Source organism: Pseudarthrobacter cremeus, from assembly GCF_051857465.1.
GTDB lineage: Bacteria > Actinomycetota > Actinomycetes > Actinomycetales > Micrococcaceae > Arthrobacter.
The window spans coordinates 228,126-392,478 of record NZ_JBPZHC010000004.1 but is presented as its reverse complement, the minus strand read 5'-3'; the positions used below and the strand labels follow the sequence as shown (position 1 = coordinate 392,478).

General features: G+C 64.4%; 157 protein-coding genes and 3 tRNA genes (1 of these 160 running past the window's edge). 100 read left to right on the top strand and 60 right to left on the bottom strand.

Annotated elements, in window-relative coordinates:
- Positions 1 to 170: 170 nt before the first annotated feature.
- The 3 genes from ACS5PJ_RS10375 to ACS5PJ_RS10365 all read right to left on the bottom strand — a co-directional run bounded on the left by ACS5PJ_RS10375 (position 171) and on the right by ACS5PJ_RS10365 (position 3,094).
- Positions 171 to 977, bottom strand: coding sequence for an ABC transporter permease (locus ACS5PJ_RS10375; protein ID WP_439434788.1), 807 nt, complete (start codon positions 975 to 977; stop codon positions 171 to 173).
- Positions 977 to 1,945 carry an ATP-binding cassette domain-containing protein gene (locus ACS5PJ_RS10370; protein WP_439434787.1) on the bottom strand — a complete coding sequence of 323 codons (969 nt, stop codon included), beginning with the start codon at positions 1,943 to 1,945 and terminating at the stop codon, positions 977 to 979. The genes ACS5PJ_RS10375 and ACS5PJ_RS10370 overlap by 1 nt, the downstream gene beginning before the upstream one ends.
- 96 nt (positions 1,946 to 2,041) lie before the next feature.
- Positions 2,042 to 3,094 (bottom strand): DNA-3-methyladenine glycosylase family protein, encoded by a 1,053-nt coding sequence (locus tag ACS5PJ_RS10365; RefSeq protein ID WP_439434786.1) that lies wholly within the window; start codon positions 3,092 to 3,094, stop codon positions 2,042 to 2,044.
- Between the two features lie 154 nt (positions 3,095 to 3,248).
- Here ACS5PJ_RS10365 and ACS5PJ_RS10360 point away from each other — a divergent pair, with 154 nt between their 5' ends.
- Genes ACS5PJ_RS10360 through ACS5PJ_RS10340 form a run of 5 tightly spaced genes read left to right on the top strand, consistent with a single transcriptional unit; the run spans position 3,249 to position 8,176 of the window.
- Positions 3,249 to 3,638 (top strand): VOC family protein, encoded by a 390-nt coding sequence (locus ACS5PJ_RS10360; protein WP_439434785.1) that lies wholly within the window; start codon positions 3,249 to 3,251, stop codon positions 3,636 to 3,638.
- A 36-nt stretch (positions 3,639 to 3,674) separates the two neighbouring features.
- Positions 3,675 to 5,060, top strand: coding sequence for a cystathionine beta-synthase (locus ACS5PJ_RS10355; protein WP_439434784.1), 1,386 nt, complete (start codon positions 3,675 to 3,677; stop codon positions 5,058 to 5,060).
- A 47-nt stretch (positions 5,061 to 5,107) separates the two neighbouring features.
- Positions 5,108 to 6,268, top strand: a complete 1,161-nt coding sequence (locus ACS5PJ_RS10350; RefSeq protein ID WP_439434783.1) for a cystathionine gamma-synthase — start codon at positions 5,108 to 5,110, stop codon at positions 6,266 to 6,268.
- A 52-nt stretch (positions 6,269 to 6,320) separates the two neighbouring features.
- Entirely contained in the window at positions 6,321 to 6,848 is a 528-nt protein-coding gene (locus tag ACS5PJ_RS10345; protein WP_439434782.1) for a winged helix-turn-helix transcriptional regulator, read from the top strand.
- The gene (locus ACS5PJ_RS10340) at positions 6,845 to 8,176 is read left to right on the top strand and encodes an MFS transporter (RefSeq protein WP_439434781.1); all 1,332 of its coding nucleotides are present in this window, start codon (positions 6,845 to 6,847) and stop codon (positions 8,174 to 8,176) included. The genes ACS5PJ_RS10345 and ACS5PJ_RS10340 overlap by 4 nt, the downstream gene beginning before the upstream one ends.
- 24 nt (positions 8,177 to 8,200) lie before the next feature.
- On the opposite strand, the gene ACS5PJ_RS10335 is transcribed toward ACS5PJ_RS10340, so the two are convergent.
- On the bottom strand, positions 8,201 to 11,344 hold the full coding sequence (locus tag ACS5PJ_RS10335) for a glycoside hydrolase family 2 TIM barrel-domain containing protein (protein WP_439434780.1): 3,144 nt from the start codon (positions 11,342 to 11,344) through the stop codon (positions 8,201 to 8,203).
- Positions 11,345 to 11,496: 152 nt separating this feature from the next.
- Here ACS5PJ_RS10335 and ACS5PJ_RS10330 point away from each other — a divergent pair, with 152 nt between their 5' ends.
- Both ACS5PJ_RS10330 and ACS5PJ_RS10325 read left to right on the top strand, forming a co-directional pair.
- Complete coding sequence (locus tag ACS5PJ_RS10330; RefSeq protein WP_439434779.1) at positions 11,497 to 12,108, top strand: TetR/AcrR family transcriptional regulator; 612 nt, start codon at positions 11,497 to 11,499, stop codon at positions 12,106 to 12,108.
- 73 nt (positions 12,109 to 12,181) lie between these two features.
- Positions 12,182 to 12,955, top strand: coding sequence for an SDR family oxidoreductase (locus ACS5PJ_RS10325; protein ID WP_439434778.1), 774 nt, complete (start codon positions 12,182 to 12,184; stop codon positions 12,953 to 12,955).
- Positions 12,956 to 12,977: 22 nt separating this feature from the next.
- Here the strand turns inward: ACS5PJ_RS10325 and ACS5PJ_RS10320 are convergent, their stop codons facing one another.
- From ACS5PJ_RS10320 to ACS5PJ_RS10305, 4 genes are read right to left on the bottom strand one after another with little or no spacing between them, the layout of a single operon-like run.
- On the bottom strand, positions 12,978 to 14,177 hold the full coding sequence (locus ACS5PJ_RS10320) for an acyl-CoA dehydrogenase family protein (protein ID WP_439434777.1): 1,200 nt from the start codon (positions 14,175 to 14,177) through the stop codon (positions 12,978 to 12,980).
- A 9-nt stretch (positions 14,178 to 14,186) separates the two neighbouring features.
- On the bottom strand, positions 14,187 to 15,701 hold the full coding sequence (locus ACS5PJ_RS10315) for an APC family permease (protein ID WP_439434776.1): 1,515 nt from the start codon (positions 15,699 to 15,701) through the stop codon (positions 14,187 to 14,189).
- Positions 15,698 to 16,909 carry a glutathionylspermidine synthase family protein gene (locus ACS5PJ_RS10310; protein ID WP_439434775.1) on the bottom strand — a complete coding sequence of 404 codons (1,212 nt, stop codon included), beginning with the start codon at positions 16,907 to 16,909 and terminating at the stop codon, positions 15,698 to 15,700. Before ACS5PJ_RS10310 ends, ACS5PJ_RS10315 begins: the two co-directional genes overlap by 4 nt.
- A 2-nt stretch (positions 16,910 to 16,911) precedes the next feature.
- Positions 16,912 to 17,511, bottom strand: a complete 600-nt coding sequence (locus ACS5PJ_RS10305; protein WP_439434774.1) for a Tat pathway signal protein — start codon at positions 17,509 to 17,511, stop codon at positions 16,912 to 16,914.
- Between the two features lie 172 nt (positions 17,512 to 17,683).
- On the opposite strand from ACS5PJ_RS10305, the gene ACS5PJ_RS10300 reads away from it, so the two are divergent.
- The 7 genes from ACS5PJ_RS10300 (at position 17,684) to ACS5PJ_RS10270 (ending at position 23,553) form a co-directional block, all read left to right on the top strand.
- On the top strand, positions 17,684 to 18,340 hold the full coding sequence (locus ACS5PJ_RS10300; protein WP_439434773.1) for an MOSC domain-containing protein: 657 nt from the start codon (positions 17,684 to 17,686) through the stop codon (positions 18,338 to 18,340).
- 417 nt (positions 18,341 to 18,757) lie between these two features.
- A complete protein-coding gene (locus tag ACS5PJ_RS10295; RefSeq protein ID WP_439434772.1) occupies positions 18,758 to 20,962 on the top strand; it encodes a DEAD/DEAH box helicase in 2,205 nt (734 codons plus the stop codon).
- A gap of 199 nt (positions 20,963 to 21,161) precedes the next feature.
- Positions 21,162 to 21,695, top strand: coding sequence for a LysM peptidoglycan-binding domain-containing protein (locus ACS5PJ_RS10290; protein ID WP_439434771.1), 534 nt, complete (start codon positions 21,162 to 21,164; stop codon positions 21,693 to 21,695).
- 117 nt (positions 21,696 to 21,812) lie between these two features.
- A tRNA-Thr gene (locus ACS5PJ_RS10285) sits at positions 21,813 to 21,884 on the top strand.
- 61 nt (positions 21,885 to 21,945) lie between these two features.
- Positions 21,946 to 22,019: transfer RNA gene (locus ACS5PJ_RS10280), tRNA-Met, on the top strand.
- A gap of 255 nt (positions 22,020 to 22,274) precedes the next feature.
- On the top strand, positions 22,275 to 22,832 hold the full coding sequence (locus ACS5PJ_RS10275; protein WP_439434770.1) for a dihydrofolate reductase family protein: 558 nt from the start codon (positions 22,275 to 22,277) through the stop codon (positions 22,830 to 22,832).
- 70 nt (positions 22,833 to 22,902) lie between these two features.
- Positions 22,903 to 23,553 carry an SDR family oxidoreductase gene (locus ACS5PJ_RS10270; RefSeq protein ID WP_439434769.1) on the top strand — a complete coding sequence of 217 codons (651 nt, stop codon included), beginning with the start codon at positions 22,903 to 22,905 and terminating at the stop codon, positions 23,551 to 23,553.
- Between the two features lie 48 nt (positions 23,554 to 23,601).
- Here the strand turns inward: ACS5PJ_RS10270 and ACS5PJ_RS10265 are convergent, their stop codons facing one another.
- On the bottom strand, positions 23,602 to 24,768 hold the full coding sequence (locus tag ACS5PJ_RS10265) for an ROK family protein (RefSeq protein WP_439434768.1): 1,167 nt from the start codon (positions 24,766 to 24,768) through the stop codon (positions 23,602 to 23,604).
- A 139-nt stretch (positions 24,769 to 24,907) separates the two neighbouring features.
- Here ACS5PJ_RS10265 and ACS5PJ_RS10260 point away from each other — a divergent pair, with 139 nt between their 5' ends.
- The 4 genes from ACS5PJ_RS10260 (at position 24,908) to ACS5PJ_RS10245 (ending at position 29,008) form a co-directional block, all read left to right on the top strand.
- A complete protein-coding gene (locus ACS5PJ_RS10260) occupies positions 24,908 to 26,626 on the top strand; it encodes a glycoside hydrolase family 13 protein (RefSeq protein ID WP_439434767.1) in 1,719 nt (572 codons plus the stop codon).
- 86 nt (positions 26,627 to 26,712) lie between these two features.
- A complete protein-coding gene (locus ACS5PJ_RS10255; protein ID WP_439434766.1) occupies positions 26,713 to 27,681 on the top strand; it encodes an aldo/keto reductase in 969 nt (322 codons plus the stop codon).
- 93 nt (positions 27,682 to 27,774) lie between these two features.
- Positions 27,775 to 28,638 carry an HpcH/HpaI aldolase/citrate lyase family protein gene (locus ACS5PJ_RS10250; RefSeq protein ID WP_439434765.1) on the top strand — a complete coding sequence of 288 codons (864 nt, stop codon included), beginning with the start codon at positions 27,775 to 27,777 and terminating at the stop codon, positions 28,636 to 28,638.
- A gap of 145 nt (positions 28,639 to 28,783) precedes the next feature.
- Positions 28,784 to 29,008, top strand: coding sequence for a DUF3188 domain-containing protein (locus ACS5PJ_RS10245; RefSeq protein ID WP_439434764.1), 225 nt, complete (start codon positions 28,784 to 28,786; stop codon positions 29,006 to 29,008).
- On the opposite strand, the gene ACS5PJ_RS10240 is transcribed toward ACS5PJ_RS10245, so the two are convergent.
- A complete protein-coding gene (locus tag ACS5PJ_RS10240; protein ID WP_439434763.1) occupies positions 28,998 to 30,674 on the bottom strand; it encodes a SulP family inorganic anion transporter in 1,677 nt (558 codons plus the stop codon). The two genes, ACS5PJ_RS10245 and ACS5PJ_RS10240, sit on opposite strands and share 11 nt — an antisense overlap.
- On the bottom strand, positions 30,671 to 31,051 hold the full coding sequence (locus tag ACS5PJ_RS10235) for an ArsR/SmtB family transcription factor (protein ID WP_439434762.1): 381 nt from the start codon (positions 31,049 to 31,051) through the stop codon (positions 30,671 to 30,673). The genes ACS5PJ_RS10240 and ACS5PJ_RS10235 overlap by 4 nt, the downstream gene beginning before the upstream one ends.
- Before the next feature lie 113 nt (positions 31,052 to 31,164).
- Here ACS5PJ_RS10235 and ACS5PJ_RS10230 point away from each other — a divergent pair, with 113 nt between their 5' ends.
- The 5 genes from ACS5PJ_RS10230 to ACS5PJ_RS10210 all read left to right on the top strand — a co-directional run bounded on the left by ACS5PJ_RS10230 (position 31,165) and on the right by ACS5PJ_RS10210 (position 35,689).
- Positions 31,165 to 31,647: an FAS1-like dehydratase domain-containing protein gene (locus ACS5PJ_RS10230; protein WP_439434761.1), complete on the top strand. Its 483-nt coding sequence runs from the start codon at positions 31,165 to 31,167 to the stop codon at positions 31,645 to 31,647.
- A 2-nt stretch (positions 31,648 to 31,649) separates the two neighbouring features.
- Positions 31,650 to 32,087 carry a MaoC family dehydratase gene (locus tag ACS5PJ_RS10225; RefSeq protein ID WP_439434760.1) on the top strand — a complete coding sequence of 146 codons (438 nt, stop codon included), beginning with the start codon at positions 31,650 to 31,652 and terminating at the stop codon, positions 32,085 to 32,087.
- Complete coding sequence (locus tag ACS5PJ_RS10220; RefSeq protein ID WP_439434803.1) at positions 32,084 to 33,451, top strand: MFS transporter; 1,368 nt, start codon at positions 32,084 to 32,086, stop codon at positions 33,449 to 33,451. Before ACS5PJ_RS10225 ends, ACS5PJ_RS10220 begins: the two co-directional genes overlap by 4 nt.
- Positions 33,452 to 33,460: 9 nt before the next feature.
- Positions 33,461 to 34,528, top strand: coding sequence for a UDP-N-acetylmuramate dehydrogenase (locus ACS5PJ_RS10215; RefSeq protein WP_439434759.1), 1,068 nt, complete (start codon positions 33,461 to 33,463; stop codon positions 34,526 to 34,528).
- A 63-nt stretch (positions 34,529 to 34,591) separates the two neighbouring features.
- Positions 34,592 to 35,689 (top strand): winged helix DNA-binding domain-containing protein, encoded by a 1,098-nt coding sequence (locus ACS5PJ_RS10210; protein ID WP_439434758.1) that lies wholly within the window; start codon positions 34,592 to 34,594, stop codon positions 35,687 to 35,689.
- 112 nt (positions 35,690 to 35,801) lie between these two features.
- Here ACS5PJ_RS10210 and asd read toward each other — a convergent pair whose 3' ends face one another.
- From asd to ACS5PJ_RS10170, 8 genes are all read right to left on the bottom strand, one after another.
- On the bottom strand, positions 35,802 to 36,932 hold the full coding sequence (gene asd, locus ACS5PJ_RS10205) for an aspartate-semialdehyde dehydrogenase (RefSeq protein WP_439434757.1): 1,131 nt from the start codon (positions 36,930 to 36,932) through the stop codon (positions 35,802 to 35,804).
- Positions 36,933 to 37,035: 103 nt separating this feature from the next.
- Positions 37,036 to 37,254, bottom strand: coding sequence for an NF038396 family protein (locus ACS5PJ_RS10200; protein WP_439434756.1), 219 nt, complete (start codon positions 37,252 to 37,254; stop codon positions 37,036 to 37,038).
- 1 nt (position 37,255) lies between these two features.
- Positions 37,256 to 37,840: a dihydrofolate reductase gene (locus ACS5PJ_RS10195; RefSeq protein WP_439434755.1), complete on the bottom strand. Its 585-nt coding sequence runs from the start codon at positions 37,838 to 37,840 to the stop codon at positions 37,256 to 37,258.
- Positions 37,837 to 38,640 carry a thymidylate synthase gene (locus ACS5PJ_RS10190; protein ID WP_439434754.1) on the bottom strand — a complete coding sequence of 268 codons (804 nt, stop codon included), beginning with the start codon at positions 38,638 to 38,640 and terminating at the stop codon, positions 37,837 to 37,839. The genes ACS5PJ_RS10195 and ACS5PJ_RS10190 overlap by 4 nt, the downstream gene beginning before the upstream one ends.
- A gap of 20 nt (positions 38,641 to 38,660) precedes the next feature.
- A complete protein-coding gene (locus ACS5PJ_RS10185) occupies positions 38,661 to 39,629 on the bottom strand; it encodes an NUDIX hydrolase (protein ID WP_439434753.1) in 969 nt (322 codons plus the stop codon).
- 9 nt (positions 39,630 to 39,638) lie between these two features.
- The gene (locus ACS5PJ_RS10180; protein WP_439434752.1) at positions 39,639 to 41,888 is read right to left on the bottom strand and encodes an RNA degradosome polyphosphate kinase; all 2,250 of its coding nucleotides are present in this window, start codon (positions 41,886 to 41,888) and stop codon (positions 39,639 to 39,641) included.
- Positions 41,889 to 42,071: 183 nt separating this feature from the next.
- Positions 42,072 to 43,043 carry a mycothiol synthase gene (gene mshD, locus ACS5PJ_RS10175; RefSeq protein ID WP_439434751.1) on the bottom strand — a complete coding sequence of 324 codons (972 nt, stop codon included), beginning with the start codon at positions 43,041 to 43,043 and terminating at the stop codon, positions 42,072 to 42,074.
- Between the two features lie 203 nt (positions 43,044 to 43,246).
- Positions 43,247 to 43,945 carry a winged helix-turn-helix transcriptional regulator gene (locus tag ACS5PJ_RS10170; RefSeq protein ID WP_056344481.1) on the bottom strand — a complete coding sequence of 233 codons (699 nt, stop codon included), beginning with the start codon at positions 43,943 to 43,945 and terminating at the stop codon, positions 43,247 to 43,249.
- Between the two features lie 345 nt (positions 43,946 to 44,290).
- Here ACS5PJ_RS10170 and ACS5PJ_RS10165 point away from each other — a divergent pair, with 345 nt between their 5' ends.
- The 6 genes from ACS5PJ_RS10165 to ACS5PJ_RS10140 all read left to right on the top strand — a co-directional run bounded on the left by ACS5PJ_RS10165 (position 44,291) and on the right by ACS5PJ_RS10140 (position 49,746).
- Positions 44,291 to 45,058 (top strand): permease, encoded by a 768-nt coding sequence (locus ACS5PJ_RS10165; protein WP_439434750.1) that lies wholly within the window; start codon positions 44,291 to 44,293, stop codon positions 45,056 to 45,058.
- 169 nt (positions 45,059 to 45,227) lie between these two features.
- The gene (locus ACS5PJ_RS10160; protein ID WP_439434749.1) at positions 45,228 to 45,836 is read left to right on the top strand and encodes a nitrobindin family protein; all 609 of its coding nucleotides are present in this window, start codon (positions 45,228 to 45,230) and stop codon (positions 45,834 to 45,836) included.
- A 14-nt stretch (positions 45,837 to 45,850) separates the two neighbouring features.
- Entirely contained in the window at positions 45,851 to 46,573 is a 723-nt protein-coding gene (locus tag ACS5PJ_RS10155) for a flavodoxin family protein (RefSeq protein WP_439434748.1), read from the top strand.
- A gap of 69 nt (positions 46,574 to 46,642) precedes the next feature.
- Entirely contained in the window at positions 46,643 to 47,725 is a 1,083-nt protein-coding gene (gene ygfZ / locus ACS5PJ_RS10150; RefSeq protein ID WP_439434747.1) for a CAF17-like 4Fe-4S cluster assembly/insertion protein YgfZ, read from the top strand.
- Positions 47,725 to 48,150 carry an ankyrin repeat domain-containing protein gene (locus ACS5PJ_RS10145; RefSeq protein ID WP_439434746.1) on the top strand — a complete coding sequence of 142 codons (426 nt, stop codon included), beginning with the start codon at positions 47,725 to 47,727 and terminating at the stop codon, positions 48,148 to 48,150. The genes ygfZ and ACS5PJ_RS10145 overlap by 1 nt, the downstream gene beginning before the upstream one ends.
- Before the next feature lie 84 nt (positions 48,151 to 48,234).
- A complete protein-coding gene (locus ACS5PJ_RS10140) occupies positions 48,235 to 49,746 on the top strand; it encodes a DHA2 family efflux MFS transporter permease subunit (protein WP_439434745.1) in 1,512 nt (503 codons plus the stop codon).
- On the opposite strand, the gene ACS5PJ_RS10135 is transcribed toward ACS5PJ_RS10140, so the two are convergent.
- The 5 genes from ACS5PJ_RS10135 to ACS5PJ_RS10115 all read right to left on the bottom strand — a co-directional run bounded on the left by ACS5PJ_RS10135 (position 49,747) and on the right by ACS5PJ_RS10115 (position 53,803).
- Complete coding sequence (locus ACS5PJ_RS10135; protein WP_439434744.1) at positions 49,747 to 50,478, bottom strand: GNAT family N-acetyltransferase; 732 nt, start codon at positions 50,476 to 50,478, stop codon at positions 49,747 to 49,749. It lies immediately after the preceding gene.
- Positions 50,479 to 50,505: 27 nt separating this feature from the next.
- The gene (locus ACS5PJ_RS10130) at positions 50,506 to 51,531 is read right to left on the bottom strand and encodes an ATP-dependent 6-phosphofructokinase (protein ID WP_108599746.1); all 1,026 of its coding nucleotides are present in this window, start codon (positions 51,529 to 51,531) and stop codon (positions 50,506 to 50,508) included.
- Positions 51,532 to 51,714: 183 nt separating this feature from the next.
- Entirely contained in the window at positions 51,715 to 51,972 is a 258-nt protein-coding gene (locus ACS5PJ_RS10125) for a PspC domain-containing protein (protein WP_439434743.1), read from the bottom strand.
- Positions 51,973 to 51,975: 3 nt separating this feature from the next.
- The gene (locus ACS5PJ_RS10120; RefSeq protein WP_439434742.1) at positions 51,976 to 52,224 is read right to left on the bottom strand and encodes a hypothetical protein; all 249 of its coding nucleotides are present in this window, start codon (positions 52,222 to 52,224) and stop codon (positions 51,976 to 51,978) included.
- Between the two features lies 1 nt (position 52,225).
- The gene (locus ACS5PJ_RS10115) at positions 52,226 to 53,803 is read right to left on the bottom strand and encodes a PspC domain-containing protein (protein ID WP_439434741.1); all 1,578 of its coding nucleotides are present in this window, start codon (positions 53,801 to 53,803) and stop codon (positions 52,226 to 52,228) included.
- 124 nt (positions 53,804 to 53,927) lie between these two features.
- Here ACS5PJ_RS10115 and ACS5PJ_RS10110 point away from each other — a divergent pair, with 124 nt between their 5' ends.
- Entirely contained in the window at positions 53,928 to 55,427 is a 1,500-nt protein-coding gene (locus tag ACS5PJ_RS10110; RefSeq protein WP_439434740.1) for an ATP-binding protein, read from the top strand.
- Entirely contained in the window at positions 55,424 to 56,134 is a 711-nt protein-coding gene (locus ACS5PJ_RS10105) for a LuxR C-terminal-related transcriptional regulator (protein WP_439434739.1), read from the top strand. The genes ACS5PJ_RS10110 and ACS5PJ_RS10105 overlap by 4 nt, the downstream gene beginning before the upstream one ends.
- A gap of 158 nt (positions 56,135 to 56,292) precedes the next feature.
- Here the strand turns inward: ACS5PJ_RS10105 and ACS5PJ_RS10100 are convergent, their stop codons facing one another.
- Positions 56,293 to 57,510 (bottom strand): pyridoxal phosphate-dependent aminotransferase, encoded by a 1,218-nt coding sequence (locus tag ACS5PJ_RS10100; RefSeq protein WP_354146227.1) that lies wholly within the window; start codon positions 57,508 to 57,510, stop codon positions 56,293 to 56,295.
- A gap of 275 nt (positions 57,511 to 57,785) precedes the next feature.
- Between ACS5PJ_RS10100 and ACS5PJ_RS10095 the strand changes: the two genes are divergently transcribed.
- The 9 genes from ACS5PJ_RS10095 (at position 57,786) to rplL (ending at position 64,433) form a co-directional block, all read left to right on the top strand.
- Positions 57,786 to 57,858: transfer RNA gene (locus tag ACS5PJ_RS10095), tRNA-Trp, on the top strand.
- 81 nt (positions 57,859 to 57,939) lie between these two features.
- Positions 57,940 to 58,224, top strand: coding sequence for a preprotein translocase subunit SecE (secE, locus tag ACS5PJ_RS10090; RefSeq protein ID WP_439434738.1), 285 nt, complete (start codon positions 57,940 to 57,942; stop codon positions 58,222 to 58,224).
- A 119-nt stretch (positions 58,225 to 58,343) separates the two neighbouring features.
- A complete protein-coding gene (gene nusG / locus ACS5PJ_RS10085; RefSeq protein ID WP_439434737.1) occupies positions 58,344 to 59,225 on the top strand; it encodes a transcription termination/antitermination protein NusG in 882 nt (293 codons plus the stop codon).
- A gap of 130 nt (positions 59,226 to 59,355) precedes the next feature.
- Positions 59,356 to 59,787, top strand: coding sequence for a 50S ribosomal protein L11 (gene rplK, locus ACS5PJ_RS10080; protein ID WP_024365990.1), 432 nt, complete (start codon positions 59,356 to 59,358; stop codon positions 59,785 to 59,787).
- A 136-nt stretch (positions 59,788 to 59,923) separates the two neighbouring features.
- A complete protein-coding gene (rplA, locus tag ACS5PJ_RS10075) occupies positions 59,924 to 60,631 on the top strand; it encodes a 50S ribosomal protein L1 (protein WP_131682900.1) in 708 nt (235 codons plus the stop codon).
- 154 nt (positions 60,632 to 60,785) lie between these two features.
- Complete coding sequence (locus ACS5PJ_RS10070) at positions 60,786 to 61,946, top strand: GNAT family N-acetyltransferase (RefSeq protein WP_439434736.1); 1,161 nt, start codon at positions 60,786 to 60,788, stop codon at positions 61,944 to 61,946.
- Between the two features lie 8 nt (positions 61,947 to 61,954).
- Positions 61,955 to 63,073, top strand: coding sequence for a GNAT family N-acetyltransferase (locus tag ACS5PJ_RS10065; protein ID WP_439434735.1), 1,119 nt, complete (start codon positions 61,955 to 61,957; stop codon positions 63,071 to 63,073).
- Between the two features lie 293 nt (positions 63,074 to 63,366).
- A complete protein-coding gene (rplJ, locus tag ACS5PJ_RS10060) occupies positions 63,367 to 63,978 on the top strand; it encodes a 50S ribosomal protein L10 (RefSeq protein WP_439434734.1) in 612 nt (203 codons plus the stop codon).
- A gap of 77 nt (positions 63,979 to 64,055) precedes the next feature.
- Complete coding sequence (rplL, locus tag ACS5PJ_RS10055; protein ID WP_439434733.1) at positions 64,056 to 64,433, top strand: 50S ribosomal protein L7/L12; 378 nt, start codon at positions 64,056 to 64,058, stop codon at positions 64,431 to 64,433.
- Between the two features lie 123 nt (positions 64,434 to 64,556).
- Here the strand turns inward: rplL and ACS5PJ_RS10050 are convergent, their stop codons facing one another.
- Positions 64,557 to 65,054, bottom strand: a complete 498-nt coding sequence (locus tag ACS5PJ_RS10050) for an aminoacyl-tRNA deacylase (RefSeq protein WP_439434732.1) — start codon at positions 65,052 to 65,054, stop codon at positions 64,557 to 64,559.
- Positions 65,054 to 66,253: an acetyl-CoA C-acetyltransferase gene (locus ACS5PJ_RS10045; protein WP_439434731.1), complete on the bottom strand. Its 1,200-nt coding sequence runs from the start codon at positions 66,251 to 66,253 to the stop codon at positions 65,054 to 65,056. Before ACS5PJ_RS10045 ends, ACS5PJ_RS10050 begins: the two co-directional genes overlap by 1 nt.
- A 268-nt stretch (positions 66,254 to 66,521) precedes the next feature.
- Between ACS5PJ_RS10045 and ACS5PJ_RS10040 the strand changes: the two genes are divergently transcribed.
- The 9 genes from ACS5PJ_RS10040 (at position 66,522) to ACS5PJ_RS10000 (ending at position 84,326) form a co-directional block, all read left to right on the top strand.
- Positions 66,522 to 67,007 (top strand): hypothetical protein, encoded by a 486-nt coding sequence (locus ACS5PJ_RS10040; RefSeq protein ID WP_439434730.1) that lies wholly within the window; start codon positions 66,522 to 66,524, stop codon positions 67,005 to 67,007.
- A 319-nt stretch (positions 67,008 to 67,326) separates the two neighbouring features.
- A complete protein-coding gene (gene rpoB, locus ACS5PJ_RS10035) occupies positions 67,327 to 70,845 on the top strand; it encodes a DNA-directed RNA polymerase subunit beta (protein ID WP_439434729.1) in 3,519 nt (1,172 codons plus the stop codon).
- A gap of 119 nt (positions 70,846 to 70,964) precedes the next feature.
- Positions 70,965 to 74,864, top strand: coding sequence for a DNA-directed RNA polymerase subunit beta' (locus tag ACS5PJ_RS10030; RefSeq protein WP_439434728.1), 3,900 nt, complete (start codon positions 70,965 to 70,967; stop codon positions 74,862 to 74,864).
- A gap of 400 nt (positions 74,865 to 75,264) precedes the next feature.
- Positions 75,265 to 75,639 carry a 30S ribosomal protein S12 gene (rpsL, locus tag ACS5PJ_RS10025; RefSeq protein ID WP_011692814.1) on the top strand — a complete coding sequence of 125 codons (375 nt, stop codon included), beginning with the start codon at positions 75,265 to 75,267 and terminating at the stop codon, positions 75,637 to 75,639.
- 1 nt (position 75,640) lies between these two features.
- Positions 75,641 to 76,111: a 30S ribosomal protein S7 gene (gene rpsG / locus ACS5PJ_RS10020; protein WP_011692813.1), complete on the top strand. Its 471-nt coding sequence runs from the start codon at positions 75,641 to 75,643 to the stop codon at positions 76,109 to 76,111.
- A 69-nt stretch (positions 76,112 to 76,180) separates the two neighbouring features.
- A complete protein-coding gene (gene fusA, locus ACS5PJ_RS10015; RefSeq protein WP_439434727.1) occupies positions 76,181 to 78,295 on the top strand; it encodes an elongation factor G in 2,115 nt (704 codons plus the stop codon).
- 260 nt (positions 78,296 to 78,555) lie between these two features.
- Positions 78,556 to 79,746: an elongation factor Tu gene (tuf, locus tag ACS5PJ_RS10010; RefSeq protein WP_108600234.1), complete on the top strand. Its 1,191-nt coding sequence runs from the start codon at positions 78,556 to 78,558 to the stop codon at positions 79,744 to 79,746.
- Between the two features lie 176 nt (positions 79,747 to 79,922).
- On the top strand, positions 79,923 to 84,170 hold the full coding sequence (locus ACS5PJ_RS10005) for a hypothetical protein (RefSeq protein ID WP_439434726.1): 4,248 nt from the start codon (positions 79,923 to 79,925) through the stop codon (positions 84,168 to 84,170).
- Positions 84,171 to 84,200: 30 nt separating this feature from the next.
- Positions 84,201 to 84,326, top strand: a complete 126-nt coding sequence (locus ACS5PJ_RS10000) for a hypothetical protein (protein WP_439434725.1) — start codon at positions 84,201 to 84,203, stop codon at positions 84,324 to 84,326.
- Between the two features lie 29 nt (positions 84,327 to 84,355).
- On the opposite strand, the gene ACS5PJ_RS09995 is transcribed toward ACS5PJ_RS10000, so the two are convergent.
- Positions 84,356 to 85,792: a GH1 family beta-glucosidase gene (locus tag ACS5PJ_RS09995; protein WP_439434724.1), complete on the bottom strand. Its 1,437-nt coding sequence runs from the start codon at positions 85,790 to 85,792 to the stop codon at positions 84,356 to 84,358.
- Here ACS5PJ_RS09995 and ACS5PJ_RS09990 point away from each other — a divergent pair.
- The 24 genes from ACS5PJ_RS09990 (at position 85,778) to map (ending at position 99,522) form a co-directional block, all read left to right on the top strand.
- Positions 85,778 to 85,936 carry a hypothetical protein gene (locus ACS5PJ_RS09990; RefSeq protein ID WP_439434723.1) on the top strand — a complete coding sequence of 53 codons (159 nt, stop codon included), beginning with the start codon at positions 85,778 to 85,780 and terminating at the stop codon, positions 85,934 to 85,936. The two genes, ACS5PJ_RS09995 and ACS5PJ_RS09990, sit on opposite strands and share 15 nt — an antisense overlap.
- 340 nt (positions 85,937 to 86,276) lie before the next feature.
- Positions 86,277 to 86,585 carry a 30S ribosomal protein S10 gene (rpsJ, locus tag ACS5PJ_RS09985; protein ID WP_038464699.1) on the top strand — a complete coding sequence of 103 codons (309 nt, stop codon included), beginning with the start codon at positions 86,277 to 86,279 and terminating at the stop codon, positions 86,583 to 86,585.
- Between the two features lie 17 nt (positions 86,586 to 86,602).
- On the top strand, positions 86,603 to 87,253 hold the full coding sequence (gene rplC, locus ACS5PJ_RS09980; RefSeq protein ID WP_108599010.1) for a 50S ribosomal protein L3: 651 nt from the start codon (positions 86,603 to 86,605) through the stop codon (positions 87,251 to 87,253).
- 4 nt (positions 87,254 to 87,257) lie between these two features.
- A complete protein-coding gene (gene rplD / locus ACS5PJ_RS09975; RefSeq protein WP_108599009.1) occupies positions 87,258 to 87,881 on the top strand; it encodes a 50S ribosomal protein L4 in 624 nt (207 codons plus the stop codon).
- Positions 87,878 to 88,183: a 50S ribosomal protein L23 gene (gene rplW / locus ACS5PJ_RS09970; RefSeq protein WP_018773664.1), complete on the top strand. Its 306-nt coding sequence runs from the start codon at positions 87,878 to 87,880 to the stop codon at positions 88,181 to 88,183. Before rplD ends, rplW begins: the two co-directional genes overlap by 4 nt.
- 29 nt (positions 88,184 to 88,212) lie before the next feature.
- Positions 88,213 to 89,052 carry a 50S ribosomal protein L2 gene (gene rplB / locus ACS5PJ_RS09965; RefSeq protein WP_056344386.1) on the top strand — a complete coding sequence of 280 codons (840 nt, stop codon included), beginning with the start codon at positions 88,213 to 88,215 and terminating at the stop codon, positions 89,050 to 89,052.
- A 12-nt stretch (positions 89,053 to 89,064) separates the two neighbouring features.
- Positions 89,065 to 89,346, top strand: coding sequence for a 30S ribosomal protein S19 (rpsS, locus tag ACS5PJ_RS09960; RefSeq protein ID WP_011692805.1), 282 nt, complete (start codon positions 89,065 to 89,067; stop codon positions 89,344 to 89,346).
- A 38-nt stretch (positions 89,347 to 89,384) separates the two neighbouring features.
- On the top strand, positions 89,385 to 89,750 hold the full coding sequence (rplV, locus tag ACS5PJ_RS09955; RefSeq protein WP_003803798.1) for a 50S ribosomal protein L22: 366 nt from the start codon (positions 89,385 to 89,387) through the stop codon (positions 89,748 to 89,750).
- Positions 89,751 to 90,584, top strand: coding sequence for a 30S ribosomal protein S3 (rpsC, locus tag ACS5PJ_RS09950; protein WP_354146212.1), 834 nt, complete (start codon positions 89,751 to 89,753; stop codon positions 90,582 to 90,584). It begins immediately after the preceding gene.
- Complete coding sequence (gene rplP / locus ACS5PJ_RS09945; protein WP_108599007.1) at positions 90,585 to 91,001, top strand: 50S ribosomal protein L16; 417 nt, start codon at positions 90,585 to 90,587, stop codon at positions 90,999 to 91,001.
- A 2-nt stretch (positions 91,002 to 91,003) separates the two neighbouring features.
- Positions 91,004 to 91,333 (top strand): 50S ribosomal protein L29, encoded by a 330-nt coding sequence (gene rpmC / locus ACS5PJ_RS09940; RefSeq protein ID WP_066293285.1) that lies wholly within the window; start codon positions 91,004 to 91,006, stop codon positions 91,331 to 91,333.
- Positions 91,330 to 91,638 carry a 30S ribosomal protein S17 gene (gene rpsQ / locus ACS5PJ_RS09935; RefSeq protein WP_108599005.1) on the top strand — a complete coding sequence of 103 codons (309 nt, stop codon included), beginning with the start codon at positions 91,330 to 91,332 and terminating at the stop codon, positions 91,636 to 91,638. Before rpmC ends, rpsQ begins: the two co-directional genes overlap by 4 nt.
- 706 nt (positions 91,639 to 92,344) lie before the next feature.
- Positions 92,345 to 92,713, top strand: a complete 369-nt coding sequence (rplN, locus tag ACS5PJ_RS09930; protein ID WP_024366126.1) for a 50S ribosomal protein L14 — start codon at positions 92,345 to 92,347, stop codon at positions 92,711 to 92,713.
- Positions 92,714 to 92,716: 3 nt separating this feature from the next.
- Complete coding sequence (gene rplX, locus ACS5PJ_RS09925; protein WP_108599820.1) at positions 92,717 to 93,076, top strand: 50S ribosomal protein L24; 360 nt, start codon at positions 92,717 to 92,719, stop codon at positions 93,074 to 93,076.
- Positions 93,076 to 93,657: a 50S ribosomal protein L5 gene (gene rplE, locus ACS5PJ_RS09920; RefSeq protein ID WP_056344366.1), complete on the top strand. Its 582-nt coding sequence runs from the start codon at positions 93,076 to 93,078 to the stop codon at positions 93,655 to 93,657. Before rplX ends, rplE begins: the two co-directional genes overlap by 1 nt.
- A 96-nt stretch (positions 93,658 to 93,753) precedes the next feature.
- Positions 93,754 to 94,152 (top strand): 30S ribosomal protein S8, encoded by a 399-nt coding sequence (rpsH, locus tag ACS5PJ_RS09915; RefSeq protein ID WP_056425243.1) that lies wholly within the window; start codon positions 93,754 to 93,756, stop codon positions 94,150 to 94,152.
- Between the two features lie 18 nt (positions 94,153 to 94,170).
- The gene (gene rplF, locus ACS5PJ_RS09910) at positions 94,171 to 94,707 is read left to right on the top strand and encodes a 50S ribosomal protein L6 (protein ID WP_108599822.1); all 537 of its coding nucleotides are present in this window, start codon (positions 94,171 to 94,173) and stop codon (positions 94,705 to 94,707) included.
- A gap of 2 nt (positions 94,708 to 94,709) precedes the next feature.
- Positions 94,710 to 95,093: a 50S ribosomal protein L18 gene (gene rplR / locus ACS5PJ_RS09905; protein ID WP_108599823.1), complete on the top strand. Its 384-nt coding sequence runs from the start codon at positions 94,710 to 94,712 to the stop codon at positions 95,091 to 95,093.
- Entirely contained in the window at positions 95,090 to 95,818 is a 729-nt protein-coding gene (gene rpsE, locus ACS5PJ_RS09900; protein ID WP_066293261.1) for a 30S ribosomal protein S5, read from the top strand. The genes rplR and rpsE overlap by 4 nt, the downstream gene beginning before the upstream one ends.
- 3 nt (positions 95,819 to 95,821) lie before the next feature.
- Positions 95,822 to 96,028 (top strand): 50S ribosomal protein L30, encoded by a 207-nt coding sequence (rpmD, locus tag ACS5PJ_RS09895; protein ID WP_108599824.1) that lies wholly within the window; start codon positions 95,822 to 95,824, stop codon positions 96,026 to 96,028.
- Positions 96,029 to 96,514: a 50S ribosomal protein L15 gene (rplO, locus tag ACS5PJ_RS09890; protein ID WP_439434722.1), complete on the top strand. Its 486-nt coding sequence runs from the start codon at positions 96,029 to 96,031 to the stop codon at positions 96,512 to 96,514. It abuts the gene before it with no gap.
- A gap of 221 nt (positions 96,515 to 96,735) precedes the next feature.
- On the top strand, positions 96,736 to 98,046 hold the full coding sequence (gene secY / locus ACS5PJ_RS09885) for a preprotein translocase subunit SecY (RefSeq protein WP_439434721.1): 1,311 nt from the start codon (positions 96,736 to 96,738) through the stop codon (positions 98,044 to 98,046).
- A gap of 5 nt (positions 98,047 to 98,051) precedes the next feature.
- Positions 98,052 to 98,621, top strand: coding sequence for an adenylate kinase (locus tag ACS5PJ_RS09880; RefSeq protein ID WP_439434802.1), 570 nt, complete (start codon positions 98,052 to 98,054; stop codon positions 98,619 to 98,621).
- 73 nt (positions 98,622 to 98,694) lie between these two features.
- A complete protein-coding gene (gene map, locus ACS5PJ_RS09875; RefSeq protein WP_439434720.1) occupies positions 98,695 to 99,522 on the top strand; it encodes a type I methionyl aminopeptidase in 828 nt (275 codons plus the stop codon).
- Between the two features lie 104 nt (positions 99,523 to 99,626).
- On the opposite strand, the gene ACS5PJ_RS09870 is transcribed toward map, so the two are convergent.
- The 3 genes from ACS5PJ_RS09870 to ACS5PJ_RS09860 all read right to left on the bottom strand — a co-directional run bounded on the left by ACS5PJ_RS09870 (position 99,627) and on the right by ACS5PJ_RS09860 (position 102,924).
- A complete protein-coding gene (locus ACS5PJ_RS09870) occupies positions 99,627 to 100,970 on the bottom strand; it encodes an ABC transporter substrate-binding protein (RefSeq protein ID WP_439434801.1) in 1,344 nt (447 codons plus the stop codon).
- A 68-nt stretch (positions 100,971 to 101,038) separates the two neighbouring features.
- Complete coding sequence (locus ACS5PJ_RS09865; RefSeq protein ID WP_439434800.1) at positions 101,039 to 101,893, bottom strand: carbohydrate ABC transporter permease; 855 nt, start codon at positions 101,891 to 101,893, stop codon at positions 101,039 to 101,041.
- A gap of 62 nt (positions 101,894 to 101,955) precedes the next feature.
- Positions 101,956 to 102,924, bottom strand: coding sequence for a carbohydrate ABC transporter permease (locus ACS5PJ_RS09860; protein WP_439434719.1), 969 nt, complete (start codon positions 102,922 to 102,924; stop codon positions 101,956 to 101,958).
- 219 nt (positions 102,925 to 103,143) lie between these two features.
- Between ACS5PJ_RS09860 and ACS5PJ_RS09855 the strand changes: the two genes are divergently transcribed.
- From ACS5PJ_RS09855 to ACS5PJ_RS09820, 8 genes are all read left to right on the top strand, one after another.
- Positions 103,144 to 104,196 carry a P1 family peptidase gene (locus ACS5PJ_RS09855; RefSeq protein WP_439434718.1) on the top strand — a complete coding sequence of 351 codons (1,053 nt, stop codon included), beginning with the start codon at positions 103,144 to 103,146 and terminating at the stop codon, positions 104,194 to 104,196.
- A 167-nt stretch (positions 104,197 to 104,363) separates the two neighbouring features.
- On the top strand, positions 104,364 to 104,585 hold the full coding sequence (gene infA, locus ACS5PJ_RS09850) for a translation initiation factor IF-1 (RefSeq protein WP_009358723.1): 222 nt from the start codon (positions 104,364 to 104,366) through the stop codon (positions 104,583 to 104,585).
- A gap of 69 nt (positions 104,586 to 104,654) precedes the next feature.
- Positions 104,655 to 104,768, top strand: coding sequence for a 50S ribosomal protein L36 (gene rpmJ, locus ACS5PJ_RS09845; RefSeq protein ID WP_009358722.1), 114 nt, complete (start codon positions 104,655 to 104,657; stop codon positions 104,766 to 104,768).
- Positions 104,769 to 104,946: 178 nt separating this feature from the next.
- The gene (rpsM, locus tag ACS5PJ_RS09840; protein ID WP_104062624.1) at positions 104,947 to 105,321 is read left to right on the top strand and encodes a 30S ribosomal protein S13; all 375 of its coding nucleotides are present in this window, start codon (positions 104,947 to 104,949) and stop codon (positions 105,319 to 105,321) included.
- Positions 105,322 to 105,369: 48 nt separating this feature from the next.
- Positions 105,370 to 105,771 carry a 30S ribosomal protein S11 gene (rpsK, locus tag ACS5PJ_RS09835; RefSeq protein ID WP_018769149.1) on the top strand — a complete coding sequence of 134 codons (402 nt, stop codon included), beginning with the start codon at positions 105,370 to 105,372 and terminating at the stop codon, positions 105,769 to 105,771.
- Between the two features lie 133 nt (positions 105,772 to 105,904).
- Positions 105,905 to 106,915, top strand: a complete 1,011-nt coding sequence (locus tag ACS5PJ_RS09830; RefSeq protein WP_108600151.1) for a DNA-directed RNA polymerase subunit alpha — start codon at positions 105,905 to 105,907, stop codon at positions 106,913 to 106,915.
- Between the two features lie 66 nt (positions 106,916 to 106,981).
- Entirely contained in the window at positions 106,982 to 107,713 is a 732-nt protein-coding gene (gene rplQ, locus ACS5PJ_RS09825; RefSeq protein WP_439434717.1) for a 50S ribosomal protein L17, sunset domain variant, read from the top strand.
- Positions 107,714 to 107,744: 31 nt separating this feature from the next.
- Positions 107,745 to 108,638, top strand: a complete 894-nt coding sequence (locus ACS5PJ_RS09820; protein WP_439434716.1) for a tRNA pseudouridine synthase A — start codon at positions 107,745 to 107,747, stop codon at positions 108,636 to 108,638.
- Between the two features lie 295 nt (positions 108,639 to 108,933).
- On the opposite strand, the gene ACS5PJ_RS09815 is transcribed toward ACS5PJ_RS09820, so the two are convergent.
- Entirely contained in the window at positions 108,934 to 110,337 is a 1,404-nt protein-coding gene (locus tag ACS5PJ_RS09815) for a sensor histidine kinase (RefSeq protein WP_439434715.1), read from the bottom strand.
- Positions 110,338 to 110,858: 521 nt separating this feature from the next.
- Between ACS5PJ_RS09815 and ACS5PJ_RS09810 the strand changes: the two genes are divergently transcribed.
- Entirely contained in the window at positions 110,859 to 111,644 is a 786-nt protein-coding gene (locus tag ACS5PJ_RS09810; protein WP_439434714.1) for a response regulator transcription factor, read from the top strand.
- Positions 111,645 to 111,670: 26 nt separating this feature from the next.
- Here ACS5PJ_RS09810 and ACS5PJ_RS09805 read toward each other — a convergent pair whose 3' ends face one another.
- The 18 genes from ACS5PJ_RS09805 to ACS5PJ_RS09720 form a co-directional block, all read right to left on the bottom strand.
- Positions 111,671 to 112,132, bottom strand: a complete 462-nt coding sequence (locus tag ACS5PJ_RS09805; RefSeq protein WP_439434713.1) for an Hpt domain-containing protein — start codon at positions 112,130 to 112,132, stop codon at positions 111,671 to 111,673.
- Between the two features lie 95 nt (positions 112,133 to 112,227).
- The gene (locus ACS5PJ_RS09800) at positions 112,228 to 113,112 is read right to left on the bottom strand and encodes a type II secretion system F family protein (protein WP_439434712.1); all 885 of its coding nucleotides are present in this window, start codon (positions 113,110 to 113,112) and stop codon (positions 112,228 to 112,230) included.
- A 7-nt stretch (positions 113,113 to 113,119) separates the two neighbouring features.
- On the bottom strand, positions 113,120 to 114,052 hold the full coding sequence (locus ACS5PJ_RS09795) for a type II secretion system F family protein (protein ID WP_439434711.1): 933 nt from the start codon (positions 114,050 to 114,052) through the stop codon (positions 113,120 to 113,122).
- A 5-nt stretch (positions 114,053 to 114,057) separates the two neighbouring features.
- Positions 114,058 to 115,593 carry a TadA family conjugal transfer-associated ATPase gene (locus ACS5PJ_RS09790; RefSeq protein WP_439434710.1) on the bottom strand — a complete coding sequence of 512 codons (1,536 nt, stop codon included), beginning with the start codon at positions 115,591 to 115,593 and terminating at the stop codon, positions 114,058 to 114,060.
- A complete protein-coding gene (locus tag ACS5PJ_RS09785; protein ID WP_439434709.1) occupies positions 115,594 to 116,790 on the bottom strand; it encodes a CpaE/TadZ family protein in 1,197 nt (398 codons plus the stop codon). It lies immediately after the preceding gene.
- The gene (cpaB, locus tag ACS5PJ_RS09780) at positions 116,787 to 117,557 is read right to left on the bottom strand and encodes a Flp pilus assembly protein CpaB (protein WP_439434708.1); all 771 of its coding nucleotides are present in this window, start codon (positions 117,555 to 117,557) and stop codon (positions 116,787 to 116,789) included. The genes ACS5PJ_RS09785 and cpaB (ACS5PJ_RS09780) overlap by 4 nt, the downstream gene beginning before the upstream one ends.
- Before the next feature lie 25 nt (positions 117,558 to 117,582).
- A complete protein-coding gene (locus ACS5PJ_RS09775) occupies positions 117,583 to 118,578 on the bottom strand; it encodes a pilus assembly protein TadG-related protein (protein ID WP_439434707.1) in 996 nt (331 codons plus the stop codon).
- 38 nt (positions 118,579 to 118,616) lie between these two features.
- Positions 118,617 to 119,006: a TadE/TadG family type IV pilus assembly protein gene (locus ACS5PJ_RS09770; protein WP_439434706.1), complete on the bottom strand. Its 390-nt coding sequence runs from the start codon at positions 119,004 to 119,006 to the stop codon at positions 118,617 to 118,619.
- A 137-nt stretch (positions 119,007 to 119,143) separates the two neighbouring features.
- Positions 119,144 to 119,335, bottom strand: a complete 192-nt coding sequence (locus ACS5PJ_RS09765; protein WP_439434705.1) for a Flp family type IVb pilin — start codon at positions 119,333 to 119,335, stop codon at positions 119,144 to 119,146.
- 506 nt (positions 119,336 to 119,841) lie between these two features.
- Complete coding sequence (locus ACS5PJ_RS09760) at positions 119,842 to 120,729, bottom strand: type II secretion system F family protein (RefSeq protein WP_439434704.1); 888 nt, start codon at positions 120,727 to 120,729, stop codon at positions 119,842 to 119,844.
- 17 nt (positions 120,730 to 120,746) lie between these two features.
- Entirely contained in the window at positions 120,747 to 121,697 is a 951-nt protein-coding gene (locus tag ACS5PJ_RS09755) for a type II secretion system F family protein (RefSeq protein WP_439434703.1), read from the bottom strand.
- Between the two features lie 2 nt (positions 121,698 to 121,699).
- Positions 121,700 to 123,037, bottom strand: a complete 1,338-nt coding sequence (locus tag ACS5PJ_RS09750) for a TadA family conjugal transfer-associated ATPase (protein WP_439434799.1) — start codon at positions 123,035 to 123,037, stop codon at positions 121,700 to 121,702.
- Between the two features lie 161 nt (positions 123,038 to 123,198).
- Positions 123,199 to 124,404, bottom strand: a complete 1,206-nt coding sequence (locus ACS5PJ_RS09745; RefSeq protein WP_439434702.1) for a CpaE/TadZ family protein — start codon at positions 124,402 to 124,404, stop codon at positions 123,199 to 123,201.
- The gene (gene cpaB, locus ACS5PJ_RS09740) at positions 124,401 to 125,189 is read right to left on the bottom strand and encodes a Flp pilus assembly protein CpaB (protein ID WP_439434701.1); all 789 of its coding nucleotides are present in this window, start codon (positions 125,187 to 125,189) and stop codon (positions 124,401 to 124,403) included. The genes ACS5PJ_RS09745 and cpaB (ACS5PJ_RS09740) overlap by 4 nt, the downstream gene beginning before the upstream one ends.
- Positions 125,190 to 125,221: 32 nt before the next feature.
- The gene (locus tag ACS5PJ_RS09735) at positions 125,222 to 126,235 is read right to left on the bottom strand and encodes a pilus assembly protein TadG-related protein (protein ID WP_439434700.1); all 1,014 of its coding nucleotides are present in this window, start codon (positions 126,233 to 126,235) and stop codon (positions 125,222 to 125,224) included.
- On the bottom strand, positions 126,223 to 126,612 hold the full coding sequence (locus ACS5PJ_RS09730) for a TadE/TadG family type IV pilus assembly protein (protein WP_439434699.1): 390 nt from the start codon (positions 126,610 to 126,612) through the stop codon (positions 126,223 to 126,225). Before ACS5PJ_RS09730 ends, ACS5PJ_RS09735 begins: the two co-directional genes overlap by 13 nt.
- Before the next feature lie 105 nt (positions 126,613 to 126,717).
- On the bottom strand, positions 126,718 to 126,930 hold the full coding sequence (locus ACS5PJ_RS09725) for a Flp family type IVb pilin (RefSeq protein ID WP_439434698.1): 213 nt from the start codon (positions 126,928 to 126,930) through the stop codon (positions 126,718 to 126,720).
- 282 nt (positions 126,931 to 127,212) lie between these two features.
- Entirely contained in the window at positions 127,213 to 127,878 is a 666-nt protein-coding gene (locus ACS5PJ_RS09720) for a prepilin peptidase (RefSeq protein WP_439434697.1), read from the bottom strand.
- Positions 127,879 to 128,172: 294 nt separating this feature from the next.
- On the opposite strand from ACS5PJ_RS09720, the gene rplM reads away from it, so the two are divergent.
- Both rplM and rpsI read left to right on the top strand, forming a co-directional pair.
- Positions 128,173 to 128,616 carry a 50S ribosomal protein L13 gene (gene rplM / locus ACS5PJ_RS09715; RefSeq protein WP_015937805.1) on the top strand — a complete coding sequence of 148 codons (444 nt, stop codon included), beginning with the start codon at positions 128,173 to 128,175 and terminating at the stop codon, positions 128,614 to 128,616.
- Between the two features lie 38 nt (positions 128,617 to 128,654).
- Positions 128,655 to 129,161: a 30S ribosomal protein S9 gene (rpsI, locus tag ACS5PJ_RS09710; RefSeq protein WP_104136643.1), complete on the top strand. Its 507-nt coding sequence runs from the start codon at positions 128,655 to 128,657 to the stop codon at positions 129,159 to 129,161.
- Positions 129,162 to 129,224: 63 nt separating this feature from the next.
- On the opposite strand, the gene ACS5PJ_RS09705 is transcribed toward rpsI, so the two are convergent.
- On the bottom strand, positions 129,225 to 131,054 hold the full coding sequence (locus tag ACS5PJ_RS09705) for an ArnT family glycosyltransferase (RefSeq protein WP_439434696.1): 1,830 nt from the start codon (positions 131,052 to 131,054) through the stop codon (positions 129,225 to 129,227).
- Between the two features lie 163 nt (positions 131,055 to 131,217).
- On the opposite strand from ACS5PJ_RS09705, the gene glmM reads away from it, so the two are divergent.
- Positions 131,218 to 132,579: a phosphoglucosamine mutase gene (gene glmM, locus ACS5PJ_RS09700; RefSeq protein ID WP_439434695.1), complete on the top strand. Its 1,362-nt coding sequence runs from the start codon at positions 131,218 to 131,220 to the stop codon at positions 132,577 to 132,579.
- Here glmM and ACS5PJ_RS09695 read toward each other — a convergent pair.
- The 5 genes from ACS5PJ_RS09695 to coaA form a co-directional block, all read right to left on the bottom strand.
- Positions 132,576 to 133,742, bottom strand: a complete 1,167-nt coding sequence (locus ACS5PJ_RS09695; RefSeq protein ID WP_439434694.1) for a putative hexosyltransferase — start codon at positions 133,740 to 133,742, stop codon at positions 132,576 to 132,578. The two genes, glmM and ACS5PJ_RS09695, sit on opposite strands and share 4 nt — an antisense overlap.
- 109 nt (positions 133,743 to 133,851) lie before the next feature.
- Positions 133,852 to 134,241, bottom strand: a complete 390-nt coding sequence (mscL, locus tag ACS5PJ_RS09690) for a large conductance mechanosensitive channel protein MscL (protein ID WP_439434693.1) — start codon at positions 134,239 to 134,241, stop codon at positions 133,852 to 133,854.
- Between the two features lie 121 nt (positions 134,242 to 134,362).
- Complete coding sequence (locus ACS5PJ_RS09685; protein ID WP_439434692.1) at positions 134,363 to 135,688, bottom strand: glycosyltransferase family 87 protein; 1,326 nt, start codon at positions 135,686 to 135,688, stop codon at positions 134,363 to 134,365.
- 60 nt (positions 135,689 to 135,748) lie between these two features.
- Positions 135,749 to 136,630: a M15 family metallopeptidase gene (locus tag ACS5PJ_RS09680; protein WP_439434691.1), complete on the bottom strand. Its 882-nt coding sequence runs from the start codon at positions 136,628 to 136,630 to the stop codon at positions 135,749 to 135,751.
- Positions 136,631 to 136,635: 5 nt separating this feature from the next.
- Positions 136,636 to 137,601, bottom strand: coding sequence for a type I pantothenate kinase (gene coaA / locus ACS5PJ_RS09675; RefSeq protein ID WP_439434690.1), 966 nt, complete (start codon positions 137,599 to 137,601; stop codon positions 136,636 to 136,638).
- Between the two features lie 88 nt (positions 137,602 to 137,689).
- On the opposite strand from coaA, the gene glmS reads away from it, so the two are divergent.
- The 9 genes from glmS to ACS5PJ_RS09630 all read left to right on the top strand — a co-directional run bounded on the left by glmS (position 137,690) and on the right by ACS5PJ_RS09630 (position 153,367).
- The gene (glmS, locus tag ACS5PJ_RS09670; RefSeq protein ID WP_439434689.1) at positions 137,690 to 139,582 is read left to right on the top strand and encodes a glutamine--fructose-6-phosphate transaminase (isomerizing); all 1,893 of its coding nucleotides are present in this window, start codon (positions 137,690 to 137,692) and stop codon (positions 139,580 to 139,582) included.
- 257 nt (positions 139,583 to 139,839) lie between these two features.
- Positions 139,840 to 140,202 (top strand): holo-ACP synthase, encoded by a 363-nt coding sequence (locus ACS5PJ_RS09665; RefSeq protein ID WP_439434688.1) that lies wholly within the window; start codon positions 139,840 to 139,842, stop codon positions 140,200 to 140,202.
- 30 nt (positions 140,203 to 140,232) lie between these two features.
- A complete protein-coding gene (locus ACS5PJ_RS09660) occupies positions 140,233 to 141,846 on the top strand; it encodes an NAD(P)H-hydrate epimerase (RefSeq protein WP_439434687.1) in 1,614 nt (537 codons plus the stop codon).
- A 70-nt stretch (positions 141,847 to 141,916) separates the two neighbouring features.
- Entirely contained in the window at positions 141,917 to 144,178 is a 2,262-nt protein-coding gene (glgX, locus tag ACS5PJ_RS09655) for a glycogen debranching protein GlgX (RefSeq protein WP_439434686.1), read from the top strand.
- Positions 144,175 to 146,505, top strand: coding sequence for a malto-oligosyltrehalose synthase (treY, locus tag ACS5PJ_RS09650; protein ID WP_439434685.1), 2,331 nt, complete (start codon positions 144,175 to 144,177; stop codon positions 146,503 to 146,505). The genes glgX and treY overlap by 4 nt, the downstream gene beginning before the upstream one ends.
- Before the next feature lie 2 nt (positions 146,506 to 146,507).
- On the top strand, positions 146,508 to 148,277 hold the full coding sequence (gene treZ / locus ACS5PJ_RS09645; RefSeq protein ID WP_439434798.1) for a malto-oligosyltrehalose trehalohydrolase: 1,770 nt from the start codon (positions 146,508 to 146,510) through the stop codon (positions 148,275 to 148,277).
- A 68-nt stretch (positions 148,278 to 148,345) separates the two neighbouring features.
- Positions 148,346 to 151,030, top strand: coding sequence for a hypothetical protein (locus ACS5PJ_RS09640; protein ID WP_439434684.1), 2,685 nt, complete (start codon positions 148,346 to 148,348; stop codon positions 151,028 to 151,030).
- A 52-nt stretch (positions 151,031 to 151,082) separates the two neighbouring features.
- A complete protein-coding gene (mgrA, locus tag ACS5PJ_RS09635) occupies positions 151,083 to 152,120 on the top strand; it encodes an L-glyceraldehyde 3-phosphate reductase (protein WP_439434683.1) in 1,038 nt (345 codons plus the stop codon).
- Between the two features lie 161 nt (positions 152,121 to 152,281).
- Positions 152,282 to 153,367: an inositol-3-phosphate synthase gene (locus ACS5PJ_RS09630; RefSeq protein WP_439434682.1), complete on the top strand. Its 1,086-nt coding sequence runs from the start codon at positions 152,282 to 152,284 to the stop codon at positions 153,365 to 153,367.
- Positions 153,368 to 153,450: 83 nt separating this feature from the next.
- Here the strand turns inward: ACS5PJ_RS09630 and ACS5PJ_RS09625 are convergent, their stop codons facing one another.
- The 4 genes from ACS5PJ_RS09625 to ACS5PJ_RS09610 form a co-directional block, all read right to left on the bottom strand.
- On the bottom strand, positions 153,451 to 154,008 hold the full coding sequence (locus ACS5PJ_RS09625) for a DUF559 domain-containing protein (RefSeq protein ID WP_439434681.1): 558 nt from the start codon (positions 154,006 to 154,008) through the stop codon (positions 153,451 to 153,453).
- A 500-nt stretch (positions 154,009 to 154,508) separates the two neighbouring features.
- Entirely contained in the window at positions 154,509 to 156,191 is a 1,683-nt protein-coding gene (locus ACS5PJ_RS09620; protein ID WP_439434680.1) for a formate--tetrahydrofolate ligase, read from the bottom strand.
- A 34-nt stretch (positions 156,192 to 156,225) separates the two neighbouring features.
- Positions 156,226 to 157,518 carry a D-inositol-3-phosphate glycosyltransferase gene (gene mshA / locus ACS5PJ_RS09615; RefSeq protein WP_439434679.1) on the bottom strand — a complete coding sequence of 431 codons (1,293 nt, stop codon included), beginning with the start codon at positions 157,516 to 157,518 and terminating at the stop codon, positions 156,226 to 156,228.
- Positions 157,519 to 157,578: 60 nt separating this feature from the next.
- Complete coding sequence (locus ACS5PJ_RS09610) at positions 157,579 to 159,015, bottom strand: family 4 glycosyl hydrolase (RefSeq protein ID WP_439434678.1); 1,437 nt, start codon at positions 159,013 to 159,015, stop codon at positions 157,579 to 157,581.
- 70 nt (positions 159,016 to 159,085) lie between these two features.
- Here ACS5PJ_RS09610 and ACS5PJ_RS09605 point away from each other — a divergent pair, with 70 nt between their 5' ends.
- The 6 genes from ACS5PJ_RS09605 to tsaD all read left to right on the top strand — a co-directional run.
- Positions 159,086 to 160,177 carry a PfkB family carbohydrate kinase gene (locus ACS5PJ_RS09605; protein WP_439434677.1) on the top strand — a complete coding sequence of 364 codons (1,092 nt, stop codon included), beginning with the start codon at positions 159,086 to 159,088 and terminating at the stop codon, positions 160,175 to 160,177.
- A gap of 61 nt (positions 160,178 to 160,238) precedes the next feature.
- Complete coding sequence (gene alr / locus ACS5PJ_RS09600) at positions 160,239 to 161,462, top strand: alanine racemase (protein ID WP_439434676.1); 1,224 nt, start codon at positions 160,239 to 160,241, stop codon at positions 161,460 to 161,462.
- Complete coding sequence (tsaE, locus tag ACS5PJ_RS09595; RefSeq protein ID WP_439434675.1) at positions 161,459 to 162,082, top strand: tRNA (adenosine(37)-N6)-threonylcarbamoyltransferase complex ATPase subunit type 1 TsaE; 624 nt, start codon at positions 161,459 to 161,461, stop codon at positions 162,080 to 162,082. The genes alr and tsaE overlap by 4 nt, the downstream gene beginning before the upstream one ends.
- Positions 162,082 to 162,753: a tRNA (adenosine(37)-N6)-threonylcarbamoyltransferase complex dimerization subunit type 1 TsaB gene (gene tsaB / locus ACS5PJ_RS09590; RefSeq protein WP_439434674.1), complete on the top strand. Its 672-nt coding sequence runs from the start codon at positions 162,082 to 162,084 to the stop codon at positions 162,751 to 162,753. Before tsaE ends, tsaB begins: the two co-directional genes overlap by 1 nt.
- 59 nt (positions 162,754 to 162,812) lie before the next feature.
- On the top strand, positions 162,813 to 163,289 hold the full coding sequence (gene rimI / locus ACS5PJ_RS09585) for a ribosomal protein S18-alanine N-acetyltransferase (protein ID WP_439434797.1): 477 nt from the start codon (positions 162,813 to 162,815) through the stop codon (positions 163,287 to 163,289).
- A protein-coding gene (gene tsaD / locus ACS5PJ_RS09580) for a tRNA (adenosine(37)-N6)-threonylcarbamoyltransferase complex transferase subunit TsaD (RefSeq protein ID WP_439434673.1) crosses the window boundary here: on the top strand, positions 163,286 to 164,353 show its 5' portion. The gene runs 57 nt beyond the window's last position; only the first 1,068 of its 1,125 coding nucleotides appear in the window; the start codon lies at positions 163,286 to 163,288; its stop codon lies beyond the right edge, outside the window. The genes rimI and tsaD overlap by 4 nt, the downstream gene beginning before the upstream one ends.

The window sequence follows — 164,353 nt, the reverse complement described above, 5'->3', positions numbered from 1 at the left end:
TCACCGACACCCCCTGCCGCAGAAGCGAAAAGAACTCATCCTTCAGCGCATCGGGCGCCCGAAAACCACTCGGCATGGCAACCTCCAGAAATCAGATGTTGCAACGACCGTATGATTCTGCCGAGGTTTATCGGGCGTGGAGTGACCCCGCGTTGCCTTAAAAGGTGGGGCTAGCGGATGTTGCGGTTGATCGCCCGCACCCCTACCACCAGGCCGACGGCGGCTGTCACCGACGCTGCCAGAAGGCCCAGCAGGGTGTCGGTCCCGACGCTGCCGGCGAACAGCTCCCGCTCCGCGTTCACGAGGTACGTCAGGGGATTGAACAGGCTGGCAGTCTTCATCCAGTCCGGACCGGCCTCGATAGGAAGCATGATCCCGGAGAGGATCATCAGCGGGAAGAGCAGGGTCTGCTGGACACCCCAGAAGATCCATTCCTTGTTCTGTGACACCAGGGCGAGGGCGTAGGAGAGCGCCCCCAGCCCGATGCCGAAAATCCCCAGAATCACCAGGCCGGCCAGCACGTGCAAAGGATAGAAAACGAAGCCGAACGGGATGCAGACCAGGGCGATGACCAATCCCTGCACCACCAGGGGTGCCCACTCCTTCAGGGCCCGCCCGATCATCAGCGAGGACCGGGACAACGGCGTAGCCAGGATCCGTTCGTACGAGCCGGTCATGAGCTCATACTGCAGGTTGGAGCCGGTCATGGACGTGCCGAACAGGGCGATCATCACCACCACCCCGGGGAGGAACCACTGGAGAGTGGACTGGCCGCCGAACGCCGGGGCGCCCACAGCCGCGCCGAGTAAAGGCCCGAAGAGCCCCAGGAACACGAGCGGCTGCAGGAGCGAAAAGACCAGCGAGAACGGGTCCCGGAGCGGCAGCAGCATCTCCCGCCAGAACACGTATTTGGTGTCCCGGAGAACCTGGCCGAGGCCGGGTTTCGCCAGATCCTCTGCCGTACTCAAAACAGTCATCAGCGGTCTGCTCCTTCCCGCAGGTTGCGGCCGGTCAGTTCAAGGAAGACGTCGTCCAGCGTTGGTGGCTTCAGCTCCAGCGACTGGGCGGGAGCGCCGGCGTCGTTCATCTCCTTCAGCAGCGCAGGAGCCAGCCGTGCGCCTTCGGTGAGCCGGAGCCGGAAGCGGACCACGCCGTCGTACACGTTTTCGTTCACTTCGCCGCCCGCGGCGGCACGGCCCAACAGTCCGCGGACGCCGTTGGCCGCTTCCGCCGCTACCTCGACAGCCAGCAGGTCACCCGCGAGGTTTGCCTTCAGCCGGGCAGCCGTGTCGTCGGCGATGATTTCGCCGTGGTCGATCACGATCACCCGTTCGGACATCAGATCGGCCTCGTCCATATAGTGCGTGGTCAGCACGATGGTGGTGCCGTGCTCGGCCCGCATCCTCATGATGTGCTCCCACAGGTTGGCGCGGTTCTGCGGGTCCATGCCGGTGGAGGGCTCATCGAGGAACAGCAGCCCGGGGGAGTGCATCAGTCCCAGCGCAACGTCCATCCGGCGCCGCTGGCCGCCGGAGAGTTTGACGACGGTGCGCTTGGCGAGGTCGGTGAGGTCCAGGGATTTCAGCAGCTCCTGGGCCCGGGCGGCGGCATCGGCGCTGTTCATGCCGTAAAACCGCCCCTGCATGACCAGTTCGTCAATGACCCGGAAGCTGTGGCCGCCGCCGTTGCCCTGGCCGATGTACCCGATCCTGGCGCGCACGCCGGCCGGGTCCGTCAACACATCCGCCCCGGCCACCGTGGCTGTGCCGGAGGTGGGCCTGAGCAGGGTGGTCAGCATCCGGAGGGTGGTGGACTTGCCGGCGCCGTTCGGGCCAAGGAATGCCACAAGCTCGCCCGGCGCAACGTCGATGTTGACGCCCTTGACCGCCTCGACGGTTTCCTTCTTGACCACAAAGGTCCTGGTCAGTTTGTCAGTGTGGATCATGGCTGACTCCAGAGATTTCGCCAGTTCCGGGGCTCTGGTCCGGGCTCCATGGCGCCACGCTATACCCATCGGCCGCATGAGTCCACGGAAAATACGTCAGTGCCGGCGGTGATCCTGGATGGTGATCCGCGGACCGAACGTGGGTTTGCGGAAGCCGCTCAGGCCGATCATCCTGACCACGCGCTGGCGGTGCCCCTTCCACGGTTCCAGCAGGGCCAGCATTCCGGCGTCATCGGTACGCCGGCCCGTCAGTGCGGCCCCCACGTACGCCGCCAGGTGGTAATCGCCTACCGCGATGGAGTCCGGGCACCCGTGCGTCCGCTGCACCACCTCCGCCGCCGTCCACACGCCGATGCCGGGAATGACCTGCATCTTCGCTGCGGCCTCGGCGGACGTCAGTGCTGCCAGCCGTTCAAGCGCGACGGCGGAGCGCAGCGCGCGCATGACGGTCGCCGAACGCTGGGGGCCCACACCGGCCTGGTGCCACTCCCAGGAGGGAATACGGAGCCACTGGGCGGGGGTGGGCTGGACGAGGAGTCCTTCCGGCGCGGCGGTTCCGGCAGCCGGCGCGCGGGAGCCGAAGCGGTACATCAGGTACCGGTAGCCGCGGCGGGCTTCGATGACGGTGACCTTCTGCTCCAGGATGGTGGGCACCAGGCAATCGATCATCCGGCCGGTGGAGGGGAGCCGGACCGCAAGGTTCCGGCGCCGGGCCTCCCGGACCATCCGCGGGAGGGTGGCATGGAAGGCCGGCTCGTCAAAGGCCGACCAGTCGTCCGCGGAGCCCAACAGCCGGGGCACGCCTGCGATGCCGGCCTCAGCGCCGGGACCCCAGGCCTGGGCATCCACATGGGCTTCCCGCATAAACCCGCCGGCCGCCGCCCCGCCGGCCGCCGCCCCGCCGGAAACCGCGCTGCCGCCAGCAGCGGCGCCCCCGCCCGCAGTTAAGGTCAGGCGCAGCGTGACCGGACCGTCCGCCGTCGTAAAAGCGGTCCAGAACCCGTCCGGGCGGGACGAAAACGAAGGATCACCGGTGCCCCTGAGCAGGACACCGAGGGTCTGGTTCAGGCTGTGCGGACCGTCCGGATACCACCGCAGGGAGGCGTCCGCCGCGGCGGCCAGGCCGGCGGGGAGCTCTGCGATGGTCACTGAACCATGATCCCACGCGGGGCTGACACCGGCGCGTGGAAGCCGGCGGGACGGCGGGACCAAAGACCCTAACGGGCATTGCGTGCCGCACTAAAATCCCCAGTGTGGCGCGGCAAGCCACCGCGCCGTCCCTTCTAGCTGTCAGGTGAGCGCAATGGGTGCAGTGGTGCATTTTGAGATCCCCGCGGACGATCAGGAGCGGGCAAGGAATTTCTACAGCGAGGCCTTCGGGTGGAAGATCAGCCCCATGCCGGAGATGAACTACAACGCGGTCACCACGACGCCCACTGACGAGGCAACCAGCCTGCCCAAAGAGCCGGGAGCCATCAACGGCGGCCTGATGGGCAGGGAGGGCGACCTGGTCAACCCCATCATCACCGTTGATGTGCCGGACATCGATGCAACCTTGAAGACAGTCGAGGAGCTGGGAGGTTCGGTGGTGACGCCCAAGAACAGCATCCCGGACATGGGGTTCTTTGCCTACTTCCGGGACACCGAGGGAAACGTCATGGGACTGTGGGAGAACCTGCCGGCTGCGCCTTGAATCGGCCGGCGGTGAGGAGACGGTAACTTTGTACCTATGAAGTACGCCCAGTCCGTTCTGGACCTCATCGGCAATACCCCGCTCATCAAACTCAACCACGTGACCGACGGCGTCAAAGCCACCGTCCTGGTCAAGCTGGAGTACCTGAATCCCGGCGGGTCCATCAAAGACCGCATCGCGATCAAGATGATCGAGGATGCCGAACGCGACGGCAAGCTGCTTCCCGGCGGAACCATCGTGGAGCCCACGTCCGGCAACACCGGCGTGGGACTGGCCCTGGTGGCACAGCAAAAGGGCTACAAGTGCATTTTCGTGGTCCCGGACAAGGTGGGCGAGGACAAGCGCGCCGTCCTTGCCGCCTACGGTGCCGAAGTGGTGGTGACACCAACCTCCGTCGCCCCGGACAGCCCGCAAAGCTACTACAGCGTCTCGGACCGGCTGGTGACGGAAATCCCGGGGGCCTACAAGCCTGACCAGTTCTCCAACCCGGCCGCCCCGCGCAGCCACTACGAAACCACGGGCCCGGAAATCTGGCGGGATACCGACGGCCGGGTCACGCACTGCGTGATCGGCGCCGGCACCGGCGGCACCATCACCGGGACCGGACGCTACCTCAAGGAAGTTTCCGCGGACCGTCCGGAGTCCGACGGCGGCGTGGTCAGGATCATCGGTGCGGACCCCGAAGGCTCGGTGTACTCCGGCGGAACGGGACGCCCCTACTTCGTTGAGGGCGTCGGCGAGGACATGTGGCCGGCCAACTACGACAAAGCCGTCCCGGACCAGGTCCTGGCTGTCACCGATGCCGACTCCTTCGCCATGACCCGCAGGCTGGCCCGCGAGGAGGGGCTGCTGGTGGGCGGTTCGTCCGGCATGGCCGTGGTGGCTGCGCTGAAGGTTGCCCGCGACCTGCCCGACAGCGCCGTTGTGGTGGTCATCCTCCCGGATTCCGGCCGCGGCTACCTCGCCAAGATCTTCAACGACCAGTGGATGCGCTCCTACGGCTTCCTGTCCGGCGGCGAGGAAGCATCCGTGGGTGAGGTCATCAAGTCCAAGACCGGCGAGATGCCGGACCTGGTCCACATCCACCCGAACGAATCCGTCCGCGATGTCATCAACATCATGAACGAGTTCGGCGTCAGCCACATTCCGGTCCTCTCGCAGGAACCGCCCGTGGTGATGGGCGAGGTCCTCGGCGCCGTTGATGAACGGACCCTCACTTCCAAGCTGTTCCGGGGCGAGGCCAAGCTGACGGACAAGATCTCCGAGCACATGGGCCCCAAACTGCCGGTCATCGGTTCGCTGGAGACCATCTCGGCGGCCAGGGAGCTGCTCTCCGACGTGGACACCGTGATGGTGACTTTCGTCGGCGCACCGGTGGGGATCCTGACCCGCCACGACCTTCTCGCGTACCTCAGCAACTGATTACCTCAGCAACTAACTGCTTCAGCAACTAACTGCAAAGGAACTCCATGTCTGCAGAAAACCAGGGCTTCAACACCCGCGCCGTCCACGCCGGCCAGGCCTTCGAACCCCGCACCGGGGCCGTGGTCCCGCCGCTGCACTTCAGCTCCACCTACGCCCAGGACGGCATCGGCAACCTGCGCGGCGGCTATGAGTACGGCCGCGGCGGCAACCCCACCCGGGATGCGCTGCAGGAACAGCTCGCAGCCCTCGAGGGCGGCAGCGCGGCTTTCTCCTTCAGCTCCGGGCTCGCGGCGGAGGACTCCCTGATCCGGGCCCTCACCCGCCCGGGGGACCACATTGTGCTCGGCAACGACGCCTACGGCGGGACCTACCGCCTCATCAGCCGGATCCTGGGCGACTGGGGGATCGGGAACACGCCCGTGGACATGGCTGACCTGGACGCGGTCCGCGCCGCCGTGGCCGCGAACAAGACGCGGTTTGTCTGGGTGGAGACCCCCTCCAACCCGCTGATGAAGATCACCGATATCGCCGCGCTCGCAGGGATCGCGCACGACGCCGGGGCCCTCCTGGTGGTGGACAACACCTTTGCCTCGCCCTACCTGCAGACACCGCTCGCCCTGGGTGCCGACGTCGTGGTTCACTCCACCACCAAGTACATCGGCGGCCACTCCGATGTGGTGGGCGGCGCGGTGGTGGTCAATGACGCCAAGCTGGCCGAGAAGATCGGCTTCGTCCAGTTCGCCGTGGGCGCGGTGTCCGGACCCATGGACGCGTTCCTCACCACACGCGGCCTGAAGACCCTCGGCGTGCGCATGGACCGGCACAGCGAGAACGGCCAGGCCGTGGCCGAATGGCTGCTGCAGCGCCCCGAGGTTGAAGCGGTGCTGTACCCGGGCCTGCCTTCCCACCCGGGCCACGAGCTGGCCAAGAAGCAGATGAAGAAGTTCGGCGGCATGGTGTCCGTCCAGTTCAAAGGCGGTGAGGCAGCGGCCCGCACGGTGGCCGAAAACACCTCTGTGTTCACCTTGGCAGAATCACTCGGCGGCATCGAATCACTGATGAACTACCCGTCGGAAATGACCCACGCCTCGGTCAAGGGCACGGAACTGGCGGTGCCGGTGAACCTGCTCCGGCTCTCCTGCGGCATCGAGGACGTGGAGGACCTGATCGCGGACCTGGAGAAGGCCTTCACCTTCCTGAAGTAAGCCACGCCGGGAACCCTGGCTTTCTTAAAGAAAGTTAGCTAGGGTTTCCGGTATGCCTCTTCGTTCAGACTGGTCCCAGCGCACGTGCAGCATGGCCCGCGGCCTCGACATCCTGGGCGACCCCTGGTCCGTCCTGGTGCTCCGCGAGGTCTTCTTCGGCAACGGCCGCTTCGATGCCATGAAATCCCGGCTCGAGGTCGCGGACTCCGTGCTCACCAAGCGCCTCGCGGGCCTGGTGGAGGCGGGGCTGCTCAGCAAAAGAGCGTACGACGACGGCGGCCGCACCCGCCACGAGTACGTCCTCACGCCCAGCGGTGAGGACACCCTCCCGGTACTGAACGCCGTCGCGATCTGGTCCGAGAAGCATCTCCCCGCGCCGTCGGACACCGCCCATATGTTCGTGATCCACTCCGGCTGCGGCCAGCGCACCAGTTCCGCGGACACCTGCACCGAATGCGGCCAGCGCCTGACCGCGGCCAACACCAGCTGGCACAGCCTCACCCGGACGCCGGCCCCGGTTCCGTTGGCCACAGCAGCACTCCAGGCCACCCCAGCACTGCAGAACGGATCCGCAGCATGAGCTCTCCCGCCCCCACCAGGCAAGCAGCACCGAAGAAGAGGATCCACCCCGCGTGGATCGTTGCTGCCGTGGCGTTCCTCGCCCTGGTGGGAGCGGCCGGATTCCGCGCCGCGCCCGGTGTCCTGATGGTGCCGCTGCAGCAGGAATTCGGCTGGTCCACCACGGTGCTTTCCGCGGCCGTCAGCATCAACCTGGTCCTGTTCGGCCTCACCGCCCCGTTCGCCGCGGCCCTCATGGAACGCTTCGGCATCCGTGCCGTTACTGCCACCGCGCTGGTGCTGATCGGTGCGGGCAGCGCGCTCACCGTCCTGGTCAACCAGTCCTGGCAGATCCTGCTGACCTGGGGCCTGCTCATCGGGCTCGGGACAGGCTCCATGGCGCTCGTCTTCGCCGCCACCATCGCCAACACCTGGTTTTCCAAGAGCCGGGGACTGGTGATCGGCATCCTGACCGCCGGCAGCGCAGCCGGCCAGCTGGTGTTCCTGCCGTTCATCGCCATGCTGGCCCAGGATCCCGGCTGGCGGGAGGCCTCACTGCTGATCGCGGCCGGCGCCCTCGCCGTGGTCCCGCTGGTGCTGAAGTTCCTCAAGAACTCACCGGCCGACGTCGGCGCCCTGCCTTATGGGGAGACGGCGCCTGTGGGGGAGCCGGCTGTGCCGGTTCAGGCGGCTGCGTTGGACGCCGGGCGGAGCAGCAACGCGGCTGTCCGGGCCCTGCAGGTCCTCAAACGGGCCAGCAAGGTGCGGACGTTCTGGGCGCTGGTGGCAGGTTTCGCAATCTGCGGGGCCACCACCAACGGGCTGATCGGCACCCATTTCATCCCCTCCGCCCATGACCACGGCATGCAGCAGACCACTGCCGCCGGGCTGCTCGCCGTCGTCGGGATCTTCGACATCGTGGGGACCATCGCCTCAGGCTGGCTGACCGACCGCTACAACCCGCGGGTCCTTCTTGCCGTGTACTACCAGTTCCGGGGGATCGGCCTGCTGGTCCTGCCGTTGCTGCTGAGCGCCACGGTGGAGCCCAGCATGATCGTCTTTGTGGTGATCTACGGCCTGGACTGGGTGGCCACCGTGCCGCCCACCGCTGCGATCTGCCGCGAGACGTTCGGCGCTGACGGCAGCGTGGTGTTCGGCTGGGTGTTTGCCGCCCACCAGCTGGGTGCTGCCGCAGCTGCCCTGGGTGCCGGCGCCATCCGCGATGCCACCGGCCAGTACACCTACGCCTGGTTCGGTGCCGCCGCCATGTGCACCATTGCCGCCGTGATCAGCGCCACCATCCGCAAGGACAAGGCCGCCAAGGCGGCTGTCCCCGCCGGAGTCGCGTAGCGCGGAGCCAGCCGTCCCTTGGTGTTACTTGGCGGCCCCGATGCGCAGCGTCAGCGTGCGGGCCTCCGGACGGAGCGCGAAGTCCGGCCAGACATCAGGGCCGCAGGCCCGCGAACCCAGGCCGTGCTGGGCGGCATCGAGGTAGAGGTAGCTGTTCTCGCTTCGCGGCAGCTCGTGGGGATGGGCCGCGGAGCTGACCTCCTGTGCCGTGTGACGGGCCAGGGTGAAGCCGGGCCGGCGTCCACGGGAATCCGCGACGGCGTCGATCCGCAGCCAGGGCGCGCCTGCGTTGTTCAGCTCAAGTGAACGCAGGGCACTGCGGTGCCCGCTCTCCTGGGGCTTGGCATACGGCACAGTGAGTTCGTCGATTGCCGCGGAGTACCGGCCAACCAGCGCAGCACGCATGCTGTCCGGGTACGATTCCCGGGGCCCGGCACCGAACCAGGAGGCGCCGTCGACGGATGCGGGCAAATCGAACCGGACGCCGATGCGCGGCAACACCATGTCCCAGCCAGCGCTCGGAATGATCTCCAGGCGCAGCCACAGCTCGCCGTCCGCCTGCTGCCACTGCTCCTCAACAGTCACCGAGCCGGCTTTGTCGGCGGCGGCGTACCGCGTCCGGACCAAAACGCTTCCGGCCTCCGCTGAGACCTCCTCCACGCGGGCGGTCAGGCGGTCCAGGCCTGCCCTGCGCCAGACGTCGGCCGAGGACGGCGCCGGAACTCCGTTGCCGTTGTTCAACCACGGGTCGCCAAGGTCGTAGCTGCCGAAGCCGGCCCCGAAGTCGTTGTCCGTGGGGGCGCGCCACAGTTCGAGGCGGGGTCCGGCTGCAGGCAGACCGCCCAGCGATACGAGGCGGCCCTCGTCGAAGACCGCGGGCCCGAGAGCGGTTGTACCTGCCGGCAGGGATGCTGTCCTGCCGACCGAGGCCACCGGGCGCGGCGCCTGTACGGCAGGTTCGGGGACGGAAAGATCCAGCTGGGCGGCCGAAATCACGTGCCCGGCCGGTGCCCAGTCCGTGTCCTTGCGCAGAACCGCTTCAACCGTGAGCCAGTGCTCGCCGTGACCAGCGGCGGCAAACGCCGGCAGCGCCACCCGTACGGATTCACCGGCGGCGAGCGCAGCGCCGGCGGTTCCCGCCACGGCCAGTTCGCCGGACTCGCTGCGGACGCCGTCCACCTCGGTCCGCCACCGGAAGACGACGTCGGATGCATCCGCCGAGTGCCGCAGGTTGGCGACCGTGATGAACCGGCGGGGGCCGGCGTCGTGCCGTGTTTCCGGGGGAACCGTTCCGGAGGGCGCCTCGGTGCCGAAGCTGAGCCGGAGGGGCGCCACGATCTGCTTGTATTCAAACAGTCCCGGGCTCGGAGTCGAGTCGGAGAGGACCATGCCGTCCATGACGAAGTTGCCGTCGTGGACCACCTCGTTGAAGTCGCCGCCGTAGGCAAAGAACTCGGTTCCGTCCGCCGTGCGGGTGCGGATGCCGTGGTCGCGCCATTCCCAGACGAATCCGCCGTGCAGCCGGGGGTAGCGGTCCACGAGGTCCTCGTACTGGTCGATCGCGCCGGGGCCGTTGCCCATGGCATGGACGTACTCGCACAGGATGAAGGGCTTGGTCCGCTGGCGGGCCGATTCGGCAGCGGAACAGCCGAGGAGCAGCGAGCCGGAGTCGTCCCGGCCGATCGCCTCGGTTTCGGGTACGGAGGAGTACATCCGGGAGTAGACGTCGGTGTAGGCGCCGCTGTAATCGCCTTCGTAGTGGACGGGGCGTCCGGTGTCGCGGGCATGGGCCCACGCTGCCATTGCTGCGAGGTTCGCTCCCTTGCCTGCCTCGTTGCCGAGGGACCACATGATGATGGACGGGTGGTTCTTGTCGCGCTCGATGGTGCGTTCCATGCGGTCCACGTAGGCCTCGCGCCATGCCGGATCGCCGCTGGGGTTGCCGGCCCAGTCCTGGGCATGGAACCCGTGTGTTTCGAGGTCACACTCGAGCACCACCCAGAAGCCCATTTCGTCGGCCAGGTCCAGCAGGCGCGGGTGCGGCGGGTAGTGGCTGGTGCGGATCGCGTTGACGTTGAACTGCTTCATGAGGGCCAGATCGGCGCGGGCAAAGTCCTCGTCGAAGACGCGGCCCCGGTCAGGGTGGGTCTCATGCCGGTTCATGCCATGGAACACCACACGCCGGCCGTTCACCAGGAAACGGTCACCGATGATCTGCACCGTCCGGAACCCCAGGCGCAGCGAGATGGTCTCGCAGGCGCTGGCCACCGTGGCGTCGTACAGCCGCGGCAGTTCAGCAGACCACGGTTCCACTGCGTCTATCCCGATGGGGGCAACGTCCGCCGCAGAGTTCCAGGTCACGTCCACACCCAGCTCCGGCACCGAAAGCGTCACCGGGAAGGCATCATCAGGTGCCGTGATTTCAGGGTCGATCGCGCCGGCACCGGAATCACCGGAGCCGCTGAATGAGGTGCGCAGCCAGACGTCGTCGATGCCCCGGGCCGGCCGTGCCTGGAGCGTGACGTCACGGAAGATACCCGGCAGCCACCACTGGTCCTGGTCCTCGACGTAGCTCGACGCCGACCACTGGTGCACGCGCACCGCCAGGACGTTCGCGCCGGGGCGCACGGAATCGGTGACATCGAATTCCTGGGCGAGCCGGCTTCCGGTGCCCACGCCGATGGGCACCCCGTTGATCCAAACCTTGTAACGGGATTCGACGCCGTCAAACCGCAGGAGGATCCGGTCGGCCTCCGTCCATGACTCAGGCAGTTCGAAGGTGCGCCGGTAGTCGCCGGTGGGGTTCCCGTCGGGGACGTGGGGGGCGTCTGCGGGAAAGGGAAACTGGACGTTGGTGTAGATGGGACGCCCGTAGCCTCCGTCGCCTTCCAGGACCCAGTGGGCCGGCACGGCAATCTCGTCCCACGAGGAGTCATCGAGGGCCTCCTCGGCGATGCCCTCCACAGACTCGCCGGCGGGCAGTACGCCGCGGCCGCCCGGGGTTCCGGGGGCGCCGGGCAGCAGCCGGAAGCGCCAGTTGCCGTTCAAGGACTGGGTGGGAGCATCACTGTGCAGCCACGACCGGGCGGCAGTCCGTCGTCCCGAGCCGGGACCCGTGTCCGTGATGTAGGAAGCGTCGGCGCGCCAGGCTGCCGTGAAGTCCGTCATTTCTTTACTGCTCCTCGTGAAAGTCCAGCGCCGCACAAATGTGACCTCCGGCACATGGGGGGGTCCGGTCAGGAGAAACGCTAGCACAAAATTCGAGTAGTTACTCAAGTTTCGATTTCTGACGGGCGCCGGCGCCTGTACACTGGCTTGCCATGACCACAAAAGCGGCGGGCCAGCCCAGCCGGCGGGGACCCTACGCGAAGTCGACGGAACGCCGGCAGGCCATCCTGGCCGCGGCGCACGCCGTCTTCGCTGCCCACGGATACCGCGGGGGTTCGCTGCAGGATGTCGCCGACCGCGTGGGCATGAGCCAGACCAGCCTCCTGCATTACTTCCCGTCCAAAAGCGACCTGCTGCTTGCGGTGCTCGACTGGCGGGACTCCGTTACCGGGGATGGCACCACCCCTCCTGATCCGGACGAAAAGCTCGTGGACGCCGTGATCCGCCAGGCGCGTTTCAACGAGGAAATCCCCGGTGTCATTGAGCTGTACACCGTGTTGTGCGCGGAATCGGTCACGGACGCGCACCCGGGGCGGGAATACTTCACGGAGCGTTTTGACCGGCTCCGGCACAGCTACGCGCGGCGGTTCAGGCAGTTGGCCGCTGAAGGGCGGCTGCGGCCCGGCGTGGAGCCTGAAGCTGCCGCCGCAACGCTGATCGCCCTCTGGGACGGAATCCAGACGCAGTGGCTGCTCGCCCCCGAAAGTGTGGACATGGCCGGGTGCCTGCGCGGATATCTGGAACTGGTGCTGCTGCCGGAATGACTCCGGGGACTGCCCGCAGCGCCCATTGAGTGTCCCACCGCGCCGCCCCCGCGGCCACCACTAGGCTGGTTCAATGGCATCCACCCCACCTGACGTTATGGCCCGCAACACCGCACTGGTCACCGGGGCGGGAAGGCTGGCCGGCATCGGAGCGGGCATCGCCCGCCAGCTTGCGGCGGAAGGCTGGGACCTGGTCCTCACTTACTGGCAGGACTACGATGCCCGGATGCCTTGGGGGAGCCAGCCGGATGACGTCGTGCGCCTTACCGCCGAACTGGAAGCCATCGGCGCCCAAGTGCACGCGCTGGCAGCCGATCTGCAGGACCCGGAAGCAGCGGAGCGGCTTATTGCCGAGGCGACGGTGCTCGCCGGTCCGCTTCACGGCCTGGTGCTCAGCCACGCTGAGTCCGTGGACTCCGGGATCCTGGACACCACGCTGGAAGCGTTCGAGCGGCACTTCGCCGTGAACACGCGGGCCAGCTGGCAGCTGATCGCCGCGTTTGCGGGGCAGGCACCGCACGACGGCGGCGCCATTGTTGCGCTGACCAGTGACCACACAGCGTTCAACCTTCCGTACGGCGCGTCCAAGGGCGCCCTGGACCGGATTGTCATTGCCGCGGCGCGCGAGCTGGGGCCGCTGGGCATTTCGGCGAACGTGCTCAACCCCGGGCCCATCGACACCGGCTGGATGAGCCGCGAGGTCCGTGAAGAGCTCACCGCCCGGCAGCCGGGCGGCCGGCTGGGGACGCCGGCGGACATCGGCGCCACCGTGGCGTTCCTGCTGTCACCGGCGGGCCGCTGGGTGTCCGGCCAGCTGATCAAGGCCGACGGCGGCTTCTCGGCCTGAGGTCCTTAACCTCGGAGCCGCGCTACCGGAACGCGTTGAGGCCGGTGATGTGCTGCCCGAGGATCAGGGTATGGACTTCGTCGGTGCCCTCGTACGTGCGGACTGACTCAAGGTTGGCGGCGTGCCGCAGCGGCGGGTAATCCAGGGTGATCCCGTTGCCGCCCAGGATCGAACGCGCTTCCCGGGCGATGGCGATGGCCTCGCGCACGTTGTTCAGCTTCGCCAGGGAGATCTGCTCCGGCTTGAGCCTGCCCGCGTCCTTGAGCCGGCCCAGGTGGATGGCCAGCAGGGTTCCCTTTTGGATCTCCACGAGCATGTTGACCAGTTTCTCCTGGGTCAGCTGGTACCCGGCCAGCGGCTTTCCGAACTGCAGCCGGTCCAGGGAGTACTTCAGAGCGGCCTCGTAGGAATCCCGGGCTGCGCCCATGGCGCCCCAGGCGATCCCGTAGCGTGCCTCGTTCAGGCATGTGAAAGGGCCCCGCAAGCCAAGGGCCGCCGGCAGCATCGCCTCCGGTCCCAGCCGGACGCCGTCGAACACCACATCGCATTGGATGGAGGCGCGCATCGAGAGCTTCTGCGGGATGGGCGTGGCTGTGACCCCGCGCGTTCCGGCCGGCACCAGGAAGCCGCGGACGCCGTCGTCGGTCCTGGCCCAGACCACCATCACCCCGGCAACGGACGCCAGCCCGATCCAGCGCTTGGCACCGTCCAGCACCCAGCCGGCGTCGTCCCCGGTCCCGTCCCGGCGGGCAACCGTGGTCATGGAGGACGGGTCCGATCCGGCGGTGGGTTCGGTCAGGGCGAAGCACCCGATCACCTCGCCGGCGGCCATCCGGGGGAGCCACTCCTGCTTCTGGTCCTCGGAACCCCACTTGTGGATGGCCGTCATGGCCAGGGAACCCTGCACCGAGACGAAGGTCCGGATCCCGGAGTCGCCGGCCTCAAGTTCCATCGCGGCAAGACCGTATTCGACGGCGGTGCGGCCTGGACAGCCGTACCCCTCGAGATGCATGCCCAGGACGCCGAGTTCGCCCAGCTCGGGCGCAAGCTCCAGAGGGAAGACGGCGTCGTCGTACCAGCGCGCAATGCCGGGTTTGATCCGCTGGTCCGTGAAGTCGCGGACCTTCTGGCGGACTTCGAGCTCTTCCGGAGTCAGGAGGGAGTCCAGGGCCAGGACGTCGGAGGGGTCCGGTCCCAGGGGTGCGTCGGCGTCGTAGCTCATGGGAGCATCCTACGGGCCGGCCGTGACGCCCGGCCTGCCGGTGAAGTACTCCCGCGTCGAGGGAAGGAACCGGCAGACAACTGCCAGCACCACGCCAAGGGCCAGCAGCACCACGCCGCTGACGAATGCCCCGCCGATGCCGAAGATCTGGGTGTCACCGTAGGCCGGGTCCCACATCTGGACGGCGGAGATAAAGAACGCCGCCGTCAGGAGCAGGGCGCCGGCCAGCGGCAGGATGCCGCGGAACCAGAGATTGCGCGCTGAACTCCGGAGAGTGCCGCGGAAATACCGGACGCAGGAGAACCCGGTGAGTGCATAGTAGAACGCAATGAACAGGCTGATGGCGCTGATGGAATCGGAGAGCAGATTCTCGCTGAGGAAGCTCATGGCCACGTAGTACACGACGGCTGCGGCGCCCATCACCTGGGTGGAGAATCCTGGCGTCTGGTTGCGCGGATGGACTTCACCGAACTTCGGTGGCAGTGCCCCGTACACACCCATGGACAGTGTGCCGCGGGCCGTGGGAAGGATGGTGGTCTGGGTGGACGAAAGCACGGACGCAAGCACTGCCACGATGATCAGCCAGCCCCACGGGCCCAGGACCACGTCCTTCATGGCCAGGAAGACATCATCCTGGTTCGCTTCGTTGCCCAGCCCGATCCCCTCCGAGCCGACGGTGGCGTACATCATGACCAGCAGGGACACCGACACATAAATGGCCACCAGGACAAACGCCGAGATGACGGCGCCGCGGCCCGGAGTCTTGGACGGATTCTCGGTTTCCTCGTTCACCGCGAGGCAGGTGTCCCAACCCCAGTAGATGAAAAGTGCGAGCAGGGCACCGTGCACCACAGCACCCGGATCGGCAAATGCGCCGGCCGGATTGAACCACTCGACGTCGAAGGCCTGGCCCTCAGGGGCACCGCCGGCGATCCTGGCAATCAGCGCAATGGCGAAGATGCCCAACGAAACATACTGCACGTAGGTCAGGACCCGCTGGACATGCTCGCCCAGCCTGATGCCGCGGTAGTTCACCAGGGTCATGAAGACGATAAACAGCACCCCGGTGGCCGTAACCACCACTTTGTCGGCGGCCAGGGAACCGTCGCCGATCAGGAGCCACAGGTACTGTCCGGCCACCTGCGCCAGGTTGGCCAGCACCACGATTCCGGCCAGGGCCACGCCCCAGCCGCCCAGCCAGCCTGCCCACGGGCCAAACGCGCGGCGTGACCACGTGAAGGTGGTTCCGCAGTCCGGCATGGCACTGTTCAGCTCACGGAAGGCGTAGGCGATGAACAGGACCGGGATGAAGCCCAGGACCAGGATGAGGGGAGTGTAGTTTCCGTTCACGGCCACGATCAGGCCCAGCGTGGCTGCCAGCGAATACACGGGCGCCGTGGAGGCGAGCCCCAGCATGACCGAGTCGCCGAGGTCCAGGATTCCGGCGCGGAGGCCCTTGGCCGGGACGGCACCCCCGGACGGTCCTCCGGGACCGCCGCCCGCCGTCGTCGTCTCAGTGCTCATAGTGCGATACCTGCTTTGCTGGAGTGGGCCTGCACCGAAAGCGGAGCGGGGGCGTCAATGGTGTTGGGCACAAAACGGCAGAAGTAATCGGTGATGGGGCCATCGGATTCCCTGATCCCGCAGCCCACGGACTCTCCGTCCACCACCCACAGGCCGAGGACCGGATGGTTGCCGTCAAAGTCCGGGAGCGGGTGGTACTGCTGGTAGCACCAGCCTTCGCGCCCGTAGCCGCCCGGCTGTTCGAGGCTGATGCCGGCGGCGTGGATCCTGATGTTGTCGCCCTCGCGCCCGTGCAGCGGCTTGGCCACCCATTCCCTCAGTGGCCCGGGCTCGTTGAGGTAGGCGGGAAGCAGGTTGGGGTGGTCCGGGTAGAGGTGCCACAGTGCGGCGAGCAGCGCCTTGTTCGAGAGCAGCATCTTCCAGGCCGGCTCCACCCAGCGCGGATTGTGCGCGCGCTGCAGCAGCCGGTGACCGAACGGCTCCTTCATCATCAGTTCCCAGGGATACAGCTTGAACATGGTGCTGATCATGAAGTTGTCCAGGTCCACGAACCGGTTCAGGTTGGGGTCCCAGCCGATGTCGGACATGTTGATGCCGATGGTGGTCCAGCCCGCCTGGCTCGCGACATCGCGCATGTAGGCGGCAGTCATCCAGTCCTCACCGGACTCCTCGGCCTCGGAGTGGGCGATGTGGAGCGTGCTCATGCCGGTCCGGTACTGCAGCTTCTTCCACTGCCGGATCAGGGCTTCGTGGATGCCGTTCCACTGGTCCTTTTCAGGGAAGACGTCCTGCAGCCAGAACCACTGCGCCACGGCGGCCTCGATCAGGCCGGTGGGGGTGTCGGCGTTGTACTCCAGCATCTTGGCCGGGCCGCCCTGGCCGTCGTAGATGAAGTCGAACCGGCCGTACACGTCCATGTCACCCGCCTGCAGCGATTCGGCCGCCAGTTCCAAAGCCTGCGGGCCGATGCCGATGTTTCCCATGGCGCCGGTGGCCAGGAAGCGGGCCGCCTCCAGGCACATCTTGTGCATGTCCTCGGCTGTGACCTCGAGCGTTTCCACCTCGTCCATGGTGAATAGGTAGTACGCGGACTCGTTCCAGTACTCGATCTTCCGGCCGTCGGGCATGGTGGTGGTGGAGAAGACCAGGCCCTGCTCTTCGATCTTCTGCTTCCAGTCAGGCCTGGGCTCCGATAACAACCGCTTCACGCCTAGCCCCCCGTGCTTCCGCCCTTGGAGCTGCTGCCGAAGCCGCCCCGGCTGACCGTTCCGCCCTTGGTGCTGTACCCCGTGGACGCTTTGGCTCCGCTGGGAATGGTGCTGGTGTAGCTCGGGTATGAGGAACGGTTCTGGCCCACCGCGGGCACGCTGGCACCGCGGGAGTAGAAGTACCACGCAAACAACCCGCCGCCGCGACCGGCCGAACTGTTGCACTGGGTGTCCTCCACGCGCTCGCCGGTCTCGTCGTTGAAACACACCTGCGCGTACTCGGGCTCATCCTCGTTGCTGGCCACGATGGCAGTGATGGTGCCGGCCAGGAGCGCCGTGACGCCCAGGCCCACCACCACAGTCCGCCGCTGGGAGCGCTTCTTCCGCGCAGCCGCCTCATGGACCTGGCGCTCGCGGTCCTTCGCAAAGGGGTCCACCATCGGGGTTGGCTCATTCAGGAGTTCAGGGCGAAGTTCAGGCTTGGGCACCTGCCACGGCGGCGGCTTCGGCGCGCCCTTGGCGCCCTCCGGGTCGGGGCTTTTGCCTTGGTCCTTGTCCGGACCGTTGCCCTGGCCGTTGACCTGGCCCTTGTCCGGGTCCATGACTTCCCCCTTGGTAGTCCATGCTCAAATGTGGGCGCAACCCTGCGCCAGGAAAGCTCAATCCTGAAATCAGCCTAGCCGCTGCCCCGGGCTGCTGCGAGCAGAAACCGGGGGAGAACTTCCCACGCGGCATCACGGCCTGAACCTGCCTGTGGGAACCTACACTGGAGCCATGGAAACCGCATCCGTACTTGCCGTCTGCCGCGTCCACCAACTGCTTCCGGACGACTCAAACGTGGGCGTCACGGCCATCGACAAGCGGCCCGTTGAGGGCCCGGTCAAGGTCCACAAACTGGGGCTCCGCGGCGACATCCAGGCGAACCGGGTCCATCACGGCGGGGAGGACCAGGCCCTCTACGCGTACTCCCAGGAGGACGCCGACTACTGGGCCGAAGAGCTGCAGCGGGACCTTCCTCCGGGGTTTTTTGGCGAGAACCTTCGGGTGTCCGGCATCGAAACCACTGGGGCGGTGATCGGTGAACGCTGGAAGATCGGGCTGGAGGTGGAAGTCGAGGTCACCTCGCCGCGCACGCCTTGCGCCACCTTCCAGCGTCGGATGAAGGAGCCCCGGTTCGTCAAGCGGTTTACCGAGGTTGGACGGGTGGGAGCCTACCTGCGGGTGATCCGGACCGGCACCATCCAGGCCGGCGACCATATCCACCGGCTGTACGTCCCGAGGCACGGCGTCACCGTCGGCAAATGGTTCAGCGATCCGGACACTGATTCCATGGAAGCGTTGCGGGATGCCGAGGCCGACGGCGAGATCCGCCTCCAGCAGCCCGAATTCAACCAGAAGTTCGAGGCGCTGCTGCGGCAGTCGGCCGGGTAACCGCCGGCCGGATCCGGCTGCTCCGGCCGGTCACCGGACGCCGTGTGCGCAACGTCACCGCCGCCGTCGTACCTTCAATTACCTGTAAGGGGGATCCGTACCTTACACTTGAAATATCCCCCACTCCGGAAATCCCTTATTCCTGCCCAATTTTTGAGGCAGGACTGGCAAGTGTTGGGGCCCGCTAATGCGATGCGGGCATTTTCATAGGGAGAGCCGGCTAAAGAAAACGCTGTACAGACTGCTGGGATAGCAGCCAAGAGATGCAGCGGGAAGTCCTGCCACGGGATTGCGAAAGCGCCGGACTTCTATGTGACCGGCCGGTCAATGATTGCCCGGCACCCACGGCACATGTACTGCGGCTCCGCTCACCTCGGGTAGTGCCGCCTGGCCCCCTATGGATGAGGAAATTTCCCTATGCCCGAAAATCAAAACGACTCCGTCAACACTGAAAACACCGTGAACGACGTCGAGACCGCACCCGCTGCAGTCTTCATCGAAGCACCGATCGAAGCACCGCAGGCAGAAGCCGTAGAAGCCGAGGCCGTTGTGGCCGAAGCTCCCCAGGCTGAAGAATCACGCAGCGAAGCCCCCCGCGCCGAAGAAGCCCCCGTAGCCGACCCCACCAGCGGCGAGGCCGGCACCGAAGCTGACGGCATCCGCTTCGCCGATCTCGGCATTGACGGCCGCGTCCTCGCAGCACTGCAGGACGTCGGCTACGAAAAGCCTTCCCCCATCCAGGCCGCAACCATCCCGTTGCTGCTTGAAGGCCGCGACGTCGTGGGCCTCGCCCAGACGGGTACCGGTAAGACTGCAGCATTCGCAGTACCGGCGCTGTCCCGCCTGGCCGAGCTCCACGACCTCAACGGCCCCTCCCGCAAGACCCAGGCCCTGGTCCTTGCACCCACCCGCGAACTCGCGCTCCAGGTTGCCGAGGCCTTCACCTCCTACGCCAAGCACATCGATGACTTCACGGTCCTCCCCGTTTACGGCGGCTCCGCTTACGGCCCCCAGCTCGCGGGCCTGCGCCGCGGTGCCCAGGTTGTTGTCGGTACCCCCGGCCGTGTGATCGACCACATCTCCAAGGGTTCCCTGGACCTGTCCGAACTCCAGTACCTGGTACTGGATGAGGCCGACGAAATGCTGCGCATGGGCTTCGCCGAAGACGTGGAGCAGATCTTCCAGCAGACCCCGTCGGACCGCCAGGTTGCCCTGTTCTCGGCCACCATGCCGAGCCAGATCCGCCGCATGTCCAAGCAGTACCTGAACAACCCGGCCGAGATCTCGGTCAAGTCCAAGACCACCACCGGCGCCAACACCCGCCAGCGGTACCTGCAGGTCATGGGCCCGCACAAGCTGGACGCGCTGACCCGCATCCTCGAGGTTGAAGAGTTCGACGGCGTCATCGCCTTCGTGCGCACCAAAATGGCTACCGAGGACCTGGCTGACAAGCTGAAGGCGCGGGGCTTCCAGGCTGCCGCCATCAACGGCGACATCCCGCAGCAGCAGCGCGAGCGGACCGTTGAGGCGCTCAAGGAAGGCCGCATCGACATCCTGGTGGCCACCGACGTCGCAGCCCGCGGCCTTGACGTCGAGCGCATCAGCCACGTGATCAACTACGACATCCCCCACGACACCGAGTCCTACGTGCACCGCATCGGCCGCACCGGCCGTGCAGGCCGCAGTGGTGACGCAGTGCTGTTCATGACCCCGCGGGAGAAGTACCTGCTGCGTTCGATCGAGAAGGCAACCCGCCAGCCGGTGGAGCAGATGCACCTGCCCACCGCCGAGACGGTCAACACGCTGCGCCTGGGCAAGTTCGCCGAGCGCATCACGGAGACCCTCGAGTCCGAGGACGTTGCCGCGTTCCGCGACCTCATCTCCTCCTACGAGGAAGAGCACAACGTCCCGGCGTCGGAGATCGCTGCTGCGCTGGCCGTCATGGCACAGGGCGGACAGCCGCTGCTGGTCAAGGAACTGCCTGCAGCTCCTGAGTTCCAGAAGCGCGAACGGTCCAAGGACGGCTTCGGCTCACGCGGCCCCACCCGTACGCTCACCGAGGGCAACGCCACCTACCGGATCGCCGTCGGACGCCGCCAGCGCGTTATGCCGGGTTCCATCGTTGGCGCCATTGCCAACGAAGGCGGCATCTCCTCGGCCCAGATCGGCGGCATCGACATCCGCTCGGACCACTCCCTCGTGGAACTCCCGGCGGACCTGAGCCCCGAGCAGCTGCGCGCCCTGTCCCGCACCCGGATCGGCGGCGAGCTGATCAACCTCGAACTGGATAACGGCCGCAAGCCGTCCGGCGGAGGCGAGCGCGGAGGCTACCAGGGCAACCGTGGAGGGGACCGCGGCGGTTACTCCGGCGGAGACCGTGGCGGCAACTTCAAGGGCAACGGCGGGTTCAAGAAGGAATTCCGCAAGTCCGACGGCGAGCGCAGCTCCGCTGACCGCGGTGGCCGCTCCTACAGCGACCGTTCAGAGCGCTCCGTAGGCGCCGACAGCGGTGCAAACCGCGGCCAGGCCAGCGACTCCCGCTTCGGCGGCCACGGGGACGGCTCACGCAAGCCCCGCACCGAAGGCGGACAGGGCGGTTTCAACCGCAAGGGAAAGTGGTAACCGTCAGCTAGCCTGACACGTTTCGTCCCGAGGGGCCGGCTTTCGAGCCGGCCCCTCGGCGTTTAATGCCCGACGGCGGGCCGCCGCGGCGGGTGCGGTCCTTGGCAGCGGGTGCCTGCCCCCATACGATCGAGGGGCTACCGACGGCGTAGCTGCGGATCGACCCGGCCTGATGTGGGCCGTACGGCCGCAAAGCGCAATGAAAGGCATCACTGTGGGATTCCTGGACGATCTGAAGAAGAACCTCGGCTTCGGAGACAAGAACGAGGCGAAGGACGCACCCCAGGCCGGGGCGGGCGTGGATGCCGGAACGAACGGCACCACCACCCAGCCGGCTCCGGCGGAGGTAGCGCCGGAGGTAAACCAGGACGAGGCGGCAGCGCAGGCCGCGGCCGATCAGGCTGCTGCGGATCAGGCAGCAGCAGACCGCGCAGCAGTGGACCAGGCGGCGGCAGCCCAGGCCGCGGCCGACCAGGCAGCAGCCAACCAGGCCTCTGCAGACGCTGCAGCCGCGCAGCAGGCTGCCGATGCACAGGCTGCGGGTGCCGTTGCGGCACCGCCCGCTCCGGCCCAGCCGGCGGCGGTTTCGGAAGTTGTGGTTGAGGCCGGAGATACCCTCAGTGGCATCGCTGTGCAGTTCGGTGTGGGGCTGGACGCCCTGATCGCAGCCAACGCGGACACCGTCCCGAATCCGGACCTGATCTACCCCGGACAGGTACTCCGCCTGCCCTAGTTTCACTGCCGGATTGAGGCCACAAAAGGGCGCCGATGCAACTTGTTTCGGCGCCCTTGACCGGCCCCGATGCCGATTTGTTGGTGGCGAAATCTTCCGGTAGAGTATTTACTCGTTGCCCCCCTAGCTCAGTGGTAGAGCGCGTTCTTGGTAAGAACGAGGTCACCGGATCGATTCCGGTGGGGGGCTCTGGATGAGGGCCTGTGTCAAGGCGGTTTTTGACCGGCTTGCGCAGGTTTTTCTCATTCGTGGCGGTGTAGCTCAGTTGGTTAGAGCGCACGACTCATAATCGTGAGGTCGGGAGATCGAGCCTCCCCACCGCTACAGAGCAGGACCCCGAAGGCAACCGCCTCCGGGGTCCTTTTGCATTCCCGGTTCTGGTCGTCTCACCCGGACCTCGTCGCCGCGCCCGGATCTCGTCGCCGCGCCCGGATGTGGCGGCGTCGCCCGGATCGGGGGGCGACATCTCGGCGCTTAGGCCCCGCCAAGGCGCCGAGACCTCGCCAACCGATGGGCCGCCCGGGCGGATCCAGGGCCGACGCCTACCCAACCCAGCCCCGCGGAGGCACAATGGGGCGCATGGGTAAGCTCCTCTACCATTCCTCCGCTTCTCTGGACGGGTATGTCGCGGACCGGCAAGGCAAGTTCGACTTCAGTGCGCCGGACGAGGAAGTCCATGCCTTCGTCAACGACCTTCAACGCGACGTGGGCACCTATCTTTTTGGCCGGAACATGTACGAGGTCATGGCGGTCTGGGAAACGTGGGACACCGCGGCTGAGCCGGCCGTTGTGCAGGATTTTGCACGGATCTGGCAGGGAATCGACAAGGTTGTGTACTCCACGACGCTCCCCGCCGCCTCCACCGCCCGCACCAGGATCGAGCGGACATTCGATCCGGAAGCGGTCCGCGGGCTGAAGGCCGGAACCGGCATCGGCATCGGCATCGGCGGCCCCACCCTCGCGGCCGCGGCTTTCCGGGCGGGGCTGGTGGACGAATGCAGTCTCTTCGTCACCCCGTTCGTGGTGGGCGGCGGCAAGAAGTACCTTCCCGATGGCCTGAACCTGCGGCTTGAACTCCTTGAGGAACACACCTTCGGCAGCGGCACCGTGTACCTCCGCTACCGCGTGCTGCCCTGACCGCGGGCGGAGACCACGGCTTGCTCCGCCCGTCGAGGACGCTTTCCGGCCGGCAGGGCAGAATGGGGACATGACCCGCATCGCAATCATCGGCGGCCACGGCAAAGTGGCCCTCCATCTGTCCACCCTGCTCACCGAGGAAGGCCACAGCGTCACCTCGATCATCCGCAACCCGGACCACGCCGCCGATGTCGCGGCAACGGGGGCGACGCCGTCGGTCCTGGACGTTGAGAACTCGACGACGGCGGCAATCGCCGGGGCGCTCAGGGGACACGACGCCGTGGTCTGGTCGGCCGGTGCCGGCGGCGGGAACCCGGAGCGGACGTATGCGGTGGACCGCGATGCCGCGATCCGGTCAATGGACGCGGCGGCGGAGGCCGGCGTCGGACGTTATGTCATGGTGTCCTACCTCGGTGCCGGTCCGGACCATGGGGTGCCGGCCGGGAACAGCTTCTTCGCCTACGCCGAGGCCAAGGCGGCCGCGGACGAGTACCTGCGCGGTACTGGGCTGGCATGGACCATCCTGGGTCCGGGCGCGCTGACGGACCAGCCGGGGACCGGGCTGATCGAGGTGGAGGCCGCGCGCGAAGGCAACCGTGAAACCTCCCGCAGCAACACGGCAAGCGTGGCCGCGGCAGTGCTGGACCTGCCGGAGACGGCCGGCCGGACCATTGAGTTCCACGACGGTACCCTGCCCATCGCCGCGGCCCTGCAGGCGTAGGCCCTGCAGCCGTAGGCCCCGGAGCGGACGCCGGTGGGGCCTGGCGGCCTACGTCCCGGCCGTGAGGTCCAGCTCAAGCGCGTGCGTTTCGACGTAGTCCAGAGCATGCCTGACCGCGCCCACCGTCACGATCGCATCGCCGAGCGGGGATGCAGTGACCCGGGGGACTGTGGCGGTGAAGCGTGGCAGCAGTTCCATGATGCCCGGGAGCAGTGCGTGGGCTGACTCTGCCACGGCGCCGCCGATCACCACCTGCTCCGGGTTGACCATGATGGCCACTGAGGCGATCACCCGTGCCACGCGTTCCGCCAGCCTGTCCAGCACCGCGACGGCGGCAGGGTCCCCGGCGGCGGCGGCAGCGAAAACCGCGCGGGCCTCGACGGTAGGCGGCTCGCCGGGCCGCGCATACCATTCGCGGGCGAGGTAGGCGATGCCATCGGCGCTGCCCACTCCCTCGATCATGGTGAGGTAGCCCATCTCGCCCGCGGCCCCGCTGTGCCCGTGCAGCAGCCGCCCCGATTCGATGACGCCGGCGCCCATCCGCTCGCTGGCCAGGATGACCACCAGATCGTCCACACCGGTTCCGGACCCGCGCCACCGTTCCCCGAGAGCTGCAAGGTTGGCATCGTTCTCCAGCAGCACCGTCCAGCCGTGGCGGTCGGCGAGGGCTGTGCGGAGTCCGACGTCGAACTGCCGCCAAAACTGCTTGGTCACCAAAACGTTGCCTTGCCGGTCCACCGGAGCTGCCAGCCCGGCCGTCACCGCCAGGACCGTTGAGGGGCCGGTCCCTGCCTCAGCCAATGCCTCGCCGCACGCCTGGTTCACCACATCGATCCGCTCGCGGGCCGGAATCCCGGCGCTGCGGAACGTGCGGCTTGCCCTGCCCACAATGGCTCCCCGCAGGTCCGCCACTACCGCCGTGGTGGTGGCGGCGCCGATGTCGATACCCACAACGAAGCCGGCCCGGGGGTTCAGGACAAAGCGCCGGGCGGGGCGGCCCTTGACGGAGCCGGGCCCGCGGCCGGAGTCCAGTTCAGTAATCCATCCCCGGCGGAGGAGATCCTCACACACGGCAATCACCGAAGCGCGGGTGAGGCCCGTGGCGGCCATCAGATCCGTTCCGGTGGCCACCTCCGTCGTGCGCAGGAAGGCCAGGACGGCGTGGGCGTTGACCCGCCGCAGCATTTGCGGAGTGGCTGCGCCGGCTGCCTTCATGTGACCTTGACCTTCCCGGATACGGGGCTGATAATTGATGCGGCAATATATTTAGATTCTATCTAAAGGCCTGCCCTGCACCACCCAACCGCACCGAAGTGTCCAGAAACAGACCGGCCGAGACCTCCGAAGGATTCACTTGTCCACCACCGCCACGCTGGCAACCATGTCCGATCCTGACCGCATGAGCGATCCCAACTGGTGGCGCCAGGCTGCCGTGTACCAGATCTATCCGCGCAGCTTCTCCGACTCCAACGGCGACGGCCTCGGTGACATCAAGGGCATCACAGCCAGGGTTCCGTACCTGAAGGAACTGGGGATCGACGCCGTCTGGCTGAGCCCGTTCTACCCCTCGGCCCTCGCCGACGGCGGCTACGACGTGGACGACTACCGTGACGTGGACCCCAAGCTGGGTACACTGGCGGACTTCGACGAAATGGCCAAGGCCCTCCACGGCGCCGGCATCAAGCTCATCGCCGACATCGTCCCGAACCACTCCTCCAACCGCCACGAGTGGTTCAAGGAGGCCCTCGCTTCGCCGAAGGGTTCCGCTGCCCGCGACCGCTACATTTTCCGCGACGGCAAAGGCCCTGACGGGGAGTTCCCGCCGTCGGACTGGGATTCAGTCTTCGGCGGTCCGGCATGGGAGCGGATCACGGAACCTGACGGCACAGCCGGCCAGTGGTACCTCCATATCTTCGCCAAGGAGCAGCCGGACCTGAACTGGTCCAACCGCGAGGTCCGCGACGACTTCCTCAAGACCCTGCGCTTCTGGTCCGACCGCGGCGTGGACGGCTTCCGGGTGGACGTGGCCCACGCCCTCACCAAGGACCTCACCGAACCCCTGCTGTCCAAGCTGGAGCTCAGTGCCGCCAACACCGGGGTGGACGGGTTCGACGACGGCACGCACCCCTTCTGGGACCGCGACGAAGTGCACGAGATCTACACCGAATGGCGCGAGGTCTTCAACGAATACAACCCGCCGCGCACCGCCGTGGCCGAGGCATGGGTCCACGCCACCCGGCGCGCCCGCTATGCCAGCCCTGAAGGACTGGGGCAGGCATTCAACTTCGACCTCCTCCAGGCCGATTTCGATGCCGAGGAATTCCGCGAAATCATCACCCGAAACCTCGCCGAAGCGGCAGCCACCGGCGCTTCCTCCACCTGGGTCTTCTCAAACCACGACGTCGTCCGGCACGCCACGCGCTACGGCCTGCCCCAGTTCCCCAAGGACAAGACCAAGGCCCATGCCAAAGGCCAGGACGGCAAGGACTGGCTGCTGGCCGGCGGCCCGCAGGAGGAGCTGGATGCGGAGCTCGGTGAGCGCCGCGCCCGCGCCGCCAGCCTGTTGATGCTCGCGCTCCCCGGTTCCGCCTACCTTTACCAGGGAGAGGAGCTGGGCCTGCAGGAAGTGGCGGACATTCCCGACGCCGAGCGCCAGGATCCCACCTACTTCCGGAACAAGGGCGTTGAGGTGGGCCGGGACGGCTGCCGCGTCCCGCTGCCCTGGAACGTCGAAGGCACGTCCTTCGGCTTCGGCGACGGCGGCGCCCACCTGCCGCAGCCGGACTGGTTCGCCAAGTACGCCGTCGAGGCTGAGGACGGCACCGAAGGATCCACGCTTGAGCTGTACCGTCAGGCCCTGAAGCTGCGACGGGAACTTCAGGCCGATGAGGAACTGACCTGGATCCCCACGGGGAACTCTAAGGTCCTGCATTTCAGCCGTCCCGGTGGCTGGCAGTCAGTAACCAACTTCGGGGACCTCGCCGTCGACCTTCCGGCCGGGGCCGTGCTGGTCAGCAGCGCGCCGCTGGAAGACGGCAAGCTCGGCGCCAACAGCACCGCCTGGCTGCGCTGACATCAATGAATTAGACGCACAGGTGGCGGGACCGGGCCGGGTCCCGCCACCTGTCCGTCTGCCACAGCCCATGAAAGAGTGAAACAGTGACCGACCACACCGCCCCATCGTCCGCGCAGGAGCTCATCTACGGCTGCATGGGCCTGGGCGGCAGCTGGTCCGACGAGCCGTACGGCACCGACCACGTGGACGAGGCCGCGGCCGCCATCGAGGCCGCGCTGGAGATCGGCATCACCCTGTTTGACCACGCCGACATCTACCGCAAGGGCAAGTCCGAGGCCGTGTTCGGTGAGGTCCTTGCGGCCACGCCGGGCCTCCGCGACCGCCTCCGGCTGCAGACAAAATGCGGAATCCGGCTCGGCGAAGGGGGGATCCCGGGGCACTATGACCTGAGCAGGGACGCCATCCTGGAGCGGGTCGGCGGAAGCCTCTCGAGGCTGCAGACGGACTTCGTGGACGTGCTCCTGCTGCACCGCCCCGATCCACTGACCGACCTCGCGGAGGTGGCTGGCGCCGTCGGGCAGCTGATGGCCGAGGGCAAGGTACGCGCTCTGGGCGTGTCCAATATGTCCGGTGCGCAGATCCAGGCGCTGCAGGACCGGCTGGAAGTACCCGTCATTGCCAACCAGCTGGAGATGAGCCTGCTCAAACGGGCCTGGCTGGAGAGCCAGGTCCTGGTGAACCATCCCGAGTCGCTGGACTACAGTTTCCCGCACGGAACGCTCGAATACTGCGCCCGGAACGGCATCGCGCTGCAGGCCTACGGCGCGCTGGCCCGCGGACTGTACACCGGCGCTGCGCCGGAAGACCCGACGACGGCTGAGACTGCCGCTGCAACGCTGGTGGCGGAGCTGGCCGGGAAATACAGCACCTCCGGCGAATCAATACTGCTGGGCTGGCTGATGAAACACCCGGCCAGGATTGCGCCGGTCATCGGGACGGTCAATCCGGCCCGGATCAGGGCATGCGCGGACGCCGGCCGGGTAGCGGCGGCCCTGACCCGTGCCGAATGGTATGGGCTGTGGATCGCTGCCCGGGGGAGCAGCATCCCGTGATCGGCGGCGCGCCCGCCGCCGTATTGGTCGTATTGGTCACTCATCAGCGCCATCGCTTAGCGCTGGCGGTGCCCTGCCGGATACGGTAGATACATGACGTCAACCATCGCCACCGAGACCGTACGGCCCGAACGCAATATCCCAGCAGAAATCGCCCGTTCATGGCTCCTGGTGAACGCTATGAAAACCGAACTGTTTGACCAGTCCGCCGCCTCGCGCGCGGATTCGATCATCCTCGATATTGAAGACGCCGTGGACCCGTCACAGAAGGACCAGGCCCGCGGACACGTCATCGACTGGCTGGGCGCCGGCGGTAAAGCCTGGGTCCGCATCAACGACGCCACCAGCCCGTTCTGGGCCGACGACCTCGCCGGACTGCGCGGAACCCCCGGCCTGCTCGGCGTGATGCTCGCCAAGACCGAATCCGCCGACCAGGTCACCGAGAGCTTCCACCGGATGGACGGCAAGACGCCCGTTATCCCGCTGGTGGAATCCGCCGTCGGGATCGAGGAAGCCAACAACATCGCCAGGGCGCAGGGCGCGTTCCGGCTCGCCTTCGGTTCCGGTGACTTCCGCCGCGACACCGGAATGGCCGCCACCGCCGAGGCCATGGCCTACCCGCGCGCCAAGCTCGTGGTCGCCAGCCGGGTCGGCAACCTGCCGGGCCCCATCGACGGGCCCACAGTGGGCACCAACCACCCCATCCTGCGCGAGCAGACCGGCATCACCGTGATGATGGGCATGACCGGAAAGCTTTGCCTGGCCATCGACCAGACCCCGGTGATCAACGAAGTCATCAGCCCCACCCCGTCCGACGTCGCCTGGGCCACTGACTTCATGGCCGACTTCGAGGCCAACGGCCGCGTCATCCGCGACGGCTCGGACCTGCCGCGGCTGGGCCGTGCCGAGAAGATCATGAAGCTCGCCGTGGCCTTCGGCGTTCAGCCCGCCCTGTAAAGCCTCTCCAGCAACTGACGCCTCTCCAGCAACGCGGGGTCACTTAACGCCCGATAACGACGTCGGATCGGGCGTTAAGTGACCCCGCGTTGCTGTTGTGGGGCCGCGCAGTATCTGAGGCCGCGGCCCTCGGTAGACTGTCACGGTGCTCAAAGAATTCTGGGAATCTGCGCCCACCTCCTACAAAGTCCTGGTCTTCAGCGCCATGGGCCTCATCGGCGTCGGGCTCATCCTGAACATTGTGGGCAACACCGGCAACAACCGGGAGCTGGCGGTGGGATCGCTTGCGGTCATCGGGCTGGGCCTGGTCCTGCATATTGTCGGCCTGGTGGTCCGCGGCCAGGCGATCCGGAAGAACCTCAGGCGCTAGCGGCGGCTGCGTTCCTGCTCACGTGGCTGCGGGCGTGTTCCACGGCGGCAGGAAGGTCCTCGAACAGGTGCTTGTGGTGGCGGAGCGAGCGGATCACTCCAACGTTGGTCACCAGGGCCAGGTGATCGGGCCGCACTCCCTTCAGCAGGACCGTGATGCCGCGCAGTTCCAAGGCGGCTATGACCTCCACGAGTGCATGCGCTCCGGTGGCGTCCAGCATCCGCAACTGGGAGAGCCTGATGATGGCCACCTGGATGTCCCGCACCTGGCTGATCTCCTGGAGGATGCGTTCCGCGGCGCCGAAGAACATGGCACCGTCCAGCCGGAAGACAGCAATGTGCTCGTCACCTGCAGCGCGCGGCCCGGAAATCTCTTCCCGCTGCACGCTGCTCAGCGAAGCGAATTTCCGCAGCGTGAAGAGGGCCGCGGCGGCCAGCCCGATCTGGATCGCGACGATCAGGTCGAAAGCCACCGTGATGATTGCCGTGAGGATGAATACTGCCGCGTCCGATCGCGTTGAGCGCAGGATCGCCGCGACCGTCCGCCGGGACACCATGCGCGTCGCGGTCACCATCAGCACACCCCCCAGGGCGGCCAGAGGGATCTGACCCACCAGCCCGGCGGCCAGGTAGACGATGCCCAGGAGCACCACGGCATGCACCACCGCGGAGAGACGCGTCCTGGCGCCGGAGCGCACATTCACGGCCGTCCGGGCGATGGCGCCGGTGGCAGGCATTCCGCCAAACAAGCCCGCGGCTATCGAGGCCAGGCCCTGGCCGGTCAGCTCGCGGTCAGGGCTGTAGGCACCGCTGGGTCTTCCGTCCGGCCCCGCCATGCCGCCTGCCACGCGGGCCGACAGCAGCGATTCGATGGCCGCCAGGGCGGCGATGGCCACTGCAGGCATTGCCAGCGCGCCCATTGACGCCGGATCCATGGCGGGAAGGGAGGGTGACGGCAGGGAATGCGGCAACGCGCCGATCCGGGGCACGTCCAGCTGCAGAAGTCCAGCAGCCGTCGTCGCGAGGAGCACGGCGAGCAGGCTGGCCGGCAGTGCCCGGAAATACTTCTGGACCAGGACCATCACGACGGCGACTCCCGCCACAAGTGCCAGCGTCAGCAATACCGTGGGGGACTCCGCCCCGGAGGCCGACTCGATGGCCGCCAGCAGGGTGTTGTGGCCAGGCGTGCCTGCCGTGCCTGTGGCCAGCGGAACCTGCTGGAGGAAGATGATGGCGGCAATGCCCAGCGTGAAGCCTTCCACTACCGGCCAGGGTATGAAGGCCACCGCCTTGCCCAGTCCGCTGATGCCCAGGACGCAGACCATCAGCCCGGCCATCACCGAGACCAGGGCCACGCTGCCGGCTCCATGCACCGCCACCACGGGAGCCAGCACCACCACCATGGCGCCGGTGGGTCCCGATACCTGTACGTGCGAGCCGCCCATGACCGCAGCCACCAGCCCGGCCACGATCGCGGTGATGAGCCCGGCCTCGGCGCCCACTCCCGAGCTGACCCCGAATGCGAGAGCCAGCGGCAGCGCCACAATACCCACCGTGATCCCGGCCAGGAGGTCCGTCCGCCAGGATTGCCGGAGCCCGGTGTAGTCCGCCCGTGACGGCAGGAACCGGGTGAGCCGCCGGGAACCGGAACGCAGGGCCGTGCTCACGAGGCGGTCTCCGCGGGGAGGTGCCCGGCCGGCAGTTCCTGCGCGAGCCTGAGCTGTTCGTTGGAGTCAGCAAGGCTGTCGAGCAGGAACGTGCGCGCGATGGCCAGAAGCTCCGAAATCCCGGGGTGCGCCAGGCGGTAGGTCACAGCGTTCGCCGTCCGCACCGACGTCACCACTTTGTGCTTGCGCAGGGTAGCGAGGTGCTGGGAGAGGTGGGAGGCCTCGAGCCCGGTCTCGGTGAGCAGGTAGCTGACGGGGGCGGTGTTCTTAGGAGCCGCAGCCAGGAGCTCCAGGATCCTGATCCGGGCCGGGTGCGCCAGCGCCTTGAACAGGTTGGCCTTGATCTCGTACAGCGGAGCCTGGGCGGCGGACAACATTGGCGTGCGCTCCTTTGCGGCACCGGATCGGGCCACTTGATGGAATGATGAATCCATCATATCAAGCCGACACAAGACCCTTCGCTGGCAGCCCAAAGGATAGGCTTGGAGCCATGACTATCAATCCGGACCTGCAGGGCCGCAGCTACCCTGCCGCAGAGGTGTACGACGTCGGCCGCGAGAAAATCCGCGAGTTCGCCCGCGCGGTCAAGGCCACCCACCCCGCCCACTTCGACGTCGAAGCCGCCAAGGCCCTGGGCCACCGCGACCTCGTAGCACCCCCCACCTTCGCCATCATCATTGCCCAGCGTGCCGACGCCCAGCTGATCGAGGATCCGGAGTCAGGCATCGACTTCTCCCGCGTGGTCCACGCAGACCAGCGCTTCACCCACCACCGCCCCATCATCGCCGGCGACCGGCTCGTCGCCGAACTCCACGTCGACGGCGTCCGCGCCATGGGCGGCGGGGCCATGATCACCACCCGCTCCGAAATCTTCGCCGTATCCGACGGCGGCAACTCCGACGGCGGCAGCGAAGTCCGCGAACCGGTCACCACCACCACCTCATCCATCCTGGTCCGCGGAGAGGGACAGTAACCATGAGCCCCACTTTCAACGAACTCACGGCCGGCCAGGACATCGGCAGCCGCACCATCGAGGTCACCCGCACGGACCTGGTCAAGTACGCCGGTGCCTCCGGGGACTTCAACCCCATCCACTGGAACGAAGCCTTCGCCACCGGGGTGGGACTGCCCGGTGTCATCGCCCACGGAATGTTCACCATGGGTGCCGCCGTGCAGCTGGTGACCGACTGGGCAGGTGATCCGGCCGCCGTCGTCGATTTCCAGACCCGTTTCACCAAGCCCGTTCCGGTATCGGACACCACCGGCACTCCGGAACCCGGGGCCACCATCGAGGTCAGCGGCGCCATTGGAAAGCTCGACGCCGACGCCGGCACGGCCCGCGTTGACCTCACCGTCACCTCGGCGGGCCAGAAGGTCCTGATGAAGGCCCAGGCCGTCGTCAGGGTGTCCTGAACCGCCCGGAGTCCCTGACCACCCCGGCTGCTGCCGAGGTCACCCGCTGGCGCAACGCCGTCGTGGTGGCCTACGGTGCCAGCGGAGTGGCCTTCGCCTCCTGGGTTTCACGGCTCCCGGCCATCCGGGACGGCCTTGACCTGACCCCCGGCAACGTCGGGCTGCTCCTGCTCTGCATGACGCTGGGATCGTTCCTCTCGGTGTCCGCCTCCGGGCTGATCGTGCTGCGGCTGGGCTCCAGGCTGACCATCCGCACCGGCAGCATCATGGTGGGCGCCGGGCTGGCCATCACCGGATTCGGTACCTCGGTGCTGGCCAATCCTGTAGCAGTTGCCCTTGGCCTGGCAGTCATCGGCCTCGGCACCGCCAGTTGGAACACGGCGTCCAACGTCGAAGGGGCCGCCGTCGAACGGGCCGTGGGCCGGCACATCATGCCGCGCCTCCACGGGGCCTTCAGCCTGGGCACCGTGGCAGGCGCCGGGCTGGGCGCGTGGGCTGCGGCAGAGTCCCTGCCGGTGTTCTGGCACTTGGCCGCGGCGGGCGCCGTGGTTGCGGTTTCGGTGACGACGGCGGCAGCCTGGTTCCGCGCGGACACCACCCCGGTGGCCGGCGAACGCACCTACGTTCCGGATAACTTCGAAGATCCCTCGACGGGCCCCATTGCCATCATTGCCCCGGGCACCCGGCCGCTGGCAGGGTCGGATGTTCCGGCCGACACCACCGTTCCGGGTGACACCTCCGTTCCGCGTGACACCACGGTTCCGCGCGCTCCGCTGGACAACAAGCGCAAAATCGCCGAAGCCTGGCGGGACCGGCGCACGCTCCTTCTTGGGGTGATGGTGCTCGGACTTGCCCTGGCCGAGGGAGCCGCCGGCGACTGGGTTGCGCTGGCCCTTGCCGACGGGCACGGCCAGTCGGACGCCGCCGGAGCCGCCGGCTATGGATTGTTTGTGACCTTCATGACCATCGGCCGGTTCGCCGGGACGCTGGTGCTGGACCGCTTCGGCCGGGTCCCGGTGATGCGATGGTGCGCAGCCCTGGCCGTGTTGGGGCTCGGCCTGTTTGTGTTCGCCCCGGTTCCCTGGCTCGCGTACGTGGCCCTGGCCATCTGGGGGCTGGGCGCCTCCCTCGGTTTTCCGGTGGGCATGTCGGCCGCGGCGGACGATCCCGCCAGGGCAGCCGCCCGCGTGTCCGTGGTCTCCACGATCGGTTACGGAGCCTTCCTGTGCGGTCCGCCGCTGTTGGGCCTGCTGGCTGAACACGTGGGCATCCTGCACTCCCTGCTGTCCGTGATGGTGATGCTGGTGGTCAGCTTCCTGTTGTCGCCGGTGGCCCGCAAAAGCCTGCAGACGCCACTGCGTTAAGCTGGGACCGTGACCCAAACACTGCTCTCCCACCTGACCACGTCCGCCGTCGGAGGCCCTGCCGGCACATTCATCGAGGCCAAAACCGAGGCGGAGATCATCGACGCCGTCCGTTCCGCCGATGCCGCGGGCGAGCCGCTGCTGATCATCGGGGGCGGGTCAAACCTGCTGATTTCCGACGACGGGTTCCCCGGAACGGTGGTCAAAATCGCCTCGACGGGGTTCACCGTCAACGCGGAGGACTCCTGCGGCGGCGTGTCGGTCGTGGTGCAGGCCGGCCACAACTGGGATGCCATGGTGCAGCACGCGGTCCTGCATGCCTGGTCAGGCATCGAGGCCCTGTCCGGAATCCCCGGGCTGACCGGCGCAACGCCCGTCCAGAACGTGGGTGCCTACGGCGCCGAAGTCTCGCAGACCATCGCGGCCGTGCGCACCTGGGACCGGACGCGGAACGCCGTGCAGACCTTCACCAACTCGGAACTGAAGTTCGGGTACCGGGATTCCATCCTCAAGCAGACCACCGTCAACGGGTCGCCGCGCTACGTCGTACTGACCGTCGAGTTCCAGTTGCCGCTTGGCCGGATGAGTGCTCCCATCCGCTACGCCGAACTGGCCCGCTCCCTGGGCGTGGAGCAGGGCCAGCGCGCGTACGCCAACGATGTCCGCCGCGAAGTGCTCCGGCTGCGCACCTCCAAAGGGATGGTGTGGGACACGGCCGACCGGGACACGTACTCCACCGGCTCGTTCTTCACCAACCCGATAGTTCCCGCTGACGTGGCGGCACGCCTGCCGGAGTCCGCGCCCAAGTACCCCGCCGGCCAGGACGGGCTGGTGAAGCTTTCAGCCGCCTGGCTCATCGACCAGGCAGGGTTCGGCAAAGGCTACGGAATGGAGGAGTCCAGCGCCTCCGGAGGCCGGGCATCCTTGTCCACCAAGCACTCCCTGGCAATTACCAACCGCGGCTCAGCCAGCGCCAAGGACATCCTGGCGATCGCGCGCGAGGTGCGTGCCGGCGTCGTCGAGCGCTTTGGCATTGAGCTGCATCCGGAACCGCTGCTGATCGGCCTGGCGCTCTAGTCCTGGCGCTCCGGCAGCGGGCGGATATTGGTTCCATAGCGGGGGGATGAGGGAGTGAGTGGCATGGCGAGGACCCGGATCAGCCGCAAGGTCCTGGGGCGGCTGCGTCTCGCCTCCCAAGGATTGCTAGGCCCCGGGTTGGGCTCGGTTCCCGATGCTGTCCGCTGGATGACGGCCTCACAGGCGCAGGATCTGCAGGCGGCGCTGTGGGCGGTGGGCGTGCGGGTTCCGGGGTCGGGTCTGGGCGATGTCAGGGCCGCGCTGGACAGCGGCAGCGTGGTCCGCTCCTGGCCGATGCGGGGAACCCTTCACCTGGTGGCGCCCGAGGATCTGCGGTGGATGCTGGACCTCACCGCCGAACGCCTGACCCGAAGCATCGCCGGCAGGCACCGTGAACTGGAGATCGCCTGGGCGGACATCGAAAAGAGCCGCGACGCCGCCCTGGAGCATGTGGCGGGCGGCGGGGCTTTGAGCAGGGCGGAACTATTTGCCGTCTTTGAGGCGGCCGGGCAGCCCACCACCGGCCAGCGCGGGATCCACATCCTCGGGACCCTGTGCCGGCACGGCTGGCTGGTCCAGGGGCCCCTGGCCGGAAACCAGCAGCTGATGGTGGCCTTCGAGGATTGGATCCCGGTTTCGCGGAAGCTTGAGCGGCAGGAGGCGATGGCCGAGTTCACGCTGCGCTACCTCCGCAGCCACGGGCCGGCCACCCTCCGTGACTTCGCCTGGTGGACCCAGCTTCCGTTGACCGAAGTGCGGGCCGCGTTTGAGCAGGTGCGCGGACAGTTGGTGGAGCTGGAGTTCGAGGATACGAGCTTCTGGCTGTCACCGGAGACGGCAGCGCTGCTCGACGACGGCGTGCCAGGCCAGCGCTCTGTCCACCTGCTGCCGGGCTTCGATGAGTTCGTGCTTAGCTACACGGACCGGCGCCTCGTCCTGGCACCGGAGCACGCCAACAAGATCGTTCCGGGCGGCAACGGTGTGTTCAAGAAAACCGTGGTGGCCGGGGGAGAGGTGATCGGCACGTGGGCCCGGGAGGGCACCGGCCGGAGCGCCGCCGTCGTGCCTGAGCTTTTCGACGCAGCCAAACCCCTCGGCCCCGGTGCCCAGGCTGCCCTCAGCAAAGCCGCCGACCGCTACCTGGCTTTCCTCAACTCCTGACACGCTCCTCACCACCTGACAAAGCAACGCGGGGTCACTTAATGCCCTCCCGCGGGTGCGGAACGGGCGGTAAGTGACCCCGCGTTGGTAACTTGCTGGCTGGAGTTTGGAGTCAGAGGTTCCCGGTGGCGATGTTGAGCATGCGGCGCAGCGGCTCGGCGGCACCCCAGAGGAGTTGGTCGCCCACGGTGAAGGCGCTGATGTACTCCGGGCCCATCTCCATCTTGCGGATACGCCCCACCGGGATGTCCAGCGTGCCGGACGCGGCCACGGGGGTCAGGCCGGCCATGGAGGCTTCCTTGGTGTTCGGAACCACCTTGGCCCACTCGTTGTCCCCGGCCACCAGCTTCTCGATCTCGGCCACGGAGAGGTCCTCGCGGAGCTTCAACGTCAGCGCCTGCGAGTGGGAGCGCATGGCGCCGATCCGGATGCAGAGCCCGTCCATGATCACGTGGTTCTCGTCGGAAGTGCCCAGGATCTTGTTGGTCTCAACCCCGGCCTTCCACTCTTCCTTGGACTGTCCGTTGCCCAGGTCCGCGTCGATCCAGGGGATCAGGGAGCCGGCCAGCGGCACGCCGAACTGGCTGGCATCGATGTCGGTGCGCTGGTGGGCCAGGACCTTGCGGTCGATCTCCAGGATGGCCGACGCCGGGTCGTCCAGTTCCGAGCTGACCTCGGCGTTGAGCGTGCCGAACTGGCTGAGCAGTTCGCGCATGTGCCGGGCGCCGCCGCCGGAGGCCGCCTGGTAGGTCATGGAGGTGCCCCACTCGACGAGGCCGTTCTTGAACAGGCCGCCCAGGCCCATCAGCATGCAGGACACGGTGCAGTTGCCGCCGATGAAGTCCTTGGTGCCGTTGACCAGGCCCTTGTCGATGACATCGCGGTTGATCGGGTCCAGCACGATGATGGAGTCGTCATTCATGCGCAGCGTGGAGGCGGCATCGATCCAAAGGCCGTCCCAGCCGCGGCCGCGCAGCTCGGTGTGCACGCGCTTGGTGTAGTCCCCGCCCTGGGCGGTGACAATAATGGGCAGCTTCGCCAGGGTGTCGACGTCGAACGCGTCCTCGAGCTTGCCGGCGCCGTCAGCAAACGAGGGCGCGGCACCTCCGGCGTTGGACGTGGAGAAAAATACCGGGTTGATGTTGGCGAAGTCGCCCTCGTCCTGCATGCGCTGCATCAGGACGGAGCCGACCATGCCGCGCCATCCGACCAGGCCGACGGAGGGGGTAGCTGCTGTAGTCATTCGTACAGTTTAGACTTCGGAACCGGCAGGGCGCAGTCGGTTACGTCACGCCGGCGGCCGGGGATGGGCACGATGGGCCGTCCTGCCATGCGCCGGTGGCCGGCTACTTCCGGTTGGATTCCTCCAGCACGGCGGCTTTTCTGGCCCGCAGCGCGAAGAAGGCCCCGAAGGCGAATACCTGGGTCACTATCACCAGCACGATGGCCCCCGCAATCTTGTTGCCGCCCACGATCATGGTCAGTCCCACGATCGCGGACAGCAGCGCAAGCAGCGGCAGGAGCATGTAGCCCAGGACGAACAGTGTTTCCGGTTTCTTCAGCATCTCAGCCCTGCGTCCTGACCCATTTGGTGAACCTGTAGCGCGTTCCGTTGGCTGCGGTCAGCCAGCCGTCCGGTGGAACGGAGGCGGCCGCCTCCCAGGTCTCGTCGAGGTCCGGCGCGTAGGTGTCGCCGGTGGCTTCCACATCGATGGTGGTGACCACGGCAACATTGGCCAGATCGGTGGACTGGCGGAAGACCTCGCCGCCGCCCAGGATCCACACCGTCTCGCCGCCGTCGACGAACTGGGACTCCAGCAGCGCGTCGTCCAGGGAGGGGACCACGACGGCGCCCTCCGCCTCGGGCGTCCCGCCCCAGCCTTTCTGCCGGGTGATCACAATGTTTGTCCGGCCGGGGAGCGGACGGTACTTCTCCGGGAACGACAGCCAGGTCTTGCGCCCCATGATCACCGGACGCCCCATGGTGAGTTTGTTGAAGTGCTTCAGGTCTTCGGGGAGGTTCCACGGCATATCGCCGTCCTTGCCGATCACTCCGCCGGAAGTCTGTGCCCACACGAGGCCGACGCCGGTCACGGACGCGGCAAGCTCTTCCGTGAAGGACTGCGGGTCTGCGGCGTTCTCGGTGCTCATACGGCGATCGGAGCCTTAATCGTGGGGTGGTGCCGGTAGTTCAGCACTTCGAAGTCCTCAAGGGTGTAGTCGAAGATCGACTCCGGCTTCCGGGTGATTTTCAGTTGCGGGTAGTCATAGGGTTCGCGGTCCAGCTGCTTGAGGACCTGGTCCATATGGTTCTCGTAGATGTGGACGTCCCCGCCGGTCCAGACGAACTCGCCCGGCTCCAGGCCGACCTGCTGGGCGATCATGCACGTGAGCAGCGAATAGGACGCTATGTTGAACGGCACGCCCAGGAACATGTCGGCCGAGCGCTGGTACAGCTGGCAGGAGAGTTTGCCGTCGGCCACATAGAACTGGAAGAACGCATGGCAGGGCGGCAGGGCCATGTCCTGGAGTTCGGAGACGTTCCACGCGGACACGATGTGCCGGCGCGAATCGGGGTTGGACTTCAGGTTCTCCACCAGCTCGGCGATCTGGTCGATGTGGCCGCCGTCCGGAGTGGGCCAGCTGCGCCACTGGACACCATAAACAGGCCCGAGTTCGCCGTCCACGTCAGCCCATTCATTCCAGATGGTGACGCCCTGGTCCCGCATCCACTTCACGTTCGACTCGCCGCGCAGGAACCAGAGCAGCTCCACCGCGACGGACTTGAAGTGGACGCGTTTGGTGGTGATCAGCGGGAAGCTCTGGGCAAGGTCGAACCGGATCTGGCGGCCGAAAACGCTGGTGGTGCCTGTTCCCGTGCGGTCCGATTTGTGCGTTCCGTGGGTCAGGACGTCGCGGAGGAGGTCTTCATAGGGCGTCGGTATGCTCACGCCACAAGTCTACCGGGGCTCTAGTCGTCGAAGGGTTTGAACTGCTCCACCGCCACGATACGGTTTTTGCGGCCCGCGGCGACGTGGCACACCAGCAGCTCTCCGGGCGACAGGAACGGATCGGAGGAGGGCAGGAGGGCGCGCAGCCGCGGTGCCATGTGTTTGCCCAGCTGGCCGAGCACGGTGGGCAGGGCGGGCCGGTGCGTGCAGACGGCGACGGCCTGCTGCTTGTCCAGGAGTGCGGCGATCACGGCGGCCGTTTTCTTGGGGGTCCGGTTGTGGCGGTGTTCAGTCAACGCATCCACAAGCTTGACCTTTGCCCCCGTTGCCCTTGAGTAGGGAGCCACCGTTGCCACACAGCGCCGCCACGGGCTGGTGACAACGCGGGGCGGCCACCAGGCCTGGAGCAGCCGGCCCACCGCCTGCGCCTGCCTGGTGCCCGTTGCGGCCAGGGGCCGCTCACCTTCTGCCTTGGACCAGGACGAACGTGGTTTCGCCTTCGCATGCCGCACAAGAATGAACGGCCAGGTATTCAGTTCGTCCCGTACATGGGCGGCCTGGAGGTGCTCCAAAGGGACGACGTCGGAGGGGTTGGACAGCAGACCGGCGGCCTTGTCCGGGGAGCACCACATGATGCTGTCCACTTCGTTGCCATCGGGGACCAGCCGGGCGCCGTTGGCATGTACGGCCCAGTAGTGGACTACCTTGAGCCCGGATGCCACGCGGTAGTGGATGGGCGGCAACGGGATGCCAAGGGATGCGGAAAGACCGATCTCCTCCAGGACCTCACGCGCCGCGCACTCCGGAAGCGTCTCGCCGTCGTCGATCTTGCCTTTCGGCCAGGACCAGTCGTCGTACCGGGGACGGTGGATCAAGAGGACCTCGAGGCCGTTCGAGTTAACACGCCACGGAACGGCTCCCGCGGCGACGACCGCAACCGGTTCTCCGGCATGATCCGTCTGGTCTGGTACCAGGGTGTCGCTCACCAACGCGCAGCCCTACCGCCGGCTCAAGCTGCGCTGGCGGGTACGCGATTCCAACAGCCAGGACTGGATGTCGTCCAGGGCGGTGCCGTCGTCGGCGATGTGGTGGCGGGCCCAGAGGCCCTGGTTGTCCAGGTGCCAGCTGGCGGTCTCCGGGTCCATGTAGCGCCGCAGGAGATCCAGGACGTAGGTGATGTCGTCCGCATTGGACAGCTGGACCAGGGCTTCCACCCGGCGGTCCAGGTTCCGGTGCATCATGTCCGCCGAGCCGATGTACACCACGGGGTCTCCGCCGTTGGCAAAGGCGAACACGCGGGAGTGCTCGAGGAAGCGGCCCAGCACCGAGCGCACGGTGATGTTGTCGCTGAGGTCCGGAACGCCCGGGCGCAGCGAGCAGATGCCGCGGACGATGATGTCCACCTTCACACCGGCCTGGGACGCGCGGTAGAGGGAGTCGATTATGGCCTCGTCCACCATGGAGTTGACCTTGATCTGTACCCTCGCCCCCAGCCCGGCACGGGCATTGCGGATCTCCGTCTCGATGCGGTCGATCAGACCCGAACGGACCGAGCGGGGAGCCACCAGCAGGCGCTTGAACGTGGATTTCGGCGCGTAGCCCGAGAGCTGGTTGAAGAGCTTGGAAAGGTCCTCACCCACCTGCTCGTTTGCCGTCAGCAGGCCAAGGTCCTCGTAGTAGCGCGCCGTGCGGGGGTGGTAGTTGCCGGTGCCGATATGGCAGTAGCGGCGCAGGCCGTCCACCTCCTGGCGGACCACCAGCGAAAGCTTGCAGTGCGTCTTCAGGCCCACGATGCCGTACACCACGTGGACGCCGGCCTGTTCGAGCTTGCGTGCCCAGGAGATGTTCGCCTGTTCGTCGAACCGGGCTTTGATTTCCACCAGTGCCAGCACCTGCTTGCCGGCCTCGGCAGCATCGATCAGGGCGTCCACAATGGGGGAGTCGCCCGAAGTCCGGTACAGGGTCTGCTTGATGGCCTGGACCTTGGGGTCTGCGGCTGCCTGCTCCAGGAACGCCTGCACCGAGGTGGAGAAGGAGTCGTAGGGGTGGTGGAGCAGGATGTCGCGGCGGCGCATGGCCGAGAACACGTTGGCAGCCTTGGAGGTTTCGGACTCGTTAAGGAACCGGGACGTGTGCGGCATGTGCTTGGGGTAGTGCAGGTCAGCGCGGTCGATGCCGGCAATGACCGACAGCCCGCGGAGGTCCAGCGGAGCCGGGAGGGAGTACACCTCGGACTCTTCCACCCCGAGCTCGCGGATCAGCAGTGCCCGGATGTTGGGGTTGATGTCGTGCGTTACCTCGAGGCGGACGGGAGGCCCGAACCGGCGGCGAAGCAGCTCCTTCTCCAGAGCCTGGAGGAGGTTCTCGGCGTCGTCCTCTTCCACTTCGAGATCCTCGTTACGCGTGACGCGGAAGATGTGGTGTTCCAGGACCTCCATCCCGGCGAACAGCTTGTCCAGGTGGACGGCGATGACTTCCTCGAGGGCGATAAACCGTGCAACGCGCCCGGCCACGGCGCCGGCCCGGGGGCCGTCGATGGAAATCAGGCGGGGGAGCTGGTCCGGGACCTTGAGGCGGGCGAAGAGCTCTTTGTCACTTACCGGGTTGCGGACCACCACGGCGAGGTTCAGCGACAGGCCCGAGATGTAGGGGAAGGGGTGTGCCGGGTCCACGGCCAGCGGCGTCAGGATCGGGAAGACCTTTTCGGCAAACATGGCACTGAGCTGCTGCTTGGCGGTTTCGTCCAGTTCGTCCCAGTGCATCAGGTGGATGTGCTCGTACGCCAGGGCGGGGCGGATCTGCTCCGCGTAGACCTGGGCATGGCGCTGCTGGAGCCGGTGGGCTTCGTCGCCGATCTTTTCGAGGACTTCCACGGGGCTTAACCCGGCGGGGGAAGGAACGGCCAGTCCGGTGGCGATGCGCCGTTTCAGGCCGGCAACCCGGACCATAAAGAACTCGTCAAGGTTGGACGCGAAAATGGAGAGGAAAGCTACGCGCTCGAGCAGGTGGAGTGTCGGATCCTCAGCGAGTTCCAGGACACGGGAGTTGAAGGCAAGCCAGCTCAGTTCCCGGTCCAGGAACCGGTCAGGCCGGATATCACCCTCCGGCGCCGGGTTGGGCGCAAACTCGGGGATGTCGATGCGGTCCTGGGTTGCGCGCGACGCCGGGACCTCGGATGAACCGAAGCGTGCCCGCACCGGCACTGATGCGCCCTCGGACGTGACTGTTCCGGCGGGTTCCGGGTTCATGGTCTCTCCTTGTTGGCTGGCGCTTGTTACCTGGCGCTTGATGCTGGCCGACTGCCTGCGCGGTTCTTTACCAACCTTACAATCAATCCCCGGCCTGAAGCCTCGTATTTCTGCCCGGTCCAAGCCGTTCATCCGGCGAGTGGGCTAACTCAGGCAGCAACAGCCAGCAGGCACCGGTTGGTACTAGACGGCGGCGAGCGGCCCGTACATGACGTCCATGTCCCAGCGGGTGAAGCCCAGCCCGCGGTAGAGCGAGACGGCGGCGGCGTTGTCGGCGTCCGTGTAGAGCATGACCGCGTGCAGCCCGAGGTCCTGCAGGTACCTGATTCCGGCCACGGTGAGGGCCTTGCCCAGCCCCATGCCCTGGGCCACGGGCGTCACGCCCACCGCGTAGACCTCGCCGATCGCGGGGTGGTCGCCATGGCGTGGGTGCACCTTGGTCCAGTGGAATCCCAGCAGCCGGCCATCGGCGTCCACGGCAAGAAGGAATCCGGCAGGATCAAACCAGTCCTCTGCCATCCGGGCGTCCAGGTCCGCGCGGGTCATGGAGCCCTGTTCGGGATGGTGGGCAAAGGCAGCGCGGTTCGCAGCCAGCCAGCCTTCCTCGTCCTGGCCCGGCACAAACGCCCGGAGCGTCACGCCGTCCGGAAGCCCGGCGTCGGGAAGTTCCGCGGTGGCGGTCGTCAGCCGCATCTTCCACAGTTCACGCACCGGCCCGAAACCGTAGCGCGCGGCGAGGTCCGCCGCTGCCTCATGGTTGCCGTGGGACCACGCCTTCAGCCCGTCCAGGCCGCGATCGGCCTTCAACGCGCCCACCAGGCGGTCTGCCACGCCCTGGTTCCGGTAGCTCGGGTGGACGGCGATTTCCAGCACGCCGCTGCCATCCGGTTCCCCCACAACAACGGCGAATCCGGCCAGGTCCTGGCCGGATGACGGGTCCGAGTCCTCGTCGGGCGCGTAGAGGGCAAGGGTCAGAAGGGAGTGCCCCTCGGAGTCGCCGGCGCGGAGCATGATGACGGTTTGCTCGGACAAGGAGGGGTTGCCGTCGGATTCCTCGGCAGCGGCCAGGAGTGCACTGCAGTCCTTCAGCAACTGCTCATCCACACCGCCGTGGACAACGAGGACGGGCCATTTCTCCGGGTGCGCAGGACTCATGAGGCTAGGCTATACGCCCGGGCCGGGGGCCGCCCGATTTTGCCGCGGGCAGGATCCGCCCGTATAGTCGTTATCTCACCCGGCAGTACCGGCCGGGGGCGAGGGGGATCCACCAGTGGGGTGGCCTCGATACGTTCGACCCGTATGTCCTCCACCAACAACGCAACAGCCCCGGACCAGTGGTCCGGGGCTGTTGCGTTGTCTCAGGCTTCCGTCAGTTCGTCTTCCTGCTGCCGGACCAGGGTCAGGCGGTAGCCGACGTTGCGGACGGTGCTGATCAGGTTTTCGTGGTCGGCGCCCAGTTTGGCCCGCAGCCGCCGGACGTGGACGTCCACGGTCCGCGTGCCGCCGTAGTAGTCGTAGCCCCACACCTCGGTCAGCAGCTGCTGCCGGGTGAAAACGCGTCCGGGATGCTGGGCCAGGTACTTGAGGAGTTCGAATTCCTTGAATGTCAGGTTCAGGGGCGCGCCGTTGACCCGGGCAGTGTAGCTCGCTTCGTCGATGACGACGCCGGCCGCGCGGATTTCGGTGGGGGCGTCATCCTTGTCCGGAACGGCACGGGCAACCGAAAGCCGGATCCGGGCTTCAACCTCGGCAGGCCCGGCGGAATCAAGCACAATGTCGTCCACGGCCCAGGCCGAGGAGACAGCAGCCATGCCACCTTCGGTCAGGATCAGGACCAGGGGAGCGCTCAGGCCCGTGGCCTTCAGGAGCTGCGTCAGGGAGCGGGCGCCCACCAGGTCTTTGCGGGCGTCCAGGAGGACAATATCGCAAGGGTCTGTCTCGAGCAGGGCCGTCGGCTCGGCGGCGAGGATATGCACCCGGTGGTTCAGCAGTTCGAGCGCAGGCAGGATGTCCACCGATGAGCCGGTGCTGTTCGTCAAGAGCAGGATGTGCGACATTGTTCCTCCATGGGGCGTCCGCGCATCTTTGGGCGACTGAACCGGGTTTTCGCCGGCCTGAAACTGTCTCACTGCCGCGGCCTGGACCGGGTAAGGAGCTATCCGGCCGGCAACCGTAACAGGAAGCGTAGCTGAACTCTGAGTATACCCAAAGGCCCTTCCACAGCCATGGATCCGGCTCCTGCAGGCATTCGTTTTGCGACATATCAGGGTCACATAAGGCAGGATTGAGCCGTGGGGCACAGAGCCCCCTGCCACGCAGGGCGGAGCCGCCCGGTCCACAGCCAGGATGGGATGCATCAAAGTGAGTGCAGAGTCGAAGCCCCTTGTCGGTAGGGATACCGTATGACTGCGGAGGTGCGGGCCCCGGCGCGGTCAATGGGTTCCTGGGTCATCGGCCTGGCCGGCATCTCGGGCCTCGTGGCCATCATCGCCGGCCTGTATGTCTCCCGCGAGGCCCTGACCGCCGTCGCCGTCCTCATTGCCTTGGCAGTGGGTGTGGGCTGGCCCCACTTCCTGCGGATACCTGCCAAAAAAACCCTCGCCGCTGTCATTGGCCTCCCGGGGGCCGGTGCCGCCGCCGCAGCCGGTTTCGTCCCGGCGCCCGGCTTCCTGGACTGGACCCCTGCCTTCATCGCACTGGGCATGATGGCCGTCTTCGTGGTGCAGCTGATCCGCGGGACCGGGCAGGCGCAGAGACTGGAATCCACTCTGGGCTGCTGTGCAGGCGTCCTGCTCTCATGCCTTGGTGCGGGCTGGGTTGCCGGGGCCCGGTTCAACGGCGTCAAGGAGATGCTGCTGGTGGCTGCAATCAGCGCGGCGGTGGCGCTGCTCGCCGGACTCATCCGGTGGCCGGACAGCATCATCGCGCCGTTGGGCATCATTCTCGCGGGCCTTGCCGGTCCGCTCGCCGGCCTTGTGTTCTCTGACATTGCGGTCCTCCCGGCAGCGATCTTCGGCGTGGTGGTGGGGGCCGTGCTGGTCAGTTTCCGCCGGCTTGTCACACTTCGGGGCGGTCCGCTGAATCTTCTCGCGGCGCTTAGTATGGGCCTTGCGCCCGTCTCCGCGGTGGGTTCGTTGGCTTACTTCATAGACAAACTACTCATTTACTAAGCGTTAGGATGGCATCATGTCCGTACTTGCATTTGAAATCTTCTTCCTTGTCCTGCTCGGCATTGCCAGCCTTTCAATGGCCTGGTTCGCAGGCTTTGTGGTGTACCGCCTCTTCAAGGGCCAGAAGTAGATCCCCTATCGGAGCTAGCTGTTTTCAGAGGTAGTTGCTGTGCCGATTGAAATACCGACAGACCTGACCCCCGAACTCGTCCCGCTTTCCTGGCTCATTGGTGAGTGGGAAGGCCGCGGCCGGCTCGGCAGCGGAGACGAGGACTCGGAGCACTTCATGCAGCACGTGTCCTTCACGCACAACGGGTTGCCGTACCTGCAGTACCGCGCCGAGAGCTGGCTGACGGACGACGACGGCATGCGGCTTCGGCCGCTCACAGTCGAGACCGGGTTCTGGGCGCTTGAGCGCAAGCAGCTCGAAGGCGACGGCGGCCCCGGCCTGGTCCCGGGTGACATCGTGCCGGTCCTGAAGAGTGCCGACGACGTCGAGGAGCTCCGTAACCAGGACGGCGGATTCGATATCTCTGTCTCCATCGCCCACCCCGGCGGCATCTCGGAGCTGTATTACGGCCAGATCAAAGGCCCGCAGATCCAGCTCACCACCGACATGGTGATGCGGGGCAGCCACTCCAAGGACTACAGTGCTGCCACCCGGATCTTCGGCCTGGTGGACGGCAACCTGCTGTGGCGCTGGGACGTGGCCTCGGGTGCCCAGCCGGGCAAGGGCCTGGAGGCGCACGCATCAGCGGTCCTGAAAAAGGTTTCCTGACCAAGGAGCACACTGTGGATGAGACCCGGAACACCTCGGATTACAGCGACCTCAAGGCGGTGTTCTTCAACGGGACCCTGAAGAGATCGCCACAGACGTCCAACACGGATGGCCTGATCAACATCAGCAGGCTCATCATGGAAAAGCAGGGCGTCAGCACCAGGGTCATCCGCACCGTGGACCACGACATCGCCAGCGGCGTGTACCCGGACATGACGGACTACGGCTGGGCCACGGATGTGTGGCCGGACCTCTACCCGGCGGTCCAGGAAGCGGACATCGTGGTGGTGGCCGGACCGATCTGGCTCGGTGACAACTCCTCGCAGACCAAGAAGCTCATCGAGCGGCTCTACGCCCATTCGGGCCAGCTGAACAGCAAGGGCCAGTGGGCTTTCTACCCCAAAGTGGGCGGCTGCCTCATCACCGGGAATGAGGACGGCATCAAGCATTGCGCCATGAACGTCCTTTACAGCCTCCAGCACATCGGCTTCACCATTCCGCCCCAGGCGGATGCCGGTTGGATCGGGGCGGTCGGCCCGGGTCCGAGCTACCTCGACGAAGGCTCCGGCGGCCCGGAATCGGACTTCACCAACCGCAACACCACGTTCATGACCTGGAACCTGCTCCACCTCGCACGCCTCCTCAAAGACGCGGGGGGCATCCCGGCTTACGGCAACCTGCCCGAGGAATGGAAAGCCGGCACCCGCTTCGATTTCGAAAACCCCGAATACCGCTAACCCCCGCCAGGGATTTTTGAGTCCTGCGGGGACCGGAATACTTGCCGACAAAAGGACGTTGCCCCCAGTATGACTACTCACAGCCCTCTGTTGTCGCGCCCTGGTGCCGTTGAAGGAGCCGGCGCGGACGCCGGCGTCGCCTCCCACTACGGTGAGCCATTGCGGGAGCAGCGCGCACTGGCGGCCGGCACCGCCGTCGTCGATCTTTCCCACCGTGGAGTGGTGACGGTCACCGGCCCGGACCGGCTGAGCTGGCTCAATACCCTGTCCTCGCAGCAAGTCACCGCCCTTCAGCCCGGCGAGTCCAGCGAGCTGTTGCTCCTGAGCGTCCAGGGGCGAATTGAGTTTGATGCGAGGGTCATCGACGACGGCGGGACCACCTGGCTGATTGTCGAGGCTGCGGAGGCTGCGCCGCTGGCTGAGTGGCTGAACAAGATGAAATTCATGCTCCGTGTCGAGATCGAGGACGTCTCAGCCGGCTGGGCCGTCATCGGCTCCACCAAGGCTGTGCCCGAGTGGTCCGCCCTGCTTGTCTGGCAGGACCCGTGGCCGCACGTCGGAGCCGGCGGCTATTCCTACGCGGTAGTACCCGAGGACCGCCACCCCGGGCTGGAACGCCCGTGGTTCGAGTACCTTGTGCCAGCAGCCCGGCTGGAGCAGACCGTTGGGGATCGTCCCCTCGCCGGCACATTGGCCGCCGAAGCGCTGCGAATCGCGGCCTGGCGGCCCCGGCTTGGCGCGGAAACCGACGATAAAACCATCCCGCACGAACTGGACCTCCTCCGGACGGCCGTGCACCTGGCCAAGGGCTGCTACAAAGGCCAGGAAACCATCGCGCGGGTCCACAACCTCGGGCATCCGCCGCGGCGCCTGGTATTCCTCCAGCTGGACGGCTCCCAGCACACCATGCCCATGCCCGGCAACCCGGTGATGCTCGGTGAACGCAAGGTAGGTGTGGTGACCTCCGTGGCCCAGCATTACGAGATGGGCCCGGTGGCCCTTGCCGTCATTAAGCGGTCCGTGGCGCCTGATGAAATACTGACCGTCATGGACGGCGAGGAACCGTATACCGCCGTCCAGGAAGTGATCGTAGCTCCCGACGCCGGCCAGGTGGTGGGACGCCAGACAGGATTCCTCAGGGGGACACACTGATGAGTGAAAACGCCGCACCTGCTCCGGACGCGCCGGACGCTGCCGACGCTCCCGACGACGAGGCAGTGGCCCTCGCCCACCGGCTCTTCCAGGCAGCCCGCGACGGCGACACCGGCCTCCTGCGCAGCTACCTGGAAGCCGGGGCACCCGGCTCCATGACCAACGCGGCCGGCGATTCCCTGCTGATGCTGGCTGCATACCACGGCCATGCCGAGACGGTGCAGCTGATCCTCCGGCACGGGGGAGAGGCCAACACCGCCAATGACCGCGGGCAGACCCCGCTGGCCGGAGCCGCCTTCAAAGGCTACGCTGACGTGGCCCGCGTGCTGCTGGACGCGGGGGCCGACCCCGACGCCGGTGCCCCCTCCGCCCGGGCCGCCGCCCAGATGTTTGCCCGGACCGAGATTCTCGACCTCCTCGGATAGTCCGGACGCCGTCCGCGCGGCTCCCACGCCGTCGGACACTTTGACCGGGACCGCCCGGCAGTACACAACCCGCTAAGGAAACCCGTGGAAAACGTAGCAAGGCCGTGGCCTGCCCTCTGGTCCCTGGTGATCGGATTCTTCATGATCCTGATCGACACCACCATCGTCTCGGTGGCCAACCCCAGCATCATGGAAGGCCTGGGCACGGACATCAACGCGGTGATCTGGGTCACCAGCGCCTACCTCCTGGCCTATGCCGTGCCGCTCCTGATCACCGGACGCCTCGGTGACAGGTTCGGTCCCAAGAAGCTTTACCTTGCCGGGCTGGTGGTATTCACCCTTGCCTCGCTGTGGTGCGGGCTTGCCGGCGATATCCAGACCCTCATTGTGGCCCGGGTCCTCCAGGGCCTGGGCGCTGCCATCATGACGCCGCAGACCATGGCCGTGATCACCCGGATCTTCCCGCCGGACCGCCGCGGCGCGGCCATGGGCCTGTGGGGAGCGACTGCCGGCGTGGCAACGCTGGTTGGTCCCATCCTCGGTGGCGTGCTGGTGGACTCCCTGGGCTGGGAATGGATTTTCTTCATCAACGTGCCGGTGGGAATTGCGGGCTTCATCCTCGCCTGGCGCTTTGTCCCCTCCCTGACCACCCACCCGCACAAGTTCGACATCCCCGGCGTGGTGCTCAGCGCCGTCGGCCTCTTCCTCCTCGTGTTCGGCATCCAGGAGGGCGAGACCTACAACTGGGGCACCATCACCGGGCCCATCAGCGTGTGGGGCCTGATCATCGCCGGACTTGTGGTGCTGGCGTCGTTCATCCTCTGGCAGCGCTTCAACAAGGGCGAACCGCTCCTCCCGCTTGGCCTCTTCCGCGACCGCAATTTCTCGCTGGCAAACATCGGCATCACCACTGTGGGATTCACCGTCACGTCCTTCGGCCTGCCGCTGATCTTCTACTACCAGATGGTCCGCGGCATGACGCCCACGGAGTCAGCCCTCATGATGGTGCCCATGGCCCTCATCTCGGGCGGCCTCGCCCCGGTGGTGGGCAAAATCATCGACCGCGTCAACCCGAAGTACATTACGGCTCTTGGCCTGGTCCTGATGGCCGTGGCGCTGTTCTGGAACTCCGCCCTCATGCACCCGGACACGCCCATCCTGCTTTTCCTCCTGCCGAGTGCCGTCCTGGGCTTTGCCAACGCCGGCATCTGGGCTCCCCTGAGCTCAACTGCCACCCGCAACCTGCCGCCGCGCCAGGCAGGCGCCGGGTCCGGGGTCTACAACACCACCCGCCAGATCGGCGCGGTGCTTGGCAGCGCCGCGATAGCTGTGCTGATCCAGGCACGGCTCGCGGCCGAGCTTCCGGCCGCCGGCCCGGGCCCGGAGGGCACCGCCATGAGCGGGAGGCTGCCGGATGCCCTCCAGGAGGGATTTTCGACGGCGATGGGGCAGTCGATCCTGCTTCCCGGCTGTGTGATCCTGGTTGGCGCGGCCGTGGCATTGTTTTTCGCCAAGCCGCAGGCAGCCACATGGGGCAGGCCGGCCGTCCCTGCCTCCGCCGGTGCTGAAGCGGGCAGCGGCACCCGCCAGGGGTAGCTAGCCTTCAGCTCCCCGGCCCAGGTGGACGCTGGTCTGGATGCCGCCCGCCGCCATGCCGAGCTTCCGCCCCAACGCAAGGGCTCCGGTGTTGCTGACTTCAGCCCGCCACTGGATGGTGAGGCCTGCTGCCAGGGCCTCGTGGGCTGCGATGGAAGCAGCCAGGGATCCGAGCCCGCGCCGCCGCCACTCGGGGTCCACCAGGACTCCGAGGTGGCCCAGGAGGCCCTCCCATTCGGTGTAGGCGCCGCAGGCCACCGGAACCCGCCGGCCGTCCACTTCATGGATGATCGTGTACCGGTTTTCGAGGTCGGAGAGCCCTACTTCGTTGACGTCGTCCGGCGGACACAGCCCCTCCAGCTCGATCGCTTCCGGGTTGCCATGGGAGACGGTCAGCTCGTCCGAGGTCTGTTTCAGCGGCAGGTCATCGGCAAAGAAGAGGGCCGCCGCCCCCAGCCCGTGACCGCCATGGGAACGGGTCAGGGTCAGGAGGGTCACATGGTGGGCCATCTCTTCGTCCGGAATGCCGGCCGCTGCGTCGATGACCCACTGCGGGCCAACCAGTGCCGAGCTGCCAAACAGCCGGACGAATTCGACGGTCTTAACCGATTCATCCGCCCTGACCACCCGCTCACCGGTTGCCAGCGACGCACCGAAGGCGTCGTCGTCGAGCCCCAGGTGCCGGGCCCAGGCTAGCTGGATGATGGCGGCGGAACCGGGGTCGAGTGTCATGTGCCCAGCCTAGGGGGAGCAGGCTGCTCAGCCGAACAGGACGGCAGCTTCGTCGTACCGGTTCTGCGGCACGGTTTTCAGCTGGCCCAGGGCCTTCTCGAAGCCCACGTGCTCAATGTCGGTGCCCTTGAGCGCCACCATGGTGCCCCAGTAGCCTTCCACCACGGAGTCGATCGCGGCCATGCCAAGCCTGGTTGCCAGCACGCGGTCAAAGGCGGAAGGAACGCCGCCGCGCTGGATGTGGCCAAGGATGGTTGCCCGGGTCTCGATTCCGGTGCGGGCCTCGAGTTCGGGGGCGAGCTGGTCTGCGATGCCGCCCAGCCGGGGCCGGCCGAAAGTGTCCAGCCCGCGCTCGGAGTGGGGGGATTCCATGTGCTCGGGCACAAAGCCTTCGGCTACTACCACCAGGGGTGCGCGGCCACGGTCGTGGGCTTCCTGCACCCACTCTGTGATCTGCTCGATGCTGACCTTCTGCTCGGGGATCAGGATGGCGTGGGCGCCCGCTGCCATGCCGGCGTGCAGGGCGATCCAGCCCACGTGCCGGCCCATGACCTCGGCGATCATGCAGCGGTGGTGGGACTCGCCGGTGGTCCTGAGCCTGTCGATGGCCTCGGTGGCGATCTGGACGGCGGTATCGAAACCGAAGGTGTAATCGGTGGCGTCCAGATCGTTGTCCACGGTCTTGGGGACGCCCACGATCTTGAGCCCCACATCGGTGAGCCGCTTGGCGGCGGCGAGGGTCCCCTCGCCGCCGATGGCGATGATGGCGTCGATGCCCAGCCGGTCCATGTGGGCTTTGATGACCTCGGGACCGCCGCCGTTCTCGAACGGGTTGGTGCGGGAGGTGCCCAGGATGGTGCCGCCCTGTTTGGCGATGCCGCGGACCATGGTGCGGGGGATATCGATGATGTCCCCCTCCACCACACCGCGCCACCCATCGAGGAAACCTACGAATTCGTGGCCGTGGATGGCGATGCCCTTCAGGACGGCGCCGCGGATGACCGCGTTCAGTCCGGGGCAGTCGCCGCCGCTGGTGAGAATTCCAATTTTCATGTCTCGGCTCAAATCCTGGTTCAGTGGGTGTACAGGCAGAGCGCCACGCTGAGCTCACCTAGATTGTAGTGGCGGGTGTGGGGTACGACACAAACCGGTGACGGTCCGTGGACAGAGAAACGCAAAGGCCCCCGCCCCGGTGTGGAGTGGTCCACGGTAGGGCGGAGGCCTTGGGCGGTTCGGTCAGGGACCGTTCAGGGACCGGCGGTTCAGGAAACCCTCAAGGGGGATGGAGTTCCGCTGGTCCGGAAGGATGAGCCAGGCGGCCAGGTAAAAGACCACAGCAGGACCGGGGAGGAGGCAGAAGAGCAGGAAGGCGATCCGGACAAATGCCACATCCACATTGAGCTTGGCGGCGACGCCGCCGCAGACTCCGCCGAGCCAGCGCTCGGGCCCGCGTTTCAGGCCGAGGCCCCTGACGATGCTGAAGAATTTGTCCATGGTTCAAGACTTCCCTGTTGCTGTCCGGTTGTCACGTTTGCGGGCCGAGAGGAGTCCCCCCACCACCAGTGCCGCACCGGCACCGATCATCAGTCCGATCAGCACATATGTGCCGTTGAGGGTGATGATTCCCAGCTGGCCGATGATGATCAGTGCGGCGAGGGCCACCACGATCAGCCCCCAGACCACCGTGCCCACCCTGGCCGTTGGTTCCGTCTGGTTCTGAACCGGGTCCGGAATAATGCTGCTCATCTCAGTTGCCTTCCTGGATAGTGACGTTGCTGACGGTGCCGTCGATCCTGATGACCAGATGGCTGCCGGGCCTGTTGGTGTTGTAGCTGCTTTCGCGGGTGGTGGTGCCGCCCCGGCGGCTGTTTCCCTCATTCAGGTTGCCTAGGGTCATGTCCGCCTTGATGTCCACCGGAACGTTGTCCGGGATGACAACAGTGACGTTGCTGGCGGTGAAATTCAGCGGAACCACGACGTCGGAACCCAGCGGCGGATTCAGCTGCAGACTGGTGAGGTCCACCTTTCCATCGCCGGCGGTGATGTCGAGGCCCTTAGTCGCCTGCTCGATGCTCACGGGTGCCCAGTCAACGCGCTGGAAGCGGACCCTGTCGCCGTCGCCCACAACATTGAAGATTCCACCGGTGACCAGCGCCACTACGGCGAAGAAGCTGAGGATGCCGGCGGTGCGGCCCCGGATTCCGGAGAGGATGATGCCGAACCCGAGGACGGCGGCGGCGCTGGCCCAGACCACCGCGTTTGCCGAATCGCCCAGGTCGATCACGTTCCCGGCGTCGAGGGCCTTCAGGCCACCGCCGACCAGCAGGGCGGCACCTACGCTGATGGCCACCGCGGGTGTGCCGGGACCGGCGGGCCGGTCCCTGGGTTCGCGTGCCGGACCATAAGGAGGCTGACCTCCGCCGGTCGGTGTTCCGCCGTACGGAGCTCCGTACGGAGTGCCGCCGTAAGGGCCGGCAGGGTTGGCCGGAGAGTACGGCGGGGTGCCCGCCGTCGTCGTATCAGCCAAGGAATGGGAGGGGCCGTACGGGGTGTGCTGGAAGCCTGCCGAACCGGCAGCGCTGCTGCCGGTGCTGCCGGTGCTGCCCGGCTGGGGGAGGTTGGTGTTCATGGGAGTTCCATTCGTGGCGCTGTTGCGCTGGACCAGGTAGTAAATGAAGAGACCGACGGCGCCCACCCAGAAGAGCGTCCACAGGAAGGGGCCGAAGCCGCGGTCATTCCAGCCCCAGAAGCCGCCGCCAAGGCCGGTCAGCCCGAGGATGGTGGTTATCAGGGAGCCGGTCATGCCGCTGGACCACCGCCCGGCGCTGGCTTCCTGGACGTGGATGCGGCCGTCCGGCTCCGGGAGGAACGCCCAGGCCAGGCCGTACAGGAGGACGCCGATTCCGGCGAAGATGGTCAGGACGATGAAGATGCCGCGGACGATCAGCGGGTCCACGCCCATCCGGTAGGCGATGCCGCTGGACACGCCACCGATCCACCGGTCGCGTCCTCGCACGATGCCGTGACTGCGGATCCAGGGGAAGAAATCGGTCGGCTGGCCGGGTGCCTTCGCCCCGGCGTACTGGTTCGGGTAGGGGCCGGAATGCTGCCCGGCGGACGGGCCGGCGCTCTGGCCCGCGCTCTGGCTGGCGTACTGGCCGGGGGCGGCGGCCGGCGGGGTGTCGGGCCCGTCGCCCTGAGGCGTGGCTTCCGTGGAGTCCTGCGGCGCTGCAGGCGGGGGAGGCAAAAGCGGTTCGGTGGGACGGGGCGTGGGGACGGGCTCCGTGGGCTGGCCGTCGTCGGGGGTGGGGGTCTGCGAGTTCATACTTCGATCCTCCGCTCCGGGCACCTCCGGCTCTACTGGGGAACACCCTGATCCGCCCCTGAGATCCCCCCGGTTAGGGCGCGATCCGGGTCCGGGCAACCCTGATCCGTGCTTGGATTGATCCATGAACCCCGTCCTCACCCGCCCGCCCCTGGTGCGCAGCAGCGACCGCATCATCGCAGGCGTATGTGCTGGCCTGGCGGCCCATCTGGGCTGGCCGGTCAGGACGGTCCGGATCGCCATGGTGGTGGCGTCACTGGCCGGCGGTGCGGGCGTGGCGTTCTATGCCTGGCTCTGGATCATGGTGCCCACCGCCGATGAGAGCGCCCGGCGCAACGCCCGCCGCCCGGCGTCGGTCATTGCACCCGCCGTGAGCCAACCCCCAGGCGCCGCCAGCGGCCTGTGGATGGCTCCGACCCATGCGGCCGCTGCGCCTCTCCGGACCACGGCCGACGCCGGTGCTGGCGCCGGTTATCCCGGCAGCTTTGGTGCCGGGCCTGCTTCCGCACCGGCCGCTGGCTCTGCCGGGCCCGCCCCTGCCGGTCCTGCCGGCGGAACCTACGCGGCTGACGGTTCGATGGCCGCGGCGGGGTACCCAGGCGTTGTGCGTCAGCCATGGTTTGCGGACCGGGGGATGCGGTACGGCAAGGAGATCCTCCTTGGTGCCGGCCTGCTCCTGGTTGCCGGAATCCTGATTGCCCAGCTCCTGGGCGTCGATGTGCCGCTGGGAACCCTGATTCCCGCTGCTGCTGTGCTTGGCGGTGCCTCCATAGCGTGGATGCAGCTGGACGAGACGCGCCGGGCCGGGCTGGTGGACAAGACGAAGGCCGATCAGGCCGGTGGCTGGGGCCGGCTCGCCGCGGGACTGGCACTGGTGGTGGCCGGCGTCCTGGTGATGGTGTCCGGCTCGGGGTCGTGGGAACAGACCTGGCTTGCCCTGCTGGCCTCCGTTGCGGTGCTCGGCGGAGTGGTGCTGGTGCTGCTGCCCTGGGCCTTGAAGTTCTGGCGGGAGCTTGAAGCCGAGCGCGCCGGAAGGGTCCGTGAAACGGAGCGGGCAGAAATCGCGGCGCACCTGCACGACTCGGTGCTGCAGACCCTCGCCCTGATCCAGCGCCGGGCCGGAAACGAGCATGACGTTGTCCGCCTGGCCAGGGCTCAGGAACGCGAGCTCCGGGGCTGGCTCTTCCAGGATCCGGGCAAGGACGCGGGGCAGCTCTCGGACCGCATCAAGGCCGTGGCCGCAGAAGTGGAAGACTTCCTCGGCAACGCTGTTGAGGTGGTGAGCGTGGGTGACACGGCCATGACCGAAGCCCACGAAGCCCTCGTCCAGGCCAGCCGTGAGGCCATGCTCAACGCGTCCCGGCACGGCGGCGGGTCCGTCTCCGTGTACTTGGAGGTCTCCGGAGACGGCACTGAAGTTTTCATCAAGGACCGCGGCCCTGGATTCGATTTGCAGGACGTTCCCGAAGACAGGCTGGGCGTCAGGGAGTCCATCATCGGCCGGATGAGGCGGCACGGCGGCGCGGCCTCGATCACCAGCACTCCGGAAGGCACCGAAGTGAGGCTTCGCATGCCGGCGGGGTTGCCGGGGGCACAGTCCGACAAAGCGGAAGGGAAATCATGAGCAACATCCAAGGAGCCGGAGCCGGAGCAGGAGCAGGAGCAGGAGCAGGCCCGGTCCGGCCTGCCAAGTCAGTAAGGGTGGTGATCGTGGATGACCATGCCATCTTCCGCTCCGGGCTCAAGGCGGACCTCGACGAGAGCATCCACGTGGTCGGCGAGGCGGCAACCGTGGAGCAGGCCATCGCCGTTATCGCCCAGGAACGGCCCGAGGTGGTGCTCCTGGACGTGCACCTGCCGGGCGGACTCGGCGGCGGAGGGAGGGAAGTCATAGCGGGCTCCGCATCCTTGCTGGCCACCACCAAGTTCCTGGCGCTCAGCGTGTCGGATGCCGCTGAGGACGTGGTGGCGGTCATCCGCGCAGGCGCCCGCGGCTATGTCACCAAGACCATCTCCGGTGCCGAGATCACCGATGCCGTCTTCCGGGTGGCGGGCGGCGACGCCGTGTTTTCTCCGCGCCTTGCCGGGTTCGTGCTCGATGCCTTCGGAACCGCGCCGGCCGACATCGCCGACGAACTGGACAAGCTGTCCGCCCGCGAACTCGAAGTCATGCGCCTGATCGCCCGCGGCTACAGCTACAAAGAAGTGGCGAAGGAACTTTTCATCAGCATCAAGACGGTGGAAACCCACGTGTCGGCGGTGCTCCGCAAACTCCAGCTCTCCAGCCGGCACGAGCTCACAAAATGGGCCGCCGAGCGCCGTCTCCTCTAGCCCGCGCCCACCCCCACTGCCAGACGCTCTTTCATTTCCTGCCGCTTAAACGCGGACGCTCTCTCACTTGATGCCGCTTAAGCGCGGACGCTCTTCCACTCTCCTAAAGAAAGTGAAAGAGCGTCCGCGGTTTTCGTGCAGGAAGTGAGAGAGGGTGCCTACTTGGCCTTGCCCAGGAAGTCCTGGAGGCGGGCCACGCCGGTGGCGAGGTCATCGTCCCCCAGCGCGTAGGAGAGCCGGAGGTACCCGGAGGGGCCGAATGCCTCGCCCGGCACAACGGCCACCTCAACCTCGTCAAGGATCAGCGCAGCCAACTCAGCAGAGGTCGACGGCGTCGCGGTGCCTGCCGCCGTTGGGAATTCCTTCCCCAGCAGCCCGCGGACGTCCGCGTAGACATAGAAGGCACCCTTCGGCGTCGGGCATTCAACGCCTTCGATGGCGTTGAGTCCGGCGACGATCGCCTTGCGGCGGCGGTCGAAGGCGACCTTCATCTCGTCGACGGCGGTCAGCGGGCCGGAGACTGCAGCGAGGGCCGCGATCTGCATGATGTTGGAAACGTTGGAGGTCGCGTGGGACTGCAGGTTGGTCGCGGCCTTGATGACGTCTGCCGGGCCGATCATCCAGCCAACACGCCAGCCGGTCATCGCGTAGGTCTTGGCGACGCCGTTGAGCACCACCACTTTGTCACCCAGCTCGGGAGCCGCGGTGGCGATGGACGTGAAGGGCACGCCGTCGTACGTCAGGTGCTCGTAGATCTCGTCGGTGACCACCCACAGGCCCTTGGCGGCGGCCCACTTGCCGATCTCCGCAACCTGCCCGGGCGAGTAGACAGCACCGGTCGGGTTGGACGGCGACACGAACAGCAGGACCTTGGTCCGGTCGGTGACGGCAGCTTCCAACTGGTCCACCGTGACCAGGTATTCCTGCTCCGGGCCTGCGAACACCTCAACGGGGACACCGCCGGCGAGCCGGATGGCCTCCGGGTACGTGGTCCAGAACGGGGTGGGCATGATGACTTCGTCGCCCGGGTCCAGCAGAGTGGCGAACGTGTTGTAAACAGCCTGCTTGCCGCCGTTGGTCACCAGGACCTGGGACGGTTCCACGGCATAACCGGAGTCGCGCAGAGTCTTCTCGGCGATGGCCTTCTTCAGTTCAGGCAGGCCGCCGGCGGGGGAGTACCGGTGGTACTTGGGCTGGCCCGCGGCTTCGATGGCCGCCTTGACGATGTAGTCGGGGGTGGGGAAATCCGGCTCACCTGCACCAAAGCCAATGACCGGACGCCCAGCTGCCTTCAGCGCCTTGGCCTTGGCGTCAACGGCCAGGGTGGCGGATTCGGCAATTGCGGAAATGCGCTGGGAAACGCGGGCGGCAGACATGGCAGGGTCCGTTCTTCGCTTGCAGCCCGAAGGCTGAATGGTGGAATTCGACGTGACCTACTCTATGCTGTTCAGCGGATCGTTCGGATTGCCGGCGTGGATGTGACTGCAGGTCAGGACACCCCCGAAAGGCAGGAAGAGCGGCCCGGAACGAGGCTGGTTCGACGTACACGCAGTTGTTGCGTAGACTGGTTCTCCGGTGTTGAAAACACGGATGATGGCGTGCGCCCCAGTGAAAACTGGCGGATAACGCGGGATTCTGTTTTTTGATCCATAGGGTAGTGGCGCAATTGGTAGCGCAGCGGTCTCCAAAACCGCAGGTTGCAGGTTCGAGTCCTGTCTGCCCTGCGCAAGCTGCCCCGGCGTAAAGCCGGGGCAAGCGCAGCAACCATGGTTCTGATCAGAGCCGGGTAATCCAACATTGCAAAGATGAGTGAGGACCAGGTGACCGAAACAGCTGCCAGCAGCTCCAAGGGCCGCCCAGCTAAGAAGGCCGCCAAGGCAAACTTCTTCGCTCGCATTGCACTCTTCATCCGCCAGGTCATCGGCGAACTGAAGAAGGTTGTAGCACCAACCCGCAAGGAACTGATCAATTACACGCTCGTGGTGCTGGTGTTTGTGGCCATCATGATGGTCATCGTCAGCCTGCTGGACATCGGTTTTGGATCCGCTGTCGGTTGGGTCTTCGGCGGGATCGCTCCCGGGGACCGCTAGGGCGAATCGTCCGCAGGCCGCGTGCCCCCTTCCGGGTAACTGGAAAGGGAATCCACGCCGGTTTGCGGAATTGAGCCATTTAAATAGGCATGTTAGGCAATGAGGAAGCAGGAGACCAAGTGTCTGAGCAGGAGCTCGAGGTAACCGAGACTGGGCTGGAAGAGCCCACGGACAACACGGCGGCCGCCACGGCTGAAGCCAGTGAAGAGTCCGAGGTTGAGTCCGCTGCGCCCGAATCTGCCGACGCCGATTCCGACGACGATTCAGAGGCCGCTTCTGACGCTGCGGCGGATGCCGCTTCAGAAGACGACGACGATGAGGCTGACGACGCCGAAGCAGGCGCCGCTGAGGCCGACGCGTCTGAGGCCGACGCCCTGGCCGCCGCGGCCGCAAAGGCTGAGGTTGATCCGGCCGACGAATTCAAGGCCAAGCTGCGTCGCCAGGAAGGCGACTGGTACGTCATCCACTCCTACGCCGGTTACGAAAACCGCGTGAAGGCCAACCTTGAGACCCGCATCCAGACCCTGGACATGGAAGATTACATCTTCGAAATCCAGGTTCCCATGGAAGAGGTCGTTGAGATCAAAAACGCTCAGCGCAAGGTCATCAACCGCGTCCGCATCCCCGGCTATGTGCTGGTCCGCATGGACCTGACGGACGCCTCCTGGGGCGCCGTCCGCCACACCCCCGGCGTCACCGGCTTCGTGGGCAACGCCCACAACCCCGTGCCGCTGCGCCTTGACGAAGTCTTCTCCATGCTGGCCCCGGTCTTCGAAGAAGAGCAGGCCGAGAAGGGCAAGCCCGTCAAGCACGCTGCCGCTCCGGTTGATGTCGACTTCGAGATCGGCGAGTCCGTCATCGTCAAGGAAGGTCCGTTCGAGACCCTCCCCGCGACGATCTCCGAGATCAAGGTGGAATCCCAGACCCTGGTGGTCCTGGTGTCCATCTTCGAACGCGAAACCCCGGTTACCCTGGCGTTCAACCAGGTCAGCAAGATCTAGTAACCAGCACAGAATTCGTTCCGGACTGCCCGCTTAGCAGCCCCGGAACGGCCGGTCGCCTCGCCATGGCGGCCAACAACCTGAGGCACGCTCCTGTGCCCCAGGAAGATATTGAGAGAAGGACCTTACATTGGCTCCCAAGAAGAAGGTCACCGGCCTCATCAAGCTGCAGATCCAGGCAGGCGCCGCTAACCCGGCCCCGCCGATCGGTCCTGCGCTTGGCCAGCACGGTGTCAACATCATGGAATTCTGCAAGGCGTACAACGCTGCCACAGAAGCCCAGCGCGGAAACGTCATTCCCGTGGAAATCACGGTCTACGAAGACCGTTCCTTCACGTTCATCACCAAGACTCCGCCGGCCGCGGAGCTCATCAAGAAGGCTGCAGGCGTTGCCAAGGGTTCACCCACCCCGCACACCGTCAAGGTTGCCAAGCTGACCCAGGCCCAGGTCAATGAGATCGCCACCACCAAGATGGAAGACCTCAACGCCACCAGCCTCGAAGGCGCAGCGAAGATCATCGCCGGTACCGCCCGCTCCATGGGTATCACCGTCGAAGGCTAAAAAGCCTTCCCCGTCGGGAAACCGGCACCACTGAAACATTGAAATGTTGGCACCCGGATAAATCAGCCGGATGACCAACTTGTGGCAGGGCCCAGCGCGGTCCGCAGACCACAACTGCACAAGGAGAAACAGCAGCATGGCAAAGCGCAGCAAAGCATATGAGGCAGCAGCCGCCAAGATCGACGCGGAGAAGTTCTACGCGCCGTTCGAGGCAGTAACCCTCGCCAAGGACACCAACCCGTCCAAGTTCGACGCCACCGTTGAGGTCGCCTTCCGTCTCGGCGTTGACCCGCGTAAGGCTGACCAGATGGTCCGCGGCACCGTCCTGTTGCCGCACGGCACCGGCAAGGTCTCCCGCGTCCTCGTTTTCGCAACGGGCGACAAGGCTGAGGCAGCAATCGCTGCCGGCGCCGACTTCGTTGGTTCCGATGACCTGATCGAAAAGATCGCAGCCGGCTGGACCGACTTCGACGCCGCCGTCGCCACCCCTGACCTCATGGGCAAGGTTGGCCGCCTCGGTAAGGTCCTGGGCCCGCGTAACCTGATGCCGAACCCGAAGACCGGCACGGTTACCGCCGACGTCGCCAAGGCTGTCAACGACATCAAGGGTGGCAAGATCGACTTCCGCGTCGACAAGCACTCGAACCTGCACTTCATCATCGGCAAGGTTTCCTTCGATGCCCTGAAGCTGGCCGAGAACTACGCAGCAGCACTGGAAGAGGTCCTTCGCCTGAAGCCGTCCGCTTCCAAGGGCCGCTACATCCAGAAGGCCACCGTTGCCACCACGTTCGGCCCCGGCATCTCCGTGGACCCCAACGTCACCAAGGTTCTGACCGAGGTCTAATCCTCCACCAGTTCCCTGCCGGATCCGTCCGGCACAACCAAGGACCGCCCGGCATTCCGCCGGGCGGTCCTCCGGTTTAACAGGGGCTTCCTGGAAGTTGCTTTCCATGAGGCCGGACCCTCGACTAATCAGTGCGGGTGGCTAGGCTGGGGGAATGACGGGTCAGCAGCTGGAGATCACCGCCGTCGCAATTCCTTCAACGCCCGACGCCGGGACATACCAGGGTGCCCCCGGCGCCGGCGATGCAGCCCGCGTTGCCGGCCGCCAAGCGGAGATCGCGCGGGGGGTCAGCGGCCTCCCCGAATACCAGGCGCTGCGCGAAGCGCATGAACTGGAAAGGTGGGGCGACCTGGACCGCTGTCCCACCCTCAGCGAGAGCCTGGAATACTGGCGCGGCAGCGATTACGAGGAGAGGCAGCTTTTTATAGCACGGCTGGGCCAGGAAACGATTGGCGCCTGCACCGTCACGCTGCCCCTGCGTGAGAACACGAACACGGCGGGAATCTCAGTGGACGTGGCCGCGGCTCACCGGCGCCGGGGGTGGGGCCGCCGGCTTCTTGAGCACGCCGAGGCCGTTGCCGTGCGGCGGGGCAGGACTTCCCTTGATGCCTACTGCGAGGTACCGGCAGAGCCGGTGGACGATGCAGCCAGGTTGCTGCCCGCGAAGTCCGGGGCGGGCGGCCTGCCGGCTGATGACCCCGCGGTGGCTTTTGCCGCCAAAGCAGGCTACGAGCTTGAGCAGGTGGAAAGAGCCAGCCGCCTGGCCCTTCCCGTGGACCGGAACCACCTGGAATCCCTCGAAACGGAGGCGTCCTCCACGGCACGCGGTTACGTCGTGGCGGGCTGGGGAGACATTTGCCCTGGCGAACTTGTGGACCAGTATGCGGCGCTCAAAGTGCGGATGAGCTCCGACGTACCCATCGCCGGGCTGGACTGGGAGGCCGAGGTCTGGGATTCAGCCAGGGTGCGCCACGAGGAACAGGCGAACATCCGCAGCGGCCTGCAAAGCCAGGTCGCTGCGGCACTGCACCGGACAAGCGGCGAACTCGTTGCCTACACGGTTCTGAACTGGCGGCCGGGGGTACCCGGGTCCATCACCCAGCAGGACACGCTGGTGGTCGCCGAACACCGGGGGAACCGGCTGGGCCTCCTGATCAAGGCTGCGAACCTGCGGGCGGCCCGGCAACGCTGGCCGACGGCACGTTCGGTGCTGACGTGGAACGCGGTGGAAAACCGGCATATGCTGGCGATCAATACGTTGCTTGGCTTCAAACCTGCTGGTTATGAGGGCGAATGGCAGAAACGGCTGGGATGATGCCCCTTATGGCAAAAGATGTACGGATCGAGCAACTATGGATCCCGGACTCACTGGACGCGCCGGAGGCGTCGGATTTCCTGGCCGCCGTCGAGGTGGGCCGGAAGGTCAGGATGCAGACCTGGGGGAGCGATGACCTGGCGTACACGCCACTGGAGAAGCTCCTGGAGTTGGCGGATCCGTATGAGCGCCAGATTATTCTCGTTGCCAAGGTTGAAGGCCAGATCGTTGGGACCGTGGACATTGCCCTGCCGCTGACGGACAACCTGGACGTTGCCGAATTCACGCTGGACATCCTGCCCGAATTCCAGCGGCAGGGCGTGGGCCGCAAACTGCTGCACGAGGCCGAACACCTGGTTCGAAGCGAGGGCCGCACGTCCATCCTGGTTGACACCAACCACCCCGGGGCCTCCTTGCACGAGTTCGAGAAGGCCCAGCTGGTACCGGGTTCCGGTCAAGGGTTTGTGCCGCTGGAAAGCCGCGAGGTCGAATTCGCCCAACGGACCGGCTACACCCTGCAGCACATTGAGCAGTTCAGCTCCTGCGCCCTGCCCCTGGACACCAAGCTGGTGGCCGATCTCCAGGCGGAGGCCGATGAAGCCAACAACGGCCGCTACCGGCTCCACCACTGGACCGACCGCTGCCCCGCTGAGTGGCTCGAAGCCGTCGCCGTCCTCGAGAACCAGGCGGGCGCCGACGTCGACCCTGCCCTTGAGACTCCCGTCGAGCAGGACATGGTGTTCGACGGCGCCATCCTCCGCGAGGCGGAAGAGGTCACCATCGCCCAGGGACGGCGGACAGTGGTCACCGCCGTCGAGCACCTCGCCAGCGGTTCCTTGGTGGGCCTGACCACCATCAGCGTCCTGGCCCACCGCCCCGACGTGGTCTTCCAGGATGACACCCTGGTGCTGCAGGGGCACCGCGGTAACAAACTGGGCCTGCTGATCAAGCTGGCCAACATGGAGCGGCTCACCGAGCAGTTCCCTGATGCCCGCGTCATCTACACCTGGAACGCGCCGGAGAACAGGTACCTGCTGACGGTCAACCAGCAGCTCGGCTTCACCACGGCCGGTGTGACGGGGATCTGGCAGAAAGAGCTCCCGTCCCTGAAGTCAAGCGTCAGCTGAGGCCGATTTGGTTGGACGGCGGCACGTCCCGTAAGCTTGAACTACCAAAGACCGTCGGTTGTTGGAAATCCACTCCCTTGAGCAAGGCTCAATTCTGCAGTTCTGCGCGGGGGATTGAAGTGGCTTTCCGGACGAAGGACCCTCACGCAGGGCGGCCGGCGCAGGTGAACGAAGCAAAGCTCCACGGAATACCCGTGTTGAGCCAAGCCCCGTGCATCTGCGCGGGGCGTTTTTTTGTTTTAGCGATCCTGAGGGGACCGTCGAATACCGGCACTATCCCCGGAAGGAGGGTTATGGCAACGCCTACAAAGGTTTCAGCAGTAGCTGAGATCACTAACGATTTCAAGGAATCGAACGCCGCTGTCCTGACCGAATACCGTGGGCTCACCGTTGCACAGCTCAAGCAGCTGCGTGTTTCTCTCGGCCAGGACACCAAGTTCTCGGTCGTCAAGAACACCCTGACCGCCATTGCAGCCAAGGAAGCCGGTGTTGAAGCATTCAACGACCAGCTCTCCGGCCCCACTGCAATCGCGTTCATCAAGGGTGACGCAGTTGCCGCTGCCAAGAGCCTGACGGATTTTGCCAAGACCAACAAGCAGCTGGTTATCAAGACCGGTTACTTCGAGGGCAAGGCACTGAACGCAAGCGAAGTTGCTGCCCTGGCAGCACTCGAGTCCCGCGAGCTGCAGCTCGCCAAGGTTGCAGGCATCCTCAAGGCTCCTGCTGCCGCGGCCGTGCGCATCATTGACGCTCTGCGCCTCAAGCTTGAAGAAGAGAACGGTGCACCGGCAGCTGCCGAGGCTCCTGCCGCTGAAGAAGCTCCCGCTGACGAGGCTCCGGCCGAAGAGGCTCCCGCCGCAGAAGCTGAGGCTCCCGCCGAAGCTCCCGCTGCCGAAGAGAAGTAGTTTCTCTTTACCCACCAGACTCCGGTGTGAAAATGCGGCTGAGGCTGTTGAACACCACTATAGGAAGGACGCCAACCATGGCGAAGCTCACCAACGAAGAGCTCATTGAAGCTTTCAAGGAACTGACCATCATCGAGCTCTCCGAGTTCGTCAAGCTCTTCGAAGAGACCTTCGAAGTTACCGCTGCTGCGGTTGCTGTTGCAGGCCCCGCCGGTGGCGGCGCCGCAGAAGAGGCTGAAGAGCAGACGGAATTCGACGTCGTTCTCGAAGCTGCCGGCGACAAGAAGATCGCAGTGATCAAGGAAGTCCGCGCCATCACTTCCCTGGGCCTCAAGGAAGCCAAGGACGTTGTCGACAGCGCTCCGAAGGCTGTTCTCGAAGGCGTCACCAAGGAAGCTGCCGAGAAGGCAAAGGACCAGCTCGAAGCTGCCGGCGCCCGCGTTACCATCAAGTAACTCACGCTGCTTCACGAAAACCCCGTCCACTTCGGTGGGCGGGGTTTTCTGCTTTAACTCCAACGCAGGGTCACTTTCGGCCCTTAAAATCGCCGTTATCGGGCGTTAGGTGACCCCGCGTTGCTAGGTCGGGTCGCTGATGTCCGCCACCACGGCGCCCAGCGCCGAGGTCAAGGCGTCGGCATCGACGAAAGCGCTGTAGCCGTGTTCGCCGGCGCCCATGGAGATCCGGCGCCCTGCGATGGCAGCGTCCGCGTAAACGGGCCACGCCGTGGTGCTGCCCAGCGGGGTGATGGTGCCGCGCTCGTAGCCCGTGGCTTCCAGCGCGACGTCGGCCGGCGGCAGCGAGAGCTTGTTGACCCCCAGCAGATTCCGGAGCTTAGGCCAGGAGATCTGGCGGTCGCCCGGGATGAGCGCGAACAGGAAGGACCCGTCCTTGTGCTTGACCACCAGGGACTTCACGATCTCCGCGGGGGTGATGCCCAGGATCCCGGCTGCCTCCTCAAGGCTTTTGGCCGCAAGGCGCTCGACGAGCTGGACCTCCAGGCCGCGCGCCGCGGCGTCAGCCAGGAATCTCTGGCGCCCGACGGCGATGCTTCCGCCACCGGCCTGCGCCACCATCAGTCCCGGTACAGCAGCAGGGCTTCGCCCTGCCCGCCGCCTCCGCACAGGGAGACCGCGGCTTTGCCGCTGCCGCGCCGTTTAAGCTCATGGGCCGCGTGCAGGGCCAGCCTCGCGCCTGATGCGCCGATCGGGTGGCCCAGGGCAATGGCGCCGCCGTGGAGGTTGCACTTCTCCAGGGGGTAGTCCAGATCCTTGAGGGACTGCACGGCCACGGACCCAAAGGCTTCGTTGATCTCGATGAAGTCCAGGTCGGCAGTACTCCACCCTGCCCGTCCCAGGGCCTCCTTGATGGCATTTGACGGCTGGGAATGCAACGAATTGTCCGGTCCGGCCACCTGCCCGGGCTTTCCGATGACGGCCAGGTATTCCAGGCCGTTCTCCTCGGCAAACCGGCGCGATGCCAGCACCAGGGCGGAGGCGCCGTCGGACAGGGGGGATGAGTTGCCCGCAGTGATGGTCCCGTCCGTGACGAACGCGGCCCGGAGGCCTGCGAGGGACTCGACCGAGGTGTTGGGCCGGACGCCTTCGTCGGCGGAAACGATGATGGGATCGCCCTTGCGCTGCTTGACGCTGATCGGGGCGATTTCGTCGTCGAAGATTCCATTCTTGGCCGCAAGTGCCGCCCGCTGGTGCGACTGCGCTGCCACGTTATCCTGCGAGGCGCGGTCGATGCCCAGGCTGAGGTTCTTGGTTTCGGTGGACAGGCCCATGGACTGACCGTCGAAAGCATCGGTGAGGCCGTCGTGGGCAGCCACATCAAGGGCCTGGATGGCACCGTAGGTCCAGCCTTGCCTGGAGCCGGGCAACAGGTGCGGGGCGCGGGTCATTGATTCCTGCCCGCCGGCCACCACCACGGTGGCATCGCCGCTGCGGATCAGCCGGGCCGCGTCAATCACGGCGGTCAGCCCGGACAGGCACACCTTGTTGATGGTGACCGTGGGAACGTTCCAGCCGATGCCGGCACCGATGGAGCTCTGTCGGGCCGGGTTCTGGCCGGCGCCCGCCTGCAGCACCTGGCCCATGATCACGGCGTCAACCTGGCCGGCGTCAATGCCGCTCGCTGCGATCGCGGCCTTGATCGCGTGTGCACCGAGTTCGACGGCGGTGAAGCTTGCCAGCTGCCCGTTCAGCCGGCCCTGTGGCGTGCGCGCCCCGGCAAGGATGACAACGTCAGTGTTGTCTGTGGAATTGCCCATGGTTATCTCTTCCAACCCTTTGTTGTTCTTCATCTGAAACGATCTTGCCCAAGGCTATCGTGAGCACCGTCACCTAACTATCCAAACGTCCAAGCGGCAACGTGCATTCCGGCCCCGCGGCAGGTGGGCCCTTAGGGGAGAACTACCCATGCAGCGGATGTGCGCTGTGAGGCCGGCCTGCGTAGGGTGGACGGCGACGACTCTGCCGGAACATACAACGCTGGACAGACAACGCAGTACACCTATGGAATAAACAGGGAGCAGCATCTTGAAGACAATCCTCGCAGCGGCAGCCGTTGCCTGCCTCGCTGGACTTACCGCCTGCAGCGTCTCCACTCCCGCTCCGGAGAACACCACCACTGCAGCTGCCCCCGCCACGTCCACCCCCGCAACCTCCCAGGCATCGCCGTCGCGGTCATCCACGGCCCGGACTTCCACAGCCTCAGCGGCGCCACAGGCCGGCGGCGTCAAGACGGCCTGCGAGCTGTTCAATTCGCTCTACGTGCAGTACCGGGCTGCAGCGAATGACGCCGACGCCTACGAGGACGTTTACCGCGCGGCGCGCGATGCCAAGGATGACTACTCCGGGAACCTGAAGGGGCTGTTTGCGTCCCTGGGCGCCCTCGCCATTGACCACTCCTCGGCTGTGGACACCGGTGGACAGCCGGACCAGAAATCCAAGGATGCCGTCCGGGACGCTGTCTTCGCGAACGCTGGAGCCTGCACCGCTGAGGGCGTTACGCTGACGCTCTGACCCGTCCGGGAGCCCTTGTTCCCTCGGCTTTAGCGGTCAAAAAATCGGTGCTTGCAAAAGGTACGGATGTGGGGTAGACACGTTAATGGTTTTGCCGTATCGTAGATATTTGCGTCTTCCCTGTTTACCTTCAGCCTTCATATAGCGGTGGGCTTTGCCTGGCAGCTGACTATTAACGTGCCGTCAACAACGTCACACAGTAGTCAGACCGGGCCCCGGGTCATATAGCGGAACCGGATGGTAGCACTGCAGAGACACTCTGCAGGGTGCACAGCGGGGGAGATCTGAAAACGCCTGAAGGTCTGTGGAAGGATCCCTCTTGGTCGCCTCGAGCACCTCTAATGTAAATAACACTGCCACCGCTATCGCATCAAACACCACTGATGGTGCCACTCGCCGGCTCTCATTCGCAAAGATTCACGAACCTCTTGACGTTCCGAATCTGCTTGCCCTGCAGACGGACAGCTTTGACTGGCTGGTCGGCAACGAACGCTGGCAGGCACGCGTAGCGAAAGCCGTCGAAGAAAACGATCTCAGCGTCGCCACTTCGTCCGGACTCTCGGACATCTTCGAAGAGATCTCCCCGATCGAGGACTTCCAGGGCACCATGTCCCTGAGCTTCTCCGATCCGGAGTTCGCTGATCCCAAATACACCATGGCCGAATGCAAGGACCGGGACGCTACGTACTCGGCTCCGCTGTATGTCAAGGCCGAGTTCATGAACAACAACACGGGCGAAATCAAGCAGCAGACCGTGTTCATGGGTGACTTCCCGCTGATGACCGAGAAGGGCACCTTCGTCGTCAACGGCACCGAGCGTGTCGTCGTCTCCCAGCTGGTCCGTTCACCGGGCGCCTACTTTGAGCGCACCGCTGACAAGACCAGTGACAAGGACATCTTCACTGCCAAGATCATCCCGTCCCGCGGTGCATGGTTCGAACTCGAGATCGACAAGCGCGACCAGGTCGGCGTCCGCCTCGACCGGAAGCGCAAGCAGTCCGTCACGGTTCTGCTGAAGGCCCTCGGCTGGACCGAAGGCCAGATCCTCGAAGAATTCGGCCAGTACGACTCCATGCGCGCAACGCTGGAGAAGGACGCCACCGAAACCCGCGAAGACGCCTTGCTTGACATCTACCGGAAGCTGCGACCAGGCGAGCCGCCCACAGTTGAGGCTGCCCAGTCCCTGCTGGACAACCTGTACTTCAACTCCAAGCGCTACGATCTGGCCAAGGTCGGCCGTTACAAGATCAACCGCAAGCTTGGCATCGACCGCTCCCTTGGCGACAAGGAAGCTTCGGTCCTCCACGTTGAAGACATCGTGGCCATGATCAAGTTCCTCGTTGCCCTGCACGCCGGCGAAAAGACCCTCACGGGCAAGCGCGACGGCCAGGACCACGAGCTCCGCGTCGAGATCGATGACATCGACCACTTCGGCAACCGCCGCATCCGCGCCGTCGGCGAGCTCATCGAGAACCAGGTCCGCACCGGCCTGTCCCGCATGGAGCGCGTTGTCCGCGAGCGGATGACCACGCAGGACGTCGAAGCCATCACGCCGCAGACCCTGATCAACATCCGCCCGGTTGTTGCAGCCATCAAAGAGTTCTTCGGAACTTCCCAGCTGTCGCAGTTCATGGACCAGAACAACCCGCTCTCGGGTCTGACCCACAAGCGCCGTCTGTCCGCGCTTGGCCCGGGTGGTCTGTCCCGTGACCGTGCAGGCATGGAAGTCCGAGACGTTCACCCGTCCCACTACGGACGTATGTGCCCCATTGAAACCCCTGAAGGCCCGAACATTGGCCTGATCGGTTCGCTGGCTTCCTACGGCCGCATCAACCCGTTCGGCTTCATCGAGACCCCTTACCGTCTCGTCTCCGAAGGCGTTGTCTCCGATGAGGTCCAGTACCTCACCGCCGACGACGAAGCAGAGGTCCTGATCGCACAGGCCAACGCCCCGCTGGATGAGAACAAGAAGTTCGCCGAAGAGACCGTCCTGGTCCGCGCCCGTGGTGGTGGAGGCGAGCCTGTGCTCGTTCCCGCCGGCGAGGTCGAGTTCATGGACGTTTCCCCGCGCCAGATGGTGTCCGTGGCTACGGCCCTGATCCCGTTCCTGGAGCATGACGATGCTAACCGCGCGCTCATGGGTGCCAACATGCAGCGCCAGGCTGTGCCGCTGGTCCGTTCCGAGGCCCCGTTCGTGGGCACCGGCATGGAGCGCGCCGCCGCCGTCGACGCCGGTGATGTCACCATCGCCAAGAAGGCCGGTGTGGTTACCGAGGTCTCCGCTGAGCTGGTTATCGTGCTCAACGATGACGGTACGGAAACCAACTACCGCATCAACAAGTTCGCACGCTCCAACCAGGGCAACTGCTACAACAACCGTGTCCTGGTCAACGAAGGCCAGCGCCTCGAGGTCGGCGGCATCATCGCTGACGGTCCGGCAACGGACCAGGGCGAGCTCGCCCTCGGTAAGAACCTGCTCGTGGCATTCATGTCATGGGAAGGCCACAACTTCGAGGACGCCATCATCCTCTCGCAGCGCATTGTTGCCGAGGACGTTCTTTCCTCCATCCACATCGAGGAGCACGAGATCGATGCCCGCGACACCAAGCTTGGTGCCGAGGAAATCACCCGTGACATCCCCAACGTGTCCGAGGAAGTCCTGGCAGGCCTGGACGAGCGCGGCATCATCCACATCGGTGCCGAAGTTGAAGCCGGCGACATCCTGGTCGGAAAGGTCACCCCGAAGGGTGAAACCGAACTGACCCCGGAAGAGCGCCTGCTGCGTGCCATCTTCGGTGAGAAGTCCCGCGAAGTGCGCGACACCTCCCTGAAGGTTCCGCACGGCGAGTCCGGTACGGTCATCGGCGTGCGCGTCTTCGACCGCGACAACGACGACGAACTGCCCCCGGGCGTGAACCAGCTGGTGCGCGTCTACGTGGCCGCCAAGCGCAAGATCACCGACGGCGACAAGCTCGCCGGCCGCCACGGCAACAAGGGTGTTATCTCCAAGATCCTCCCGATCGAGGACATGCCCTTCCTTGCCGATGGCACCCCGGTTGATATTGTCCTGAACCCGCTGGGTGTTCCGGGCCGTATGAACGTCGGCCAGGTGCTTGAAACGCACCTCGGCTGGGTTGCCAAGACCGGTTGGAAGATCGAAGGCGAGCCCGAGTGGATCAAGCAGCTGCCGAACCTGCCCCGCGAGAGTGGCTCCACCACTGTTGCAACGCCGGTGTTCGACGGCGCCCGTGAAGAAGAAATCACGGGCCTGCTGGACTCCACCAACGTAACCCGCGACGGCGACCGCCTGATCAACTCCTCAGGCAAGACCCGCCTGTTCGACGGCCGCTCCGGCGAGCCGTTCCCGGATCCGATCTCGGTCGGCTACATGTACATCCTGAAGCTCCACCACCTGGTGGACGACAAGATCCACGCACGCTCCACCGGCCCGTACTCCATGATCACGCAGCAGCCGCTGGGTGGTAAGGCACAGTTCGGTGGCCAGCGCTTCGGTGAAATGGAAGTGTGGGCGCTCGAAGCTTACGGCGCCGCCTACACGCTCCAGGAACTCCTCACGATCAAGTCTGATGACATCCATGGTCGTGTGAAGGTCTACGAAGCGATCGTCAAGGGCGAGAACATCCCCGAGCCGGGCGTTCCTGAGTCCTTCAAGGTCTTGATCAAGGAAATGCAGTCGCTGTGCCTGAACGTGGAAGTACTCTCCACGGACGGAACCACAATTGAAATGCGTGACTCTGATGACGCAGTCTTCACGGCTGCGGAAGAACTGGGCATCGATCTGTCTCGTGCAGAGCCCAGTTCCGTAGAAGAGGTTTAGCAGGGGGTGTACCGGGAAAAGCAAGCGGCACCGCCGCGCTGACTTTTCCCGGTACGCCACCTCCCTCATCCCGCACCCAAGACTTCAGAATTTAGAGAACAAGAGAGAACAGGGACCATATGTCCAGCGAATCCTCCTTCGGCCTCATGCAGATCGGCCTCGCCACCGCGGAAGACATCCGTGGCTGGTCGTACGGCGAGGTTAAGAAGCCGGAAACCATCAACTACCGCACGCTCAAGCCCGAGAAGGACGGCCTCTTCTGCGAGAAGATCTTCGGCCCTTCCCGCGACTGGGAATGCTACTGCGGTAAGTACAAGCGCGTGCGCTTCAAGGGCATCATCTGCGAGCGGTGTGGCGTTGAAGTCACCCGCGCCAAGGTCCGCCGTGAGCGCATGGGCCACATCGAGCTGGCCGCCCCGGTCACGCACATCTGGTACTTCAAGGGTGTTCCGTCCCGCCTGGGCTACCTCCTTGACCTGGCACCGAAGGACCTCGAAAAGGTCATCTACTTCGCTGCCTACATGATCACCAGCGTTGACGCTGACGCACGCCACGAGGAACTGCCCAACCTGCAGGTTGAGCACGACATCGAGAAGAAGCAGCTGATCGACAACCGCGACTCCGACATCGCCACGATCGCCCGTGACCTCGAAAACGAGATCGCGCGCCTCGAAGGTGAAGGTGCCAAGGCTGCCGACAAGAAGAAGGCCCGCGACTCCGCCGACCGCCAGATGGCCAACGTGCGCAAGCGCGCCGACGCCGAGATCGAGCGGCTCGAGCAGGTCTGGGACCGCTTCAAGAACCTCAAGGTCGCTGACCTTGAAGGCGACGAAGGCCTCTACCGCGAACTGCGCGACCGTTACGGCATGTACTTCGAAGGCTCCATGGGTGCCGAAGCCATCAAGAAGCGTCTTGAGAACTTCGACATGCAGGCCGAGTCGGACCTGCTGCGCAACATCATCGCCAACGGCAAGGGCCAGCGCAAGACCCGCGCCCTGAAGCGCCTGAAGGTGGTCAACGCGTTCCTGACCACCAACAACAGCCCGCTTGGCATGGTTCTGGATGCCGTCCCGGTGATCCCGCCGGAACTGCGCCCGATGGTCCAGCTGGACGGTGGCCGCTTCGCGACCTCCGACCTCAACGACCTCTACCGCCGCGTGATCAACCGCAACAACCGTCTCAAGCGACTGCTTGACCTGGGTGCTCCGGAGATCATCGTCAACAACGAGAAGCGCATGCTTCAGGAAGCCGTTGACAGCCTCTTCGACAACGGCCGCCGCGGCCGTCCGGTCACCGGACCGGGCAACCGTCCGCTGAAGTCCCTGAGCGACATGCTCAAGGGCAAGCAGGGCCGTTTCCGCCAGAACCTCCTCGGCAAGCGCGTCGACTACTCCGGCCGTTCGGTCATCGTCGTCGGCCCGCAGCTGAAGCTGCACCAGTGTGGCCTGCCCAAGCAGATGGCGCTGGAGCTCTTCAAGCCGTTCGTGATGAAGCGCCTGGTTGACCTCAACCACGCCCAGAACATCAAGTCGGCCAAGCGTATGGTCGAGCGTTACCGTCCGCAGGTCTGGGACGTGCTCGAAGAGATCATCACCGAACACCCGGTGCTGCTCAACCGTGCACCCACCCTGCACCGCCTTGGCATCCAGGCGTTCGAACCGCAGCTTGTTGAAGGCAAGGCAATCCAGCTTCACCCGCTGGTCTGTGGCGCGTTCAACGCTGACTTCGACGGCGACCAGATGGCAGTGCACCTGCCGCTGAGCCCCGAGGCCCAGGCTGAGGCACGCATCCTGATGCTGTCCTCGAACAACATCCTGAAGCCGTCCGACGGCCGCCCGGTCACCCTGCCTTCGCAGGATATGATCATCGGCCTCTACCACCTGACCACCAAGCGTGTCGGTTCAGCTGGCGAAGGCCGCGTCTTCTCGTCGGTTTCCGAAGCCATCATGGCCTACGACCTCCGCGAGCTGCACCTGAACTCGCAGGTCAAGATCCGTCTTGAAGGCTTTGTTCCTTACGCGGGCTGGGAAGCTCCGGAAGGCTGGGAGGCCGGCCAGCCGGTTCTCGTCCAGACCTCCCTGGGCCAGGTCATCTTCAACCAGACGCTGCCGGCGGACTACCCGTGGGTTGAGAACGTTGCGGACAAGGGCGAACTGTCCACGATCGTCAACGACCTCGCCGAGCGCTACCCGAAGGTGGTCACGGCGGCAACGCTGGACAACCTGAAGGATGCCGGTTTCTACTGGGCCACCCGCTCGGGCGTTACCGTCGCCATCTCGGACATCGAGGTACCCAAGGACAAGCCGCAGATCCTTGCCGGCTACGAAACCATGGCTGCCAAGATCCAGGGCCAGTACGACAAGGGCCTGATCGACGACGACGAGCGTCGCCAGGAACTGATCGAGATCTGGAACAAGGCAACGAACGAAATCGCCCAGGCGATGCGTGACAACCTGTCGCCGATGAACACCATCAACCGCATGGTGTCCTCCGGTGCACGTGGTAACTGGATGCAGGTCCGTCAGATCGCGGGTATCCGTGGCCTGGTGGCCAACCCTAAGGGTGAAATCATCCCGCGTCCCATCAAGTCCTCCTACCGCGAGGGCCTGTCGGTGCTGGAATACTTCATCGCCACGCACGGTGCCCGTAAGGGTCTGGCTGACACCGCGCTGCGAACCGCCAACTCGGGTTACCTGACCCGTCGACTGGTGGACGTCTCGCAGGACGTCATCGTCCGCGAAGAGGACTGCGGCACTGAGCGCGGCCTGGTCACGGCAATTGCCGTGCCGGACGCCAACGGCGAACTGGTCCTGGACGAGAACGTTGAGAACAGCGCCTACGCCCGTACGCTCGCTGTTGATGTTGTGGACTCCAAGGGCAACGTCCTTGCAGCCGGCGGCACCGACTGCGGCGACGTCGTTATCGCTGAGCTGTTCGCAGCCGGCATCACCGAGGTCAAGGTCCGCTCCGTACTCACCTGTGAGTCCAGCGTCGGCACCTGCGCCCTGTGCTACGGCCGTTCACTGGCTACCGGCAAGACCGTGGACATCGGTGAGGCCGTTGGCATCATCGCGGCCCAGTCCATCGGTGAGCCCGGTACCCAGCTGACCATGCGTACGTTCCACACCGGTGGTGCTGTTTCCGCCAGCGGTGGCGACGACATCACCCAGGGTCTGCCCCGTATCCAGGAGCTCTTCGAAGCCCGTACTCCGAAGGGTGTTGCACCGATTGCTGAAGCAGCCGGCCGCATCACCATCGAAGAGTCCGAGCGCCAGATGCGCCTGGTCATCACGCCGGACGACGGAACCGAAGAGATCGCCTACCCGGTCCTGCGCCGTTCACGCCTGCTGATCGAAGATGGCGACCACGTCACCGTCGGCCAGAAGCTGATCAACGGACCGGTGGATCCCAAGCAGGTTCTGCGCATCATGGGCCCCCGTGCTGCACAGAAGTTCCTGGTGGACGAGGTCCAGGGCGTGTACCGCAGCCAGGGCATCGGTATCCACGACAAGCACGTCGAGGTTATCGTCCGCCAGATGCTGCGCCGCGTCACGGTCATCGAGTCCGGCGAATCGGATCTGCTGCCCGGCGAGCTCGCCGAGCGCAGCCGCTTCGAGGAGGCCAACCGCCGCGTTGTGTCCGAGGGCAAGACTCCGGCTTCCGGACGTCCTGAGCTCATGGGCATCACCAAGGCGTCCCTGGCCACCGAGTCCTGGCTGTCCGCAGCTTCCTTCCAGGAGACCACCCGCGTCCTGACGCAGGCGGCCATGGAAGGCAAGAGCGATCCGCTGCTCGGCCTCAAGGAGAACGTCATCATCGGTAAGCTGATCCCGGCCGGCACGGGTCTCCCGCGCTACACCGAGGTCACCGTGGAGCCCACTGAGGAAGCAAAGGCCAACCTGTTCACCGGCCCGAGCGCATTCAGTGACTTCTCGTACGACTCCCTGGGCGGCGACGGAGCTCCAGAGTTCCACGCCATCCCGCTGGATGACTACGATCTCGGTAACGACTTCCGCTAGCCACTAACGCAACGCGGGGTCACTTCCGGCCCAATCCTCACCTTGGATTGGGCTCGGAGTGACCCCGCGTTGCTGTTTAAGGCGACGACGACGGCGGGAGGCCGGGCCTTCCCGTATACCCCGGATTAAGGTCCGGGAGCAAGCCGTGCTAGAATTTTTGTAATTGTTCTGTGTGGCAGTGGATGAAGGCCGCCGCAGCATCATTTTGGTTTTGTTCTCATGATGCTTCGGTGGGAGCTTGTTTCCGGGTTGCGGGCTAGGTGCGCAACGAATGCCACGCTTTTGCACGCCTAAGCAAGATTCTAGACCTCACGGCTGCAGGGACAACGCCAAACCAGTGCAACGCAAGGGCTGACGCCCGAATGCGCCGGTAGAGATCAAACCAACGGAGAACACGAGAGTGCCTACGATTAACCAGCTGGTCCGCAAGGGCCGCACGCCTAAGGTCAAAAAGACCAAGGCTCCTGCCCTTAACGGCAGCCCGATGCGCCGCGGTGTTTGCACCCGCGTCTACACCACCACCCCCAAGAAGCCGAACTCGGCTCTTCGTAAGGTCGCACGTGTGCGCCTCAACGGCGGCGTTGAAGTTACCGCTTACATCCCCGGTGTAGGCCACAACCTGCAGGAGCACTCCATTGTGCTCGTTCGCGGTGGTCGTGTTAAGGACCTTCCGGGTGTCCGCTACAAGATCGTCCGTGGCGCCCTTGATACCCAGGGTGTGAAGAACCGTAAGCAGGCCCGCAGCCGCTACGGCGCAAAGATGGAGAAGAAGTAATATGCCTCGCAAGGGTCCGGCCCCCAAGCGGCCGCTCGTACTAGATCCCGTTTACGGCTCCCCACTGGTCACTCAGCTGATCAACAAGGTGCTCGTTGACGGCAAGAAGTCCACCGCAGAGCGCATCGTCTACGGTGCCCTCGAAGGCGCACGCGCCAAGTCCGGCGGCGACCCCGTAGCAGCCCTCAAGAAGGCCATGGAGAACGTCAAGCCTTCCCTCGAGGTCCGCTCACGCCGCGTTGGCGGCGCCACCTACCAGGTACCGGTTGAGGTCAAGCCGGGCCGCTCCACCGCCCTCGCCCTGCGTTGGCTGGTTGGCTACTCCAAGGCCCGCCGTGAGAAGACCATGACCGAGCGCCTCCAGAACGAAATCCTGGATGCGTCCAACGGTCTCGGTGCCGCTGTGAAGCGTCGCGAAGACACCCACAAGATGGCCGAGTCCAACAAGGCCTTCGCACACTACCGCTGGTAATACTTCCCGGACGCCGCCGGCTCAACAGAGCCGGCGGCGAACGTGCAGTCCATCCGAAAGGGAGACACCGTGGCACAGGACGTGCTTACCGACCTTAGTAAGGTCCGCAACATCGGCATCATGGCCCACATTGATGCCGGCAAGACCACCACCACCGAGCGCATTCTGTTCTACACAGGTGTGAACCACAAGATTGGCGAAACGCACGACGGCGCTTCGACCACTGACTGGATGGAACAGGAAAAGGAACGCGGCATCACCATCACGTCTGCCGCCGTGACCTGCTTCTGGGAAAACAACCAGATCAACATCATCGACACCCCCGGCCACGTTGACTTCACCGTTGAGGTTGAGCGCTCCTTGCGCGTCCTCGACGGCGCTGTCGCTGTTTTCGATGGCAAGGAAGGCGTTGAGCCTCAGTCCGAGACCGTCTGGCGCCAGGCTGACAAGTACAACGTTCCGCGTATCTGCTTCGTCAACAAGATGGACAAGCTCGGTGCTGACTTCTACTTCACCGTGGACACCATCATCGGCCGCCTCGGTGCCAAGCCGCTGGTCATGCAGCTGCCGATCGGTGCCGAGAACGACTTCGTCGGCGTCGTCGACCTGCTCTACATGCGCGCACTGGTCTGGCCCGGCGACTCCAAGGGCGACGTCACCATGGGTGCCAAGTACGAGATCCAGGAGATCCCGGCTGACCTCAAGGAAAAGGCTGAAGAGTACCGCGCAACGCTCGTTGAGACCGTTGCGGAGTCCTCCGAAGAGCTCATGGAGAAGTACCTCGAAGGCGAAGAAATCTCCGAGGACGAACTCAAGGCCGGCATCCGCAAGATGACGATCAACTCCGAGCTGTACCCGGTGTTCTGTGGCTCTGCCTTCAAGAACCGCGGTGTCCAGCCGATGCTTGACGCCGTCGTCGACTACCTGCCGAACCCGCTCGACGTCCCGCCGATGATCGGTCACGATCCCCGCGACGAAGAGAAGGAACTGACGCGCAAGCCGTCTTCCGAAGAGCCGTTCTCGGCTCTGGCGTTCAAGATTGCCACGCACCCGTTCTTCGGTCAGCTGACCTTCATCCGCGTGTACTCCGGTCACGTGGAAGCAGGCTCACAGGTGGTCAACTCCACCAAGGGCAAGAAAGAGCGCATCGGCAAGCTGTTCCAGATGCACGCCAACAAGGAAATGCCGGTTGACGGCGCTACCGCCGGCCACATCTACGCAGCGATCGGCCTGAAGGACACCACCACGGGCGACACCCTGTGCGATTCCTCCAACCAGATCGTCCTCGAGTCCATGAGCTTCCCGGAGCCCGTGATCTCAGTTGCGATCGAGCCGAACACCAAGGGTGACCAGGAGAAGCTCTCCACGGCCATCCAGAAGCTCTCCGCTGAGGACCCGACCTTCCAGGTCTCCCTCAACGAGGACACCGGCCAGACCATCATCGCCGGCATGGGCGAGCTCCACCTGGACATCCTGGTGGACCGCATGCGCCGCGAATTCAAGGTCGAGGCAAACGTTGGCAAGCCGCAGGTTGCTTACCGCGAAACCATCAAGCGTGCTGTAGAGCGTCACGACTACACGCACAAGAAGCAGACCGGTGGTTCGGGTCAGTTCGCAAAGATCCAGATTGCGATCGCGCCGTTGGACACGTCCGAAGGCGAGCTGTACGAGTTCGAGAACAAGGTCACCGGTGGCCGTATTCCCCGCGAATACATCCCGTCGGTGGACGCCGGTATCCAGGATGCACTGAACGACGGCGTCCTGGCCGGTTACCCGGTTGTCGGCATCAAGGCCACGCTGATTGACGGCGCGTACCACGATGTTGACTCCTCGGAAATGGCGTTCAAGATCGCTGGCCGCATGGCTTTCAAGGAAGCCGCACGCAAAGCGAACCCCATCCTGCTCGAACCGCTGATGGATGTCGAGGTCCGCACCCCTGAGGAATACATGGGTGAAGTTATCGGTGACCTCAACTCCCGCCGTGGCCAGATGCAGTCCATGGAAGATGCCCAGGGCGTCAAGGTCATCCGCGCGCACGTCCCGCTGTCCGGCATGTTCGGCTACATCGGTGACCTGCGCTCGAAGACCCAGGGCCGCGCTGTGTACTCCATGACGTTCCACAGCTACGCCGAGGTCCCGAAGGCTTACGCCGACGAGATCATCCAGAAGAACCGCGGCGAGTAGTCTCCAAGGCTCTCGCAGCAACAAACTCGGGTGCGTTTCCGGTTCCGGAAATTCACCTGGTGCAGATGGCAGGGTTCCGGTCAGTGCCATCCGGTCCAGCCGGGGCCGGCCATCTGCACCGACAGGCTCGTGGGACTAGTATTAGTTCCTGAATCTGCAATTTCATCAATCCAAAGCCCCCCAAGTAGACTTACTCAAAGTTTCGCCGCGACAAGCGCGGTCGAAGGGTAAGTCATTTGAAAACGTTCTAGGAGGAACCTGTGGCAAAGGCAAAGTTCGAGCGGACTAAGCCGCACGTTAACATCGGCACCATTGGTCACGTTGACCACGGTAAGACGACGTTGACGGCCGCGATTTCCAAGGTGCTGTACGACAAGTACCCGACACTCAACGAGCAGCGCGACTTCGCGTCCATTGACTCTGCTCCCGAAGAGCGTCAGCGCGGCATTACCATCAACATCTCCCACGTTGAGTACCAGACCGAGAAGCGCCACTACGCACACGTAGACGCTCCGGGTCACGCTGACTACATCAAGAACATGATCACCGGTGCTGCACAGATGGACGGTGCAATCCTCGTGGTTGCCGCCACTGACGGCCCGATGGCTCAGACCCGCGAGCACGTCCTGCTCGCCCGCCAGGTTGGTGTTCCCTACCTGCTGGTTGCTCTGAACAAGTCGGACATGGTTGACGACGAAGAACTGCTGGACCTCGTTGAAATGGAAGTTCGTGAGCTGCTTTCCGCTCAGGGCTTCGATGGCGACGAAGCACCCGTCGTTCGCGTCTCCGGCCTGAAGGCCCTCGAAGGCGACCCGGTTTGGGTCAAGTCCGTCGAGGACCTCATGGAAGCTGTAGACAACTCGGTACCGGACCCCGTTCGTGACCGTGACAAGCCCTTCCTGATGCCGATCGAAGACGTCTTCACGATCACCGGCCGTGGCACCGTTGTTACGGGCCGCGCCGAGCGTGGAACCCTCGCCATCAACTCCGAGGTCGAGATCGTCGGCATCCGCCCGGTCCAGAAGACCACGGTTACCGGTATCGAGATGTTCCACAAGCAGCTCGACGAAGCATGGGCCGGCGAGAACTGTGGCCTCCTGCTCCGCGGTCTGAAGCGTGATGACGTAGAGCGTGGCCAGGTTGTCGTCAAGCCGGGTTCCATCACCCCGCACACCGACTTCGAGGCTAACGTCTACATCCTCTCCAAGGACGAAGGCGGGCGTCACAACCCGTTCTACTCCAACTACCGCCCGCAGTTCTACTTCCGCACCACGGACGTAACCGGCGTTATCACCCTGCCGGAAGGCACGGAAATGGTTATGCCTGGCGACAACACTGAGATGACCGTTGCGCTCATCCAGCCCATCGCCATGGAAGAGGGCCTCGGCTTCGCTATCCGCGAAGGCGGCCGCACCGTTGGTTCAGGACGCGTCACCAAGATCATCAAGTAGTCACTTGCTGATCTGATTGACCGCTGAACTGCAGGCCGTCTGACGGCCTGAGGTGAAGTCTGGAACAACCCCGCTGCTGGTGCAGCGGGGTTGTTCTTTGCTACAGTTAATCCAGTCATTGGATTAATAGCGCTCGACAGACGGACAGGCAACCTGTCTTCGGGAGAGGGACCACCGTGGGGAACGAAGCGTACGAGGCCGGTTACCGTGCCGGCCATCTCCAGGGGTGGCTTGACGCCATGGCCAGGGTCCAGGGCCCGACGACGGCGGCCAGCAGCGCGGCCCGGCCGGCACCGTCCGTGCCTCCCTCGGAGGTTCCCGTCTCCTTGGCACCCGCCTCGCCTTTCGCCGTCGTTTCACCGCTTCCCCCAGTGACGGTTCCTGCGCCTCCTGCCCGGGTGGTCGTCTCCGCCCCGCGGGTCCCGCAGGCACCACCAACTCTCCGGGCTGGTACCTCTCACACCGATACCTTCCGCGCCGAGGAATTCCACCCGGTCCGGGAGACGCCGTCCGAGCGGCGGGCCCGGCGGGAAAAGCGGGACCGCCAGAACATCAACATCACCTTGTACGTTGCCAGTCTGCTGTTGGTGGCGGCCGCGGCCCTGTTCATCGGTACGAGCCTGCCACCCGTGATGCGCTTCGCCGGGGTCTGTGGTGTGACTGCTCTTTTCTACGGTGCGGGGTTTGTGCTTCTTGCCAGGGTGCCCCGGCTCAAGCCGGCTGCGGTCGCGTTCACAGGCACCGGCCTGGGCATGGTTCCGGTGACCGGCCTGGCGCTGTACAACTTCGCGCTGCCGGATGGCCCGGCCGCGTGGCTGATCACGTCCTTGATCGGCACCGCCGGCTACATAGCGGCAGCGGTGCGCCTTGAGAGCCGCGTGCTGGTGTACCTGTCCCTCACCTTCGTGGCATCAACTGCGTGTTCCGGTGTCTCCGTGCTTGGCGGTGCCCTGGTCTGGTACTTCACAGTGCTGATCGGACTGGCCACACTGCTTTCAGCGCTGGCTTTGGTCCGGCCGGGCTGGCTCCCACCGGTCTACGTCAGGCCCCTGACAGTACTGCACCCGATGGTGGTTCCCGCCGTGGCGGCCGCCGCAACCTTCGTCCCGCTGCTCCTGGACAAGGCGGAATACGCCCTGGTCATGGGCATGTGCGGACTGTACTTCGCCTTGATGGCCGCGGCTCCGTGGAGATCGGCAGCTCCCGGGCGGCTGAGGCTGCTCAACCTCTACGGTGCACGTGCAGCGCTGACTCTTGCCGCCACCGTCGAGGCCTGGCACTTGAGCGGCCGGGGGAGTGACGCGCTGCTCACAGCCGCCGCGCTGCTTGCTGTCCAGGCAGGGACGGTGGCGTTGCTGACGGGGCGGCTTGACACTTGGTTCCCGCAGCCGGAGGGGACCACGTCCTCGGCTGCCAGGGACGCGGACGGCGAAAGCGACGTCCGTTGGCGCTTCGACGCCTCACTGACCTTCGGACTGCAACTACTCGTGACAACGGTGTTTGGCCTCAAGGAAATTGCCAACGGATTGTTCCGCGGTTCCGCCATCGCTCCTGAGTATGCGGAAACAGTGCCGTTGTGGATGCCCGTCTCGTTGTCCCTGGGCACGGGCATGGTCCTTGCCATCAGGTGGGCGGGCCGTACCGAATGGGCGCCCGTCGCTGCGCTGGCGTTGGCGGTGGTTGCGTCTCCTTCGATGGGAGCGTGGCCGCTGGCTGTCCTGCTGGTCATCTCGGCCGGCTACTGGGCGGTCCGCGGCGTTTACTCACCCGGTGACTTCCGGAGCCGTTTGATCCTGGGTGCCCGGCTGGCCCTGACGTTTGCTGTTCCCGTGACGGTCGCGGCCATGCTGGATGAGCGCCCGGGGCGTGCCGAGGCCTCCGTGTTCGCTCTGCTGGTCGCACTGGTGTGCCAGCAGCTCGTGACCGCAACCCTGGAGCGTTCAGGGGTCCGGACGTTGGCGCCGCAGGCCACCCTCGCAGTTTTCGGTGCCGGCGGCGCCGTGGCCCTGATCGGGCTGGCGGCCTTCGATGAGTCGGCGGATCAGACTCTGACGGCCGCCGGACTGTTTCTCCAACTCATCGCCGCTTTTGGTGTCGGGACGCTGCTGGTTCCACGGCCCGCCGCGGAAAGGGACTGGTCTGCGACGGTGGGGGAGGCCTTGCCGCTTGGCATGTCCCTGGTCGCCGCGGCGGTCTCGTTCCACGCCGTGTCCCAGGCAGCCGGAAATCTGGCGCTGCTCCTGGTGGTTGCGTATCTGCTGGTCACGGCCGCGCGGCTTCGTGCACGCCAGCACCGCTGGACCTACTGGTGGTTGGGCCGGGCGGCCGCCGCGGTCCTCGCGCTCACGGCGTTCCACCAGTTGCAGGAGGAGGGCGGGCCGCTGGTCTTCGCGGATGAGGTGATTCATCCGGCCACGGTCCTCGTGACGGTCCTGGCACTCCAACTGAGCTTTCCGCTGATCGCGGCCACCCGCCGTCGGGCGCCCCGTTACATTCTTGCGGACGCTGGCGCCGTGCTCCTTACTCAGCTCGCCTGCACGGCCGCCCTTGCCGGAGGTGATTCCGCAGACTGGCAGGGGACCTGGGCTGCTGGCCTCGTGGCTCTCTGCGCGGCCGCCGCCGGCTACCTTCTCCGGAACGAGACCGGCGCCCTCGCACTGGCCCCCGGCGCACTGGTCGTGCTGCTGGCACTGACCGACGGCGACATCCGCAAGGTTGAAATGATCATCGGCGTGTTCGCCGTCTACTCCGCTCTGATGGTGGTGGCCGAGCCGCAGCGCGTCCGGAAGGGCTGGTACTTTGCCGCGGCCCGCGTCCTGACCGCGGCACTGGCGCTGGTGCTCAGTTACGACATCACTGCTTCGCCCACCGTGGTTTCCCTGACCTTCGCCGTGGTGCTGGCTGCGCAGCACGCGGTCCGCTGGGTCATGCGCTCCCGGCTCACTGAGGTCCCGTTCCAGCAGGCGGCTGTCTGGATCACCCTCGCCGGGCAGGCCTTGCTGCCGCTGACGTACATCGTGGGGCCGGGGATCACCAGGGCTCTCGGACGGGACGACGACGGCGGACGCTGGGTTGTTCTGCTGGAGCTGCTGATGCTCCTGGCTTCCGCCGTTGTGGCGAGGAAACTTTTTACTGCCCGCGGGGCGCTGTACTTCGCTGTGTACGCCGTGCTGTTCGGGGTGCTTGCCTTGGGCCCGCTGGTCACCTTTGGTGGAACCTTCCTGGTGTCGCCGGCGCTGAGCCACACCGGAACTGCTGTGGTGCTGCTGTTGCTGGCAGTGCTCGCGTCTGTTGCCGGCATCATTCGGCGCCAGCGGAATGTGCCCGTAGCGGACGTCGAACACTTGCTGTGGCTGATCATGGCCGGTCTGTCCGGCCTTCTTGCGGTGCTCATCTCGCCACTGGCTGCGGGCTGGGTCGCTGGGGCCGCGGTTTTGGTCATTTCTGCCGTTGGCTTTGCTGCCTCGCATGTCGAGAACCTTCCCCGGCTTTATCCGCCTGGTGCCTTGGCGGCACTTGGTGGCAGTGTCATCCTGGCCGCGGAAGCATATTCGGACGTGTCTGGTGCGTGGGGCGGGTTCCTGCCGTGGCTGGCCGGCGCCGGGGCTGCGTCCGCCATGCTGTACGCCGTCCGGCTGTACCGCAGCATCCCGCTGCAGGGTGACCCGATGCGTCGCTGGTCCCTCGCGGGCGCCGCGTTCCTTGGCCTCATTCTGGCGGCACTGGCCGGGGTCCGGCACGATGCAACGTCCTGGGTTGCTGCTGCCGTGTTGGCCCTCGCCGCCGGTATCGCCTATCGCGAAGCGCCACTCCGGGTCCGCCGGGTGGTCTTCGAGGTGGGTGCGCTCCTGCTGACGGCTGCAGTCCAGCGGGCTGCGCTGTTCGAGCTGGACGGGCGCGGCGGCAGGCTGGGGGCCGGACTGCCCGATCCGTTCTGGGTGGTCCAGTGGTACGTGCTGCTGGCGGCCGGTCTCGGTGCCCTGAGGTATGCCTCCGGCGGCCAGCCCGCCGGGCGTTTCCTGGTCGGTGCGGCGTCTGTGCTGCTGTCAGTCAGTGGCCTGGGCGTGGTGTTCGGCGGCGCCGGCAGCCAGCAGCTCTGGGTGCTGGTATTACTTGCCCTGCTCCTGGTGGCCGGCCTTGGCCTGGGGGAGCGGATGTTTGTCTGGTGGGGTGCTGCCGGGGTTGCCGCCTGCATCCTGTGGGCGATGAGGAACTACACGTTCGTGCTGTTGGCGCTGATTGCCGCCGGGCTCATCGTCTTTGCCGTCTGGCGCCTGAACCGTGGCCTGGCGGCTGGCCCGACCGCGGGTCCGGCGAGTGAAGGCCCGGCAAGTGACGGACCCGAAAGTGGCGGGCCTGAAGCCGTCGGACCTGGGCCCGGACATGGGCCTGCCGGAGCCAGTGAGCCGTCCGGCAGGTCCTGATACTGTTGCTGGGAGTGAGAGGAGTACATCATGGAATGGCTGATTTTTTTGATCATTGCAGCTGCAGTGGTGGCCGGAGTGTTCTGGGCCAAGAAGAATTTCCGCAACGAGATTGACCGCGCCAAGCGCATCAACCGTGCGAATAAGAACCAGTAGGCTGCTGGCCGGCAGGCCGCCGACAGGCGTCAGCCCAGCCGCTTCTTCCGGGCGTGGCTAAGCGCCTGGTACCAGTAGAAGGACTCCTTCGGGGTCCGCTCCAACGTGTCGAAATCCACGTGCACCAGCCCGAACCGCTGCGAGTAGCCGGCCGCCCATTCAAAGTTGTCCATCAGCGTCCAGACGTAGTAGCCGCGGAGATCGACGTCGTGGGCAATCCCTCCGGGCGCGGTCGCTTCCATGGCATGGCGCAAGTGCCCCGAAATGTAATCGATCCGCTGATGGTCCTGGATGGGTCCGGTCACATGATCCGGTTCAGGGAAGCTCGCGCCGCTTTCGGTGATGTACAGCGGGGGCAAGGCGTGCTTGTAGCGGTCCTTCAGTTCGCGCAGCAGGATCCCCAGATGATCCGGAGCAACCGGCCAGCCGAATCCCGTTGCGGCGTACTCCTCAAACGGCACCTGATGGGCAGGAATCCGGATCATCGCTTCAGCCGGCACCGTCAGGTCATCACCGGTTCCCTGCCCTGCCGCCACCTTCACAGGCTGGTAGTAGTTGACGCCGTAGAAGTCCACGGGCTGGTGGATGGTGCGGAGATCCGCGTCGGAAATCCTGGGCAGGGAACGCAACCACGGCCGGGCCAGCCTCAGGGCCGAAGGATAACGGCCCAGGAGGATCGGATCGGCATAGATCCGGTTCAGCATCAGGTCGAAGACCTTGGCGGCAACCCGGTCGGTGATTTTTCCCGTGGCCGGCCGCACAGGGGAGTGCAGGTTGGTCACGCCAATCCCGCCGCGGACGCCCTCCGCCCGGAGCGCCTGAACGGACAGGCCGTGGGCGAGCAGCTGGTTATGAACGGCAGGAAACGCCTCAAACAGCAGGCCCCGCCCGGGAGCATGAACGCCCAGGGCATACCCGTTCAGCACCACCGAAGCAGGCTCGTTGAGTGTGACCCACTGGTCCACGCGGTCACCGAAGCGCCGGCCCGCCGCCGCAGAATATTCTGCGAACCGTTCGGCGGTGGCCCTGTTCATCCACCCGCCGCGGTGTTCCAGAGGCAACGGCGTATCCCAGTGGTACAGGGTGGCCATGGGGGAGATGCCGGCTTCAAGAAGCTGGTCGATCAGGCGGTCGTAGAAGTCCAGGCCCTGTTCATTGAAGGCGCCCCGGCCCTCCGGCTGGATCCGCGGCCAGGAAATCGAAAAGCGGTAGGAGTCCACGCCCAGTTCCCGCATCAGCGCCACATCTTCGGGGGAGCGGTTGTAATGGTCGCAGGCCATTGCCGGGGAGTGGCCATCCATGATGGCTCCCGGCTTCTCCGCGAAGGCGTCCCAGCCTGAGGGGCCTCGGCCGTCCGTGGCCAGTGCGCCTTCGATCTGGAAGGCGGCAGCAGCAACTCCCAGCGTGAACGAACGCGGCAGGCGTCCGGCCAGATCCCGAATGGATACGTCATGCTCGACGGTCATTCCCTTATCATCCATTCGGATGTTGCCGAAGGCAATGACCCGGGACGGACAGCGACGGGAACCCTGCAGGTGCCGCCGGCCGGCGACGCCACCTGCGGGGACGCCGTCGAACGCGGGAACGTATGCCCCACCCTCGTCCGATAGCCCAGATTAGCTTCTGCGCATAATATCCGGCATACTAGATGAGTTGTTCAAGCGCTTCTTCGTGTCCCGATCCGGATAATGCCGGGTGTCAGGGTCCAAGTTGGAGACCAAACATAACCCACTCCCCATGGAACTGCGGATTTGTATGCGTGCTAAGCGCGACACGCCCGACCGCGGGGGTCGGTTACGCCGGCAGGTTGAGGAACCCGGATTCTTCCGGATTCAGCTTGTGCGGCGGGTGGTAGTTCAGACTTCAAATGCTTCGGCAGCCACATGCAACACGCAAGTAAACAGAGCAGCCCTCACCGGAGCAGCACTAACTGAAAGAGAGTCAGGCGACATGGCGGGACAAAAAATCCGCATCCGGCTGAAGTCATATGACCACGAGGTCATTGATGTTTCAGCACGGAAGATCGTTGAGACGGTCACGCGCGCAGGCGCCACGGTAGTTGGCCCCGTGCCGCTTCCGACGGAGAAGAACATCTACTGCGTAATCCGCTCTCCGCACAAGTACAAAGACAGCCGCGAGCACTTTGAAATGCGCACGCACAAGCGTCTTATCGACATCATCGATCCCACGCCCAAGGCTGTCGACTCGCTCATGCGTCTCGACCTGCCGGCAGACGTGAACATCGAAATCAAGCTGTAGGGAGGTGCTGAGAGACTATGACCGCAACCCGTAACGTAAAGGGCCTGCTGGGCACGAAGCTCGGCATGACCCAGGTCTGGGACGAGAACAACAAGCTCATCCCCGTCACTGTGGTCCAGGCAGATTCGAACGTCATCACTCAGCTGCGCAACGCAGACACTGATGGCTATGTCGCTGTTCAGATCGGCTACGGCCAGATCGATCCCCGCAAGGTCACCAAGCCGCTGGCTGGTCACTTTGAAAAGGCAGGCGTCACGCCTCGCCGCCACGTCGTCGAACTGCGCACTGCAGATGCTGACACTTACGAGCTGGGCCAGGAGCTTTCTGTTGAGCTCTTCGAAGCCGGCCAGAAGATCGACGTTATCGGCACCACCAAGGGTAAGGGCTTCGCCGGTGTTATGAAGCGTCACGGCTTCCACGGCGTTGGAGCTTCCCACGGTGCCCACAAGAACCACCGTAAGCCCGGTTCAATCGGTGGCGCATCCACCCCGAGCCGCGTCTTCAAGGGCATGAAAATGGCCGGCCGCATGGGCGCCGTTCGTCACACCACGCTGAACCTCACGGTTCACGCAGTTGACGTCGAGAAGTCGCTGCTCCTGATCAAGGGTGCCGTCCCCGGCGCCCGCGGCCAGGTCGTACTCGTACGCACCGCCGTGAAGGGAGCCTAGTTCAATGACTAGCACTGTCAAGGTTGACCTGCCCGCAGAGATCTTCGACGTTCAGACCAACGTGCCTTTGCTGCACCAGGTCGTCGTTGCCCAGCTCGCTGCTGCTCGCCAGGGTACCCACAAGACCAAGACCCGCGCCGAGGTTTCCGGTGCAGGTCGCAAGCCGTTCAAGCAGAAGGGCACCGGCCGCGCCCGTCAGGGTTCAATCCGTGCTCCTCACATGACCGGTGGTGGCGTTGTCCACGGTCCCACACCGCGTGACTACAGCCAGCGCACCCCCAAGAAGATGATTGCTGCTGCACTGCGCGGCGCACTCTCTGACCGGGCACGCAACGGACGCATCCACGTTGTTGCTGAACTGGTGGAGGGCACCAAGCCGTCCGTCAAGAACGCACTTGCAACCTTGCGCGGAGTTTCCGAGCGCAAGAACCTGCTGGTTGTCATCGAGCGCGCCAACGATGTTGCAGCACTTTCCGTGCGCAACCTCGCCGGTGTTCACGTTCTGTACGCAGACCAGCTGAACACCTACGACGTACTCGTCTCTGACGACGTTGTCTTCACCAAGGCTGCCTACGAAGCATTCGTTGCTGACAAGGCAGTAGCAAAGAACGAGGAGGATGCCAAGTGAGTGCAGCCACCATCAAAGACCCGCGCGACGTCGTGCTTGCACCCGTCGTATCGGAAAAAAGCTACGGCCTGATCGATGAGGGCAAGTACACCTTCCTGGTGGACCCCCGCTCGAACAAGACCGAGATCAAGCTGGCCGTGGAGAAGATTTTCTCCGTCAAGGTCGAATCGATCAACACCATCAACCGTGCCGGTAAGCGCAAGCGCACCAAATTCGGATGGGGTACCCGCAAGAACACCAAGCGTGCAATTGTGAGCCTCAAAGAAGGCACCATCGACATCTTCGGCGGTCCGCTCTCGTAGCGGAGACCACTTTAACGAGGAAATAAATTATGGGAATCCGTAAATACAAGCCGACTACCCCGGGCCGTCGTGGCTCGAGCGTAGCGGACTTCACTGAAATCACGCGGTCGACGCCGGAAAAGTCGTTGGTACGTCCCCTCCCGAAAAAGGGTGGCCGTAACAACTCCGGTAAGATCACGACCCGTCACAAGGGTGGTGGCCACAAGCGCCAGTACCGTCTGATCGACTTCCGTCGCCACGACAAAGACGGCGTCAACGCCCGCGTTGCCGAAATCGAGTACGATCCGAACCGCACGGCTCGCATCGCCCTCCTGCACTACGTTGATGGCACCAAGCGTTACATCATCGCCCCGAACAAGCTCTCCCAGGGTGACGTAGTAGAAGCAGGTTCCGGTGCTGACATCAAGCCCGGCAACAACCTGCCCCTGCTCAACATCCCGGTTGGTACCGTAATCCACGCAGTTGAACTGCGTCCGGGTGGCGGCGCCAAGATGGGCCGTTCCGCCGGCGCATCGATCCAGCTTGTTGCCAAGGAAGGCCGCTTCGCCCAGCTGCGTCTGCCTTCCGGCGAAATCCGCAACGTTGACGTGCGCTGCCGCGCAACCGTCGGCGAGGTCGGCAACGCCGAGCAGTCGAACATCAACTGGGGTAAGGCCGGCCGCATGCGCTGGAAGGGCGTTCGCCCGACCGTCCGTGGTGTCGCGATGAACCCGGTTGACCACCCGCACGGTGGTGGCGAGGGTAAGACGTCCGGTGGACGTCACCCCGTCAACCCGAACGGTAAGCGGGAAGGCCGCACGCGCCGCCCCAACAAAGAGAGCGACAAACTCATTGTTCGTCGCCGTCGTACTGGCAAGAACAAGCGATAGGAGCCTGGACACATGCCACGCAGCCTGAAAAAAGGTCCTTTCGTTGACCAGCACCTCTTTGTAAAGGTGGACAGGGAAAACGAAAAGGGCACCAAGAACGTCATTAAGACCTGGTCCCGCCGTTCGATGATCATCCCCGACATGCTCGGGCACACGATCGCCGTACACGACGGACGCAAGCACATTCCGGTGTTTGTCACTGAGTCGATGGTCGGGCACAAGCTCGGCGAATTCGCTCCCACGCGGACATTCCGCGGCCATGTCAAGGACGACCGTAAGGGCAAGCGCCGCTAGGCGCCTGCACTTACGTCAAAGACGAGAGAAGGAAAGCAATGGAAGCCAAGGCAATTGCGCGTCACATCCGCGTAACGCCTATGAAGGCCCGGCGCGTCGTCAACCTTGTTCGTGGTAAGCAAGCGAATGAGGCTCTGGCAATTCTGAAGTTTGCCCCCCAGGCAGCTTCAGAGCCGGTATTCAAGGTAGTTCAGTCGGCAATCTCCAACGCCCGGGTCCTCGCGGACCGCGACGGCGTGGCGTTTGACGAAGGTGACCTCATCATCAGCGAAGCGTTTGTTGATGAAGGCCCGACCATGAAGCGGTTCCAGCCGCGAGCCCAGGGTCGTGCATTTCAGATCAAGAAGCGCACGAGCCACATCACCGTGGTAGTCGCTACCCCGGAGAAAGAGGAGGCTCGCTAAGTGGGACAGAAAGTTAACCCGCACGGGTTCCGACTCGGCATCACCACCGATCACGTATCGCACTGGTTTGCTGACAGCACCAAGGCCGGCCAGCGGTACAAGGACTTCGTTCGCGAAGACATCCGTATCCGCCAGCTCATGTCCGTTGGCATGGAGCGCGCCGGTATCGCCAAGGTTGAGATCGAGCGCACCCGTGACCGTGTCCGCGTGGATATCCACACGGCACGTCCCGGCATCGTTATCGGTCGCCGCGGCGCCGAAGCAGACCGCATCCGCGGCGAGCTGGAGAAGCTCACGGGCAAGCAGGTTCAGCTGAACATCCTCGAGGTAAAGAACCCCGAGATGGAAGCACAGCTTGTTGCCCAGGGCGTTGCTGAGCAGCTGACTTCCCGCGTGGCTTTCCGCCGTGCGATGAAGAAGGCCATGCAGTCCGCGCAGCGTGCAGGTGCCAAGGGCATCCGTATTGCATGCTCCGGTCGACTGGGCGGCGCAGAAATGTCCCGCTCGGAGTTCTACCGCGAAGGCCGTGTGCCCCTGCACACCCTCCGCGCGAACATCGACTACGGCTTCTACGAGGCCAAGACCACCTTCGGCCGTATCGGCGTGAAGGTCTGGATCTACAAGGGTGACGTCACTGCCAAGGAACTGGCTCAGCAGGCAGCTGCTGCTCCGTCCCGTGGCCGCGGTCCCAGCGACCGTCCGGGCCGTCCCGGCGGTGCTGACCGTGGTGACCGCCGCCGTCGTACCGACCGTCCGGCAGCAGAGGCAGCTCCGGCTGCCGCCGCTCCGGCAGTTGAGGCTGCACCTGCTGCAGTAGAAGGAGGACAGGCTTAAATGCTTATCCCACGTCGAGTCAAGCACCGCAAGCAGCACCACCCGGGTCGTTCCGGTACTGCTACTGGCGGCACCAAGGTCTCCTTCGGTGAGTACGGCATCCAGGCCCTGAGCCCGGCATACGTTACCAACCGTCAGATTGAGTCCGCACGTATTGCGATGACCCGCCACATCAAGCGTGGCGGTAAGGTCTGGATCAACATTTACCCGGACCGTCCTATCACGAAGAAGCCTGCCGAAACCCGCATGGGTTCCGGTAAGGGTTCACCGGAATGGTGGGTCGCTAACGTCAAGCCGGGCCGGGTTCTCTTTGAGATCTCCGGCGTCGAAGAATCGGTAGCCCGCGAGGCCCTGCGCCTGGCAATCCACAAGCTCCCGTTGAAGGCACGCATTTTGCGTCGCGAAGGTGGTGAATAGAAATGGCAGTAGGATCCAAGGAACTTGCATCCGCACAGCTGGACACGTTCGACAACGAGCGCCTCGTTGAAGAACTCCGTAAGGCTAAGGAAGAGCTGTTCAACCTGCGTTTCCAGTCCGCCACCGGTCAGCTGGAGAACCACGGTCGTCTGCGCGCGGTAAAGAAGGACATCGCACGCATCTACACCGTTCTCCGTGAGCGCGAGCTGGGCATTCGTGCCGAGGTTGCCGCACCCGTTGTGGAAGCCAAGGAAGAAAAGAAGTCCAAGAAGGCAGCAACCAAGAAGGCCGAAAAGGCTGAAACGGTTGAGACCGAGGAGGATGCCAAGTGAGTGAAAAGGACGAGAACGTGACGGAAACTGTTTCCGCGGCAGCTACCGCTGCCGAGCGCGGTGACCGTAAGACGAAGCGCGGCTACGTGGTCTCGGACAAGATGGAAAAGACCATCGTTGTCCAGGTTGAGGACCGCGTGAAGCACGCCCTTTACGGCAAGGTCATCCGCCGCAACACCAAAATCAAGGCTCACGACGAAGAGAACACCGCCGGCATCGGCGACCTCGTTCTCCTCGCCGAGACCCGCCCGCTGTCCGCTACTAAGCGGTGGCGCCTGGTCGAGATCCTCGAAAAGGCCAAGTAACACCTGCAGCTCTGATTCCAGAGTCGCTTTGGAAACCCCCGTTCCCCTTGTGGGAGCGGGGGTTTCCTGCGTCTCGGGGGAAGTAGGTGGCAACGTGGCGTGGTGTGGCCGTCACGCACGGCACGGTTTCCCGGAGTGCACGACGGCGGCGGGCCGGGTTTGCGGGGGAGCGGCGCCCGGGGCGGGCCAAAAAGCGTGCCGTGCCTGCCGCCGTCGTACGCCCTGCCGCAACGCTCTGGCACTTCCTGCAGGGATATTACGAACGCTCTGGCACTTCCTCCCTCCGGACGGCGGCAGGAAGTGCCAGAGGGTCGCTGGAAAAGCGGCAGGATGTGCCAGAGGGTCGATGGAAAAGCGGCAGGATGTGCCAGAGGGTGTGGGGGAGTGGCGCGGCACCTCCAGGGTGGGCAGGAGGCCGCTGCCTGTGATATGGGAGCTGGGCTTTCCTGTGCTAGGATATTGAGTTTGTATGGCGCCGTTCGTGCGCCGTCATCTACCTCGTAAACAATCGTGCCACGGCATAGTGCCCCCTAGCGCAACGGATCCGTCCGGACCGCCTGGGAAGCAAATGTTTTTGGCACGGGAGTTTAGGCCTGGTCTGGCAAAATCCAGGCAGGTCAAGAGACACCCCGATCAACCGTTCCGCAAGGCTCATTCCGTAGGAAGATTTTCGGTCTGAGAACCCGCGCGACGCAAGGAGTAAATAGTGATTCAGCAGGAGTCGCGACTCAAGGTCGCCGACAACACGGGTGCTAAGGAAATCCTTACCATTCGCGTTCTCGGTGGATCTGGCCGTCGCTACGCAGGCATTGGCGACGTTATCGTCGCCACCGTCAAGGACGCAATTCCGGGCGGCAACGTAAAGAAGGGCGATGTTGTCAAGGCAGTCATCGTCCGTACCAAGAAGGAACGCCGCCGTGCGGATGGTTCCTATATCAAGTTTGACGAGAACGCAGCTGTGATCCTGAAGGCTGACGGTGACCCCCGCGGTACCCGCATCTTCGGACCGGTTGGTCGTGAACTCCGTGACAAGAAGTTCATGAAGATCGTTTCTCTGGCTCCGGAGGTGCTTTAGTCCATGGCTAAGATCAAAAAGGGTGACCTGGTTCAGGTCATCACTGGCGCCAAGGCTGAGCGCGGCGGCGACAAAGGCAAGCAGGGCAAGGTTCTGCGCGTGTTCCCTGAGACCAACCGCGTGTTGGTTGAAGGCATTAACCGCGTAACCAAGCACACCAAGGTCGGTCAGTCGCAGCGCGGCACCAAGACCGGTGGCATCGAGGTTGTTGAAGCCACGATCCACATCTCCAACGTGGCTCTGGTTGACCCGTCCACCAAGAAGCCCACCCGCGTCGGTTTCCGCACCGAGACCGTTGAGCGCAATGGCGTGAAGCGGGACGTGCGTGTTCGCGTGGCCAAGAGCTCCGGGAAGGACATCTAATGACTGAGACTCTCGAGACTCCGGCAGCGAAGATCGTTCCTCGTCTGAAGACCAAGTACGCCGATTCCATCAAGAGCACGCTCGTTGAGGAATTCAAGTACAGCAACGTCAACCAGGTTCCCCGCCTGGTGAAGGTCGTTGTGAACATGGGTGTTGGAGATGCCGCCAAGGACTCCAAGCTGATCGACGGCGCTGTCCGCGATCTGACCCTGATCACCGGCCAGAAGCCGCAGGTAACCAAGGCCCGCAAGTCGATCGCACAGTTCAAGCTGCGCGAAGGCATGCCCATCGGCGCACACGCTACCCTGCGTGGAGACCGCATGTGGGAATTCCTGGATCGTCTGGTCACGCTGGCTCTGCCCCGTATCCGCGACTTCCGCGGCCTCAGTGGCAAGCAGTTCGATGGCAACGGCAACTACACCTTCGGTCTGACCGAACAGGTTATGTTCCACGAAATCGACCAGGACTCCATCGACCGCGTTCGTGGCATGGACATCACCGTCGTAACCACTGCCAAGACCGATGACGAAGGCCGCGCGCTGCTCAAGGCGCTTGGTTTCCCGTTCAAGGCCGAAGACTAATCTAACTACGTAACAGGTCCTTCGGGGCTGCCGGATGCAGGCAACTGCGCCAGGTGCCACCGAGGAAACCGTTATGAGGAAGGGCAAGAGCCCACCATGACAATGACAGATCCTGTCGCAGACATGCTTACGCGTCTGCGCAACGCAAACTCGGCATACCACGATTCCGTGTCCATGCCGTACAGCAAGCTCAAGGCACGCGTTGCCGACATCCTGAAGGCTGAAGGTTACATCGCCTCCTGGAAAGAAGAAGACGCTGAGGTTGGCAAGAAGCTGACCCTCGAGCTCAAGTTCGGACCGAACCGCGAGCGTTCAATCGCTGGCGTTCGTCGTATTTCCAAGCCGGGACTGCGCGTTTACGCAAAGTCCACCAACCTCCCGCACGTGCTCGGTGGCCTGGGTGTCGCAATCCTGTCCACCTCTTCCGGCCTCTTGACTGATAAGCAAGCCGGCAAGAAGGGCGTGGGCGGCGAAGTCCTCGCCTACGTCTGGTAACGGGAAAGGAAGAGAATAATGTCACGTATTGGACGTCTCCCCATCACCGTTCCCGCCGGCGTTGAGGTCAAGGTTGACGGCTCTGTCGTCAGCGTCAAGGGCACCAAAGGCGAGCTGAACCACACTGTGGCCAGCCCGATCGAGGTTTCCCTGGATGCAGACACCCTGACTGTCGCCCGCCCGAACGACGAGCGCGCCTCCCGTTCACTCCACGGCCTGACCCGCACCCTGATCTCCAACATGATCGAGGGCGTTACCAAGGGCTACGAGAAGAAGCTTGAAATCGTTGGTACTGGTTACCGCGTTCAGGCCAAGGGATCTGACCTTGAGTTCGCTCTCGGCTACAGCCACCCGGTAAATGTTTCCGCACCGGACGGCATCACCTTTGCAGTTGAGACCCCGACCAAGCTCTCTGTTTCAGGTATCAACAAGCAGCAGGTCGGCGAGGTTGCTGCCAACATTCGCAAGCTGCGGAAGCCTGACCCGTACAAGGGCAAGGGCATCCGCTACGCAGGCGAAGTCATCCGCCGCAAGGTCGGAAAGGCTGGTAAGTAACCATGGCCATCTCAATCAATAAGAAGCGTACGAACAAGAGCAAGTCTGCTTCACGCAGCCGTCGCCAGCTTCGTATCCGCAAGCGCATCTCCGGTACGGCTGTACGTCCTCGTCTGGTCGTCAACCGTTCCGCACGCCACGTATTCGTCCAGGTTGTCGATGACACCAAGGGCCTGACCGTAGCGAGCGCGTCCACACTGGAAGCCGATCTTCGTGCATTCGAAGGCGACAAGAAAGCCAAGGCCAAGCGCGTTGGCGAGCTCGTTGCCGAGCGTGCGAAGGCTGCCGGTATCGAAGCTGTTGTCTTCGACCGCGGTGGTAACAAGTACCACGGCCGGATCGCCGCCGTCGCTGACGGTGCACGTGAAGGTGGGCTGTCACTGTGACGGAAGCAAACAAGGAAAAGGACACTGTGTCTGCAGATCAGAAGGCGACTGAAGCCGTAGCTGCTCCGGCCACTGAGACCACTGCTCCCGCTGCTGCCGACGACCGCCGTGGTGGCGCTCGTCGTGGCGAGCGTGGAGACCGTGGCCAGGGCCGCGGCGACCGTGGTGGCCGTGGCGGCCGCGACGGCGGCCGTGAAGCTGAGAAGAGCCAGTTCGTAGAGCGCGTTGTCACCATCAACCGCGTTTCCAAGGTGGTCAAGGGTGGTCGTCGCTTCAGCTTCACCGCCCTGGTCGTCGTTGGTGACGGTAACGGCATGGTCGGCGTTGGCTACGGCAAGGCTAAGGAAGTTCCTGCCGCAATCGCGAAGGGCGTTGAAGAAGCTAAGAAGTCCTTCTTCCGCGTTCCCCGCATCGGCAACACCATTCCCCACCGCGTTCAGGGTGAGGCTGCTGCCGGCGTCGTAATGCTGCGTCCGGCTTCCGCCGGTACCGGTGTTATCGCCGGTGGTCCGGTCCGTGCAGTACTGGAGTGCGTGGGCATCCACGACATCCTCTCCAAGTCGCTCGGTTCCTCAAACGCCATCAACATCGTTCACGCGACCGTTGATGCCCTGAAGCGCCTCGAAGAGCCGGCAGCAGTGGCAGCACGCCGCGGCCTGCCCCTCGACGAGGTTGCTCCGCCGGCAATGGTGAAGGCTCTCCTGAACCAGAAGGCGGGTGTCTAAGTCATGGCTAAGAACCTGTTCCCCTCCGACCTTCAGTTGGAGATCACACAGATCAAGTCCGCCATTGGCGGCAAGCAGAACCAGCGCGACACCCTCCGGTCACTCGGCCTGAAGCGGATCGGACACACCGTTGTCCGCACCGCCGACGCCGTGACCGTGGGAATGCTCAACACGGTTCCGCACCTGGTAAAGGTAGAGGAGGCGAAGTAAATGGCTGAGAAGAACACAGCAGCAAGCGCTCCTGCTGAGAAGCAGAACGCACTGAAGGTTCACCACCTGCGTCCCGCCCCGGGTGCCAAGACCGCCAAGACCCGCGTTGGTCGTGGTGAAGGTTCCAAGGGTAAGACCGCCGGTCGCGGTACCAAGGGTACGAAGGCCCGCTACCAGATCAAGGCTGGCTTTGCCGGCGGCCAGTTGCCGCTGCACATGCGCCTGCCGAAGCTGCGCGGCTTCAAGAACCCGTTCCGGGTTGAGTTCCAGGTTGTAAACCTGGACAAGCTCAACGAGCTGTTCCCGGAAGGTGGCGCTGTCACCGTGGAGAACCTGGTCGAGAAGGGTGCCGTTCGCAAGAACCAGCCCGTCAAGGTGCTTGGCACCGGCGACATCACCGTCAAGGTTGAAGTCACCGCCCACGCATTCTCGGCCAGCGCCGCAGAAAAGATTGCAGCAGCAGGCGGAAGCACCACCGCTCTCTAGGAGACGGTGGGCTGATGCCCGTTGTGGAACTCCCGGGATGCGGGGCCCCAAAGGCCCCGTGTCCCGGGAGTTTTTTTCACATCCCCGCACCATGAATTCCTGGCCGACGCGCTCTCGGGGCGGCCTGCGGATTATTCGCAGGACACATCCACCCGTTAGACTCGGTTGTTGGGATTATTGATACCCATCACACCACGCTTATTTACAACTCAGGAGGACGCGTGCTTAGCGCATTTGGCCGGGCCTTTCGCACGCCTGATCTGCGACGCAAGTTGTTGTTCACGCTGGGAATCATCACCATCTTCCGCTTGGGTGCTTTCATCCCCTCGCCTGGTGTGAATTACCAGAACGTCCAGCAATGCTTGCAGAGCGGTCAGACGGCAGGCGGGCTCTACCAGCTCGTCAACCTGTTCAGCGGTGGTGCCCTGCTTCAGGTGTCCATCTTCGCCCTGGGCATCATGCCGTACATCACGGCCAGCATCATTGTGCAGCTGCTCCGGGTGGTCATTCCCCGGTTCCAGGAGCTGTACGACGAAGGCGCGTCCGGGCAGTCCAAGCTCACCCAGTACACCCGGTACCTGACCATTGCCCTGGGCCTGCTGAACGCCACGACACTGGTGTCGCTTGCCCGTTCAGGACAGCTGCTGCCGGGCTGTGCGCTGCCGATCATCCCTGACAGCAGCATCATCACCACCATCCTGCTGATCATCACCCTCACCGCAGGCACCGGACTCATCATGTGGATGGGCGAACTCGTCACCGAGAAGGGTGTGGGCAACGGCATGTCGCTGCTCATCTTCACTTCCATCGCCGCGCAGTTCCCCACCTCCCTGGGCGCCATCTGGACCTCGCAGGGCCCGGGCACGTTCTTCCTCGTCCTGATTATCGGCCTCATAACTGTTGCCCTGGTGGTCTTCGTGGAACAGTCCCAGCGCCGTATTCCCGTGCAGTACGCCAAGCGCATGATCGGCCGGCGGACCGTGGGCGGCACCAGCACCTACATCCCCATCAAGGTGAACATGGCAGGCGTGATCCCCGTGATCTTCGCGTCCTCCATGCTCTACCTGCCGGGACTGATCTCACAGTTCAACCAGCCCAAGAACGGCGAGCCCATGCAGCCGTGGGTTGAGTGGATCAACAACAACCTGACCCGAGGAGACCACCCGATCTACATGGCGCTGTACTTCGCCATGATCGTGTTCTTCACCTACTTCTACGTCGCGATCACCTTCAACCCTGAAGAGGTCTCGGACAACATGAAGAAGTACGGCGGTTTCATCCCGGGTATCCGCGCCGGCAAGCCGACGGCGGATTACCTGCAGTACGTGCTCTCCCGGATCACACTGCCCGGCGCCCTTTACCTGGGCTTCGTGGCGCTGATTCCGCTGGTGGCACTGGTACTTATCAACGCGAACCAGAACTTCCCGTTCGGTGGCACCTCGATCCTGATCATGGTGGGCGTTGGCCTTGAAACCGTCAAGCAAATAGATGCGCAACTACAGCAACGTCACTACGAAGGGCTTTTGCGATGACGAAAATGTTGATTATTGGACCTCCCGGCTCGGGAAAAGGCACCCAGGCGGAACGCATTTCCGAACGCCTCGGCGTCGTTGCCATTTCCACCGGTGACATCTTCCGCGCCAACGTGAAGGGCGAAACCCCGCTTGGCATCGAAGCCAAGAAGTACATGGACAACGGCGACTTCGTTCCGGACAGCGTCACCAACAAGATGGTCCGTGACCGCCTCAGCGAGTCCGACGTCGAAAACGGCTTCCTCCTGGACGGCTACCCGCGCACCACTGCGCAGGTAGACTACCTCGACGGGATCCTCGCCACCAGCGAGGAGAAGCTCGACGTCGTCCTGCAGCTCACGGCCGACGACGAGGAACTCGTCCACCGCCTTCTGGGCCGTGCCAAGGAAACCGGCCGGAGCGACGACAACGAAGCCGTCATCAGGCACCGGCTGGACCTCTACCACGAGCAGACCGAGGCCGTTGTGGCCAAATATGCCGAGCGCGGCATCCTGACCCAGGTGGACGGCATCGGCGGCATCGACGAGGTCACCGACCGCGTCATGAATGCCATCAAGTCGGCCCAGGCCGCCTGACCCAGGCAAAAGAACTTCGAGGCTCCTCCCGGCACCCGGGAGGAGCCTCAGCCATTTGAAAGAAGGACGCACCATGGCATTCGGCCAGCCCCGTATCGAATACAAGACCAACGCCCAGATGCGCACCATGCACGAGGCCGGCCTGGTCCTTAGCCGTGCACTGAATGCGGCCCAGGCCGCGGCGGCGCCTGGCGTGACCACCAAGCAGCTGGACGAGGCCTTCGCAGCCGTGCTGAACGAAGCGGGCGCCAAGTCGAACTTCCTGGGGTACCACGGCTTCCCGGCCACCATCTGCACCTCCGTGAACGAGGAAGTTGTCCACGGCATCCCCGGTGGCCGTGTGCTCAACGACGGCGACATCATCTCGATCGACGGCGGCGCCATCGTGGATGGCTGGCATTCCGACTCGGCGCGCACTGTCATTGTGGGCAAGCCTGATCCGGAGGACCAGCGGCTGTCCGACGTCACCCAGGCTGCCATGTGGCGGGGTATCGCGGCGCTGACCACGGGAACCCACGTGGGCGACGTCGGTGCAGCCATCGATGACTATGTGTCCTCGGTCCCGGGCAAGCCGCTGGGGATCCTGGAGGACTACGTGGGCCACGGCATCGGCTCCGAAATGCACATGGCCCCGGATGTCCTGAACTACCGCACCAGCCACCGCGGCCCGAAGATCAAGCCCGGGCTGTGCCTTGCCATTGAGCCCATGCTGGTCCGCGGCAGCATTGAAACCGCCGTGTTGGATGACGACTGGACCGTGGTCACCACCGACGGCAAGCGTTCCTGCCAGTGGGAGCACTCGGTGGCCGTCCACGAGAAGGGGATCTGGGTACTCTCAGCCCCCGACGGCGGCGCGGAGCACCTGGTCCCGCTCGGCGTCGTGCCTGTCCCGATTCCCTAGGTTTCGACGCGCAAACACCCCTGTGACGCAGAAAATCCCTGGCGACACCCGGACTCGGGTGTCGCCAGGGATTTTGCGTGCGGGAGAGTAGGCGGAGCCGGAGGTCAGTTCAGCTTAGGCTTGACGTCCTTGGCGTAGATGCCCTCCAGGGTTTTCTTGAGTTCCGCCATGGTCGCTTTCACGTTTCCCTGCTGGGTGAGGATCTTTGCAGCGGCCTTGGCCATCTCCTGGTCCGCGCCGGGAAGGAATACCCGGGCGCGGTCCTGGACCCTGGTCACGGCGAGCTGGTCCATGGCTGTTTTGATCTGGGGCGTCTTCGCCAGCACCGCAGTCATGTCAGCCGAAGTACGGGTGGGCATGTACCCGGTGGCGGCGGAGAACGCTGCCGTGTTTTCCGGCTCGGTCATGAACTTGATGAAGGTGCCAGCGGCCAGCTGCTCCTCTTTGGTGATTCCGCTGGGGATGCCCAGTCCCGCACCGCCGGTGGGACATACTCCGCTGGTGGCTTTGGGTCCGCCCGGGAGGAAGCCGACGCCGACATTGAAAGTGGCAGAAGTCAGCACGCCAAGGAGTGAGCCTGTGGAGGAGATGGTGGATGAGGTGAGTCCGGCGGAGAAATCGTCGGCTGCTTCCTTGGAGGAAACTCCCGCCCAGCTGTGTTTGTAGATGGAATCCTGGGCCCACTGGAGGGCTTCCACTGATTCCGCCGAGTCGCAGGTGACCTCCCAGTCCTTGGACCAGGCACCGCCCCAGCCCCAGAGGTTGTTCTGCAGGGTCCAGCCGGCATAGCCTGCCAGCGCCGGATAAATGTAGGCGTACTGGGCTCCGGAGGACGCCTTCAGCTTGGGCGCCCACTCACCGAATTCCTGCCAGGTGGTGGGTGCGCGGTCCGGCAGGCCTGCGGCCTTGAAGTGGTCCTTGTTGTAATAGAACAGGGGAGTGGAGCGCCCGTAAGGCAGTGCCCACTGCTTGTCGTCGTACTTGTAGTCGTCCACCAGGGACTTGCGGAAGTCGTCAACCTTGATATCCAGTTGCTTGATGAGCCCGTCCACCGGAATGATGCTGCCGTTGGTGAAGTAGCGGAACCACCAGACGTCGGACAGGACCACCACGCCGGGCAGCCCTGTCTTGGCCGCCTGCGACGTCTGGAACTTCTGGGCGATTTCCTCGTAGTTCGCGCCCGCGGTGACCAGGTTGATCTTGATGTCCGGGAATTTGGCATGGAATTTTTCGATGATTGCTTTTTCCACATCCTGCGATTTGCCCGGGTGGTTGCTCCAGAAGTCGATCTTCGCGGCAGGCTTCACACCGCTGAAGTCGATGTCCGCCGCTTCGCTGGCAGCCGGGGTGCCTCCCGTGTTGGGGCCACCGCAGGCCGAAAGGGCTGCTGCGCCGGCGGTGGCGCCGGCCAGTCCCAGGAAAAGCCTCCGGTCAAGATTTGTTGCCATCATGGTTCCTTTCGATTGTTTCGTTGAGGATTTCGCTTCTGATGTGAAGTTCGACGGCGGCCGGCGGGTCAGCCGGTGACGCTGCCCTGGGTGAGCCCGGCAACGATGTAGCGCTGCAGGGCTGCGAAAACGATCAGTATGGGAACAATGACCAGGACGGCGCCGGCCATGAGGATTCCCCAGCCGGAGGCGTTGCTTTCCGAGTTCTGCAGCAGCGTAAGTCCCACGGGCAACGTCATGGTTTCCGGGCGGTCGGTGATGATGAGCGGCCAGATGTACTCGTTCCATTCACTGACCACCGTCACCAGTGCGACGGTGGCGATGGACGGAACGGACACGGGTACCACAATCTGCCACAGACGCCGCCAATGGCCCGCGCCGTCTATCTCGGCGGATTCCAGGATGGAAGCCGGCAGGGTCATGAAGTGTTGGCGCAGGAGGAATGTCCCAAACGCTGTTCCCAGACCCGGCAGGATGATGCCCCAGAGGGTGTTCTTGCCTCCCATGCCCGCGATCAGGATGTAGTTGGGCAGGATGGACACCTGTGGCGGCACCATCAGGGCCACGAGAATCAGCATAAAGATGAAGTTTTTGAACGGGAACCGCACGAACACCAGTGCGTAGGCTGTCAGGATGGCCAGCAGCACCTTCACGGTTGCGCCCACCACGGTCACGATCGTGCTGTTGATGAAGAACTGGGCGAACGGCACAGTGGTCATCGCGATGTTGTAGTTCTGGAAGTTGAGGCTCTCCGGCAGGATCTTGAGGTCCATGGTGATGATCTCGCCGGGCTGCTTGAAGGAGCTCAGAATCATCCACAGCAGGGGCAGGAAAACCACCAGAGTGGCGAGGACCAGCGGAAGGTAGCCGCCCACTATGGTCTGGACCAGGTTCGGAAGCGAGAACGGACGGTCCCGGGGCACGAACGGTACGGATTCGGCCACCGGAGGCGACGCTGGATCAGGGTTGACCGGCGATAGCGAACTCACGAGTAATGCACCTTCCGTTCCACGAAGCGCAACTGGAGGACAGTGATGATCAGGAGGATGGCGAAAAGGACCACGGAGATCGCGGCCGAGTACCCGGCTCTGTTGAACGCGCCGAAGGCCTGAAGGTACGCCTCGTAGATCAGGGTGCTGGTGCCCGCTCCCAAGGGTGTCATGATCCGGATCAGGTCAAAGGCCTGGAGCGAGCTCAGCATGGTAGTGATGAGGAGGAAGAAGGTGGTGGGGGACAGCAGCGGGACGGACATGCTGAGGAACCGCCGGAATCCATTTGCCCCGTCCAACGAGGCAGCCTCCATAACGTCCTGGGGCAGTGACTGCAGGCCGGCCAGGTACACCACCGCGCAGTAGCCCAGGTTCTTCCAGACATAGACCAGGATCACCATGACGAGGGACAGCTGTGGGTCATTGATCCATTGCGGGCTATTCTGGCCAATGCCGCGCAAAACCCACGCAAGGACTCCGTAGCCCGGGTCAAAGATGAACAGCCACACCAGGCCCACGCCCACGCCGGACAACACATAGGGGGCGAAAACAGCAGAGCGGGCAAACGTTGTACCGCGGACCCTGGAGTTCAGGGCCAGCGCAATGAGCAGCCCCAGGACCATGGAGCCGCCCACCGTCACCAGCGTGAACACCGCAGTGGTCCCGAGTACCTTCGAGGCGTCGTCGCTGCTGAAGAAGGTCACGTAATTCTCGAACCCCACCACGGTGGCCGAGGCGGAGCCCAGCGTCCAGTCGAGCGTTGAGTAGTAGATGTTGCTGATGAGCGGGCGGTACGTAAACACTGCAATCAGCAGGAGGTTGGGAAGGGCCAGGGCAAGGAAAACGAAGAAGTCACGGCGTGAGCGGCCAGACCAGCGTCGTCGGCGCAGTTCTCTCCGCGTACCGGACGGTCCGGGAGGTACCGGCGGGCTGGTCGATGGAGTCGAGGCGAGTTGACGGGTCATTCGGTTCTCTATCGGACGGGGCCTGCTTGTGGCTGGCCGGCGGGCAAGGGATCTAGCCATACTTCACCACAGATGGTGGGCAGGACCCTCGCACAAGCCCTCGTCAGAGGTTTATTGTTGAAGGCTTCATCGCCCGCTAATGCTGTGTTCGTTGCAGTATTGCACAACGTTTGCTTTTCGGCCCGGAGGCCCGGTCCACCCATCAAGCACAATGGACCCATGGGAGCGATCACGGATGTGCAGGGGATACGCGTGGGTCATGCCGGGAAAACCGGCGACGGCTGGATGACCGGTGTGACGGTGGTGCTGCCGCCACCAGGCACGGTGGGCTCGGTGGACGTGGCCGGCGGAGGCCCCGCCACCCACGAGACCGACGCCCTGGACCCCACCACGCTGGTCTCAACCGTGGACGCCGTTGTACTCACCGGCGGCAGCGCCTACGGGCTGGCCTCCGCCGGTGGAGCACAGCAGTGGTGCGAGGAAAACGGCCGCGGCTTCGCCGTACCCGGGGGGGTCGTTCCCATCGTTCCCGCTGCCGCCATCTTCGACCTGGGCCGCGGCGGCAACTTCTCAGCGCGCCCGACGGCGGACATGGGCTATGCGGCAACCGCGGCCGCCGCCGCGCAACCGGAAGGGCACGACGTCGGACGCGGCAACGTCGGGGCCGGCACCGGGGCAGTGATCGCCAGGACGTACAAAGGCGGCGTGGGCACGGCCTCGGTCACGCTCGAGAACGGTGTGGTTGTCGGAGCCTTGGCCGTGGTTAATGCCCTTGGACTGCCTGTGGTTGCTCCGGGGAATCCCGAACCCTCCGCGCGCTCGGTCGTGCCGCCCCACGAGCCCCCTAACCTCGCAAGCTCGGCCAGGGAACCCGGCTCGCGTGGGCCCACCTTAGACGCGCGCTTCCGGGGTCCCGATTCCCCGTCGCCTGATGAGTCGCCAGGGCTCAACACCACACTTGTTGTGGTGGCTACGAACGCTGTCCTCGATGTGGCGGAGTGCAAGCGCACGGCGTCCGCAGCACAGGCCGGGATCGCGCGGGCTCTGAATCCGAGCCACACCTTGGCTGACGGGGACGTGGTCTTTTGTTTGGCGACCGGGGCCATACCGCTCGACCGGAGCAGTGACACTGCCCGGCAGGTGAGTCTGATTACCCTGCAGAGTGCGGCAGCCGACGTCGTACGCCTGGCGATCCTTGACGGGGTGCAGAGCGCGGAGACGGTGATAGCTCCTGCCGGCGAATATGGTGCGTTCGGACGCCCGGTGCGCTAACATACTGGATTTAACTTTCTCGCCAAAGTGGCGTAGTGTTGCTTGTTGGTTGTCTGCCCTGCTGTGCCCTGTTTGGGGCCAGAGGTGACAACCGATCCAACAAAAACGTTCGTGGTCATGTCCGGTGCAATCCGGCGGGGCCGCGGCAACAACAGTTAGCGGAGGGTATGGCCAAGAAGGACGGGGTCATTGAGATCGAGGGCGTTGTGACTGAGGCGCTGCCTAACGCGATGTTTCGCGTTGAGCTGACCAACAAGCACATCGTACTTGCGCACATCTCAGGCAAGATGCGCCAGCACTACATCAGGATTCTCCCTGAGGACCGGGTAGTGGTGGAACTGAGCCCGTATGACCTCACTCGGGGTCGTATCGTCTACCGCTACAAGTAAATTCTGGGCAGCCTCAGCATGAGCTGAGCGCTGCTCCAGTTGACCAACTGCCACACGCAAAGGAATGCCATGAAGGTCAAGCCGAGCGTCAAGCAGATCTGCGAAAAGTGCAAAGTGATCCGCCGTAATGGCCGGGTCATGGTGATCTGCGAGAACCCGCGCCACAAGCAGCGCCAGGGCTAATTTCCTTTTCGAAGGAAATCCTGGGTTGCTAACCCACGCAAGTAAATAAAGAAGGCAGCACAAGCTGAACTGGGACGTATGAGCCCGGACAGCTAACCCCCGGTCGGAGGCTGGGGCCGCACAGAACGTGCGGGTGTACTGCCTACGACCTCCGGTTTATTCAAGGAGCACTGCCTCTATGGCTCGTCTCGCTGGCGTAGACATTCCCCGCGAAAAGCGGTTGGAAATTGCGCTTACTTACATCTACGGCGTGGGCAAGACCCGTGCACACGAAACCCTGGCTGCCACTGGCATCAGTGCTGACGTCCGCGTTAAGGACCTCACTGACTCCCAGCTGGTGGAACTTCGTGACTACATTGAAGGCAACTACAAGGTTGAGGGTGACCTTCGCCGCGAAGTAGCAGCAGATATCCGCCGCAAGGTTGAAATCGGCAGCTACGAAGGTATCCGCCATCGCAAGGGCCTGCCAGTACGCGGACAGCGTACGAAGACGAACGCACGTACCCGCAAGGGCCCGAAGCGTACCGTGGCCGGCAAGAAGAAGGCCCGTTAAATCCCTCGGGATTAACCGGCTCCCCAATAACTTTCTGTAGGAGAAAAAATGCCCCCGAAGACTCGTGGCGCGGTTCGCAAGCCGCGTAAGAAGGACAAAAAGAATATCGCGCTGGGCCAGGCGCACATCAAGAGCACTTTTAACAACACCATCGTGTCCATCACGGATCCGAACGGCGCTGTTATCTCTTGGGCTTCCTCAGGTGAGGTTGGCTTCAAGGGCTCACGCAAGTCCACCCCGTTCGCTGCCCAGATGGCTGCCGAAGCTGCTGCCAAGCGTGCCCAGGAGCACGGCATGCGCAAGGTTGACGTTTTCGTCAAGGGACCGGGTTCAGGACGCGAGACTGCAATCCGCTCGCTGCAGGCCGCTGGCCTGGAGGTTGGCTCCATCCAGGACGTCACCCCCGCAGCGCACAACGGCTGCCGTCCGCCGAAGCGCCGCCGCGTCTAAGGCTTTTCCCGCAGCTGCGAGCTTGCCCGGACCGTCGATGGTCCGGGCAAGCCCAGCCGCGTTAAGTCTTCAGACCGAATTTCCACCACCTGTGTTGCGTCATATAGCGGATGCTCGCCGAAAGGAAACCTAAGTGCTCATTGCACAGCGCCCCACCCTCTCCGAAGAGGTCGTCTCCGAAAACCGCTCGCGTTTCATCATTGAACCGCTGGAACCGGGCTTCGGCTACACACTCGGAAACTCCCTCCGCCGTACCCTGCTCTCCTCCATCCCCGGCGCTGCTGTCACCAGCATCCGGATCGATGGCGTGCTGCACGAGTTCACCACGGTTCCGGGTGTCAAGGAAGATGTCACTGAGATCATCCTGAACATCAAGAGCCTGTCGGTCTCCTCCGAGCACGATGAGCCGGTTGTTGCTTACCTGCGCAAGCAGGGCCCCGGAGTCGTCACCGCCGCGGACATCGCTCCGCCGGCCGGCGTCGAATTCCACAACCCGGATCTGCACATTGCCACCCTGAACTCGAAGGGAAAGTTCGAACTCGAACTGACCATCGAGCGCGGCCGCGGCTACGTTTCGGCAGCTCAGAACAAGTCCGGCGACTCCGAGATCGGCCGCATCCCGGTCGACTCGATCTACTCGCCGGTCCTGAAGGTTACTTTCCGCGTGGAAGCAACCCGTGTTGAGCAGCGCACTGACTTCGACAAGCTCATTGTCGACGTCGAGACCAAGCAGGCCATCGCCCCGCGCGATGCTGTTGCTTCCGCAGGTACCACCCTGGTGGAACTCTTCGGTCTGGCCCGCGAGCTGAACACCGCAGCTGAAGGTATCGAGATTGGCCCGTCGCCGACGGATGCTGCCCTGGCAGCAGACATGGCACTGCCGATCGAGGATCTGGACCTCACGGTCCGTTCCTACAACTGCCTCAAGCGTGAGGGCATCCACACCGTGGGTGAACTCGTAGCCCGCTCCGAGGCTGACCTGATGGACATCCGTAACTTCGGTGCGAAGTCCATTGACGAGGTCAAGGCAAAGCTGGTTGAACTGGGCCTGTCCCTCAAGGACTCGCCTCCCGGTTTTGACCTCGCAGCACGCGCCGCAGCAATTGAAGAGAACGACGCCGACTTCGGCGACGACGAACTCTAAAACAGATCTTGGCCGGCGGGCACCATGGTGTGCCCACCACCGGCTTCCATATGAGGAGAAACAATTATGCCTACCCCCACTAAGGGTCCGCGCCTCGGAGGCGGCCCGGCTCACGAGCGTCTTATGCTCGCGAACCTGGCAGCAGCACTGTTCGAGCACAAGCGGATCACCACCACGGTGACCAAGGCCAAGCGGCTCAAGCCGTACGCCGAGCGCCTCGTGACCTTCGCCAAGCGCGGCGACCTGGCTTCACGCCGTCGCGTGCTCGGCCTGATCAGCAACAAGGGCGTCGTCCACGAGCTGTTCACCGACATTGCGTCGGCAGTGGAGAACCGCGATGGCGGCTACACCCGCATCACCAAGATCGGCAACCGCAAGGGCGACAACGCTCCCATGGCCGTCATCGAACTGGTCCTCGAGCCGGTTTCCGCCAAGCAGGCCATTGTAGCCGAGGCTACCTCTGCCGCCAAGCGCGACGCCGACAAGAAAGACGCCGCTGCTGCCGCTCCGGCTGCTGACGACGCTGCTGAGGCCGAGGTCGTTGAGACCGAAGCTCCCGCCGCCGAAGAAGCCGCTGAAGCCAAGTACGCCGGTTCCAAGCCTGCTACCGCTGACAACGTTGCCCCTGAGGGCTTCGAGGTCAAGGGCAACGAGGACTCCATGAAGTTCCATGTTCCCGGCTCACGCTGGTACGACGCCACCACCGCTGAAGTATGGTTCGACTCCGCTGAGTCCGCCGCAGCAGCAGGCTTCGCGCCTGCCGGTGGCGACGCTGCACAGGCCGTCGAAGCTGAGTAATCAGCTCTGACGCTCCAGTAGACTTGAGTCTATGAACGACCAAAAACCCGCGGCCCCCGTTACAAGGGGCGGCGGGTTTTTGCGTGTCCGGTTTGATTTGTCGTACGACGGCGGCCCCTTCAGCGGGTGGGCGGTGCAGCCGGGACTCCGGACCGTCCAGGGCGTCCTGGAAGAGGCGCTGGCGCTGCTGCTCCGCCGGCCGATCCGTGTGACGGTCGCGGGCCGCACCGACGCCGGCGTGCATGCCCGTGGCCAGGTGGTCCACCTCGACCTGACCGAAGCCGAGTGGCTGGGACTGCCGCGCGGGCACGAACTCGATCCCGCCGTCGCGCTTCTCCGCCGGATCCGCGGGGCACTGAGCCGGGGCCTTGGCGACCTCACCGGCTCCATAGAGGTGCACAACGTGTCTTTGGCCCCGGAAGGCTTCGACGCACGTTTCTCCGCTCTCTGGCGGCGCTACAGCTACCGCATCGCCGATGGCCCGGCACTCTGGGACCCGCTGGAACGCTACTTCACGCTCTGGCACCCGAACCCGCTCGATGTTTCGTTGCTCAACGAGGGAGCCTCCAAATTGCTGGGGCTGCAGAATTTCCTGTCGTTCTGCAAGCCGCGGGAAGGCGCCACCACCATCCGTGAGCTGCAGCGCTTCGAGTTTGCCCGCAGCGAGGACGGCGTGATTGTTGCCACTGTGCAGGCCGATGCCTTCTGCCACAACATGGTCCGTTCCCTGGTTGGCTCCGCCCTGTACGTGGGCGAGGGAATTGAGGAACCGGGCTGGCTGCATGAGCGGCTGCTGGCCCGGAAGCGGGACGCGAAGTCCATCCTGGCCGCTCCGCACCCGCTGGTGCTGGAGGAAGTGGCCTACCCTTCCGACGACGAGATGCTGGCCCGTGCCGAGCTGACCCGGGCGGTGCGGCAACACTGAGCCTGGGAGCTGACATCACAATTAACTTCCAGGCATTAATGTCGTCGCGAACCTTGAAGAGCCACGTAATCGAGCTGGAAAAGGCTGTATCAAGGACGGCGCGGTGCTGGCCGGTGTTGACTCGAGACCGAGTTGAGGCGGTGAGCGAACACATCAGGGTCGCCGTTGCGGAACTGGTTGTTGGGAAATCACCGATTTTCAGCCGTTCGGACGCCACTCGGCGCGTGAACAGCCTTAGCCTAGAGTTCGACGATGAGCACAGCAGGTGACGCAACCGCAGGCAGCAGGAGCGACCCTAGAAGGACGGGGGAGGGCCCTCGGCGGGTAGAGTCACGGTGAATGTGCTGCCCTCGCCTTGGTGGCTCACACAGGATATGTGGCCACCGTGGCGTTCAATAATCGTTTTCGTAATGGACAGCCCCAGGCCGGCTCCGGATATCGCCGCCCTGCGCGCTTCGTCGGCCCGGAAGAAGCGTCTGAAGATCCTGCTTGAATCTTCCGGGCTCATGCCCATCCCCGTGTCTTTGACGCAAAGGCGAACCCAATCTTGAGTGGCATCCGCAGTAATCTTTACAACCCCGCCCCCGGGTGAGTACTTAATGGCATTCGAAACCAGGTTGTCCAAGGCCTGCCCTATTCGCAGGGGATCCGCATAAGCCCACAACGGGGACGGAACGTCGGCGACGAGGGAAATGTTGGACCGGTCCGCCTGTGCTCGCGCCGAACCGATGCTGGTTTCCACGAGGCCAGCAAGGTCTGTTCTTTTGGGGTGCACCTTCAGGGCCGAGGATGCGGACAACGTGAGGTCGGAAACGAGGGCGATTAGCCTCTCGGAATTTCGTTGTACGACTTCGAGGCGCTTGGCAGACAGCGGCGAGGTGGCCTGGTCCTCCAGGACCAGGTCGACGTTCCCCAGAATCGAATTGAGGGGTGTCCGGAATTCGTGGGAAACGTTGGACACCAGTTCCTCGTTTGCGGCCAAGGCTTCCACGAGGCCAGTCACATCGGTGTAGACGATAACCGCCCCGGCGAGTTCGCCGTCGTCGTCCATTAGCGGGCGCGCTGCGGTGGACACCGCACGCTGACTTTCCCCTTCACCGAACCACACCAGGTAGTCCGCGAAGGACTCGCCTTTAGTCGCTCTGTGAATAGGACGTTTGTCCGTCTGCAACGGGCTGGTCTTGTCGTGCGCGAAGATGGGCTGATCCTGCTCAGCGACCGTACCCTGAGAGTTGCCCGGGGCAGCCTTTTGTTGGAAGGTCCGCTGCCAGCTGTTTGTCAACAGGTGCTGCCCGCGGGAGTTTACGGCAACTATCCCGACATCGGTCGCATCGAGAATGGTCTTTAGGAGCCGCTCCCTGTCCCTACTTTGTCTCAGCAGTTCCCGGAGTTCCTGGTCCTTTTCCTTCAGCTGGCGTTGTTGGAGGCGCATATTGACCGTGGCGAAGCGTATGGCCAATGAAACCGTAAGCATCATGACGGGCAGTAGGACGGCGGAGGTGATGTCCGCAGCGGTGGGGTGCGGCAGCTTGCCCAGCAAGGCGGGCAAGGCAATGAGCGTGGGGCCGACAAAACTTAGTGTTACCGCGGTGCGGGCCAGCATGCCCGAGGCTGACAGCCAGATAACAGGAAAGATTGCCAGCACACCCAGCCCGGGGAGTACGGGGCCCGCACCATTACGGGAAAGAAAGATTGCCAACAGGTCTAAGACGGGAATGACCAGAAAAGCGCTGGGCCGCAGGCGCTCCCAAGGGATTAGGAAGCAGGCCAGGAAGAGGGCGGCGTGGAGTATCATCCCGAGAACGTATTGAGGGCTGTTGAGCAGACTCGGCCACGCAAAGGGTGTTGCCACGGAAAGGGCCGCGACAATAAGGGCCAGCGGAAGCTGGCACAATGCGACCCGAGTGCGGGGACCAAGATTTCTGAAATAGTGGGCCACACCCCTAGGTGAGGGACGTACAGCCATACGAGCTCTCCATCTTTCCTGACAGTCCCAATTCCATCCCCAGCCAATTCGTGCACCCAAATTTCCCAGCGCGCGGCACTTTACTCTCTGAATCCTAATGTGTATGTGCGTCATAGTAATTGACTTTTCAGAATGAAATGTGAGGAGGGGTGTCATCTGCCGTTCATACTTGTACCGTAGAGAGAGTTGGAGTGTATTTGGCATCGGCGCTGGGCTGATGGGGGGCGAAATACACCTGGCGTTGGGGATGGCTAATGGATGATCTTGGCGTAGCAGTAGTAATTGAAGACGACGTGGATATCAGAAACCTCTTGGAAGGGGTACTGACCCAGGCTGGCTTCGAGGTCCATACGGCGGCGGATGGACGGGAAGGCGTCGAAGTTGTGCGCCGTCGGCAGGCCAGCGTAGTCACGCTGGACATCGGCCTTCCGGACATTGACGGTTTTGAAGTGCTCAGACGGATCCGCGGTTTCAGCGACGCCTATGTTGTGATGCTGACCGGCAGGACCGAGGAGCCCGACCTCCTGTCGGCGCTCAACGCCGGCGCGGACGACTACATCGCCAAGCCCTTCCGGCCCCGTGAACTCCGGGCGAGGGTGGCGGCCATGATGCGCCGGCCCCGGCACGAGGCCAAAGACGAGCAGAAACCGGCGCCGGCATGGGCTACGGAACCTGCTGCCCCGGCCACGCTGGTGGACGCTGGCCTGCTCAGCCACAACGGACTCGCGCTGAGCCCCCGGACCCGCACCGTGGTGCTTGACGGTGAAAACCTCACCCTCACCCGCAGTGAGTTCGATTTGCTGCACACCTTGCTGAAGGGAGCCGGAGCTGTCTGTACCAGGTCCCACTTGGTGCGTGCTGTCAGGGGAGACCTTTACGAGGCAGACGCCTACATCAGTGAGGCCGACGAACGTGCCGTGGAAGTCCACATCGGCAACCTGCGCCGCAAGCTCAAGGAGGACTCCCAATCCCCTCGATGGCTCCAGACTGTGCGGGGTGTCGGCTACCGGCTGGCGCCGAAGAGACAGGCCCAGGGCTGAGGGCATTGTTGTCCTTACAGGACCCGCTAGTTCTTGAGGATGTAGCTGGACTGGAGTTCTGAAACGGTCTGGCTGCCGTTCTCCGCCACGCGTTCCATAATCGCCAGCCCTTGCCGGAAATCGCCCTGCCGAATCACGTCTTCCAGAATTTTGGCCAGCCGCGCCAGACGGAGCCCGCCCACCATGGCCGATGTAATCCGCAGGCTGATAGCGGCGTCCAACGCGCCGGCCACATCCTTGTTCTGTACGGCAGCCGTCAATTTCGCGAGGCGCTGGTCCCACATTGCCGCGTAGTCCCGGGCGAAGCGGAGCGCCAACTCCAATCCGTCCAGCTGCTCTTCCAGTTCCTGGAGGGTGTCGCTGTCCACCAGGGGAAGAAGCTCGTCATAGTCAGTCGTCATTCCAGTGGCTTCAGCCACCATTGATCCCGCAGGAAGAGCGGCTGCAGGCGTGCCCTTGCCGCTGGGCTGCGAATCTGGAATGAACATGGTTTAAGGCTACTTCCTGGTTTTGCTGTGGGCTCCGACTTAAGCCGATCCTGTGGAAACCTTGCGGGTGCCTGAGGAACGGCGTCGTATTTGGATCATTGGCTGCTGAACGTGACAACCGTGTTGATTACAGCGGGGCCCAGAATGGCAATGAAGAGCACCGGGAAGATGAAGAACAGGAGGGGAAAGAGGATCATCACGGGGAGCTTCATGGCTTTTTCCTCTGCACGCTGGCGGCGCTTGACGCGCATGACTTTGGCCTGGACCCGGAGGACGCCGCTGATGGCGATGCCATATGTGTCAGCCTGGACCACAGCCTGCACGAAGCTCCGCAGTTCCGGAATGCTGGTCCGCTCGGCCAGCGCCTGGTACGACTCGCGGCGGCTTCGGCCAACCTGCATATCCTGCAGGGTGCGGACCAGTTCCTCCGCCAGCGGACCCTTGCCATTTGCTCCGGCCCGTGCCATCGCACCTTCGAAACCAAGCCCGGCCTCCACCGAGATCAGCATTTGGTCAAGGGTGTTCGCCAATTCGAGCTGCATGGCCTTCTGACGTTCCAGGCCTTTGCTGTACAGCAACAGGTCCGGGATGAAGTAACCGAGGACGAGCACGAACAGGCCGGCGAGCTTCATGACAGGCGTGCTGCCGAGGGCGGTGAGGTACAAGCCCAGGAAGGCACCCATCACGCCGAGGGCGAGCTTGGCGCCAAGGACCTTTTCCAGCGGCATTGAAACCGGCCTGCCGGCAAGTGACAGCAGGCGATCAAGTTTGCGGACATATGCAGGGGGAGTCAGCCGGTAAACGATCCTCGTTAGGAAGTCTGCGGACTCCTTCTCAGGTGCCTCGGCCGCCCGTCTGCCGCGGTTGAGGATAGCTACCGTGGCAGCCCTGCCTTTTCGGTCCAAGGAGAGGATGGACCATGCAACGTAACCGATGGGGAGGGACACGAGCAGTAGCGAGGAAAGTACTAATAGGCTCATTGCCGCCTCAGAACTTCAGATCGATGATTTTGCGCATCCACAGGCTGCCTATCGTCATGAGGATGGCGGACGCTCCGATCATGCCCCAGCCCAGCGGGTGTGTGAACATCGAATTCATGTAGCCGGGGTTCACGGTCATAAGCATCATCACAATGCCGAACGGCATGGCAACCAGAATGTAGGCCGAGAACTTGCCTTCGGCGGCCAGTGATTTGATGTGGCCTTTGATCTCGCTGCGCTCTCTGATGGTTTCGCCGACCTGGTCAAGCACCTCCGCCAGGTTGCCGCCCACTTCGCGGTTTATCTGGATGGCCTGGGCGATCCATACGAAGTCTTCGTTCTCCATACGCTCTGACGTGTCAGTTAGTGAATCAAGCAGGTCGCGGCCAAGGCTTGTCTCCGTGATGACGCGGCGCATTTCCTCGGATGTCGGGCTTTGGGACTCGGCTGCGGCAGCGTCGATGGCACGCAGGATGCTGTGTCCCGCACGAAGGCCGCCGGAAAGCAACTGCAGGGTGTCACCAAGCTGCTGGTCGAATTTAGCGCGTCGTTTGCCGGCAAGGAACCCCAGAAGAAGGTGCCCGACGAAGGGCGCCAGAATGAAAAGCAGGAAAGAGATAAATGGCACGCCCATCACCAGGCCTACCAGTACTCCCACGACCCCTCCGGCAATGACCAGCACCATGAACTCGGCTTGGCTGAGCCGCAGGCCGGCATTCTCAAGTGCCTCGCGTTGATAGAGCCGGACGTTTCGGGCTGCCAGCAACCTATCCAGACCGCCCACCGTGATATGGGCCAGACGGGAAAGTCCCGACGGCGGATCCGCCTCATACGGGCGCCGGCGGTTTAGTGCGATTTCGGGGGTTCGGGGCAGCACCAGTGCCACTCCCAACAGGATGGGGGCGAGGAAGAGGAGCGCGGCACCAAGAAGGATGAGCATGATGCCTAGCCCCTTCCTTCGCCTGCACCGGCGGAGGACGGGGTCGCGAAGACGCCTGGCGAGACATGGATCCCAAGGTCCTCGAAGCGGTCGATGAACCGGGGACGGATGCCCGTAGCTACAGGTTTGCCGAGGAAACGCCCGTGGGCATCCACTCCAGCCGAGTAGTCGAAAACAAACGCATCCTGGAGCGTAACGATGTCGCCTTCCATGCCTTGGACCTCGGTCACGTGGGTGATTCGTCGGGATCCGTCGCGAAGGCGCGAGATCTGTACGATCAGGTTCACAGCGGAGGCAATTTGCTCGCGGATGGCCCGCAGGGGCAGATCCATGCCGGCCATCAACACCAGCGTTTCCAAGCGGGCGACGGCGTCGCGCGGTGAGTTGGAGTGCACCGTCGACAGGGAGCCATCGTGGCCCGTGTTCATGGCCTGCAGCATGTCCAGCGACTCGCCGCCGCGGACCTCACCCACCACGATGCGGTCCGGGCGCATACGCAAGGAATTCCGGAGGAGCTCGCGAATGGTCACCTCACCTTTGCCCTCGGTGTTCGGTGGGCGGCTTTCCAGCCGGACCACATGGTCTTGCTGGATCTGCAGTTCGACCGCGTCCTCAATGGTGACGATGCGTTCGTCCGCCGGCAGGAAGGATGACAAGACGTTGAGCAGCGTGGTTTTCCCAGTGCCGGTTCCCCCCGAGACGATGATGTTGAGCTTGGCCTTCACACAGGCGTTCAGGAGTTCGGCCATCTCGGGCGTGAGGGTGCCGAAGTCAATCAGGTTCCGGACGGTCAGCGGGACCTTGCTGAACTTACGGATGGTCAGGGACGATCCACCCACCGCCAATGGGGGAATGACGGCGTTAACGCGCGAACCGTCTTCCAGCCGGGCATCCACGAGGGGAGAGGACTCATCAATGCGTCGGCCCACTTTGGATACGATGCGCTCAATGACCTTGCGGAGGTGCTCCTCGGAGCTGAACCGGGTGTCGGCCAGAGTGAGGTGCCCTTTGCGTTCGACATAAATCTGGTCCATGCGATTGACCATGATTTCGGTGACCGCGGGATCGTCCAACAGGCGCTGAAGGGGACCATACCCCAGGACGTCATCGGCCACGTCCTGGACCAGCCGCGTGCGCTCCTCTGCCGACAACGGTACCTGTTCGGCGTCGATAATCCGCGTGAGCTCTTCGCGGGCAGAGGTCTTCAGTTCGTGCTCCGTGATGGCGGAGTCGTTGAAACGGGCCCCCAGACGTTCAAACAAGGCCGTCGCTGCCCGCTGCTTAAGTGCTGCGAAAACGTCGACGGGTTGTTGGAGTTTAGGCTTCGGCTCTTCAAAGTGCGTGCTGGCGGACGCGACGGCGGCGGCATCGGGTGCCGTCGACGTCCGTTTTTCCTTAGTCTGCTCCAGCCACTGCACCTGCTGGATGGAAACCTCGGGACGCCGCACGTCGAGCGTGGGAGCTGAGGCCTTGGCAGAGGCGGGCGGGGCAGGCGGCTGGGTTTTCGCCTGCGCGGCGTTGATACGCTCTGAAAGTTTCATTTAGACCACTACCCTTCGGTGCAGTTTGCGCTGGGATTTTGCCCGCCACACGGGGTTGAATCGCTCCACGAGGTGATTGAGCCCCTTGACGGCAGGGTCTTTCACTGGCTCTTGGAGGACCGGGATTCCCCGGTTTGTGGACAGGGCAACTGCGCGGGAGCGTGGGATGCTCACATCAATCGGCGCGCCGATCGTTGACTCGAGGTCTTGGACGGTGAGGCCGTTCTTGGAGTCAGCCATGTTGAGTACCACGTGGCGGGTGTCGGGAACAATATTTAGCTGGCGCAGGATATCCAGGCCGGAACGCAGACCACGCACGCTGGGGATGTCCATTCCGCTGACCCAAACCACATCGGTGCACTTTTCCATAGCTGCCAGCCCAATTTCGGGCAGCCCTGGCGCGGTATCCACCACGACATACTGGAACTGCTGCGACAACTGTTCGATCAGCCGGCTGATCTGGTCCGGAGTGATCTCATCCGCATCGACCGGAGTGGGGGGAGCGCAGAGGGCATAGATGCTGCCGGGATGCACCGTGAGGAAGGCTTTCAGGACCAGGGAATCCTGGCTTGCGGCAGGAGACACAGCGTCCGTCACGGTATGTTCCGGGTTCAGGTAGAGCCCTGAGGCGACGTCACCGAACTGGAGGTCGAGGTCCACAATAACGACGCTCATGGGGGCGATTTTTCCCAGCCCGATGGCGATATTGGTGGCGATGGTGGTTTTACCCACGCCGCCCTTGGGCGAGAAGACACCGATCACCAGTCCCTTGTTGCTCTCGGCCGCCTGCTGGGGTGCGAGTGTGCGGTGCCGGCTGGCGAACGACTGACTGGCGCGCTCCAGCAGGACTCGCAACTGGGCGGCGTCTGAATCGGGGGAGGCGATGTCGGTGATGCCCGCACGCATGGCATGCAGGAGGAAATCGGGCTCGGGTTCTGCGGCGACAATCACTGCGAGCTCGGGGAAGCTGACCTTCAGGACGGTAGCGAAACGGAGTGCTTCGTCCAACGGGACTTCAGGTCCCATAATCAGGACCTCAGGCTGTTCCTGGTCCAAACTCGCGAAGAGTTGGTGCGGATCAGCAGGCAGCAGGCTGGTGGAGAACGTCTGCACGCCACCCTGCAGACCACCTGCAACCGCTTGGCGGAGTCGGGCATCGAAGCCGACATCAGGGGTAATGAGTACGAAGCGGCTCATTTGTACAGGTCCGGCCTGAGCATGACGCGAGGTCCGCTGTCCTTGGCGTCGAGTGGTTCCCGGCTTAGCCAGAGAGAGGCATACTGGGCAGCGAAAACGATCTTGTTGGCGTTTATATCGTCCACCGCAACAGTGATCATCAGCAGGCCGGTAGGAAGGTTCACGTCCTTGGGGTCAGGGGCCGGCGCACCCGTTGCTGGCGGCGCCGGGTTGGCGGCTGCTCCTTCGGGCGCGCGCTGGACAGCGGTCACCAGGGCCTTATGAATGGACAGCTGGACGGTTTCCTTGTCCGACTTCGTTTCGACACCCCCTGTTGGCATCGAGATGAAGATGCCGACGTGGTCGCCGGGGGTAACGCGGCCGCCAACTACGCGTTGCGGCTCCAATTGGAAGGAGATTTCCTGGAGTCCGGCGGGTACCGGGACGGAACCGGAGGATTTCAACTGCTCGGGGGAAACGAGGCGTTCTGCCAGCAGCTGCTCGCCCGGGACAAGATCCGCAGCAGTCACCTTCCCGGCGGCACCGTCCAAGGTGTTCAGTGCAGTCTTGCCGACGGCTGTGCCTGGCAGTTGCTGCAGCGCGACGGCCGCTTTCAAGGTTTCAATGGACGATCCCGCGGGGATCGCTTTACTAACAACGAGGACGCCCACAGGATTGAGGTTGGCAACTGCCCGTTGGTCCGCGCCCTGTGCGTAGGACACCACAATGACCGCCCCAACAATGGCTAGAAGGACTGCCACCACACCGGCGAACAAACGTGACTTCACTGACTGCTCCTGTAGGTATTAAGAATCATGGTGGCGGGCTAGCCGGGAACCCAACAACGGTGGCGCCGTCGGGTTTGACCTCACCCAAGGTGTAGCCCTTCGCCAGGGAAACGTATTTGACGAATGTTCCGATGATGCCGCGGCACGGTTCGCGGCACTCAAGTGCAGCCGGAACCTCCGGGAATCGGTTGTGGAATGTGTAGGGCAGTCCCGTGCTGCCAACTTTCCATCCGGCAACTTTGAACGCGGCGAAGGTGGTAAGACCAAAGACGGCATTTGTCCCTGTGCCGGTGACTTTGTTGAAAATCGGCAGCAAGATAATGACGTCCTTGCCTGCGTTCATGTCGGCTGCCCATGAGTTCAGTGTGTCTTCACAGTGGGGCGGAGCATTATTTCCGGTATCGCCATTGCCCTCCGCTGTTGCAATGTCAACAAGTGCTCCACACGAATTGGGGTCTTGCTGGAGACCGCCAAACCCGCCTTCAACTGCTGCGCCGGATGGTCCGTAGAAACAGCCGGGATTGGCTCCGGTTCCATGGAGGCGCAGGAGCTGCATAATGTCTGTCTGGCCGCGGACCTGGCAGATGGATACCGTAATAGGAAAGACGGTCGGTCCTTTTTCTGGACTGCCCCAAACGACCGTTGAGGGGGCATTGACCTCGGTGGTGTTGAGCCCCATTACACGGGCGAAGAAAAGCGACACCTGGTTTGGTGTGTGGCCGGCCTCCTGGGAGCCCACAGTGACAGCCACGGTGCGGTTGGTTTTGTCGAGCGCCACAGACTTGATGTTGCTCAGTCCGTCGTTGGCATTGCCATTGGCAAGAGTCGACGCGAGGGGTGAGGTCGTAGCACAATAATCAGGATCACTGGCGTTCTTGGCGCACTTTTGAGCGATGGCCAGGGCAGCTGCATCAGCACCGTTCCGGAGCTGGGCCCGTTCGGCGTACAGCATGCCCACATCCACGGCGATGGCTCCGAAACCCAGCAGCGCCACCAGCATGAGGGCGACGATGACGCTCACGGCCCCGCGTTCGCCTTCGTGCTCAAAGCGCGGGTGCTTTAGCCGCCGCATAGCATGGCTCCTTTGGCCGTCAGGGGGAACGGGCCCGCGATCCCTGTCATCGTGGAGAGTGTGTAGGTAATGGTGATCGTGGACTGTGGACTCGTCCCGGAGGAGACGGTGGAGGGGCAGGGTGCACCGAAATGTATGTCAGTACTGGCTTTCAGCCCGGGACTCAAAGATGCTGCTGCGTTCTGGGCCGCCGTAATTGCCAACGCTTGATCGCCAGTGATGGCCATGACCCGGACCCCTTCACGGGCCGCAGCGGAGAGCGAGGCCTGTGCGTTGAAGGCCCGGCCGAACTCCATGATGCCCAGCAGCAGCATGACGAGGACGGGTGCGACGATCGCGAATTCGACGGCGGCCGCCCCGCGTTCGTTGTTCTGCATTCGGTGCACCTTTTGGTTGACTGGTTCTTTTGCGTCGGCGCAGTGGAAACACGATGTGCGGTGCAGGTTACGCCTCCTGCACCGCACACATCGTTTGGGTAATCCCTGTGAGGGGTGGCCTGCCACCCGTCGGAAACCTAGAGCTTGGTATTGACTGAGTCGAAAAGGGCGTCCAAGTTCGTGCCCAAGAGGCTAACAGCGACGATGATCACGACAGCGATGAGGCCAACCATGATGCCGTATTCGACGGCGGTGGCGCCTTTTTCGTTGCTGAGGCGGTTCTTGAGGTTGAAGCCGAGGGTCTGGAGGGTGGCGATGAGAGAAAGCATTTTGTACTCCTGAGCGAGTTGGGGAAGCTGGTCCGTCACCAGCTCTGACAAAAACATAGCAACGCTTGATGGCACATTGACGGGAATTTGCAGCATCCTGTGCCAAGGCTTCCCAAGGGGCCCTTTTCCTGCGCTTATCCTTGGTTTCCGCTGCGAAGAAACTTGGAATCCAGGACGTTCGGGCACGCGCAAAAGGACCCCCTCGGTTCTGGGTGCCGAGGAGGTCCGGTATTTGGGGCGCCGGCGTGGCGTGGTGCTCGCGCCTAGGTCAGTGTTGCTGTGCGTGTTCTTTGGGCATTACGGACTTCCCAAAAGTAGTTTCAGACAGGCAGTCAGTTCGTCGAACCAGCCCAGCAGTTCAAGTCCGAAGAGGGTTATTGCTCCCATGCAGATCATGACGATGAACGACAAGAGAATTCCGTACTCGGTCGCGGTAGCACCCTTTTCCTCGGCGAACCGCCGCAACCATGCTCGTGCCCTCGCCACTTGGTCGGTCGGTCTGCGTATCACAGGATCCCCCCGGAGAACAATTCCATAATGCTGATGACTGAGGGCCCGAGGACCACAATGAACAGCGTTGGCAAGATGAAGAAAATCAGCGGAAATAGCATCTTGACGGGCATCTTCATTGCGTGCTCCTCTGCCCGCTGCTTCCGCTTGATGCGCATGTCCGACGCCTGAGCCTTAAGCACCCCCGCGATAGCCACACCATAAGCGTCTGCCTGTACGACTGCGCGGATGAAACTCCGCACGTCAGGCACGTCAATTCTTTCCGCCATCGCCAGGTACGCGTCCTTGCGGGATCGTCCCACCTGGATATCCTGAAGAGTCCTGATCAGCTCATCCGCGAGAGGCCCACTGCCGTTGTTGCCTGCACGACCCATCGACATTTCGAAACCCAGTCCGGCCTGGACAGCGATGAGCATCTGGTCCAACGCGTTGGGCAGTTCAAGGCGGATCGCCTCGCGACGCTTCTGGGCCCTGTTCCTGATCAGGATGTCGGGTACAAAGTAGGACAACGCCGTGACGCCGAGCATTATCAGGAAGTTGGGGGCTGTAGGGGATGACAGGAAGAACAGATAGCCGAGGACAGCGCCCGTGAGGGCCAACATCGGCTTGATCATGATGATCCTGGCTAACGGCCATTCCTTGGGGCGGCCCGCTCCAGCCAACTGCTTATCCAGCCACCCGGCATAGCCTTTGGGTGTCAGCCGCTGCCCCAGTTCGTTCAGCGTTTCATTGACGCTCAAACTTTGGCGCTTGGCTTTTGTTATCTTTCCAAGGTTGGCTTGGATGTTCCGCAGTCCAGCCCGGTCGCCGGCGAATACGAGGAACGTCATGATTGTCACCGGCGCCACAATGGCGAGAATTCCGGCGTATGCGATCACTTGCATCGATAATCACCTGCTTTCTAGAACTTGGGCTTGACGAGGCTCTTGAGCCAGAGACCGCCGATAGTCAGGAGGACAAGGCCGGCTGCGATCATCGCGTAGCCGGGAAGAGTGGTGTAGAAGGTTCGGGAGTACAGCTCGTTGAGCGACGTGAGCCCCAGAAACATCAACACGGGAAGTGACATCAGGACCAGGGCGGACATGCGGCCCTCCGCGCTCAGGGCACGGATCTGTCCGCGGACCTGATTACGATCCCGGACTGTCTCACCGAGATGGTCAAGAACTTCAGCCAGATCACCACCTACTTCGCGGTGGATTTCGATGGCCTGGGCGATGGCCGCGAAGTCTTCGCTTTGGGTCCGCCGGGCCACGTCCGCCAGGGACTCTCCAAGGTCCCGCCCGATCCGCGTTTCGTTCAGGATCCGGCTGAGCTCTTCGGACATGGGCGGCTGACTCTCCTGTGCAGCAGCATCCACTGCCCGAAGCAGGCTGTGGCCGGCGCGCAAGCCGCCAGCCAGCATCTGAAGTGTGTCGGGAACCTGGTCATCGAACAGGTGCCGGCGCCGCGCGGCCAGAAAGTTCAGAACGAGGTGGAGTAGCACCGGTGTCATGAGCGTGAGGAGGAGTGCGGGCGCCAGCCCACCAAGAAAGAATCCAATGACGCCAGCCAGCAGGGTTGCCACTCCGCCCATCAGAAGGTAATCACCAGGGTCCTTCTTAAGCCCGCATTGGTCCAGACGGTCGCGGCTGAGGAAGCGATTGCCCCTTTCCTTGACGCTCTTGTTCAGGGCACCCACCGCATGCTCAGTCAGTCGGCTCAGCCCGGACGACTGCACGACGGCGCCTGGCCGGCGTCTGGCGAGCGGTATGCTGGCGGAGTTCTTGAAGGCGACCCACCCCAGCAGCACGATGGCGGCGTAGACCAGGAATAGCCCGACGATGAAGACTACGGACGGGACCTCCTGCAACACGACTATCGCCCCCTCGTCTGGGGCCCGCCGGCCATCTGGGCGCCAAACACAGATGGAGAGATTGGTATCCCCAACTCGGCGAATCGATCCGTGAATCGGGGCCGGACGCCGGTTGGCACCGGCTTGCCCAGGAACCGGCCATTCGCGTCCACCCCTGCGGAGTAGTCGAAGACAAAGGCATCCTGGAGGGTGACCACGTCTCCCTCCATCCCCTGGACTTCCGTGATATGTGTGACCCGGCGGGAGCCATCCCTCAAACGTGAGATGTGGACGATCAGGTTAATGGCGGACGCCACCTGCTCCCGTACGGCACGAAGCGGAATGTCCATTCCGGCCATCAATACCAACGTCTCGAGTCTCGCAATCGCATCCCGGGGTGTATTAGCGTGCACCGTGGAGATGGAACCGTCGTGGCCGGTATTCATGGCTTGCAGCATGTCCAAACATTCACCACCGCGGACCTCACCCACCACGATCCGATCCGGCCGCATGCGAAGCGAATTCCTCACCAGGTCCCGGATGGATACGGCACCTTTGCCTTCGATGTTTTGGGGCCGGCTCTCCAGCCGAACCACATGGTCCTGCTGGAGTTGGAGTTCAACGGCGTCCTCGATCGTGACGATCCTGTCGTCTGCCGGAATAAACGACGACAATACGTTGAGCAGGGTCGTTTTACCGGTGCCGGTTCCGCCGGAGACGATGATATTCATCCTCGCGAGGACGCAGGCCCTGAGAAGTTCTGCCATCTCGGGGGATAAGCTGCCCAGTGCGATCAGGTTGTTGACAGTCAGCGGGTCCCTGCCGAACTTTCGGATAGTGAGGGCAGGCCCATTAACGGCCAGAGGAGGGATGATGGCGTTGACGCGGGAGCCGTCCGCGAGGCGGGCGTCGACCAAAGGCGAGGACTCATCGATCCGGCGACCGACCTTGGACACAATACGCTCGATGACTCTCCGTAGGGCGTCATCCGAACTGAATTTTGTGTCTGTCATAAAGAGGCGGCCTTGGCGTTCCACGTAGACCTGGTCGAACCGGTTGACCATGACCTCAGTTATGGACGGATCGTCCAGGAACCGTTGGATGGGGCCATGACCAAGGACGTCGTCGATGATCTCCCGGATTAGCCGCTGCCGTTCAGCACCGGAAAGCGGGACCTGTTCCTCGTCCACGACAATTTTTAGCTCATCGCGCACGAACTGGTGGAGCTCAGCCTCCTCCAAAGACGAGTCGGTGATCCGCGAACCGAGTCTTTCGTAGAGGGCCTGGCTGGCTCTCTCCTTCAGCGCGTTGAGGGCTTCACTGGCTACGGCTGCCGTTTGCGGCATGTCCAAGGCCACCACTGCATTTGCGGCAGCTTCGGCGGTCTTTGCCTCTTGGATTTTACCCAAAGTGGTTGGGGCTGACGGTGCTTGGAAGGCAACTTGGTAGGGGTTGACTTTGTCGGGCTCCTGGGCGGGGGGCTTGGCCTCGCCACGGAGCTGCTGGAACCGGTCGGTGAGGCTCACTGTACTACCGCCCTTCTGTGCAGCTGCTTGTGCGTTCTTGCTTCCCAATCGGGTGTAAAGCGGTCCACCAGTTTTCGGAGGCCCTTTGCCGCCGGGTCACGGCCGCCGTCCTGAAGGACGGGAATTCCTTTATTTGTTGAATATGGCAATGCCTTCGACCTGGGAAGGACCACGTCCACCGGGGCGCCTATCGTCGCTTCGACGTCGTGGAGCGTTAATCCGCCGCGACGATCCGCCATATTCAGGACAACATGGCGCTGGGCCGGCATGAGGTTCAATTCGTTGAGGATCTGGAACCCGGTCCGGAGTCCCCGAATGCTGGGAATGTCCATGCCGCAAATCCAGACCGCATCCGTGGCGTGTTCCAGAGTCGCCAAGACGTGTTCGCCGAGGCCGGGCGCCGTATCCACGATGATGTAGTGGAACTCGTCCCGGAGTTGAGTGAGTAGACGCGACACATGTTCCGCCGTGATCTTGTCCATCTCCACCGGATTGCGGGGGGCGCACAGGGCATAGATTCCTGCCGGATGAACGGTGAGGTACGTCTTTAGAACCATGGAGTCCTGACTCGCCGCACCCACCACCGCATCGGTAATCGTGTGCTCTGGCTCCAACATCAATCCGCTGGCGACGTCGCCAAATTGGAGATCGAGGTCCAAAATGACAACGCTCATGGGGGCCGACTTAGCCAACCCGATGGCGAGGTTGGTTGCCACAGTCGTCTTGCCTACGCCCCCTTTGGGGGACATAACGGCAATGACACGGCCGCCTGCACCATGGTCCGCGTGCTCAGACGCTCCTGGCGCGAGGCCCCGACGGCGGCCTGCTGCCGCGAGGCTGGCCCTTTCGAGCATGATACGGATGGCATCCGGATCGGCTGCGGGATCAAGGAGGTCCCGAACCCCTGATCGCATGGCCTTGATGACCACATCGGATGTTTCGGGGACTACCAGAACAACGCTGATTTCCGGAAACTGGAGGTCCATGACCGACGCCAGTTTCAGGGAGTCTTCGACGGGAAGCCCTGGGCCAAGTATCAGCACCTCCGGTGGTTCCCCGACCAGCTGCCGGAGGAAGTCCTGCGGACCTTCGGGCAAATAATCGGCTTGGAAAGCCTGAAGAGTACCGTGCATCCCGGACGTCGCGAGACGTGTTCGGTGCTCGAAGTCACCGTTCGGCGTTATGAGGACGAAGCGGCTCATCGGAACAGCCTTGTCTTGTCTACGACGCCAACCGTGCCTTCTTCGGCGTTGCCGGGTTCCTTGGAGAGATAGATGCTGCCGAACTCTGTGGCGAAGATGATCCGTTCTGCATCCGCAGAGTTGCGGGCCACCGTAATCAAATAACTGCCGTCCCCGGTGGCTTCTTTCTTGACAGGCGACGTTCCGCCCGTTGAAGCGGTAGCAGTGGATTCCGACTTCGTCGCCGTGCCGTTGCTGTACTGTGCGGCGGTAACCAGGACCTTGTGGAAGGTGAGCTGGGTACCGCTGGACTTGCTGATGACATCTCCTGTGGCGGAGTTCGTCTTTGCGTCGTCGAGGGAAATGAAAACACCGACGGTGTCTCCTGCTTTCAGAACCCCACCCACAACCCGCTCGATGGGGAGTTTAAGGGTGATTTCCTGCATCCCCTCGGGTACCTGGATCCTTGAGGGGCCCAGCAGCGAATTAGCATCGACCAGGCGTGAGGAAAGCAGTTGCTCCCCTGGCACAAGGGCTACTGCCGTGACTTTATCGCCGAGATCGTCGAGGCTGGTCACGGTTTCCGACGCCAAAGCCAGTTTCGGGACTTCCTTCCGTACTACGGAGCCGGCCAGCTTCTCGGTGCTGGTACCGGCGGCTACGGGCTTCTCGACGATGTAGACGGTTTCCGTTTCGGTATCCGCCATGGCCCGCTTGTCCGCGTTCTGGACGTACATGACCAGCATGACCGTTCCAATCATTGCCACAAGCAGTGCAGCGATGCCTCCCAGTAGGCGTGTTTTCATTTGATCCCCTTAGAAAATGGTTGGTGCATTTGCTAGTTGATGAGGTGGGCTATTGTGGTTCCCAGATAGGCCCCTGGCGGGCCCGTGAAGGACCCAATGGTTTCGTATTTGATGAACTGCCCGATGACGCAGCGGTCTTGGCCCGCTGAACAAGCCAGGGCGCTCGTCATGCCGGGGTCCGTGGCGGTGTTGCGAAACTCGTAGGCGTGGTTGTTTCCGAATTTCCAGCCCCAGACCTTGAATGTTGCGTAGCCAATGATGTGGAATTGTCCGTTTTGTCCCTGGTTCGTAGCGTCGTCAAAAATCGGAAAGGCGACCTTGACTTCACCGCCGGCCAGGATCGTGGCTTTCCATTGGAGGAGGATCGCCGCACACCCGCTTGGAGGATTGTTACCAGGGTCCGAACCAATGTCGTTGGAGCCGATTTCAGTGGTCGCCTCGCACGGTGAACTTTGGTCCAGCCAACCCCAGCCTCCCGGGATCTGTGTCCCCGAGGGACCTGTGCACGTTCCGCCTGGCTTATAGGAAATCTTTTGAACCGGAGCCGTGGGAGTCGCCTCTGAGAGGTTGTAGCAGTTGTCCGAGATGGCCAAAGGAAACCCGGAACCGCTGCCTGGCGGAGTCAGAGCGGCGGTTGCATGGGCGCCCACAGTTGCAGGCCCTGCGTTCAGCGCAGCAGAGAACATCTGTCGGAGGAAGCCCGCGCCACTGGTGCCATCGCGCGTGGTCGTTCTGACCGTCACTTTATTGGGAACGGACATATCGACCTCAAAGACGGTCGACGATCCATCGTTGGAGTTACCGTCGGCAAGTTCCTGAGCGACGGCTTCGGCCTCGGACTCGGTGCAGGGGGTGGCATGGCAGGCGTCGAGTACGGCGATCGCGCCAGCGTCGGCACCGTTTTGCAGCTGGGCGCGTTCCGCATATATCTGACCGACGTCGACCGCGATTGCGCCGGCTCCAATGAGCACCAACATCAAGAGCGCCACCATGACGCCGGCAGCACCACGTTCTTTCTCAACGTTCCTGGTGATCAGCCGCCGCATCGCATTGCTCCTACTCCAATGAGAGTGACACCACTACCGAAGATTCCGGTCAAGGTGTCCGCTGTGTATGAAATCTCCACGGTCACAGTTCCGTCCGCTGTGCAGGATGTTGGGGTGAAGGTGTAGGCAAAAGCGGCGGTATTGAGACCGGGTGCGCCATTTTCGGCTGCCGTTTCGGCATCGCCCTGATTGTTGGTGATAGCCATTGTCCGGGCCGCTTCCCGCGCCGCCTGAGTCACCGAAATTTGCAGATTAAAGGCATGCGAGAATTCAACGATTCCGGCGATAAGCGCCAAGAGAATAGGCGCTACAAGCGCAAATTCAACGGCGACGGCGCCGCGGCTGTGTTCTTCGGAGCGCGAAGTGCTGCGTTTCAATGGGTCCCCCCTGTTATTTTGCAGCTGGTGGTACCGGTGGTGAGAGAGCTGTGCCGCGCCCGCGTTGCGCGGACGCGGCACAGGCCGATGGCAAGGTTCGAGGAACTATGGGCCGGTGGTCCAACCGCCAACTACTACGGCAAGCCGGCCGAACCAGTCGCTAAGGGCGGTGCCGAAGAGCCCTGCACCGACGATGATGGCGAAGGCAACAAACGCGATGAGCAGCGAGTACTCAGTCGCAGTTGCGCCCTTTTCGGAGGAGAGACGATCCTTGATGCCGGCGACAAAAGCCAACATGGAGACCATGAGAGAAGTCATTTTAGATTCCTTAATTCGATGAAATTGATTTGATATTTCTTTTCAACGAATTTCCAGCTGCCCCCATAATTCTTAGCGGTTGCCGGACTTCGCTAAGAAGAGATTGTCACTGGGGATTCAAGGCAACAATGCGTAGTTGTACTCGACTTTTTCGGGGGGGCCTTTATGTGCGTACTCAGAACCCACGCGCCAGTACTCAGAAAGCTAAAGGAATCTACGGCCGACTACTTGGATCCTTGCTGACCGTTCAGTCAGGGGTGGAGGCAATGCTCGAAACCGGTACTAGGGCATCGACAAGGAAATTGCCAGTACTGCCCCGACCATCGACGGCCCATGAGCCACCTCTGATGGACGTTCCTTGCGATTTCTTGCCACTACAAGCAGCGTGATGATGCCGTTCAGAATGAACCCCAGCAGTCCGCCATACAGGAGTTGGCTCCAGCCTAGGTACCCCAAGTAGAGGCCCACGGGCGCAGCGAGCTTAACGTCGCCCATTCCCAGGCTTGCCGGCGAAATTAACGCCAGAATCAGGTAGATGACAAAGAGAATCGTGGCACTGGCCAGTGCGCGAACGAGACTGGGCCACGGCTCTCCGCCAAATGTGGCACCAAAGAGGAACAATAACCCCCCTGCTAATAGGGCAAGAACCAAGGGGTTCGGCAGCAAATGCAGGGAGATATCAATTCGGGCCAGCTGCACGCCAAGAGAGACGAGGAGGATGAATGCCGGCAATGCTGGATGGGGGCCGAACCGGAGCGCGAAGGCTGTGCAGAAGACGGCCGTGATTATCGACGTCGTGATTCTTGCGTTCATTACAGGCAGCGGTCCCAAACGGGGGAGGAGCCCGGCGATCAGGAGCTCAGCCAGAGGTGAGAAAATGAGACCAACCAGCCCGACCACGGTCACAAACAGCGGCCCGGCTGAGCCGGCGTTGTCCCAAGATGTCACTGCGTCCCCTGCATCCTCAGGCCGGCGGGCTGCGAAAGACTGTCCGGCTCACCCATTTTGACCCCGGGGCCCGGTTCAAGCTAACATTGGTAGTCGTTGTGCGTGTCCTTTCTCGATGATGCGTGCCCGCTTGAGAATCCGGTTGCAGGATAACTACTCAACGTGCACATTCGGGACTTTAGGATGACTGGTTACATAGAGCCCTCACCTCTGTTCCGGTAGCGCATAGATAGTAGGTGCACACCTTAAGTGACGCCTAAACAAGAACGCCAGAACAAGAACGAGGCAAAAACCGTGCGTACGTACACCCCGAAGCCCGGCGATATCAACCGCCAGTGGCACGTCATTGACGCCACAGACGTTGTCCTTGGTCGTCTCGCGAGCCAGACCGCAATCCTGCTGCGCGGCAAGCACAAGGCCACCTTTGCGTCCCACATGGACATGGGCGACTTCGTCATCATCATCAACGCTGAAAAGGTCGCCCTGACCGGCGCCAAGCTGGAGCAGAAGCGCGCATACCGCCACTCCGGCTACCCGGGCGGCCTGACCTCCGTCAACTACGCGGAACTCCTGGAATCCAACCCGGTCCGCGCCGTTGAGAAGGCTATCAAGGGCATGCTCCCCAAGAACTCCCTCGCTGCACAGCAGCTGGGCAAGCTGAAGGTGTACCGCGGTGCGGAGCACCCCCACGCCGCGCAGCAGCCCAAGACTTTCGAAATCACCCAGGTCGCCCAGTAGTCCTGGCCACCAAACAACTTATCTATACAAGGAGAATCGTGGCTCAGAACGAAGAGACCACCGAAGCCGTTGAGGCTGAGGAAACCCTGACCAGCTACACCTCAGAAAGCGGAGCTGCTGAAGCTGCTGCGCCGAAGAAGGAGCGCCCGGCACTGACCGTTGCCGGCGCAGCTGTTGGCCGCCGCAAGGAAGCTGTTGCCCGCGTCCGCGTTGTGCCGGGTTCCGGCAAGTGGACCATCAACGGCCGCGCGCTGGACAACTACTTCCCGAACAAGCTGCACCAGCAGGACGTCAACGAGCCCTTCAAGATCCTTGATCTTGATGGTGCCTACGACGTCATCGCCCGTATCCACGGTGGTGGCATCTCCGGCCAGGCCGGTGCCCTGCGCCTCGGCATCGCCCGTTCACTGAACGAGATCGACGTCGAGAACAACCGCGCCATCCTGAAGAAGGCCGGCTACCTGTCTCGTGACGCCCGCGTCATCGAGCGTAAGAAGGCCGGTCTCAAGAAGGCCCGTAAGGCTCAGCAGTACTCCAAGCGCTAAGCCCGCTTACACAGAATCCCGTCCCGCCATTGGCGGGGCGGGATTCTGTCACTTAAGGGAACATCATGATTTTGGCAGCCGCTGCCGAAGATCAAACACGTCCATCGCACCTATCTGCTCAGGGACGAAGTTGGCCCGCACCCAGTCGGTTACGTCGTCGGCAAACTCCGCCTCGGGCTCGATGTCCTGGGAATCATGACGGACGACGTAGTACCTGATTTGTCCGGATTCGATGTACTCACTGAACTGAGAAATTGTCGGGTACGGTGTTCCGCCGTTAAAGCCTGCAACGGGCATAACCGGCAGCTCCAGGTTGAGCTGATACTCAGCGGCATTGAGGGCTCCTGGCGAAGCAGCAGCCCAGCGTGTTTCCGGATTGGCGGCGTTATGGAGAAAATCCACGACCTCTTCCTCTGCCGGGTGGCCCAAAGCCGATCCCCTGATGCGTTGGCTGTTTCCGGGAGGCCAGAGAGAAGGATCCGGTGAATCAAGAATCGCAGGGCTCCCGATCATGGATGCGGCCGGAGAGACACCCGTGTGCGGGCTGGCTATGGCTGAGGCTGAGAGCAACAAGGGTCCCAGGCCGCAGGTCGCAGCGATGAAGCAAGCGGCGGAACGGCGTGCTATCCGATGACGGATCCGGAACACAACCAGTTCGCAGCTGATGACGCAAAAGGCCACGACCGCCATGGCAAATGCAGGGCCCAAAGCAGATGACTTTGTCAGGTATCCAAACGCGATAATTCCACTGGCCAAAACAGCCAACGACAAAACAATCCTGTACGGCAGCCACCTCTGTGCAGGCCGGAGTATCTCCCAGGTCCCTCCTACTATTATCGCAATCGGCGGTGCCAAGGCGATCAGGTAATACGGATGAATGACGCCACCCATGAAACTGAAAACCGCTGCATAGCAAAGCAGCCATCCGCCGGCAAAGAGCAGGGTTGCGCGGCGGGGGTCTAAGCGCTGCTGGTGGCGGAGGTAGACCAATGTTGCGAGCAGAAGGAGAATTGCCGCCGGCAACAACCAGGCACCCTGACTGCCGAATGACGAGTACTGGATGAGCCGCAGAGGTCCGGGAGGGGCCGCTGACTGCCCGGGGGTCCCGCCCCCGGCCTCTCCCAAAATCCTGCCCAGACCGTTCTGCCGGAGGAGTACTTCAACGAAGCTGTTCGTAAATGAACCTCCTGCATAAGGCCTCTCATCAGGCGGTGTCGCTTGCGCAATCAGGATCCACCACATCGCCATGGCGACGACTGCTGCCATTCCTGCGACCAATTGCGCGAGTCTTCGCTTGAGTGGGCCTGGACCGGCATACAAGTACACACCCGCCAAGGCCGGAAGCAGCAGCAGCGCCTGAGCAGACTTCGCCAGAAACCCGACGCCAATGACAGCACCGGCGCCGACCACCCAGCGCCAGCGTCCATCGTCGGACGCCCGGACCATGAGGTACGTCGCCAGTGTCAGCAGGAAGACGAGCAGCGCATCGGGATTGTTATAGCGAAACATCACAGCCGCAGCTGGAGTAAGAAGTACTACAACGCTCGCTATCATCGCGGAACTGTGCCGAAAGTGACGGCGCACCGTGGCATACGTGAGTGCGACCGTGCCGGCACCGAGAAGCGCATGCGGAACAAGCAGGCTCCATGAGCTCAGGCCAAACAGGCGCACGGAGATGGCTGTGAGCCAAATGCTTGCCGGTAACTTGTCAATGGTGATGCTGTTGCCGCTGTCCAAGGAGCCGAAGAAAAATGCCTTCCAATCTTGGGCCCCTGCCTGGGCGGCCGCCGCGTAGTAGCCGTTGCCCCAGCCATTCAAATCCAGTCGCCATAGATACGCAGCAGCGGCAGCAGTGACAACCGCGGCCAGCCCTATCGCATCAGTTCGTTTCAATGCGGTGCCTCCCGGTCGCTGCAATTCGAATAGCGCTGGGAGACCCCAATGCCCTGTAGGCGAAGATACATCAGGTGCTGGCGGCGGACCGTAAGCACCACGGAAAAACAAGCATCCAAGGGTGGAAACAAGCCCCTGCACCCCCATCCTCTAGACTTGACCGGTGTCTAGATTATTTGGAACAGATGGTGTCCGGGGCTTGGCGAACGGCCTGTTGACGGCGGAGCTGGCGATGCAACTCGCCCAGGCGGCCGCCGTCGTACTTGGCCACGACCGCAGTACCAGCCGCAGCAGACCCCGCGCCGTGGTGGCGAGAGACCCCCGTGCCAGCGGGGAATTCATAGCCGCCGCCGTTGAAGCGGGGCTCTCGAGTTCGGGGATCGACGTCTATGACGCGGGCGTTCTCCCGACGCCCGCGGCGGCCTATCTCGTGGCCGATCTGGATGCCGACTTCGGAGTCATGATCTCGGCATCGCACAACCCTGCGCCGGACAACGGCATCAAGTTCTTTGCCCGCGGCGGGCAGAAGCTCCCTGACGACGTCGAAAACGCCATCGAGGAGCAAATGGGCAAAGACCCGGTCCGGCCCCTCGGAAGCGACGTAGGCCGGATCCAGCGCTTCTCTGACGCAGAGGACCGCTACATCGTGCACCTCCTCGGGACCCTTCCGCACCGCCTCGACGGGCTGAAGGTGGTTCTGGACTGCGCCCACGGAGCAGCCAGCGGCTGCTCGCCCCAGGTGTTCAAGGATGCCGGCGCGGACGTCGTCGTAATCGGTGCCGAACCGGACGGCCACAACATCAACGACGGCGTGGGTTCCACCCACCTCGGACCGCTCAAGGAAGCAGTGGTCAGGTACAGTGCGGACCTGGGCATTGCCCACGACGGCGATGCTGACCGGTGCCTGGCCGTCGACCACGAGGGCAACGAAGTTGACGGCGACCAGATCATGGCCATTCTTGCTGTTGCTCTGAAGGCCTCCGGCAAGCTGATCGACGACGTCCTGGTGGCCACGGTCATGAGCAACCTAGGCCTCAAAATTGCGCTCCGCAAAGCGGGCATCAGCATCCGGGAAACAGCTGTAGGGGATCGCTACGTGTTGGAAAGCATGCGCGAAGGCGGCTTCAACCTCGGCGGTGAACAGTCCGGCCATGTGATCTTCGCTGACTACGCCACCACGGGCGATGGCGTACTCACCGGATTGCAGCTGGCCGCACAGATCGCACTGACTGGCCGGCCGCTCAAGCAGCTCGCCACTGTGATGACCAAACTTCCGCAGGTCCTGATCAACGTCGAGGGAGTGGACCGCACCCGCGTGAACAGCTCAGAGACCTTGGCAAAGGCAGTGGCGGCGGCTGAGGCCGAGTTGGGTGAGACCGGACGGGTCCTGCTGCGTCCTTCCGGCACTGAGCCCGTTGTACGCGTCATGGTGGAGGCCGGCGACGAAGCGACCGCTCACGCTATCGCGGAGCGTCTTGCACATGTGGTTCGCACCGAGCTCGCGCTTGAGCTCGTCGCAGACTAAACGGCCGCTAGGGTCTTCGGTTCTGGTGGCCGTGCCCGCCATAGTGCTAGCAGGAGTATCCCCACAGCGAAGCACTGAACGATGGATGCCAGCAGGAGCGGCCACACGTACCGATAGCCGGTGAAGTGGAGGACGTAAGCAAGAAGGCCCGTGGCAGCTAGGAGCCACGGAATGAGGGACAGGTTCTTGCGGCCGAGCAGGAGCAGGGACAAGACTTCGGCCGCGAAGAAATAGCGATCGTGCATTTGCGGAAGCAAGAGTGGGCAAATAGCTACCACCGTCGTCGACAAAAGGACGCGCCTCTCCGCCGAATCGGGTCCACGCCAGTAAGCGACTGCCACCACCAGGAGTGCAGCCCCGCAAACCAGGATTGCCGGGACTCTTCCTTCACTGGCGGAAACCGACGGGAACCATGCGTAGAGGTTAACGGCGCCAGTGGCCAGGTTGTCCTCTTGGGTCTGATGAAAATACACGCCAAAGGTACTGGCCAGCGAGCGGCCGAACAGCATCGGCAGACTGCTCAGCAGCGTCCACATGACAACAGCCATCGCCGGCAGACCCAGACTGTGGCGGTTCCGGAGAGCAATGAGCACCAACGCCGGCAGGAAGAACACTGCCTGTAGTTTGAAGGACAATGCCACGGCCCACCACAACCAAGCGCTGCGGTCATGATTCCGTAGGAGGCTTCGTAGCGAAAACAAGAGGAATGAAGAGTAGATGGAGTCACATTGGCCCCACATGCTGGCGTTGAGTAGAACGGTAGGCAGGAAGAGCGCTATCAGGGCTGCTGCTTCTGGTAGCAGCCGGGTAGGCCGGAGTTGCGCAACGACTGCTCGGACCGAGAGCGCGAGTAAAACGTCCCCTGAAATTGAGACTATTTTCACTGCATAATGTGGTTCTACGGGCAGGAAGCGGCCGAGGAACAGCAGGAACATATAAGGAAAATTGTAGTTCGAGAATTCCCCACCCAAGGCGGAGATGCCGTGGTCACGGAACTCCTGCAACCAAGGCACGAAGAACAGCCTGGAGTCTTCGCTGACATGCGGAAACAGTGCTAGGCGGCTTGCCAAAGCAACGCCCCCGGCGGTCCAGAGCACCCATGTTGGAAGATGCCGTGATGGCACGCCAGTCCTGGACCGCTGCATACTTTTGGATTCCCCCATTGCGCCATCATTCGGTGCCGGACGGCAGCGTGTCAATGAAGGGGTGCAAAACCAGCGACGTGGCCACCTTCGGAACGGAGCGGGCCGCACTGATCGGTGGAAAGAGGACTTAGAGGGGCCGGCTCTGCAGCGCGTCGCGGATCTCGGTGAGCAGGGCGATCTGCGGGTCTTCTGCGGATTCTTCCTTAATATCGGGGTTTATGCCGAGACGGCGGTTGCGGCGTTCGATCATGTGGTTCATAGGCACAATCACCACGAAGTAGATGGCGGCGGCCACCAGCACGAAGGAAATGATGGACGCGATGACGGATCCATACATGAATCCCTCCCACTGCATTTCCGCAATGCCCTTGGCATTGAACAGACGGCCGATCAGCGGTGTGAGCAGGCCCTCGACAATTGAGGTCACGACGGCGCCGAAAGCGGCACCCATCACGACGGCGACGGCAAGGTCTACGACGTTGCCCTTCATGATGAAATTCTTGAATCCTGTTAACATAGGATCCAAGCTAGTGCATCGAAGTAGGCCTCAGATGACGCGGCAGTAAATTCTTGGCGTGTCGAGGCGACGTGGCCGCACAGCCGGTAGCGCCTCGCACAGTTGGGCACGCGAACGTCAGCTAACGATAATCCTTTGGTGAGTCCGACTGTTCTGCTTCTTGCGGTGCTCGCAGGTTGCCTGATCTCAATTCTCGAATTGACTCGAGCCAAATGGCGACGAGAGGTAGCGCAGACCATGGGGCATCGACGATTCCGGCAGGCCATGGCAACGGACGGGCCAGCATATGAAGTGGAGCAACCAGCCACATCAGCGTGAATGCCAAAAATGTTGCCACGCGCAGGGATGGCGAGGAGCGCCGCTCGAGCAGGAAGACCACCACGGGAACGAACAGCACGGCATCGTACGTTGCCAGATGCGGAGAGAACGTGACGGTTGTTGCCAACGTCGCAATCCAAACCGCCCGGGGGTCGATGACGGCCTTCCTGAGACGAAGGAGAGTGGACACGAGGACAGTTGCTCCTATGGGGAGGGAAGCTGTTGTCAGGAGGGGGGCGACTCCGGCGCCCCACTCGGGTGGCAGCAGCGCTTGTACAAAGGAGGGGAGACCCACCATTTTCCAGGCCTGGCCCTGTTGCACTTCATCCATATATAAGGGGCTCGAAATGGCGGCGGTCCATTGGCGGATTCCATCGATTCCCACTAAGCCAAGCGAAACAGCACTGATGGCGGCCACCACTGCCGAGAAAGCAGCCAGCGCCTTGTAGTTTCGTGTGGCCAGCAGAACAAGCGGTACCACGAGGACCAACTGCGGCTTCGCAAACCCCAGGCCCAGGACCGCTCCTGCCCAGAGCGGATGGCAGGTCTGGAACAGGCGGATCCCGACGAGCCACAACACGAGGACGAAAGCGGAATCCTGGCCGCTGCCCATAATCTCGAACGTGGGTGGTGCGGCAAGGACAGCCACGATGACGAGCTTGCGCTTGTGAGGCACGAGAGTTGGCGCGATCGTATCCAAGCTGCGTATGCACCACACAAGCAGTGCAGAACTCAGGACCGACCAGAAGATCCCGCTCACGTTGTAGGGCATAAGGGCCAGCGGGGCATAGAGAGCAGCCACGATAGGCGGCGAAACGAACCAGGCCAGATCAGCCGTTGCTCCTATCGCTGCGCCTTGGATCTGGTTCTGGGTCTGGGGATCATATAGCTCACGGGGGTTCTCCCACAGCAGCAGTCCGCCCGTCCAGTGGGCAAGATAGTCTGGCAGGAGTGTCCCATGTCCGCCGGCGTCCAGGATGTGCGCGACGGTGGCCGCCGCCAGCCCCAGTCCGCCGGCGACGATCAAGATGACCGGATAGATGCGCAGCCGTTCCGGCGTGATCAGCAAGTCAACAAGGGTTACAAGGCGTCGAACGCGCGCTTGCCTGAAATCGGTTCCATCACTCATGATCTGCATTTCCTAGTCTCCCAGCCATGGATAGGGAGACTGCAGGGCCCCCTGATTCACTCACGGATACCCCGGCGCCGCTTCCACCCCGAAGTACTCCTCCACCGTGCTGATGCCCCGGTTCGCCATGTCCGTGGCGGCTTCGACGCCGATGAACCGCAGGTGCCAGGGCTCGTAGTAGTAGCCGGTGACCGGGTGGAACATCCACGGGTACCGCACCACAAAGCCGAAGCGGTGGCCGTTCGCTTTCGCCCACACAGCCGCCGGCTGGTCGGCGAAGCAGGGCTGGAAGCTGCACACCCCGCCGCCGTCGCCGATGTCGAAGGCCCAGCCTGTCTGGTGCTCCGAGCAGCCGGGGCGGGCGCTGGCGGTGTCGGCGTCCGCTTGCCCTCGGGTCGCCACATAACCGTTGTAGGTGCTCACCTGCGTGACATACGAGCGGTAACCGCTCGCCAGTGTCATGACCACCCCGTCCCGCGCGGCGGCGGCGAACATCGCTTCCGCGGAAGCCGCCGTTGTGCTGTTCAGCAGGGCGGCCTCGCCGGACACCGCCAGCTGGACGTTGGGCTGGACCAGGTCCGCCGGAACGTAATCCGCCGGAGCCAGCGGCCGGTGCTTGTTGACCACCAGCCAGGGGCTGGCCGGGTCCGTCAGCGAGAACTGCCGGGGCAACGCTGCCGACGGCGATGCGGGAGCCGGCGCAGGCGGCTCAACTGCCGCCGTCGTACTTTCCACTGCCGGGGACGCCGCAGGAGAGGGAGACTCAGAGGTCACCGCAGGCGAAGTGGATAAGGATAAGGACGACGACGGCGCCACCACCGGAGGTGCTGCCGGTGTGCACGCTGCAAGGACCGTCAGCCCGGCGCCCGCGGCGAGGAACCGGGCGAAGGAGCGCCGGCTCGCCCCCGAGTGAACAGGGCCCTCCACGCAGTTGTGGCACATGCGTGTTAAACCTTTCGCAGGAGCATGCGGCGGATGGAGTGGTCCATGTCCTTGGTCAGCACCAGCTGGGCGCGGCCCCGCGTGGGGAGGACGTTCTCCTCAAGGTTGGGCTCGTTGATGCGCTTCCAGATGTCGCGGGCGGTCCGCTCGGCCTCGGTGGGGGACAGCGTGGCGTAGCGGTGGAAGTAGGACTCCGGCTGCGCGAACGCCGTGCTCTGGAGCTTGCGGAACCGCTCCACGTACCACTCCTCGATGTAGGAGGTCTTGGCGTCCACATAGATGGAGAAGTCGAAGAAGTCGCTCAGCGCCAGCCCCTGGCGGCCGTCATGGCGGGGACGGGCGGGAGCCAGCACGTTCAGGCCCTCGACGATCAGCACATCCGGGCGGCGGACCACCACTTCCTTGTCCGGAACGATGTCGTAGGTGACGTGCGAGTACCAGGGCGCCCGGACCTCCTCCGCGCCGCCTTTGATTTCGCTCACAAAACGCAGCAGGGCCCGCCGGTCGTAGGACTCCGGGAAGCCCTTGCGTTCCAGTAGCTGACGCCGCTTCAGCTCGGCCAACGGATAGAGGAAGCCGTCGGTGGTGATCAGCTCGACATTGGGGGTGCCTGGCCAGCGCCGCAGCATCTCCCGGAGCACACGGGCAATGGTGGACTTTCCCACCGCCACCGATCCTGCAACGCCGATAACAAAGGGGGTGCGCTGGGTCTGCTCGCCGAGGAACGTGGTGGTGGCCGCGTGCAGCTGACCTGCGGCTTCCACATAGAGGTGCAGCAGCCGGGACAGCGGCAGGTAGACCTCGCGGATCTCCTTCATGTCCAGGGGATCGCCGAGGCCACGCAGGCGGACGATGTCCTCTTCGTTAAGGGGCTGCTCCATCTGGGCAGCCAGGCGGGACCAGGTTTGCCGGTCCAGCTCCACGAACGGGGAGACGCCCTCGCCGTTCGCTTCGTTGCGTTGCACAGTCACTATAGAGATTCTGCCCTTCCCGCGGCTCAGAATGAAATGACAGGATCCCGGTTTAGATCTCAACCCGGCTGCCGATAAGCTGGAGCCCATGTGTGGAATCGTTGGATATGTGGGCCACTCCGCTGGCCGTGGAAATGCCGGCCACAGTGCGCTGGATGTGGTCCTTGAGGGATTGCGCCGCCTGGAGTACCGGGGCTACGACTCGGCAGGTGTGGCGGTGGTTTCGCAGGGTGCCATCGAATCCCGGAAGAAGTCAGGCAAGCTGAGCAACCTCCTGGCGGAGCTGGAAGCGCATCCTCTGCCGGAAACGTTCACAGGCATCGGGCACACGCGCTGGGCCACGCACGGCGGCCCCACCGACCAGAACGCTCACCCGCACCTGTCCGACGGCGGCAAGCTGGCGCTGATCCACAACGGCATCATCGAGAACTTCGCCGAGCTCAAGCTTGAGCTCCTGAAAAAGGGCTACACTTTCGAGTCCGAGACTGACACCGAGGTTGCCGCCGTGCTGCTCGGCGACATCTTCCGCACCAAACTGAACGGTGAGACGTCCGACGGCGGCCTGACGAAGGCCATGCAGTTCGCCTGCCAGCGCCTCGAGGGTGCTTTCACCCTGCTCGCCGTGCACGCCGACCAGCCCGATGTTGTGGTTGCTGCCCGCCGCAACTCACCGTTGGTGGTTGGCCTGGGCGAGGGCGAGAACTTCCTGGGCTCCGATGTTTCCGGATTCATCGACTACACCCGCCGTGCAGTGGAGTTGGGCCAGGACCAGATCGTCACCATCACCGCGGACACCATGGAGATCACCGACTTCTACGGCGCCCCGGCCGAGGGCAAGGAATACCACGTGGACTGGGACCCGGAATCTGCGGAAAAGGGCGGCTTCCCGTCCTTTATGGAGAAGGAAATCCACGACCAGCCCGACGCCGTCCTGCAGACCCTGCTGGGCCGCTCCGACATCAACGGCAAGCTGACCCTGGACGAGCTTCGGATCGACCCTGAACTGTTGAAGAACGTTGACAAGATCATCGTCCTGGCCTGTGGAACCTCCGCTTACGCCGGTCAGGTGGCCAAGTACGCCATCGAGCACTGGTGCCGGATCGCCACCGAGGTGGAACTCTCCCACGAATTCCGCTACCGCGACCCGATTGTTGACGCGAACACCCTGGTGGTGTCCATCTCCCAGTCCGGCGAGACCATGGACACGCTGATGGCCGTCCGCTACGCCAAGGAACAGGGCGCCAAGACCCTCTCCATCTGCAACACGAACGGCTCCACCATCCCGCGCGAATCCGACGCCGTGCTTTACACACACGCCGGACCGGAGATTGCGGTGGCCTCCACCAAGGCCTTCATTGCGCAGATTGCTGCCGCCTACCTGCTGGGCCTCTACCTGGCCCAGCTGCGCGGCAACAAGTTCCAGGGCGAGATCAAGGACATCCTGGCGGACCTGCACAAGATCCCTGCCAAGATCCAGAGAATCCTCGACAACGAGGCACAGATCAAGGAACTCGGTGTCTCCATGAAGGACGCCAAGTCCGTGCTGTTCCTGGGCCGCCACGTCGGCTACCCGGTGGCCATGGAAGGCGCGCTCAAGCTCAAGGAGCTCGCCTACATCCACGCTGAGGGCTTCGCCGCCGGCGAGCTCAAGCACGGCCCGATCGCGCTGATCGAGGAAGGCCAGCCCGTCTTTGTGGTGGTCCCTTCGCCGCGTGGCCGGGACTCACTGCATTCCAAGGTTGTCTCCAACATCCAGGAAGTCCGGGCGCGTGGCGCCAAGACCATCGTGATCGCGGAAGAGGGAGACGAAGCGGTCAAGGCTTACGCCGAGCACGTCTTCTACATCCCCGAAACCCCCACCCTGCTGGCTCCGCTGCTCAGCACGGTCCCGCTGCAGATCTTCGCCCTGGCACTGGCCTCGGCCAAGGGCTACGACGTGGACCAGCCGCGCAACCTCGCCAAGAGCGTCACCGTAGAGTAGCCGGCGGCCGGCCCCCTGGGCCGTTTCGCTGCAAGGAAGCCCCGAGTCTCAGGCTTGGGGCTTTCTGTGCATTGCGGCCGGCGCCTGCCGGGCTCCTCGGTCCGCCTTGCGGAGGTCCACCTTGGACGTATTTGCGTAACTTATGTCCGTGCTGACCCTGCCGCGGCCCGGAAACCCGGGGTGCCGCGCCGTGCCAGGGACCAGGAGTGACGCCTTTACGGCACAGCAGGCGGCGGGCGTCACCGTAGAATAGCGCCATGATTGTTGGCATTGGCGTAGACGTTGTAGACATCGAGCGGTTCGGCCGCCAGCTTGAGCGCACCCCCGGGCTCCGGGACCGGCTGTTCGTGCCCGCGGAACGCGAGTTGAACACCCGCTCGCTGGCCGCACGGTTCGCTGCCAAGGAAGCGGTGGCTAAGGTCCTTGGCGCGCCGGCCGGCATGAACTGGCAGGACTGCTGGATCGGCCTTGACCAGAACGGGCCCACCGTCCAGATCAAAGGCACAGTCCTGGCAGTGGCCGAGGCCAAGGGCGTCAAACGCTGGCACCTGTCCATCAGCCACGACGGCGGGATCGCCACCGCCACCGTCCTGGCCGAAGGCGGAGTCCACCACGCGTAAAAGCCTGGATCCACCAACGGACCTGACATCATGATCAGCGCCTACACCGGAACCCAAGTCAGGGCGGCCGAAAAGCCGCTCCTGGCAACCGGCATGGGCGCTGTCCTGATGCAGCGCGCCTCCCACGGCCTCGCCAACGCGGTGGTCCGCGAGCTTCAGGCGCGGGGCCGGCGCACGTACGGAGCCAGCGTGGCCGTCCTCGCCGGCAAGGGAAACAACGGGGGAGACGGCCTCTTCGCCGCATCCTTCCTCGCAGCCCGGGGAATGCGTACGACGGCGGTACTCACCGGAGACGCCGCGCACACCGCGGCGCTGGCTGCTTTTGAGCGCGCCGGCGGGCGCATGCATCACCTCACCGAGTCGAACGCGGGCCAGCTGGCCGCGGAGGTGGCGGGTGCCGACGTCGTGATTGATGCTGTCCTGGGGACCGGCGCGCAAGGCGGGCTGCGGGGACCGGCTGCCGCCCTCATGACCGCACTCTCGGCGCTGAGGCGAACTTCCGGCCGGCCGGGGTCCGTGGTGGCCTGCGATATCCCCAGCGGCGTTGATTCGGACACCGGTGTTGCCCATGAGCCGGTGCTGTCCGCGGACCTGACTGTGACCTTCGGTGCGGCCAAAGCGGGGCTCCTGGCAGACCCTGGGGCCGACCATGCTGGCCGGGTCATCGTGGTGCCCATCGGCATCGAGGACGAACTGCCGTGGCCCGCCCTGCGCCGGCTCGAGCCGCTGGACCTGGCCCGGCTCCTCCCTCAACCCGGGCGGCGCTCGCACAAGTATTCGCGCGGCGTACTGGGCGTCGTCGCGGGATCCGCTGACTATCCGGGCGCAGCAGTGCTTGCCTGCCGCGGCGCGCTGGCCGCCGGCGTGGGCATGGTCCGCTACCTGGGTCCGCCCGAGGTCGCCGATCTGGTCCGCCGGTCCTGCCCGGAGGTGGTGTGCAGCACGGGCACCGTCGCCGAGAACCGGGTCCAGTCCTGGCTGGTGGGTTCGGGAATGGGCCCCGGCGACTCCGAACAGCTCAAGCGCGCCCGCCACGCCGTCGACTCGGGCCTGCCCGTCATTGCGGACGCCGGTGCCATCCCCGCCCTGCCCGACGTCCTGGCACCACAGGTGGTCCTGACCCCGCACGCCGGCGAGCTCGCCTCCCTGCTGCAACGACTCGGCTCTTCCCCGGACAGCCCGGATTTCGATCCCGCACCAGACCGCCCGGCAGTCGAGGCCGCCACCCTGGCCTGGGTCCGGCACGCCGCAGTCCAGACGGAGGCCACCGTACTGTTAAAGGGCGCCACCACCCTGGTCGCTTCCCCCTTCCAGGATTTCTACAGCCAGGCCGACGGCACGCCCTGGCTTGCCACCGCCGGCAGCGGGGACGTCCTGGCGGGGATCATCGGTGCGCTGCTCGCCCAACTGGGTTCCGACGTCGGCCGTTTCCGTGACGCCGGAATCGATCCCGACGAGCGCTGGGCGGCGATCGCTGCCCTGGGTGCCAGTCTCCACGGTCTCGCCGGGACAGCCGCGTCCGACGGCGGACCGCTCACCGCGGGGCGGATCGCGGACGCCATACCAGAGGTCTGGAGTAAAGTCAGCATGCTTAGTAAACAGGTGGGGCGGAAACGTAATAGTCACACCCACCCGCTACGGTAGGTTCAAGCCCTGAACCGGCAGGGGAGGCCATGCCTCCATGCCTGCCGTTGAACAACAATGAGGAGCACATATGGAAATCTGGCCCGGAACGGCGTATCCGCTTGGCGCCACATTTGACGGAACCGGCACCAACTTCGCCCTGTTCAGCGAACACGCTGAAAAAGTGGAGCTGTGCCTCTTCGATGACGAGGGTACGGAAACGCGGTTCCCGCTCGACGAAGTGGACGGCTATGTCTGGCACGGCTACATCCCGCAGGTCCAGCCCGGCCAGAAGTACGGCTACCGCGTCTACGGTCCGTATGATCCTGCGTCGGGCAGCAGGTTCAACCCGAACAAGCTCCTCCTTGACCCCTACGCCAAAGCCGTTCACGGGCAGGTGGACTGGGACCCGTCGCTGTTCTCCTACAACCTCGGCGATCCTGACTCCGTCAACAACGAGGACTCCGCTTCCCACATGATGATGGGCGTGGTCATCAACCCGTTCTTCGATTGGGACGGCGACCACAACCTCCGTGTCCCGTACCACAAGTCGGTCATTTACGAGGCACACGTCAAGGGCCTCACGGCGCTGCACCCGGAAGTCCCCGAAGAACAGCGCGGCACCTACGCGGGCGTGGCACACCCGTCGGTCATCTCGCACCTGCAGAAGCTCGGTGTCACCGCCATCGAACTGATGCCGGTACACCAGTTCGTCAACGACGGCACCCTGCAGGACCAGGGCCTGAACAACTACTGGGGCTACAACACCATCGGCTTCTTCGCGCCGCAGAACACCTACAGCTCCACCGGGGACACCGGCCAGCAGGTCCAGGACTTCAAAGCCATGGTCCGCTCGCTGCACCGGGCCGGCATCGAGGTGATCCTGGACGTGGTTTACAACCACACCGCCGAAGGCAACCACCTGGGCCCCACCCTGTCCTTCAAGGGCATTGACAACCCCTCCTACTACCGGCTGATGGAGGGGGACCAGAAGCACTACATGGACTACACGGGCACCGGCAACTCGCTCAACGTCCGTCAGCCCCACTCACTGCAGCTGCTGATGGACTCGCTGCGGTACTGGGTCACGGACATGCACGTGGACGGCTTCCGGTTCGACCTCGCCTCCGCCCTGGCCCGCGAGTTCTACGACGTGGACAAGCTGTCCACCTTCTTCGAACTTATCCAGCAGGACCCTGTCGTTTCCCAGGTCAAGCTGATCGCCGAGCCGTGGGACGTTGGCCCCGGCGGCTACCAGGTGGGCAACTTCCCGCCGCAGTGGACCGAGTGGAACGGCAAGTACCGCGACACCGTCCGTGACTTCTGGCGCGGCGAGCCGGCCACGCTGGGTGAATTCGCCTCCCGCATCACCGGCTCGGCAGACCTCTACGAGCACTCCGGCCGCCGTCCCGTGGCGTCCATCAACTTCGTCACCGCCCACGACGGCTTCACACTGGCGGACCTGGTGTCCTACAACGAGAAGCACAACGACGCCAACGGCGAAGGCAACAACGACGGCGAATCCCACAACCGGTCCTGGAACTGCGGGGTGGAAGGCCCCACCGACGATCCCGCCGTCCTTGGCCTGCGCGCGCGCCAGCAGCGGAACTTCATCGCATCCCTGCTGCTGTCGCAGGGCGTCCCCATGCTCCTGCACGGCGACGAGATGGGCCGCACCCAGCAGGGCAACAACAACGGCTACTGCCAGGACTCCGAGCTCACCTGGATCAACTGGGACAGCATCGACCAGCCCCTGGTGGAGTTCACCGCCGCGGTCAACGCGCTCCGCGCCAAGCACCCCACCTTCCGCCGGAGCCGGTTCTTCGACGGGCGGCCGGTGCTGCGAGGAGAGGGCGAGCGGCTGCCGGACATCGTATGGCTCAACCCCGACGGCGAGACCATGAAGCCGGACGCCTGGGACAGCGGATTCGGCCGGTCTGTCGGTGTGTTCCTCAATGGAGACGGCATCCAGGGCAAGGACAACCGCGGGCGCCGGATCACGGACGTGAACTTCCTGATGTACTTCAACGCCCACGACGACATGGTGAACTTCACCCTGCCTGCCGACGAGTACGCCCCCGCCTGGGACATCATCATCGACACCGCCGGCCACAACGCCGACACGGAGCCGGTCAAGGCCGGCGAAACCCTGCCTGTGGACGCAAAGTCCCTGGTGGTGCTCCGTGCCCACAGCGTTCCCGATGTTGAGCCCGACCACTCCGTGGCTGCATCGCTGGCCGCGCTGACCCAGACCACCACCAGTGAAACTGAGGCACTCAGCGCACCCATGGTGGCTGAGCCCGGGAAGACGACGAAGGTGGGGGCACGCCAGAAGAAGGAAACCAAAAAGTGAGGGTCCCGGCCTCCACTTACCGGCTCCAGATCCGCAGCAGCTTCACGCTCTTTGACGCAGCTGCCACTGTCCCGTACCTGAAGTCACTGGGGGCCGGGTGGGTTTACCTCTCACCCATCCTGACCGCGGAGCAGGGTTCCGATCACGGCTACGACGTGACGGACCCCTCCACGGTGGACCCGTCGCGGGGCGGGCCTGAGGGCCTGCTCGCGCTGTCCAAGGCAGCCCGCGAGCATGGCATGGGCGTGCTGGTGGACATCGTGCCCAACCACGTGGGGGTGGCGTCGCCGGCGCAGAACCCGTGGTGGTGGTCGCTGCTCCGGGAAGGACAGGGGTCGCCGTACGCTGACGCGTTCGACGTCGACTGGGACTTCGGCGGGGGCCGGATCCGGCTGCCCGTGCTGGGTTCGGATGAGGACCTGGAGAAGCTGGAGGTCAAGGGCGGCGAACTGCACTACTACGACCACCGCTTCCCGCTGGCCGAAGGTTCCTACTCTGACGGCGACTCACCGCAGGACATTCACAGCCGCCAGCACTACGAACTGGTCTCCTGGCGCCGCGCGGACAGGGAGCTGAACTACCGGCGCTTCTTCGCCGTCAGCACGCTGGCAGGCATCCGGGTGGAGGATCCCCGGGTCTTTGACGAGGCCCATGCGGAAGTGAAGCGCTGGTTCAGCGAGGGGCTGGTGGACGGCCTGCGCGTGGACCACCCCGACGGCCTGGCGGATCCCGAAGGGTACCTGCGCCGGCTCAAGGAAATCAGCGGCGGAGCCTACGTCCTGGTGGAGAAGATCCTGGAACCTGGGGAAGAGCTCCCGGCCGAATTCGACTGCGAAGGGACCACCGGCTACGACGCGTTGGCCGATCTGGACCGTGTGTTGGTGGACCCCGCAGGCGAGGCGCCGCTGAATGCACTGGACGCGGAGCTTCGCGGTACCACTGAACCGGCTGACTATGCGGCCATGATCCTGGGCACCAAGCGCGCCATCGCGGACGGGATCCTGCGTGCCGAGGTCCTGCGCCTGGCACGCCAGGTCCCTTCGGACGCGGGCCTGTCCGACGACGCGGCGGCGGACGCCATCGCCCAGATCATTGCGGCGTTCCCGGTCTACCGCACCTACCTGCCCACAGGCGAGGACGTCCTGCGTGAAGCGTGCGCGGCGGCTGCCGGGTCCAGGCCGGACCTTTCGGGCACGGTGGATGTCCTGCTGCCCCTGCTGCTGAAGCCTGAGACCGAACTGGGCCGGCGGTTCCAGCAGACGTCCGGAATGGTGATGGCCAAGGGTGTGGAGGACACGGCGTTCTACCGCTACACGCGGCTGGGCACCCTCACGGAGGTGGGAGCGGATCCCGTGGAGTTCTCGCTGTCCGTGGGGGAGTTCCACCGGCGGATGCAGAAACGCCAGGAAGAAATCCCGCTGTCCATGACCACGCTGAGCACCCACGACACCAAACGCAGCGAGGATGTGCGGTCGCGGATCTCGGTCATTGCCGAGCGCGTTCCGGAATGGGTGCAAGCTCTGAACGCGCTCCGCGACGCGGCGCCACTACCGGACGGCCCGTTTTCCACGCTGCTCTGGCAGGCTGTGGTTGGAGCCTGGCCCGCCAGCCGTGAGCGGCTGCACGGCTATGCCGAAAAGGCTGCCCGGGAGGCCGGCAACTCCACCACGTGGACGGACCCGGACGAGGAGTTCGAGGCCGCTGTGATGAAGGCTGTGGACTCGGCCTTCGATAACCCTGCCGTGAACTCTCTTGTGGTGGACTTTGTGGACTCCATAGCTCCGTACGGTGCCGCCAACTCGCTTGCCCTGAAGCTGCTCCAGCTGACCATGCCGGGGGTTCCGGACGTGTACCAGGGCACCGAGTTCTGGGACCGGTCCCTGACCGATCCGGACAACCGGCGTCCGTTCGACTTTGGCGCGCGCGAGTCCGCCCTGGCCGAACTGGATCACGGCGTCCTGCCCTCAGATATTCAGGATGATGCCACCAAACTGCTGGTGACCTCCCGGGCATTGCGGCTACGCCGGGACCGGCCGGAGCTGTTCCGGGGCTACCGGCCGCTGACGGCGTCGGGTGCTGCCGCTGACCATCTGGTTGCTTTTGGCCGTGGCGCTGAGGGCGCAACGGGCGCCGTGACGCTCGCTACCAGGCTGCCCTTCGGACTGGAACAGTCGGGCGGCTGGCGGGACACCGCCGTCGAGCTTCCCGCTGCCTTCCGGGACGAACTCACCGGGCGGACATACGGCCCGGGACGTGTGCCCGTGGCGGACATTCTCCAGCCTTACCCCGTGGCGCTGCTGGTGCCCGTGAATGGAGACAACGCGTGAGCCTGACACACAACGGTTCCGGCCGGTTCGACGTCTGGGCTCCCAACGCCTCGGACGTTACGCTGCTCGCCAACGGCCAGCAGTACGCCATGGCCAGGACGCCGGCAGCTCCCGGAGCGGACGGCTGGTGGTCCGCGCCGGACGCGCCGGCTGACGTCGACGTTGACTACGGCTACCTGCTCGACGGCGACGACCACCCGCTGCCGGACCCCCGCTCCCGCCGCGTCCCGGACGGCGTCCATGCGCTGTCCCGCACGTACGATCCCGCCTCCTACAAGTGGCAGGACTCCGGGTGGCGCGGGAGGGAACTGCGCGGCGCGGTCATCTACGAACTGCACGTGGGAACCTTCACCCCCGAAGGAACGCTGGACTCGGCGGCCGGCAAGCTCGGCTACCTCGCGGAGCTCGGCATCGATTTTGTCGAGCTGCTGCCCGTCAACGGGTTCAACGGCACCCACAACTGGGGCTACGACGGCGTCCAGTGGTTCGCGGTCCACGAAGGCTACGGCGGCCCTGCCGCGTACCAGCGCTTTGTCGACGCGGCGCATGGGGCTGGCATCGGCATCATCCAGGACGTGGTCTACAACCATCTGGGACCCAGCGGCAACTACCTGCCACGGTTCGGCCCGTACCTGAACCAGGGCGACGCCAACACGTGGGGGGACTCCGTCAACCTCGACGGCCCGGGGTCCGACGTCGTCCGCGAATACATTCTGGACAACGCCGCGCTCTGGCTGCGGGAGTACCACGTGGACGGCCTTCGCCTGGATGCCGTCCACGCGCTGAAGGACGAGCGGGCCGTGCATCTCCTGGAGGACCTCGGCGCACTGGGCGATGCCATCGCCGCGGAGACCGGGCTTCCCAAGACCCTGATTGCCGAATCGGACCTGAACAACCCGCGGCTGATCTATCCGCGCCAGAGCAACGGTTACGGCCTGGCCGGCCAGTGGAGCGATGACTTCCACCATGCTGTCCACGTCAACGTCAGTGGGGAGACGGAAGGCTATTACGGCGACTTCGCCTCGCTCGGGGTCCTGGCCAAGGTCCTCAAGGACGGCTTCCTGCATGACGGCAGCTACTCCAGCTTCCGCGGCCGCCACCACGGCCGGCCCATCAACACCTCACTGGTCCACCCCGAGGCACTGGTGGTGTGCAGCCAGAACCACGACCAGATCGGCAACCGGGCCATCGGCGACAGGCTTTCGCAATCGCTGCCGTACGGCCCCCTGGCCGTCACCGCCGTGCTGACACTGACGTCGCCGTTCACCCCCATGCTGTTCATGGGCGAGGAATTCGGGGCCTCCACACCATGGCAGTTCTTCACCTCGCACCCGGAACCCGAGCTGGGCACGGCTACGGCGGAGGGCAGGATCCGCGAGTTCGAGCGCATGGGGTGGGATCCCGCCGTCGTGCCCGATCCGCAGGACCCGGAAACCTTCCGGCGCTCCAAGCTCGACTGGGAAGAGGCCACCACCGGCGATCACGCGCGGCTGCTGTCGCTGTACTGCTCGCTGACTGCGTTGAGGCGCAGCAATCCGGACCTGGCCAGCCTGGGGTTTGCGGACACTGACGTGACATTCGACGACGACGCCGGCTGGCTGCGTTTCCGGCGCGGGGCGGTGGAGGTGCTGCTGAACTTCTCCGCGTCACCGGTTCGGCTTCCGGCAGGCACCGGCGCGGTGCTGCTTTCGACCGACGAAGGTTCAGTGGCGGACGGCGATTCGTTCCTGCTCGCAGCGCACAGTGGGGCGGTTTTGGCTGCTGGGGCCTGAGTAGCCCCGAGTTGACGTAGACACTGGAGTGACCCGGGCGTACTATTCGCGTACTGAACTGACCAGCCGTGACCGGCGGCTCGGTGATGATGCGGGCGACGGAGGCCGTCATGGGTGACCACGTGGATAACGCGTCAAACGTTCCGGCATCGTTGGAACTCCGGATCCATGGCATCCGCAACACGCCGCCGCATGAGCTTCTCCGGTCGGGCAACCGGCCCCTCAAACCGGACGACGTCGAGCTTTCCTGGGGCGATGAGCTCGCGGGGTTCTACCGGGCAAAGCTCAACGGCGGCAGCACCCGCCTGGTGGAAGCCTACTCGTGGGGCCGGCTGGCCCGATTCACGGGGGTCGGAATGGCCGGGAAGATTGGCGACGCCGCCGTGCGGACGGCGTGGTTCCTGCTCATGCCTTTCGGCCTCACCAACGCAGCCTACTGGAGCCGCCCGCTGCCTGTTATGCAGCAGCGGGCGGAGACAGACCCGGACGCAGACCCGGAGGCAGTCCCGACGACAAGGCCGGCCACGGCCCGCGTGGACTACGCCGACGGGTGGCGGCACGGGCACGACGGTGCGGGCCGGATCAGGCTGTTCGCGTTGGTGCTGACGCTCTACTTCGTTGTGACAGTGGCGGTGGTCTCAATGGATCTGATCGCGGTCCAGTGTTTCCCTGCTGATGTTGACGGCGGCCAGTCGGGCCGGGTCTGCTCCGCGTTGCCTTCGTTCCTGGATGGGCTGGCCGGCTGGACGCGGGGACAGCGCGTTGCGTTGTTCGCACTCATGCCCATGCTGGCGGTAGGCATCCTGGGTGCCATCGCCTACCTGGCGCGGACGCGGTTCCATCCCAGGCCAAGCCTTGGGCCAGGCGCGCCGGGTGTGTCCGACTCGAGTGTCGAGTCGATACCTGTGCTCCCCACCCTCATGGTCCGGGACCTGTGGGAGGCCCGGAAGGAGATCCGCTACAACGGATTGCTGCACCTTTGGGCGGCTCTCGCGGCGATTTCCGCCATTATCGCGTGGGACGGTTTCTGGCAGCGGGTGGGCGGAGATCCCTGCGGAAACATGGGCACCCTCTTTTCCCAATGCCTTCCACAGCTGGTTCCCGGACGAATAGGCCCACTGGGTTTCCTGATCGCGGTGGCCTGGCTGATCGCGGCCGGAACCGTGGTGGCCGCCGGGATAGAGACGGTCCGGAAGTCCTCGCAGAATCCGGACCTTCCCTCCAAGGACGGGGCACCCTGGCTGCCGTGGATCGGCGTCGGGTCCTTGATCGCTGCCTTCCTGGCCGTGTTTGCTTCCGTCCTTCCCTGCACCCCCGTTGCCTGCGGCGGCGGCGTAGTAACCCGCCTGCTCGGGCTTGGTGGCGCCCCCGCTGCGCTCATGCTGGTGATGCTCGCGGTGATTCTCAGCATGAGCCTGCTGAAACGGCCCGACTATGACAAGCAGACGCTGGGCTGGCGGGGCAAAGGCGCGGCAGTCTTCTCCACGCTGGCGCTGGGCTCTGCCACCATTCTCAGCTGCGCCATCGTGGGGGGCGCTGCCACCGTTCTGCAACGAAACCTCGAGCGCAGAAGCGCCACCGACGACGGCATGTGGAGATTCGGCCCCATCGTCGCCGACATCCTGGTCCCGCCGTCGGTCTTCACGCTCTTCAGCGGGTTGCTGCTCGTGGTGATCCTGGTGGCCGCCATTGCGTGGGGGATCGGTTCGCTGCGTGCCGTCCGAAGGATGGAGTGGAACACCCCGGATGCTGCGGTGGCGGAGCTGCTGGCGGCATACGGTGCATCTCCGCCATTGCCTCAGCGGGAAGCAGCCGGCCAGAAGCTGGTTGCCGCCCGGCGGACCGCTTCACTCGCCCACCGGGCAGAAGCCGTGGTGTCCCTTCTCGCCATCCTCATCTTTCTGGGGCTGCTGTCCGCCCTGGTCCTGGGAAGCGTCAAGGACGTGTGGGGAACGGGCGGGGCGGCAGGGCTGTATATGTTCATCGAAGGCATGGGAGTCCTAGGCCTTGCCGCGGCCGGCGCCACGATTCTGGGCCTGGCGGTGCTGTCAGCCAGGCCGAATTCCCGGCCGTTGGCCCTGCTGTGGGACCTGATGTGTTTCATGCCAAAGACCGCCCACCCGTTTGGTCCGCCCAGTTACGGCGAGCGGGCGGTACCTGAATTTGCGGCCAGGATCGCTGCCTGGCTGGATGGCACGGACGGCGCGCCACCGGCTAAGACCGGAATGGTGGCAATCTCGGCGCACAGCCTGGGCGCGGTAATTGCCGTCAGCTCACTCTTCCACCTGAAGTCGACGCGGCCGGACCTGCCCTTCAACCGCATCGGCCTGCTGACCTACGGAACCCAGCTAAGGCAGTACTTCGGCCGGTTTTTCCCCGAACTTTTTGGGCCGGCAGTCCTCGCCACTGCCCCGGCCGCCGCTGCCAAGCTCACCGCCGCCGGAAGCCCGGACGATGACCGGGCGGAGGCCGTTGGTCCCACGGGCCCGGAGTACCGGAACCTCAGTCACATCCTCGGGCCCGGTTCCAACAGATGGGTGAACCTGTACCGCAAGACGGACTATCTCGGCTTCCCGGTCCTGTACAAGGGTCCCGGCGGTGCCGAGACCGTCGAGGCGGACGCCTATGCGCAGGAAATGGATTCCTTCTCCTATCAGTTCATGGTGGTGAGCCACAGCGACTACCTGCAGGCGCCCCAATACGAGAAGGCGATTGCCGACGTCGTCAACGCGTTACCGGGTCCAGGGCCGTAACCGTGTCCCATCGCGGTCTGTTGTGCGCGTCACTACTGGCAGGATGGTGACTATGACTTTTTCAGCCGCGGACAACCGCTATGAATCCATGCCCTACCGCCGCGTCGGCCGCAGCGGACTGAAGCTGCCCGCCATTTCGCTTGGCCTGTGGCACAACTTCGGTGACGACAAGCCCTTCGAGGTTCAGCGTGCAATACTGCGCCGCGCGTTCGACCTGGGCGTTACCCACTTCGACCTCGCCAACAACTACGGCCCGCCGTACGGCGCCGCCGAGACCAACTTCGGCCGCCACTTCAAGGACGACTTCAGGCCGTACCGCGACGAACTCATCATCTCCAGCAAAGCCGGCTACGACATGTGGCCAGGGCCGTACGGCAACTTTGGCTCCCGCAAGTACCTGCTGGCCAGCCTGGACCAGTCACTGGCCCGCATGGGCCTGGACTACGTGGACATCTTCTACAGCCACCGCCCGGACCCTGAGACACCCATGGAAGAGACCATGGGAGCCTTGGACCAGGCTGTGCGTTCCGGCAGGGCCCTTTACGCCGGCATCTCGTCCTACACTCCGGAGCAGACCCTGGAAGCGGGCCGGATCCTGAAGGAGCTGGGCACGCCGCTGCTGATCCACCAGCCGAGCTACTCCATGCTGAACCGCTGGACCGAGAACGGCACACCCAACCTGTATGAGGCGCTGGACCAGGTGGGCGCCGGCTCCATCGCCTTCTCGCCGCTGGCCCAGGGTATGCTCACGGACCGCTACCTGAAGGGCGTGCCCTCTGATTCACGGGCAGCGCAGGACAAGTCCCTGGACGAAGGCATGATCACCGACGAAAACCTGGACAGGATACGCGGGCTCAACAGGATTGCCGAGGGCCGGGGCCAGTCCCTCGCGCAGATGGCCATAGCCTGGATCCTCCGCGAGCAGGGCAAGGGCTCTTCGGTAACATCCGCACTGGTTGGGGCATCCAGCGTCCGGCAGTTGGAAGACACCGTGTCCGCCAGCAGCAACCTGGACTTCACAGCCGAGGAACTGCATGCCATCGACGAGTTCGCGGTGGAGTCTGACATCAACCTCTGGAAACAGAAGTAAGCACTTTGTCACACACCGGCCGGCAGGGGCCGGGAACATTCCTGGCCCCTGCACAGTTGGGTAAGATGAAAAGGCGCCGAATGGCGCTCTGCCTGCCGTCCGCCGTCGTACTTTCCAGTACTCACTGCCGGGATGGCTGAAGTTGTCTTCAAAGGAGTTCCGTGTCTTCAAATCCGATTCGTGTTGCAATCGTTGGTGTGGGTAACTGCGCCGCCTCGCTGGTCCAGGGTGTGCAGTATTACCGTGACGCCGATCCCCAGGCTACGATCCCGGGCCTGATGCACGTGGAGTTCGGCAAGTACCACGTCAACGACGTCCAGTTCGTTGCCGCGTTCGACGTGGACGGCAAGAAGGTCGGCGTTGACCTTGCGGATGCCATCCTCGCCAGCGAAAACAACACCATCAAGATCGCTGACGTACCGCCCACCGGCGTGACCGTGCAGCGCGGCCACACCCTGGACGGACTCGGCAAGTACTACCTCGAGACCATCGAGCAGTCCACGGAAGAGCCCGTTGACGTTGTCCAGGCCCTCAAGGACGCCAAGGCTGACGTCATGGTCTGCTACCTGCCTGTTGGCTCGCAGGAAGCCGCCGAGTTCTACGCCCAGGCAGCGATCGACGCCGGCGTGGCGTTCGTCAATGCGCTTCCCGTGTTCCTCGCCGGCACCAAGACCTGGGCTGACAAGTTCACTGCCGCCGGGGTCCCGATCGTGGGCGACGACATCAAGAGCCAGATCGGTGCCACCATCACGCACCGCGTCATGGCCAAGCTGTTCGAGGACCGCGGCGTCACGCTGGACCGCACCTACCAGCTGAACGTAGGCGGCAACATGGACTTCAAGAACATGCTGGAGCGCGACCGCCTCGAGTCCAAGAAGATCTCCAAGACCCAGGCTGTCACCTCCAACGTCGAGGCCGAGATTGCTCCCCGCGACGTCCACATCGGCCCGTCGGACTACGTCCAGTGGCTGGACGACCGCAAGTGGGCTTTCGTCCGCCTCGAAGGCCGCAACTTCGGTGACGCTCCGGTGTCGCTCGAATACAAGCTGGAGGTCTGGGACTCACCCAACTCAGCCGGCGTGATCATCGACGCCATCCGCGCCGCCAAGATCGGCCTGGACCGCGGCATCGGCGGCCCGCTGCTCTCCGCCTCGAGCTACTTCATGAAGTCGCCGCCGGAGCAGTTCAACGACGACCTCGCCCGCGAAAAGGTCGAAGCCTTCATCCGCGGCGACCTGGAGCGCTAACCGCCTTTCGACGCTCGTTGCTCTATCAGTTGTGGTCCCCAAACCTCAGGTTTAGGAACCACGACTGATAGGGCAACAGGCATTTAAGGGGACCGGAACGCCAAACGGACTTGGATGACCGCGCGCCTGAATCCGCGGGAAAGATCGTCCGCGTTGAACTTGAAGTACCTCCAACCGGCTGCATTAAAGGCTTCGTCGCGGCGATTGTCGCGTGACTGCTGCTCGCGTGAGAGGTGATGACCGCCGTCGTACTGGATGGCGATGCGCTGTTCCCTATATCCCAAGTCCGCGGCCGGCGAGTCCTGGTCAGCATCCGTTATGCGCAGCTGCAACTCGGGCTCGGGCAGGCCGGCTGCGGTCAAGGCCAGCCTCAGGAAGGTTTCGGGCGCAGAATCTGCACCGGGACGGAGGAGCTCTGCTGCCTCCATGGCTTTGACGATTCCTTTGAGCTTTGGGTGCTTGCTGATCATGTGGCGAAGCTGGGGAAGTGTTGACCACGGCTCCACGCGGACTTCCAGTCCGGGCCGGGGCTGGCGGATCAGCTGGTCGCCCACAGCCACCAGGTCCTCCAGAGGGATCAGGCCTGCGAGGTCGAGCCATGTCCTGGCGGGCGTGGAAATCCGCATCCCATCCAGCGTCATGATCTCCGTTTCAAAAGCCAGCACAGTGTGGCCGACCACCCCGTGACGCCGCACCGGGGGCAGGTTCCGGGATTTGCTCAGATGGAGTTCACGGCTGTTGCGAAACCAGGTTGGCAACCAGAGTCCCAGTACGACGGCGGCAGTTACGTGTGAGATCCATGCCCCGGGAGTGGCGGCAGAGAGGGCCCTCGCAAGACCCCGAAGCTCAAAGTCCCAGCCAGTTGGCCAATACAGCAACCGTCCTGCCGTAGCGACGTCGGATGAACGGAGCCTGCCCTGGCTCAGGCCGGCCGCCCTCGCTTCATGGAGCGTGAACGGAGCATCCGAAAGCTGAAGCGGCAGAGGAGGGGAAGGGCGCATGGGCACCATTGTTGCCCGAAGGGGACTTGCGCTGCAGAAGATATCCACAGGCCCCGATGCTCTATCAGTTGCGGTCGCCAAAGCACCGGAATGGCAGCCAAAAGTGATAGAGCAACCGGGGGAGGGGTGGTGGGAGGGGGTCAGGTGAGGCCTACGGGGTTGCCGGCGTCGTCCACGTCCATGCGCATCGCTGCGGGGGCGGCGGGCAGGCCGGGCATGGTCATCACCGCACCCGTCAGCGCCACGATGAAGCCGGCGCCGGTCTTGGGAATGAGGTCGCGCACGTGGATGGTGAAGCCCTTCGGCGCGCCGAGCCTGGCGGCCTCGTCACTGAACGAATACTGGGTCTTGGCCATGCAGACGGGCAGCCCGGTCCAGCCGTTCTTTTCGATGTCGGCCAGCCGCTTCAGGGCAGGCACGGAGAAGTCCACGCCGTCGGCGCCGTAGATCTCCTGGGCGATGGTCCTGATCTTCTCCTCCACAGGCAGATCCAGGGAATACAGGTGCCGGAAACTGTTCGGTGCGGCCACCACCGCCGCCACCTTGGCTGCCAGCTCGTCGCCGCCGTCCCCGCCGCCACCGCGGCCCCAGACATCGGCAACCGCGGCCTGTACGCCCTCCGCGGCACACCACTCGAGCAGCCAGCTGAGCTCCTCCTCGGTGTCGGATGAGAACCTGTTGATGGCCACCACCGGGGTCACGCCGAACTTCTCCACGTTGTGCACGTGCCGCCGGAGGTTTGCCACCCCGGCCTGGAGCGCTTCAAGGTCCGGCTCGCGTAGCCGGTCCGCCGGCACCCCGCCATGCATCTTCAGCGCCCGCACCGTTGCAACAACCACGACGGCGGAGGGTGCCAGGCCGGCCACCCGCGCCTTGATGTCCATGAACTTCTCCGCCCCCAGGTCAGCCCCGAATCCGGCCTCTGTGACCACAATGTCCGCGAGCCGCCGCGCCGTCTGGGTTGCGATCAACGAATTGCAGCCGTGCGCGATGTTGGCAAAGGGGCCGCCGTGGACCAGCGCGGGAGTACCGGCGATGGTCTGCACCAGGTTCGGTTTGATGGCCTCCTTGAGCAGCAGGGTCAGTGCGCCCTGGACGCCTAGGTCCGCCACCGTGACCGGCACCCGGGCGTAGGTGTAGCCGAACGTGATCCTGCCGAGGCGCTCGCGGAGATCAGCCAGATTCTTGGCCAGGCAGAAGACGGCCATGATCTCAGAGGCCACCGTGATATCGAAACCGTCCTGCCGTGGAACACCCTGGGTGGGTCCGCCGAGGCCGATGATCACCTCGCGGAGCGCCCTGTCGTTCATGTCCAGGACCCGCTTGAACGTCATCCGCCGCGGATCGATGTTCAGCTCGTTGCCCTGGTAGATGTGGTTGTCCACGAGGGCCATGAGGGCGTTGTTGGCCGAGGTGATGGCGTGGAAATCACCGGTGAAGTGCAGGTTGATCTCGTCCATGGGCAACACCTGCGAGTAGCCGCCGCCCGTAGCACCGCCCTTCATGCCCAGGACGGGACCAAGCGAGGGCTCGCGCAGGGCAATCATCACCTTGTGGCCCAACCTGGCGAGCGAGTCTGCCAGCCCCACCGTGGTGGTGGACTTCCCCTCACCGGCGGGCGTGGGCGACATCGCCGAGACCAGCACCACCTTCCCGGCCGGTGCCGGGGCTTCGAGCCGTGCGGGGTCGATCTTGGCCTTGTACCGCCCGTACTGCTCCACGGCGGATCCGTTGATGCCGGCGGCCGCCGCGATCTCCTCGATGGGCCGGATGGTGGCCTGCCGGGCGATCTCGAGGTCAGTGAGCGTATTCCGTTCAGACATCCTTGTCCTTTGGTTGGGTACAGCTGGCTTGAGTCTAGGGCCCCGGGACAGAGGGAACAGCGGGTGCAACAGGGGCAGCCGGAATCAGTTGGCGCCCCAGGTAATCGTCGACGGCGGCCCGGTACGTTTCCAGCGTCAGGGCTGCAGTGTGCTGCCAGCCGGAGTTCTGGGCCTGGATTGCCGCCGCAAGCCCCATGACCTCGCGGGTGGCGGGGTCGTCGTACATGGCCTCGAGCGCGTCTGCCCAGTCCGAAGCGTGGTGCCCGTCCACCAGGAGCCCGGTTCGGCCGTGGCTGATGGCCCGCGAGAGCCCGCCCACCCGGGTCCCGATCACCGGCGTACCGCAGGCCTGGGCTTCGAGCGCCACCAGGCCAAAGGACTCGCTGTAGGAAGGCATCACCACAACGTCGGCCGCCCTGAACCAGGACGCCAGCTCCGGCGCGCTGACCGGCGGAAGGTGCGTGACGACGTCGTCCATTCCGGCCTCGGTGATCAGCTGCCGCAGGTTGAAATCCTTGTTGCCGCTCAGCGCCCCCAGGATCGTGATCCGGAGATCGATGTCCGGGCGACGGGACCGCAGCCGGGCGGCGGCTTTGAGGAGGATCTGCGGTCCTTTCAGGCGCTGGATCCGGCCGGCGAAGAGAATGTGGAACGTCTCCGGCGGCACCCCATGGTCCGCCCTGGACCGCGACCGGAACGCGGGGGTGAAGGTGCTGAGGTCCACGCCCGGCGGCGCGATATCGATCCGGTCCAGATCGGCACCGTAGTGGGATTCGAGTTCGGCGGCCTCGGCGCTGGTGTTGGCAATCAGGCGTGCGGCACCGTCGACGATCCGGTGCTCGCCCTCTTCACGCCGCCGAGGCTCTGGCTTCTCGCCCGACTCCAGCAGGAGGTTCTTGACCTTGGCCATGGTGTGCATGGTGTGGACCAGCGGCACGCCCCAGAGCGCGGAGAGTTCCAGTCCGGCGATCCCGGACACCCAGTAGTGCGAATGGATGATGTCATATCTGCCGTGTTTCTGGCGCCGGCGGATCTGCTCGATCTCGGCCACCATGCTGTGCAGCAGCTCCGGAAGTTCTTCCTTGGGGATCTTCCGCGACGGCCCGGCCAGCACATTGTGCACGCACACGCCGGGGTCCGGATGTTCGACGGCGGGCTGCTGGGCTGACGTGGCACGGGTAAAGATCTCCACTTCCACACCGGTTTCCGCCAGCGCCGATGCCAGCTCCCGGATGTAGACGTTCATTCCGCCGGCGTCGCCGGAGCCCGGTTGCTCCATCGGGGAGGTGTGGAGGGAGAGGAACGCGACCCTGCGGATCAGTGTCATCCCTGCTCCTCCCGCCGCCGGAGCCTGCACCGGCCATGCTGTCGTCCACTCGGTAAAACACTACTCCTGCGGACGCCAGAGCATCCGCAGCGCCGGAAACGCCTGTTCATAACCGGCGAGAAGGGCGGCCCCCAGCTCGGCCCGGTCCACCAGCGGATGCCGGGCGAACGCCTCAACGGCTGCCGCCCGGTCGCCGTGGGTGGCTGCCCGGACTGTCAGCTGTTCGACCTCCTTGACCCGGCGCAGCAACACGAGCTGTTCCGGAGCCGGCGCTGACTGCGGAAGCGGCACCGCGCCGTCGGGCGTTACAGTGCAGGGGACCTCGACGACGGCGTCCGCCGGCAGTCCCGGAATGGCCGGTCCGCCCGGGGTACTTTGGCCCGGGGTGCTTTGGCCCGGGGTACCCGGGGCCGAACCCAGAGTGTTGGGCGTGTTCAGGATCAGCTGCGAATCGCCGGCCCCGGCCAGGGCCCGCATCACGGCCAAGGCCACGCGTTCGTAGCCGCCGCCGGCGAGGTCGTCCTCGTCGCGCTGCTCCCCGTGGGTCCGGGCCTCGGCGAGGTAGCCTTCTTCCCGCGAGCGGCGGGCGGCGTCCCAGAGCCGGTAGGCCTCGCCGCCTGCGGCGGCGAGCCGCGGATACAGCTCCGCCTGCTGGCGGTGGATGGACTCACCGCGGGTGGCGGGCATGGCGCGCATGCCGGCCGCCGCACTCTCCAGCTGGTAGTAGTAATAGAGGTATTCGTTGGGAAGTGCGCCCAGCCCGGCCAGGAACGGCTGCGGGAAGAGCCGGCCCTCCTCGAACGACTGCAGCGCCTGCGCGTCGGCGAGCAGGTCCGGGAGAACATCCCGCCCGCCGGACTCCAGCCGGTAGAGCCAACCTAGATGGTTCAGGCCGTAGTAGCCGACGCCGTCGAGCCGTCCGTCCGCCAGGGGGACACCCGCCGCCCGCGCCGCCCGGTGCACCAGGCCGCCGGCAGAATCGCAGATCCCGATGACTTTCCGGCCCAGGACGGGCACGAGCGCCTCCGTGACCATGCCCGCCGGGTTGGTGAAGTTGATCAGCCAGGCGGCGGGGCACAGCTCCTGCATCGTCCTTGCCAGCTGCAGCATTTCCGGGATGGTCCGCAGGGCGTAGGAGATGCCGCCGGCGCCCGTGGTTTCCTGGCCGAGCAGGCCAAGGTCCTGGGCCACCCTTTCGTCGGCGATGCGCCCGGCCGTGCCGCCGGGCCGGATCGCCGCGAACACGAGGTCCGTCCCGGCCAGGGCCTCCGGCAGGGAGGTGGTGGTGCGGATCGTGGGAGTCAGGCGCCTGCCGCCGGTACCGCCGGCGCCGGGCACCGGCATGGCCCGCAGCACCGCGGTGATCGCCCCAAGGCGGGCGGGGTCGACGTCGTACAGCACCAGCTCGCTGACCAGCCCGGCGAAGGGCCCGGAAGCCAGGGCACGGTACACAAGGGGTACCCGGAACCCGCCGCCGCCGGCAATCATGAGACGCATAGTCAGCAGTGTAGGCCGCACGCGGCAGGTCCCCTACCGTCAGGCCGCGGCAGGGCGTAGTCTGCGGCACATGGACGCAATTCCGGACCGCCGCTACGATCCGCTTTCCCTGGTCCGCCAGCCATCGGACGGGGAGTTTGACCTGATCCTTGCCGGGACGGTCTTCCAGGACATCATCTTCACCGGATTGCCGCACGCCCCGGAGCCGGGCACCGAAATCTGGAGCGAGGGCATGGGCAGCTGCCCCGGCGGGGTGGCGAACCAGGCCATTGCCGCGGCAAGGCTGGGCCTCCGCACCGGACTGGCTGCGGCGTTCGGCGACGACGGCTACGGGGACTACAACTGGAAGATCCTGGCAGGGCAGGAGCACGTGGATCTGAGCCTGTCGCGCCGCGTGGCAGGCTGGCATTCGCCGGTAACTGTCTCGCTCAGTGTGGCGAAGGACCGGTCCCTGGTGACGCACGGCCACCCGGCCCCCGTTTCATCGTCTGAACTGATCGGTTCGCCTCCGCCGGCGCTCGCCGGAATCGCCGAGCTGGGGGTCGAGATTGAGCCCTGGGCCAAGGTGGCTTACCAGTCCGGCGTGAAGCTGTTCGGGGATGTGGGCTGGGACCCCAGCGGGGAGTGGTCTCCGGTCCGGCTCGAAAACCTGCAGTACTTCCATGCGTTCCTGCCCAACCAGCGGGAGGCCATGGCCTTCACCGGGAAGGACAACCCGTGGTCAGCACTGTACGCGCTGGCGGACCGGGTGCCCGTCGCGGTTGTGACGCTCGGGGCGCAGGGGGCGATGGCCGTGGACTCCGAGACGGGTGAGGAGGAGTGGGTGCCGTCCCTGCCGGTGACCGCGTTCGATCCCACCGGTGCCGGTGACTGTTTTGACGCCGCTTTCATCGTGGGCACGCTGGCGGGCTGGCCGCTGGGCAACCGTCTCCGCTTTGCCAACCTCTGCGCCTCGCTGGCGGTCCAGGAGGTGGGAGGATCGCTCGCGGCTCCCGGCTGGGGCGACATCGCCGACTGGTGGAAGAGGGCCAACTCCCGGCCCGAACGCCAAAGCAGCCAATGGCTCCGCCGCTTCGGATTCCTCGCCGAAATCCTCCACGACGTCCCGGTGGGAGCACAGCGCCGGGCCACGGCAACCATCGCGCACCTCTCTGACGCCTGAGCGCAGCTCAGGAAAGTACGGCGATTATCCGGCCCCGAGTACCCGCACTAGAATCACTAAGGTGACTTACCCCGTAGCAACCGGTGACTTCAGCGCGGCCTCAGGATCTTATCCTCTGTACGAGCGGTCCGCCGTCATCGACCTGGACGCCATCCGGCACAATGTGCGAAGGCTGGCAGACGCAGCATCGCCCGCCAAGGTCATGGCAGTGGTCAAGGCCGACGCCTACGGGCACGGCGCGGTTCCGGTGGCGCGTGCTGCCCTCGAGGCCGGAGCCTCCTGGCTGGGTGTCGCGCACATCTCGGAGGCCCTTGCGCTGCGGGCCGCCGGGATCGAAGCGCCGCTGCTGGCCTGGCTGCACACCACGGAAAGCAACTTTGCCGCGGCAGTGGCTGCCGGCGTCGACATCGGCTGTTCCGGCTGGGAACTGGACGGCATCGTGGCGGCCGCGCGTGACCAGGAACGTCCCGCCCGCATCCATCTGAAGGTGGACACCGGACTGGGGCGGAACGGGGTGACCCTCGAGGACTGGGACCGGTTGCTGGGCGAGGCGATGGAATACCAGGACGAGGGCCTCCTGCGTGTAGTCGGCATTTTTTCGCACCTCTCCGTGGCAGACGAGCCGGAGCGCCCGGAAACGGACGAGCAGCTGGCACTGTTCCGCGAAGTGCTGGCCGCCGCTGAGGACGCCGGCGTGGACCCCGAAGTCCGGCACCTGGCAAACACCCCCGCCACGCTGTCCCGGCCGGACACCCACTTCGACCTCGTGCGCGTGGGCCTGGGCATCTACGGCCTCTCGCCCTTCGAAGGCCAGACCTCCGCTGAACTGGGACTCCGCCCGGCCATGACGCTGCGCACCGTGGTGTCCCAGTGCAAGGACGTGCCGGACGGCCAGGGAGTCTCCTATGGCCTCCGCTACCGCACACAGGGCCCCAGCACTTTGGCGCTGATCCCGATGGGCTATGCCGACGGCGTGCCCCGGGTGGCTACCGGCGGTCCGGTCCGGATCGCCGGCAGGACGTACCCGGTGGTGGGCAGGATCGCCATGGACCAGATGGTCATCGACCTGGGGAACATCGGCGCCGCCGGGGCGGGCCTCCTCGGCGCGGAAGCCGTCCTGTTCGGCAGCGGGGACGACGGCGGGCCCACCGCCGATGACTGGGCCGTCGCCGCGGGAACCAACAACTACGAGATCGTGACCCGGATCAGCCCCCGTGTCCCGCGCCGGTACGTTAACGACCACCCCGCCGCCGGATCCCCGGCCAACGGCCAGGCGACGCCGTGAGCGTTCCGGCCGCCGCGGAGGCGCCGAACTGGGAACTGACGCTGAGGGTCACGACGGCGGACCAGACCCACGCGCTCGGCGCGGCTCTGGGGGCGGAGCTTGAGCGCGGGGACCTGCTGGTGCTCAACGGCGGGCTGGGCGCGGGGAAGACCACGTTCACGCAGGGGCTAGGCGAAGGCCTGGGGGTGCGGGCAGGGATCATCTCGCCCACTTTCGTCCTGGTGCGCATCCACCCGAACCTGCCTGAGGGTCCCCGCCCGGGCGGTCCGGACCTGGTGCATGTGGACGCCTACCGGCTGGGTTCGGCGTCGGAGATTGATGACATCGACCTTGAGAACACCATGGACTCAGCGGTGACCGTCGTGGAGTGGGGGCGCGGGCGCGTGGAGCACCTGAGCGAGAGCCGGCTTGAGGTGGATCTGCACCGCGCGGTCGGCCTGGAAACGCCCGGGCCGGGTGCCGGCGGACCGCAGCCAGGGCACCCCGAAACCCTGGACTTTGACACTGACGACGGCGACGAACCGCGCACCATCGTGCTGCGCGGCTTCGGCCCGCGCTGGAACACCAGACCTGACCTTGGGCGGGCCATCAGCGGCGCCGCCATTGAAGGGACACCCTGATGCTGATCCTCGCCATCGACACCTCCGCAGTGGCCAGTGCCGCCCTGGTTTCGGACGACGCCCTCGAAGGCGTGGTGGCCAGCTTCTCGACCGAGGACACCCGCAGCCACGCCGAGGTGCTGGCCCCCGGGATTGAAGACCTGCTCTCTGACGCCGGGGTCACAGGCCAGGACATTGACGCGATCGTGACAGGAGTGGGCCCCGGCCCCTTCACCGGCCTGCGCTCCGGAATTGCCACCGCCCGCACCCTGGCCTTCGTCTGGGACAAGCCCTTGTATGGCCTCATGAGTCTGGACGCCGTCGCGCTGGAGGTGGCCGAGTCCACCGATGCCGCGGCGGAATTCCTGGTGGTCACGGACGCCCGCCGGAAAGAGGTCTATTGGGCGCGGTACAGCCTCGCGGACGGGCAACTGCCGCAGTTGGAGGACGGCCCCCATGTGGGCTTCGCCGCTGACCTGCCGGATCTGGCTGCCTACGGTGCCGGTGCCGGACTCTACAGTGACGTCCTGCGCGCGGACCCCGATTTCAGCGCTGAACAGCCCGACGCCCTGTACCTGGGCCAGTTTGCCCTGGCCCGGCTGGCGGCCGGCGGCAAGCTGCTGGACTCCACCCCCCTGTACCTGCGCGAATCCGACGCCCAGGTCCCCGGGCCGCGGAAGCGGGCACTGTGACAGATCCCCAGTCCCCGCAGCCCCGGCCTGCGCAGGCTGACGGGGTCTCCCTCCGGGACATGACCCTGGAGGACGTTCCCGCGGTCAACACCCTTGAACAGCGGCTGTTTCCGGCCGACGCCTGGCCATTGCAGATGTTCCTGGCTGAACTGTCCCAGCCCGGGACGCGCCGCTACCTGGTGGCGGAAAGCGGGGGCGAGATCGTGGGCTATGCCGGCCTGATGTGCATCGAGCCGATCGCGGATGTCCAGACCATCGCCGTCGTGCCCGAATTCGAAGGGCGGGGGATCGGTTCGGCCCTCCTGACCCGGCTCATCGACGAAGCCCGGAGCCGTGGTGCGGCGGACGTCCTGCTGGAAGTGCGCGAGGATAATCCGCGGGCGCAGCAGCTCTATGTGCGTTTCGGTTTCGAAAAGATCCATATCCGCCGGAAGTATTACCGCGACGGCGTCGACGCCCTGATCATGCGGCTGCAGCTGCTCCCCGAAGGCGGCGGGACAACCGCGGATCCCCCAACGGAAGCAGGCCAGGCATGAACACCTCGCAGCCACTGGTGCTGGGCATTGAGTCCTCCTGCGATGAAACCGGCGTCGGAATCGTCAGGGGAACAACCCTGCTCACCAACACCGTCTCCTCGTCCATGGACGAACACGTCCGCTTCGGCGGAGTGATCCCGGAGATCGCCTCGCGGGCGCACCTGGACGCCTTCGTGCCCACCCTCCGGCAGGCCCTGTCCGAGGCCGGCGTGACGCTGGACGACGTCGACGCGATTGCCGTCACGTCAGGTCCCGGTTTGGCCGGCGCACTGATGGTCGGCGTGTGTGCAGCGAAGGCGCTCGCCGTGGCCACCGGCAAGCCGCTGTACGCCATCAACCACCTGGTGGCGCACGTCGGCGTGGGGCTGCTGGAGGGAAAGCGCGACGGCGGGTCGTCGGTATCATCCCCGACGGGAGCCCCTGGTGCCCCGCAACTTCCGGAAAACCTGGGCGCCCTGCTGGTCTCCGGCGGGCACACCGAGATCCTGAAGATCAACAGCATCACCGACGACGTCCAGCTCCTCGGCTCCACGATCGACGACGCCGCCGGCGAAGCATACGACAAGGTGGCCCGCATCCTGGGCCTCGGCTACCCGGGCGGCCCGGCCATCGACAAACTGGCCAGGGAAGGCAACCCCAAAGCCATCCGTTTCCCGCGTGGCCTCACTCAGCCGAAGTACATGGGCACCGCGGAAGAACCGGGCAAGCACCGCTACGACTGGTCCTTCAGCGGGCTGAAGACCGCCGTGGCCCGCTGCGTAGAACAGTTCGAGGCCCGCGGCGAGGAGCTTCCGGTCGCGGACATTGCAGCTGCATTCCAGGAAGCCGTGGTGGACGTGATCACGTCCAAAGCCGTGCTGGCCTGCGTTGAACACGACATCAAGGATGTCCTGCTGGGCGGCGGCGTGGCGGCAAACTCCCGGCTCCGCGAGCTGACAGCCAAGCGCTGCGCTTCGGCGGGAATCAGGCTTCACGTGCCGCCGCTGGACCTCTGCACGGACAACGGCGCCATGGTGGCGGCCCTCGGTGCGCAATTGGTGATGGCAGGCATCGGTCCGAGCGGC

Coding starts and splice junctions, on each gene's coding strand:
- ACS5PJ_RS10375 (WP_439434788.1), bottom strand. CDS start 977: ATGACTGTTTTGAGTACGGCAGAGGATCTGGCGAAACCCGGCCTCGGC.
- ACS5PJ_RS10370 (WP_439434787.1), bottom strand. CDS start 1,945: ATGATCCACACTGACAAACTGACCAGGACCTTTGTGGTCAAGAAGGAA.
- ACS5PJ_RS10360 (WP_439434785.1), top strand. CDS start 3,249: ATGGGTGCAGTGGTGCATTTTGAGATCCCCGCGGACGATCAGGAGCGG.
- ACS5PJ_RS10355 (WP_439434784.1), top strand. CDS start 3,675: ATGAAGTACGCCCAGTCCGTTCTGGACCTCATCGGCAATACCCCGCTC.
- ACS5PJ_RS10350 (WP_439434783.1), top strand. CDS start 5,108: ATGTCTGCAGAAAACCAGGGCTTCAACACCCGCGCCGTCCACGCCGGC.
- ACS5PJ_RS10345 (WP_439434782.1), top strand. CDS start 6,321: ATGCCTCTTCGTTCAGACTGGTCCCAGCGCACGTGCAGCATGGCCCGC.
- ACS5PJ_RS10340 (WP_439434781.1), top strand. CDS start 6,845: ATGAGCTCTCCCGCCCCCACCAGGCAAGCAGCACCGAAGAAGAGGATC.
- ACS5PJ_RS10335 (WP_439434780.1), bottom strand. CDS start 11,344: ATGACGGACTTCACGGCAGCCTGGCGCGCCGACGCTTCCTACATCACG.
- ACS5PJ_RS10330 (WP_439434779.1), top strand. CDS start 11,497: ATGACCACAAAAGCGGCGGGCCAGCCCAGCCGGCGGGGACCCTACGCG.
- ACS5PJ_RS10325 (WP_439434778.1), top strand. CDS start 12,182: ATGGCATCCACCCCACCTGACGTTATGGCCCGCAACACCGCACTGGTC.
- ACS5PJ_RS10320 (WP_439434777.1), bottom strand. CDS start 14,177: ATGAGCTACGACGCCGACGCACCCCTGGGACCGGACCCCTCCGACGTC.
- ACS5PJ_RS10315 (WP_439434776.1), bottom strand. CDS start 15,701: ATGAGCACTGAGACGACGACGGCGGGCGGCGGTCCCGGAGGACCGTCC.
- ACS5PJ_RS10305 (WP_439434774.1), bottom strand. CDS start 17,511: ATGGACCCGGACAAGGGCCAGGTCAACGGCCAGGGCAACGGTCCGGAC.
- ACS5PJ_RS10300 (WP_439434773.1), top strand. CDS start 17,684: ATGGAAACCGCATCCGTACTTGCCGTCTGCCGCGTCCACCAACTGCTT.
- ACS5PJ_RS10295 (WP_439434772.1), top strand. CDS start 18,758: ATGCCCGAAAATCAAAACGACTCCGTCAACACTGAAAACACCGTGAAC.
- ACS5PJ_RS10290 (WP_439434771.1), top strand. CDS start 21,162: ATGAAAGGCATCACTGTGGGATTCCTGGACGATCTGAAGAAGAACCTC.
- ACS5PJ_RS10275 (WP_439434770.1), top strand. CDS start 22,275: ATGGGTAAGCTCCTCTACCATTCCTCCGCTTCTCTGGACGGGTATGTC.
- ACS5PJ_RS10270 (WP_439434769.1), top strand. CDS start 22,903: ATGACCCGCATCGCAATCATCGGCGGCCACGGCAAAGTGGCCCTCCAT.
- ACS5PJ_RS10265 (WP_439434768.1), bottom strand. CDS start 24,768: ATGAAGGCAGCCGGCGCAGCCACTCCGCAAATGCTGCGGCGGGTCAAC.
- ACS5PJ_RS10250 (WP_439434765.1), top strand. CDS start 27,775: ATGACGTCAACCATCGCCACCGAGACCGTACGGCCCGAACGCAATATC.
- ACS5PJ_RS10235 (WP_439434762.1), bottom strand. CDS start 31,051: ATGTTGTCCGCCGCCCAGGCTCCGCTGTACGAGATCAAGGCCAACCTG.
- ACS5PJ_RS10230 (WP_439434761.1), top strand. CDS start 31,165: ATGACTATCAATCCGGACCTGCAGGGCCGCAGCTACCCTGCCGCAGAG.
- ACS5PJ_RS10225 (WP_439434760.1), top strand. CDS start 31,650: ATGAGCCCCACTTTCAACGAACTCACGGCCGGCCAGGACATCGGCAGC.
- ACS5PJ_RS10210 (WP_439434758.1), top strand. CDS start 34,592: ATGGCGAGGACCCGGATCAGCCGCAAGGTCCTGGGGCGGCTGCGTCTC.
- asd (WP_439434757.1), bottom strand. CDS start 36,932: ATGACTACAGCAGCTACCCCCTCCGTCGGCCTGGTCGGATGGCGCGGC.
- ACS5PJ_RS10200 (WP_439434756.1), bottom strand. CDS start 37,254: ATGCTGAAGAAACCGGAAACACTGTTCGTCCTGGGCTACATGCTCCTG.
- ACS5PJ_RS10195 (WP_439434755.1), bottom strand. CDS start 37,840: ATGAGCACCGAGAACGCCGCAGACCCGCAGTCCTTCACGGAAGAGCTT.
- ACS5PJ_RS10180 (WP_439434752.1), bottom strand. CDS start 41,888: ATGAACCCGGAACCCGCCGGAACAGTCACGTCCGAGGGCGCATCAGTG.
- mshD (WP_439434751.1), bottom strand. CDS start 43,043: ATGAGTCCTGCGCACCCGGAGAAATGGCCCGTCCTCGTTGTCCACGGC.
- ACS5PJ_RS10170 (WP_056344481.1), bottom strand. CDS start 43,945: ATGTCGCACATCCTGCTCTTGACGAACAGCACCGGCTCATCGGTGGAC.
- ACS5PJ_RS10165 (WP_439434750.1), top strand. CDS start 44,291: ATGACTGCGGAGGTGCGGGCCCCGGCGCGGTCAATGGGTTCCTGGGTC.
- ygfZ (WP_439434747.1), top strand. CDS start 46,643: ATGACTACTCACAGCCCTCTGTTGTCGCGCCCTGGTGCCGTTGAAGGA.
- ACS5PJ_RS10145 (WP_439434746.1), top strand. CDS start 47,725: ATGAGTGAAAACGCCGCACCTGCTCCGGACGCGCCGGACGCTGCCGAC.
- ACS5PJ_RS10135 (WP_439434744.1), bottom strand. CDS start 50,478: ATGACACTCGACCCCGGTTCCGCCGCCATCATCCAGCTAGCCTGGGCC.
- ACS5PJ_RS10130 (WP_108599746.1), bottom strand. CDS start 51,531: ATGAAAATTGGAATTCTCACCAGCGGCGGCGACTGCCCCGGACTGAAC.
- ACS5PJ_RS10125 (WP_439434743.1), bottom strand. CDS start 51,972: ATGGACAAATTCTTCAGCATCGTCAGGGGCCTCGGCCTGAAACGCGGG.
- ACS5PJ_RS10120 (WP_439434742.1), bottom strand. CDS start 52,224: ATGAGCAGCATTATTCCGGACCCGGTTCAGAACCAGACGGAACCAACG.
- ACS5PJ_RS10115 (WP_439434741.1), bottom strand. CDS start 53,803: ATGAACTCGCAGACCCCCACCCCCGACGACGGCCAGCCCACGGAGCCC.
- ACS5PJ_RS10110 (WP_439434740.1), top strand. CDS start 53,928: ATGAACCCCGTCCTCACCCGCCCGCCCCTGGTGCGCAGCAGCGACCGC.
- ACS5PJ_RS10105 (WP_439434739.1), top strand. CDS start 55,424: ATGAGCAACATCCAAGGAGCCGGAGCCGGAGCAGGAGCAGGAGCAGGA.
- ACS5PJ_RS10100 (WP_354146227.1), bottom strand. CDS start 57,510: ATGTCTGCCGCCCGCGTTTCCCAGCGCATTTCCGCAATTGCCGAATCC.
- secE (WP_439434738.1), top strand. CDS start 57,940: ATGAGTGAGGACCAGGTGACCGAAACAGCTGCCAGCAGCTCCAAGGGC.
- rplA (WP_131682900.1), top strand. CDS start 59,924: ATGGCAAAGCGCAGCAAAGCATATGAGGCAGCAGCCGCCAAGATCGAC.
- ACS5PJ_RS10070 (WP_439434736.1), top strand. CDS start 60,786: ATGACGGGTCAGCAGCTGGAGATCACCGCCGTCGCAATTCCTTCAACG.
- ACS5PJ_RS10065 (WP_439434735.1), top strand. CDS start 61,955: ATGGCAAAAGATGTACGGATCGAGCAACTATGGATCCCGGACTCACTG.
- rplJ (WP_439434734.1), top strand. CDS start 63,367: ATGGCAACGCCTACAAAGGTTTCAGCAGTAGCTGAGATCACTAACGAT.
- rplL (WP_439434733.1), top strand. CDS start 64,056: ATGGCGAAGCTCACCAACGAAGAGCTCATTGAAGCTTTCAAGGAACTG.
- ACS5PJ_RS10050 (WP_439434732.1), bottom strand. CDS start 65,054: ATGGTGGCGCAGGCCGGTGGCGGAAGCATCGCCGTCGGGCGCCAGAGA.
- ACS5PJ_RS10045 (WP_439434731.1), bottom strand. CDS start 66,253: ATGGGCAATTCCACAGACAACACTGACGTTGTCATCCTTGCCGGGGCG.
- ACS5PJ_RS10030 (WP_439434728.1), top strand. CDS start 70,965: ATGTCCAGCGAATCCTCCTTCGGCCTCATGCAGATCGGCCTCGCCACC.
- rpsG (WP_011692813.1), top strand. CDS start 75,641: ATGCCTCGCAAGGGTCCGGCCCCCAAGCGGCCGCTCGTACTAGATCCC.
- ACS5PJ_RS10000 (WP_439434725.1), top strand. CDS start 84,201: ATGGAATGGCTGATTTTTTTGATCATTGCAGCTGCAGTGGTGGCCGGA.
- ACS5PJ_RS09990 (WP_439434723.1), top strand. CDS start 85,778: ATGCTCGACGGTCATTCCCTTATCATCCATTCGGATGTTGCCGAAGGC.
- ACS5PJ_RS09995 (WP_439434724.1), bottom strand. CDS start 85,792: ATGACCGTCGAGCATGACGTATCCATTCGGGATCTGGCCGGACGCCTG.
- rpsJ (WP_038464699.1), top strand. CDS start 86,277: ATGGCGGGACAAAAAATCCGCATCCGGCTGAAGTCATATGACCACGAG.
- rplC (WP_108599010.1), top strand. CDS start 86,603: ATGACCGCAACCCGTAACGTAAAGGGCCTGCTGGGCACGAAGCTCGGC.
- rplD (WP_108599009.1), top strand. CDS start 87,258: ATGACTAGCACTGTCAAGGTTGACCTGCCCGCAGAGATCTTCGACGTT.
- rplB (WP_056344386.1), top strand. CDS start 88,213: ATGGGAATCCGTAAATACAAGCCGACTACCCCGGGCCGTCGTGGCTCG.
- rpsS (WP_011692805.1), top strand. CDS start 89,065: ATGCCACGCAGCCTGAAAAAAGGTCCTTTCGTTGACCAGCACCTCTTT.
- rplV (WP_003803798.1), top strand. CDS start 89,385: ATGGAAGCCAAGGCAATTGCGCGTCACATCCGCGTAACGCCTATGAAG.
- rplP (WP_108599007.1), top strand. CDS start 90,585: ATGCTTATCCCACGTCGAGTCAAGCACCGCAAGCAGCACCACCCGGGT.
- rpmC (WP_066293285.1), top strand. CDS start 91,004: ATGGCAGTAGGATCCAAGGAACTTGCATCCGCACAGCTGGACACGTTC.
- rplX (WP_108599820.1), top strand. CDS start 92,717: ATGGCTAAGATCAAAAAGGGTGACCTGGTTCAGGTCATCACTGGCGCC.
- rplE (WP_056344366.1), top strand. CDS start 93,076: ATGACTGAGACTCTCGAGACTCCGGCAGCGAAGATCGTTCCTCGTCTG.
- rpsH (WP_056425243.1), top strand. CDS start 93,754: ATGACAATGACAGATCCTGTCGCAGACATGCTTACGCGTCTGCGCAAC.
- rplF (WP_108599822.1), top strand. CDS start 94,171: ATGTCACGTATTGGACGTCTCCCCATCACCGTTCCCGCCGGCGTTGAG.
- rplR (WP_108599823.1), top strand. CDS start 94,710: ATGGCCATCTCAATCAATAAGAAGCGTACGAACAAGAGCAAGTCTGCT.
- rpmD (WP_108599824.1), top strand. CDS start 95,822: ATGGCTAAGAACCTGTTCCCCTCCGACCTTCAGTTGGAGATCACACAG.
- rplO (WP_439434722.1), top strand. CDS start 96,029: ATGGCTGAGAAGAACACAGCAGCAAGCGCTCCTGCTGAGAAGCAGAAC.
- ACS5PJ_RS09880 (WP_439434802.1), top strand. CDS start 98,052: ATGTTGATTATTGGACCTCCCGGCTCGGGAAAAGGCACCCAGGCGGAA.
- map (WP_439434720.1), top strand. CDS start 98,695: ATGGCATTCGGCCAGCCCCGTATCGAATACAAGACCAACGCCCAGATG.
- ACS5PJ_RS09870 (WP_439434801.1), bottom strand. CDS start 100,970: ATGGCAACAAATCTTGACCGGAGGCTTTTCCTGGGACTGGCCGGCGCC.
- ACS5PJ_RS09860 (WP_439434719.1), bottom strand. CDS start 102,924: ATGACCCGTCAACTCGCCTCGACTCCATCGACCAGCCCGCCGGTACCT.
- ACS5PJ_RS09855 (WP_439434718.1), top strand. CDS start 103,144: ATGGGAGCGATCACGGATGTGCAGGGGATACGCGTGGGTCATGCCGGG.
- infA (WP_009358723.1), top strand. CDS start 104,364: ATGGCCAAGAAGGACGGGGTCATTGAGATCGAGGGCGTTGTGACTGAG.
- rpmJ (WP_009358722.1), top strand. CDS start 104,655: ATGAAGGTCAAGCCGAGCGTCAAGCAGATCTGCGAAAAGTGCAAAGTG.
- rpsM (WP_104062624.1), top strand. CDS start 104,947: ATGGCTCGTCTCGCTGGCGTAGACATTCCCCGCGAAAAGCGGTTGGAA.
- rpsK (WP_018769149.1), top strand. CDS start 105,370: ATGCCCCCGAAGACTCGTGGCGCGGTTCGCAAGCCGCGTAAGAAGGAC.
- rplQ (WP_439434717.1), top strand. CDS start 106,982: ATGCCTACCCCCACTAAGGGTCCGCGCCTCGGAGGCGGCCCGGCTCAC.
- ACS5PJ_RS09820 (WP_439434716.1), top strand. CDS start 107,745: ATGAACGACCAAAAACCCGCGGCCCCCGTTACAAGGGGCGGCGGGTTT.
- ACS5PJ_RS09810 (WP_439434714.1), top strand. CDS start 110,859: ATGGATGATCTTGGCGTAGCAGTAGTAATTGAAGACGACGTGGATATC.
- ACS5PJ_RS09805 (WP_439434713.1), bottom strand. CDS start 112,132: ATGTTCATTCCAGATTCGCAGCCCAGCGGCAAGGGCACGCCTGCAGCC.
- ACS5PJ_RS09800 (WP_439434712.1), bottom strand. CDS start 113,112: ATGAGCCTATTAGTACTTTCCTCGCTACTGCTCGTGTCCCTCCCCATC.
- ACS5PJ_RS09795 (WP_439434711.1), bottom strand. CDS start 114,052: ATGCTCATCCTTCTTGGTGCCGCGCTCCTCTTCCTCGCCCCCATCCTG.
- ACS5PJ_RS09790 (WP_439434710.1), bottom strand. CDS start 115,593: ATGAAACTTTCAGAGCGTATCAACGCCGCGCAGGCGAAAACCCAGCCG.
- ACS5PJ_RS09785 (WP_439434709.1), bottom strand. CDS start 116,790: ATGAGCCGCTTCGTACTCATTACCCCTGATGTCGGCTTCGATGCCCGA.
- ACS5PJ_RS09770 (WP_439434706.1), bottom strand. CDS start 119,006: ATGCAGAACAACGAACGCGGGGCGGCCGCCGTCGAATTCGCGATCGTC.
- ACS5PJ_RS09765 (WP_439434705.1), bottom strand. CDS start 119,335: ATGCTTTCTCTCATCGCCACCCTCCAGACCCTCGGCTTCAACCTCAAG.
- ACS5PJ_RS09760 (WP_439434704.1), bottom strand. CDS start 120,729: ATGCAAGTGATCGCATACGCCGGAATTCTCGCCATTGTGGCGCCGGTG.
- ACS5PJ_RS09745 (WP_439434702.1), bottom strand. CDS start 124,404: ATGAGCCGCTTCGTCCTCATAACGCCGAACGGTGACTTCGAGCACCGA.
- cpaB (WP_439434701.1), bottom strand. CDS start 125,189: ATGAAAACACGCCTACTGGGAGGCATCGCTGCACTGCTTGTGGCAATG.
- ACS5PJ_RS09735 (WP_439434700.1), bottom strand. CDS start 126,235: ATGCGGCGGCTGATCACCAGGAACGTTGAGAAAGAACGTGGTGCTGCC.
- ACS5PJ_RS09725 (WP_439434698.1), bottom strand. CDS start 126,930: ATGACTTCTCTCATGGTCTCCATGTTGGCTTTTGTCGCCGGCATCAAG.
- ACS5PJ_RS09695 (WP_439434694.1), bottom strand. CDS start 133,742: ATGGGGGAATCCAAAAGTATGCAGCGGTCCAGGACTGGCGTGCCATCA.
- mscL (WP_439434693.1), bottom strand. CDS start 134,241: ATGTTAACAGGATTCAAGAATTTCATCATGAAGGGCAACGTCGTAGAC.
- ACS5PJ_RS09685 (WP_439434692.1), bottom strand. CDS start 135,688: ATGAGTGATGGAACCGATTTCAGGCAAGCGCGCGTTCGACGCCTTGTA.
- ACS5PJ_RS09680 (WP_439434691.1), bottom strand. CDS start 136,630: ATGTGCCACAACTGCGTGGAGGGCCCTGTTCACTCGGGGGCGAGCCGG.
- glmS (WP_439434689.1), top strand. CDS start 137,690: ATGTGTGGAATCGTTGGATATGTGGGCCACTCCGCTGGCCGTGGAAAT.
- ACS5PJ_RS09665 (WP_439434688.1), top strand. CDS start 139,840: ATGATTGTTGGCATTGGCGTAGACGTTGTAGACATCGAGCGGTTCGGC.
- ACS5PJ_RS09660 (WP_439434687.1), top strand. CDS start 140,233: ATGATCAGCGCCTACACCGGAACCCAAGTCAGGGCGGCCGAAAAGCCG.
- glgX (WP_439434686.1), top strand. CDS start 141,917: ATGGAAATCTGGCCCGGAACGGCGTATCCGCTTGGCGCCACATTTGAC.
- mgrA (WP_439434683.1), top strand. CDS start 151,083: ATGACTTTTTCAGCCGCGGACAACCGCTATGAATCCATGCCCTACCGC.
- ACS5PJ_RS09625 (WP_439434681.1), bottom strand. CDS start 154,008: ATGACGCTGGATGGGATGCGGATTTCCACGCCCGCCAGGACATGGCTC.
- ACS5PJ_RS09620 (WP_439434680.1), bottom strand. CDS start 156,191: ATGTCTGAACGGAATACGCTCACTGACCTCGAGATCGCCCGGCAGGCC.
- mshA (WP_439434679.1), bottom strand. CDS start 157,518: ATGACACTGATCCGCAGGGTCGCGTTCCTCTCCCTCCACACCTCCCCG.
- ACS5PJ_RS09610 (WP_439434678.1), bottom strand. CDS start 159,015: ATGCGTCTCATGATTGCCGGCGGCGGCGGGTTCCGGGTACCCCTTGTG.
- ACS5PJ_RS09605 (WP_439434677.1), top strand. CDS start 159,086: ATGGACGCAATTCCGGACCGCCGCTACGATCCGCTTTCCCTGGTCCGC.
- tsaB (WP_439434674.1), top strand. CDS start 162,082: ATGCTGATCCTCGCCATCGACACCTCCGCAGTGGCCAGTGCCGCCCTG.
- rimI (WP_439434797.1), top strand. CDS start 162,813: ATGACCCTGGAGGACGTTCCCGCGGTCAACACCCTTGAACAGCGGCTG.